The organism is Pseudomonas sp. UM16, from assembly GCF_050312595.1.
Classification (GTDB): Bacteria; Pseudomonadota; Gammaproteobacteria; order Pseudomonadales; family Pseudomonadaceae; genus Aquipseudomonas.
Map to the genome: position 1 here is coordinate 225,558 of NZ_JBNPJT010000001.1, position 227,618 is coordinate 453,175.

208 protein-coding genes, 7 pseudogenes and 1 riboswitch (2 of these 216 cut by a window edge) are annotated in these 227,618 nt (G+C 59.5%); of the genes and pseudogenes, 107 read left to right on the forward strand and 108 right to left on the reverse strand.

The window, feature by feature from the left end; all coding sequences use genetic code 11:
• The 14 genes from tssH to ACQRAX_RS01105 form a co-directional block, all read left to right on the forward strand.
• A protein-coding gene (tssH, locus tag ACQRAX_RS01040; RefSeq protein ID WP_412037603.1) for a type VI secretion system ATPase TssH crosses the window boundary here: on the forward strand, window positions 1-293 show its end. The gene continues 2,311 nt to the left of window position 1, outside the view; the window shows 293 of its 2,604 coding nt (coding positions 2,312-2,604); the start codon falls outside the window, past its left edge; its stop codon occupies window positions 291-293.
• Window positions 294-317: 24 nt separating this feature from the next.
• Window positions 318-1,070, forward strand: a complete 753-nt coding sequence (gene tssJ, locus ACQRAX_RS01045; protein WP_412037602.1) for a type VI secretion system lipoprotein TssJ — start codon at window positions 318-320, stop codon at window positions 1,068-1,070.
• On the forward strand, window positions 1,067-2,410 hold the full coding sequence (tssK, locus tag ACQRAX_RS01050; protein ID WP_412037601.1) for a type VI secretion system baseplate subunit TssK: 1,344 nt from the start codon (window positions 1,067-1,069) through the stop codon (window positions 2,408-2,410). The genes tssJ and tssK overlap by 4 nt, the downstream gene beginning before the upstream one ends.
• On the forward strand, window positions 2,407-3,120 hold the full coding sequence (icmH, locus tag ACQRAX_RS01055; protein ID WP_412037600.1) for a type IVB secretion system protein IcmH/DotU: 714 nt from the start codon (window positions 2,407-2,409) through the stop codon (window positions 3,118-3,120). Before tssK ends, icmH begins: the two co-directional genes overlap by 4 nt.
• 30 nt (window positions 3,121-3,150) lie before the next feature.
• A complete protein-coding gene (locus ACQRAX_RS01060; RefSeq protein WP_412037599.1) occupies window positions 3,151-6,969 on the forward strand; it encodes a type VI secretion protein IcmF/TssM N-terminal domain-containing protein in 3,819 nt (1,272 codons plus the stop codon).
• The gene (tagF, locus tag ACQRAX_RS01065; RefSeq protein WP_412037598.1) at window positions 6,966-7,874 is read left to right on the forward strand and encodes a type VI secretion system-associated protein TagF; all 909 of its coding nucleotides are present in this window, start codon (window positions 6,966-6,968) and stop codon (window positions 7,872-7,874) included. Before ACQRAX_RS01060 ends, tagF begins: the two co-directional genes overlap by 4 nt.
• Entirely contained in the window at window positions 7,871-10,366 is a 2,496-nt protein-coding gene (tssM, locus tag ACQRAX_RS01070) for a type VI secretion system membrane subunit TssM (protein WP_412037597.1), read from the forward strand. Before tagF ends, tssM begins: the two co-directional genes overlap by 4 nt.
• A 159-nt stretch (window positions 10,367-10,525) precedes the next feature.
• On the forward strand, window positions 10,526-11,044 hold the full coding sequence (locus tag ACQRAX_RS01075; protein ID WP_045183963.1) for an Hcp family type VI secretion system effector: 519 nt from the start codon (window positions 10,526-10,528) through the stop codon (window positions 11,042-11,044).
• Window positions 11,045-11,138: 94 nt separating this feature from the next.
• Window positions 11,139-12,236 carry a type VI secretion system protein TssA gene (tssA, locus tag ACQRAX_RS01080; RefSeq protein ID WP_412037596.1) on the forward strand — a complete coding sequence of 366 codons (1,098 nt, stop codon included), beginning with the start codon at window positions 11,139-11,141 and terminating at the stop codon, window positions 12,234-12,236.
• A gap of 81 nt (window positions 12,237-12,317) precedes the next feature.
• The gene (locus tag ACQRAX_RS01085; RefSeq protein WP_412037595.1) at window positions 12,318-12,662 is read left to right on the forward strand and encodes a carboxymuconolactone decarboxylase family protein; all 345 of its coding nucleotides are present in this window, start codon (window positions 12,318-12,320) and stop codon (window positions 12,660-12,662) included.
• 83 nt (window positions 12,663-12,745) lie between these two features.
• Complete coding sequence (locus ACQRAX_RS01090) at window positions 12,746-13,303, forward strand: GNAT family N-acetyltransferase (protein WP_412037594.1); 558 nt, start codon at window positions 12,746-12,748, stop codon at window positions 13,301-13,303.
• Window positions 13,304-13,343: 40 nt separating this feature from the next.
• Window positions 13,344-13,550: riboswitch (cobalamin riboswitch) on the forward strand.
• 106 nt (window positions 13,551-13,656) lie between these two features.
• Entirely contained in the window at window positions 13,657-15,798 is a 2,142-nt protein-coding gene (locus tag ACQRAX_RS01095; RefSeq protein ID WP_412037593.1) for a TonB-dependent receptor, read from the forward strand.
• Window positions 15,799-15,961: 163 nt separating this feature from the next.
• Window positions 15,962-17,638, forward strand: coding sequence for an MFS transporter (locus ACQRAX_RS01100; protein ID WP_412037592.1), 1,677 nt, complete (start codon window positions 15,962-15,964; stop codon window positions 17,636-17,638).
• Window positions 17,639-17,706: 68 nt separating this feature from the next.
• A complete protein-coding gene (locus tag ACQRAX_RS01105; protein WP_412037591.1) occupies window positions 17,707-18,138 on the forward strand; it encodes an MAPEG family protein in 432 nt (143 codons plus the stop codon).
• A 119-nt stretch (window positions 18,139-18,257) separates the two neighbouring features.
• Here ACQRAX_RS01105 and ACQRAX_RS01110 read toward each other — a convergent pair whose 3' ends face one another.
• The 6 genes from ACQRAX_RS01110 to ACQRAX_RS01135 form a co-directional block, all read right to left on the reverse strand.
• Window positions 18,258-19,493: a saccharopine dehydrogenase family protein gene (locus tag ACQRAX_RS01110; protein ID WP_412037590.1), complete on the reverse strand. Its 1,236-nt coding sequence runs from the start codon at window positions 19,491-19,493 to the stop codon at window positions 18,258-18,260.
• Between the two features lie 27 nt (window positions 19,494-19,520).
• Window positions 19,521-20,618 carry a carboxynorspermidine decarboxylase gene (locus tag ACQRAX_RS01115; RefSeq protein ID WP_412037824.1) on the reverse strand — a complete coding sequence of 366 codons (1,098 nt, stop codon included), beginning with the start codon at window positions 20,616-20,618 and terminating at the stop codon, window positions 19,521-19,523.
• A 241-nt stretch (window positions 20,619-20,859) separates the two neighbouring features.
• Complete coding sequence (gltS, locus tag ACQRAX_RS01120) at window positions 20,860-22,068, reverse strand: sodium/glutamate symporter (protein WP_412037589.1); 1,209 nt, start codon at window positions 22,066-22,068, stop codon at window positions 20,860-20,862.
• Window positions 22,069-22,114: 46 nt separating this feature from the next.
• Entirely contained in the window at window positions 22,115-23,053 is a 939-nt protein-coding gene (gene hutG, locus ACQRAX_RS01125) for a formimidoylglutamase (RefSeq protein ID WP_412037588.1), read from the reverse strand.
• Between the two features lie 20 nt (window positions 23,054-23,073).
• Window positions 23,074-23,799, reverse strand: coding sequence for an IclR family transcriptional regulator (locus ACQRAX_RS01130; protein WP_412037587.1), 726 nt, complete (start codon window positions 23,797-23,799; stop codon window positions 23,074-23,076).
• A 139-nt stretch (window positions 23,800-23,938) separates the two neighbouring features.
• Window positions 23,939-24,502 carry a hypothetical protein gene (locus ACQRAX_RS01135; RefSeq protein WP_412037586.1) on the reverse strand — a complete coding sequence of 188 codons (564 nt, stop codon included), beginning with the start codon at window positions 24,500-24,502 and terminating at the stop codon, window positions 23,939-23,941.
• A gap of 120 nt (window positions 24,503-24,622) precedes the next feature.
• Here ACQRAX_RS01135 and ACQRAX_RS01140 point away from each other — a divergent pair, with 120 nt between their 5' ends.
• Both ACQRAX_RS01140 and ACQRAX_RS01145 read left to right on the forward strand, forming a co-directional pair.
• Complete coding sequence (locus ACQRAX_RS01140) at window positions 24,623-25,675, forward strand: DUF2235 domain-containing protein (protein ID WP_412037585.1); 1,053 nt, start codon at window positions 24,623-24,625, stop codon at window positions 25,673-25,675.
• 169 nt (window positions 25,676-25,844) lie between these two features.
• A complete protein-coding gene (locus tag ACQRAX_RS01145; protein WP_412037584.1) occupies window positions 25,845-26,852 on the forward strand; it encodes a GlxA family transcriptional regulator in 1,008 nt (335 codons plus the stop codon).
• Here ACQRAX_RS01145 and rarD read toward each other — a convergent pair.
• Entirely contained in the window at window positions 26,816-27,748 is a 933-nt protein-coding gene (gene rarD / locus ACQRAX_RS01150; protein WP_412037583.1) for an EamA family transporter RarD, read from the reverse strand. The genes ACQRAX_RS01145 and rarD overlap by 37 nt on opposite strands.
• Window positions 27,749-27,847: 99 nt before the next feature.
• Between rarD and ACQRAX_RS01155 the strand changes: the two genes are divergently transcribed.
• Complete coding sequence (locus ACQRAX_RS01155) at window positions 27,848-28,315, forward strand: Lrp/AsnC family transcriptional regulator (RefSeq protein WP_412037582.1); 468 nt, start codon at window positions 27,848-27,850, stop codon at window positions 28,313-28,315.
• Between the two features lie 47 nt (window positions 28,316-28,362).
• On the opposite strand, the gene ACQRAX_RS01160 is transcribed toward ACQRAX_RS01155, so the two are convergent.
• The gene (locus tag ACQRAX_RS01160; RefSeq protein WP_412037581.1) at window positions 28,363-28,824 is read right to left on the reverse strand and encodes an FAD/FMN-containing dehydrogenase; all 462 of its coding nucleotides are present in this window, start codon (window positions 28,822-28,824) and stop codon (window positions 28,363-28,365) included.
• A 182-nt stretch (window positions 28,825-29,006) separates the two neighbouring features.
• Between ACQRAX_RS01160 and ACQRAX_RS01165 the strand changes: the two genes are divergently transcribed.
• Both ACQRAX_RS01165 and ACQRAX_RS01170 read left to right on the forward strand, forming a co-directional pair.
• Window positions 29,007-29,987, forward strand: a complete 981-nt coding sequence (locus ACQRAX_RS01165) for an aliphatic sulfonate ABC transporter substrate-binding protein (RefSeq protein WP_412037580.1) — start codon at window positions 29,007-29,009, stop codon at window positions 29,985-29,987.
• A 182-nt stretch (window positions 29,988-30,169) separates the two neighbouring features.
• Window positions 30,170-31,006: a bifunctional allantoicase/(S)-ureidoglycine aminohydrolase gene (locus ACQRAX_RS01170; RefSeq protein WP_412037579.1), complete on the forward strand. Its 837-nt coding sequence runs from the start codon at window positions 30,170-30,172 to the stop codon at window positions 31,004-31,006.
• A 76-nt stretch (window positions 31,007-31,082) separates the two neighbouring features.
• On the opposite strand, the gene ACQRAX_RS01175 is transcribed toward ACQRAX_RS01170, so the two are convergent.
• Complete coding sequence (locus ACQRAX_RS01175; RefSeq protein WP_412037578.1) at window positions 31,083-32,105, reverse strand: zinc-dependent alcohol dehydrogenase family protein; 1,023 nt, start codon at window positions 32,103-32,105, stop codon at window positions 31,083-31,085.
• Window positions 32,106-32,304: 199 nt separating this feature from the next.
• Between ACQRAX_RS01175 and ACQRAX_RS01180 the strand changes: the two genes are divergently transcribed.
• On the forward strand, window positions 32,305-33,219 hold the full coding sequence (locus ACQRAX_RS01180; protein WP_412037577.1) for a LysR family transcriptional regulator: 915 nt from the start codon (window positions 32,305-32,307) through the stop codon (window positions 33,217-33,219).
• A 494-nt stretch (window positions 33,220-33,713) separates the two neighbouring features.
• Window positions 33,714-33,824, forward strand: a pseudogene (locus ACQRAX_RS01185) (helix-turn-helix domain-containing protein); the annotation flags it as partial.
• 10 nt (window positions 33,825-33,834) lie between these two features.
• On the opposite strand, the gene ACQRAX_RS01190 reads toward ACQRAX_RS01185, so the two are convergent.
• Window positions 33,835-34,860 (reverse strand): MFS transporter, encoded by a 1,026-nt coding sequence (locus tag ACQRAX_RS01190; protein WP_412037576.1) that lies wholly within the window; start codon window positions 34,858-34,860, stop codon window positions 33,835-33,837.
• Window positions 34,861-34,914: 54 nt separating this feature from the next.
• On the opposite strand from ACQRAX_RS01190, the gene ACQRAX_RS01195 reads away from it, so the two are divergent.
• Entirely contained in the window at window positions 34,915-35,469 is a 555-nt protein-coding gene (locus tag ACQRAX_RS01195; protein WP_412037575.1) for a YdeI/OmpD-associated family protein, read from the forward strand.
• A 40-nt stretch (window positions 35,470-35,509) separates the two neighbouring features.
• Here the strand turns inward: ACQRAX_RS01195 and ACQRAX_RS01200 are convergent, their stop codons facing one another.
• Window positions 35,510-36,103: a hypothetical protein gene (locus ACQRAX_RS01200; protein ID WP_412037574.1), complete on the reverse strand. Its 594-nt coding sequence runs from the start codon at window positions 36,101-36,103 to the stop codon at window positions 35,510-35,512.
• A 170-nt stretch (window positions 36,104-36,273) separates the two neighbouring features.
• Here ACQRAX_RS01200 and ACQRAX_RS01205 point away from each other — a divergent pair, with 170 nt between their 5' ends.
• The 3 genes from ACQRAX_RS01205 (at window position 36,274) to ACQRAX_RS01215 (ending at window position 38,643) form a co-directional block, all read left to right on the forward strand.
• Window positions 36,274-37,005, forward strand: coding sequence for a tellurite resistance TerB family protein (locus tag ACQRAX_RS01205; RefSeq protein ID WP_412037573.1), 732 nt, complete (start codon window positions 36,274-36,276; stop codon window positions 37,003-37,005).
• Window positions 37,006-37,387: 382 nt separating this feature from the next.
• A complete protein-coding gene (locus ACQRAX_RS01210) occupies window positions 37,388-37,729 on the forward strand; it encodes a DUF3077 domain-containing protein (protein WP_412037572.1) in 342 nt (113 codons plus the stop codon).
• Between the two features lie 137 nt (window positions 37,730-37,866).
• Window positions 37,867-38,643 carry a phytanoyl-CoA dioxygenase family protein gene (locus ACQRAX_RS01215; protein ID WP_412037571.1) on the forward strand — a complete coding sequence of 259 codons (777 nt, stop codon included), beginning with the start codon at window positions 37,867-37,869 and terminating at the stop codon, window positions 38,641-38,643.
• Window positions 38,644-38,717: 74 nt separating this feature from the next.
• On the opposite strand, the gene ACQRAX_RS01220 is transcribed toward ACQRAX_RS01215, so the two are convergent.
• The 5 genes and pseudogenes from ACQRAX_RS01220 to ACQRAX_RS01240 all read right to left on the reverse strand — a co-directional run.
• A complete protein-coding gene (locus ACQRAX_RS01220; RefSeq protein WP_412037823.1) occupies window positions 38,718-39,518 on the reverse strand; it encodes a DUF1214 domain-containing protein in 801 nt (266 codons plus the stop codon).
• A 15-nt stretch (window positions 39,519-39,533) separates the two neighbouring features.
• Window positions 39,534-40,198 (reverse strand): annotated as a pseudogene (locus ACQRAX_RS01225) (DUF1254 domain-containing protein); the annotation flags it as partial.
• 398 nt (window positions 40,199-40,596) lie between these two features.
• A complete protein-coding gene (locus ACQRAX_RS01230; RefSeq protein ID WP_412037570.1) occupies window positions 40,597-41,580 on the reverse strand; it encodes an NAD(P)H-dependent flavin oxidoreductase in 984 nt (327 codons plus the stop codon).
• A gap of 44 nt (window positions 41,581-41,624) precedes the next feature.
• Window positions 41,625-42,029 carry an enoyl-CoA hydratase-related protein gene (locus ACQRAX_RS01235; RefSeq protein WP_412037569.1) on the reverse strand — a complete coding sequence of 135 codons (405 nt, stop codon included), beginning with the start codon at window positions 42,027-42,029 and terminating at the stop codon, window positions 41,625-41,627.
• Between the two features lie 10 nt (window positions 42,030-42,039).
• Window positions 42,040-42,135: pseudogene (locus tag ACQRAX_RS01240) on the reverse strand (hypothetical protein); the annotation flags it as partial.
• Between the two features lie 553 nt (window positions 42,136-42,688).
• Between ACQRAX_RS01240 and ACQRAX_RS01245 the strand changes: the two are divergent.
• Window positions 42,689-42,985 carry a hypothetical protein gene (locus ACQRAX_RS01245; protein WP_412037568.1) on the forward strand — a complete coding sequence of 99 codons (297 nt, stop codon included), beginning with the start codon at window positions 42,689-42,691 and terminating at the stop codon, window positions 42,983-42,985.
• Between the two features lie 87 nt (window positions 42,986-43,072).
• On the opposite strand, the gene ACQRAX_RS01250 is transcribed toward ACQRAX_RS01245, so the two are convergent.
• Window positions 43,073-43,546, reverse strand: coding sequence for a copper chaperone PCu(A)C (locus tag ACQRAX_RS01250; RefSeq protein ID WP_412037567.1), 474 nt, complete (start codon window positions 43,544-43,546; stop codon window positions 43,073-43,075).
• Window positions 43,546-44,157 (reverse strand): SCO family protein, encoded by a 612-nt coding sequence (locus ACQRAX_RS01255; protein WP_412037566.1) that lies wholly within the window; start codon window positions 44,155-44,157, stop codon window positions 43,546-43,548. Before ACQRAX_RS01255 ends, ACQRAX_RS01250 begins: the two co-directional genes overlap by 1 nt.
• A gap of 289 nt (window positions 44,158-44,446) precedes the next feature.
• Here ACQRAX_RS01255 and ACQRAX_RS01260 point away from each other — a divergent pair, with 289 nt between their 5' ends.
• Together ACQRAX_RS01260 and ACQRAX_RS01265 are read left to right on the forward strand one after the other, a co-directional pair.
• On the forward strand, window positions 44,447-46,387 hold the full coding sequence (locus ACQRAX_RS01260; protein WP_412037565.1) for an autotransporter outer membrane beta-barrel domain-containing protein: 1,941 nt from the start codon (window positions 44,447-44,449) through the stop codon (window positions 46,385-46,387).
• 85 nt (window positions 46,388-46,472) lie between these two features.
• Window positions 46,473-47,252, forward strand: a complete 780-nt coding sequence (locus tag ACQRAX_RS01265) for a TSUP family transporter (protein ID WP_045183199.1) — start codon at window positions 46,473-46,475, stop codon at window positions 47,250-47,252.
• On the opposite strand, the gene nudC is transcribed toward ACQRAX_RS01265, so the two are convergent.
• Together nudC and ACQRAX_RS01275 are read right to left on the reverse strand one after the other, a co-directional pair.
• Window positions 47,220-48,050, reverse strand: a complete 831-nt coding sequence (nudC, locus tag ACQRAX_RS01270) for an NAD(+) diphosphatase (protein WP_412037564.1) — start codon at window positions 48,048-48,050, stop codon at window positions 47,220-47,222. The two genes, ACQRAX_RS01265 and nudC, sit on opposite strands and share 33 nt — an antisense overlap.
• Before the next feature lie 33 nt (window positions 48,051-48,083).
• On the reverse strand, window positions 48,084-48,896 hold the full coding sequence (locus ACQRAX_RS01275; protein WP_412037563.1) for a crotonase/enoyl-CoA hydratase family protein: 813 nt from the start codon (window positions 48,894-48,896) through the stop codon (window positions 48,084-48,086).
• Between the two features lie 156 nt (window positions 48,897-49,052).
• Here ACQRAX_RS01275 and nhaB point away from each other — a divergent pair, with 156 nt between their 5' ends.
• Complete coding sequence (gene nhaB, locus ACQRAX_RS01280; protein ID WP_412037562.1) at window positions 49,053-50,555, forward strand: sodium/proton antiporter NhaB; 1,503 nt, start codon at window positions 49,053-49,055, stop codon at window positions 50,553-50,555.
• Window positions 50,556-50,681: 126 nt separating this feature from the next.
• A complete protein-coding gene (gene zapE / locus ACQRAX_RS01285; protein WP_412037561.1) occupies window positions 50,682-51,779 on the forward strand; it encodes a cell division protein ZapE in 1,098 nt (365 codons plus the stop codon).
• 12 nt (window positions 51,780-51,791) lie between these two features.
• Here zapE and ACQRAX_RS01290 read toward each other — a convergent pair whose 3' ends face one another.
• Window positions 51,792-53,681, reverse strand: coding sequence for a propionyl-CoA synthetase (locus ACQRAX_RS01290; RefSeq protein ID WP_412037560.1), 1,890 nt, complete (start codon window positions 53,679-53,681; stop codon window positions 51,792-51,794).
• Window positions 53,682-53,836: 155 nt separating this feature from the next.
• Between ACQRAX_RS01290 and ACQRAX_RS01295 the strand changes: the two genes are divergently transcribed.
• Window positions 53,837-55,138, forward strand: a complete 1,302-nt coding sequence (locus tag ACQRAX_RS01295; protein WP_412037559.1) for a leucine-rich repeat-containing protein kinase family protein — start codon at window positions 53,837-53,839, stop codon at window positions 55,136-55,138.
• 14 nt (window positions 55,139-55,152) lie between these two features.
• Here the strand turns inward: ACQRAX_RS01295 and ACQRAX_RS01300 are convergent, their stop codons facing one another.
• Window positions 55,153-55,812, reverse strand: a complete 660-nt coding sequence (locus ACQRAX_RS01300) for a S24 family peptidase (RefSeq protein WP_412037558.1) — start codon at window positions 55,810-55,812, stop codon at window positions 55,153-55,155.
• 131 nt (window positions 55,813-55,943) lie between these two features.
• Between ACQRAX_RS01300 and ACQRAX_RS01305 the strand changes: the two genes are divergently transcribed.
• The 3 genes from ACQRAX_RS01305 to ACQRAX_RS01315 all read left to right on the forward strand — a co-directional run bounded on the left by ACQRAX_RS01305 (window position 55,944) and on the right by ACQRAX_RS01315 (window position 58,437).
• Window positions 55,944-56,276: a DUF6124 family protein gene (locus ACQRAX_RS01305; RefSeq protein ID WP_412037557.1), complete on the forward strand. Its 333-nt coding sequence runs from the start codon at window positions 55,944-55,946 to the stop codon at window positions 56,274-56,276.
• Between the two features lie 451 nt (window positions 56,277-56,727).
• Complete coding sequence (locus tag ACQRAX_RS01310) at window positions 56,728-57,240, forward strand: DUF4880 domain-containing protein (RefSeq protein ID WP_412037556.1); 513 nt, start codon at window positions 56,728-56,730, stop codon at window positions 57,238-57,240.
• A 48-nt stretch (window positions 57,241-57,288) separates the two neighbouring features.
• Window positions 57,289-58,437, forward strand: coding sequence for a M14 family metallopeptidase (locus ACQRAX_RS01315; RefSeq protein WP_412037555.1), 1,149 nt, complete (start codon window positions 57,289-57,291; stop codon window positions 58,435-58,437).
• Between the two features lie 23 nt (window positions 58,438-58,460).
• Here ACQRAX_RS01315 and ACQRAX_RS01320 read toward each other — a convergent pair whose 3' ends face one another.
• Together ACQRAX_RS01320 and ACQRAX_RS01325 are read right to left on the reverse strand one after the other, a co-directional pair.
• On the reverse strand, window positions 58,461-58,958 hold the full coding sequence (locus ACQRAX_RS01320; protein WP_412037554.1) for a PaaI family thioesterase: 498 nt from the start codon (window positions 58,956-58,958) through the stop codon (window positions 58,461-58,463).
• A 108-nt stretch (window positions 58,959-59,066) separates the two neighbouring features.
• On the reverse strand, window positions 59,067-60,479 hold the full coding sequence (locus ACQRAX_RS01325; RefSeq protein ID WP_412037553.1) for an amino acid permease: 1,413 nt from the start codon (window positions 60,477-60,479) through the stop codon (window positions 59,067-59,069).
• A 430-nt stretch (window positions 60,480-60,909) separates the two neighbouring features.
• Here ACQRAX_RS01325 and ACQRAX_RS01330 point away from each other — a divergent pair, with 430 nt between their 5' ends.
• A complete protein-coding gene (locus tag ACQRAX_RS01330; RefSeq protein ID WP_412037552.1) occupies window positions 60,910-62,160 on the forward strand; it encodes a 2-aminoadipate transaminase in 1,251 nt (416 codons plus the stop codon).
• A 57-nt stretch (window positions 62,161-62,217) separates the two neighbouring features.
• The gene (locus ACQRAX_RS01335) at window positions 62,218-62,709 is read left to right on the forward strand and encodes a DUF2938 domain-containing protein (protein ID WP_412037551.1); all 492 of its coding nucleotides are present in this window, start codon (window positions 62,218-62,220) and stop codon (window positions 62,707-62,709) included.
• Window positions 62,710-62,728: 19 nt separating this feature from the next.
• On the opposite strand, the gene ACQRAX_RS01340 is transcribed toward ACQRAX_RS01335, so the two are convergent.
• A complete protein-coding gene (locus ACQRAX_RS01340; protein WP_412037550.1) occupies window positions 62,729-63,016 on the reverse strand; it encodes a hypothetical protein in 288 nt (95 codons plus the stop codon).
• Between the two features lie 150 nt (window positions 63,017-63,166).
• On the opposite strand from ACQRAX_RS01340, the gene ACQRAX_RS01345 reads away from it, so the two are divergent.
• The gene (locus tag ACQRAX_RS01345; protein ID WP_412037822.1) at window positions 63,167-63,604 is read left to right on the forward strand and encodes a hypothetical protein; all 438 of its coding nucleotides are present in this window, start codon (window positions 63,167-63,169) and stop codon (window positions 63,602-63,604) included.
• A 179-nt stretch (window positions 63,605-63,783) separates the two neighbouring features.
• Here ACQRAX_RS01345 and ACQRAX_RS01350 read toward each other — a convergent pair whose 3' ends face one another.
• The gene (locus tag ACQRAX_RS01350; protein WP_412037549.1) at window positions 63,784-64,728 is read right to left on the reverse strand and encodes a LysR family transcriptional regulator; all 945 of its coding nucleotides are present in this window, start codon (window positions 64,726-64,728) and stop codon (window positions 63,784-63,786) included.
• Between the two features lie 91 nt (window positions 64,729-64,819).
• Between ACQRAX_RS01350 and ACQRAX_RS01355 the strand changes: the two genes are divergently transcribed.
• From ACQRAX_RS01355 to ACQRAX_RS01370, 4 genes are read left to right on the forward strand one after another with little or no spacing between them, the layout of a single operon-like run.
• Window positions 64,820-65,872 (forward strand): Gfo/Idh/MocA family protein, encoded by a 1,053-nt coding sequence (locus ACQRAX_RS01355; RefSeq protein ID WP_412037548.1) that lies wholly within the window; start codon window positions 64,820-64,822, stop codon window positions 65,870-65,872.
• A gap of 42 nt (window positions 65,873-65,914) precedes the next feature.
• Entirely contained in the window at window positions 65,915-67,309 is a 1,395-nt protein-coding gene (locus ACQRAX_RS01360; RefSeq protein WP_412037547.1) for an MFS transporter, read from the forward strand.
• Window positions 67,306-67,761, forward strand: coding sequence for a type II 3-dehydroquinate dehydratase (gene aroQ, locus ACQRAX_RS01365; RefSeq protein ID WP_412037546.1), 456 nt, complete (start codon window positions 67,306-67,308; stop codon window positions 67,759-67,761). The genes ACQRAX_RS01360 and aroQ overlap by 4 nt, the downstream gene beginning before the upstream one ends.
• A complete protein-coding gene (locus ACQRAX_RS01370; RefSeq protein ID WP_412037545.1) occupies window positions 67,758-68,924 on the forward strand; it encodes a Gfo/Idh/MocA family protein in 1,167 nt (388 codons plus the stop codon). Before aroQ ends, ACQRAX_RS01370 begins: the two co-directional genes overlap by 4 nt.
• Before the next feature lie 69 nt (window positions 68,925-68,993).
• Here ACQRAX_RS01370 and ACQRAX_RS01375 read toward each other — a convergent pair whose 3' ends face one another.
• Window positions 68,994-69,560, reverse strand: a complete 567-nt coding sequence (locus ACQRAX_RS01375; RefSeq protein ID WP_412037544.1) for a DUF4174 domain-containing protein — start codon at window positions 69,558-69,560, stop codon at window positions 68,994-68,996.
• Between the two features lie 221 nt (window positions 69,561-69,781).
• Between ACQRAX_RS01375 and ACQRAX_RS01380 the strand changes: the two genes are divergently transcribed.
• Window positions 69,782-70,282 (forward strand): DUF1772 domain-containing protein, encoded by a 501-nt coding sequence (locus ACQRAX_RS01380; protein ID WP_412037543.1) that lies wholly within the window; start codon window positions 69,782-69,784, stop codon window positions 70,280-70,282.
• Window positions 70,283-70,310: 28 nt separating this feature from the next.
• On the opposite strand, the gene ACQRAX_RS01385 is transcribed toward ACQRAX_RS01380, so the two are convergent.
• The gene (locus ACQRAX_RS01385) at window positions 70,311-72,671 is read right to left on the reverse strand and encodes a DNA polymerase II (RefSeq protein WP_412037542.1); all 2,361 of its coding nucleotides are present in this window, start codon (window positions 72,669-72,671) and stop codon (window positions 70,311-70,313) included.
• Between the two features lie 41 nt (window positions 72,672-72,712).
• The gene (locus tag ACQRAX_RS01390) at window positions 72,713-73,921 is read right to left on the reverse strand and encodes an MFS transporter (RefSeq protein WP_412037821.1); all 1,209 of its coding nucleotides are present in this window, start codon (window positions 73,919-73,921) and stop codon (window positions 72,713-72,715) included.
• Window positions 73,922-74,043: 122 nt separating this feature from the next.
• Here ACQRAX_RS01390 and ACQRAX_RS01395 point away from each other — a divergent pair, with 122 nt between their 5' ends.
• Window positions 74,044-74,958: a LysR family transcriptional regulator gene (locus tag ACQRAX_RS01395; protein WP_412037541.1), complete on the forward strand. Its 915-nt coding sequence runs from the start codon at window positions 74,044-74,046 to the stop codon at window positions 74,956-74,958.
• Here the strand turns inward: ACQRAX_RS01395 and ACQRAX_RS01400 are convergent.
• Window positions 74,955-75,875: a LysR substrate-binding domain-containing protein gene (locus ACQRAX_RS01400; RefSeq protein WP_412037540.1), complete on the reverse strand. Its 921-nt coding sequence runs from the start codon at window positions 75,873-75,875 to the stop codon at window positions 74,955-74,957. The two genes, ACQRAX_RS01395 and ACQRAX_RS01400, sit on opposite strands and share 4 nt — an antisense overlap.
• A gap of 112 nt (window positions 75,876-75,987) precedes the next feature.
• Between ACQRAX_RS01400 and ACQRAX_RS01405 the strand changes: the two genes are divergently transcribed.
• From ACQRAX_RS01405 to ACQRAX_RS01425, 5 genes are all read left to right on the forward strand, one after another.
• Entirely contained in the window at window positions 75,988-76,659 is a 672-nt protein-coding gene (locus tag ACQRAX_RS01405; RefSeq protein ID WP_412037539.1) for a LysE family translocator, read from the forward strand.
• 71 nt (window positions 76,660-76,730) lie between these two features.
• Window positions 76,731-77,462 (forward strand): sel1 repeat family protein, encoded by a 732-nt coding sequence (locus tag ACQRAX_RS01410; protein WP_412037820.1) that lies wholly within the window; start codon window positions 76,731-76,733, stop codon window positions 77,460-77,462.
• Window positions 77,463-77,566: 104 nt separating this feature from the next.
• On the forward strand, window positions 77,567-78,265 hold the full coding sequence (locus ACQRAX_RS01415) for an AzlC family ABC transporter permease (RefSeq protein ID WP_412037538.1): 699 nt from the start codon (window positions 77,567-77,569) through the stop codon (window positions 78,263-78,265).
• The gene (locus tag ACQRAX_RS01420) at window positions 78,262-78,585 is read left to right on the forward strand and encodes an AzlD domain-containing protein (RefSeq protein ID WP_412037537.1); all 324 of its coding nucleotides are present in this window, start codon (window positions 78,262-78,264) and stop codon (window positions 78,583-78,585) included. The genes ACQRAX_RS01415 and ACQRAX_RS01420 overlap by 4 nt, the downstream gene beginning before the upstream one ends.
• On the forward strand, window positions 78,582-79,424 hold the full coding sequence (locus ACQRAX_RS01425) for a helix-turn-helix transcriptional regulator (RefSeq protein WP_412037536.1): 843 nt from the start codon (window positions 78,582-78,584) through the stop codon (window positions 79,422-79,424). Before ACQRAX_RS01420 ends, ACQRAX_RS01425 begins: the two co-directional genes overlap by 4 nt.
• A 39-nt stretch (window positions 79,425-79,463) precedes the next feature.
• Here the strand turns inward: ACQRAX_RS01425 and ahpF are convergent, their stop codons facing one another.
• The 9 genes from ahpF to ACQRAX_RS01470 all read right to left on the reverse strand — a co-directional run bounded on the left by ahpF (window position 79,464) and on the right by ACQRAX_RS01470 (window position 89,992).
• Window positions 79,464-81,026 carry an alkyl hydroperoxide reductase subunit F gene (gene ahpF, locus ACQRAX_RS01430; RefSeq protein ID WP_412037535.1) on the reverse strand — a complete coding sequence of 521 codons (1,563 nt, stop codon included), beginning with the start codon at window positions 81,024-81,026 and terminating at the stop codon, window positions 79,464-79,466.
• Between the two features lie 121 nt (window positions 81,027-81,147).
• Window positions 81,148-81,711 carry an alkyl hydroperoxide reductase subunit C gene (gene ahpC, locus ACQRAX_RS01435; RefSeq protein WP_412037534.1) on the reverse strand — a complete coding sequence of 188 codons (564 nt, stop codon included), beginning with the start codon at window positions 81,709-81,711 and terminating at the stop codon, window positions 81,148-81,150.
• A 148-nt stretch (window positions 81,712-81,859) separates the two neighbouring features.
• Complete coding sequence (locus ACQRAX_RS01440; RefSeq protein ID WP_412037533.1) at window positions 81,860-84,391, reverse strand: fimbria/pilus outer membrane usher protein; 2,532 nt, start codon at window positions 84,389-84,391, stop codon at window positions 81,860-81,862.
• A gap of 18 nt (window positions 84,392-84,409) precedes the next feature.
• Window positions 84,410-85,150: a fimbrial biogenesis chaperone gene (locus tag ACQRAX_RS01445; RefSeq protein ID WP_412037532.1), complete on the reverse strand. Its 741-nt coding sequence runs from the start codon at window positions 85,148-85,150 to the stop codon at window positions 84,410-84,412.
• 62 nt (window positions 85,151-85,212) lie between these two features.
• Window positions 85,213-85,740, reverse strand: a complete 528-nt coding sequence (locus ACQRAX_RS01450; RefSeq protein ID WP_412037531.1) for a fimbrial protein — start codon at window positions 85,738-85,740, stop codon at window positions 85,213-85,215.
• Between the two features lie 194 nt (window positions 85,741-85,934).
• A complete protein-coding gene (gene gorA / locus ACQRAX_RS01455; RefSeq protein WP_412037530.1) occupies window positions 85,935-87,293 on the reverse strand; it encodes a glutathione-disulfide reductase in 1,359 nt (452 codons plus the stop codon).
• Window positions 87,294-87,387: 94 nt separating this feature from the next.
• Complete coding sequence (gene galU, locus ACQRAX_RS01460) at window positions 87,388-88,227, reverse strand: UTP--glucose-1-phosphate uridylyltransferase GalU (protein ID WP_007921743.1); 840 nt, start codon at window positions 88,225-88,227, stop codon at window positions 87,388-87,390.
• A 206-nt stretch (window positions 88,228-88,433) separates the two neighbouring features.
• Window positions 88,434-89,279: a c-type cytochrome gene (locus ACQRAX_RS01465; protein ID WP_412037819.1), complete on the reverse strand. Its 846-nt coding sequence runs from the start codon at window positions 89,277-89,279 to the stop codon at window positions 88,434-88,436.
• Between the two features lie 62 nt (window positions 89,280-89,341).
• Window positions 89,342-89,992 carry a c-type cytochrome gene (locus tag ACQRAX_RS01470; RefSeq protein ID WP_412037529.1) on the reverse strand — a complete coding sequence of 217 codons (651 nt, stop codon included), beginning with the start codon at window positions 89,990-89,992 and terminating at the stop codon, window positions 89,342-89,344.
• 228 nt (window positions 89,993-90,220) lie between these two features.
• Here ACQRAX_RS01470 and ACQRAX_RS01475 point away from each other — a divergent pair, with 228 nt between their 5' ends.
• The gene (locus ACQRAX_RS01475; RefSeq protein WP_412037528.1) at window positions 90,221-90,949 is read left to right on the forward strand and encodes a DUF899 domain-containing protein; all 729 of its coding nucleotides are present in this window, start codon (window positions 90,221-90,223) and stop codon (window positions 90,947-90,949) included.
• A gap of 7 nt (window positions 90,950-90,956) precedes the next feature.
• On the opposite strand, the gene ACQRAX_RS01480 is transcribed toward ACQRAX_RS01475, so the two are convergent.
• Window positions 90,957-91,955, reverse strand: a complete 999-nt coding sequence (locus tag ACQRAX_RS01480; RefSeq protein WP_412037527.1) for a bile acid:sodium symporter family protein — start codon at window positions 91,953-91,955, stop codon at window positions 90,957-90,959.
• 79 nt (window positions 91,956-92,034) lie between these two features.
• Between ACQRAX_RS01480 and ACQRAX_RS01485 the strand changes: the two genes are divergently transcribed.
• From ACQRAX_RS01485 to ACQRAX_RS01495, 3 genes are all read left to right on the forward strand, one after another.
• Window positions 92,035-92,853 (forward strand): AraC family transcriptional regulator, encoded by an 819-nt coding sequence (locus ACQRAX_RS01485; RefSeq protein WP_412037526.1) that lies wholly within the window; start codon window positions 92,035-92,037, stop codon window positions 92,851-92,853.
• A 75-nt stretch (window positions 92,854-92,928) separates the two neighbouring features.
• The gene (locus tag ACQRAX_RS01490) at window positions 92,929-93,321 is read left to right on the forward strand and encodes a hypothetical protein (RefSeq protein WP_412037525.1); all 393 of its coding nucleotides are present in this window, start codon (window positions 92,929-92,931) and stop codon (window positions 93,319-93,321) included.
• 3 nt (window positions 93,322-93,324) lie between these two features.
• Window positions 93,325-96,000 carry a DUF4132 domain-containing protein gene (locus tag ACQRAX_RS01495; RefSeq protein WP_412037524.1) on the forward strand — a complete coding sequence of 892 codons (2,676 nt, stop codon included), beginning with the start codon at window positions 93,325-93,327 and terminating at the stop codon, window positions 95,998-96,000.
• Here ACQRAX_RS01495 and ACQRAX_RS01500 read toward each other — a convergent pair.
• A complete protein-coding gene (locus tag ACQRAX_RS01500) occupies window positions 95,975-96,886 on the reverse strand; it encodes a LysR family transcriptional regulator (protein WP_412037523.1) in 912 nt (303 codons plus the stop codon). The genes ACQRAX_RS01495 and ACQRAX_RS01500 overlap by 26 nt on opposite strands.
• A 133-nt stretch (window positions 96,887-97,019) precedes the next feature.
• Between ACQRAX_RS01500 and ampC the strand changes: the two genes are divergently transcribed.
• Window positions 97,020-98,183, forward strand: a complete 1,164-nt coding sequence (gene ampC, locus ACQRAX_RS01505) for a class C beta-lactamase (protein WP_412037818.1) — start codon at window positions 97,020-97,022, stop codon at window positions 98,181-98,183.
• Between the two features lie 6 nt (window positions 98,184-98,189).
• On the opposite strand, the gene ACQRAX_RS01510 is transcribed toward ampC, so the two are convergent.
• Both ACQRAX_RS01510 and ACQRAX_RS01515 read right to left on the reverse strand, forming a co-directional pair.
• A complete protein-coding gene (locus ACQRAX_RS01510; protein ID WP_412037522.1) occupies window positions 98,190-98,813 on the reverse strand; it encodes a glutathione S-transferase family protein in 624 nt (207 codons plus the stop codon).
• A 3-nt stretch (window positions 98,814-98,816) separates the two neighbouring features.
• Window positions 98,817-99,203 carry a response regulator transcription factor gene (locus tag ACQRAX_RS01515; RefSeq protein WP_412037521.1) on the reverse strand — a complete coding sequence of 129 codons (387 nt, stop codon included), beginning with the start codon at window positions 99,201-99,203 and terminating at the stop codon, window positions 98,817-98,819.
• Between the two features lie 80 nt (window positions 99,204-99,283).
• Here ACQRAX_RS01515 and ACQRAX_RS01520 point away from each other — a divergent pair.
• The 6 genes and pseudogenes from ACQRAX_RS01520 to ACQRAX_RS01545 form a co-directional block, all read left to right on the forward strand.
• Window positions 99,284-99,478 (forward strand): annotated as a pseudogene (locus ACQRAX_RS01520) (P1 family peptidase); the annotation flags it as partial.
• Window positions 99,479-99,498: 20 nt separating this feature from the next.
• Entirely contained in the window at window positions 99,499-99,657 is a 159-nt protein-coding gene (locus ACQRAX_RS01525) for a P1 family peptidase (RefSeq protein ID WP_412037520.1), read from the forward strand.
• Between the two features lie 85 nt (window positions 99,658-99,742).
• Window positions 99,743-101,116: a nucleotide 5'-monophosphate nucleosidase PpnN gene (gene ppnN / locus ACQRAX_RS01530; protein ID WP_412037519.1), complete on the forward strand. Its 1,374-nt coding sequence runs from the start codon at window positions 99,743-99,745 to the stop codon at window positions 101,114-101,116.
• Window positions 101,117-101,296: 180 nt separating this feature from the next.
• Window positions 101,297-101,983, forward strand: a complete 687-nt coding sequence (locus ACQRAX_RS01535) for a TIGR04211 family SH3 domain-containing protein (protein WP_412037518.1) — start codon at window positions 101,297-101,299, stop codon at window positions 101,981-101,983.
• A gap of 82 nt (window positions 101,984-102,065) precedes the next feature.
• Window positions 102,066-102,587, forward strand: coding sequence for a methylated-DNA--[protein]-cysteine S-methyltransferase (locus ACQRAX_RS01540; protein WP_412037517.1), 522 nt, complete (start codon window positions 102,066-102,068; stop codon window positions 102,585-102,587).
• Window positions 102,584-102,850, forward strand: coding sequence for an Ada metal-binding domain-containing protein (locus ACQRAX_RS01545; RefSeq protein WP_412037516.1), 267 nt, complete (start codon window positions 102,584-102,586; stop codon window positions 102,848-102,850). The genes ACQRAX_RS01540 and ACQRAX_RS01545 overlap by 4 nt, the downstream gene beginning before the upstream one ends.
• Before the next feature lie 32 nt (window positions 102,851-102,882).
• Here the strand turns inward: ACQRAX_RS01545 and dsdC are convergent, their stop codons facing one another.
• Together dsdC and dsdA are read right to left on the reverse strand one after the other, a co-directional pair.
• A complete protein-coding gene (dsdC, locus tag ACQRAX_RS01550; RefSeq protein ID WP_412037515.1) occupies window positions 102,883-103,815 on the reverse strand; it encodes a DNA-binding transcriptional regulator DsdC in 933 nt (310 codons plus the stop codon).
• Between the two features lie 2 nt (window positions 103,816-103,817).
• A complete protein-coding gene (gene dsdA, locus ACQRAX_RS01555) occupies window positions 103,818-105,170 on the reverse strand; it encodes a D-serine ammonia-lyase (protein WP_412037514.1) in 1,353 nt (450 codons plus the stop codon).
• Window positions 105,171-105,358: 188 nt separating this feature from the next.
• On the opposite strand from dsdA, the gene fusA reads away from it, so the two are divergent.
• Entirely contained in the window at window positions 105,359-107,464 is a 2,106-nt protein-coding gene (fusA, locus tag ACQRAX_RS01560; protein ID WP_412037513.1) for an elongation factor G, read from the forward strand.
• Window positions 107,465-107,658: 194 nt separating this feature from the next.
• Window positions 107,659-108,381, forward strand: a complete 723-nt coding sequence (locus ACQRAX_RS01565; protein WP_412037512.1) for a GNAT family N-acetyltransferase — start codon at window positions 107,659-107,661, stop codon at window positions 108,379-108,381.
• Here ACQRAX_RS01565 and ACQRAX_RS01570 read toward each other — a convergent pair.
• On the reverse strand, window positions 108,378-109,271 hold the full coding sequence (locus tag ACQRAX_RS01570; RefSeq protein ID WP_412037511.1) for a LysR family transcriptional regulator: 894 nt from the start codon (window positions 109,269-109,271) through the stop codon (window positions 108,378-108,380). The genes ACQRAX_RS01565 and ACQRAX_RS01570 overlap by 4 nt on opposite strands.
• 111 nt (window positions 109,272-109,382) lie before the next feature.
• On the opposite strand from ACQRAX_RS01570, the gene argC reads away from it, so the two are divergent.
• Window positions 109,383-110,315: an N-acetyl-gamma-glutamyl-phosphate reductase gene (gene argC, locus ACQRAX_RS01575; protein WP_412037510.1), complete on the forward strand. Its 933-nt coding sequence runs from the start codon at window positions 109,383-109,385 to the stop codon at window positions 110,313-110,315.
• Window positions 110,316-110,525: 210 nt separating this feature from the next.
• Window positions 110,526-111,971 (forward strand): SulP family inorganic anion transporter, encoded by a 1,446-nt coding sequence (locus tag ACQRAX_RS01580; protein ID WP_412037509.1) that lies wholly within the window; start codon window positions 110,526-110,528, stop codon window positions 111,969-111,971.
• A gap of 9 nt (window positions 111,972-111,980) precedes the next feature.
• Here ACQRAX_RS01580 and ACQRAX_RS01585 read toward each other — a convergent pair whose 3' ends face one another.
• A complete protein-coding gene (locus ACQRAX_RS01585; protein WP_412037508.1) occupies window positions 111,981-112,832 on the reverse strand; it encodes a CAP domain-containing protein in 852 nt (283 codons plus the stop codon).
• Window positions 112,833-112,967: 135 nt separating this feature from the next.
• On the opposite strand from ACQRAX_RS01585, the gene ACQRAX_RS01590 reads away from it, so the two are divergent.
• A complete protein-coding gene (locus ACQRAX_RS01590) occupies window positions 112,968-113,582 on the forward strand; it encodes a cell wall hydrolase (RefSeq protein WP_412037507.1) in 615 nt (204 codons plus the stop codon).
• 16 nt (window positions 113,583-113,598) lie between these two features.
• On the opposite strand, the gene ACQRAX_RS01595 is transcribed toward ACQRAX_RS01590, so the two are convergent.
• Window positions 113,599-114,156 (reverse strand): RrF2 family transcriptional regulator, encoded by a 558-nt coding sequence (locus tag ACQRAX_RS01595; RefSeq protein ID WP_412037506.1) that lies wholly within the window; start codon window positions 114,154-114,156, stop codon window positions 113,599-113,601.
• A 346-nt stretch (window positions 114,157-114,502) separates the two neighbouring features.
• On the opposite strand from ACQRAX_RS01595, the gene ACQRAX_RS01600 reads away from it, so the two are divergent.
• Window positions 114,503-115,705 (forward strand): NAD(P)/FAD-dependent oxidoreductase, encoded by a 1,203-nt coding sequence (locus ACQRAX_RS01600; protein ID WP_412037505.1) that lies wholly within the window; start codon window positions 114,503-114,505, stop codon window positions 115,703-115,705.
• 60 nt (window positions 115,706-115,765) lie between these two features.
• Here the strand turns inward: ACQRAX_RS01600 and ACQRAX_RS01605 are convergent, their stop codons facing one another.
• Genes ACQRAX_RS01605 through ACQRAX_RS01625 form a run of 5 tightly spaced genes read right to left on the reverse strand, consistent with a single transcriptional unit; the run spans window position 115,766 to window position 120,201 of the window.
• On the reverse strand, window positions 115,766-116,521 hold the full coding sequence (locus ACQRAX_RS01605) for an ABC transporter permease (RefSeq protein ID WP_412037504.1): 756 nt from the start codon (window positions 116,519-116,521) through the stop codon (window positions 115,766-115,768).
• The gene (locus ACQRAX_RS01610) at window positions 116,521-117,720 is read right to left on the reverse strand and encodes an ABC transporter substrate-binding protein (RefSeq protein ID WP_412037503.1); all 1,200 of its coding nucleotides are present in this window, start codon (window positions 117,718-117,720) and stop codon (window positions 116,521-116,523) included. Before ACQRAX_RS01610 ends, ACQRAX_RS01605 begins: the two co-directional genes overlap by 1 nt.
• On the reverse strand, window positions 117,686-118,534 hold the full coding sequence (locus ACQRAX_RS01615; protein WP_412037502.1) for an ABC transporter ATP-binding protein: 849 nt from the start codon (window positions 118,532-118,534) through the stop codon (window positions 117,686-117,688). Before ACQRAX_RS01615 ends, ACQRAX_RS01610 begins: the two co-directional genes overlap by 35 nt.
• Window positions 118,531-119,592, reverse strand: coding sequence for an acyl-CoA dehydrogenase family protein (locus ACQRAX_RS01620; protein WP_412037501.1), 1,062 nt, complete (start codon window positions 119,590-119,592; stop codon window positions 118,531-118,533). Before ACQRAX_RS01620 ends, ACQRAX_RS01615 begins: the two co-directional genes overlap by 4 nt.
• Window positions 119,593-119,643: 51 nt before the next feature.
• Window positions 119,644-120,201, reverse strand: coding sequence for a carboxymuconolactone decarboxylase family protein (locus ACQRAX_RS01625; RefSeq protein ID WP_412037500.1), 558 nt, complete (start codon window positions 120,199-120,201; stop codon window positions 119,644-119,646).
• A gap of 106 nt (window positions 120,202-120,307) precedes the next feature.
• Here ACQRAX_RS01625 and ACQRAX_RS01630 point away from each other — a divergent pair, with 106 nt between their 5' ends.
• The gene (locus ACQRAX_RS01630) at window positions 120,308-121,219 is read left to right on the forward strand and encodes an AraC family transcriptional regulator (RefSeq protein ID WP_412037499.1); all 912 of its coding nucleotides are present in this window, start codon (window positions 120,308-120,310) and stop codon (window positions 121,217-121,219) included.
• 51 nt (window positions 121,220-121,270) lie between these two features.
• Here ACQRAX_RS01630 and ACQRAX_RS01635 read toward each other — a convergent pair whose 3' ends face one another.
• The 6 genes from ACQRAX_RS01635 to ACQRAX_RS01660 all read right to left on the reverse strand — a co-directional run bounded on the left by ACQRAX_RS01635 (window position 121,271) and on the right by ACQRAX_RS01660 (window position 126,012).
• Complete coding sequence (locus ACQRAX_RS01635; protein ID WP_412037498.1) at window positions 121,271-121,624, reverse strand: DUF1428 domain-containing protein; 354 nt, start codon at window positions 121,622-121,624, stop codon at window positions 121,271-121,273.
• 104 nt (window positions 121,625-121,728) lie between these two features.
• The gene (locus tag ACQRAX_RS01640) at window positions 121,729-122,502 is read right to left on the reverse strand and encodes a helix-turn-helix domain-containing protein (RefSeq protein ID WP_412037497.1); all 774 of its coding nucleotides are present in this window, start codon (window positions 122,500-122,502) and stop codon (window positions 121,729-121,731) included.
• 3 nt (window positions 122,503-122,505) lie between these two features.
• Entirely contained in the window at window positions 122,506-123,753 is a 1,248-nt protein-coding gene (locus ACQRAX_RS01645) for an FAD-dependent oxidoreductase (protein ID WP_412037496.1), read from the reverse strand.
• Window positions 123,753-123,983 carry a 2Fe-2S iron-sulfur cluster-binding protein gene (locus ACQRAX_RS01650; RefSeq protein ID WP_412037495.1) on the reverse strand — a complete coding sequence of 77 codons (231 nt, stop codon included), beginning with the start codon at window positions 123,981-123,983 and terminating at the stop codon, window positions 123,753-123,755. The genes ACQRAX_RS01645 and ACQRAX_RS01650 overlap by 1 nt, the downstream gene beginning before the upstream one ends.
• A complete protein-coding gene (locus tag ACQRAX_RS01655; protein ID WP_412037494.1) occupies window positions 123,980-125,083 on the reverse strand; it encodes an NAD(P)/FAD-dependent oxidoreductase in 1,104 nt (367 codons plus the stop codon). The genes ACQRAX_RS01650 and ACQRAX_RS01655 overlap by 4 nt, the downstream gene beginning before the upstream one ends.
• A complete protein-coding gene (locus ACQRAX_RS01660; RefSeq protein ID WP_412037493.1) occupies window positions 125,080-126,012 on the reverse strand; it encodes a 4-hydroxyproline epimerase in 933 nt (310 codons plus the stop codon). The genes ACQRAX_RS01655 and ACQRAX_RS01660 overlap by 4 nt, the downstream gene beginning before the upstream one ends.
• Before the next feature lie 285 nt (window positions 126,013-126,297).
• Here ACQRAX_RS01660 and ACQRAX_RS01665 point away from each other — a divergent pair, with 285 nt between their 5' ends.
• The 5 genes from ACQRAX_RS01665 to ACQRAX_RS01685 all read left to right on the forward strand — a co-directional run bounded on the left by ACQRAX_RS01665 (window position 126,298) and on the right by ACQRAX_RS01685 (window position 133,555).
• Window positions 126,298-127,221, forward strand: a complete 924-nt coding sequence (locus tag ACQRAX_RS01665; RefSeq protein ID WP_412037492.1) for a dihydrodipicolinate synthase family protein — start codon at window positions 126,298-126,300, stop codon at window positions 127,219-127,221.
• Window positions 127,222-127,412: 191 nt separating this feature from the next.
• On the forward strand, window positions 127,413-129,035 hold the full coding sequence (locus tag ACQRAX_RS01670) for an APC family permease (protein WP_412037491.1): 1,623 nt from the start codon (window positions 127,413-127,415) through the stop codon (window positions 129,033-129,035).
• An 11-nt stretch (window positions 129,036-129,046) separates the two neighbouring features.
• The gene (locus ACQRAX_RS01675; protein WP_412037490.1) at window positions 129,047-130,621 is read left to right on the forward strand and encodes an aldehyde dehydrogenase (NADP(+)); all 1,575 of its coding nucleotides are present in this window, start codon (window positions 129,047-129,049) and stop codon (window positions 130,619-130,621) included.
• Entirely contained in the window at window positions 130,618-131,643 is a 1,026-nt protein-coding gene (locus tag ACQRAX_RS01680) for an Ldh family oxidoreductase (protein ID WP_412037489.1), read from the forward strand. Before ACQRAX_RS01675 ends, ACQRAX_RS01680 begins: the two co-directional genes overlap by 4 nt.
• Window positions 131,644-131,815: 172 nt before the next feature.
• Window positions 131,816-133,555, forward strand: a complete 1,740-nt coding sequence (locus ACQRAX_RS01685) for a dipeptidase (RefSeq protein WP_412037488.1) — start codon at window positions 131,816-131,818, stop codon at window positions 133,553-133,555.
• A gap of 106 nt (window positions 133,556-133,661) precedes the next feature.
• Here ACQRAX_RS01685 and ACQRAX_RS01690 read toward each other — a convergent pair whose 3' ends face one another.
• The 5 genes from ACQRAX_RS01690 to ACQRAX_RS01710 all read right to left on the reverse strand — a co-directional run bounded on the left by ACQRAX_RS01690 (window position 133,662) and on the right by ACQRAX_RS01710 (window position 137,244).
• Window positions 133,662-134,033 (reverse strand): hypothetical protein, encoded by a 372-nt coding sequence (locus tag ACQRAX_RS01690; RefSeq protein ID WP_412037487.1) that lies wholly within the window; start codon window positions 134,031-134,033, stop codon window positions 133,662-133,664.
• Between the two features lie 48 nt (window positions 134,034-134,081).
• Window positions 134,082-134,393: a hypothetical protein gene (locus tag ACQRAX_RS01695; protein WP_412037486.1), complete on the reverse strand. Its 312-nt coding sequence runs from the start codon at window positions 134,391-134,393 to the stop codon at window positions 134,082-134,084.
• 42 nt (window positions 134,394-134,435) lie between these two features.
• Complete coding sequence (locus tag ACQRAX_RS01700) at window positions 134,436-135,515, reverse strand: hypothetical protein (protein ID WP_412037485.1); 1,080 nt, start codon at window positions 135,513-135,515, stop codon at window positions 134,436-134,438.
• A 175-nt stretch (window positions 135,516-135,690) separates the two neighbouring features.
• Window positions 135,691-136,509, reverse strand: a complete 819-nt coding sequence (locus ACQRAX_RS01705; protein WP_412037484.1) for a LuxR C-terminal-related transcriptional regulator — start codon at window positions 136,507-136,509, stop codon at window positions 135,691-135,693.
• A gap of 90 nt (window positions 136,510-136,599) precedes the next feature.
• Window positions 136,600-137,244 (reverse strand): LysE family translocator, encoded by a 645-nt coding sequence (locus tag ACQRAX_RS01710; protein WP_412037483.1) that lies wholly within the window; start codon window positions 137,242-137,244, stop codon window positions 136,600-136,602.
• 177 nt (window positions 137,245-137,421) lie between these two features.
• Here ACQRAX_RS01710 and ACQRAX_RS01715 point away from each other — a divergent pair, with 177 nt between their 5' ends.
• Window positions 137,422-138,123: a DUF3053 domain-containing protein gene (locus ACQRAX_RS01715; RefSeq protein WP_412037482.1), complete on the forward strand. Its 702-nt coding sequence runs from the start codon at window positions 137,422-137,424 to the stop codon at window positions 138,121-138,123.
• Between the two features lie 134 nt (window positions 138,124-138,257).
• Here ACQRAX_RS01715 and ACQRAX_RS01720 read toward each other — a convergent pair whose 3' ends face one another.
• Window positions 138,258-139,343, reverse strand: a complete 1,086-nt coding sequence (locus ACQRAX_RS01720) for a DUF3616 domain-containing protein (protein WP_412037481.1) — start codon at window positions 139,341-139,343, stop codon at window positions 138,258-138,260.
• A 197-nt stretch (window positions 139,344-139,540) separates the two neighbouring features.
• Here ACQRAX_RS01720 and ACQRAX_RS01725 point away from each other — a divergent pair, with 197 nt between their 5' ends.
• Window positions 139,541-139,978, forward strand: a complete 438-nt coding sequence (locus ACQRAX_RS01725) for an HIT family protein (protein ID WP_412037480.1) — start codon at window positions 139,541-139,543, stop codon at window positions 139,976-139,978.
• Window positions 139,979-140,117: 139 nt separating this feature from the next.
• Here the strand turns inward: ACQRAX_RS01725 and ACQRAX_RS01730 are convergent, their stop codons facing one another.
• On the reverse strand, window positions 140,118-141,686 hold the full coding sequence (locus ACQRAX_RS01730; RefSeq protein WP_412037479.1) for an EAL domain-containing protein: 1,569 nt from the start codon (window positions 141,684-141,686) through the stop codon (window positions 140,118-140,120).
• 250 nt (window positions 141,687-141,936) lie between these two features.
• Between ACQRAX_RS01730 and gltS (ACQRAX_RS01735) the strand changes: the two genes are divergently transcribed.
• The 4 genes from gltS (ACQRAX_RS01735) to ACQRAX_RS01750 all read left to right on the forward strand — a co-directional run bounded on the left by gltS (ACQRAX_RS01735) (window position 141,937) and on the right by ACQRAX_RS01750 (window position 144,559).
• Complete coding sequence (gltS, locus tag ACQRAX_RS01735) at window positions 141,937-143,151, forward strand: sodium/glutamate symporter (protein WP_412037478.1); 1,215 nt, start codon at window positions 141,937-141,939, stop codon at window positions 143,149-143,151.
• Window positions 143,152-143,263: 112 nt separating this feature from the next.
• Window positions 143,264-143,707 carry a hypothetical protein gene (locus ACQRAX_RS01740; RefSeq protein WP_412037477.1) on the forward strand — a complete coding sequence of 148 codons (444 nt, stop codon included), beginning with the start codon at window positions 143,264-143,266 and terminating at the stop codon, window positions 143,705-143,707.
• A gap of 126 nt (window positions 143,708-143,833) precedes the next feature.
• A complete protein-coding gene (locus ACQRAX_RS01745) occupies window positions 143,834-143,992 on the forward strand; it encodes a DUF2986 domain-containing protein (RefSeq protein WP_412037476.1) in 159 nt (52 codons plus the stop codon).
• Between the two features lie 153 nt (window positions 143,993-144,145).
• Window positions 144,146-144,559 (forward strand): hypothetical protein, encoded by a 414-nt coding sequence (locus ACQRAX_RS01750; RefSeq protein ID WP_412037475.1) that lies wholly within the window; start codon window positions 144,146-144,148, stop codon window positions 144,557-144,559.
• A gap of 105 nt (window positions 144,560-144,664) precedes the next feature.
• Here the strand turns inward: ACQRAX_RS01750 and ACQRAX_RS01755 are convergent, their stop codons facing one another.
• From ACQRAX_RS01755 to ACQRAX_RS01770, 4 genes are all read right to left on the reverse strand, one after another.
• The gene (locus ACQRAX_RS01755) at window positions 144,665-144,856 is read right to left on the reverse strand and encodes a hypothetical protein (protein ID WP_412037474.1); all 192 of its coding nucleotides are present in this window, start codon (window positions 144,854-144,856) and stop codon (window positions 144,665-144,667) included.
• A complete protein-coding gene (locus ACQRAX_RS01760) occupies window positions 144,853-146,004 on the reverse strand; it encodes a PepSY-associated TM helix domain-containing protein (protein ID WP_412037473.1) in 1,152 nt (383 codons plus the stop codon). Before ACQRAX_RS01760 ends, ACQRAX_RS01755 begins: the two co-directional genes overlap by 4 nt.
• Before the next feature lie 133 nt (window positions 146,005-146,137).
• Complete coding sequence (locus tag ACQRAX_RS01765; protein ID WP_412037472.1) at window positions 146,138-148,516, reverse strand: TonB-dependent siderophore receptor; 2,379 nt, start codon at window positions 148,514-148,516, stop codon at window positions 146,138-146,140.
• A 99-nt stretch (window positions 148,517-148,615) separates the two neighbouring features.
• Window positions 148,616-149,581, reverse strand: coding sequence for a FecR family protein (locus tag ACQRAX_RS01770; RefSeq protein WP_427867721.1), 966 nt, complete (start codon window positions 149,579-149,581; stop codon window positions 148,616-148,618).
• 238 nt (window positions 149,582-149,819) lie between these two features.
• Between ACQRAX_RS01770 and ACQRAX_RS01775 the strand changes: the two genes are divergently transcribed.
• Complete coding sequence (locus ACQRAX_RS01775) at window positions 149,820-150,302, forward strand: sigma-70 family RNA polymerase sigma factor (protein WP_412037470.1); 483 nt, start codon at window positions 149,820-149,822, stop codon at window positions 150,300-150,302.
• Between the two features lie 136 nt (window positions 150,303-150,438).
• Here the strand turns inward: ACQRAX_RS01775 and ACQRAX_RS01780 are convergent, their stop codons facing one another.
• Entirely contained in the window at window positions 150,439-150,867 is a 429-nt protein-coding gene (locus ACQRAX_RS01780) for a glycine zipper domain-containing protein (protein WP_412037817.1), read from the reverse strand.
• Window positions 150,868-151,197: 330 nt separating this feature from the next.
• Here ACQRAX_RS01780 and ACQRAX_RS01785 point away from each other — a divergent pair, with 330 nt between their 5' ends.
• Window positions 151,198-152,028, forward strand: coding sequence for an alpha/beta fold hydrolase (locus ACQRAX_RS01785; RefSeq protein WP_412037469.1), 831 nt, complete (start codon window positions 151,198-151,200; stop codon window positions 152,026-152,028).
• Here the strand turns inward: ACQRAX_RS01785 and ACQRAX_RS01790 are convergent.
• Window positions 152,015-152,473 carry an NUDIX hydrolase gene (locus ACQRAX_RS01790; RefSeq protein WP_412037468.1) on the reverse strand — a complete coding sequence of 153 codons (459 nt, stop codon included), beginning with the start codon at window positions 152,471-152,473 and terminating at the stop codon, window positions 152,015-152,017. The two genes, ACQRAX_RS01785 and ACQRAX_RS01790, sit on opposite strands and share 14 nt — an antisense overlap.
• Window positions 152,474-152,732: 259 nt before the next feature.
• Between ACQRAX_RS01790 and ACQRAX_RS01795 the strand changes: the two genes are divergently transcribed.
• Window positions 152,733-153,608 (forward strand): universal stress protein, encoded by an 876-nt coding sequence (locus ACQRAX_RS01795; RefSeq protein WP_412037467.1) that lies wholly within the window; start codon window positions 152,733-152,735, stop codon window positions 153,606-153,608.
• 59 nt (window positions 153,609-153,667) lie between these two features.
• Here the strand turns inward: ACQRAX_RS01795 and ACQRAX_RS01800 are convergent, their stop codons facing one another.
• A complete protein-coding gene (locus ACQRAX_RS01800) occupies window positions 153,668-154,183 on the reverse strand; it encodes a DUF2938 domain-containing protein (protein WP_412037466.1) in 516 nt (171 codons plus the stop codon).
• Window positions 154,184-154,262: 79 nt separating this feature from the next.
• On the opposite strand from ACQRAX_RS01800, the gene ACQRAX_RS01805 reads away from it, so the two are divergent.
• Complete coding sequence (locus ACQRAX_RS01805) at window positions 154,263-154,700, forward strand: helix-turn-helix domain-containing protein (protein WP_412037465.1); 438 nt, start codon at window positions 154,263-154,265, stop codon at window positions 154,698-154,700.
• Between the two features lie 191 nt (window positions 154,701-154,891).
• Complete coding sequence (locus ACQRAX_RS01810; protein ID WP_412037464.1) at window positions 154,892-156,163, forward strand: Rid family detoxifying hydrolase; 1,272 nt, start codon at window positions 154,892-154,894, stop codon at window positions 156,161-156,163.
• Window positions 156,164-156,357: 194 nt separating this feature from the next.
• Here the strand turns inward: ACQRAX_RS01810 and ACQRAX_RS01815 are convergent, their stop codons facing one another.
• The 4 genes from ACQRAX_RS01815 to ACQRAX_RS01830 form a co-directional block, all read right to left on the reverse strand.
• Window positions 156,358-157,248: a DUF2950 domain-containing protein gene (locus ACQRAX_RS01815; protein WP_412037463.1), complete on the reverse strand. Its 891-nt coding sequence runs from the start codon at window positions 157,246-157,248 to the stop codon at window positions 156,358-156,360.
• A gap of 14 nt (window positions 157,249-157,262) precedes the next feature.
• The gene (locus ACQRAX_RS01820; protein ID WP_412037462.1) at window positions 157,263-158,810 is read right to left on the reverse strand and encodes a DUF3300 domain-containing protein; all 1,548 of its coding nucleotides are present in this window, start codon (window positions 158,808-158,810) and stop codon (window positions 157,263-157,265) included.
• Window positions 158,811-159,078: 268 nt separating this feature from the next.
• The gene (locus ACQRAX_RS01825; protein ID WP_412037461.1) at window positions 159,079-160,167 is read right to left on the reverse strand and encodes an NAD(P)/FAD-dependent oxidoreductase; all 1,089 of its coding nucleotides are present in this window, start codon (window positions 160,165-160,167) and stop codon (window positions 159,079-159,081) included.
• 83 nt (window positions 160,168-160,250) lie between these two features.
• Window positions 160,251-161,894 (reverse strand): fatty acid--CoA ligase, encoded by a 1,644-nt coding sequence (locus ACQRAX_RS01830; protein ID WP_412037816.1) that lies wholly within the window; start codon window positions 161,892-161,894, stop codon window positions 160,251-160,253.
• Between the two features lie 373 nt (window positions 161,895-162,267).
• Here ACQRAX_RS01830 and ACQRAX_RS01835 point away from each other — a divergent pair, with 373 nt between their 5' ends.
• A complete protein-coding gene (locus ACQRAX_RS01835) occupies window positions 162,268-163,278 on the forward strand; it encodes an AraC family transcriptional regulator (protein WP_412037815.1) in 1,011 nt (336 codons plus the stop codon).
• A gap of 43 nt (window positions 163,279-163,321) precedes the next feature.
• Here the strand turns inward: ACQRAX_RS01835 and ACQRAX_RS01840 are convergent, their stop codons facing one another.
• From ACQRAX_RS01840 to ACQRAX_RS01870, 7 genes are all read right to left on the reverse strand, one after another.
• Window positions 163,322-165,289, reverse strand: coding sequence for an acetoacetate--CoA ligase (locus ACQRAX_RS01840; RefSeq protein WP_412037460.1), 1,968 nt, complete (start codon window positions 165,287-165,289; stop codon window positions 163,322-163,324).
• A 95-nt stretch (window positions 165,290-165,384) separates the two neighbouring features.
• A complete protein-coding gene (locus ACQRAX_RS01845) occupies window positions 165,385-166,704 on the reverse strand; it encodes an MFS transporter (RefSeq protein ID WP_412037459.1) in 1,320 nt (439 codons plus the stop codon).
• 124 nt (window positions 166,705-166,828) lie between these two features.
• Window positions 166,829-167,863: a 3-keto-5-aminohexanoate cleavage protein gene (locus ACQRAX_RS01850; protein ID WP_412037458.1), complete on the reverse strand. Its 1,035-nt coding sequence runs from the start codon at window positions 167,861-167,863 to the stop codon at window positions 166,829-166,831.
• A gap of 60 nt (window positions 167,864-167,923) precedes the next feature.
• Window positions 167,924-168,772: a TauD/TfdA dioxygenase family protein gene (locus ACQRAX_RS01855; RefSeq protein ID WP_412037457.1), complete on the reverse strand. Its 849-nt coding sequence runs from the start codon at window positions 168,770-168,772 to the stop codon at window positions 167,924-167,926.
• A 47-nt stretch (window positions 168,773-168,819) separates the two neighbouring features.
• Complete coding sequence (locus ACQRAX_RS01860; RefSeq protein WP_412037456.1) at window positions 168,820-169,791, reverse strand: quinone oxidoreductase family protein; 972 nt, start codon at window positions 169,789-169,791, stop codon at window positions 168,820-168,822.
• A gap of 259 nt (window positions 169,792-170,050) precedes the next feature.
• A complete protein-coding gene (locus ACQRAX_RS01865; protein ID WP_412037455.1) occupies window positions 170,051-171,910 on the reverse strand; it encodes an ABC transporter ATP-binding protein in 1,860 nt (619 codons plus the stop codon).
• A gap of 84 nt (window positions 171,911-171,994) precedes the next feature.
• Entirely contained in the window at window positions 171,995-173,029 is a 1,035-nt protein-coding gene (locus ACQRAX_RS01870) for an AraC family transcriptional regulator (protein ID WP_412037454.1), read from the reverse strand.
• A gap of 121 nt (window positions 173,030-173,150) precedes the next feature.
• On the opposite strand from ACQRAX_RS01870, the gene ACQRAX_RS01875 reads away from it, so the two are divergent.
• Complete coding sequence (locus tag ACQRAX_RS01875) at window positions 173,151-173,552, forward strand: carboxymuconolactone decarboxylase family protein (RefSeq protein ID WP_412037453.1); 402 nt, start codon at window positions 173,151-173,153, stop codon at window positions 173,550-173,552.
• Between the two features lie 187 nt (window positions 173,553-173,739).
• The gene (locus ACQRAX_RS01880; protein ID WP_412037452.1) at window positions 173,740-174,603 is read left to right on the forward strand and encodes a diguanylate cyclase domain-containing protein; all 864 of its coding nucleotides are present in this window, start codon (window positions 173,740-173,742) and stop codon (window positions 174,601-174,603) included.
• A gap of 21 nt (window positions 174,604-174,624) precedes the next feature.
• Here the strand turns inward: ACQRAX_RS01880 and ACQRAX_RS01885 are convergent, their stop codons facing one another.
• Window positions 174,625-175,320 (reverse strand): tRNA (adenine(22)-N(1))-methyltransferase, encoded by a 696-nt coding sequence (locus ACQRAX_RS01885; protein ID WP_412037451.1) that lies wholly within the window; start codon window positions 175,318-175,320, stop codon window positions 174,625-174,627.
• Between the two features lie 378 nt (window positions 175,321-175,698).
• On the opposite strand from ACQRAX_RS01885, the pseudogene ACQRAX_RS01890 reads away from it, so the two are divergent.
• Both ACQRAX_RS01890 and ACQRAX_RS01895 read left to right on the forward strand, forming a co-directional pair.
• Window positions 175,699-176,571: pseudogene (locus ACQRAX_RS01890) on the forward strand (HAMP domain-containing protein); the annotation flags it as partial.
• Window positions 176,572-176,832: 261 nt separating this feature from the next.
• Window positions 176,833-177,429: pseudogene (locus ACQRAX_RS01895) on the forward strand (methyl-accepting chemotaxis protein); the annotation flags it as partial.
• A gap of 179 nt (window positions 177,430-177,608) precedes the next feature.
• Here the strand turns inward: ACQRAX_RS01895 and ACQRAX_RS01900 are convergent.
• Window positions 177,609-177,872, reverse strand: coding sequence for a hypothetical protein (locus tag ACQRAX_RS01900; protein WP_412037450.1), 264 nt, complete (start codon window positions 177,870-177,872; stop codon window positions 177,609-177,611).
• Window positions 177,873-178,103: 231 nt separating this feature from the next.
• Between ACQRAX_RS01900 and ACQRAX_RS01905 the strand changes: the two genes are divergently transcribed.
• On the forward strand, window positions 178,104-179,381 hold the full coding sequence (locus ACQRAX_RS01905; protein WP_412037449.1) for a tyrosine/phenylalanine carboxypeptidase domain-containing protein: 1,278 nt from the start codon (window positions 178,104-178,106) through the stop codon (window positions 179,379-179,381).
• A gap of 196 nt (window positions 179,382-179,577) precedes the next feature.
• Window positions 179,578-179,985, forward strand: a complete 408-nt coding sequence (gene umoC, locus ACQRAX_RS01910) for a UmoC family flagellar biogenesis regulator (protein WP_412037448.1) — start codon at window positions 179,578-179,580, stop codon at window positions 179,983-179,985.
• An 84-nt stretch (window positions 179,986-180,069) separates the two neighbouring features.
• Here umoC and ACQRAX_RS01915 read toward each other — a convergent pair whose 3' ends face one another.
• The gene (locus tag ACQRAX_RS01915) at window positions 180,070-180,549 is read right to left on the reverse strand and encodes a VOC family protein (RefSeq protein ID WP_412037447.1); all 480 of its coding nucleotides are present in this window, start codon (window positions 180,547-180,549) and stop codon (window positions 180,070-180,072) included.
• Between the two features lie 34 nt (window positions 180,550-180,583).
• Window positions 180,584-181,474: a LysR substrate-binding domain-containing protein gene (locus ACQRAX_RS01920; protein ID WP_412037446.1), complete on the reverse strand. Its 891-nt coding sequence runs from the start codon at window positions 181,472-181,474 to the stop codon at window positions 180,584-180,586.
• A gap of 102 nt (window positions 181,475-181,576) precedes the next feature.
• On the opposite strand from ACQRAX_RS01920, the gene ACQRAX_RS01925 reads away from it, so the two are divergent.
• Both ACQRAX_RS01925 and ACQRAX_RS01930 read left to right on the forward strand, forming a co-directional pair.
• The gene (locus ACQRAX_RS01925; protein ID WP_412037445.1) at window positions 181,577-182,557 is read left to right on the forward strand and encodes a DMT family transporter; all 981 of its coding nucleotides are present in this window, start codon (window positions 181,577-181,579) and stop codon (window positions 182,555-182,557) included.
• A gap of 89 nt (window positions 182,558-182,646) precedes the next feature.
• Complete coding sequence (locus ACQRAX_RS01930) at window positions 182,647-183,399, forward strand: carbonic anhydrase (protein ID WP_412037444.1); 753 nt, start codon at window positions 182,647-182,649, stop codon at window positions 183,397-183,399.
• Window positions 183,400-183,465: 66 nt separating this feature from the next.
• Here ACQRAX_RS01930 and ACQRAX_RS01935 read toward each other — a convergent pair whose 3' ends face one another.
• The 7 genes and pseudogenes from ACQRAX_RS01935 to ACQRAX_RS01965 form a co-directional block, all read right to left on the reverse strand.
• Window positions 183,466-184,083, reverse strand: a complete 618-nt coding sequence (locus tag ACQRAX_RS01935) for a GAD-like domain-containing protein (protein ID WP_412037443.1) — start codon at window positions 184,081-184,083, stop codon at window positions 183,466-183,468.
• Between the two features lie 19 nt (window positions 184,084-184,102).
• Window positions 184,103-184,720, reverse strand: coding sequence for a GAD-like domain-containing protein (locus ACQRAX_RS01940; protein ID WP_412037442.1), 618 nt, complete (start codon window positions 184,718-184,720; stop codon window positions 184,103-184,105).
• 31 nt (window positions 184,721-184,751) lie between these two features.
• Window positions 184,752-185,369 carry a GAD-like domain-containing protein gene (locus tag ACQRAX_RS01945; RefSeq protein ID WP_412037441.1) on the reverse strand — a complete coding sequence of 206 codons (618 nt, stop codon included), beginning with the start codon at window positions 185,367-185,369 and terminating at the stop codon, window positions 184,752-184,754.
• A 19-nt stretch (window positions 185,370-185,388) separates the two neighbouring features.
• Window positions 185,389-186,739 (reverse strand): annotated as a pseudogene (locus ACQRAX_RS01950) (DUF6861 domain-containing protein).
• Window positions 186,740-187,014: 275 nt separating this feature from the next.
• A complete protein-coding gene (locus ACQRAX_RS01955; protein WP_412037440.1) occupies window positions 187,015-189,210 on the reverse strand; it encodes an OsmC domain/YcaO domain-containing protein in 2,196 nt (731 codons plus the stop codon).
• A gap of 122 nt (window positions 189,211-189,332) precedes the next feature.
• Entirely contained in the window at window positions 189,333-191,507 is a 2,175-nt protein-coding gene (locus ACQRAX_RS01960; RefSeq protein ID WP_412037439.1) for a TonB-dependent siderophore receptor, read from the reverse strand.
• A gap of 453 nt (window positions 191,508-191,960) precedes the next feature.
• A complete protein-coding gene (locus tag ACQRAX_RS01965) occupies window positions 191,961-192,878 on the reverse strand; it encodes a LysR substrate-binding domain-containing protein (protein WP_045190334.1) in 918 nt (305 codons plus the stop codon).
• A gap of 98 nt (window positions 192,879-192,976) precedes the next feature.
• Here ACQRAX_RS01965 and ACQRAX_RS01970 point away from each other — a divergent pair, with 98 nt between their 5' ends.
• The 5 genes from ACQRAX_RS01970 (at window position 192,977) to ACQRAX_RS01990 (ending at window position 199,631) form a co-directional block, all read left to right on the forward strand.
• Window positions 192,977-194,068 carry a tartrate dehydrogenase gene (locus ACQRAX_RS01970; protein ID WP_412037438.1) on the forward strand — a complete coding sequence of 364 codons (1,092 nt, stop codon included), beginning with the start codon at window positions 192,977-192,979 and terminating at the stop codon, window positions 194,066-194,068.
• 196 nt (window positions 194,069-194,264) lie between these two features.
• Window positions 194,265-195,863: a BCCT family transporter gene (locus ACQRAX_RS01975; RefSeq protein ID WP_412037437.1), complete on the forward strand. Its 1,599-nt coding sequence runs from the start codon at window positions 194,265-194,267 to the stop codon at window positions 195,861-195,863.
• Window positions 195,864-195,978: 115 nt separating this feature from the next.
• Window positions 195,979-197,100, forward strand: coding sequence for an aromatic ring-hydroxylating oxygenase subunit alpha (locus ACQRAX_RS01980; protein ID WP_412037436.1), 1,122 nt, complete (start codon window positions 195,979-195,981; stop codon window positions 197,098-197,100).
• A gap of 51 nt (window positions 197,101-197,151) precedes the next feature.
• On the forward strand, window positions 197,152-198,600 hold the full coding sequence (locus tag ACQRAX_RS01985) for an NAD-dependent succinate-semialdehyde dehydrogenase (RefSeq protein WP_412037435.1): 1,449 nt from the start codon (window positions 197,152-197,154) through the stop codon (window positions 198,598-198,600).
• Window positions 198,601-198,659: 59 nt separating this feature from the next.
• Window positions 198,660-199,631: a PDR/VanB family oxidoreductase gene (locus tag ACQRAX_RS01990; protein ID WP_412037434.1), complete on the forward strand. Its 972-nt coding sequence runs from the start codon at window positions 198,660-198,662 to the stop codon at window positions 199,629-199,631.
• 74 nt (window positions 199,632-199,705) lie between these two features.
• Here the strand turns inward: ACQRAX_RS01990 and ACQRAX_RS01995 are convergent, their stop codons facing one another.
• The 6 genes from ACQRAX_RS01995 to tssI form a co-directional block, all read right to left on the reverse strand.
• Window positions 199,706-200,884, reverse strand: coding sequence for a DUF6708 domain-containing protein (locus ACQRAX_RS01995; RefSeq protein ID WP_412037433.1), 1,179 nt, complete (start codon window positions 200,882-200,884; stop codon window positions 199,706-199,708).
• A 44-nt stretch (window positions 200,885-200,928) separates the two neighbouring features.
• A complete protein-coding gene (locus tag ACQRAX_RS02000; protein ID WP_412037432.1) occupies window positions 200,929-202,116 on the reverse strand; it encodes a DUF6708 domain-containing protein in 1,188 nt (395 codons plus the stop codon).
• A gap of 32 nt (window positions 202,117-202,148) precedes the next feature.
• On the reverse strand, window positions 202,149-203,339 hold the full coding sequence (locus ACQRAX_RS02005; protein WP_412037431.1) for a DUF6708 domain-containing protein: 1,191 nt from the start codon (window positions 203,337-203,339) through the stop codon (window positions 202,149-202,151).
• Window positions 203,332-206,688, reverse strand: a complete 3,357-nt coding sequence (locus ACQRAX_RS02010) for a toxin VasX (RefSeq protein ID WP_412037430.1) — start codon at window positions 206,686-206,688, stop codon at window positions 203,332-203,334. Before ACQRAX_RS02010 ends, ACQRAX_RS02005 begins: the two co-directional genes overlap by 8 nt.
• Window positions 206,689-206,780: 92 nt before the next feature.
• Window positions 206,781-207,653, reverse strand: a complete 873-nt coding sequence (locus tag ACQRAX_RS02015) for a DUF4123 domain-containing protein (RefSeq protein WP_412037429.1) — start codon at window positions 207,651-207,653, stop codon at window positions 206,781-206,783.
• Window positions 207,646-209,664, reverse strand: coding sequence for a type VI secretion system tip protein VgrG (gene tssI, locus ACQRAX_RS02020; protein WP_412037428.1), 2,019 nt, complete (start codon window positions 209,662-209,664; stop codon window positions 207,646-207,648). The genes ACQRAX_RS02015 and tssI overlap by 8 nt, the downstream gene beginning before the upstream one ends.
• Window positions 209,665-209,893: 229 nt before the next feature.
• Here tssI and ACQRAX_RS02025 point away from each other — a divergent pair, with 229 nt between their 5' ends.
• Together ACQRAX_RS02025 and ACQRAX_RS02030 are read left to right on the forward strand one after the other, a co-directional pair.
• Window positions 209,894-210,976, forward strand: a complete 1,083-nt coding sequence (locus tag ACQRAX_RS02025) for a PAS domain S-box protein (RefSeq protein WP_412037427.1) — start codon at window positions 209,894-209,896, stop codon at window positions 210,974-210,976.
• A gap of 30 nt (window positions 210,977-211,006) precedes the next feature.
• A complete protein-coding gene (locus ACQRAX_RS02030) occupies window positions 211,007-211,705 on the forward strand; it encodes a YoaK family protein (protein ID WP_412037426.1) in 699 nt (232 codons plus the stop codon).
• Between the two features lie 3 nt (window positions 211,706-211,708).
• On the opposite strand, the gene ACQRAX_RS02035 is transcribed toward ACQRAX_RS02030, so the two are convergent.
• The 4 genes from ACQRAX_RS02035 to ACQRAX_RS02050 are packed head-to-tail and all read right to left on the reverse strand — an operon-like array spanning window position 211,709 to window position 214,546.
• Window positions 211,709-212,059, reverse strand: coding sequence for a hypothetical protein (locus ACQRAX_RS02035; RefSeq protein WP_412037425.1), 351 nt, complete (start codon window positions 212,057-212,059; stop codon window positions 211,709-211,711).
• Window positions 212,060-212,119: 60 nt separating this feature from the next.
• Window positions 212,120-212,941: a methyltransferase domain-containing protein gene (locus tag ACQRAX_RS02040; RefSeq protein ID WP_412037424.1), complete on the reverse strand. Its 822-nt coding sequence runs from the start codon at window positions 212,939-212,941 to the stop codon at window positions 212,120-212,122.
• Window positions 212,942-212,963: 22 nt separating this feature from the next.
• On the reverse strand, window positions 212,964-213,329 hold the full coding sequence (locus ACQRAX_RS02045) for a DUF1641 domain-containing protein (RefSeq protein WP_412037423.1): 366 nt from the start codon (window positions 213,327-213,329) through the stop codon (window positions 212,964-212,966).
• A gap of 26 nt (window positions 213,330-213,355) precedes the next feature.
• A complete protein-coding gene (locus ACQRAX_RS02050) occupies window positions 213,356-214,546 on the reverse strand; it encodes an NAD(P)/FAD-dependent oxidoreductase (protein ID WP_412037422.1) in 1,191 nt (396 codons plus the stop codon).
• 111 nt (window positions 214,547-214,657) lie between these two features.
• On the opposite strand from ACQRAX_RS02050, the gene ACQRAX_RS02055 reads away from it, so the two are divergent.
• Complete coding sequence (locus tag ACQRAX_RS02055; RefSeq protein ID WP_412037421.1) at window positions 214,658-215,311, forward strand: SOS response-associated peptidase; 654 nt, start codon at window positions 214,658-214,660, stop codon at window positions 215,309-215,311.
• Between the two features lie 86 nt (window positions 215,312-215,397).
• Entirely contained in the window at window positions 215,398-217,227 is a 1,830-nt protein-coding gene (locus ACQRAX_RS02060) for an SLC13 family permease (RefSeq protein WP_412037420.1), read from the forward strand.
• On the opposite strand, the gene ACQRAX_RS02065 is transcribed toward ACQRAX_RS02060, so the two are convergent.
• Both ACQRAX_RS02065 and ACQRAX_RS02070 read right to left on the reverse strand, forming a co-directional pair.
• Window positions 217,199-217,906 carry a DUF3313 domain-containing protein gene (locus ACQRAX_RS02065; RefSeq protein WP_412037419.1) on the reverse strand — a complete coding sequence of 236 codons (708 nt, stop codon included), beginning with the start codon at window positions 217,904-217,906 and terminating at the stop codon, window positions 217,199-217,201. The two genes, ACQRAX_RS02060 and ACQRAX_RS02065, sit on opposite strands and share 29 nt — an antisense overlap.
• A complete protein-coding gene (locus tag ACQRAX_RS02070) occupies window positions 217,899-218,222 on the reverse strand; it encodes a hypothetical protein (protein WP_412037418.1) in 324 nt (107 codons plus the stop codon). Before ACQRAX_RS02070 ends, ACQRAX_RS02065 begins: the two co-directional genes overlap by 8 nt.
• 167 nt (window positions 218,223-218,389) lie before the next feature.
• On the opposite strand from ACQRAX_RS02070, the gene ACQRAX_RS02075 reads away from it, so the two are divergent.
• The 3 genes from ACQRAX_RS02075 (at window position 218,390) to pvdM (ending at window position 222,064) form a co-directional block, all read left to right on the forward strand.
• Window positions 218,390-219,100: a response regulator gene (locus ACQRAX_RS02075; RefSeq protein ID WP_412037417.1), complete on the forward strand. Its 711-nt coding sequence runs from the start codon at window positions 218,390-218,392 to the stop codon at window positions 219,098-219,100.
• A complete protein-coding gene (locus tag ACQRAX_RS02080) occupies window positions 219,097-220,437 on the forward strand; it encodes an ATP-binding protein (protein ID WP_412037416.1) in 1,341 nt (446 codons plus the stop codon). Before ACQRAX_RS02075 ends, ACQRAX_RS02080 begins: the two co-directional genes overlap by 4 nt.
• Before the next feature lie 271 nt (window positions 220,438-220,708).
• Window positions 220,709-222,064 (forward strand): pyoverdine-tailoring dipeptidase-like protein PvdM, encoded by a 1,356-nt coding sequence (pvdM, locus tag ACQRAX_RS02085; protein WP_412037415.1) that lies wholly within the window; start codon window positions 220,709-220,711, stop codon window positions 222,062-222,064.
• A 70-nt stretch (window positions 222,065-222,134) separates the two neighbouring features.
• Here pvdM and ACQRAX_RS02090 read toward each other — a convergent pair whose 3' ends face one another.
• A complete protein-coding gene (locus ACQRAX_RS02090; protein ID WP_412037414.1) occupies window positions 222,135-223,472 on the reverse strand; it encodes a lysine N(6)-hydroxylase/L-ornithine N(5)-oxygenase family protein in 1,338 nt (445 codons plus the stop codon).
• A 212-nt stretch (window positions 223,473-223,684) separates the two neighbouring features.
• On the opposite strand from ACQRAX_RS02090, the gene ACQRAX_RS02095 reads away from it, so the two are divergent.
• From ACQRAX_RS02095 to ACQRAX_RS02110, 4 genes are all read left to right on the forward strand, one after another.
• A complete protein-coding gene (locus ACQRAX_RS02095) occupies window positions 223,685-225,034 on the forward strand; it encodes a dipeptidase (protein ID WP_412037413.1) in 1,350 nt (449 codons plus the stop codon).
• Window positions 225,035-225,043: 9 nt separating this feature from the next.
• Window positions 225,044-226,327, forward strand: a complete 1,284-nt coding sequence (locus ACQRAX_RS02100; RefSeq protein WP_412037412.1) for an aminotransferase class V-fold PLP-dependent enzyme — start codon at window positions 225,044-225,046, stop codon at window positions 226,325-226,327.
• Between the two features lie 35 nt (window positions 226,328-226,362).
• Window positions 226,363-227,277, forward strand: a complete 915-nt coding sequence (locus ACQRAX_RS02105) for a formylglycine-generating enzyme family protein (protein ID WP_412037411.1) — start codon at window positions 226,363-226,365, stop codon at window positions 227,275-227,277.
• A gap of 142 nt (window positions 227,278-227,419) precedes the next feature.
• Window positions 227,420-227,618: the beginning of a cyclic peptide export ABC transporter gene (locus ACQRAX_RS02110; RefSeq protein WP_412037410.1), read on the forward strand. Its footprint extends 1,451 nt past the window's final position; 199 of the gene's 1,650 nt are visible here — the first part of the coding sequence; the start codon lies at window positions 227,420-227,422; its stop codon lies beyond the right edge, outside the window.

Genomic DNA, 227,618 nt, shown 5'->3' on the forward strand with positions numbered 1-227,618 from the left:
TACAGGACGCCATCCTCGAACGCATCGTCGCGCTCAAACTGGAACGCATCCGCAAGCGCTTCGAGCGCAATCACCAGGCCGAACTGAGCTACGACGAGGCCCTGATCAAAGCCATTGCGGCGCGCTGCACCGAAGTCGACAGCGGTGCACGCAACATCGACAACATTCTGTCCAGAACCTTGATGCCGGAACTCGCTCAGCGCGTACTGGAGCGCATGGCGCAGGACCGCCCGATCGAACGTCTGAGCATCGAATTGGGCAGCGACGGCGACTTCGCCTACCACCTGGCCTGAGCGAGTATCTACAGGTAAAACACCATGGAACACAGACAAACAGGGAAGTCGCTGGCAATGCCGGCGCAGATCAAACGGCTGACCGCAGTGGCAATGCTACTGGTGCTCGCTGGCTGTGGCGTGACTGACCGTATCGGCAAGCGCATGGACGACTCCTGGGCCGCCGACATGCTTGCAGACAGCGAAAAAGTCATCCTCACGTCGGACGGTGGCAATCAGCTCAACCCCGACGCCAGCGGCACGCCGTTGTCGGTGGTGATGCGCGTGTATCAGCTGACCAGCCTTGAGCGTTTCACCACGGTCGACGCCGACACCCTGTGGGATGACCCGAAAAAAGCCCTGGGCAGCACCCTGGTGGAAAGCCGCGAGATCACTCTATTGCCGGGCATTGGCCAGATCGACCAGTGGCCGCTGAGCAAGACTGCACGCTACGTCGGCGTAGCGGCGTTCTTTCGCGTCGATGACAACGGCCGCTGGAAAGTCGCCTTCGACGCCGACTCGCTGCGTAAAGACGGCATCTGGTTCTCCTCCGACGGTTTGCGAATTCTGGTCGACCAGACCGACATCACCGCCCTGCGTGGCGTTGATGTGTTGAACAAACCCCCGACTGTCGAGCAACTGGCCGCCGCCCAGCAAAAGGCCGATGCCGCCGGGCAGAACCGCTGGACCAACAAAGTCCAGGGCGCCCTGCTCGACAAAGCCGAAGATGCCGCCGGGCAGTCCGCGCAAAACGCCATGGATTCAACCTTCAACTCTTTAGTGGAAAGCGTTAAATGAGCAAGCAGAGCCGGGTGATGTGGTCGGAAGGCATGTTCCTGCTGCCCCAGCATTTCCAGTACCAGGACGAGTTCCATCAGCACCAGTTGGCTGAGGCGACGCTGCGCAGCACGCCGTTTCATTGGGGCGTGCAGGCCTTGCAGGTGGACGAGGATGCGCTGGCCAACGGTTCCTTGCAGCTCAAGCGCCTGAAACTGGTGTTCCCGGATGGCAGCCTGTTCGACGCGCCACAGCACGACCCGCTGCCCGCTGCCCGTGACCTCAAGGACTTGCTCAAAGGCAACGACCTGAAGGTCTACGCCGCGCTGAAACTACCCGAGCCGTTCGGCCTGAACTACGTCGAAGACGGCCAGGAGCAGAAAAGTGCCCGACGCTTTCGCAAGCAGTTCGACACCTTGCCGGACCTCAACGAAGGCGACCTGGAAAACGAAATCACCAGCCTGCGCCTGAACGTGGTCATGCTGGTCGACGGCGATAATCTCGATGGCTACAGCTATTGCCCGATCGCCAAGCTGTCGCGCAATAACATGGGCGGTTTCAACCTCGACCCGCACTTTGTTCACCCGACCCTGCACCTGGGCAGCCACGAGACCCTGGTGGGCATGGGCAAACGCCTGCTTGGCGCGTTGCACGCCAAGAGCAAGGCCTTGTCAGGGCGGCGCCGCGAACGTGCCGACCAGATTGCCGAGTTCGGTTCCAGTGATGTCACCCTGTTCTGGTTGCTCAACACCGTCAACCGCGCCTATCCGCAACTGGCTCACTTGCTGGCCCACCCGCGTCTGCACCCGGAGCGCCTGTACCTGTTCCTCGCCGACCTGGCCGGTGGCTTGCTGACCTTTACCCTCGACACCCAGCTCCATGACCTTCCCGAGTATGACCATCACGACCCGGCAGCCTCACTGGTCAAGCTCGACGAGATGATCCGGGTAATGCTCGACAACGTCGTGCCCAACCAGTGCATCGTCATCAAGCTGAACCAGACCAAGCCTTCGTACTGGCAGGGCCAGTTGCAGGACCCACGCCTGACCGAAGCCGATTTCTACATTTCGGTACACGCCGACATGCCTGGCGCCAGCCTGCTGGAGCTGGTGCCGCGAGCGTTCAAGGTCGGTTCGCCGGAAGACATTGAAGTGGTGGTCAACAGCGCCATGCCCGGCGTCACCCTCAACCACTCGACGCGACTGCCCAACGCGATTCCGGTGCGCCTGGACAATCAGTACTTCGCCATCGAGCCCCATGGCCTGGTGTACGAACGCATGATGAATGCCCAGACCATCTGTTTCTACGCGCCCAGCGCCTTTACCAACCTCAAGCTTGAACTGATGGCGGTGCTCAAATGACCGAAGCCGTACTGCAGGGCGCCGTGACGGCCGCCAACGATAAACCAGGCCTCAAGGACCTGGTGCAAGACTTCATCAGCATGGCATTGATGGTGCGCCGTGGCCGCCAGCCGACCTCGATCAGCGCCTTTGAGGCCAGTGTCGAACGCTTCTTCGCCGACCTGGAGCGCGATGCCCGCGCCGCCAACTACAGCGTTGAACAGGTCAAGAATACTCAGTACGCCCTGTGCGCCTTCCTCGATGAGAGCGTGCTGCGCTCAGGCGACAACGCGCTGCGCCAGCACGTCGAGATGCAATCCTTGCAGTTCCGCTATTTCGGTGTGCACCTGGCCGGTAAAGGCTTCTTCGAAAAAGTCGATGCGCTGCGCGCCGACGTCAAGCACAACCTCGATGTTCTGGAGGTCTATCACCTGTGCCTGGCCCTGGGTTTCGAAGGCAAGTTCGGCCTCGGCCAAACCAACGAGCTGCGCTACCTGGCCAATACCCTGGGCCAGGACATCGCGCGCTACCGCAAACCGCCCAAGGCACTGTCGCCTGATTGGGCGTTACCTGACCAGGTCTCGCAAATGCTCCGTCACGAAGTGCCGGTATGGGTATACCTGGCGTTGATCGCGCTGGTCTGCGTTGCTGTCTATCTGACGCTCGACTGGTTACTGGAAAAGGACGTCGCCGCACTGTCCGAACACATCAGCCAGCTGTTCAGTGCCTGAGCCCCTATCAGGTAACCGAGTCAGGAAGACATGAAAACATTACTGCGTTTGTTGAAGAGTTTCTGGTTTATCGTGCCGCTGCTGTGGCTGGCGAGCCTGTTGGCCTGCTGGCTACTGGCACCTCAGCTGCCGTGGCTGGCTGAACATGTGTTGGAATCGATGGCCATCGTCAGCGCCTGCTTCCTGCTGATCATTGTGCTGCGCCAATACCAGCGTATCCGCGCCGAGCACACCCTGGAAAACCTGCTACACAAAGAGGCCGATCGCTCCTGGAGTGCCACCGGCGGCTTTCGCGACCAGCAGGTTTTGCGCGAGCGCCTCAAGCATGCCATCGCCATGTTGCGCACCGACCGCTCGGCTGGCGGCGGTGGCTCCGCAGCGCTGTCGGACCTGCCCTGGTACCTGGTGGTCGGCATGTCGGCCGCAGGCAAGACTTCGCTGCTGACCCATTCCGGCCTCTCCGCCAGCATTGCCACCGGCAGCGACGGCGCCAGCGGCACCCAGCACTGCGACTGGTACTTCAGTGCTGAGGCGGTGATGATCGATACCGCCGGCCGTTACCTGCACGATGATCAGTCAGCCAGTGAGTTCTCGGCGTTCCTACGCACCCTCAGAAAACAACGCGGCAAGGCCGCAATCAACGGCCTGGTGCTGGTGGTGAGCCTGCCTGACCTGCTAACAGCCAGCGCCGCTGAGCGTGACAAGCTGGCGAGCCAATTGGTCGCGCGCGTCGAAGACTACGCCGAGTGCCTGGATGCCAACCCACCGATCTATTTGATGCTGAGCAAGACCGACCAGTTGCCGGGGTTCGGCCAGGCGTTCGATGGCCTGGACCTGCACGAACGCCAGCAGCCGCTGGGCATGACCTTCGGCCTCTCGGAAATCCGCGATGGCGGTTTGCACAACGTGCTTTGCACCCGGCTGAACAACCTCAACAGCCGCATCCGCCAGCATGTCGACGCCCAGATGATTGCCCTTGGCCCGGATGCCGACAGCACCTTGCTGCACTTCCCGCAGTACTTTGCCGAGCTCTCCGGGGTGCTTGAGCAATTCCTCGAGCACTTTGCCAATGGCCGCCAAGGCGGCACCCCGGTGTTGTTGCGCGGCCTGTATTTCACCAGTGCGTTGCAGACCGAGCGGCAGTTGAGCCAGGTTTATGAAGACGACATCGCCGAGGCCTTTGCGCTGCAAGCGGCCGCTGATGAGCCTGTTCAAGCCGAGGCTGGCGACAAGCCTGCCGGCAACCGCAGCTACTTCATTACCGACACCTTCCGCCGGGTGGTTTTCCCCGACCGCGACTTGACCTTGTATCAGTCGCGCCTGGGCCGCAAGCAAGGGTTCAGCCCGGTGCTGATCGGCCTGGCTGCCGTGGCGGGCATCGCTTTTATCGGCTGGCAAAGTCTGTCGTTCGTCAGCAACCGTCAGTGGCTGGCCGGCTTGCAGCAACAACTGGCCGAACTGCAGCAGTCGCCCGACCGCGAGCAGTTGCTAGCGGCCGGCCAAGGCCTGGAGATCCTGCGCCAACAGATGGCGGCGATCGAAAACCATCGCCTCAAAGGCATACCGCTGCAGCTGAGTGCTGGCTTGTATCGCGGTGAGTCGGTCTACGCTGTGACCCAGAACGCCTACTTGCAGCAACTGCGCAGCCAGGCGCTGGAGCCGATCACCCTGCGCTTGCAGGTGCAGATGCGCGCCTTCAACAGCTTTGCCCAGAGCATGAACCAACCGTTGGATTTTGCACCGACGGCGACGAGCAAAAAAGCCGGCGCCAGCAAACTCAAAACCCCGGTGAGTGCCAAGGCCCAGCAGGCATTGAGCAAGACTCGCGCGGCTGCCTACATCGCCCCCTTGAACAAGGCAACCGCCAGCGATGCTGCGGAACTGTCCGCGACCACTGGCGGCTTGTCGCTGTCCGAAGAAATGCTCGGACGTCTGGATGAGCAGCAAGTGGCATCGATCATCGACGCTTACAACACCCTGAAGCTGTACCTGATGCTGACCGAACCACACACCCATCCTGAGCCGGTGTTCGTGGCCTCGGCGCTTCCTCAGGCCTGGACGGCATCGACCAACGCCAGCGCATTAGTCAGCAGCGACGTCATCGAGCAGAACGCAGCGGTCTACGTGCACTTGCTCAAGCAAGGCCAGGCGCCGTCCTTACCGCGCAACGAGCAACTGATCAGCGAAACTCGCCAAAGCCTGAAGTCGTTCATGATTTCCAGCTCGCTGGTAGACCGCGAATACCTGCGCCTGCAACTGGAGTCGAGCCGCCAGTTCCCGGCCTTGACCCTCAACGACCTGGTGCCGATGCCTGGCCGTTCATTGCTGTATGCCTCCGAAGCCGTACCGGCGATCTTCACCCGCCAGGGCTGGGAGTCGTTCGTCAAACCTGAGCTGATCAAGCTGGTGGCCGGCAACCTGCGTAACGAATCGGACTGGGTGCTCGATGGCGAAGGCGGTGACAGCATCGTGCAGAAGGCCAACTTCATTCGTGATTTCATGGCGCGCTACAAGCGTGACTATACCCAGGCCTGGTACACCCTGGTCGGCAGCGTTGGCGTGCGCCATTTCACTGACCTGGCCAATGCCACCCAGCAATTGTCATTGCTCAGTGATGTACAGAACTCGCCGGTAAAAGTCCTGCTCAGCGCGGTCAACGATAATACCCAGTGGGACCTCCCAGCCCCTCGGCAAACCGCGCAAGCGGGTAGCGAAAGCAAGGGCGGTTCGTGGAGCAAGTTCACCGGTTTGTTCGATGACAACAACCCCTTGCCCGAAACCCTCACCGCGGCATTGCCTGCGGTGGACGACGGCAGCCTGGCCAAGCGCTTTGAGCCGGTGGCGCGGGTGTTCGCCGAGCACAATGCCGAAGGCGCCGACAGCACCATCATGGATCGCTACCTGGCCGCCTTGCGCAAGCTCAAGGTACGGATGAACAACATCCAGCGTTCGCAGGACGTCGGCAAGAGCAGCAAGCAACTGATCAGCGAGACCCTCGAAGGCCAGCCAAGCGAAGTAACCAACGTGCGCAACTACGTCGAGACCAGCGTCGACACCAGTCAGGGTGGCTTGTCGCGTTCGCTGCAGGGGCTGTTCAGCCTGCCGATCCAGTTCGCCTGGGAAACCCTGCGTGACCCGGCCGGCGCGCAGATCGCCAAAGCCTGGGCGCAGCAGATCGCCAAGCCCTGGGAACAGGTCATGGCCCACCGCTATCCGATCTCCACCGGCAGCCGCAACGAAGCGTCGATCAAAGACCTGCAGCGCTTCGTCGACCCCGAGTCGGGGCTGCTGCCAACCTTCAAGCGCAACGAAATCGGCAATCTGTCGGGTGGCGAAGGGCTGGGCATGAGCAGCGGCGCCAAAGCACCAGCGCTGGTCAACCCGAACATGATCAACAGCATCGACAAGGCCAGTTCGGTGGGCCAGGTGATTGCCAGCCTGTCGGACCGCGACAACGGCTTCGAGATCATGCTCGAGCCTTCGGCACAGTTCACCGACATCGTCTTCACCCTCGACGGTCAGCAGCAGCACTACCGCAACGGCCGCAGCAGTTGGAGCCGCTTCTCCTGGCCGGTGACCACCGCCACGCCGGGCGCACGCCTGGATGTGGTGACCCTGACCGGTGCGCGCATCACTGTGTTCGACTTCCCAGGTCGGTGGGGCCTGTTGCGCATGAACGAAAGCGCTCGCGTCGCTGACCTCGATGGTATCCAACAACGCTTTAGCTGGAATACCGCCAACGGCCCGGTAAGCCTGGTGGTGCGTAACTTCGGCGGGGTCAAACTGACCGATCTTGGCGACGTCAAAGCACTGAGTGCGCTCAACGGCACAGGCAGGACTGCCCAGTGATCGGGTGCTTCGGCAAGCTCCCGGCGAGCGCGGACTTCGTCAGCCTGCATGGCGCGGCGGAGGAAGTCTGCGAATTCGACGCCTGGTTGCAAGGCGCGCTGGCGGCCATGCGTCATCGCGACGACTGGCCAACGCTGTTCGAGCGCCTGCCGGTGAGTTTCTTCAGCTACCGTGCGCGTAACGGCAACTGGTTGCTGGGTGGGCTGATCAGCTCGCGGGACGCCAGTAACCGACGCTATCCGTTTTTCATTTTCCAGCTGATCAAAGCCCAGGAAGGCGAACCGCTGGTCAATCCTTTCACCCTCAGTGAGCTGTTCTGCGCGCAAATCAAACCGCTGTTGCACATGGCCGTGCAAGGCACCTGTAGTGCGACATTGTTCGAACGCATCAAGGCGCTGCGCGCCCTGCAAGGGCAAGACTTTGACCTGTTCCGCCGGGTCCATGCCAAGTTCCTGCAAGACTTCAGTTTCCGCGACATCGCCAGCGCGTTGAGCGCTACCTGCCCGGCATTCGACAGTGCCTCAGCGCTGACCCGGCTGCAGGCCCTGGCGCCGCGCCTGCACGACGATTGCGAGGCGGCCATTAGCATGCCATTGCCCGCCGAACGCGGCTTGAAAAACCCGACTGCCGACCTCTGGGTGACCTGGCTGACGCGCATCAACAGCGCCCATGTGCCGCCCATCAGCGTGCTGGCCGACGATTTCATGCGCCCGAAACTGTACTGCTTCCCCTCCCGGCACAGCACCGGTGCTTACCGCGTGCTGACCGCAACCGCCGAAGCCGCACAGCTGTTGGAACTGCTGAGCCCTGAGACACAGCCTGCCACACCGTTCGCGGATATCGACCGCCCTCTTGATCACGTTATCGACCGTTTTGTCGACGCGCTGGATGCCACGTTTGTATGAACAAGATCAAATACTACTGCTTGCGCTATCAACCTTACCTACTCGGGCTGTGCTTTTTCCTGACGATCTTTGTCGTCTGGGCCATCGGCCGCAGCCTGGGGTTCGGTTCGTTGCACAGCCTGCTGGCGGGTATCGGTCTGTTCCTGTTGCTGTCTTCGGGCTATGTCCTGCTGATGTACCGCGGCGTGTCGCAGCATCACAACCTTGAAGGGTTGTTGCGTGACGACGCCGACCGGGCGGTGCTCAACGCCAACCCGGCCGACCGTGAAGAGGTCAGCCTGCTGCGCGAACGCCTGCTGCAAAGCCTGGAACGCCTGCACAGCAACAAACCCCGTGGCCTTCCGGCCAAAGACGCGCTGTACGCCCTACCCTGGTACCTGGTGATCGGGCAACCGGCCGCTGGCAAGAGCACGATGATCTACCAGTCGGGGCTCAACTTCCCGTACGCCGAGCGCGAAGGCGCGCGGGTGGCCGGTTTGGGCGGGACGCGCAACTGTGATTGGTTCTTCAGCTCCGAAGCGGTGCTGCTGGACACCGCCGGGCGTTACATGAACAACCCGGAAGAAGCCGGCAAGTGGCGCGCCTTCCTGCAACTGTTGCGTCAACACCGTCAGCGTCGGCCGCTCAATGGCCTGATTGTCAGCGTCAGCATCGACGACATCCTCAAGGCCTCACCGGAGGATCAGGAGCGCCTGGCCAAGCGCCTGCGTGAACGTATTCAGGAAAGTTGTGCCCTGCTCGAAGTACGCCTGCCGATCTACCTGGTGTTCACCAAGTGCGACCTGATTCCCGGTTTCGCCCCCTTCTACCGCCAGCTCGATGACAGCGCTCGCGGTGAAGTGATGGGCAAGACGTTCTCGCACAAAGGCTATGAGCAGGCCGACTGGGGCCAACGCTTCGGTCGCGCCATGGACGAGTTGGTCGACTACTGGCAACAGATCGCCCGTCAGCAGTTGGTGCAGCAGGACATCCAGATCACTCGGCATAACAATGCGGCCTATCGCTTTCCTCTGGAGCTGGCGGCACTCAAGCCGCGCCTGCAGCAGTTTGTCGACAGCCTGCTGCGCACCAACCCCTACCAGCACGCTGAACTGCTGCGTGGCTTCTATTTCACCAGCGCGCTGGACGCCGACCAGGCGCAACTGGGCGGTCATAGCCAATGGGTGACCGAGCGCTTCGTCCTGGAACATGACCAGCCAGCAGCCAGTGGTAAACCCCAACCGGGCCCGTTGTTCATCAACAGCCTGTTTCGCAAGGTGATCATCCCTGACCAGCACCTGGTAGCGCTGTACACCAGCAACCATCGTCAACGTCGGCGCAAAGCCACCTGGATCGGCGGCGCCAGCCTGGCGGCAGTACTGCTGTGCAGCCTGTGGGGCTGGTCGTACTACAACAACAGCAGCACCCTGGCGCAGATCTCCAGCGAACTCAGCGAAGCGGCGGCGCAGGACCACACTACCACTGGCCAATACACCGCTTGGAACAGCCTCGACCGCCTGCGTTTCTGGTCCTCGCACTACTACCAGCAGCACCATGATCAGGGCGTACCACTGCGCCTGCGCCTGGGGTTGTACCAGGGCCATGACGTCGAACCGCTGGTGCGCAGCCGCTACTTCAGTTGGCTGCAAAGCGTGATGCTCAAGCCAACGGCCGACAACCTGACCCGTTCGCTGTACCTGCTGACCACCATCAAGGTCTACCAGCGCAATAGCCGCGATCTAATGCCGGTGACCGGCGTCGACAGTGTCGAGCCAGAAGCACTGCCTCACGACAACCGCGCGCAGTCGGTTGCAGATTTCGGCAAGGCGACCCTGGACACCTACGTCATGCTCTCTCCGGCACAACGCGAAAAGGCCGACCCGGCGTTCCTGAAAGCAAAAATTCCGGATTACTGGTACCCGGCAATTGCCCGCCAGACCGGCAAAACCATGGCCGCTGGCGGTAATCAGGACGGTGCCAACCAGGACTATCTGTTCGCCAGCCGTCAGATCGACTTCTACAGCGATCAGATTCGCGAACCAGACGTACCGCGGATCCTCGACAACGCCTTTTTGATCTCCAGCTCGCGCAATTACATCAATAGCCTGCTGACCCAATCACTGCGCTCGATCGAGACCATCACCCTGGAATCGGACACCTTGTTCGCCTTTGCCCGCGCCGATTTCCAAAGCCTCAAGAGCGAAGGCCAGAGCCAGTTGAGCGCCATCGCCAGCAAGCTGTTGAACACGCCCAACATCGGCAAAATCGTCATTTCCGGGCACGCCGACCAACTCGGCGACCCACAAGGCAACCTGCAGGTATCCCGGCAACGGGCACAAACCATCCGCACCTACCTGGTCGGCAAGGGCGTGCCTGCCGAGCTGGTTGACGCCCTTGGCGAAGGCAGCCGCAAGCCCCTGGTCAAATGCGACATGCACCTGCCACGGGCGCAACTGATCCAGTGCCTGGAGCCCAATCGGCGGGTCGAAATCGAAGTGCGCGGGCTCAACTGAGGCCGCGCCCGTAAAGAACCGGCTACCCGGGCCTCACAGGAGGAGACCCGGGCGGCGGCAAGCTACCTCTGTTGAACGATCAACGAGGTTAAACGAAGGGACGAGAGCGACGCAGCTGTGCAGCGCGGCCCTTTAAATGTAGGAAAGGAGAGTTTAAAAATGGCATTTGACGCATATATCCAAATCGACGGCATCCCGGGTGAAGTGCTGGATGACAAGCACAAGGACTGGATCGAAGTGCTGGGCTACGAGTACGGCGCTACCCAGGCCACTTCGGCTACCGCCAGCTCCTCGGGCGGTGCGTCGTCCGAACGTGTTGCCCTGAGTGACTTCAGCATCCGCAAGGCGGTGGACAAGGCTTCGGCCAAACTGTTCGAAGCCTGCTGCAAAGGCACCCACATCGCCAAGATCCAGCTGAACGTCAACCGCGCTGGCGGTGACAAGGTCACCTACCTGACCATCAACCTGGAAGAAGTCGTGGTGTCGTCGGTCAAAGCCGTTGCCGGTGGTAACCAGGGCGGCGAAGACAAGGCCGTCAGCGACCTGCCGATCGAAGAAATCAGCTTCAACTTCGCCCGCATCAAAACCACCTACACCCAACAGAGCCGTGCCGACGGCCAGGGTGGCGGCAACGTCACCGGCGGCTGGGACCGTACCGCCAATAAAGTATTCGCTTAAGTCTGTAGCGATAGCGGGCCGCACATGCGGCCCGTGTTCAGCACTGCGGCCAACTGCTGGGCGCGGTGCTCCTTTACCCTGATCAGAGTGCTTTATGGCTGAATTTCTCAACGACCTTTCGCTGGCCGAACTGACAGCACCCATCGACGGTGGGAGCGGCGAAGACTTGAGCTTTTCCACCTTGTTCGATCAGATCAAGGAAGCTCGCCGGGCAGACCCCGACTACCTGACCCTGGGCGACTGGCAAACTGACCTGAAATCCGCCGATTGGGAGCTGACCATCAGCCTCTCAGCCCAAGGCCTGGCCCAACAGAGCAAAGACCTGATGTTGGTCGCCTGGCTCAACGAAGGGCTGGCGCAGCGCTACCACTTTGAAGGCATCACCTTCGGTCTGAACCTGGCCGAACAGATCGTGCAATCCTTCTGGGACAACCTCTACCCGTCCCTTGAAGACGGCCTGGACGAACGTGCTGCACGCCTGTCCTGGCTCAAGACTTCACTCACCGACATCGTCGGTGGTTTGCCCATTACCCAAGGGCAGCATTTTGGCGTGCTTCGCTATGACGAATCCCGCCACGTGGAAAACCTCGCTCTGCAGAACCCCAAGGCCATGCAGGTGGCGCTGGATGAAGGCAAGATCAACGCCGAGATCTTCCAGCGCTCGGTGGTACTCAGCGACTCCGATCACCTGCGTCAGAAGGCCCTGCAGATCGCCGACAGCCTCAGCGCCTGTCACCAGTTGCAAGCGACCATTGACCGTTTGTTCGGCGCAGAGGCGCCAAGCTTCGCTACCCTCGTCGACATCTTGTCGCGGGCCAGCCAGTTGGCGGAGAAGCTGTTGAAAGACCGTGGTATCGATCTCAGCCCACCCGCGCCGGCAGTGCCGGAAGTGGCCGCCGAGTCCTCCCCTTCCCCCGCGCCAGGTGTCTCGATGAACAACCTTGTCCAGGACGCGCCCGCAGCGCCGATGCGCACCACACCGCTGACCCGCGACGAAGCCTTTACCATGCTCGCCGGCATTGCCCAGTTCTTCAAACAGAGCGAGCCGCAAAGCCCGGTACCGTACTTGATCGAACGCGCCATCAAGTGGGGCAACATGCCGCTCGAAGGCTGGCTGAGCGATGTGATCAAGGACAGCAACGTGGTCGACAACATTCGCGATGTGCTCGGTACCCGCGAACCGCGCGCGTGATCCAGCCATCGACCAACGGTGCCCCATTATCGGAAAAACTAGCTTCACTGTTGATGTTGCCAACAGCACAAGGTGAAGACGATGAGCATGATGGATTGGGACGCCTACCGTAAGCAGTTGATGGCCGGTATCGGTGACCTCAAGCAGCTGTCCCCCGACACGGTCAGTGGCTACATGACCGCCAGCGGTGCCGGGGCCAAAACCAACCACCTGGACGCCAAGACCCGCGAACTGATCTCGCTGGCCGTGGCGGTCACCACCCGCTGCGATGGCTGCATTGCCGTGCACTCGGCGCAGGCGGTCAAGCACGGTGCCAGCCGTGAGGAAATCGCCGAAGCCCTCGGTGTGGCGGTGGCCATGAATGCCGGGGCGGCCCTGGTGTATTCGGCAAGAGCCATGGATGCCGTGGGCAAGGCCGGCAGCTGACCGGGCGAGTGCCGGTATGCACAAACAGTTGCATGCCGGCACTAACGCTTTCAGACTCGCGGTTCACCTTGCTAGGAACCGCCATGATCCACATCCGCCCCATGACCGCCGCCGACTTCGATCACTTCTGGCCGACCTTCCAGGCCATAGTCGCTGCCCGCCAAACCTATGCCTTTGACCCGGCCATGAGCCAGGAGCAGGCACGTCAACTGTGGCTGGAGTCGCCATTGCACACCTTGGTGGCAGAGGAAGATGGGCAACTGCTGGGTTCCTACTACCTCAAGGCCAATGCCGCCGGCCCAGGCAATCATGTCAGCAACTGCGGCTACATGGTCAGTGAAGCGGCACGTGGGCGTGGCGTGGCCCGCCTGATGTGTGAACACTCGCAACGGCTGGCCCGTGAGCAAAGCTTTCTGGCCATGCAGTTCAACTCGGTGGTGTCGAGCAACGAGGCGGCGGTGGCGTTGTGGCAGAAACTGGGCTTCGAGGTCGTCGGCCGGTTGCCGCGAGCCTACCGGCACGCGCAGCTGGGGCTGGTCGATTGCCTGGTGATGTACAAGTGGCTGGAGCAACCCCAGCAACCGATGCTGATCGGGCGCAAGAACATTGAGGCGCTGGTATCGCGTAAGCGCGGGCGTTGATCTCAATGTAACGCATTGACTGCAAATACTTTCAATGGTCAGATGCGCGCCAGTTTCAGGTGTCCTGCGCCGCCGTGCGCAGGGTGAAACGGGAAGCCGGTGCGTCACTCAAGGTGACTAGTCCGGCGCTGCCCCCGCAACGGTAAGCGAGCGAAGCCTTCGAAACACCACTGTGCTACGGCATGGGAAGGTGAAGGCCTTCATGACCCTCGCAAGCCCGGAGACCGGCCTGAAGCTTCGTTTGGCAACCCCGCGGTGGGCGGGCGCAGGCCGGTTTGCGGGCGCCTGCGCGCGCAATTCCCCCATGCGTTGTTCCCTCCGGGATTCATTCTTCCAGCAAACTGTGGAACGACATGTCCCGTTACTCCAAGCTTCACACCCTGGCGGCCAATGCCTTGGCGCCCTGCCTGGCATTCTCTGTGCCATCCTTCGCCGCTGAAACCGACAGCAAAGCCCTGGCCCTGCCATCAACGGCGATTACCAGCAACAGCGACAATCAGCCGATCAGCCTGGCCACCCCACTGCCGGCCGGCTCACGCCTGAACCTCAGTGCCATGGACACCCCGGCCAGCACCAGCAGCCTTAGCGCCGAAGTCATCGACGGGCGCAACAACCGTAGCGTACAAGATGCCGTCACCCGCTCGCCGGGCATCACCTCGGTGGCGACTCCAGGCAATGGCAACACCGCCCTCTCGGCCCGTGGTTTTGAAGGCCATGGTTCGGTGATGACCCTTTTCGACGGTTCGCGGATGTACACTGGCGCCGGTACCCAGACCTTCCCGGTCGATCCGTGGATGGTCGAGCGCATCGATATCATTCGTGGTCCGGCCTCGGTGCTTTATGGGGAAGGCGCGACCGGCGCGGTGATCAACGTGATCCCGAAAAAGCCGTTTGCCGGTGAAATCGAAAACCACCTGCGCCTGGGCTATGGCTCCTACGACCGTCAGCAACTGGGCCTGGACAGCGGCGGCTCGTTGAGTGAGCGTCTGAGTTACCGGCTAACCCTCAACCAGCAGGCAAGTAATGGTTGGGTTGATCGCGGCGATTCGATAAACCTGGCCATGAGCGCCGCCCTGCGCTTCGATGCCAGCGACGCCTTGAGCTTCACCCTGGCCCATGAGCGCGGCGACGCCGAGCCGATGAACTACTTCGGTACACCGCTGATCGACGGCCACTACCGCGACAGCCTGCGCAAGAAGAACTACAACGTTGAAAATGATGTGCAGCGCTACCACGACGAGTGGACCCGCCTGAACAGCGACTGGACAATCAGCGATTCAATCAGCGCCAGCAATCAGCTCTACTACATCAAGAGCCGCCGCCACTGGCGTAACGCTGAGGACTACACCTGGGACAGCAGCCTGGGGCAGCTTCAACGTGGCAGCTACCTGGAGATCAAGCACGACCAGGAACAGATCGGCGACCGCCAGAGCTTTACCTTCGATCACAGCCTGTTCGGCCTGGCCAGCAAGACCGTGGTCGGTGCCGAATACAACCGCATTCGTTTCGCCATCAACAGCAACTCGCCGTACAACGACATCGGTGGTGACTACATCGATCCTTGGCACCCGGCATCCGGTGACTTTCACAGCCAGGACCCGACCCGGCCACAGTCGCAAAGCACCACCCGCACCTTTGCGTTGTTCGCTGAAAACCGCACTCAGCTGTCTGATCGCTGGTCGTTGGTAACCGGTATTCGTCGTGACCAGAACCACATCGACCGCGACAACCTGATCAACAACAGCCGTAGCGACCGCAGCCTCAACGGTGGCAACTGGCGGGCTGGCCTGGTGTTTGCCGTGACCGACGAACTGTCGCTGTATGGCCAGTACTCCACCAGTGAAGATGGCGTCAGCGACCTGGTCACCCTCAGCCCCAGCCAGCAGAACTTCGACCTGACTGAAGCCAAGCAGACCGAATTCGGCCTCAAGCAGCTGTTCTGGGAGGGGCGTGGCGAATGGTCCCTGGCGGCCTATCACATCGTCAAAAAGAAACTGCTGGTCGACGACCCGATCACTCACCAGAAACAGCAGGCCGGACAGCAGACCTCCGATGGCCTGGAAGCCACCCTTGAGCTGGGCTTGGCCAACCAGTGGCACCTCTCGGCCAACGCGGCAGTGGTGCGTGCCAAATACGACGATTTCGACCAGACGGTCGGCGGCCAGTCCGTCTCGCGTGCCAGCAATCGCCCCAGCAACGTACCGCGACGCACCGCCAACCTGTGGGTGAATAAAGGGTTTGGCTACGGCGTTGATGCTGGCATGGGCCTGCGTTATGTCGATAAGCGTTACGCCAATACCGCCAACACCCAGACGGTGCCAGGCTTTACCGTGGTCGACGCCAACCTGGGCTGGCAAGTGCTGCCGGATGTGCGTCTGGGCTTGCAGTTGAACAACCTGCTGGAGCGACGCTACGCCGCCACCGCCCACAGTGGCGAGCAGTGGTTGATGGGCGAGCCGCGCTCGTACTTCGCCACGCTGGACTACAGCTTCTAAGCTGTTACTGATGTCTGTAGGAGCCAGCGAACAGCTGGATAACCGGGAAAACATGATTATGCTTCAAGAAGCCTTGCACCAACGCGCAACCGTCACCCCCAGGGCCAGGGTGCGGTAACGACAGTGGCTACTCCGGCCTATAAGAACAAGACGGAGAACACTCATGGCGGCAATCGATAACACCTCTACCGGCACTGCGCCCAAACGCGGGATTACCAAGGAGGAGCGCAAGGTCATCTTCGCTTCGTCCTTGGGTACCGTTTTCGAGTGGTACGATTTCTACCTCTACGGCTCACTGGCGGCAATCATCGCCAAGCATTTTTTCGCCGGGGTCAACGAGACCACCTCCTTCATATTCGCCCTCCTCGCCTTTGCCGCAGGCTTTGCCGTACGACCGTTCGGCGCCATCGTATTCGGGCGCCTGGGCGATATGATCGGGCGCAAGTACACCTTCCTGATCACCATTGTGATCATGGGTGTCTCCACCGCCGTGGTCGGTTTTCTACCCAGTTACGCCAGCATTGGCGTGGCGGCGCCGATCATCCTGATCACCTTGCGCCTGCTGCAAGGCCTGGCCCTGGGTGGCGAATACGGCGGCGCGGCGACCTATGTGGCCGAGCATGCGCCAAAAGGCAAACGCGGCTACTTCACTTCGTGGATTCAGACCACCGCGACCCTGGGCCTGTTTCTGTCGCTGCTGGTGATTCTCGCTTGCCGCACGATCCTTGGCACCGAAGCCTTCGAGGCCTGGGGCTGGCGGATTCCGTTTCTGCTGTCGATCCTGCTGCTGATCGTCTCGGTGTACATCCGCCTGCAGCTGAGCGAGTCGCCGGTGTTCCAGAAAATGAAAGCCGAAGGCAAGGCATCCAAGGCGCCGCTGACCGAGTCCTTCGCCCGTTGGGACAACCTCAAGGTGGTGATCATGGCGCTGCTGGGCGGCACTGCCGGCCAGGCCGTGGTCTGGTACACCGGCCAGTTCTATGCGCTGTTCTTCCTGTTGCAAACGCTGAAGATCGACCCGCAAACCGCCAACCTGCTGATTGCCGGTTCGTTGCTGATCGGTACGCCGTTCTTCATCCTGTTCGGCAGCCTGTCCGATCGCATCGGCCGCAAGGGCATCATCATGGCTGGCTGCATCATCGCGGCGCTGACCTACTTCCCGATCTTCCACGCCTTGACGCAGTACGGGAACCCCGACGTGTTCATCGCCCAGGAGAAAAACCCGGTCACGGTAGTCGCCGACCCCAGCCAGTGCTCGTTCCAGTTCGACCCGGTAGGCAAGGCCAAATTCACCAGTTCCTGTGACCTGGCCAAGAGTGTGCTGGCCAAGCGGGCCATTCCGTACCAGAACGAGAAGGCCGAGCCGGGCGCGGTGGCGCAGATCCGCATCGGTGACAAGGTACTGCAGAGCTTTGAAGGCACCGGCATGCCAGCCGCCGACTTCAAGCTCCAGAATGATGCCTTCGTCGCCACCCTTAGCGCCGCGCTGAAAGACGCCGGTTACCCCGAAAAGGCTGATCCGAACAAGACCAACTACCCGATGGTGTTGCTCCTGCTGACCCTATTGGTGATCTACGTGACCATGGTCTATGGGCCAATTGCCGCCTGGCTGGTGGAGCTGTTCCCGGCGCGCATTCGCTACACCTCGATGTCCTTGCCCTACCACATCGGCAACGGCTGGTTCGGCGGCTTCCTGCCGACGGTGGCCTTTGCCATGGTTGCGGCAACCGGCGATATCTACTACGGGCTGTGGTACCCGATTGTGATCGCGGTGATGACGGCGATCCTGGGCATCCTGTTCATGCCAGAAACCAAGGATCGCGACATCAGTCACACCTGAAGCTGAGGCTGTACGTAGCGCAGCGGGTTGGGCGATGATCACGCCCCCCCGCTTTCAACGGAATGAACATGTCTGAATTAACGGCCGTTTTTGCTTTGTGTGTAGTCGTACTCTTTTTGAAGATGCTGGCAATTTCCTGTTATCAGGGCTTCTATCGCATCAGCCGCCAGACCTTCAAAAATGCCGAGGACGCCGCGTTTGTCGGTCGCCCGGCAAGCCCGCAGGAGTTGCCGCAGGTCAGCCGCGCAGCTCAAGCCTGGGCCAATGACCTTGAGAACATTCCGGTGTTTTTTTTCCTCGGCGCGCTGTGTCTGGTCTATTACCCGCCGGGGCAGTTCACCGCCGGCTTGATGGTCGTGTTCACCGTCGCACGCTTGGTGCATACGCTGGCCTATCTGGCGCGCTGGCAGCCGTGGCGCACGATAGCCTATGCCGTTGGAATCATCTGTCTGTTGGGCCTGGCCAGCATCGTGGCGATGGGCGCCGTGCGCCATTTGTAGGAAAGCTCAATGCTGCCCGGGGCGACGCAGACAGCGTGTCACCGGCCAATAAAACAAAAAGCGGGATTGGCGCCGATGCGCCAATCCCGCTCTGTGACAGCCTGAGAACGTTAGTTCAATCAGTTCCAGGGACGGTCGCCGTTCTCATCCTTGATGCGGGTCGGCAGGCCCATCTCGTCCAGCGCCTTGAGGAACGGCTCAGCAGGCAGCTCCTCGACGTTGGCCATGCGCTGCACGTCCCACTCGCCACGGGCGACCAGCAGGGCTGCAGCCACAGGCGGCACGCCTGCGGTGTAGGAAATGCCCTGACTGTCGGTTTCGGCGTAAGCCTCTTCATGATCAGCCACGTTGTAGATGAAGATCTCACGTGGCTGGCCATCCTTGGTGCCCTTGACCAGGTCGCCAATGCAGGTTTTGCCGGTGTAGCCCGGTGCCAGCGACGATGGGTCAGGCAGCACGGCCTTGACCACTTTGAGCGGCACCACTTCCAGGCCTTCAGCGGTCTTGACCGGCTGCTCAGAGAGCAGGCCAAGGTTCTTGAGCACGGTGAAGACGTTGATGTAGTGCTCACCGAAACTCATCCAGAAACGCACGTTCGGCACGTCGAGGTTCTTCGACAACGAGTGCACTTCATCGTGGCCGGTCAAGTACAGGTTCTGCGAACCTACTACTGGCAGGTCGTCAGTACGCTTGACTTCGAACATGGTGTTGCTGGTCCACTGGCTGTTCTGCCAGCTCCACACCTGTCCGGTGAACTCACGGAAGTTGATTTCCGGGTCGAAGTTGGTGGCAAAGTATTTGCCATGTGAGCCGGCATTGACGTCGAGAATGTCGATCGAATCAATGCGGTCGAAATACTGTTGTTGCGCCAGCGCCGCATAAGCGTTGACCACACCGGGGTCGAAGCCTACGCCGAGAATGGCGGTAATGTTCTTCTGCTGGCATTCCTCGAGGTGTTTCCACTCGTAGTTGCCGTACCAAGGCGGGGTTTCGCAGATTTTGCCCGGTTCTTCGTGAATGGCGGTGTCCAGATAGGCCACGCCGGTATCGATGCAGGCACGCAGCACCGACATGTTGAGGAACGCGGAACCGACGTTGATGACGATTTGCGATTCGGTTTCGCGGATCAGCGCCTTGGTCGCTTCGACGTCCAGAGCGTTCAGCGCAAAAGCCTTGATTTCAGCGGGCTGCTTGAGGCTGCCCTTGGCCTTGACGCTGTCGATGATGGCCTGGCATTTGGAGATGTTGCGCGACGCGATAGCAATACGACCAAGTTCGTCGTTATGCTGCGCGCACTTGTGGGCCACCACCTTGGCGACACCTCCTGCACCAATGATAAGAACGTTCTTCTTCAATTTCTCTTTCTCTCCTTTACTGCCAGCTTACGACAGGCTGGACAAGTAGTCTTCGAAACCAAATTCGCGAACCACCTCAACACTACCGTCGAGTTGTTTCACTACGATGGACGGCATTTTCAGGCCGTTGAACCAGTTTTTCTTGACCATGGTGTAACCCGCTGCGTCAACAAACGACAGCCGATCGCCGATGGCCAGCGGACGATCAAATGGGTATTCGCCGAAAATGTCGCCAGCCAGGCAGGATTTGCCGCACACCATGTAGGTGTGGTCGCCGCTGCTTGGCGCCAGCTTGGCGTTGAGGCGGTAGATCAGCAGGTCGAGCATGTGTGCTTCGATGGAGCTGTCGACCACGGCCAGGTGCTTGCCGTTGTAGAGGGTGTCGAGCACGCTGACTTCCAGCGAGGCGCTCTGGGTGATCGCCGCTTCGCCCGGCTCCAGGTAGACCTGCACGCCATACTTCTCGGAAAACGCCTTCAGGCGTGCGCAGAACGCATCCAGGGCATAGTCTTCACCGGTGAAGTGGATACCGCCGCCCAGGCTCACCCACTCGACCTTGTGCAACAGGTGACCGAAGCGGTCTTCGATGGTGCACAGCATCTGGTCGAACAGGTCGAAGTCGCCGTTCTCGCAGTTGTTGTGGAACATGAAGCCGGAGATTTGCTCGATGACGGCTTCGACTTTCACCGGGTCCCACTCGCCCAGGCGGCTGAACGGGCGTGCCGGGTCAGCCAGCAGGTAGTCGGAGCTGCTCACTTGCGGGTTGACGCGCAGACCACGGACCTTGCCTTCAGAGGCCTCGGCGAAGCGTTGCAGCTGGCCGATGGAGTTGAAGATGATCTTGTCGCAGTTATCGAGCATTTCCTCGATTTCGTCGTCGGCCCAGGCCACGCTGTAGGCATGAGCCTCACCTTCGAACTTCTGACGACCCAGCTTGAGTTCGTAGAGCGACGACGAGGTGGTGCCGTCCATGTACTGCTGCATCAGGTCGAACACTGACCAGGTAGCGAAGCATTTGAGGGCCAGCAGGGCCTTGGCGCCGGAGTTTTCACGCACGTAGGCGATCTTCTCCATGTTGCGCAGCAGCTTGGTTTTGTCGATGAGGTAGTACGGCGTTTTGATCATTTCGAGGCCCCCGGCAAGGCCGGCCAAAAAAAGGACACGCATTGTGCCTTCCCTTGCCCCAAGTCGAAAGAGCGAAAAGCGCTTTTCCCTCAGTCAATGGTCAGTTTGCCAGTAAAACCCCACATATGTGTGGGGCTTGGCCTTGTCAGCGATGCAGAAACCGCGCAATTGCTGGTACTGCGCCGAGTTCATCGCCGGCAAGGCCGGCGCCTACAGTAAGACAAGCAAGCAACCCGACAGGTCAGCTAAATGCGTTGATAAACCAGGTAATCAACGGCAATGCGACGATATCGATCAGTACCGCACCACACAGCGGGACAATGATGAAGGCCTTGTAGGAGAACACTTTGTAGTGATCACAAATAGCGCCCATGTTCGCCACCGCATTGGGCGTGGCGCCCAGGCCATGGCCCATGTAGCCAGCACAAAGCACTGCGGCATCGTAGTTGCCGCCGAACAGGCGAAACAGAACGAAGATACTCAGCAGCACCATGATCACCACCTGCACCACCAGAATCACCAGCAGCGGCAGGCCCAGTTGCTCCAGCTCCCAGAACTTGAGGCTCATCATCGCCATGGTCAGGAACATGCCCAGGCTGATATCGCCCAGTGTGCTGACGGCGTTATCCGGGATTTCGATGATACGCGCGCGATCATTGAAGTTGCGCAGGATGATCGCGACGAACATGGCGCCGACGTATACCGGCAGGACGATGCCCAGATGATCGTTCAAGGCACTACCCAGCCAGAAGCCGAGCACCATGATGACCAACATGCAGGTCAGCAAGCGCAACAATACCGTGGCGTCCAGCGGTACGCTGGGGGCTTCGTTGGCTTTTCCCAAAGCCTGCAGGGTAACAGCCTGATCAGCTTCCACTGCCAGTTTTTTCCGATCAATCAAGTAGCGCGCCACCGGGCTGCCGAGCAAGCCGCCAGCGACCATACCAAACGTTGCCGACGCCAGCGCTGCGGTGGTCGCCCCTGTAGTGCCCAGGCTTTCGGCAATCGGCCCGAAGGCTGCTGCCGCACCAAAGCCGCCTTCGAGTGAGACGGCACCGGCCATGATCCCCAGTAACGGGTCAATGCCCAACGCTTTGGCCATGCCGACACCGACCAGATTCTGCAGCAAGGCCAGGCCCCAGCAGGCGCCCAAATAGACAAAGAGAATCTTGCCACCCTGACGCAGCAAGCCCAGGCTGCCGCCCAGGCCGACGGTGGTAAAGAACGCCACCATCAATGGCGTTTGCATGGCAGTGTCGAGTTTGATGTCCAGCCATTGCTGGTTACGCAGCAGCCATACCACCAGGGCAAAGCCGAAGCCGCCAATCACCGGGGCCGGGACACAGAGCTGGCGCAGCCAGTAACTGTGCTTTTTCAATTGCGCGCCCATCGCCAATAGCAGAAGCGCCAGGGCGACGGTGGTCAGTGCATCGAGTTGCAGGGTCAACATGGGTTAGCACTCTTGTTTTTATACTTGGATTAATAGGGAGAAGGCTCTAGTCGACCAGGCTGGCCAGCAGCCGGGCGCCGATTCGCGCGGTGCGTTGGTCCTGGTCGAGCCCCGGGTTGAGTTCAGCGATATCGGCCATGCGCAGCTTGCCGCTGGCCTTGGCCAGGCGGACCAGGTGTTCGACCACCATCAGGTCGACGCCATGGGCCGAGGGCGCACTCACGCCGGGGGCCTGACTGGCGGGCAGCACATCCAGGCACACGGTCATGTAGAGGTGATCGATGTCATTCAAGAACACCTCGACGAAGTCCTCGATGGCCGCGACATTCCAGGGCTGCATCTGCCGATCAAGGCGATAGCGCACGTTCAAGCGCTGGGCCTGGTCGAACAACGCTTGGGTGTTGTTCAGCTCACTCACGCCCAGGCAGCAATAGTCAAAGGCCATGCCGGCTTCTGCGCAGTACTCGGCGATCTGCCGAAACGGCGTGCCTGAGCTACTTTGCGCGGCGTGACGCAGGTCGAAATGGGCATCGAAGTTGAGGATGCCGATACGCGGGCATTGCTCGCGCTGGCGCAGGTGCTCGGCCAGGCCCAGGAAGCTGGCGTACGCGATTTCGTGGCCGCCGCCCAGGCCCAAGGGCAAGTGACCCTGGTCGAGCAATTGGCTGACCCGCTTGGCGTAGGCCTGTTGCGCGCCTTCGAGGTCGTTGCCGAGGCATTCGATGTCGCCGCTGTCATAGAGCGCACCCTGGCCGCGCCAGGCCAGGTTGGCCAACGCCTTGCGCAGCGCTGGCGGCCCTTGACGGGCGCCGGTGCGGCCCTGATTACGGTTGACGCCTTCATCACAGGCCAACCCCACTAGCGCGGTGCCAGGTGTTTGCTCATTGCTGTAGGGCTGCACCCATTGGTGCCAGCGCAGTGCCGACGATCCTTCGCCAGCGTCGATACGGCCTTGCCACAGGGGCATGGCGAGATGTGCAGTCATGCGCAGTACTCCAGGTAAATTCAGTCCAGCCGCGCACCCACACGCAAGGCAACCTCACGGGTCCAACGGGTCAGGCGTTCGCTGTTCTGTTGCGCGCGAAAGGCCGGGGCCATCAGACTGATTGCGCCATGCAGGCGGTTGCGACTGTCGAGCACCGGGGCGCTGACGCCCCAGATGCCGTCGTCAATTTCGCCCAGGCTAACGGCGTAGCCCTGGGCGCGAATGGGTATGAAACTGTGCTGATAGACCGCGATACCTTCGGCGTCGACGCCTTGCTCGTGAAGGATCGCTTCACTGCGCTCTGGCGCCATATGCGCCAGCAGCACTCGCGCCGAGGCACCGACCAGCAGCGGCTGGGCCAGGCCCTTCTGGTAGCAGCAGCGCAGAGGCTGCGGGCTGTCGATCAGCTCGATGCAAATCGCCTGGCCATTGCTCGGCACCATCAGTGCCACGCTTTCACGGCTCAGTTCAGCCAGGCGCTTGAGCTCCGGCAGCGCCTGCGACACCAGCAGCGCTTCGCGGTCGAACTTATTTGCCAACTGCAGGCACGCCGGCCCCGGTAGATAGCGGCCATGGCCATTGTCTTCAGCCAGGCCCCAGCGCAGCAGGGTTTTCAAATGCCGATAGGTGCTGCTCAAGGGCTGTTCCAGTTGCAGGCTCAGCTCTTTGGCCGAAACGGCTTCATTGGCTTGGCCGAGGGCGACGAGAATTTGCAGCAAGCGGTCTGTGGGCGTGGTGTAGTTCATGGGGACTCCTTGCGAACATGGTGCACAGGGTTTTCCCAAAGGGTGAAACAGGATTCCCACTACGTGGGAAATATCGCCATTAAAAGCGACGGAGGGTGGGTAATCGGCGGGTTAAAGCCGTCTTGAACGGCTTCCGAGGTCAGGCAACAACGGTTTTCGCGCAGCGTCCGTACACCACCACTTCTCCTGTGGTCGCAATCACCAGGCTCAAACCGGTATAGGAAAAGCCGAACGCCCTCACCTCCAGCTCTACCCCAAGCTTATGGAACAGTGCTGGCCGGTTATAGCGTGCGCCATGCAGCCACGAGCCCGGCTCAACCAACAGCAGGTGCTGTTCGGGCCAGGCCAGGATGATATCCTCGATCATCCAGCCATCGGCAGTGGCCAGCGCCAGGCCGCCGCCATTGATCCCGGCCATGCGAATCACCCGGTCATGCAGCGGGCCAATACCACGGGTTTCCAGATGACGGTCACTGCCCAGGTTATCGGTGCGGTCGCGGGCGACTTTTTCCCCTGTTTGGCAATCGATCACACTGCGGCCCGAGCTGGAGGCAACCAACAGAAGTTCGCCGTCGCGCTCGAAACCGACTTCCAGCAGGCCGGCGATGGTCAATCGTGTCTTGAATTGCCACGGCTCAGGCGCTGGTGCCACCGCAAGCTGTTCGATCACCCGACGCAGCGGGTCAAGATGAGATGAGGGCATGTCACGACTCTGCTGAGGGAACAACTGTGTTTGTCGCCGGCATTGCCAGCGATGATATCAGCTCCTACATATACTCATTGCTGCGCAGATGCCACGCACCAATAAGAAGGGAGCACTCCAATGAGCAAAAAAATAATCCTGTGCTTTGACGGCACCTGGAATACCCCTGATACCGGCTCAGACATCGAAGAAGGCGAAAGCACCAATGTCTGGCGCCTGTATCAGAGCATCGCGGCCCAGAGCAAAGACGGAACCGTTCAGCACAAATGGTATGACGAAGGTGTCGGCACGCAGTGGTTTGACAAGCTCAAAGGCGGAATTTTTGGTGTTGGCCTAAGCGACAACATCAAGCAGGGTTACAAGGAGTTGATTGAACGCTACGAAGCCGGTGACCAGGTTTACCTGCTGGGCTTTAGCCGCGGCGCCTACACCGCGCGCAGCCTTGTTGGCCTGATCAGAAACTCCGGGCTGCTGCTGGCAAAACACAAATCGCGCATCAACGAGGCCTATTCACTGTACCGCAACCGCGACAAATCAGCGGATACCGAAGCGGCCAAACTCTTTAGAGCCACTTACGCCAGAACCATTGATATTCACTTTCTTGGTGTGTGGGATACCGTCGGTGCCCTGGGCATTCCCCTGGAATCTTTCAGTTGGTTCAACAAGTCCTACTATGAGTTCCACGACACTGAACTGAGCGGCATTGTCAAAAACGCCTTTCAGGCCCTTGCCGTTGACGAATGGCGAGAAAACTACGCGTGTACGATGTGGGCACCGAAACACAAACCCACTCAGACCATCGAGCAAGTATGGTTCTCGGGGGCACATGCCAATATAGGCGGTGGCTATCGTCAAGACCGCCTTTCAGACCTGGCACTGATCTGGATGATGGAAAAAGCGACCGCTTGCGGATTGAAACTCGACACGCAGAAAGTGCCGAAAGCGCCCTCCCCCTTGCTCCCATTGAAAAACTCCTACAAGGAATTTTTGGGCGGTTCCTACAGCAAACTCGTTCAACCGTACTATCGCACCATCGGCGCCACCGAGAATGGCCAGGAGAAAATCGCGTCCACCGTCAAACAACGGCTGGAAGCAGACCCGGACTATCGTCCTGCCAACAAGGTCGGGCCCTTCCTCAACGGTGATTTTCGTCCGATGGTGCGCATGTACTAGGTGTCAGCTTCAACGATGCCTGGCGACTGCTGTGCAGTCGATCGCAACCTCGTGCCTCGGCAGCGGCTACCGCACATGTGGCCGCTGTGTCAGCGCCAGGCGATCACCACTGGCGATTAACTTCTGGGTAAACTCGACGGGTAAACCACCTTGCCCTGCGGAGCACACATTGCCCACCCCACGTCAGTTCAGCCGTAAATCCAGCACGACCAACATGCTGAACTTAAAACATCCGCAAACGGCTTCCACTCCTGCCTACAGGGTCGGTTTTGTGCTGCTGGAGAACTTCTCCATGGCCAGCTTCACCGTGGCGATGGACGTGCTGGTGACTGCCAACCTGCTGCAGAACAACCTGTTCGACATCACGCCTCTGTCACTGGCCGGCGAGCGGGTAATGAGTGACCTGGGATTGGAGATTTTTGCCGTAGGCCTGGAGCGAAATGCCCTGGATCATTTCGACATGCTGGTGGTGTGCGGCGGCCTGCGCACGCCGCTTAAGTATCCGGAGCTGGACCGTCTGTTGGCCGAGGCTGCCAGCCATGGCCTGGCCCTCAGCGGGTTGTGGAACGGAGCGTACTTTCTCGGCCGCGCCGGGGTGCTTGCCGATTACAGTTGCACCATTCACCCGGAGCAGCGGGCAAGCCTGGCCGAGCGCAGCGGGCAAAGCACGATCAGCCCGGCAAGCTATGTTGTCGATCGCGACCGTTTGACCGCAGCCAGCCCCAATGGTGCACTGGAAATGATGCTGGCGCTACTGAAGCTGCACCAGGGCGAAGCGCTGGCGGCGGGGGTCGAGGAGATCCTGGCGTTCTCCGGCGCACGCTTTCGCCGGGTCGACAGCAGCTCGAAAAAATCCATGAGCGCACCGCTGCGGACCATCGTCGAACTGATGGAAAACAACCTGGAAGAAACCCTGAGCCTGGATCAACTGGCGACCTACAGCGGTCGCTCGCGACGCCAGATCGACCGCTTATTCCAGGCTCAACTGGGTACCTCCCCCAGCCGCTTTTACATGGAGCTGCGCATCACCAAGAGCCGACGCCTGCTGCAGTACTCCGACCTGCCGCTGATGGACGTGGCGATTGCCTGTGGCTTTGTCTCGGTCTCGCACTTCAGCAAATGCTACAGCGCCTATTTCGGTTACCCGCCTTCACGCGAGCAGCGGCTGGGCGAATAAGCGCGACTGCTGTTCAGGCTCCGGCCGCCCTCCACCACCAACACCAGCACTGCCAGCCAGATGGCAATATAGGTAGGCCATTGCACTGCGGCGATGGTCTCCCCCAACAGGATCGCAACCAGCACCAACAGGATCGGTTCGACATAGATCAGCAGGCCGAACAAGGTCAGGTTCAGGCGCGGCCCTGATAGCGCTTGCAAGGCCAGGGCCGATGCACTGATCGCCCCCAGCCCGGCAACCAGCCACAGCAAGTTCGAGTCACTGGCGACAACGCCCAGCACGACGCCACCCTTGAGCACAAAGTACAGGCTCACCGGCAGGCTCAAGCTCATGTCAAACCAAAGCCCGCCCATGTTGTTGCTCTCACTGACCCGGCGCAGCCAGAAGTACAGCGGGTAGCCCAAGCCGACCACCAGCACCGGCCAGGTGATGGCCTGGGCAATGGCGATCTGGTTGATGATGCCCAGCGCCGCCAGCGCACAGGCCAGCAGTTGCAGGCGACTGATGTTGTCGTTGAAGGCCAAGCGGCCAAACACCACCATGGTCAACGGCATGAGGAAATAGCCGAGCGACACATCCAGGCCATAGCCGTTGATCGGTGCCCACATAAATAGCCATAACTGCACGCCGAGCAACGCTGCCGACAGCAACCGTACCGCCCAGAACCAGCGCTCTTTCAACAGCCGCACAAACAGTCGCCGCACTTCGTGCCAGTGGCCGCTGGCGAGGACCATCAGGGTCAGGCAGGGCACGGTCAGCAAAATACGCCAACCGTAGATTTCTTCACCGCGCAGCGGTTCAAGCAGATGGGTGTAGGCATACATCACGGCAAACAACACCGACGCCAGGACATTGAGCAGTACGCCGAGAGGGGCGTTGACGGTTGAGGAGCGCATCGAGAGTCCTTCACGGGCATGTTCAGTAAGTGATAATTTATTGCGTAGCGACCGATAAGTGCCCTCGTTTTTCACCCTGATGATGAGAAAATTTTGCACATGAACCCTGCGCTGGATGATTTCGACCTCGCCCTGCTCAACGCCTTACAGCAAGACAACAGCCAGCCTTTGCGGGAACTGGCCGAGCAGGTGCATTTGTCTGCGGCCTCGGTGCAGCGGCGCATCCAGCGGCTGAAGTCAGTCGGAGTCATTCAGGCAAACGTGGCCGTTGTTGACCCGGAAAAGGTCGGCCAGGTGATCACCTTGATGGTCGAGGTGCACGCCGACCGCACCCAGTCAGCAGACCTTGAACTGATGAAACAGGCCTTCTCCGGGCCCGAGATCCAACAGTGTTACTACGTCACCGGCGATGCCGATTTCATGTTGGTGCTGACGGTGGCGAGCATGAGTGAGTTTCAGGCGCTGACCCATCGGCTGTTCCACGACAACCCGAATGTGAAGTGGTTTCGCACCATTGTCGTGCTGGAACGGGTGAAGTCGACCTTGCAGCTGTCGCTCGGTCAATAACTGGTGCACATTGCGGCCACACGTGAGTGACCGCTGCCGTCATGTTGCTACAACCCCGCCAAGGCCTCCCGCAGCTCATCGGCACTGGCGTACTCTTTCTGCACTACCACACGGCCCTGCTCCAGCTGCAGCCACAGCACCTTATCCTCAGCTCCCGGATACTGCGCGACCACCTTGCCGTCGCGGTCGAGCATGATTCGGTAGCTGTAATCACGCATCGCCGGAATCGCAAACAACTTGCTGATCAGCGCAGGCATACGCTGGATATCGGCAACGAACACCGCGTTGCGCGCTTCGAGGTAGCCCTTGGGACGATCGGCCAGCGCCGCCTTGACCAGCTTGGCGCCGTCCATGTTGCGCGCCACCAGCAAGGTGCGGGCCTGGTCGTTGAGGCTATAGGCCTGATCATGTTGGTCAAGCAGGGTCCACGGCGCCAGGTGCTCGCCGACTTCCACGGCTTGGGCCAGCAGTGCGGACAAACTCAGTAACAGGGCTATTGCGTATTTCACAGATGACCTCGGTGCGTGATAGGTGGCGTGCAGTATTGACGCTGAAGACGCAACACAAAACAAACAAAAGGATATAAAAATAACAAATCAATCTAACAAAACGGAATAAACAAATTGAAGCGCTACGCCGGGCTTCTTATATTTCCGGACACCACTTGCCTTTGAATTGCTGGAGTCCGCCCATGTCACAACAGCCCCACTCTCCCCTGCGCCGACTACTCACCGGCGGCCTGCTCGCCGCCTTCGCCGCGCTGCTGATACCTGGCCATAGCGCCGCGGCCGATCCGGCCAAGACCTTGCGTATTGGTTACCAGAAATTCAACAGCATCAACATCCTCAAAGGCAGCGGCGCTCTGGAAAAAGCCCTGGCGCCACAAGGCGTGACGGTCAGCTGGTATGAGTTCGCTGCGGGCCCGCAACTGCTTGAAGCACTGAGTACTGGCGCCATCGACTTAGGGCATGCCGCCGATGCACCGGCAGTGTTCGCCCAGGCGGCGGGCAAGCCGGTAGTGTACCTTGCCGCCGAACAACCTTACCCGCGCGGTATTGGCCTGGTCGTGCGTGAGCAGGACCAGATCGCCAACGTCCAGGCACTCAAAGGCCTGCGCGTGGCCACCGGTCGCGGCTGGAATGCCCAGTACCTGCTGGCCGTGGCGTTGCAGGATGCCGGCCTGAGCTACAAAGACATCACCCCGGCCTACGTCAACAACGCCGCCGACGCGGTGGCTGCGTTGCAGTCTGGCAGTGTGCAGGCCGTGACCCTGTGGGACCCGTTCCTCGCAGCAGCGGAACAGCAACCCGGCCTGAAAAACCTGCGCGACGGCAGCGGTCTGTCCAACAACCGCACCTTCTACCTATCATCGGCCAGCTTTGCCGACCACAACCAGGCGCTGCTCAAGACCTTCTTCAGAGAACTGGCCAAGGTCAGCGACTGGGCCAATCACAAGCCCGATGAGGTCGCCGCGCTATTGGCGCCACAGCTGGGGATTAGCGCCGATGTGTTACAAGTGGCCAGCGAACGGCGCAACTACAATGCCGTTGCGATCGACAGCAGTATCACTGCCGAGCAACAAAAACTGGCCGACACCTTTCAGGGCCTGGGCCTGATTCCCAAGCCGCTGCAGGTGGCGGATGCGGTGTACCCGGTGTCGGTCCTTCCCTGACCCTTTGGCGGCGAATGCCGAGCCAAGGCATAACGGGCTCGGCATTCAATAATTAAATACCGGGTATTTCAACATTTAATTTGTGGATAGCACGACCTTGTCTATATCGTGTCAATGCATCCCCATGCAGCGCCGGCCGGCGCTGCCAGGCACGGGGACACAACAACAAGTCGAGACTGTCCATGTCGAAATCTTCTTACTACGCCCCTCACGGTGGGCACCCGGCTCAGACCGAGCTGCTGACAGACCGTGCCATGTTTACCGAAGCCTATGCCGTAATCCCCAAGGGCGTGATGCGTGACATCGTCACCAGCCACCTGCCGTTCTGGGACAAGATGCGCATGTGGGTCATCGCCCGTCCGCTGACCGGTTTCTCGGAAACCTTCTCGCAGTACATCGTCGAGCTGGCCCCGGAAGGCGGCAGCGAGCGTCCTGAGCTGGACAAGAACGCTGAAGCGGTACTGTTCGTGGTTGAAGGCGAAGTTGACATCACCCTGCAGGGCAAGCCGTACACCCTCAAAGAAGGCGGCTATGCCTTCATTCCGCCAGCAGCTGACTGGAGCCTGCGTAACACCAGCGCCAAGAACGTCACCTTCCACTGGATCCGCAAGCACTACCAGGTCGTTGAAGGCCTGGCCCTGCCGGAAGCTTTCGTTACCAACGAGAAGGACATCGAGCCGATCCCGATGCCTGGCACCGACGGCGCCTGGGTGACCACCCGCTTCGTCGACATGGCCGACATGCGCCACGACATGCACGTCAACATCGTCACCTTCCAGCCAGGCGGCGTGATTCCGTTTGCTGAAACCCACGTAATGGAGCACGGCCTGTACGTGCTGGAAGGTAAAGCGGTATATCGCCTGAACCAGGACTGGGTTGAGGTTGAAGCCGGTGACTTCATGTGGCTGCGCGCTTTCTGCCCGCAAGCCTGCTATTCCGGCGGCCCTGGCCCGTTCCGCTACCTGCTGTACAAAGATGTAAACCGCCATATGAATCTGGTGCTGAACCCACAGCGTTAAGCCCAGGCTCCATGCACTAAAAAGCCCGCCATTACTGGCGGGCTTTTTAGTGTGCGCAGGTTTTGCGGGTGATCACTCAGGCCGTACCTATCTCCAGCACCAAACGCCCGCCGCATGGGCATTCATCCATGTAGCGATGGGCTTCGACCACGCGCTCGAAGGGATAGACCTTGATGATCTGCGGGGTCAGCAGCTTGTCAGCGGTGAACTGGTTGATATCGCGCAACGCTCGGTGCAAGGCCACCTGGTCCTGGCTGATACCCAGCTCCGGCTTACCGGTGAAATTGCCGATGCAATGCACGAAGAACTGAATGTTCTTCTGGAACGCCGCACAAGCCGGAAACGGCGTTTGGTTACCGCCTTGCAAGCCATACAGCACCAGGCTGCCACGCGGCGCCAGAACATCGCCGAGCAACGACATCTGCGGACCGCCCAAACCATCGAGCACCATGTCGACGCCACGGTTGTCGGTGTATTTGTTGATCTGCATGAGCAGGTCTTGTTCTTCGGTGACAATCACCTTGTCGGCACCGAGCTTGATCAGGTTGTCGCGCTCTGCGGCGTCCTTGGTGGCAGCAAACACCTTCAACCCCAAGGCCTTGCCCATTTGCACAAAGGCCGGGCCTGCACAATGGCTGGCATCGGTGACCAACGCCGTTTGCCCGGCTTTGGCCCGCGCCAGGTCAACATAGGCAAAATAGGCCATCAGCAGCGGTGTGTAATGGACGCTGGCTTCGACCGGCGAGAGAATTTCCGGGTAGCGGGTAAGCGCGGCGCGCGGCAGCACAATCACTTCACCGTAGACCGGGTGCTCATTGGCGCTGCTGGCCGGAAAGCTGGCGACCTTATCGCCGACGGCGAGGTCATCGACCCCTTCGCCCACCGCCATCACCACTCCCGCCATCTCGTGTCCGATGCCTGCCGGCAGACGCGCCTGGGACGGCGCCAGGTTCTGCCGCCAGAGCACGTCGTACCAACTGATACCGATCGCCTCAACGCGAATCTGCACCTCACCGGCGGCTGGCTGCGGCGCGGCCTGCTCTTCGATCTTGAGCACCTCGGCCGGGCCAAATTTATGCAATCGGATCATGCGGGACATCGCAAACCTCGCCTAGTGAACCTCTAATACCCTGAACTCTATCCGGGCTTTTAGCGTTAGACCATCAGTGGCCATTAATAGTCAACATGCCTGTCATTGATTGATGGTAATGCCACCCGCATCAAATTATGCGGTGCAGGGTAACAGCCTTTACCCGTAAGATTCACCCCTGCCCCAACCGTCCAGTGAAGCCGAGCCGATGAACCGTAACGACTTGCGCCGTGTCGACCTGAACCTGCTGATCGTCTTCGAGACCCTGATGCACGAGCGTAGCGTAACCCGCGCTGCCGAAAAGCTGTTCCTCGGCCAGCCGGCCATCAGCGCTGCGCTGTCGCGCTTGCGCACCTTGTTCGATGACCCCCTGTTCGTGCGGACCGGACGCAGCATGGAACCGTCGGCGCGAGCGATTGAAATCTTCGCCCTGCTGTCGCCAGCCCTGGACTCGATCTCCACCGCTGTCAGCCGCGCCGCCGACTTCGACCCGGCCACCAGTACCGCCGTGTTTCGTATCGGCCTGTCGGACGACGCCGAATTCGCCCTGCTCCCGCAATTGCTCAAACGCGTACGCGCCGAAGCGCCCGGCATCGTGTTGGTGGTGCGTCGGGTCAACTACCTGTTGATGCCGGCCTTGCTGGCCAGCGGCGAGATCTCGGTCGGAGTCAGCTGGACCAACGACCTGCCGGCCAACGCTAAACGCAAAGTGCTGCGCCGTAGCAAACCCAAGGTGCTGCGTGCCGACAGCATGCCGGGCAGCCTCAGCCTCGACGACTTCTGCGCCCGCCCCCATGCGCTGGTGTCGTTTGCTGGCGACCTGGGCGGCTTTATGGACGAGATCCTGGAAAAGCTCGGGCGCAAGCGCCATGTGGTCCTCGCGGTGCCGCAGTTCAACGGCCTGGGGAGTTTGCTCAGCGGTACCGACATCCTCGCCACCGTGCCCGACTACACCGCTGAGGCGCTGACGGCTGCCGGTGGTTTGCGTGCCGAAGATCCGCCGCTTGAGGTGCGCAGTTTTGAATTGCACATGGCTTGGCGCGGGTCTCAGGACAATGATCCGGGCGAGCGCTGGTTGCGTTCGAGGATTCAGATGTTTTTTGGCGATCCTGAGAGTCTATAGTCGTTGTCGAGCGGGCTGATAATCTGATCATTTCTGCCTTCTCATAGTCCATGGAGATCCATCCACTTCCAGAGGACTGCGACACCCGGGGGCATATTTGAGGGCATGCTTTAGATGGTTTGAAAAGGATGCCCCCAGCCTGAGGTCCAGCAGCCCCCTTCTCGAAAAAGTCACACGCTGCAGCTCCCAAGCCACCGTCGAGCGCTACCCGACCACCTCAGTTTGTAGACTTGAAGCGATGTTCTGGCGCCTCTGAAATCCTGACAACCCCGTCCAGGAACGCCAACCGCAGTGGTCGTGGGAAAGAAATAGTAAGAGCAACCATCTTTGTTCTCGAACCAGAAGCCATGCGACTCGCAGATCTGATCACGCTCCGCCCGAAAAGGAGGACCAAGATCTTCGCCCAGTAAGTGTCAGTACCGATGCAAAACTGACCCACCCTACCGGTTGAAAACTGACCCACTTGGGCAAAATGCAGCTTTTGCGAGCTGCCCATGCTGTCCCAGGAGCAACACGTGGAAATCAGTGTTCTTATTCGTCAGGGTTTGTCTATTCGGGTCATCGCCCGGCAGATGGGCTGCTCGCGCAATACCATTCGACGCCACCCTCAAATTACTATTTGTTGGAAGATTCACTCCTTTGGTAGTAGTGCATCACGTTCGCCAGATAAGGCATGAGGCTGATTAACCCAAGCACCGCGAGAAGTACGCCGCCCCATAGCGGCGACCTCAAGCCAAAACCCGCACCGATCCCCAAGCCGCCGAGCCAGGTTCCCATTCCCAAGCCGACGTTGATGACGGAGGTATGCACAGTGTTGACCAGCGGCCCAGGCTGGGCAGCCTTCATCACGCGCGCAACCATCGCGGGGTTCATCGTTACGCCGACCAGGCCAACCACCAGGAGCATCGCGACGCTGACAACAGGGATGTGTGCAAACAGCGCAAAAGCCACCAATGTAATGGTCAGTAATGACAGCCCCCATGCCATGACTGGAAAGGTGTACTTGTCCGCGTAACGTCCCACTAGGACATTGCCCACGATGTTGGCAACGCCGTAGCTCCCCAGCAGCCAGGGGATGGATGCGGTGGAAAAGCCAGCTACCTGCGTGAGAATCGGCGTGAAATAACTGAACGCCGCGAAAGTTGCACCGATAATCAGTGCGCTGGTGGCGTACGCGGCCCAAAGATGCCCGTTTCTGAACTCACGCAGTTGCGCCCTGAGACTGACAGAGGTGGACGGTTGCGAGCGCGGCACGCTGACGTTGATTACCAACGCGCAAAGGACAGTAAGGATGACCACCAGCCAGAAACTGGCACGCCAGCCCATATGCTGGTCGATCAAGGTCGCCATGGGTACGCCGAGTGCCGCTGCCAGCATCAACCCGCCCAAGACAATGGACGCGGTTCGTCCGCGCATTTCGGTGCCCACCATGTCGGCACAGATGGCCAAAGCTGCCCCGAAGCAAAAGGCGTACAGAGCAATCAGGTCGCCGATCTGCGCCACTGAGGTATCGAAGGCGTGGTCAGCGACGGCATCATGCCGGCCACCATGAACTCGGATGTCGTCAGCGAGAATAAAGTCAACCCGAGGATGTAGACAGCAAGTGGCATGGGATATCCTTGAATAGCTAGCGTCGACCATCTGCACTGAATCCTTACCACAACTGAGTTTGGCGAATTCGTTGGAGGCGTTGCAATGACAACAATCGATGCGAAATCCCGATTCGAAGCAACGCTGCTTCGTCCGGCAACGCCTGGTAATGATACGTCGTGGGCGTTCGTAGTACTGCCACGAGACGCGAGCGAACAGCTTCCGAGACGAGGAAGGACGACCGTTGAAGGCACAATCAATGGGCACCCTTTCCAGGCAACCCTTGAGCCGGATGGTCAGCTGAGCCATTGGCTGCAGGTAAGTAGCGCGTTACTCGAAGCCGCAGGCGCGGCTGTTGGCGATATCGTCACGCTAGAGCTAACCCCTGTGAAGAAGGAACCCGAACCTGACATCCCAGCAGATTTTCAGCAGGCACTGGCCGCGACGCCTGAGGCGCGTAACGTCTGGAACAATACGACGACCCTCGCACGAGTGGACTGGATACACTGGATTACTTCAGCCAAGCAACTCAAGACCCGCGCAAAACGTATTGGTGATGCCTGCGAAATGCTTGCGTCCGGCAAGAAGCAGGTTTGCTGTTTCGACCCGTCCGGCTGCTACAGCAAGGCCTTCCGTGCGCCCAAGGCAGAAAATTTATAAATGGAAAATTCCGTTGAATACGCCGAACAACGCGTTCAAATCATTCATCGGGACCGGTACTTGAAGCGATTCGCTTGACCAGTGCAGCATGACCGCTGGCGTCGTCGCTGCGGGAAATGACCTGGATGACTGCCATGCGATCGCCGGAGCCTGCAATAAAGGTGCTGTTCAACGTTTTGCCGCCGCCCAAGGTCGCCGTACTGTCGACTTGTCGCACACCCAGACCGTTGCGGTTAAGGCGCGATTCGCCGGTTTGTCGAAAGTCCGGCAGCCCCGCGCTCTGGCGCTCGACGAAGCCACTGACGGCGCCGTCGAGGAAGGCATCGTCGTTGTCGCCGGGGCGAGAAGCTTCGGGAAGCGGTTTCTCGATCACCATGACCACGCGTTTTTCCTGCGCATTGGCATACAGGGTACCCACGGCGTCGGCGCCTTCGCTGCTCTGTTCATCGGCGCTCAGAGGGCTGGCGTTGAAGCCTGCCGGCAGGTTGAAGCTGAACTTACCGCCGAGCACCGCGACGGTCACTTCAGGTTTCGGCTTGGTGGTGGGTTTGCTGACGGCATGCAGATTCGACAGCCCCAACAGGCTGACGATGGCCAGGCTCAGCGTCAGGGTTCTTTTGTTGAAAATCGACATACAGCCTCTCAGGGGCATGGGACAGGGGGCCCGCCAGGGTGGATATGCTCACATAAACCTGCCTGCTCGGTAAGCCCCGGCTTTGCCGTCGGCCAAACGGTCATGGCGAATCGCCTTGAGGGGGCTATCGTTGCTTGTCTGGGCAGCGACTACCGACCGAGGGCGGAGCCATGAATACCAGTGATTTACTCGAACAATTACTTCGGGCCGGGCAAGGCTCGCAAGCGCAACAAGGGAGCGGCGGCATGTCATCGCCAGACGGTCTGGGCGGCTTGCTCGGCGGTCTGCTTGGCGGCGGCAGTGCAACGGGTGGCAGTGGTGGCCTTGGTGGCCTTGGTGGTTTACTGGGCGGCCTGTTGGGTGGTGGTGGTGGCGGTAGCAGCAGTGCTGGCGGCGCTAGCCAGGGGCGCTCCGCGGGTGGCACCCATTACGCGGCCCTGGCGTCGTTGGGCATGATGGCGTTCCAGGCCTATCAAAGCTGGCAGCGTAGCCAGGTGGCAGCCCCGCAACAGGCAGTGCGTACTGTCGATCAATTGTCCGGCCCCGAGGCCGAGGATCACAGCCATGCAATCTTGCGCGCGCTGATTGCGGCAGCCAAGGCTGACGGTCGCATCGACAAGCAAGAAGAACAGTTGATCTATGCTGAAATCAAACGTCAAACCAGCGACCCGCAACTGCAGCAATGGCTGGATGAGGAAGTCAGCAAGCCACTCGATGCTGTCGAGGTGGCTCAGTCGGCCCAGGACCCGGCCATGGCCGCGGAAATGTACCTGGCCAGCATGATGCTGGTGGATGATCAGCAGGACGCAGAGCGGGCCTACCTTGACGAACTGGCCAGCGCACTGCAAATCGATCCGACCTTGCAGGTGCACCTGGAACAGCAGGCCAAGGGCACCACCTGACCGGGCTGAGGTGCCTGCGCCTACACGCACTGGAGGGTTGCTGCTGGCCGCAAACGGCCTTTCTGTCCTCTAGTGAGGACAGGTTCATTCAGCTTCAACCCTTGCCCCTTGAATCCCTCCTCCAACCCCGCTACCCTCCCCGCTGTCGCTGTAAATCCAGCGACCGGGTTTGGTAGCCCGGGTGAGAATCGAGGCGCACAAGCGTCCCATCCGATTTAGCTGGCGCTTTTTTGTGCCCGCTGTTTCGTGTTATGGCGGCTGTGCGTAGGGCGCATTCGTGCGCGCCGGTTTCCTTGATTCCCGGTCTACCAACCTGCGTACAGCCACCACCCATTCGTTTGGTAGCGATACGTGGCGGCTCCACCAATCAAGGAGCTACACAATGACAAAAATAGTCCCCGACCCACCCCTCACCACCCAAACCAGCACCACCTTCGGCTCCTGCAACGGCAGCCATGAACCTCTGTTCGCGGTACGTGCCGGTGTCTCCTCTGAAGACGCCCTGATCCACGCCTCCATCCTCATCAAAAGCGCTTACCAAGCCAACGCCCAGGCCTGCGAACTGGTCGAGCCCGAGGTACGCAATTTGCTCTGGGCTTCACAGCACACGCTGGAAATGAGCCTGGCGCTGATCGAGGCATTGCTGGACGAAGTGGAAGCGCGCACGGCTACAGCAGCGGTGCTGCGTCGTACGGTGCAGGCAGATCAAACTACCGTGAAGTAATGACCGCAGGTTGATTCAGGGCCGCCGATGCGGCCCATCAGTAGAATGCCAAACGCAGACAACGATGGACGTTACCGTCTGCGCAGTAATAGGCTCGCGTAGTTGAAACACCAACTGTTTGACTGACGGAGTTTGGTTTGAACACAAGGACTGTGACGTATGCCGCCTATGGCTACGGGGTGTTACCTGCACTGCTATGCGAAAAAGAACTGGCATTTGCCCGTGCGCTTGTCAGTGAGGTGGTAAGCCGATATAGGGACGGTGAAACGGCTGCAGTGTCTGTTGGCGTCAACATCAGCGACGTTAGTAATCAACATCCCCAGCGCAATCCAGATGTTGATCCCGGCCAGTGGAAAAACGAGCCCTTTATTATCGGCGATCTCATCGCGCTGGATCCTCGATTTGCGCGACTACTTTCTCTGCAATCGGTCTGGACCTGCGCCGCCAGGCTACTCGAGTGCGCCGTTGATGACGTGGTTTTCCACTTCTGCAACCTCACCCGTAAACCCGGCGAAATTGGCCCCGCTGTAGGCTGGCACCGCGACGCCGACAATCGCTACTTCGCCAGCCATGACGGCCGCACAATACGGCTGCTGATCCCGCTACAACTCATGTCCGCCAGTAATGGCGGTACAGCGGTAGTACCTGGCTCTCACCTACATACCGGCACGAATATCGAAACCGCGATATGCCCTGAGGTGCCAGCGGGTGCCGGGCTGGCCCTGCATAGCGCAACGCTGCACGGTAGCCGTCCGAATCGGAGCGAGCAGGAACGAGACGTTATCGTTATCCAGTTTGGGTTGCGTGGATCGCCTCTTAGTTACCAGGCGAGCGAAACCTTGTCGATGTCGACTCGCGAGGGTCTTCTGGACTTCTACCGGGAGAAAGCAGCACAACGAAGTGCGGATGCTTGAACGTCAGCTATCGGCCAATAGGGGACGCTCCGTCGATGCTATTGGCCAATGATTCAACGTAAACGTCCTGATGCTCAATTGACCTTGTTTAGCTGTGGTAGCTGCCACTTGCCCGAGAGCACATCCTCTGAAGGTTGGTACAGGCGTAACATCACGTAGAAACCGCCTTCGGGTGCCGGTAGCCAGTTGACGGCATTCTCTCCCTGTGGTTTTTTGTGGGAAATGGGAATGGTGATCGAACCGTCCGCCGCGACTTTCAACCCCTGCGTATCAGGGCCGACCTTGTAGCGACTGATCTCGTTGTCGACCAACATTTTGTCGCTGGCGTCATACATGGTCAGCGACCAAAAGGCATTCACTGGCGGTGCCGAAGCCAGTTTGATTTCGTATTGATTGGCTCCCGTGAGCGGTTGGTTTTTGCTGTCGGTGAAGCGCAGTGGGTACATCGCTTCATGTTCACCCTGACCGCCCAGATAGGGGCCAGCCACCATGGCACGTAGCGGGTAGTTGAAGCCAAAGCTATCAAGACCGGTCACCCAGTTCCAGCCATTGCGCACTTCCGACGTGCTGGCCAACGACGCAATCGCTACGTAGGGCGCAACTTTCAAACCTTCCTCAAGGCCTTTGCGCGTGGCCGGATTGAGCTTGTCGGGTGAAAAGCCCTTTTCCGTCAAGCCGATGCGGGCGAACTGGGCAAACAAGGCTGCGTCGGCAGGTTTGACTGGGTTGTCCTTGAGCGCCGAAGCCAGTTCGGTGAAGAAACCCAGAGGGTCGTCGCCGGTCTGCGGCAACGCAGGCAGCGTTTCATCCTTGTGGGTTTTGCCGCTCAACGGCACCACACTGAACTGTTTCTGCAAAGCGAGGATCGGCGCCACATCTTCACCCTGCTTGACGTGAATGCGCCCCCACAGCCAGATTTTTTTGGTCGAGACGTCGAGACGCTTCGCATCCTTTGGCAGTTCGCCCTTCCAGCCCGGCGGCACCAATACATATTTCCGGCCTTGGTACCTGTCGTACGCCGCCCCACATAGTGTTCAAGTTCCTGCCACATGTTGAACACATCGACCACGTAATAACGGTCATGGGTATCGGGCACGGTCAACACGTAGGGCTCGGTCAGATCCAGCACCGCGCTCATGTAGTAGGTGTCATTGTTGGCGGTGGGCATGTCCTTGGCGGACGGTGACGCCAGCGAAGTCGCCCAGCCGATCTGGTTCAGACCTGCGCGATAGCTGGTGTCAGGCTTGGGTGAGGGAACGCGGATGTATTCACGTGCCACTCTTTCCATGCGAACCAGCGGATAACCCCAGTTGTAAGCCGAGATCGCCAGGCTGTAGCCATCAGTCTGCATCCCTTTTGCTACTGCATCAGGTGTTGCAGGTGTGGTCAGCAGTAAATCCGGCGTGCTGGCTTGTGCGTGCATCGCGCTGCCTAGCGCCACACACAAGGGCAGCACACAAGCCAAAAGATTACGTGGTGAAATCATAACGAGCATCCTTCCATGAGCACTTCGACTGAGCCAACCGTCTGAAGCGCGAGTCTGACGATTGAACATCTGCAAGAACCGTAGGCACAGGGTTCCAGCTCGTCAAACGGACATGGGCATATGGAGTTGCAATAATGGCCGGATACCCCAAGTGCGACTGGCAAATTTACTGATCGCGACTGAGGTACGTTTCAGCGCACTGCTCACTCAACCCGTTCGAAATCCGGCAGTTTGAAGCTCTTGTCGTTCAGTGCCTCACACGAATGGAAATTTGTGCGCATTACAAAAGACCGTCGGTCGTAATTCGGCCATTTTGAGGGTCGGATAGCGACGGTCCAACATCGACCGTCACTTGGGATGGTCATACTTCCGTTTGTTCCGCCATTTCCAGGGCATCATCGACCTTGATTCCCAGGTATCTGACGGTGCTTTCAAGCTTCGTGTGCCCAAGCATCTGATCGGCACGATTATCGGTCGAATCGATTCAATGTCTGCTCCAGTCCTTCCCGACATTCTGCGACCATGCGTTTCACCAATTCAGCGCAGGTCGGAATGTCATCGATCAATCCAATAACCTGGCTGGCACAGATAAGGCCGGCGGTGACATCACCCGACGCCAAGCCTTCTGCGCCGCGACTGCCCGATAACAGATGCTGTAAGTCGTCGTAAGTCGCGCCACATGGGCGCTGCTCCAAAGCGACGATTTCCTGTGCGACGGGATTGGTAAAAAAACGCGCCGTCCGTTTGAGGGTTCGCTTGATCAGCGTGGTATCGTGCTCCGTCGCTGCCAACAAGGCAGTTTTGATATCGTCATGAATGGCTGACTCCTGGGTCAGCATGAAGCGCGTTCCCATGTTCACACCGTCGGCGCCCAGGATGAGCGCGGCGGCCATGCTGCGCCCGTTGGCGATACCACCAGAAGCAATGAAAGGAATCTTTAGCACCTTGGCCAAGGCAGGAATCATGATCAGGGCAGGTACATCGTCCTCGCCACAATGTCCGCCGGCTTCGAAACCATCAATCGAAATGACATCTGCACCGTAGCGCTGTGCCGACAGGGCGTGCCGTACCGACGTGCATTTGTGTATGACCTTGATTCCATGCGCTTTCAACTTGGCAATGACAGGCATTGGGTTGTTGCCGGCCGTCTCGACGATACGTATATCGCCCTGGATGATGGCATCGATCCAGCCGTCGTAGTTCACGTCAGTGGCGGTCAGCGACAAGGTGAGGTTTACACCAAAAGGTTTCGAGGTCAGTTCGCGGGTGCGCTCGATTTCATCGCGCAGGTCGTTCGGTGTGGGCTGTGTGCGGGCCGTCACCATACCCAGGGCCCCGGCGTTCGAGACGGCTGCGGCCAACTTCGCCCGGCCCACCCACTGCATGCCGCCTTCGATGATGGGGTACTGAATGCCCAGCAATTCAGTGATACGGGTTTTCATGAGAGTCATGTAATGAGTCTTCTGTTGGCGGAGGAGTCAGCGTTGTGGGTTGTTCAGTCGCGCCCGGCAAAATCTGGATCGCGCTTTTCGAAGAACGCCTTGACGCCTTCCTCCAGTGTTGGCCGGTCGAAAAGCACTTCCTGACGTTCTACCTCGTAGTCCAGCGGTGAGCGCAGATCATTGCGGCTGGCCGCCTCGCAGATCTGCCGCGCTTCGATTACACCATGCGCCAGCAAGCGAGCTAGCTGCTGTGCCATCTCCATGGCAGAAGCCGCCAGGCTTTCGTCCTCCACACACGCATGTATCAATCCCCACTGCTCGGCTTTTTCAGCAGAAAGTCGCTCCCGCCAAACACAATGCCAAGGTTCGGGCAGTTCCGACTCGACCCTGAAGGAACCAAGAAGCACCCAAGAGCAAAGCACGCACGGATTGGTCGTTGCGCACAGTCGTAAGCGCATCGCGCACTTCGTCAATCATAGCGATGCTGAGCGGGTTGAACCGCCCCGGTTCGTTCAGTGTGATGAGTGCAACGGAACCTTCTCGAGCTATAGATGGTGGTCTGATAGCTCATGCAGGTGTTCTCAATTGCTGTAGTGGGCGGCTGTGGCCTGGCGATTCGTAGACTTATTCGAGTCACGTTTGAAAGCTCATCTCAAACTATCGCGAATGATTTAGTGGCGGGAGCTACCCATATTAGGGAGGGGATGCTCACCTCCAGCCACCATGGAGGGTACCGTGGATGTCTACACTGGGGAGCTGTACAGCACACAGGCCTGGACGATCTTCAGAACAACCTGCTCAGGCTGAACGAACTGAACCCGCTGCCTGGCTTGATTAGTCAAAAGACGGCTAGCTATCGGGCGCGCTGGCCATGGTTGACATTGGTCAGCTGAACGTCCGCTGGGGGCCACAAACGGGGCGCATTCAAACGGCAGCGAAGTAATCATTCGCAGGTTGATTCAGGGCCACCGATGCGGCCGTCAGTAAAACGATTGATCATCCTTCAACATTCATGACAGTTCGTGTAGCCCGAGCGAATGGGGCAACATTGGGCGCCGCGTTCAAGCGTCAGCAACTACGCTGAAGCTGGCGGCTGGTTTTGAAGGGGTAAATTGCAATGTGCGGAAAATCAACGTACAGATACTCGACATGGGGCATTGCATCGCTGCTCGCCATCGGCCTGGCGGTGTCAGCGGGATGTTCCAGCAAGCCGCAAAAGGCTCGCTACCTGGCCGCAAACGCAGGTTCAGCCTGCCATGCCAAAGCCTTGCCCACTGCCGGCGAAGGGGGCTTGGCCTGGGGCTCTACCCTGCAGATTGCCCGGCAAAAATCCCTGCACAACTGCATGCGCTATGCCAGTCGATCCGGTGGTACGCCCAACACCTGCAAAGTGGTATTGGCCGACTGTAAATGAGCGGTTTTTCAAGGTGTTCCTGGGGGTAGGCTGAGGCTCTCCCCCAACAATCGGTGAAGAGCCTTTAATACGCCTGCCAGCAGGCAATTAATGCATGTGTTCGTGACCTTGCATGGCTTCAGCATTCAACGCACGTACCGGCGCTTTGATCTCTACGGTCTGCTTCTGGCCCTTGTCATCTTCGATCACCAAGGTCAGCGGCACCTGCTCACCTTCTTTGACCTGCTGTTTGAGCTTCATCAGCATCACGTGATAACCGTTAGGGTCCAGACTCACCGCCTTGCCGGCAGGCAGGTCAACGCTTTCGACCTGCTTCATGCCCATGACGTCGTTGTCCATGGTCATCTGGTGCACCTGGACGATCTCAGCCACCGGCGACTGCACGCTCAGCAGCTTGCTGTTGCTGCTGGCGGTGAGGGTCATGAACGCACCAGTGGATTGCTGGTGGGCCACGGTGGCGCGCACCCAGGCGTCTGTCACGGTGGTTTCCGCCATGGCCGGCAGAGCCAGACCGATCAAGGCCAGTGCGGCCAGGGTACGTTTCACAGGGTTGCAGCGCATTAACACACCTCCATGACAGTGAGCAGGTCTTCTGCGCACTCTTTTGCATTCAGCGAATGAGACAAGCCCAGGCGCAGTTGGCCGCGGGAGTCGAAGACGTAACTGGTCGACGTGTGCGAAATGGTGTAGGTATCGCCAGCAGGCACTTTCTCAAAGAACACACCGAATTCCCTGGCCGCTGCGGCGGTTTCTTCAAGGGTGCCAGACAGCGCCACGAACGAAGGGTCGAAGGCTTTGACATAAGCGTCGAGCACTTCTGGCGTATCGCGCTCAGGATCGAGGCTGATGAACACCACCTGCAAGAAGCCAGCATCGCGCCCCATCAGTTTTTTGATCTGTACCGCGCGCGCCAGCGTGGTCGGGCACACGGCCGGGCACTGGGTAAAACCGAAGAACACCATCGGCATTGAGCCCCAGAAGCTCGACAACGTCCTGACGTTACCTTGGGTATCCTTGAGTTTGAACGAGCGGCCGAGGATCTTGTTGCTCATGTCCTTGCCGTATTTGAAGTCGAGCGCGCCACCGGAGCGGGGGTCGCAACCTGCCAGAACGCCAAGGCTCAGCAGGCTGATCCCGGCCATGACCTGGCGCCGGGTCAGTAAATCAGTCATGTAACCATCCTTTCGGGAAGGTGTTGCGCCTCGCATGCGAGGCCTGTCGAGAAAGCGCGACATTTTGTCATGCGGCTCGGCCAAGGTTCCACCTTCAATCACCCCGTACGTCTGTATCCCTTTATTTTCGGGGTGCGGCCCGTTGTCGCAGAATGTGACAGGAATCTAAACACGACAATTTAGCTCTGGCAATTTCAGCCAGGGTGCACAAAACGGTACACATCCTGCTTGGTGCGCTGCTGCACAGCATAAGCTGCGCTTTTCGTAACGACACATAAGGAAACGTGCCGTGTTCAAACCGCTAGCCATCGCTGCAAGTCTGGGATGTGTGGTGTTGTCATCGGGCGCAAACGCCTACCAATATGGCGAGTACGCCGACACGACCCTGGACCGTTTGATCAACGATTACCCCGGCCGCTATCGCGGTACGGCCAGCTTCGCCGGTGCCACCGACTGGATGCAATCGCGCCTGAGCGAGGGTTACCAAACCCGCCGTCAGGACTTCACCTGGGCCGGTAACCGCAGCGCGCAGAATGTCATTGCCAGTGCACCGGGCATCAACAGCACCTATGTGGTGCTCGGTGCCCATTACGACACCTTTTACGGGCGCCCCACCCTGCAAGGTCTGGATGACAACGCCTCGGGGGCTGCGGTGTTGACCGAGATCGCCCGCAACCTCAGCGGCGTTGCCCTGGAGAACGGCCTGGAAGTGGTCGGCTTTGGTGCCGAGGAAGAAGGCCTGCGCGGCTCGCAAGCCTACGTTGCCGGCCTTGATGAGCGCCAGCGCGCCAACCTGATGGGCATGATCAACCTCGACAGCCTGATAACCGGCGACAAGATGTACGCCCATGCCGCGATCAATAGCGTCGACAACCCAGCGCTCGGCGCCTACCGCGACACGTTGCTACGCATTGCCTCGGAACTGAAAATTCCGCTGTTCACCAACCCCGGACTGAACCCCCACTACCCCGCCGGTACCGGCTGTTGCAGCGATGGCGAAAGTTTCAATGGCCTCAACATCCCGGTGCTGTTCATCGAGGCGACCAACTGGGAATTGGGCGACCTCGACGGCTACCAGCAAACCGACAACTCGGCCATTCCCGGCGGCTCCACCTGGCACGACCCGAGCCTGGACAATCAACAGGTGCTGACCGACGCCTTCGGCCAGGCGCATATCGACCAGCGCCTGCGCGACTTCTCCCGGCTGCTCACGCGCCTGGTCCTGGAGCTGACCAACGCCGACCTGCTCGCCTCCAACGCCTCCGGTGCGGCCATGGCGCGGCAGATGGAAGACCAACTGCAACGTCAGCACCAGGCCCTGACCCGTCTGCATGACCGGCGCTGGCTGGCTCTGCAGGTTGGCAACCGGCCAACCGGCAGTTTTGACGGTGAAGTCGGTGTCGAAGGCGAGGTCTCCCCCGAGAGTGGCTTCGATGCACCGGGCAATCCAGACGCCAAGCGTGTGGGTGTCCATGCCTTGGGCGACTACCGGCTCAATGATGCCTTGACCCTTGGCGCCAGCGTGAGCTTCGAGCGCAGCCGCGACTCCCTGGAACATGGCGGACGCCTTGAGGGCGATGCCTGGCAGCTCGGGCTGTTCGCCTTGCTCAACGATGGCGGCCCAACCTGGCTCGGAGGCGAAATCAGCGCTGGCCATACCCGCTTCGACAGCAAGCGCGCCGTCTACATCCAGGCCAATAACGGCCCTGTGTTGCTCGACCAGCGTTTGTCCGGCGACACCTCCGCCTGGTTCGCCGGCGCGCGGCTCGACGGCGGCTATGACTTCAGTGTGGGCGAGCTCAAGACCGGCCCAGTGGCCGGACTGGATTACATGCACTATCGCATCGACGACTTCAGTGAAGACGACGATTTGCGCACCGCCCTGGACTATCAGGAACAGGACTACGACGCCCTTGAAGCCAGCCTCGGCTGGCGCCTGCACGGCACCCTCTCCGTCGCAGGCATGGCACTGCAGCCCTATGCCAGTGTGCGTTGGGTGCGTGAGTTGGCCGATGGCCGCCTGGAGGACATCGACCTGACCAGCAATGCCGATGGGCGTATACGTGTCGCCGACATGGGCAGTGTCGACAAGGATTTCGGTCGTGCACAGCTGGGTGGACAGTTGATGGTGACCGAGCAATTGGGCGTATTTGCCGAAGTGAACAGCCGCTTTGCCCACAGCGAGGGCGATCAGACTGGCTATTCGCTTGGTCTGCAGTGGATGTTCTGAGCGCCTGACAGACGACCTCGATCTCCATTACCATATCGGCCTTCGGGCGCAGCCCCTGCTGCGCCCAACCGATTAAGTCCTAGCCATGCCTTTCGAACTTAGCGTAGATCTGACCACCCTCGCCATTCTTGCCGCCGTCGCCTTTGTTGCCGGGTTCATCGATGCCATCGCCGGTGGCGGCGGCTTGCTGACCACTCCCGCCCTGCTTACCGCCGGGATGCCGCCGCACCTGGTGCTGGGCACCAACAAACTCAGCTCGACCTTCGGCTCGGCCACCGCCAGTTTCACCTACTACCGGCGCAAGTTGTTCCATCCGGCGCAGTGGCGCCACGCCCTGGTCGGCACCTTTGTCGGTGCGCTGATCGGCGCGGTGGTAGCGCATTACCTGCCAGCTGAGTGGCTGAACAAGATGTTGCCGGTGATCGTCTTCCTCTGCGGCGTATACCTGCTGTTTGGCGGCACGCCCAAGGCACCGCTGGATGCCGATGTACCGGTGAAGAAAAAATGGCAGCTGCCCCAGGGCCTGACCCTGGGCTTCTATGACGGTGTCGCCGGGCCAGGCACGGGGGCGTTCTGGACCGTCAGCACTCTGCTGCTCTACCCCATCGACCTGGTCAAGGCCAGTGGCGTGGCGCGCAGCATGAACTTTGTCAGCAACGCTGCAGCGCTGTCGGTGTTCATCTTTTCCGGTCAGGTCGACTGGCTGGTGGGCTTGTCGATGGGCTCGGCGCTGATGGTCGGTGCCTTCTTCGGCGCCCGCACCGCCATCAGCGGCGGCAGCAAGTTCATCCGCCCGGTGTTCATCACCGTGGTGTTGGCGCTGACCGTGCGCCTAGCCTGGCAGCACTGGTTCGGCCAGGCCTAAGCGCCGCGCCACGTACAGATCGATCAGGTAACGGGCAATCGAGCGCCCCGCCGGCAACGGCGGCAGCGCATCGACCCGGAACCACTGGGCGTCTTCGATCTCGTCCACCTGCATGACAATCTCGCCCCCGGCATACTCGGCATGAAAGCCGAGCATCATCGAATGCGGGAACGGCCAGCACTGGCTGCCGACATACTGGATGTTCTGGACCTCGATCGCCACTTCCTCGCGCACCTCACGCACCAGGCAATCCTCGGCCGACTCGCCGGGCTCGGCAAAGCCGGCCAGGGTGCTGTAGACCCCGGTGACAAAACGCGGTGAACGCGCCAGAAGGATTTCATCACCACGAGTGATCAGCACGATCATGCTCGGCGAGATGCGCGGATAGCTGCGCAGGTCGCAGGGCTGACAGTACATCGCCCGCTCCCACTGAATCTGACTCATGGCCTGGCCGCAGCTGCCGCAAAAGCGGTGCTCACGAGCCCAGGTGGCGATCTGTGCGGCATAACCGAGGATCTTGTAGGTGTCGAAGTCACCTTCGAGCATGAACTGGCGCAAGCCGCGCCAGCTGCAACCGGTCACGGCCTGTGGCCCCTTGAGTTCCAGCAAGTACACCGGCTGGCCATCGAAATGGCCGATGCCATGCTCAAACAGCACCTCCAGATCCTGGCGCTTGAGCCAGTCGCGCGCAAACAGCGCGCCGTTATCATCGACCAGGAAGCCCTCGCTGCAGCGAGCGACCGCCCAGCCGCCAGCGAGGTTTGGGTCCAGTACCGCGGTGGTCCAACGCACAGCCATGTTCCGGTTCCTTGCGTGGGCCCGCCGCTGCAATCAGTCGGCGAACTCGGGTTTCTGTTTGCTCATATGGGCCGCCACGGCTACCCGCAGGTCAGTGGATTGCAACATGGCGGCGTTCCAGGTGGCAATGTATTCCAGGCCATCGTCGATGCGGTGATCGCGCATATAGCTGAGCATTTCCTTGGTGCCAGCCACGGCAATCGGGGATTTTCCCGCAATTTCAGCGGCAATGGCAAAGACACCTTCGAGCAATGCGTCATGGTCAGCGTAGACCCGGTTGACCAGGCCAATACGCTGAGCCTCGTCGGCCTCGACGTTGCGCCCGGTGTAGGCCAGCTCACGCAAGATGCCATCGCCAATAATCCGTGGCAGGCGCTGCAAGGTGCCGACATCAGCGGCCATGCCCATGTCGATTTCCTTGATCGAGAATTGGGCATCGGTGCTGCAGTAGCGCATGTCGCAGGCTGAGATGAGGTCGATGGCGCCGCCAATGCAGTAACCGTGGATCGCCGCCAGCACCGGCTTGCGGCAGGTATCGACGGCATTGAACGAAGCCTGCAAACGCAGAATGGTTTTACGCAGCAATCGGGCATTGCGGCCCACATCCTTGCCCAACTCGTTGGCCAGCGAAGCCAGCATCATCAGGTCAATGCCAGCGGAAAAATGCTTGCCGGCACCGCTGATCACCACTGCGCGCACGGCATCGGTCTCATCGATCCACTGGAAGATCTCGACGATTTCGCTCCAGAACGCCGCGTTCATCGCGTTGTACTTTTCCGGGCGATTGATCTGTACATGGGCGATATTGTTATTCAGTTCGACCTTGAATGCCTGGTAGTCGGTCACAGCGCTCTCCTTGAGGGGGCAGGATAATCGCAGGACTATATCAAGGCCCAAGGGCCGAGCTAGACCGCGCTTGTGCCAAAACCGGGACTTTTACCTTGATCTAACGGCCTGTATCCGGCACCTTGCGCTCCTGTTGAATTATTAGGATACATTTTCATGTCCCGCTCCCTGGCCGGCGCCCTGGCCCATAACTTTCTCGGACAATCGCCGCGCTGGTACAAGGCCACGCTGTGCCTGTTCCTGTTGCTCAACCCGCTGTTGCTGTTCACCCTCGGCCCGGTGGTGACCGGTTGGGTGCTGGTAATCCAGTTCATCTTCACCCTGGGCATGGCCCTCAAGTGCTACCCGTTGATGCCTGGCGGCTTGCTGGTCGCTGAGGCGCTGGTACTGGGCATGACCACGCCGCAGGCGCTGTACGATGAACTTCAGCACAACTTCCCGGTGATCCTGCTGCTGATGTTCATGGTCGCTGGCATTTACTTCATGAAGGACCTGCTGCTGTTCGTGTTCTCGCGGATCCTTCTCGGGGTGCGCTCCAAGGCGCTGCTGGCCTTGCTGTTCTGCTTTCTCTGCGCGTTTCTCTCGGCGTTCCTCGATGCCCTGACGGTGACCGCAGTGATCATCAGTGCGGCGGTCGGTTTCTACTCGGTGTACCACCGTGTCGCCTCGGGCAACAACCCGCGCGAAGACTCGGACCTGGACAGTGATCAGGACATCGCCCAACTGCAGCGCGATGACCTGCAACAGTTTCGCGCGTTCCTGCGCAGCCTGTTGATGCACGGCGCCGTCGGCACCGCCCTGGGTGGCGTCTGCACCCTGGTCGGCGAACCACAGAACCTGCTGATCGGCCATGAAATGGGCTGGCACTTCGCTGAGTTCTTCCTCAAGGTCGCCCCGGTATCGCTGCCGGTGTTGGCCGCAGGCCTGGTGACCTGTGTCCTGCTGGAGAAGCTGCGTTGGTTCGGTTACGGCACCTTGCTGCCCGACAATGTACGCCAGGTACTGGCTGCCTATGCGGCCGAAGACGACGCCCAGCGCACCACCCAGCAACGTGCCGCCTTGCTGGTGCAAGGCCTGGCAGCGTTGATCCTGATTATCGGTCTGGGCTTGCACATCGCCGAGGTGGGGCTGATTGGCCTGTTGGTGATCGTACTGATCACCGCCTTCACCGGCATCACCGATGAACACCGTTTGGGCCGCGCGTTCCAGGACGCCATGCCGTTCACCGCATTGCTGGTGGTGTTCTTTGCGGTGGTCGCGGTCATTCATGACCAGCAGCTGTTCACTCCGCTGATCCAGTGGGTGCTGACACTGCCAACCGACCAGCAACCAGGCATGCTGTTCATCGCCAACGGCGTGCTCTCGGCCATCAGCGACAACGTGTTCGTGGCCACCATCTACATCACCGAGGTCAAACAGGCGTTCCTCAACGGCCATATGAGCCGTGAGCACTTCGAGACCCTGGCGGTGGCCATCAACACCGGCACCAACCTGCCAAGTGTCGCAACCCCCAATGGCCAGGCGGCGTTTCTGTTCCTGCTGACCTCCGCGATCGCACCGCTGATTCGCCTGTCGTATGGGCGGATGGTGTGGATGGCCTTGCCCTACACCGTGGTGATGGGCGGGCTGGGCTGGTGGGCGGTGACGTACTGGCTCTAACGTTATGTGAGCTATGCGCCATAGACCGGCAACGGCTGGCGCTAGACCGAATTCGGGCGCCAGCTGAGCTATCAAGCCGCCTGCGCTCACACCCGTCGTGCCCATCCAATACCCTAGGAGCCCGATTTGTCTGCCCCGCCACCCTCGTGGATACGATCACCGCTGCGCGCCCTGCGTCATCGACTCGCCATCAGTGCACAGGCCGACGCCGACAGCGCTGCCACCGTTCGTCAGCATTTTCGCCACAAGGCCGCTGCCCAAGGCTACACCTTGAGCCAGGGTCAACGGCTGGTGATCGACCAGATGGCAACCCAAGCCGCGGCCCTGGCCAGCGGCCGGGCCCGCAGCCTGTACCTGTATGGCGCGGTCGGGCGCGGCAAAAGTTGGCTGCTGGACGGTTTCTTTCAGGCCTTGGCACAGACGCCGAAGCGCCGCGTGCACTTTCACGACTTCTTCGCCCGGCTGCATCAGGGCATGTTCGAGCACCGCCAACAGCAAGATGCCCTGGCCTGCACTCTCGATGAACTGCTCGAAGACTGCCAGGTGCTGTGCTTTGACGAATTCCATGTGCATGACATTGGCGATGCGATGCTGATCACCCGGCTGTTCCAGGCCCTGTTCGAGCGCGGTGTTTTCCTCCTGGTGACCTCCAACTACGCACCCGCAGGTTTGCTGCCCAACCCCCTCTACCACCAGCGTTTCGAGCCGGTGATCCGGTTAATCAACAGCCGCATGCAGGTGCTTGAGGTCGGTGGCGAGCAGGATTACCGCAGTCTTCCCACTGCCGCCAGCCAGCAGCGTTTCACCCTGGGGCATTACCTTTGCCCGGGGAGCGCAGCGCAACGTCAGGCTTTGCAACTGCCGGTGCTCAGTGCCGTGCCAATACCCCTGCAAGTCGGTAAACGCCAACTGCAAGCCAGGCTCATAGAGCAGAACACCCTGGGGTTCGATTTTGCCCAACTATGTGAACAACCCACAGCGGTCATCGACTACCTGGAACTGGCCCGGCGTTTCGACCACTGGATCATCGACGGCCTGCCGCGCCTGGAAGACTGCTCGGTGGCCGAGCAGCAGCGCTTTATCAATCTGGTGGATGTGCTCTATGACCAGGACAAGCACCTGGTGCTGATCGGCCAGTTGCCACTGGCCGAAAGCCTTGGAGGCAGCGCGAGCGACCTGGCGCGTACCCGTAGCCGGCTTGGGCAGTTGCGCCAGCAGCGGTAACCCATCGCGGTCTCACCCGGCCCGGGCAAAATCCGCCAGCACCGCCTCGATTTCCCCAAGCACGGCCGGGTCATCGAGGGTCGAGGGCGGCATGTAGGCTTGCTGGTCAGCGATCTTGCGCAGCACCGCGCGCAGTATCTTGCCGGAACGAGTCTTGGGCAGGCGCTTGACCACCCTTACCTGGTTGAAACACGCCAAGGCACCAATTTGCTCGCGCACACTGGCCACCAGTTCGCTCTGCAAGGCCGCTTCGCTGAGGCCCTGACCATCCTTGAGTACCACCAGGGCCAAGGGCACCTGCCCTTTGATTTCATCGTGGACGCCGATCACCGCGCACTCGGCGACGGCCGGATGGCGGGCGACCAGGTCCTCCATTTCCCCGGTGGACAGCCGATGCCCGGAGACGTTGATGACATCGTCGGTGCGGCCCATGATGTAGACGAAGCCATCGTCGTCCAGGTAGCCGCCGTCGCCCGTGTGATAGTAGCCAGGATAAGTGCTGAGGTAAGCGTCCAGGTAGCGCTGGTGATCGCCCCACAGTGTCTGGCTGCAACCGGGCGGCAATGGCAGGGCAATGACGATGGCACCCTGGTGGTTGGCATCGAGCAAGTGCCCGTCGTCATCGAGCACCCGCACGTGATAACCCGGCACCGCGCGATTGCTGGAGCCCGGGCGCGCCGCGCTACCGTCCAGACCTACGCAAGGCGCAGTGACCGGCCAGCCAGTTTCGGTTTGCCACCAGTGGTCGTGGACCGTCTTGCCGCTGGTCGACTCCAGCCACTGATGGGTGCTGGAATCGAGTTTCTCGCCGGCCAGAAACAGCTGACGCAGAGAACTCAGGTCATAGCGGCGCAACAACTCGCCTTCGGGGTCTTCCTTGCGAATCGCGCGCATGGCGGTCGGGGCGCAAAACAGGCCGTTAACCCGGTACTGTTCGACCACCCGCCAATACACACCGGCATCGGGCGTGCGGATCGGTTTGCCTTCATAGAACACAGTGGTGCAGCCGTTCATCAGCGGACCGTAGACGATCAGTGAATGACCAACCACCCAGCCGACATCGGATATTCCCCACCAGACATCCCCTGCCTGCATGCCGTAGATGTGGCGCATGGCAAAGCGCAGGGCCACCGCATTGCCGCCGTTTTCGCGGACGATGCCCTTGGGTTTACCCGTGGTGCCTGAGGTGTACATGATGTAGAGCGGATCGGCTGCGGCCATCTCGACCGGTGCCACCGGAGTTGCCCCGGCGACTGCCAGTTGCCAGTCCAGATCCCGATCTTCGACCAGGCTGGCCAACGCTTGCGGGCGCTGCTGCACCAACACCTGGCGCGGTGGGTGTTTGGCCAGTTGCAATGCGCGGTCTACCAGCGGTTTGTATTCGATGACGCGGTCGAACTCCAGCCCGCAGGAGGCCGTCAGCAACAGCTTGGGCCGGGCATCATCGATACGCAATGCCAGCTCATTGGCGGCGAAGCCACCGAATACCACGGAGTGCACCGCGCCGATCCGCGCGCAGGCCAACATGGCCATGGCCGCCTGAGGCACCATGGGCATATAAATGATCACCCCGTCACCCTTCTCCACACCCAGCGAACGCAGCAACCCGGCCAGGCGCGCCACTTCATCGCGTAATTGTGTGTAGGTGAACGCTTGCTGGCTGCCGGTTACTGGTGAATCGTAGATCAGCGCTGTCTGTTCGCCGCGCCCCTGTTCGATCTGGTAATCCAGGGCCAGGTAGCAACTGTTCAGACGCCCGTCGGCAAACCACTGATGGGTGCCGTCGGGGTTTTCAGTAAGGGGGATCAGTGGCTTGCGATACCAGGCCAAATGCTCGGCCTGCTCGGCCCAGAATGCGCCAGGATCGGCAATGGAGTGAGCGTAACTGTGCTGATAGGTCATCGATTCAAAACCCTGAACTTGTTGTTATATATAAAGGGCGAGCATCGAGTATGGACCGCAAAGGTCAGTCTGCCATGGGACTTAAGTCGCATGCGCCGCGCCGATTGTCGCTATCATGGCCGCCGCGTTTTCTACACTGGGCCCGTTTGCACCCCATGCACACTCTCGACGATCTCAAGGCCGGGCGACTGGCAGGCGTTACCCGTCTCAATTTGCAGTGCGGGCTTGAGCATTTCCCGAAGGAAATCTTCGACCTGGCTGACAGCCTGGAAATCCTCAACCTGACCGGCAACCGCCTCAGTGAGTTGCCTGAGGATCTCGGCCGTCTGCACAAGCTCGAGGTGTTGTTTTGCTCAGACAACCGCTTCACCCAGTTGCCTGAAAGCATCGGCCACTGCCCAGCCCTTGAAGTGCTCGGGTTCAAAAGCAATCGCATTGAGCAGGTCAGTCCGGCCGCCCTGCCCCGACGTTTGCGCGCGTTAATCCTTACCGACAACTGCATCAGCGCCTTGCCCGAGGCGTTGGGCGATTGCCCGGATCTGCAAAAACTGATGCTGGCTGGCAACCGCCTGCGCGAGCTGCCTCAAAGCCTTGCCCGTTGCCACAAACTTGAACTGCTGCGCATCGCCGCCAACCACCTGCAAGCACTCCCGGACTGGCTCCTGCAACTGCCGCGCCTGGCCTGGTTGGCCTACGCCGGCAACCCGTTGCCAGCGCCCTATTGCGCCCCCGAGGACGCAGGCCACTGTCCGCGCATTGACTGGCAACACATCAGCCTTGCCCACGTGCTAGGTCAAGGCGCCTCCGGGGTGATCTACCAGGCCAACTGGCAGCAGCAAGACGCAGCGGTGGCGGTCAAACTGTTCAAAGGCCAGATGACCAGCGACGGCTCACCGCTCAACGAGATGCGCGCGTGCATTGCCGCCGGTGATCACCCGCAATTGGTACGCCTGGCCGGACGCATCGATAACCATCCCGAGCAATTGCCGGCCCTGGTGATGCAACTGATCGAGCCGAGCTGGTTCAACCTCGCCGGGCCACCGAGCCTGCAGGCGTGTACCCGTGATACCTACGCCAGCGAGCGCCGCCTGAGCTTGTCAGCAGTCAAACGTGTAGCCGCTGCCATCGCCTCGGTCAGCGAGCACCTGCACCGTCGTGGCATCACCCATGGCGACTTGTATGCGCACAACATCCTCGCCAATGAGCAGGGCCAGTGCCTGCTCGGCGACTTTGGTGCAGCGTCGTTCCATGCCGCCGATGGCGGCCCAACGGCGGCGGCGTTGCAGCGCATCGAGGTGTTGGCATTCGGGGTGTTGCTGGGTGAACTGCTGGCCTGTTGCGAGGACGATTGCTCGTCCCTGCGAGCCCTGCAGCGGCGCTGCGTACAGCCTGAGGTACTGCTGCGGCCCGCGTTTGAGCAGATCAGCCAGCAGTTGCAGAAGATCGCTACACCCTAAGCGGCGCTGGCGTGTCAGAACTTGACCAGCGCCTGCACCACCACCCCCAGCACTTGCGTCTGTTGGGTAAACAAGGCCTTGGGGTAGGTCGGGTTAAGCGGTTTCAGATAGCCCTGACCGCCTTCCTCGATCAACTGCCGAAACACTGGGATCTTGCTGTCTGGCGAGCGCGCGATGACCAGCGTGCCCGGTTCAGCGTCAAGCCCGCTGTCCACCAGAATCAACATGCCCTGCGGCACACTCAAGCCCATCGGCGCGGTCATCGCATCGCCTTCAACTCGCAACCAGTACCCTCGCCCTTGTGCCGCATAGTCGCTCGACTGCTGGGCGCAGGAATCTGGCGTCTGCTCAGGCTGCAGATCGGTCCAACTCAAGATCGGATAACGAAAATACAATTCGTGTCGATGGCCATCGGCGCCGGTGACCGCAGCAGGGAAGCTCGATGTTTCATAAACACCACTGCTTTCCTTCAGCTGATGGGGATAGACAATTTGCAGCGGCGCAAACCCCAGCTCGACCAGAATCTGATTGAGCACGCGCAATTTTGGCTCACGTTCGCCGCGTAGCCAATGGCCCACAGCGCCCTGAGTGACGCCGATGCGTTCGGCGAGATGTTCCTGCGTGACCTTCAGTTCACGCATTCTGGCTTTAACCAGTTCAGTCCAATTATCCATCGCTGGCACGATACGGACTGCCCTTTGGCACTCAATACACAAATTGTAGTATTTAAAAATTAGAGACAACTACAAATCGTATTAGTATTTAGCCAAACCGTTAATTGCTCACTCACAAGGCAGGCAGCCACATGAAAAAGCCCTCCTCTGAAAGGGATCTTCCGCTGAACAACGAAACGCTGAGCAACAGCGATGCCGCCCGCCGCGCCCTGGATTTTTACCTGAACCCCGCGCCACCTGCCGTGTCATTGCATGAATGCTTGTTGGTACCGCGCGAAGGCCTGAACGAGACCCAGACCACCGAGCACGCGGCCGAGTTACTGCGCTGCGCAGCCGCTACCGCCCACGAGTCGGCCAACAGCTTGCAAGGGATGCACCGGGATCTGGCGCTGACGGTGATGCACATGATCAACATGGCCCGGACAGTGTTAGAACACGCGCCAAGCGCTCAGCCGCGGCCTTGAGCAACTGCGCCAAGGCGCTAAACGTGGGAAGTGCCGGGATAACGGCGCTAGAGCCGTCGATAGTGCGAGGGAGCGCATTCGGTAAAAGTTTTTTACGGAATGGCAGAAAATTCATTTGACTTGCAAATGATAACGATTATTATTGCTCACAACTGGTCGCGAGACTGGTTGGATAAACTGAAAGCCCTTAGGTCGGACTCTCAGATTATCTCCTCATCAGGCTAATCACGGTTTTTGACCCGGCTTTTTGCCGGGTCTTTTTTTTGGGCTCTTCAGGCTAATGAAGGCGGGTGTTGCTTGAATGGCCGCGATGATAGCAAATGAATGTCGCAGGGTGAAGCAGGCAGACGCGCTTTGCCGAATTAGCACTTGAGAATCAATCTCGTTACTACTAAGCTATTGTCGCGTCATGGAGGACGCCCCCTCCCCTTATTCAGCAAGGAGCTTGTACTTGACCCGTCTATTGCTGCCCCTTGAGCATCACCCCCATTCCCAGAACCTCGCTGACGATACCTTGCTCGCGCAGCTTAAACAGTTGCCGCGCCGTGTTCAGCAGGTGTTCCTGCTCAGCCGCCTCGATCAACTGAGTTTTGCCGCCATCGCCGAGCGTCTGGGCCTGCCTGCGCTCACCGTCGAGCGCCACATGAACCAAGCCCTGCAATGCGTACGCCCCGAACGTGACGCGGTGGCCAGTGTGGCGGGCCAATGGTATGTACGCCTGCAAAGCCCGCAGGTTACCGCCAGCGAACGGATTGACTTTCGCCGTTGGCTCGACGTCTCCCCAGCGCATCGCGAAGCTTTTCATGCCACCGAACTGCGCTGGCGCACCCTTCTGGCTCCGGCCCGGCAGCTGGGCCATGACGCCTGGTACCGGCAACCCCGTACAGCGCTATCCATTGGCGGCTGCTCTGTGGCGATCGGCCTGGCCCTGGCGGCAGTGGCAGCGATCGGTTTCTGGTCCTGAGCCAGGCGTGTAGAGTGACGGTTACAACAACTCCACAGGAGCCTGGTGATGACCCTGACGCTATCCCCCCTGCACATCGATTGCGACTTTGATTCCGGCAACATCCTGATTAACGATGCCACTGACCCCAGCCGTACGCGCCTGGCAATTCGTCCTGACAGCCGCAGCGATCATTTTCAGTGGTTTCACTTCAAGGCCAGTGGCCTGACCCCAGGCCAAGTGCATACCTTCGTACTGGAAAACGCCGGTCAGTCTTCTTACAACCAAGCCTGGAAGGGCTATCAGGCGGTAGCGTCTTACGATCAGCAACAGTGGTTCCGGGTGCCCACCCAGTTTGACGGCAAGGCCCTGAGCTTTGACCTGAAGGCTGAACAGCCACAGGCTTGGTTTGCCTATTTCGAGCCCTACCCCCGCGCGCGCCACAATCAACTGATCGAGCGTGCTACTCGCCTGCCTGGCGTTGAATTGCTGGCTACCGGTCGCAGCGTTGAAGGGCGGGACATTCCGTTGCTGCGCGTCGGCGACGGAGCGCCTGGCAAGCGCAAGATCTGGATCATCGCCCAGCAGCACCCGGGCGAGCACATGGCCGAATGGTTCATGGAGGGCGTGATCGAGCGTCTGGAGCACAATGACCCGAGCGTGGCGGCGCTGCTGCATCAGGCTGACCTGTATTTGATCGCCAACATGAACCCGGACGGCGCCGTGCACGGCCACCTGCGCACCAACGCTGCAGGCCAGGACCTTAACCGTGCCTGGCAAAGCGCAAGCACCGACAAGAGCCCGGAAGTGTTTTTCGCCCAACTGCAAATGAAACAGCATGGCGTCGATATGTTCCTCGACGTGCATGGCGATGAGGAAATCCCTCATGTGTTTACCGCCGGCTGCGAAGGCAATCCGGGTTACACCCCACGCCTGGCCGACCTGGCAAAAACCTTCCGCGACAGCCTGTGCAAGCGCACTGTCGATTTCCAGCAAGCCCACGGCTACCCGCGTTCGGCGCCCGGCCAGGCCAACCTGACCCTGGGCGCCAACAGCGTCGGCCAGGCCTATGATTGCCTGTCGCTGACCCTGGAGATGCCATTCAAGGACCATGACGACGCGCCCAACCCACAAACCGGCTGGAATGGCTTGCGCTCAAAAGCATTGGCCAGCGCTGTGCTGGATGTCCTTGGGCAGATGGTCGACACCCTGCGCTGAGTAGTGCCGCCCCTGCCGGGCGGTCAAGCCTGACCGTGGGCCTTGTGCTTGAGCTTCTCGGTGTCGACCCGCACGAACACCGAGTCAGCGGTCACGGTCAGCACATCGCCGGCCCAGACTTCGCAGATCACCCGACTCTTGCGCCCTACTTCGCCTTCAACCCGGGCTTTGAGCAACAGCTCGACGCCCATGGGCGTGGGTTTGAGGTAGGTCAGGCTCAGTTGACCGGTTACGCAGTCGATACGTGGCAAGCTCCCCGGCTCACGCCCTTCGGCGCGGTAGTGATAGGCCATGGCTGCCCAGTTGCTGTGGCAATCGACCAGCATGGCCAGCAGGCCGCCATAGACCAGCCCCGGCCAACCGAGGAAGGTACTGTCGGGTGAGTGCCGGCAGACCAGGTGCACAGCATCCTCGTCCCAATAGCTTTTCACGTGCAAGCCACTGGCATGCGAGCAGCCGCAGCCGTAGCAGACGCCTTCGGGCGCGGCCAGTTCCTGTAGGGAAAGGAGGTGATCGTTCATAAGCTTCCTGGTTGTCTGTGTTAGAGGGAAAGCGCTGCCGATAGTACCGCTGTGTAACGCAAAAGCCCATGAACAGGTCATGGACTTTGTTCAGCGCACAGGGCCGGGCTAGGCGCCTTTACCTGAAGGCAACGGTTGCTTCGACAGGCCATGGCTTGCTGATTTTCGTCGGGTCAACGAGATCAGCAGGATCGCCAGGGTCACCCCAGCGGTCATCAGTGTTTCGTAGCGGTAGGCCGGGCTGATCAGCATGTAACCCAGCACCGTGACAATCAGGCCGATCACCAGCCAGGTCAGCCACGGAAACAGCCACATCTTGAACGCCAGCTCCGTGCCTTCGCGATCATTGATGGCGCGCATACGCAGCTGCGACACGGCGATCACCAGGTACACCAGCAAAGCAATGGCGCCGGTGGTCGAAAGCAAAAAGCCAAAGACCTTGCCAGGGAACACGTAGTTGACCAAGCAGCCGGCAAAACCGGCAAAGGTTGAGAGAATCACCGCCACTGTCGGCACACCGTTGCCGGAAATGCGCTTGGTCATCGGCAGAGCCTCCCCCCGTGAACCCAACGAATAGAGCATCCGCGACGCAGTGTACAGGCCCGAGTTCATGCAGCTGGTTACCGCTACCAGCACCACCAGATCGACCAGTAACTTGGCCCCCGGCACGTTCAGTACTTCCAGCACCCGCTGGAACGAACCTACACTTTTGAGCCCCGGATCGTTCCAGGCCACCAGCGAAACAATGAAGAAGATCGAGACGATATAGAAGATCGCAATGCGGTAGACCACCAGGTTAGTGGCCTTGCGAATCTTCTCTTTGGGATTGGACGTTTCGTCGGCGGCAATGGTGACGATCTCCGCGCCGAAGAACGAGAAGATGGTCACCAGCACACCACCGAGCACCGCACCAAAGCCATTGGGCATGAAGCCGCCGTTGGCCCACAAATGGCTGACCCCGGAGGTTTGCTGCGCCAAGGGCCAGACACCAAACACCGCCAGGCTGCACACCACAATGAAGGCGATGATCGCCACCACCTTGATCAAGGCAAACCAATACTCGAACTCACCGAAGTTCTTCACGCTGATCAGATTGGTGCACGACAGCACGAGCATGATCAGGAAGGCAAACAGCCAGGATGGCAGCGCCGGGAAATAGGCATGCAGGATATCGGCCCCGGCTATCGCTTCGACCGGAATGATCAGCACCCAAAACCACCAATACAACCAACCGATGGTAAAGCCGGCCCAAGGGCCAATGGCCTGGCTTGCGTAGGTCGAGAACGAGCCGCTATTGGGATTGGCGATGGCCATTTCGCCGAGCATGCGCATCACCAGCAGTACCAACAGGCCGGTCATTGCATAAGAGATGAGAATCGCCGGGCCGGCCGTGGCGATGGCGGTGGAAGAGCCGATGAACAATCCGGCACCGATGATCCCGGCAATGGAAATCATCGACACCTGACGGGATGTCAAACCGTGTTGTAGCGAACGCTGTTTCTTTTGTTGTAGCGATGCCATGTTCAACCCTCAACTGGGTATGCCGCTGCACAACAGGCGCAGCCGGCAGGGTTAGAGCAGTAATTGTGAGTAGCGGTGGTGACGGTTGTTGTTGTCGGCGGCCCGTCCCAAGCCGAAATAAGTGCCCTCCTGGACTCGGGTAACGGGCGGTTAAAAACGCTCGGTTAGTTACCCTGACAGTGGGTCAGTATCAATCCGCAGCGTCGACCTCACAAACGACCTTTTAGAAGCACATAATTCCATAAAGGAATGAAATACAATTTTCCGGCTGTTTAGATGACCCTAAAACAGGATAATTCTTCGCAACAACACTTGCAGAAGCCTGCTTCACATCCAGAATTACAGGAATGACAGCAATCGATTAATTCGTTTGTGCACAGCACAGTGCAACCGTTTATATAGCGGCATAACTTGCAGAGGCCGCGTGCACATGAGCCACGAACATATCAGTCAGTCCATTTCCGTAGTTCATCCCATCACACTGTCCCACGGTAAAAATGCCGAAGTGTGGGATACCCAGGGCAAACGCTATATTGATTTCGTTGGCGGTATTGGCGTGTTGAACCTGGGCCATTGCAATCCGCCGATTGTCGCCGCGATCCAACAACAAGCCACACGCCTTACGCACTACGCATTCAATGCCGCCGGGCATGAGCCCTACATCGACCTGATGAAGCGCCTGGCAGCCTTTGTACCGGTTTCCTACCCACTGAGCGGGATGCTCACCAACAGTGGTGCCGAGGCGGCAGAAAACGCCCTGAAGATTGCCCGTGGTGCCACCGGCAAAACCGCGATCATCGCCTTTGACGGCGGTTTTCATGGGCGCACCCTGGCTACCCTGAACCTCAATGGCAAGGTCGCACCGTACAAGCAGCGAGTAGGTGTATTGCCCGGGCCGGTCTATCACCTGCCCTACCCGAGTGTCGATACCGGCGTCAGCAGTGACCAGGCGGTGCAGGCCCTGGAGCGCCTGTTCAGCGTCGAAATCGACGTCAATGAAGTGGCGGCGGTGATCCTCGAACCGGTCCAGGGTGAAGCCGGCTTCCTGGCCATGGACCCGGCCTTTGCCCACGTGCTGCGCAGCGTTTGCGACGCCCACGGCATTCTGATCATTGCCGACGAAATCCAGTCCGGGTTTGGTCGCACCGGCCAGCGCTTCGCTTTCCCACGCCTGGGTATCGAACCGGATCTGCTGCTGCTGGCCAAAAGCATTGCTGGTGGCATGCCGTTGGGTGCGGTTCTGGGGCGCAAGGCGCTACTCGACAACTTGCCCAAAGGCGGTCTCGGCGGTACTTACTCAGGTAACCCAATGGCCTGTGCAGCGGCCCTGGCGACGCTCGATCAAATGAGCGATGCCAACCTTGCCAGCTGGGGTGAGCTGCAGGAAACGGCCATTGTCAGCCGCTACCAGCGCTGGCAGGCGCAACAACTTTCACCATACCTGGGGCGCCTCACCGGCACCGGCGCAATGCGCGGCATTGAACTGGTCGACGCCAACGGCGCACCGGCCTCGGCACAGCTGGCGCAACTGCTCCAATCGGCGAGAGAGGCCGGGTTGCTGCTGATGCCCAGTGGCAAGGCGCGGCACATCATCCGCCTGCTGGCTCCGCTGACCATCGAAGCTGCTGTACTCAACGAGGGCCTGGATATTCTTGAGGGGTGCCTGGCCCGGTTGCATTGACCTGACGCCAGCGAGGGCCAATCATTCAGCAAACGGGTGATGTTCCAGGAGACGCTCATGCTCGAAGGACTGGTCCTCGCGGTCTTGATTGGCCTGACAGCCACTGCCCTGGCCGACCTGTGGACGCTGTTTCAACAGCGAGTACTGGGTACACCCGGGCCGAACTGGGCCCTGGTCGGTCGCTGGGTCGGGCATATGCAAAGCGGGCGCTTCGTCCATACCAGCATCGCCAAGGCTCAGGCGCTACCGGGCGAGCGGGTGCTGGGTTGGTCCATGCACTACGCCATTGGCATTGTGTTTGCCGCGCTACTGCTGGCGCTCAATGGCGTGGAGTGGGTGCGTCAGCCGACCCTGTTACCCGCCCTGGCGCTGGGAATAGCCACGGTACTGGCGCCCTTCCTGATCATGCAACCCGGCATGGGCGCAGGCCTTGCCGCGTCGAAAACCCCAAATCCTCCCGCCGCACGTGCCCGCAGCTTGCTGGCGCATATCGTCTTCGGCATTGCCTTGTACCTGGCGGGTTTGCTGTGGTCGGCGGTGCTGGCCTGAGGCAATTAACGCAAAGACGTTACAGGCCAAGTTCCTGCGGGGTGAGCATGTCGCACTCGAAGGCAATCCAGCCGCCTTCCAGCTCCGCATGGCCATTGACGATCGGGCCGTAGTAACTCAGGCCGCTGTCCAGGGTCACGCAGATGTGCGTGGCCTTGTCCGGTGCGGCCAGAGCACCGACGAAATGGACTTTCTTCAGGGTTTCAGTGACGGCCTCGAGCCCGACCCGAATCGCGACGTTTTCCACCGCTTCGACGTCATCGTGCAGATCGTCGCTGACGGTCACGGTGGCTGTGTAGTTGTACATGCTTGAACTCCAACGACGGATAGATCGGCGTCTGCTGACGCACGGGGGCGCCTAGGGTAATGGACTGTCACGGAAAAATCCCGCTTACATCGACATCCGGCAGCGGCAAACACTGGTATTGTGCGCCCCCGCCAAGACTATTCAGGGAAAATCACATTGACCGCTGAACAACACTTGACCTCGGACCTGTTCGAAGTCGACAAGCGCCTGGGCCTCAAGCCTGTGGTGGATTTCAACGCCTACCTGGAAAAGGCCTTCGGTGACGGTCCCTGCCGTTGCAGTCGCTGTCTGGCCGGCGGCGGTGATGAATCGGGTTATGAGCACGCACATACCTTCGAGCTGCAAGGCCAGAAAGTACACCGACGCTTTGCCACGACCGCTGGCAGTGACGTTCTGATGGTGTTGAAAAAGGCCTGGCTGTCGTACACCAAAGCCGAATTACCACCCTTGGGCGCACTTGACCTCGACACCCTGCGCGCCTTTGTCGAGCCTCAACTGCACAAGCGCCTGCTGCCGTTGCTGCTGGCCAGTGGCTTGGTCCGCGACGTCGATGGCCAATTGATGCTGCAAGCCCAGGCTGGCGACTAAGTAGCGAACTATTGCGTGTTGTAGCCACTGCCGAGGCACGAGGCTGTGATCGACTGCAGCGCAGTCGCAATTCGGGCCCTGCGTTGGGTTGGGCCTGGCGGATCGCTGCGGCCAGGTTTCGCGGCCGTTTCACGCCCGATCGCGGCCTTGCGGCATCGGCTACAAAGAACGTCCCTGGGTCAACCACCCACCGCCAAGGCATATGGCCCTTCAGCCAACTGTTCGCGCAGGAACGTCACACAGCTACGCACCTTGGCCGAGCTGCTCGAACGTGCCGCCGTCACTGCCCAGACATCCGCAGGCTGGTGATACGCCGGCAGCACTCGCAGCAACGAACCGTCCTCCAGGTTACTGACCACATCCCAGTACGACGCCATGATGATGCCGTGCCCGTCCAGCGCCCATTGCCGGACGATATCGCTGTGGTTGGCGGCCATGGGCCCGGTGACCTTGACCGTCTCGGCACCGCCCGGGCCGACCAGGCGCCAGACCCCAAAGCGATCGTCGCGACTGCGAAACAATAAACAATCCTGCTGCGCCAACTCCGCTGGCACTCGCACCGGCCCACGCCGCGCCAGGTAGTCGGGGGCGGCCGCCAGCACCCGTTTGTTTTCAGCAATGCGATGGGCGATCAGGTGCTTTTCCTGCACCTCACCTACACGAATATCAATATCGAAATTCTCGCCAATCAGGTCCACCCGGCGGTCCATCAACTCCAGCCAGACGTCCAGGTTCGGATGGCGCTTGCGCAGCAACGACAGGATCGGCGCCACATGCTCACGACCCAAACGCAGGCTGGTGCTGATGCGCAAGGTGCCCCGTGGCTCGCTGTGCGCCGCGGACAGTGACTCGAGCATCGATTCCACATTCTCGAGGATCTTCTGCGCCCAGATGAACGCCGCCTCGCCATCGCTGGTGATGTTCACCCGCCGGGTGGTGCGATTGAACAACTTCACCCCCAGAAGCGTCTCCAACGTGGCGATGCGCTTGCTGACATGCGCCGGGGACAGGCCGATTTCGGTGGCGGCGGCAATGAAACTGGAACGCCGAGCTACTTCGCAGAACAACTGCAGGTCGCGCAGCAGGGGCTCATTATTCGCTAACAGAACATTCTGATTCTTCATTCAGGCCGATTATCTTCCCAGAGTTTTTTATTAGCCTCTCATAAAACCGCCGTCGCGGTCTGCCTTGCCCTACAAGAATAATGAGAGCGCCATGACTACCCTACGCATCGCCGTCGCCGGTGCCGGCCTGATCGGCCGTCGTCACATCGAACTGATCCAGGCCAGCACCGCATGCCAACTGTGCGCACTGGTCGACCCGGCTCCGGCCGCAGCGGCGCTTGCCGCAGCCGCCGGGGTGCCGCTGTATCCCTCGTTGCAGCAACTGTTCGCTGAGCAACGCCCGGATGGGGTCATTCTTGCCACCCCCAATGCACTGCATGTGGAAGGTGCATTGGCCTGCGTTGAGCAAGGCGTCGCCGCCCTGATCGAAAAACCAGTGGCCCATAGCCTGACAGAGGGCAAGCGCCTGCTGGCCATTGCCGAGCAATGCGGGGCCAAGCTTTTGGTCGGTCACCATCGGGCGCACAGCGCCATTCTCGACAAGGCCCGCGAGGTGATCGCCGAAGGTCTGCTCGGTAATCTGGTGGCGGTGATGGGCAGTGCGCTGTTTTACAAACCCGATGACTACTTCGATGCCGCGCCATGGCGCCGCCAGGCCGGTGGCGGGCCGGTGCTGATCAACATGGTCCACGAGATCGGCAACCTGCGTTCGCTGTGCGGTGAAATCGTTGCTGTGCAAGCCCAGGCTTCCAACGCCACCCGTGGCTTTGCCGTGGAAGACAGCGTGGCCATCAGCCTGCGCTTTGCCAGTGGCGCCCTCGGCACCTTCCTGCTCTCGGACAGCGCCGCCTGCGCCCGCAGCTGGGAACAGACAGCACGGGAGAACCTCGATTACCCAAGCTATGGCGACGAAGACTGCTACGTGATCGCCGGCACCCGCGGTTCACTGTCGATTCCAACCATGCGCCTGAAGTACTACGAACGTAGCGAGGAGCGCTCCTGGTGGAAGCCCTTCAACACTGCCGTCGCGCCGCTGGAACACGTCGACCCCTTGCAACGCCAGCTGGCGCATTTCTGTCAGGTAATCCGCGGCCAAGCCCAACCACGGGTCACGGTCCGTGATGGCCTGCGCAACCTGCAGATCGTTGAGGCCATCCGCGAGGCCGCCGACAGCGGCCAGATCGTCCTCACCGATTCGCTGTAATACCCGCCGTACCTCCATAACAACAACAAACGGAGACACCTCATGGCCAAGCACCCAGATGGGTTGCATGCGACACAGCAAACGAAAAAAGCCACGGCCAGTGGCTGGGTCGGTTCAGCCCTGGAGTACTACGACTTCTTTATCTACGCCCAAGCGGCGGCGCTGATCTTCCCGCAGATTTTCTTCCCCTCCAGCGATCCGAGCGTGGCGATCATCGCTTCACTGGCCACTTATGGCGTCGGTTACCTGGCGCGCCCGGTCGGCGCTTTCGTCCTCGGCCACTGGGGCGACACCCGTGGACGCAAGCACGTGCTGTTGCTGTGCATGCTACTCATGGGCCTGGCTACATTCGCCGTGGGCCTGCTGCCGACCTACAACCAGATCGGCTACTGGGCCCCGGCAATGCTGGTGGTGCTGCGCCTGATCCAGGGCTTTGCCGTCGCCGGGGAAATCGCCGGGGCAAGCTCGATGATCCTCGAACACGCACCGCCTGGACGCCGCGGCTTCTTTGCCAGTTTCACCCTGCAAGGGGTACAGGCCGGTCAGGTACTGGCGGCGGCGATCTTTCTGCCGCTGGCCTATTTCATGCCTGAGGAGGCCTTTAACAGCTGGGGCTGGCGGATTCCGTTCCTGCTCAGTGCGGCAGTGCTGCTCGCGGCATTCATCATCCGCCGCGAAGTCGAAGAGCCTCAGGCCTTTACCCGCAAAGTCAGCGGCCAGGTGCGCCAGCGCTCACCGATTCGCGACGCGTTCAAGTACAGCTGGCGCGGCATGGTGGTGGTATTAGGGGTGTCGTTGATGAACGTCATCCCCGTGGTAACCACTGTGTTCGGCGCGGCCTATGCCGTGCAACCGGCCTACGGCGTGGGCTTCGACAAAAGCGTGTACCTGTGGATTCCAGTCGTCGGCAACATCGTCGCGGTGCTGGTGATCCCGTTTGTCGGCAACCTTTCTGACCGCGTCGGTCGGCGGCCGCTGATCATCGGCAGCGCCCTGGGCTGTGGCTTGATGTCGTTCCTTTATCTGTACGCGATCAGCCTGCACAACCTGCCGCTGGCGTTTGCCGCCTCGCTGTTGATGTGGGGGATGATCTACCAGGGCTACAACGCCATTTTCCCCAGCTTCTTCCCCGAGCAGTTCCAGACCCATTACCGGGTTTCGGCCATGGCCATTGCCCAGAACATTGGCTACCTGTTCACCGCCCTACTCCCGGCACTGTTCACCGCCGTGGCGCCACCCGGCTCGGACAACGTGCCGCTGCTGATCGGCAGCATCACCTGCCTGGTCACCGCGATCTCGGCTGTCGCGGCCTGGAGCGCGCCAGAAACCTACCGCACACCCCTGGACCAGCTCGGCCGTGTTGATGCCGTCGCCCTGGACAAACCCTCCTATGACGCCCTGCGTGCCACCTCATTGAACGGAAACCTGCATCCATGAACACCCTACTCGTGCTCAACGGCCCCAACCTGAACATGCTCGGCCTGCGCCAACCAGAGGTCTATGGCCGGGAAACCCTGGCCGACGTCCACGGCCTGTGCCTACAGACCGCCGAGCGCCTGGCATTGACCCTGGAGTTCCAGCAGACCAATCACGAAGGACAGATGATCGACTGGATTCACCAGGCCCGCGGCCGCGTTGCCGGCATCGTCATCAACCCCGGTGCCTGGACCCATACCTCAGTGGCCATCCATGACGCGCTGATCGCCGCTGAAGTGCCGGTGATCGAAGTGCACATTTCCAACGTGCACCGCCGTGAAGCCTTCCGTCACCACTCCTATGTGTCGCTGGTGGCCAAGGCGGTGCTGGCAGGTTTTGGGACCCACGGCTATGTGCTGGCCATCGAACACTTCGCCCGCCAATTGCGCACACATCAAGGAGCCAACGCATGAAAACCCTGGCCAACCCAACCCATCGCTTGCGCCTGGGCTTTGTCGGTGGAGGCCTGGAGTCGACCATCGGCGCCACCCACCGTTACGCGGCCCATCTGGACGGTCATTTCGAACTGGTTGCCGGAGTGTTTGCCCGTGATGCCCAGCGCAACCTGGCCGCCGCACAAGCGTACGGTGTGGCGCCAGCGCGTGCCTATGCCGACTTCCAACAGATGGCCCGGGCCGAAGCTGAGCGCGAGGATGGCATTCAGGCGGTGGCGATTATGGCCCCCAATGCCGTGCATGTTGCGGCGAGCCTGGCCTTCCTCGAACAAGGCATCGATGTGATCTGCGACAAGCCCCTGGCCACCTGCCTGGACGACGCCAAGAAATTGCTTGAACGGGTGCGCCAAGGGCCAGCCCTGCAGTTGCTGACGCACAACTACAGCGGCTACCCGATGATCCGCGAAGCCCGCGAACTGATTGCCCAAGGCGCCATTGGCAACGTGCGCCTGGTGCAGGTCGAGCATGCCAGCGCCTTTGGCACCCATCCGCTGGAACAGCAAGGGGTCAAAGCCCTCAGCTGGCGCACCGATCCAAGCCAGGCCGGCAGCTCCGCGGTGCTGGCTGATGTCGGCGTGCATGCCCATCAGTTGTTGCGTTTTGTCACTGGCCAGGAGGTCAGCGAAGTCTCGGCAGAGCTCAGCACCTTGGTGCCGGGTCGGCAGTCGGACGACAACGCCCATGTAAAACTGCGCCTGAGTGGTGGCGCGCGCGGCATGCTCTGGGCCAGTTTCGTCGCCGCAGGCCATCGCCATGGTCTGCAGATCCGGGTGTTCGGCTCCAGCGGCTCGCTGTACTGGCATCAGGAAGAACCGGAGCGCCTGGAGCTACGTCATCAGGATCAACCCCATCAGGTGCTGCGCCGTGGCGAAGCCTGGCTCAGCGACGCGGCCAAGCACGCCACACGTATCAAGGCCGGTCAGCCTGAAGGTTTGCTCGAAGCCTTTGCCAACATCTACAGCGATGCTGCAGAACTGATCAGGGCCCGTCGCGAACAACGCCCCAGTTCACCCTTGGCGCGCTTGTGCCCGACAGCGGAAGATGGCGTGCGCGGCATGGCGTTTATCGACGCCTGCGTACGCTCCGACCAGGATCAAGGCTGCTGGACCCGCGTAGATTGAAGCGCAGCATTCCAGGCACCCGCAGCGCACCCGAGTGTGGAGCAAGGTAAAAGCCGGCAACTGACTGCCTCAGTCTTCCAGTGGTTTAGGCGATGGCAGCGGTTTGGCGGGTTTGGCAGGCTTTGCCGGCTTGGCCTGCTTCCCGTCTTTAGCCGGTGTGCTGGTGGCCTGCTTCTGCTCTGCCACGGTCGGCGCGACGATGGCTTTTTCTGCGGCGGGTAAAGCGTCGACAGCGTCGAAGATCATCTTCGGTTCGACGGTGCCGGTGTGTTCTATTTTTTGCTGTGTGCCATCTTTGCCCACCAGCACCACCAAGGTCGCAACCGTGTCTTTGGCGCTTAACTTGAACTCACGGATCAGGGCCATGGTGGTCTGCTGTTCGAGGTACTTGTCGTCACGTTTGCCAACCATACCCGCGACGCTATAGAGCACCAGGTTGCGATCATCAAATGCCTTCTTGGTGGCTGGGTCCTTGAGGGCTTCATTCAACCCGCGCAGGGTGGGGTCGGCGGTGCTAGGCGCGATGATGACTAGCGGACGGGCCTTGTACAGGTCCTGTTCCAGGGGCTTGTCGTCGGCGAGGACGGGACCAGCAACGGCCAATAGGATAGCAAGGGTCAGTGACCGTACGTGCATGCGCATCTCCTTCAGTTTCCATGCAACAAAGACTACAGATCGCGACGAAAGATCCGAGGGGTGAGCCTAAACTACAGGACGAAATCCGTGCACAGCTCAAAGGTAACTTGCGATTTCCATGTAAGGCCTTGAGCGTGTTCAGAATAGGCTGACATCTGACTCTGAGGATAGCTGATGGCTGTCAGCCACGCCTGCCACTCCCCCTGCCGAAGGACTGGATTATGAGCGTTGTCGATACCTTGCTGCTGTTGCTGATCCTTGCCACTGCCCTGGGATGTGGCCTGATGGGCGGATTGTTTTTTGCCTTCTCCAACTTCGTCATGAAAGCCCTGGAGCGCATCCCGGAACTGAGTGCGGTGACGGCCATGCAGTCAATTAACCAGGTAGTGCTCAATCGCTTGTTCCTGGCGCTGTTTTTTGGCACGGCGCTGACCAGCATTGCCTTGCTGATCTGGGCCTACCAGCGCTGGCCGCTGCCGGGCAGCCTGTGCATGGCCATTGGCAGTGCGCTGTACCTGGCGGGCAACGTGGGGGTGACGATGGCGTTCAACGTACCGAAAAACCAGAGCCTGGCGCGCCTTGACCCGGCCAGTGCCGAGGCGGCAGTTGCCTGGCATCGTTATGTCCCAACGTGGAATCGCTGGAACCATGTACGCACGGTTACCGCCTTGGCCGCGGCAGCCTGGCTGATGCTGGCGCTGGCCTTGATTCGCGGGATGTAGTTGAGAGCCAGCCGTGCTGGCGATAGGGCTAGAACAACCCCATCTGCCGATCAATCAACGCCGAAAAGTCGTCCTGCACAAACGGCAGGATGGCATCGGCCACCGGCTGCAGTTGCCGGGTCAGGTAGTGGTCGTAGTCAATCGCCGAGCGCCGGGTCTCCAGCGGTTCAGGGCCTGCCACAGTAATCACATAACTGATCCAGCCACCATTCTGGTACTGCCGTGGTCGCCCCTGGCGCTGGTTAAATTCGTCGGCCATGCGTGCTGCGCGCACATGAGGTGGAACATTGCGCTGGTAGTCCGCCAGCGGCCGGCGCAAGCGCTTGCGGTAGATAAGCAACTCATCCTGCTCACCGGCCAGGGTCTTGCGCACGTATTCGCGAAGATATTCCTGGTAGGGCTGGCGCCGAAAGATACGCTCGTACAGCTCCTGCTGGAATTGTCGGGCCAGCGGCGACCAGTCGGTGCGCACGCTCTCCAGACCTTTGTAGACCATTTCCTCATGGCCGTCGGCACCCTGGACCAAGCCGGCATAGCGCTTCTTGCTGCCCTCTTCGGCGCCGCGGATAGTCGGCATCAGAAAGCGCTTGTAATGCGTCTCGTACTGCAGTTCAAGGGCACAGTCCAGGTCATGGGTGGCCCGCAAATGCTCGCGCCACCATTGGTTGACCTGCTGCACCAGGCGGCGGCCGATCGCCTCGGCTTCGGCTTCGCTATGGGCACGCTTGAGCCAGACAAAGGTTGAGTCGGTGTCGCCATAAATCACCGCATAACCTTGCGCCTCGATCAGCTCGCGGGTGCGACGCATGATCTCATGGCCGCGCATGGTGATCGACGAAGCCAGGCGCGGGTCAAAGAAGCGGCAACCACTGGACCCCAGCACCCCGTAGAACGCGTTCATGATGATCTTCAAGGCCTGCGACAATGGCGCATTGTGCTCGCGCTTGGCCGTCTCGCGACCCTGCCAGACCCGCTCGACAATGGCCGGCAAACAGTGATGGGTGCGGGAAAAACGCGCGCCACGAAAACCCTCTACCGATGTCTCATCACCTGGTTCTCGAAGCCCCTCGACCAGCCCTAGCGGATCGATGAGGAAGGTGCGGATGATCGACGGATACAGGCTCTTGTAGTCGAGCACCAGTACCGATTCGTAAAGACCAGGCCGTGAGTCCATGACGAAGCCGCCGGGGCTGGCTTCATCCGGGCGCTCACCCTGATTCGGCGCAACAAAACCCTGGCGGTGCATCAAGGGTATGTACAGGTGGCAGAAGGCGGCCACCGATCCGCCGCTGCGATCCGCTGGCAAGCCGGTGACCGTGGCCCGCTCCAAGAGGAAGGTCAACAGCTCGGTCTTGGCGAAGATTCGTGTGACCAACTCGCAGTCCTTGAGGTTGTAGCGGGCCAGGGCCGGCTTGTCCTCGGCGAACATGCGGTTGATCTCGTCCATGCGCTGGTAGGGTGTGTCGATCGCCTTGCCCTCGCCAAGCAGGGTCTGGGCGACGTTCTCCAGGCTGAACGAGGGGAAATTCCAGGTCGCCGAGCGCAACGCTTCGATGCCGTCGATGATCAGGCGACCGCTGGCAGCGGCAAAAAAGTGCGAGCGGCTGACATGTTCGCGCCACTCCATCGCCTCGCCCTCACGCCCAAGACGCAGTGGAACCTGCAGTTGCTCGGCATGCGCCTGCAGCACCCGCAGGTCGAATTGCACCAGATTCCAGCCGATGATTGCATCGGGGTCATGCTGCGCCAGCCAGTGGTTCAAGCGTTCGAGCAACTGCGCACGGCTGTCGCAATACTCAAGGTCAAAATCGATACCTTCGGCATCGCCATTGGCCGGGCCAAGCATGTACACCTGGCGCTGGCCGCAACCCTCCAGGGCAATGGAATACAGCTCGCCACGTTCGGTGGTTTCGATATCCAGCGATACCAGCTTGAGTGTCGGTCGGTAGTCAGGGGCCGGCTTGAGTTGGCCATCCTGCAACACACCGTGCTCGTCCACGGTGCCGCTGAAGCTGACCGGGGCGGTGATGAAACGCTCCATCAGGTAGCGCTCGGGCGGGCGAATGTCAGCCTCGTAGACCTGCACCCCGGCGGCACGCAAACGCTTTTCCAGTTGAATCAACTGCCGATGCTGGCGGCAATACAAACCCAATACCGGGCGTTGTTCGAAGTCGCGCAGCTCAAGCGGACGCAACTCCACCCCACGCTCGCCACGCAGTACCGCCTGAGCTTGTTGACGGTGGGCCGCAGGGATAAACGCCACTGAGGTCTGCAGTGGCAAGCGCAGGCGCCGGGGCCCCTGATCAGTGGCCAGCCAGAACTCGACGCAGGTGCCTGCCGGGGTATCACGCCAATGCCGGGTCAGGACAAAGCCCTGCTGTAACTCCACCGCTGCAACCTCTGAACCACTGGATAGACGATGATTCTACCTTAGCCAGCCACCCGGACGCCCGGTTTAAAGCCGTGCCGACGGGCGCGCCCGGCAATCAACAGCGCCGCGCCAATCAAGGCGAGCAGCACCCAGGTGAAACTGCCCACACCCCACTGGGTCAACAACACGCCACCGAGCACTCCACCGGCGGCAATCGCCAGATTCCACACGGTGACAATCATCGACTGGGCAACATCGGCCCCCTCCCCGGCGGCGTCGGCGCTGGCGGTCTGCAGCAGGGTCGGCGCGCCACCGTATGTCAGCCCCCACAGTGCCACGCTGAAGAACACTAGCATTGGCGACTGTCGGCTACAGCCAAGCACCAGGGCCACGGCGGCAAAGCCAATCAGGCTGAGCACGACCATACTGCGCAAGTGCCGTTCAATCCACATGCCCACCAGGGCGATACCGGCCAGGGCGGCGATACCAAAGGTCAGCAACACCAACCCGGTACTTGCGGCCATATCTGCCGCAGCCAGGAACGGCACGATGTAGGTGTACAGCACGTTGTGGGCCAAGACCCAGGTGAGGATCACCAACAGCACCGTCAATACCCCCGGCGTGCGCAGCACCTGAGCGACACCTGGGCGCTGCCCCGGTTTGTGCCCTTCGAAATCCGGCACCTTGCAGAGCACCCAGACGATCAGGCCAACGGTCGAGGCTGAGACCAGCGCAAAGGTTGCCCGCCAGCCAATCAGCTCGCCTAGCCAGGTGCCGGCTGGCACCCCCAGCGATAACGCCACAGGCGCGCCGATCATCGCCACCGCCATGGCTCGTCCCTGCTGGGTGGGGCTGACCATGCGCCGCGCATGCCCGGCAATCACCCCCCAGGCAAGGCCAGCAGCGACCCCGGTCAGAAAGCGCGCCAGCAATGTCAACGGATAAGACTGCGACACAGCGGTCAGGGTGTTGAACAGCAGAAAGCCAACGATGGCCAGTAACAACACCGGGCGCCGCCGCCATCCCTGCGTCAGGGTCACCAGCGGGATGGCCGTGAGCAACGAACCCAGGGCGTACACCGTAACAAGTTGCCCGGACATCGCCTCGCTGATGTGCATGCCCGCCGAGATCTGTCCAAGCAGACCGGCCGGGAGGGTTTCACTGAGGATGGCAATGAAACCGGTCATCGCCAATGCCAACAAGCCACTCACTGGAAGCGGTTGTTCGAGCGTATCGGCCATCGTCGGGACGCTGGCGCTGCAACTCATCTGAGTCATGGTGAAACTCCTGTTGAAAGACAGGGCAAACCTTACCGGTAGCAACCACTACGGAAAAAGACGGGTACTATTCCGCACATCCAGGACATCAATGTCCGCAATAGGAGTTGCAGATGGACAGCCTCAACGGCTTTGTGGTGTTTGTCCGGGTTGCCGAAGCCCGCAGCTTTGTCGCAGCGGCCCAGTCGTTGGGGGTCAGTGCCTCGGCCATTGGCAAACGGGTGGCACGCCTGGAAGCACGCTTGGGGGTGCGCTTGTTTCATCGCAGTACCCGCAGTATCACGCTCACCGCCGAAGGTACGGTTTTTCTTGAGCGCAGCCGGCGCATCCTGGCCGAAATCGAAGCCACCGAACTTGAGCTGTCGCAATCGACTGAAACACCACGCGGTCGCCTGCGCATCAGCCTGCCCCAGGTCACAGCGCTGGTAATGCCTGCGTTGAGCGAGTTCATGGCGTTATACCCAGAGGTCGAGCTGGACCTGGACTTCAGCGACCGTATGGTGGACATCATCGGTGAAGGCTTTGATGTAGTGATGCGCGGCGGCACACCGTCAGACTCGCGCCTTAACGCGAAATTCCTCGGTCACTTCCAGCATTTGCTGGTGGGCTCCCCGGGCTACTTCCAACGCTGCGGCACACCGCGTCATCCCGATGACCTGACGCGGCACACCTGCCTGCACTACCGCTTTCCCAGCAGCGGCAAGCTGGAGCGTTGGCCACTGCGTCGTGAGCAGTCGGACCGCGACTATGACATTCCGGTATCAATGGTCTGTAACCATGTAGAGACCCGCGTCTGCTTTGCCATGCGTGATCGCGGCATTACCTGCCTGCCAGACTTCACCGTACGCCAGCAATTGGCCAAAGGTGAACTGGTCACCGTGCTGGATGAGTACCTGGAACGACGCGGCAGTTTTTACCTGCTGTGGCCATCAGGGCGAAAAATGCCATCGCGCTTGCGGGTGTTCATCGACTTCATGGCCGATCGGGTGTTTGCCGAACATGCCCGCGAGGCTCGGTACAACTATTAGTCATACAAATAGTCAATTCCAAGCAAAGGTAGTTGCGGCACCCTGGCAAGCAAAAAATCGCCCAGCGCCTGTACCTGCCTGGCTTGAAGAGAAGACCTGAGCCAAGTCAAGTAGTACCCCTCGCCGGTGGACACTGCTTGGGGCATCGACGCGACCAAACGTCCGGCCTCCATTTCTCCGCGTGCCAGCAACAAATCGACCACCGCAACACCCGCGCCTTGCTGGGCGGCGGACATCCCTTGGTCGAGAGTATCGAACAATTGCCCGCGCTCGAGCCCGGCCGGCGACGCGCCGACACGAGCCAGCCAGCGGCGCCAGTCACGGCGATCCGCTGAACAGTGCAGATGTTCAGCACGCTGCAAACCGGCAACCCCGGGTTCAAGCAGTGCCTGATAACTGGGACTGCAGACCGGCAGCAACCACTCATCAAACAACTTGAGACTGTCCACATCGGGGCCAAAACGCCCATCCGCCAACAGGATCGCGGCGTCATAGGGCTCGCTGTAGAAGTCCACGCTATCGATGTCCATCCATACACTCGACAGTTGCACCCTGCTCTGCGGCGCGAACTGACGGTAGGGTTCAAGCACCCCAAGCAGCCAGCGCATGGTCAGCGTCGAAGGGGCCTTGAGGCGAATGCCATTGCGCTCTTTCTTCAACAGTGCGCAGGCACTGTCGATGATTTTGAAGCCGACTTTGAGTTCTTGCGCCAGCGTACGACCGGGTTCGGACAGCGTCAGCTTCGGGCCTCGACGTTCGAACAACGCGCAGTCGAACAAGCCTTCAAGGGTCTTGATGTGGTGGCTGATAGCGCCTTGGGTCAAGGCCAGTTCATGGGCTGCACGGGTAAAGGAGCCGTAGCGCGCCGCTACCTCGAAAGCCCGCAGGGCTTGCAGGGCAGGAATTCGTTCGGACATCGCTAACCTCAAGCATGAGTGAAACTAATAGAAAGCCATAGCAACAGGCGTTTTACAAGGTTCAAGGGGTTGGCAAAAATGCCCGTCTCTCCTCTTGTTGCCGAGTCCCCTGATGAATACCGCATTGCTGCTGACTTATGCATTGACTGTGATGCTGTTGATCGCCACACCAGGTCCGGTGGTGGCGCTGGTGATCAACACCGCCGTCACTCGCGGTCGTCGCCAGGCGCTGTTGACGGTTCTGGGCACCAACGGCGCTTCGCTGGTGCTGATTGCCATGGCCGCCAGCCTGATTCTCACCAGTGTGGTGATTGAGCCACGCTGGTTAACGCTACTGAGTGCGCTGGGCTGTGGGTTCATCGGCTATCTGGCTGTCAGCAGCCTGCGCCAGACGCTGAAGCGAACAGCCGATACCACCATGACCGTGAGCAGCCAGGGCGGCCTTTGGCAGGGCGTTGCCATCGGTTTGTCCAATCCCAAGGACATAGTGTTCTTTGTGGCCTTTTTCCCACAGTTCATGCAGATCACTGCTCATGCGAGTCACAGCCTGTTACTACTTTCTCTAGTCTGGGTAATCATCGACTTCGCCATTCTGGGGTTGTACATCCTGTTGACCGGCAAGCTGGCAACCCCGCGCCGTCAGCGGCTGATCAGCCTGACCAGCGGTGCGCTGCTATTGGTGATCGCTGCTACAGGCCTGCTTTACAATCTCCATGCGCTTTGGCTCGACGGTTTCATGGCTTTCGAGACCGCCCCTACAACGGGTAGAATGCCCACCTCTTAAACAGGCACCTTCGAACCTCACTACGGACAGTTGGCTTGAACCCTGAACATCACCGCCACATTACTACTTTGATGCCCAGCCACCAGAACCCGCTCCACCGAGGTTTCACTCTGCGCCGCGTACCGCTGGTAGCTGCCCTGCTCGGCATGCTTGCTTCGCTAGGCGCCATGGCTGATGGCCTGCGTATCGACCCCCATGCCGACCTTCTCTACCGCCAGGCCTTGACCCTGCTGGAGCAGGCCGACAACCAGAACGCCAGCTTCAGCCTCAAGGCCGGCACCACCGACCAGGATTTGGCGCAACAGGGCCAGGCCATCGGCCGTACCCTGGCACCTGCGGTGAGTTTGTTGAAAAAAGCAGTTGAGCTGGACCATCCGGTGGCACGTTACCGTCTGGCGCTCTATTACATGACGTACTTGCCTGCCGAACAGATTCCGTCAACTGCCTGCCCGTTGCTGCAGACCAGCCTTGGCCAAGGCTTCGCCCCCTCAGCGCTGGGTATCGAGGCCTGGTGCCCGGATTACCGTGAAAGCCCAGCGTTTGCCAAGAACCTCGATCACATCCCGGGCATGGCCACCCGCTACGCGCCGTACTTTCCGCAACCGGCCGAACGCCTGCTGTGCAACCGTGAACAGCCGAAGGGCCTGGCCATGCAGTGGGGCCGCCAACGCGACTACCAAGCGGAAATCTACCGGCTGCAAGGCAACAGCAACCCGGATCTGCGTCAGTTCTATTGGCACAAAGCGGTCGATCTGAACGGCTGTTTCACGGTCCGTCAGCGAATGCTCAGCAGCCATCCCTGAAGCCAGACATAACGAGCAGGCGAGCCTGCACAGCAAGATCGTTCAAGTCAGCTTCGCGCGGCTCTGGCATGCTGTGCAACCTTGTTCAGCTGCCGCAGACTTCCATGTCCAATCCGCCGTTCGCCCGCCAAGCCTTTATCCAGGGCGCCATTGCCATCCTGCCGTTGTCGCTGGCCGTTGCCCCCTGGGGTTTGCTGGCCGGCTCCATGGCCATCGAAGCCAACCTTAGCCCGTGGGAAGGCCAGGGCCTGTCGGCCATTGTTTTTGCCGGTGCCGCCCAACTCGTGGCGATCGGCATGATCAAGGGCGGGGCCAACCTGTTTTCGATTCTATTGACCACGCTGTTGCTGACCTCTCAGCACCTGCTCTATGGCTTGTCGATGCGTCCGCTACTGTCCGGACTGCCGACCCGCTGGCGCCTGGGCCTGGGTTTTCTGCTCACCGACGAATTCTTTGCCCTTACCAGCCAGTATGACCAACAACAGTTCAACCGCTGGTACGCGCTGGGCGTAGGCCTGACCTTCTACATTGCCTGGAACCTATTCACCCTGGCCGGCATCATCCTCGGCCAGAACATTCCGCACCTGGACCAGCTCGGTCTGGACTTTTCCATTGTCGCCACCTTTGTCGCACTGATCGCACCACTGGTGCGCAATCTGCCCACCCTCGTCTGCGTCGCAGTGTCGTTGTTCAGCTCCGTGCTGTTCAGCTTCTGGCACTGGGAAACCGGGCTGGTGGCAGCCGGACTGCTGGGCATGAGCGCCGGTTTTATCTGCCAAAAATTCAGCGGAGCACGCACATGATCTTTGCCTTGATTATCGGCATGGGCCTGCTGGTATTTCTCAACCGCTACGCGTTTCTCGAGCCGCGCCTACCGTTGCGCCTGAGCTCCAACGCGCGGCAGTTTCTCGGCTTTGCCGTACCGGGCATGCTCACTGCGATCTGCGGGCCAATTATCTTTTTGCCCGGCCATCAACTCGACCTGAGCCTGACCAATCCCTACCTGCTCGGCTCGGTGGTGGCGGTGGTGCTGGTCCTGTTGACCCGCAGCACCTTGATCAGCATGCTGGTGAGCATGGCTATGTTCTTTGTCTTGCGTTGGTGGTTGAACGGCACCTCATGAACCTTGCACCGCAGGAACAGACCCGCTTCTGGCAAGCTCCAGCGCTCGGCGATATTGAGTTGCTGCATGCCCGCTATTTCCAGCAGCGCTTTGCCCCGCATGTGCATGAGGGGTATGTGATCACCATCATCGAGTCCGGTGCCCAGCGCTTCTGGCACCGAGGCAGTGAACACCTGGCGCCGGTGGGCAGCATGGTGCTGATCAATCCCGATGAACTGCACACCGGAGCCAAGGCCCATGAACAGGGCTGGCGATACCGCGGCTTCTACCCGGACAGCGAGCGCATCACCGGGGTGCTCGATGAGCTGGAACTCAAGCGCGATGGCCTACCGATTTTCGATGCCAGCGTACTTCACGACCCGCAATTGGCCAAAGCATTCAGCTGGCTGCACTGTTCGGCGGAACAAGGCGCCAGTGCCCTGGAGCAACAAACCGCCTGGCGCGAGGCGGTGTTACTGCTGGTGCAACGCCATGCGCGCGTGGCCAGTGTCCGCCAGCCAGGCAACGAACCCTGCGCCGTGGCCCGGGCCAAGGAACTGATGGACAGTCGCCTGGCTTACCCGCCGTCGCTGCAAGAGCTGGCCGACGCGGTCAATCTCTCGCCGTTTCATTTCGCTCGGGTATTTCGCCAAGCTACCGGCTTGCCCCCACATGCCTGGCTCAAGCAACGGCGTCTGAGCCGTGCCCGGGAGCTATTGAAGAACGACTGCCTGCCGTTCAACGTGGCGTTTGCTTTGGGCTTTTCTGATCAGAGTCACTTGAACCGACAGTTCAAGCAGGCTTACGGAGTGACGCCGGGAGAATACCGGCGGGCTTGCGTGGGTGTTCGCTTGGCGTAGGCATGCAAAATCGCGGGGCAAGCCCCGCGATTTAGTTCCTCAAGCCGGCGCCGAGGTCCGGATCAGGTGATCGAAGGCCGCCAGCGAAGCTTTGGCCCCCTCTCCCACCGCAATCACGATCTGCTTGTACGGCACGGTGGTCACGTCACCGGCGGCAAACACGCCAGGCAGGTTGGTCTGGCCTCGGGCATCGACAATAATCTCGCCACGTGGGGTCAGCTCCACGGTGCCCTTCAGCCAGTCAGTGTTAGGCAGCAAACCGATCTGTACGAAGATCCCTTCCAGCGCGATGTCATGCAGCTCATCGCTGTTGCGATCTTTGTAGCGCAGGCCATTGACCTTCTCACCGTCACCCAACACTTCAGTAGTCAACGCACTGGTGATCACCTTCACATTCGGCAGGCTGCGCAGCTTGCGCTGCAAGACCGCGTCGGCACGCAGTTGGCTGTCGAATTCAATCAGCGTCACCTGAGCGACGATACCCGCCAGGTCGATCGCCGCTTCCACACCCGAGTTACCGCCACCGATCACCGCCACACGCTTGCCCTTGAACAGTGGGCCATCACAGTGTGGGCAGTAGGCAACGCCACGGCTGCGGTATTCTTTCTCACCTGGCACATTCATTTCGCGCCAGCGCGCACCGGTGGCGAGGATCACGGTCTTGGCCTTGAGCGAGGCGCCGCTGGCCAGGCGAACTTCGTGCAGACCACCGTCGGTGCCCGGAATCAGTGCTTCACCGCGCTGCAGATTCATAATGTCGACGTCATACTGTTTGACGTGCTCTTCCAGGGCCATGGCCAGTTTCGGCCCTTCGGTTTCCTGGACCGAGATGAAGTTCTCAATGGCCATGGTGTCGAGCACCTGGCCGCCAAAGCGTTCAGCCGCGACACCGGTGCGGATGCCTTTACGCGCCGCGTAAATAGCTGCTGCAGCACCGGCCGGGCCACCGCCGACCACCAGCACGTCAAAGGCGTCCTTGGCGTTGATCTTCTCGGCCTGGCGCTCACCAGCACTGGTGTCGAGCTTGCTGATGATCTCCTCCAGGCCCATGCGTCCCTGACCGAAGACTTCACCATTGAGGTAGACGCTCGGCACGGCCATGACCTTACGTGATTCGACTTCGGCCTGAAACAGCGCGCCGTCGATGGCGACATGGCGCACATTGGGGTTGAGGACCGCCATCAGGTTCAGCGCCTGGACCACGTCCGGACAGTTCTGGCATGACAGCGAGAAGTAGGTTTCAAAGTTGAACTCACCCTTTAGGCCGCTGATCTGTTCGATCACCTCCACGCTGGCCTTGGACGGATGACCGCCGACCTGCAGCAAGGCAAGCACCAGCGAGGTGAACTCGTGGCCCATGGGGATGCCGGCAAAGCGCAGGCTAATGTCCGCTCCCGGGCGATTGAGCGAGAACGATGGGCGACGGCTGTCACTGCCGTCCTCACGCAACGTAATAAGGCTGGACAGGCTGGCAATTTCCACCAGCAGGTCGCGCAATTCACGGGATTTCGCGCCGTCATCGAGGGAAGCAACGATCTCGATCGGCTGAGTGACCCGTTCCAGGTAGGTTTTCAACTGAGTTTTAAGCGTGGCGTCCAACATACGGGCGATTCCTTTTTCAAACGGTAGAAATAAAAACGCCCGGGCGAAAGCGCCCGGGCGTTTTGCGGGGCGGTGACAACATCAGGTGCGGCAGGCCACCGCCCTCAGCTGGTTCACGGTCTTAGATCTTGCCGACCAGGTCCAGCGATGGCGCCAGAGTGGCTTCGCCTTCTTTCCACTTAGCCGGGCAAACTTCGCCTGGGTGAGCGGCAACGTACTGGGCAGCCTTGATCTTGCGCAGCAGTTCGCTGGCGTCACGGCCTACACCACCGTCGTTCAGTTCGACGATCTTGATCTGCCCTTCTGGGTTGATCACGAAGGTGCCACGGTCAGCGATACCGGCTTCTTCGATCAGCACGTCGAAGTTGCGCGAAATGACGTGGGTCGGGTCACCGATCAGCGGGTACTGGATCTTGCCGATGGTGTCCGAGGTGTCGTGCCAGGCTTTGTGGGTGAAGTGGGTGTCGGTAGACACACCGTAGATTTCCACACCCAGGTCTTTGAACTCGGCGTAGTTATCGGCCAGGTCGCCCAGCTCGGTTGGGCAGACGAAAGTGAAGTCGGCTGGGTAGAAGAACACCACGGACCATTTGCCCTTGAGGTCGGTTTCAGACACTTCGACGAACTTGCCCTGGTGGTAAGCAGTGGCTTTGAACGGTTTTACCTGGCTGTTGATGATAGGCATAAGTGACTCTCCTTCAGGGGGTTGAAAAATCTGATGGGAGAATCGTAGCTAATACATTCGCTCAATGCTCATTGGCAAAGCTCATGTTGTTGATTGGTTTTGGCTATAAGTACCGGGCCAGATAGCGTGAACCCTCATAACCAGGTACCTATAATTCATCGCCAACGGCTGTGTCGCAGGTGGCGCTCAACGCTGTCGGCGCTCCGGGGGCAGGCTTGCTGCCTGGTAGTCGATAGAACAGTGAGCAGTGTTGTTGCTGGCCTTCTCCCCAGCGCACCTGCAAACGCCCTTGCTCGTTGATACCGCGTACATGCAAGCGGCTCCCCTGGCCTACCATCCCCAGTTCCTCGCCGCGTTCATCCAGGACTTGAGCACCAAAGGGCAAGATGCTGCCGTCCGCTCGACGCGCGTCAATCAAGGCACTACGCCCGCTGCGGGTCGGGTAATACAGCAAGGGGGCCGCACCCGCGCGTGGCACCACACGCTGGCTGCTGATTTGCAACTCGACGTCCTGCGAGGTGCCTTTAGGGTCCAGCTCCACAGTATTGATGCTGTAGGGCGTCAACTGCGGCAGCACGCCATAACCACGCGCATCGAGCTGTACCTGCGGGGCCTGCTTGAGCCGCGCCCGCGCCGCATCCGGCGCATGCACGATGGCAAAACTCTCACCAAGAGACTGCGCACCGGTCAGCCCGCCGGCATGACCAACCAGCGCGCCGCGAACCCCCACCCCTGCCTGGCGGTAGTCGCTGTGCTGAGCTAACGAACCACTGATTTCAGCTACCGGACCGCGGTAGAGCAGATTGGCAGCCAGGCCGGCGCTGTCACCACGCGGATCATGCCGCGTGGAAAGTCCCAGGCCGTAACCCCACTGGCCATGTTCACCGGCCGTGGTACTGAGCCGAGTGTTGCTCGATGCTTGGCCATTACCATCACTGGTGAGGTTGCTGATCAACGAACTACGGCGGGTTTCGCCCAATGGCATGCTCAGGGTCAGGACGAACTGGTTGCGGCTTCCCATCGAGGCAAACAGCTCACGCGTGGCGGTAATGCCATAGCCCAATACACCCTGCCGATGGAAATAACCGAGTGAATAGCTCAAATCGCTCCCGCCTTGTCCCCAACGTTGCGCGCGCGTGGCCTGCAGGTGCAAGCGCCCACCCTGCTCGCCCAGGCCTTGATTGACGGTGAGGCTTGCGCGCAGGCGTGCCCGCGGCTGATCGTAGCGGTCAACGCCGAAATCACGCTGGCTGCGGGCAAAGTCGTTGAACCCCATGTAGCCGTGACTACTGCTGGTCAGACTGGCGTTCAGATCGGTCAATGATGAGGCCATTACCTGACGCCAGTTCAGTCGCAGCGCCTGACCGCTGGTTTGACCCTGCGCGCGGAGCCCCGCACGCGATTGCAGCGCCGTTAACGCCACTGCCCCCACATGGCTATTCACGGTAACCCCCAGCGCTGCGCCCTGGTAGCCGTCGGCGCCAAGCATGCCGCCATGCACACTAAAACGATTGCTCAAGCCCTGCTGCCAACTGCCCTGAACATGTTCCGCACCAGTGCCACCCAGGCCATCGCGCCAACGGCCGAGGCTGAAATCAAAGCGACTGGCACCGGGGCGCAAGGCCAGCGGTGCCGCTTGATAGGGCACGATAAAGGTGCGCTCAGTGCCATCGGCTTCGCGCAACGTCACTTCCAGGTCATCGCTTAAACCATTGGCGTACAGGTCGCTGATTGCAAACGGTCCGGCCTGCACAGTCGCCTCATGCAACACTACCCCACGCTGGCGTATGGTCAGCAACGCGGTGCTGTGGGCAATGCCGGTGACGGTCGGCGCAAAGCCGCGTTGCGACGCTGGTAACATGCGCTCGTCGCTGCCAAGCCCCAGTCCCAGATAGGCGATGCTGTCGAACACCTCACCCCGGCTGTAAGCGTCGCCCAGTGTCAATTGCGCCTGCCACCGGGCGACGTCGCGTTGCACATAAGTGGCCACAGGCTGATAACGACGCTCTACGTCGTCCCCGGCCTGGAGGTTGCCTTCATGGCGCCAATACCAGCCCCCCGTGTTGAGGCCGCTGCGCAGCCCGAAAAACGCCTGGCTCCAATCCTGGTCGTCGTGACGATTGTTTTGGCTGAACAGATTGACCTGATAATCGATGAAGGCCACAGGCACGCCGCTGTCCCATTGTGTCGGCGGCAGGTAATCCCGCGGACTGTACAACACTGCCTGCTGGGCCACCTGCAGGGTTAGCCGCAACCCTGAAAAGTCCAGTTGTTCGCTGGCCTCAAGGCCCAGGGCCGACAATGGCAAGCAGCGATCAGCCTGTTGTAATTGCTCGCGGACAGACGCTGCAAGCTTTGCCTGGTCAATACTCAGGGCCTCAAGCAGAACCTTGGTGTAACAGGGGCTGGCTTGCAGATCCTGGCTTTGTCGGCGCAAGGGCACCGACCAACGTCCGCTCCAGTGCTCATTGATCACCAGGTCCAGAACTTGCTCGCCTTCAGGGACTGCATCAGCGTGCTGGAAGCGGCTGACATCGGCGCCAGGGCCCGTTTCACCGTGCAAGAACCGCGAATCAAACTCCAATCCAGACGCCTCAGCCCAACCGCTCGTCGACGCGCTGACCAGGCACAGCAGCAGCCGCACCGGCAGCCGTTGGAGGCTGGCAGCAAACACGCTCATTGATCTCGACTCCAGCGCTCAGGGCCTGCGCACAACCTCGACAGGCTGTTGCATGGGCAGTACCGCGCCATAGTCATTGACACTGGCAAAGTGCACAGTGGCCGACGCTTGGGGGGCATGCTGCAAACCCTGGACGACAAACCGTTGTGTCGACATCGGGGCAATATGGCTGCTGCTTGCCTGGTACTGACGCCCGCCAAGTTGCACGGCCAACTCGCTGAGGTTGACGTAGAAGCGGCTGCGGTTATGTGCCTCGAGCAGCCATGCGTTGTCCTTTTCAGACAGGCGCCAACTCAACAGTTGCACGGCCTCCCTGGCATTGCCCGGCAGCCCCTGAGGGCGATAAAGCAACTTGATCCGCGAGCGCAGGGACAGCTGCAAAGCATTCCCTTGGGCTTTGGGTGCTATATCGAGGACATTGAGCCAGTACAGGCTTTCGCGGTCTGCAGCAAAGGCGTGCGCGCCCTGAAACAACCGCAGCGTCTGGCCTTTGCCTGGTTCGAGGCGAAACAGCGCCGGAGTCAGGCTGAAAGGCACCTGCAAATGCTCTACGGCGACGTCTTCTGCGCCATCATCGATCCACACCTGGACCAACGAGGGGTGCTGCCCGTTATTGCTCAGACTCACCGTGACTTCCGACTCTTGGGCGGGATAAATCACTCGGGTGGTAGAAATGACCACGTTGGCGCTGACTGCGCCACTGAACAGACAGGCAGCCAGCAGCCACCCGCGCCAAAACGGCAGGCAGGTTGGTTTCATCGGTGTTTTCCTGAAGCGACGAGAACAAGGAGACGGCAGCCCTGCAGGAGCTGCCGGGAGTATCACGGGTAGATCAGGGTGTATTGCACGCGGGTGTTTACCAACCCTGGGGTGGTGCCACCTAAGGAGTAGTACTCAGCCGAGTAGCTGAGCTGCGCCTGGCCGCTGTTGATATCGACGATCTGGGAGTTCTGGCTACCTTGCGCGGCAGCCAGGTTCATCGCGACGTTGTTGTGGTTGCGCAGTTGCACTTCAACGTTGTTGCTGCCGCCTGTATCAACAATCAGTCGCCCTTGCGGGTTAACGGTAGGACCGGGTTCAAAATAGGTGGATACCCGGTTCAAGCCGGCCGGGCAGTTACTCAGCCTCAATTCGAACGGCGTATTGCCAGTAGTCTGGCCAGGATTTCGCAACAGAGTAGAGGACACAGATGGCAGGCTGACCGCAACGTTGTTATGGCCGCCATTGACTTCACATGTGCCACCCAGAACAGTACCGCTGAAGCTCATCTGGCCATCGGCCTGGGCCACCCCTGCGCTGAGCAGGAGGCTGCAACCCAGTGCTAGAAGTGATTTTTTTGAAGCTTTCATTGTGACATTCCGTCCTTTGTTGTTGGGAACAACCAGGCCTTGACCTGATTGGATGCGGCTACGCATTGCCCAATCAGTATCTGGAATGTCGCTATCGGTGAATGTCAGCTGTAGTCAGACGGGAACAACGCTTTCGTTTCCGCTCTTGTAGGAAATGACACTGCTCCTGCGAGGCGTGCTCGCAGGAGCGTGACTCAACGCGAAACGGGCGTGCGCAGGGTGACGAACTCTTCGGCTGCCGTCGGGTGCACGCCAATGGTCTCGTCAAACTGCTGTTTGGTCGCTCCAGCCTTCAGGGCAATACCCAGACCCTGGATGATTTCGCCGGCGTCCGGGCCAACCATATGGCAGCCCAGCACACGGTCGGTGTCAGCATCGACCACCAACTTCATCAAGGTCTTTTCCTGAACCTCGGTCAAGGTCAGCTTCATTGGCCGGAAGCGGCTTTCGAAGATCTGCACCTTGTGACCCTGCTCCAGCGCCTGCTCTTCGGTCAGGCCGACAGTACCGATAGGCGGCTGGCTGAACACCGCCGTCGGAATGTTCTGGTAGTCCACCGGGCGGTACTGCTCGGGCTTGAACAAACGCCGGACCACCGCCATGCCTTCGGCCAGGGCCACGGGTGTTAATTGCACACGACCGATCACATCGCCAATTGCCAGGATCGACGGTTCGGTGGTCTGGTACAGGTCATCGACACGAATGAACCCGCGCGGGTCGAGCTCCACGCCGGTGTTTTCCAGACCCAGGTTATCGAGCATCGGCCGACGCCCAGTGGCATAGAACACGCAATCGGCGACCAGCTCACGGCCGTCTTTGAGAGTGGCCTTGAGGCTACCGTCGTCCTGGCGTTCAATGCGCTGGATGTCGCTGTTGAACTGCAAATCCATGCCACGTTTTTCCAGTTCTTCCTTAAGGTGCGTACGCACTGCGCCGTCAAAGCCGCGCAAGAACAGCTCACCACGATACAGCAGCGACGTTTTCGCCCCCAGGCCCTGGAAGATGCCAGCAAACTCCACGGCGATATAGCCGCCACCGACCACCAGCACACGCTTGGGCAGGTCTTTGAGGAAGAACGCCTCATTGGAACTGATCGCCAGTTCCTTGCCTGGAATGTCAGGGATTTGCGGCCAGCCACCCGTGGCGATCAGAATGTGCTCGGCGCTGTAGCGCTGACCATCGACCTCCACTTCATGGGCGCCAGTGAGCTTGGCGTGGCCTTCCAGCAAGGTCACCCCGCTGTTGACCAGCAAATTGCGATAGATGCCGTTAAGCCGCGTGATCTCGCGGTTCTTGTTGGCAATCAACTGGCCCCAGTCAAACTGGGCGTCTTCCAGGGACCAGCCAAAGCCTGCGGCCTGCTCGAAGTCATCGGCAAAATGCGCGCCGTAGACCAGCAGTTTTTTCGGCACACAGCCTACATTGACGCAGGTACCACCCAGGTAACGGCTTTCAGCAACCGCCACTTTTGCACCAAATCCTGCGGCAAAACGCGCAGCGCGCACACCGCCGGAGCCGGCACCAATCACGAACAGATCAAAATCGTAGGCCATCTCGATGCTCTCAAGCTGCAAGTTTTAAGCTACAGGCTACAAGTAAAAGCCGTTCGCGATCTACTTGCAGCTTGTAGCTTACCGCTTGAAGCTTTTAATAGGCCTTACCGGTCTTGTAGAAATTCTCGAAGCAGAAGTTGGTGGCGTCGATGTAGCCTTCGGCTCCGCCGCAGTCGAAACGCTTGCCCTTGAACTTGTAGGCAATAACGCAGCCATCCTGGGCCTGTTTCATCAGTGCGTCGGTGATCTGGATCTCACCGCCCTTGCCCGGCTCGGTTTCTTCAATCAGTTTGAAGATGTCCGGGGTCATGATGTAGCGGCCGATGATCGCCAGGTTCGACGGGGCATCTTCAGGTTTTGGCTTTTCGACCATGTTGCGTACACGGTACAGGTCATCGCCGATCAGATCGCCGGCAATCACGCCGTATTTGCTGGTTTCCTGGGGGTCGACTTCCATGATCGCAACAATGGTGCAGCGGTATTGTTTGTACAGCTTGACCATCTGCTTGAGGACGCCGTCACCTTCAAGGTTGACGCACAGGTCGTCTGCCAGCACCACCGCGAACGGTTCGTCACCGATCAGTGGGCGGCCGGTCAGAATGGCGTGGCCCAGGCCTTTCATTTCAGTCTGGCGGGTGTAAGAGAACGAACATTCGTCGAGCAGGCGACGGATACCGACCAGGTACTTTTCCTTGTCGGTGCCTTTGATTTGATTTTCCAGCTCATAGCTGATGTCGAAGTGATCTTCCAGGGCGCGCTTGCCGCGGCCGGTAACAATGGAGATCTCGTTCAGTCCAGCGTCCAATGCTTCCTCAACGCCGTACTGGATCAGTGGCTTGTTTACCACCGGCAGCATTTCCTTGGGCATGGCTTTGGTAGCAGGCAGGAAGCGAGTGCCGTAACCGGCTGCCGGGAACAAGCATTTCTTGATCATATACGTCCTTAACAAGGGCTTTGCGTACGAAATTCGGCGCAGTCTAATCAGGCGGCGGTCAGCTTACAATGCCCCGCCAGCGGTCGACCGCTGCCATGATAGAGAAATCCTAGTGTAGATAGTTCCCATGGAACATAAATATTGTGGGTATTGGAGCAAAGGGCGGGCGTGTCCGATCACCGAGCAAGCCCACGCCTACACTGCTGCTACAAGCTTCCTTGCCCGATCAACACCCCCTCAACCTTTTGCCCATACAAGTTCACCCCATCATTGGCGTGGTACTTGACCCGGGTTTTCTCGATCGATCCCTCCACCAGACGCGGATCTTGCGGCCGCTCATGGCGGTTGATGAATGCAGCAACATCCCAGGCCTGCTGATCGCTCAGGCTGCCCGGTTTGCCCAGAGGCATGTTGTACTTGATAAACGAGGCCGCGGTGTTGATCCGGTGCATACCAGCGCCCCAGTTGTACGAGTCTTTGCCCCACAGCGGCGGCATCACATAATCCTTTGCCACCTTCTGCCCCTGCCCGTCGGCGCCGTGGCAGATCGCACACTGCTGCTGATACACCTGCTCGCCGCGCTTGAAGTCATAGCCCTGGGCCGGCTGCGCCACCTCTGGATAACCACGGCCCGGGGTTTCTACACCAATCGGTGCTTTGCTTGCCAACCAGTAGGCATACACCGAAAGCGCAGTCATTTCTGGACTGTCAGCCGCAGGTGGCGTGCCGTTCATACTGAACTGGAAGCACCCCTGGATACGTTCGGCGAAGGTGTTGACCTTGTCGTTTTTCTTACGGTAAGCCGGGTACATGGGGTACGCGCCCCAGAGCGGTGCCGAGTTGCCCAAACGACCCTGATCGAGGTGGCAGTTACTGCAGTTCAGACCATTACCGACCTTGTCGGGCAACAGCCGCCGAGTATCGACGAACAACGCATGGCCCTGGCGGACCATCTTGCCAAAGGCGTTGTCCGGCAGTTCACTTTCCGCCGGCGGGGCAAATCCTGGCGCGCTGTTGGCCGCTGGCACCTTGAGTTGCGACTGATCTTCCATGGCAATGGGCGCAGCGTGGGCAGACCCCAAGGCCAGGACCAGCGCTGTGAACATAAGTGGCTTCATGGCTTGACCTCCTGGCTGGCGGAATGGGCGAAGTACTCGGCCAGCGCTTTGACTTCCTCGTCAGTCATGGCCTTGGCTACATGCACCATCAGCTGGTTCGGGTCATTGTTGCGACTGCCGTCACGCCAGGCATTGAGTTGCGCCACAAGATAACTGGCAGGCTGATGGGCCAATGGCGGGAAATGTTCGCCCACTCCGGCGCCACCGGGACCATGGCATTGCACACACCCGGGGATCTTGCGATTCCAATCACCGTACAACGCCAGTTTTTGCGTGGCGTCAGCGGCCATCTGCTGCCGGCGGGTGTCGGCTACCGCGTCGCTGGGCATAGCGGCCAGAGTGGTGGTCACCGCCTGGATCTCCTCATCACTGAGGGCCTTGGCCAGCGGCTGCATAATCGGGTTCTGGCGACTGCCACTGCGAAAATCATGCAGTTGCTTGCTCAGGTACGCGGCCGAAAGCCCGGCCAGGCGCGGAAAACCCGCCGCCGCGATGCCCTTGGCATCTGCGCCATGACAGCCCAGGCAAGCCATTGCAGCAGGATTTTGCCCGCCTTGATTGAAGATTTTCTGACCGTCTGCGGCGTGCACGGCAGGCATGGAAAACAGCAGCAGGCCACTCATCAGGATTCGATCCAATGGGATCATCACGGACTCCATTCTTTTGTTATAAGCTTAGGCTTATTTTTCATAAGCCTATGAATAGTAGGCCCATCCAATGTCAGCGGCAATGTTGAGAATGGCCAATCGCCAGCTGAATCGATTCACTTGCTCACGCCCTACCGTTCATCAGCCCGCCACGTCAATTGAGCCAATCCTGTCGATTCGTTCCTCACCCGGACGACCATCAGTACATTCCCCCGCTGGAGCGTGACCATGGACAACTACCGCAACCCGCAAGTGGTTTCCCGTAGCGAATGGCTCAGTGCCCGACGGCAGTTGCTACTGCATGAAAAGGCCCTGACCCATCAGCGCGATGAGCTGAGCAGGGCCCGACGTGCCCTGCCCTGGGTTCGCCTCGAACAGCACTACAGCTTCGAGGGCCCCCACGGCCCATTGAGCCTGGCTGACCTGTTCGCCGGGCGCAGCCAGCTACTGATCTATCACTTCATGTTCGCCGATGGCTGGAACGAAGGCTGCCCCGGTTGCTCGTACCTTGCCGACCATTTCGACGGCGCTAACCTGCACTTGGCCCATCACGATGTTTCACTGGTTGCCGTGTCGCAGGCACCGTTCGCCCAGTTCCAGGCGTTCAAGCAACGCATGGGCTGGAAATTCCCCTGGGTCTCTTCCCACGGTAGCGACTTCAACAAGGCGTTCGGTGTCAGCGTCAGTGACGACGGCAGTAGCCAATACAACTATGAACCCTACACGGGCAACGAAACCGAACTACCCGGTTTGAGCGTGTTTTATCGCGATGCCGACGGAACGATTTTTCACACCTACTCAAGCTATGCCCGCGGCCTGGACATCCTGGTCGGCGCCTATAACCTTCTCGACCTGATGCCCAAGGGTCGCAACGAAGAAGGCACCATGGATTGGGTGCGCCATCACGACCGCTATGAGGGGGTCGACGCCGAGAAGCCGCATTGCTGTCACGACTGAGCAGAACTCAGATGTACTTGCCCCCGGTCCGATCCTGGCCCAGTTCATCGCGCGCCGCGTAGCGCTGGGCCAACACCGCGCAGACCATCAACTGGATCTGGTGGAAGATCATCAACGGCAGAATCATCGCGCCAATTCCGCCGCCGACAAACAGCACCTGAGCCATCGGCACGCCAGTGGCCATGCTCTTCTTCGAGCCAGCAAACAGGATGGTGATACGGTCTTCGACATTGAACCCCAGCCAACGCCCGAGGGCTGCCGTGCACCAGAGTACCAGCGCCAGCAACAGGCAGCAGACCAGCACCAAACCGGCAAGGCGCGAAGGCGCCACCGAATGCCACAGGCCGCTGACCACCGCATCGCTGAACGCGGTATAGACCACCAGCAGAATCGAGCCTTGGTCGACGATTTTCAGCCAGCGCGCATTGCGCGCCACCCAACTGCCAATCCAGCGCCGCGCCAATTGCCCGGCGACAAAAGGCACCAGTAACTGCAAAACAATCTTCAGCACTGCATCCAGGCTTGAGCCGCTGTCGCCCTCTACGCCCATCAGCAGCACCACCAATAAAGGCGTCAATACAATCCCCAGCAGGCTCGAAGCGGCCGCGCTGCAGATAGCCGCTGGCACATTGCCGCGGGCCAGCGAGGTAAAGGCAATCGCCGACTGCACCGTTGCGGGCAAGGCGCACAGATACAGCACGCCCAGGTACAACTCGTCTCCCACCAGTGGCAATAGCAACGGTTTGAGTGCCATGCCCAGCACCGGAAACATGACAAAGGTGCACGCAAACACCAATAAATGCAGGCGCCAGTGCCCAGCCCCGGCCGCCACTGCCTCGCGGGACAATTTGGCGCCGTGCAGAAAGAACAGCAGACCGATGGCCAGGTTGGTCAACCAACCGAACAACACCGCACCGCTGCCTTCGCACGGCAGCAAGGTGGCAACCAGAATCACCCCGAGCAGGGCCAGGGTGAAATTGTCGAACAGCATCCGTAGGTACTTCATGGTCGATCCTGACTTGTTATAGTGGCGCGGCAGACGATAAGGTCTTTGCACCAACTTCACTAACGCCAGAACCCCGCCAGTGTCGCCAAACGGACACCCCCCCCTGCTCGAGCCGCAAGCACTTGAGCATCTGCAACGGCTGCCGCGCCCGGTCTACGGCCATGTCCAGACGTTGCCCAACATCGTCCTGGGCTACCGCCATACGCATCCTTGGGGGCAACTGTCTTACGCCATTGGTGGCGTGCTGCAGGTACACACCGACAACGGCTTCTACCTGGTGCCACCGCAACGCGCCGTGTGGATTCCGCCACAGGTCCAGCATCGGGTCAGTTGCCCTGGCGATACCTGCCTGCGCAGCCTCTACCTGGAACACGTACCCGCCAGTTGGTCGAGCAAGCAGTGCCGAGTGATCGCGATCAATCCGTTGTTGCGCGAGTTGATCCGAACCTTCAGCGAACTGCCAGTGCACTACGACAGCAACGGCGCCGACGGGCGCCTGGTACGGGTGCTGCTCGATCAGCTGGTGACAGCGCCCGAACAACAGTTGATGTTGCCCCTGCCCCAGCACCCTCGCCTACGCGCATTGTGCAACCACCTGCAGGCCCAACCCGATGCATCAACCGGCCTGAGTGACTGGGCTGTGCAAAACGGCGTATCGGAAAAAACCCTGAGCCGTCTGTTTCAGCGTGAAACCGGCCTGAGTTTCCGCCTGTGGCGCCAGCGCATGCGCCTGCTCAGTGCGCTGCCGGCACTGGAGCGTGGTGAGCGCGTTACCGATGTGGCGTTGGCCTGTGGCTACGATTCGCTGTCTGCTTTTATAGCAGCGTTCGGCCGTCAGTTCGGCTTGCCGCCAGGGGCGTTCTTGCGAGCACGAATGGATGCGCAACAAGCGCCGTAGTCACGTCGAAATTCGACGCTGGGCCTGCTACCCTTGCGCCCGTCCGCCAAGCCGCCTGCCAGAAAAGGAGTTCCCATGGCAACGCTCACCGTCTGCGACGAATCCGTCTCAGGGGAAGTCTTTGAAACGTTCGCCCTGCACTTTCCGAGCGACTGCATCACCGTACGCCAGTTAATCCGTGAGCGTATTCATCAGGAAGTCCAGTTGCAGACTCAGGACGCCTGCCGTCGTCAGCGCCTGGTCATCCCCGACCCACTGGAAATCGCCCTCAACGGTGCGCGCAAGGCCACTGAGCATGAACCGGTGGACTGGCGCAAACAGGTCGACATCGCCTACCAGGCGTTCGAGCGCAATGGCTTCGTCATTCTCTTTGATGAGCAGCAGGCCGAAAGCCTCGACGAAGTCCTGACCATCCGCCATGACAGCGTGGTCAACTTCATCAAACTGACACCGCTGGTAGGAGGCTGAACCATGGCACTCGAACAACTCCAGGCGTTTGTCCGCGACGTCCCACAAGCCGACCTTGGCGTGGTTGAACACATCGGCCCGGACGGTTATCCGCTGCTGGTCACTAGCGAGCTGCGCCACGAACACCAGCTGATCAGCGAATTGCTGCCGTTGCTGCAGAACATCCATGGCCGCCCCGAGGAGATACTCTGCGCCCTGGGCCAACTGCCGGCCATTGCCGCGCTGGCACAACCGCAACAGCGGGTGCGCATGGTCCTGGCGCTGATCGAACGGATCGTTGCCTACGACGGCGGCCTGAGCAGTGCCAGCATCACCTATGGTTTTGCCCATAGCTTCGATGATGGGATCATGCCAACGCTGGTCAGTCTGTTGATACAAAGCGATGAAGTGCTCGAACAACTGGCCGTCCCGGTGCTGCAGTGGATCACCGGCTACCGCTTCGCCTATTACAACGTCGTGCCGACCCTTACGGTGATCAACTGGATCGGTCCCGAGCCATTACCTCAACTGCCTGAACCCCTGCGCAACTTGCTCAGGGTATTGCGCAGCCAATGCACCGATCCCGACCAGTACGGTAACGCCGTCAAACTCGGCAACTATGGCGAACACCTGGCAGCCAAGCTCGATCCGCTGCTGGGCGACGGCGTCTGGCAGGTGCTTGTATCCTGCGAACACTGGACACAGCTGGCCTTCAGCGACGTCGATACATTACCGGCCGACAGTCAAAAACAGTGGCTGGACCTGTTACGCCACGCCGCTACTGCCACCTCGGCGCGGCCAGCGGCAAAGTGGCTCAAGCACGCCCAGTCCTTACTGCACAGGGTCGGTGAAGCACCGCTGCGCACCGCGCTGTTGCGCTGGTTCGCCTGCGTTGATAGCGGCCGCACCGGGGCGCTGTTGTTTGACCGCTGGAACAGCGTCGATGATCGCGCGCGCATGAGCGAAGGCAATGCCACCGTTTTGCGCGGCTTGCTGTGGATGACGCCAATGCTCGCCGACAGCGAACTGACGCGCGCCCTGACCCGGATGGCCTTGAGTGGCTACCGCAAAGTCCGCGGCATTGGCGCGCGGGCCCCCAAGGTGGGCAATGCGGCGGTGTTCGCCCTGGCATCGATACCCACCCATGAAGCGGTCGGTCAGTTGGCCGTGCTCAAGGCGCGGGTCAAACTCAGCAACGCACAAAAAGAAATAGAAAAAGCTTTCACCCGTGCCGCCCAAGCCCTGCAACTGCCACGCGATCAGATCGAAGAACTCGGTGTCCCCACCTACGGCCTGGAGCAGGTTGGCGTACGCCGGGAAACCTTTGCCGAGGGCGCCTTCACCGCCGAGGTCAGGGTCGATGGCAAGCAGGCAACGCTGAACTGGTTCCACGCCGACGGTACGCCACAGAAGTCGGTGCCCGCCAAGGTCAAAACCGAACACACAGAAGCACTCAAAGACCTCCAGGCTGCAGTCAAAGACATCAGCGCCATGCTCCCGGCCCAGGCGGCGCGTCTGGACAGTTTGTTTTTGCTGGAAAAACATTGGCCCTTCTCCGAGTGGCAGGAACGTTATCTCGACCACCCGCTTATCGGCACCCTGGCGCGCCGGTTGATCTGGACGATCAGCGAATCCGGCCAAACCCATGCACTGATATTCAGCGACGGTTGCCTGCAAGCGCTCGATGGCAGCATCGTCAATCCCTCCCGCGAGGCTGAAGTGCGTCTGTGGCACCCCATCGGCCGTACCCTGGAAGACGTTGTTGCCTGGCGCGAACGCATCGAAGCCTTGCACATCACCCAACCGTTCAAGCAAGCGCACCGTGAGGTCTACCTGCTGACCGACGCCGAGCGCTACACCGCGACCTACTCCAATCGCTTCGCTGCCCACATTTTGCGTCAGCACCAGTTCCACGCCCTGGCCACCGGCCGTGGCTGGCGCAACCAGCTACGCCTGCTGATTGACGACAACTACCCTGCGGCCAGCCGCGAGCTGCCGACCTGGGGCCTGCGGGCCGAGTTCTGGATCGAGGGCGTGGGTGACAATTATGGGGTCGACACCAACGAGTCGGGCACGTTCCTGCACCTGAGCACTGACCAGGTGCGCTTCTACCCCATCGATGCCGAGCAACGTACCGCGCCTGCCGCTGGCGGTGGCTACACCCCCGAACACTGGCGTGATGCCGAAGACGCAGCGCCACTGCCTATGACCCAAGTGCCGCCGCTGGTGTTGAGCGAAATCATGCGCGACGTTGACCTGTTTGTCGGCGTCGCGTCGCTGGCCAATGACCCGCAATGGGCCGATGGCGGGCCGGACGGCCGCCTGCGTAGCTACTGGCAACACCAGGCGCTTGCAGAACTGGGTGCGACAGCGCAAACCCGCAAGCAACTGCTGGAAAAACTGCTGCCGCGCATGACCCGCCTCAAAGGCAAATGGTCCTTGCACGGACGCTTTCTGGAAATCACCGGCAAATTGCGTAGTTACAAAATCCACCTGGGCTCGGCCAACATCCTGATGCAGCCGAATGATCAGTACCTGTGCATTGTCCCCGACGCCAAGGCACGTACCCAGGCCATGCCGCACTACCTGCCATTTGAAGGTGACACACTGCTATCGATCATCCTCTCCAAGGCATTACTGCTGATGGATGATGACAAGATCAGTGATCCGACCATCACCCGTCAGATAACTGAGCCTTGAGGTTGCCACCAGGTGTCGCCACAGCACTGTGTAGCCATGCCTTGAATGCTTGCATCGCGGTGCTTTCAGGCCGCGACTGCAAACGCGTCAGCCAGTAACTGCCGGTGCTGATGCTGATAGCAAAGGGCTGGCGAATAGCGTCGCAGGCCAACAGCCGTTCGAACATCAAGGGCGGAGCCAGGGCCACGCCAACGCCTTGCTGCGCGGCCTCCATCATTCCCAGCGAAGAGTCGAAAACCACCGTGCGCGCGGGTTGCAATGCGCTGGGTACACCTGCGGCCTGGAACCACTCCTGCCACTCTTCAGTACGGTAGGAGCGCAGTAAGGTTTGCCGCAGCAGGTCAACCGGCGTATGCAGTTGCTCAGCAATCTGCGGTGTGCAGAGCACCGATAAAGGCGCTTCAAGCAAGGGCAATGCCTCGGTACCGTGCCAGGCACCGCCGCCAAAACGAATGGCATAGTCGAGCCCTTCAGCGGCGACATCGACACGGTTGTTGTTGGTTGACAGACGCAGATCGATGTAGGGATAACGGGCCTGGAAATCCGCCAGCTTCGGCAACAACCAACCCACCGCGAACGTACCCACAGCCCCCACCGTCAACACCTCGCGATAATGCCCGCCTTCGAAGCGCTCCAGGGTCTGGGCGATGCGGTCGAAACTTTCGCGTAGCACCGGCAACAAGGTCTCGCCTTCACGGGTCATCATCAACCCCCTTGGCAAGCGTTTGAACAACGTGACATTGAGTTGGGCCTCGAGGCTTTTGACCTGATGGCTGACTGCCGCTTGAGTCACGCACAACTCGATCGCGGCACGGGTGAAACTCAAGTGCCGTGCCGAAGCCTCAAAAGCCCGCAAGGCATTCAAGGGCAGATGTGGTCGGACCATACCTACTCCATAATTTTTCTAATGACTGCTGCGAAATATCATCGGTTGTCCCAAGCAGGCAAAGCACCTAGATTAGCGCTCCCTGCTGCAGACAGGCCCACACCAATCACCGTACATGGAACCTTGCCCGATGATGCCCGATACAATCAAGGCCAATCCAGCGATTCTGGCTGCTGTAGGACTTTTCCTGTATACCAGTCAGACCTTCGCCTCTCCCCTTTCTGACGCCGAACTGGCGTCGACAGTGAACGCAGTCGTACGTCCACTGATGCAGCAACAAGCCATCCCTGGCATGGCCGTCGCTATCAGTATCAAGGGTCAACAGCATTACTTAAACTACGGAGTAGCGACAAAGGAGACTGGCCAGGCCGTCAACGCCGATACCCTGTTCGAGATCGGATCGGTGAGCAAAACGTTCACCGCCACCCTCGCTGGCTACGCCCAGGCCAACGGCAAAATGTCACTCAGTGACCCGGTAAGCAAACACTGGCCAGCCTTGGCTAAAACACCTTTCGACGGTATTACCTTGCTCAATCTGGGCACCTACAGCGCCGGCGGCCTCCCCCTGCAGTTCCCTAACCAGGTCAAAGACCAGGACGGCATGCTCAGTTACTACGCGCACTGGAAGCCCGCCTATGCCCCCGGCACACAGCGGCTGTATTCGAACCCGAGCCTGGGCTTGTTCGGCTATTTGTCGGCTAAAAGCATGGGCACATCGTTCACTGAGCTGATGCAAAACCAGCTGCTGCCACAACTGGGACTGCAGCACACCTACCTGCAAATACCCGCGGCGCAAATGGACCGTTACGCTCAAGGTTACAAAGATGATCAACCGCTGCGGGTCGGCCCGGGAGCACTGGATGCCGAGGCCTACGGAATGAAAACCAGCGCCACTGATTTACTCCACTACCTCGAAGTGAACATGCAGCCGCAGCGCCTCAGCGCGCCGTTACAGCGCGCCATCGCGACCACCCAGACCGGCTATTACCGGGTCGGCGCCATGACCCAAGGTCTGGGCTGGGAAATGTATGACTACCCGACCAGTCTCGACCAGCTGTTGGCAGGGAACTCTTCCGCGATGGCCCTTGAGCCACACCCAACAACCTGGCTTAAACCGGCCGAGCCTCTGCAAGCCAACACCCTGCTAAACAAGACCGGCTCAACCAACGGTTTCGGCGCCTATGTGCTGTTCGTGCCCTCCAAACAAATAGGCATCGTGTTGCTGGCAAACAAGAACTACCCGAATGCTGAACGGATAAAACTGGCCCATACGATCCTCACCGCGCTGGACCAGTAGCTACGGTCAGGGAGTGCCGTTGCGCCCGTACAGACGGTAGCCCTCACGCGTGCTCAAACGCTCGTAGTACGCCTCGACGGCGGGCAGCGGCGGACGCTCCAGCGGCGTCTGCAGCCAACGGTTGACCGACAGGCCAATAGGGATATCAGCCAGCGAAAATGCCTCGCCACTGACATAGGCAGCAGTGCGTTCAAGCTGACGGTCGAGGAGGGTCATCTGCCGATTCCAATTGCGGCACGCTGCGGCCAGCGTGTCAGCATCCTGATGCGCAGGTGACTGGCGTACCAGAGAGACAAAGGCATAGCTCCACGAACCATTGAGATCGGTGGCTTGCCAATCCATCCATTGGTCGACCCGCGCCCGTGCCTGCGGCGCGGATGGATACAACCACTCACCCGCGTAACACCCGGCCAGGTAACGAATGATGGTATTGGACTCCCACAGTACGAAATCGCCGTCCTCGATCACCGGAACCATGGCATTGGGATTGAGCGCCAGGAAGGCTTCTTCCTGAGTCGAACGAAACCCCGAGCCCCAGTCTTCCCGCTCGAACGCCAGTTGCAGCTCCGCACAGGTCCACAGCACCTTACGTACGTTGATCGATGAAGCCTTGCCCAGTATCCGCACCATCATTCACTCCTGTGACTCGTGTTGACTCAGCCGCTGCAAGAACAGGCTGAACAGTTCTGATTGCGACGAAACCCCCAGTTTGGCGTACAGAATGCGCCGGTGCACGTTCACCGTTTCCTGCGAGATGGCCAGGCGCTTGGCAATCGCCTTGCTGGAGTTACCACGCAGCACCAGGCGGGCGATTTTCAGCTCGCGGGCCGACAACCTATCGCTGCCGAAGTGCTCGAGCGCACGCTCCACGGGTGTGGCATGGGTGTTATTGGTCAAGGTCGGATTCTGCAGCACCCAGTGTTGACACAACAGCGCCAGCAACCAGGGCGCATACAGCTGCATCTGGCCCAGGTGGGCAGTCTCAAAGCGCTGATTGGCGCCCAGGGAAACGGCCAACATCTGCCCCAGCGCCAGCTTCAGTACCAGTTGCAGTTGCAGTTCATCTTCACCAGTGGCCGAGCGGAAGTAGTTGTGAAAATAAATGGATACGTGAAGCCGGCCTGTTGACCACAGCCATTGCCTACACCAACACTCACAGCGTGGGTGTGGTCCGCGATGCGCTGGTGGCCTCCGAGCGCGAGCTGGGCAAACAGCGCACTTACTGGTGCATGCCAACGGTGCTGGAAACCTATGACGGCGTCCTCAATGACATTTGGGGCCAGCATGTCACTGCCGAGCACGCACATCGGCGAGAGTGCCCACCACTACGGTGCAGATGGTCAACAACGATCACATTTCTGCCCTGTTCTGCGCCGCAGCCGATGCCGTCGAAGAAGCTATCCTCAATGCACTGCTCGAAGCCTTAGCGGCAGTCGGTTGGAAGGCGGATCCGCGCGCAGCGCAAGGCGCCTGAACATAAAGGCACTCGTTGCTGCGACAATTTGTCGGTATGGTGGTGTTCTGAAGATGGACGTTTACCCGCTCACAGGAAACCCAGAATGCCCCAACGTGAAGTTATCAATGCATCTGTCAGCCCAAAAGGCAGCCTGGAAACACTGTCTCAACGTGAAGTACAGCAACTGAGTGAAGCCGGATCCGGCAGTCTGTACACCCTGTTCCGCCAGTGCGCGCTGGCCATTCTCAACACCGGCGCGCATGTCGACAACGCCAAAACCATCCTCGAAGCCTACAAGGACTTCGAGGTGCGCATTCACCAACAAGATCGCGGCGTGCGCCTGGAGCTACTGAACGCGCCGGCCGATGCCTTCGTCGATGGCGAGATGATCGCCAGTACCCGCGAAATGCTCTTCAGCGCCCTGCGCGACATTGTCTACACCGAGAGCGAGCTGGCCAGCCAGCGCATCGACCTGGAAAGCTCCCAGGGCATCACCGACTACGTCTTCCACCTGCTGCGCAACGCCCGCACCCTGCGCCCGGGTGTCGAGCCGAAAATGGTGGTGTGCTGGGGCGGTCACTCGATCAGCACCGAGGAATACCAGTACACCAAGAAAGTCGGCCACGAGTTGGGCCTGCGCAAGCTGGATGTCTGCACCGGCTGTGGCCCAGGGGTGATGAAAGGCCCGATGAAGGGCGCAACCATCGCTCATGCCAAGCAGCGCATGAGTGGCAGCCGCTACCTGGGTTTGACCGAGCCTGGCATTATCGCCGCCGAGGCGCCCAACCCGATCGTCAACGAGTTGGTGATTCTGCCGGACATCGAAAAGCGCCTTGAAGCGTTCGTACGTGTCGGCCATGGCATCATCATCTTCCCCGGTGGCGCCGGTACTGCCGAAGAGTTCCTGTACCTGCTCGGCATCCTGATGCACCCGGACAATATCGACCTGCCGTTCCCGGTCATTCTCACCGGGCCGAAAAGCGCCGAACCGTACCTGCAACAGCTGCATGCCTTCGTCCTGGCCACCCTCGGCGACACCGCCCAGCGCCATTACCAGATCATCATCGACAACCCGGCCGAAGTGGCCCGACAAATGGTCGAAGGGCTCAAGGAGGTCAAGCAGTTCCGCCGCGAGCGCAATGACGCCTTCCACTTCAACTGGCTATTGAAGATCGAAGAAGGCTTCCAACGCCCGTTCGATCCGACCCACGAGAACATGGCCGACCTGCAACTGCGCCGCGATCTGCCTGCCCATGAGCTGGCTGCGAACCTGCGCCGGGCGTTTTCCGGGATTGTTGCCGGCAACGTCAAGGACAAGGGTATCCGCCTGATCGAAGAGAAAGGCCCTTACGAAATTCATGGTGATGCGGCCGTACTGTATCCGCTCGGCAAGTTGCTGGAAGCCTTCGTAGCCCAGCACCGCATGAAGCTGCCAGGCGGTGCCGAGTACGTGCCTTGCTACCGTGTCGTGACCTGATTTCTACCCTCCCCTGAGTGCGGGCACAGCATGTGCCCGCAACATTTGCACCCATTTTCCTACCCTCCCCAGTGAACCTGCCTGCAGAAAAGTGGTCTTTCAGCTGGCGGCTTGCGTGCACGCCCACGTTCACCGGCCCAGTCATCGGGCTTTCATTTTTCATTTCACGCGAAGACCATCATGCCTATCTCTCGTCCTGTGCCTGCGGCGCTTACCCCTGACTCCCCTGCTGTGCTGCGCCCGCGCAACAGACTTTCCCTTGGCGTGATCGGTGCCCTGATTGCCCTGAGCGGCCCCTTGCAGGCCGAAGAAGCGCCAGACACGGGCGAGCGCTGGGTCAGCGATAGCCTCACTACCTTTGTGCGCAGCGGCCCGACCAATGGCCACCGCATCGTCGGTAACCTCAAATCCGGGCAGAAGGTTACGCTGCTCAGCACCCAGGGCAACTACAGCCAGGTACGCGGAGAGTCCGGCGATATCGTCTGGATCACCAGCAGCGACCTGCAAGCGGTTCCCGGCCAGGCCGAGCGTTTGCCACAGCTGACCGAGCAGGTCACGCAATTGAGCCAGCAGCTCAAGACTATCGACGACAGCTGGAAAGCCCGCGTGCAAGGCATGCAGGAGACTCTGGACTCGCGCAAAGCCCTGATCGACGAACTAGAAGCACGCAGCAAGGCGCTCAATGCCGAACTCAGCGACACCCAGTCGGAGCTGCGCAGCACCCAGGCGCGCCTGGGCGATGAGAACAAACAAGTGCTGATGCGCTACATGGTCTACGGTGGCGGCATTGCCGGCGCAGGTTTACTTGCCGGGTTGATCCTGCCGGCGTTGAGCCGTGGACGTAAACGTAACGACCGCTGGTTCTGAGTTCAAACGCAAGCAGCGGGGTGACGCAACGCGGTGCAATCCTTAAAGTGACCAGACAAACCTGTCGGACGAGGATTGCCGCATGCCCGCTTGTGAGCTTCTGCTGGAGCGCATTGCGCTACCAGCACCCATCGGCCAGGTACTGATCGTCAGCGACGGTCGGCAGTTGATAGGCCTGGAATTCGACGAACCGCAAAAGCGTTTGCTGCGCTTGCTGCAGACGCGTTTTGGGGGTCGTTTCACCCTGCATGAAACCACTGATCTGAAGCAACTGAGCGAACCTGTTCGCGCCTATTTTGCTGGCGATCTGCATGCACTGGACGCGGTGCCGGTCGATGGCGGTGGCACGCCGTTCCAGCAGCGGGTATGGGCGGCGTTGCGGCAAATACCTGTGGGCAGCACCCGAACCTATGGCCAGATTGCCGCGATGATCGGCAGCCCTGCTGCGGCCCGCGCGGTTGGCTTGGCCAATGCCTTGAACCCGATCAGCCTGGCCATCCCCTGCCACCGCGTGATCGGTAGCTCCGGTGCGCTGACCGGTTACGGCGGTGGTATCGAACGCAAACGCTGGCTGCTGGCCCATGAACGCCAGGCGTGTGCATGAGCAACGGGCCTTGGCGGCTGCTCGGGGCCGATGGCATTGAGTACCTGAGCGCGCAACCTGGTCTGCTGGGCGGTCACCGGCGCAGCAAGATCTATGGACGACTGGATTGCCCGGGGGCATTACGGGCTATCGCCCGAGGCGGGTATGTAAAGCACCGGGTGTTCTTTCTCGATGTCGAGGCAGCGCGGGCGGCGGGGTATCGGCCCTGTGCGGTGTGCATGCGAGAGGCCTACCGGCAGTGGAAGAGCGGTGCCTGTGAGTGAATGAGGTCATTGTCGGCGATAAGCCCGACACCTTACTCAGCGCACTCACGCAACCACTCCATCATCACCCTAACCCGCAACGGCAACGGATCACGCGGCGGATGCACCAGGTAATAGCCCTGCCCCGCTGCGGGTTCAAAATCACCCAATGGCAAGATCAACAGCCCCTGATCGATCAACGGTTGCACCAATTGCCGACGACCCATCGCCACACCGACATGATTGCTCGCTGCAAGCGCACACAGATCCGCACGGTCGAAGGTCAGGGCTGCGCTTGGCAGGTGAGCCTGCGCATCATACTGTCGTGCCCACCGCTGCCACTCGGCATCAAAGGCGGCATGCTCCCAGGCCAGGGCATCGTGCAGTAACGTGCATTGACGCAGTTGCTCCGGCGCATCAATCAGGCCATGGCGCTCGGCATATTGGCGACTGCACACCGGCGCCAGCTGTTCGGCCATCAACAATTGACTGACCAGCCCCGGAAAGTCGCCATCGCCGTAAAGCAGTGCCAGGTCGATATGCCGGGCACGAAAATCCACCGCCTCATTGCCGGTACGGATATCCAGGCTGATCTGCGGATATCGCTGCTGGAAGCCCGCCAGCCGCGGCACCAGCCAACATTGGGTAATGGACGGTCGGGCATAGAGCGTCAGGGCGCCGCTGACGGTCGAAGCTGAGTCCGTTTGCAGGGCTTCTTCCAGGTCCTCCACCAGCCCCTGCACCAGTTGATACAGACGCTCACCCTCGGCCGTCAGGCGAATGCGTCGGGTCAGGCGTTCAAACAGGCGCAACGCCAGCGCCTGTTCGAGCCGAGCGATACGGTGACTGACCGCACTCGGGGTGAGGTGCAACTCTTGCGCGGCCAGGGTAAAGCTCAAGTGCCGCGCGGCCACGGCAAAGGTATGCAAGTTGGCAAACTGCGCCCCGGTCAGACGGTTGCCGAGGCGTGGTGGCAGGTTGAGCATGCTCACTGTCCGGCCAGCACAATGCGGCCCTTGGCCAGATAAGCGTCCATTTCTGCCCGTGGCACCATGCTGCCGCCCGTGCCCCAGACCAGGTGGGTGGCCCGCTGCATACGCGCCTCATCCAGCCCCAAGCGCTGGCGATAGCCCTGGGTTTCGTGCAGCACCTGCACCATACCTGGCACCCCGGCCAGTGCCGACGGCTCCAGCTCATAGCCTTCACAGGCCTGCATCTGCGCCAGCAAGCGGTACAGGGTGGCATCGTCGACAGTGTAGTAACCGTCGATCAGGCGCTGCATCGCCCGCCCGACAAAACCTGAGGGCCGCCCCACTGCCAGGCCGTCGGCCGCGGTCTGGTTGTCGATGCCAACGTCATACACCGAAACCTCATCATGCAGCCCGGTATAAACACCGAGGAACATACACGGCGAATGAGTGGGCTCGGCGAACAGGCAATGCACCGCATCGCCAAACACCAGTTTCAGGCCAAACGCCACGCCGCCAGGACCACCACCGACACCGCACGGCAAGTAAACAAACAACGGATGCTCGGCATCCACCGCAACACCTTGTTCGATCATCTGGCGCTGCAGGCGCTCGGCTGCCACCGCGTAACCGAGAAACAGGTTGCGCGAGTTCTCGTCGTCGACGAAATGACAGCGCGGATCGGCCTCAGCTTCCTTACGCCCCTGCTCCACCGCCACGCTGTAGTCGGCGCTGTATTCGCGCACCTCGACACCATGGGCGCGCAAGCGGTCTTTCTTCCACTGCCGAGCGTCCGCCGACATGTGCACCGTGGCCTTGAAGCCCAGGCGCGCACTCATGATACCAATCGACAAGCCAAGGTTGCCGGTCGAGCCCACGGCAATGCTGTACTGCGCAAAGAACGCCCGCGCCGCCTCGCTGTCGAGCTTGGCGTAATCATCACCCGGCTGCAGCAGGCCGCCGGCCAGGGCCAGGTCTTCAGCGTGCTTGAGCACTTCATAGATGCCGCCACGGGCTTTGATCGAACCGGAAATCGGCAGCAGGTTGTCGGCTTTGAGCCACAGTGCGCCAGCCTCGGGCAACTGATGTTCGGCACGCAGTACAGCCTGCAGCGCCGGTAGCGGCAACAAGGGCGACTCAATGATGCCGGCGCTGGCCGTCGTTTCGCTAAACGCCGACTGGATGAACGGTGCAAAACGCTGCAAGCGCTCGCTGGCCTCGCGCACATCCTGCGCAGTCAACGGCACATCGCCCAGTGCCTCAGCGCTCGGCGCACATCGTGGGTTGAACCAACTGGTCGGGCGCAACGCCACCAGATCGGCGATCAAAGGGTGGCTCTGGCACCAGTCATGTACAGGGCGTTCCAGCGACATGGTCTTACTCTATCGGCAAGCGGATAGAACGATTAAGCGTCAAGCAGCTATGCCATTACAACCGATGGTTACTCAGGCCATGGATGATCCCTGGTCAGCCATGCGCCGACGTGCAGAGCGGCGCACTTCTGCTACCTTGGGAATACCCTCTTTTATCGTTTGACGCACATATCTACAGGTGACCCATCATGGCGCGCACCACCCCCATTGAGCTGTACCGCAATATCGGCATCGTTGCCCATGTTGACGCGGGCAAGACCACCACCACCGAACGCATCCTGTTCTACACCGGGGTCAACCATAAAATGGGCGAGGTGCACGACGGCGCCGCGACCATGGACTGGATGGCCCAGGAGCAAGAACGCGGGATCACCATCACCTCGGCGGCGACCACGGCGTTCTGGCAAGGCTCGACCAAGCAGTTCCCGGAAAAATACCGTTTCAACATCATCGACACCCCCGGCCACGTTGACTTCACCATTGAGGTGGAGCGCTCCCTGCGCGTACTCGACGGTGCCGTGGTGGTGTTCAGCGGCGCCGACGGCGTGGAACCGCAATCGGAAACGGTCTGGCGCCAGGCCAACAAATACCATGTACCGCGCATGGCCTATGTCAACAAAATGGACCGCCAGGGCGCCGACTTCCTCAAGGTGGTCAAACAGATCGACCAACGCCTGGGCCACCATCCGGTTCCGATCCAGTTGGCCATTGGCGCCGAGGAACACTTCATCGGCCAGGTCGACCTGGTGAAGATGAAGGCCATCTATTGGAACGAAGATGACAACGGCACCAGCTATCGCGAAGAAGATATTCCCGCCGAGATGCTGGAGCTGGCCAAGGAATGGCGCGCGCACATGATCGAGGCGGCCGCCGAAGCCAACGACGAATTCATGGAGCTTTACCTCAATGGCGAAGAGCTGAGCAATGAGCAGATCAAAGCCGGCCTGCGCCAGCGCACCCTGGCCAATGAAATTGTCCCGGCAATCTGCGGCTCGTCGTTCAAGAACAAGGGCGTGCCGCTGATGCTCGATGCGGTCATCGACTACCTGCCAGCACCTTCGGAAATCCCCGCCATCAACGGCACCGACCCGGATCACGAGGACAAGCACCTGGAACGCCACGCTGACGACAGCGAGCCGTTTTCGGCCCTGGCGTTCAAGATTGCCACCGACCCGTTCGTCGGCACCCTGACTTTCGCCCGGGTCTACTCCGGTGTACTCAGTTCCGGCGACGCCGTGCTCAACTCGGTCAAAGGCAAAAAGGAACGGGTCGGGCGAATGGTGCAAATGCATGCCAACCAGCGTGCCGAGATCAAGGCCGTGTGCGCCGGTGATATCGCCGCCTTGATCGGCATGAAAGATGTCACCACCGGCGATACCCTGTGCGACATCAACAAACCGATCATCCTTGAACGCATGGACTTCCCCGACCCGGTGATTTCCGTGGCGGTCGAACCCAAAACCAAGGCCGACCAGGAAAAAATGGGCATCGCCTTGAGCAAACTGGCCCAGGAAGACCCGTCATTTCGCGTGCGTACCGATGAAGAGACCGCGCAGACCATTATCTCCGGCATGGGTGAACTGCACCTGGACATTATCGTTGACCGCATGCGCCGGGAATTCGGGGTCGAGGCCAACATTGGCAAGCCTCAGGTGGCCTACCGCGAGAAAATCCGCAACACCTGCGAGATTGAAGGCAAGTTCGTCCGCCAGTCCGGCGGGCGCGGCCAATACGGTCACTGCTGGATCCGCTTCGCACCGGGTGAGGAAGGCAAGGAAGGTCTGGAGTTCGTCAACGAAGTCGTCGGCGGCGTGGTTCCCCGCGAGTACATCCCGGCGATTCAAAAAGGCATCGAAGAGCAGATGCAGAACGGTGTGCTCGCTGGCTATCCGCTGATCGGCTTGAAAGCCACGGTGTTTGATGGCTCGTACCACGACGTTGACTCCAACGAGATGGCGTTCAAGGTCGCGGCCTCCATGGCCACCAAGCAACTGGCGCAAAAAGGCGGTGCGGTGTTGCTGGAGCCGGTGATGAAAGTCGAGGTGGTGACGCCTGAGGAATACCAGGGCGACATCATGGGTGACCTGAGCCGCCGCCGCGGGATGATCCAGGAAGGTGGCGAAACCCCCGCAGGCAAGGTGATACGCGCCGAAGTGCCGTTGGGCGAGATGTTTGGCTATTCCACTCAGATGCGCTCAATGACTCAGGGCCGGGCCAGCTACACCATGGAATTCACCAAGTACGCCGAAGCCCCGGCCAGCATCGCTGACGCGATTATCAAGAAGCAGGGTTAGCTGTGGGGGCCGGCCTTGTCGGCGATCATATCGGCGCGATGCCAGCTGCCCTGCGGTGGCTGCATCGCTGGCAAGACCAGCCCCCATACAGTTACTCGCAACCTGTCCGACATTAGCCTGCTTCCACACCAGACCTGTAGACTTGCCTGCAAAGCCAAGTCACCGGCCGTCTTTCGTTTGGAGTTTGCCCCCCAATGTTCGCCCTCACCCACTTTGTCGCCCCGCCTGAGGAGTCGATCAAGAGCCAGATCCTGCAATTGGTGGTCGACAACCTGACCGACATCAGCGCGATCGGCATCACCCCAAGCAACCCGCTGTACAGCCTCTACCAATACGGTATCGGTTTTGAGGTGCACCTGTACCTGGAGGCCATGGCTGGAACCCGCGACCTGCCCGTTGAACTGATTGTCGCGTGCGACCCGCGCGACCCACAGACCGTCACCGGTTTTCTCCTGTACCTGCCGGTACAGGGCGATCCCCAGGCGTGCAGTGTGGCCTACCTTGCCGTGCACAGCCGCTACCGTCGTCTGGGCATCGCCCGCGCCATGCTGGCGCAGGTGTGCGAACGCTACCCGCATGCAGAACTGGCGTGCGCGGTGAACAAGGTGGGCTACTTCGAGGCCATGGGCTTTACCGTGCTGGCGGCGCGCGGCCCTCAGGTGCTGATGAACACCCGCGACCATGCCAGCGAGGGGCAAGTGGCAATGCTCGACGTCGCGCCGATCTACCGCACCCTGGAAGTGCAGCAGATCCACACTTACCTGCTTAAGCAGCATGGCAAGCGGGCCATGGTCGACGCCGAGAAGCAACGCGACCGCCACCTTGACCAGTTGCAACGCAAGGCGCAGGCCTTTGTTCAGGAACGTTTAGGCGAGCGCGCCGGGCAGCAGCGCGGCACCACGGTGCGCCTGGTCTAGCGGCTGCCCTGCGCCGCCAACTCGACCAGCACCTGCAAAACAAACCCGGTGCTTTGCTCCTCCTGCCCTTGTCGACTGGCAATCCCCAGGTGACGCCACAGCCCAGGGCGCAGCGGGCGCATGCACAAGCGTGAATCAGGCTCCGGCGCGCTGCCTTCGTGAGGTAGCAAGGTTGCACCGTAACCGGCGGCCACCAGGCTCTTGATCGCATCGTTGTAATTGAGCTGGATGCGCGCGTCGGGCTGCAGGCCTGCCGTGGCGAACCACTCGCTGGTCACGCGTGACAGCTGAGTCGTACTGTCATTGAGAATCAGCGCGCGCGTGGCCAGCCAGGCTGGTGTGATACGCGATGGCGGTGTCCAGCTGCAAGGAATGAAGGCCATGATCGGGTCGCGACGCCACGGTTGAATCTGCACGCCCTTGACCGTAGCTTGCGGCAAGGCCACCAGGCCCAGGTCGAGGGTACCGTCCTGCAGGCGGCCGAGCGACTCCCGTGAAGTCAGTACTTGCACCTGCACATCGATGCCTGGGTGGCGCACGCCAAGAATATCCAGCGCTTGCGGCAACAGGTGGGCGATAGCCCCGGTCGACGCACCCAGGCGCACCCGTCCACTCAAGCCCTGCACCTGGCGTTGCACTTCATCCAACGCCTGTTCGGCATCGGCGAGCAAGCGCCGGGCGCGCTCAAGCAAGGTTTCACCAATTGCTGTGGGATGGATCTGTCCGCGCTTGCGCGTCAGCAGCGGTGCGCCGATGCGCGCCTCAAGGTCAGCAATGTGCAGACTGACGGTGGGCGGCGCCAGGTTGAGGGCGCGGGCGGCCTGAGCAAAGGAGCCGAGGTCGGCAATCACCACCAGGGTACGCAGACGGTCGAGGCTGATTTCACGCATGGGTTTTTATCATTCAGTATTTATGAATGACAACATCATGATATTCAAATTTTCTTTCGTCCAGATTGGCGCGAGCATAGGCACTTCCCGTACTGATTCGTTGAGAACACCATGCACCAGCCTCTAGTCTTTATCGATGGCGACCAAGGCACCACCGGCCTACAGATCCATGCCCGCCTGCACGGGCGCGATGACCTGCGCTTGCTGACCCTGCCCGACGCCGAGCGCAAAGACCCACAGCGCCGCGCCGAAGCAATCAACGGTGCCGATGTGGCGATTCTGTGCCTGCCTGATGACGCCGCGCGCCAAGCGGTGGCAGCGATCGTCAACCCGAAGGTGCGGGTAATCGACGCCAGCTCAGCGCACCGCATCAGCGCCGGCTGGGTGTACGGCTTGCCCGAACTCAACCAACAGCAGGCTGAGCGGATCGCCCTGGCCAAGCGCGTGAGCAATCCTGGTTGCTACCCTACCGGGGCGATTGCCTTGTTGCGGCCCTTAGTGGCTGCAGGCTTGATGCCGGCTGACTATCCGCTGACGGTAAACGCCGTGTCGGGCTATTCCGGCGGTGGCCGCGCGGCGGTCGAGCGTCACGAGACGCCTGGGTCGCAAGCGGCACAAGGGGTGTTGGTGTATGGCTTGAACCTCGATCACAAGCATGTGCCAGAAATCCAGCAGCATGCCGGGCTGTCCCATCGGCCGGTGTTTGTGCCCAGCTACGGCAGTTACCGTCAGGGCATTGCCTTGACCATTGCCCTGCAGACGCGGCTGCTACCTACCGGTGTGAGCGCTGCGCGCTTGCATGATTGCCTGCACGCGCACTACCACGGTTCGCGTTATGTGCAGGTGGCAACGCTGGAGCATGGCGAAGCAGCGCCAATGCTTGACCCACAAGCGCTCAATGACAGCAATGACCTGCGCCTGGCAGTGTTTGCCAATGAAGCCCATGGGCAGGTGCTGCTGACCGCAGTGTTCGACAACCTGGGGAAAGGTGCTTCGGGGGCTGCGGTGCAGAACCTGGAGTTGATGCTGGCAGCGATGGCCTGATTCAGGGCCGCTACGCGCCTCATCGCCGGCAAGGAGTATTAATCGATCTGCTGCAACAGGTTCGGGATATTCGCTTCGCTGGCTGCTTAGCGCTAAAAACTTCACCTTCTGTCAGCTCCGTATGACTGGTCGGCACCGATGATTTTACGTAGCATCCTAGCCTTTTTTCGCGAGCAGCCTAGCGCTGCCGCTCCGCGCTTCGGGTAGGTCATGAAAACAAGCTCCATACGCACCGATGTCCTGGCAGGACTCACCACCTCCTTCGCCCTGGTGCCCGAGTGCATCGCCTTCGCGCTGGTGGCGCACCTGAATCCGTTGATGGGTCTCTATGGCGCGTTCATCATCTGCACATTAACCGCCTTGCTCGGTGGCCGCCCCGGAATGATCTCCGGCGCGGCCGGTTCTATGGCGGTCGTCATCGTCGCGCTGGTGGTACAGCACGGCGTGCAGTATCTGCTGGCGACGGTACTGCTCGGCGGCTTGATCATGATCACCTTCGGCCTGCTGCGTCTGGGCAAGCTGGTACGGATGGTGCCGTATTCGGTGATGCTCGGCTTCGTCAACGGTCTGGCGATCATCATCGCGTTGGCACAGCTGGAGCATTTCAAGCATGACGGTGCCTGGCTCAGTGGCTCACCGCTGTACCTGATGGCCGGCCTGGTGGCACTGACCATGGCAATCGTTTACCTGTTGCCACGCCTGACCCGCAGCGTGCCCCCAGCGTTGATCGCGATCCTTGGCGTGGGTGCCGGGGTTTATCTGCTCGACCTGCCAACCCGCACCCTCGGTGATCTAGCGCACATCGCCGGCGGTTTGCCGATGCTGACCTGGCCGGATATCCCGTGGAACCTGCAAACCCTGCAGATCATCGCGCCCTACGCGATCCTGATGGCGCTGGTGGGGTTGTTAGAAACCCTGCTGACCCTTAACCTCACCGACGAAATCACCGAAAGCCGCGGCTACCCCAATCGCGAGTGTGTAGCGCTGGGTGTGGCCAATATGACCTCTGGCTTGTTCGGCGGTATGGGCGGCTGTGCAATGATCGGCCAGACCGCGATCAACCTCAGTTCCGGCGGCCGCGGCCGCCTGTCCGGGGTAGTGGCCGGGGTAATGATCCTGATGTTCGTGCTGTTTCTGTCGCCGCTGATCGAGCGAATCCCGCTCGCGGCGCTGGTCGGGGTAATGTTCGTGGTCGCGCAGCAGACCTTCTCCTGGGCCTCGCTGCGGGTGCTGCACAAGGTGCCGGCGAGCGACATGCTGGCAATCATCGCCGTGACCGTGGTCACCGTACTCACCGACCTGGCCACGGCCGTGCTGTTTGGTATCGTCATCGCCGCGATCAACTTCGCCTGGCAGCAAGCGCGCGAACTGTACGCCGATAGCCACTTGGAAACCGATGGCAGCAAGCTGTACCGGGTCCACGGCACCTTGTTCTTTGCCTCGACCACGCCGTTTCTCAATCAGTTCGACCCGGCCAACGACCCAGCCCAGGTGACCCTCGATTGCCAGCACCTGAACTTCGTCGACTACTCGGCGATTGCCGCGCTCAAGACCCTGCGTGAACGCTATAGCAACAACGGCAAGCACCTGCGCGTGGTGCATCTGTCCGAGCGCTGCAAGCAATTGCTCAAGCGCACCGACCTGCACTACAGCTAAAAAACGTACTTACGGTGCACCGAACATCGCCGTCCAGTAAATCCCGGCGTCGCTTTTCGGATCGACTGCGTACGCCGCGCCCAACTCGCTGAATTGCGGGTTCATCACATTGGCGCAATGGCCGGGGCTGGCCAGCCAGCCATCGACCACCTTACGCGGGGTGTCCTGGCCGGCAGCGATGTTTTCGCCGCTCACCTGACCGGCATAACCCGCAAGCTCCGCCCGGTCACCCGGGGTGCGGCCATCGCGATCGACATGATCGAGATAGTTCTGATTGGCCATGGCCCGCGTATGCGCCTCGGCGGCTCCTGCCAACACCGCATTCCAGGCCAACGGTGTAGTGGCGTTGAAAGCCCGGTTGCCGCATTGGCGTTGTTGACCACGGGCACTGTTGATCAGCGCCAACAGCTGCTGGCCTTCCGCCTGCCAGTCGCCCAGGCGTCCAGCCAACAGCGGTCGCGCCAGCACAATTCGCCATTCACGCCCTTGCTGGCTGACGCCGATATCAACGAACTGCGGGTTGAGCACGACCTGGCAAAAGCTTTCTTGCACCGCTTTCATGGCCGCCTGAGCATCGCGAGGGCCATTGAGGGTAATGGCCTGGACATTAACCATCGGGTAGCTGGCCTGGGCCAGTGCCTCGCGCAAATCACTGCTGCCATTGACCGGCAACACCAGCCGCGGATCACTGGCCAGCGGCGGCAGCTCCAGCGATGCCTGCCCGGCGCAACGCTGAGCCTGGCTGCGGTAGCTGTTGATCGAATCAATCAACTGCGCAGGCTCACTGGCCTGGGCGGCAACGGCAAACGCCAACATTACCGGCAGGCTGGCAAGACGCAGAACGGATGACAGGACGCGCATGAAGATCTCCCTTGGACGGACTGCGCCCATGATGCGCGATGTCACCCGTCGTCGAACAGCTGGAATGTTTTGAGCGCGGCGTGGTCGACCTTGTAACGGGAAGTGCTACTTCCCTTTCCTGCCAAGGGTCCCCACATGCGCCTTGCCACGATTGTAACCTGCCTTTTTCTGGCCTTCTCAGCGCCGCAGGCATTGGCCGCTGAGCCCAAGGCCAAGGTGGCTGAGGAGAAAGCTCAAGTGTTGGAGCAAAAAGCGGTGGTACAACCAGATGCACCACCAGCGCCCAAAAGTAAAGCCATCAGCCAGACCGAAGTCCAGGCCGTGGACCCCGCCGGCCAGGCCGCCCTGGATGATGCCATCACCTGCATGGCGCGCAGCATCTATTGGGAATCGAAGGGTGGCAAGTCGCCGGACATGGAAGCGGTGGCCAGTGTGGTGATGAACCGCCTCGGCCACGAGGGCTTCCCGGACACGGTCTGCGGCGTGGTCAAACAAGGTTCAGAGAGCGGTAATTGTCAGTTTTCCTGGTGGTGTGACGGGCGCCCTGACTCAGTCCAGGAGGAAACCCGCTATTCGATTGCCAAGGAAATCGCCCGTAAGGCCTTGAACCGGCAGCTGGATGATCGCACCCATGGCGCGTTGTATTTTCATGACCGCAACGTATCCCCGAACTGGGCGCGTACGTATGTGAAAACCACAGAAACCAGCGACTTTCTATTCTACAAGCCGCGCAACGGGACGGCGCGGTAGCTGGGCTGAACCCAGGCTACTCACTGACATCTACCAGCGGGATATCCCCTTGTTCGGCACCCGTGGCCTTGCCGGCACGACGGTCGTTCATCCAGCTGGCCAACTGTTCGCCGAACTCGGCCGGGGCCTTGCGCCCCACCCGTCGGGCAATGTCGAGGATGGTCTGTTGGGCCAGCGCTTCTTCCATGCGTTTTTGCGCCGTGAGCATCACCGCATGAATTGAGCAGGTCCCGTCCTGTGCCCACTGCGGCGGCGAGCCGTTGAACAACGCGCAGCGGTCGCGTACATCCCGACATTCGAAAATCATCTTGCGCCCGTCGATGGCGGTGACGATATCCAGCACCGTGATTTCATCGGCTGGACGGGCCAGTTTGAAACCGCCGCGCACGCCTTCGGTGGCAACCACCAGCTTGGCTTTGGCGAGCTTGGTGAAAACCTTGGCCAGGTACTCTTGAGGCACCCCTTGCAGCTCGGCCAGATCACGCACGCTGGCTTCACGGCTATCACCCAACTCATCGACCAAAAAGGCCAGGCAGTGGATACCGTATTCCACCCCTGCGCTATACAGTGACATGACAATCTCCGACTAACTTTGTCGTAAATATTAACAGTGTTTTTGACCTGAACGGCATCCAGCCGTCTCCCGCCGTTGCCGCTTGTCGGCTTTCAGCCTTTATTAAAAGCTGCCAATCCTTGGGAAAACCTAGAAACAGAGCGGTCCCAAGGCAAGGTTACGCGGATCCCTTCGTTGATCGACAGGATAAATGACTTGCACGAATAAACTACGATCAATAGAGTCGTAGTTGTTCGGCGCAACCAAGGATCTCCCTTCACCCCGCCAACAGCCACCACAGGTTCTCGGTCTGCAACGCCTGTGAGCACCCGTTCAAACAACAATCTCTTCTATGTGGAGCAGCAAAATGAAACAGCACATTCTGATTGTCGGCGCAGGTTTTGGTGGTGTCTGGAGCGCCTTGAGCGCGGCCCGCCTGCTCGACCAGCATGGCCGCAACGATGTCGCCATCAGCGTCCTTGCACCGCAAGCCGAACTGCGCATACGTCCCCGCTTCTACGAACCTGAGGTGCACCAGATGAAAGCGCCGCTGGGTGACCTGTTCAACGCCGTGGGGGTGACTTTCATTCAGGGCGCCGCCGAGCAGATCGACGTTGCTGGCAAGCGTGTCAGCTACACCGACGCTCAGGGCCAGCGCACCGAGATCCACTACGATCGCCTGGTCATGGCCGCTGGCAGCGGCGTATGGCGCCCCAACCTTGATGGCCTGAACGAGCATGCTTTCGATGTCGATCAGATCGAATCGGCCGCTCGCCTGGAACAACACCTCAAGTCGCTGGCCCAGCTACCGCAGTCGAACGCCCGCAACACAGTGGTAGTTGCCGGTGGCGGCTTTACCGGGATTGAAACCGCAACCGAAATGCCCGGCCGTTTGCGCGCCATCCTCGGCGCCGAGACTGACGTCAAGGTGATCATTGTCGACCGTGGCGCCAAGATCGGTGCTGCCCTGGGTGAAGGCATCAGCCCGGCGATCATCGAAGCCAGCGAGGCTCTGGGCGTACAGTGGCGGGTCAATGCCTCGGTGGCGGCGGTCGATGCTGATGGCGTGACCTTGGCCGATGGCGAGCGCATCGAGGCCAAAACCGTGATCTGGACCGTCGGCGTGCGCGCCAACGCGCTGACTACACAGGTGCCTGCCGAGCGTGACCCGCAGGGTCGCCTGCATGTCGATCGCAACCTCAAGGTCAAAGGCCAGGCGCATGTCTATGCCGCCGGAGACGTGGCCTATGCCGCCACCGACGACCTGGGCAACTTCGCCGTGATGTCCTGCCAGCATGCCATTGCCCTGGGCCGCTACAGCGGCAACAACGTGGCGGCAGACCTGCTCGGTGTTGAGCCTATGCCTTACAGCCAACCCAAATACGTCACCTGCCTGGACCTGGGCGCCTGGGGCGCGGTGTACACCGAAGGCTGGGACCGTCAGGTCAAGTTGCTGGAAAAAGAGGCTAAAGCGCTCAAGACCCAGATCAACACCACCTGGATCTACCCGCCTGTCGCCGATCGCGCCGGCGCACTGGCCGCGGCCGACCCGCTGATTCCGGTTGCCTGATGTGCAGAAAAAAGGGGCCGCTAATGCGGCCCCTTTTTGCGTGCAAGCACGTCGCCGACTTCAGGCATGCACCCAACGCCGGTGCAGGCCTCGGGCCAGGGCATCGAGCATGAACCCGAGCACACCGATCAGCAGCACCATGGCCATCAACTCCGAGTACGCCAGGCGATCACGGGTGTCGAGGATGAAGTAACCCAGCCCGGCGCTGACCCCGAGCATCTCGCACGGCACCAGCACGATCCACAGGATGCCGATGGCCAAACGCACGCCGGTCAGCACATGCCCGATCACACCGGGGATGATCACCTTGCACAAGGTCTCCCAACGCGTAGCGCTGAGGCTGCGACTGAGCTGCAACCAGCGCGGATCAAGCTGACGCACCCCCGCCGCCGTGTTGAGCAGGATCGGCCACAACGCGGCGAAGGCCAACAGGAAGTAGATCGGCTGGTCGCCCACGCCCATCAACATCACCACCACCGGCATCCATGACAGCGGCGAGATCATGCGCAGGAACTGAAACGCCGGAGTAGTCGCCGACTCCAGGTGACGGTAACTGCCCACCAGCAATCCCAGCGGCACGCCGATCAACAACGCCAGCAGCAAGCCAATCAGGATGCGCTTGAGGCTAACCCAGACATGCTCGTAGACCTCGCCCTGCCCCAGCAGCTCGACCAAGCTGGCCAAGGTGGCCTCGGGAGAAAAGCGCGCCGACAGGCCATCCGCTTCTCCAAACAGATGCACGCCCAACCACCACAGCAACACCAAGCCGAGCAAGCCGGCAGCCCCCAAGGCGCCATGCACTACATGCTTAACCATCAGATCGCGAACTCCTCATTGCGCTCGAAGCTTTCCGGCAAACCAAAGGCTTTGAGTCCACCCACCGTAGCAATGCTATTGCGCACAAAGCGGTCGTCAACCAGATCACGCGCCGTCTGTTGCGGATCGAGGCCAGCGAGAAAGCCCTTGTCGCCCTCGATCAGGGTGTTCTGCAAGCGCCGCACCAGCTCCTCGGTGTAACTGGGGAAGGGATAGGGCTGGAAGTCGATGCGCTTCTCGTCCCACTGCGCGTGCTGGATCGCGCCGCTGGCGATGTAGGCCGCACGCGCCTCGGCAGACGGTGCCAGCACCTGACTCAAGACTTGCGGAGTATGCGGGGTGTAACGATTAGGACCGGCCTTGGACAGCAAGGCAGCGGCTTCGGCACGGTGATCACGGGTCCACAGCTGGGCCTTGACGATGGCGTTGACCACCTTCTGCGACCACTGCGGACGGTTGTTCAGGTCATGCTCGTGCATGAACACCACACAGCAGGCGTGGTTGCGCCAAATGTCACCGGTAAAGCGCTGCACGCGGCCAACCTTGAGGTCTTCGGCCAAGGCATTGAACGGTTCGGCGACGATATAGCCGGCAATGCGTTTGCTGGCCAGGGCCGGCGGCATGTCCGACGGCGGCAGGACCACCAGGTTGACCTCGTTGGCAGCCAATTGCGCGCTGGTCGGCTTGGACACCGGCGTCAGGCCGTGGTCACGGAACAGCTGTTGCACCACCACGTTATGAATCGAATACCAGAACGGAATCGCCACGCTCTGCCCGCCCAACTGCTTGATCTCAGTGATACCAGGGGCAACGCTCAGGCCGGAGCCACCGACATGGTTCCAGGCCACCACCTTGGCCGGCACCTTGCTGCCATAACGTGCCCAGACGGTCATCGGTGAAAGCAAGTGAATGACGTTGACCTGGCCGGAAATGAACGCCTCGATCACCTGCGCCCAACTGCGCAGCAGCACAGGGCGTTCAGCCTTGATGCCTTCGGCTTCGAACAGACCGTTGTTGTGGGCTACCAGCAACGGCGTGGCGTCGGTGATCGGCAGATAGCCGATACGCACGGGAGCATCCGGCTCGCTGGCCGCACGGGCGTGCAAGCTGCTCAGTAGTGGCATGGCGCCACCGGCGCTGAGCAAGGCACTGAGTTTGATGAAATCACGACGAGTGTGGGTGAAGTCGTCCAGGCACATGGGCAGTCTCCGAGGGCAGCGGCAAAGGTTCAGAAGTAGGTTCGGGTGTGCGGCTGGCCCGCCGAAGGGTTTTGAGGATGTCGATACGCAGCGCGCCCAGCTCCTCGACTCGCTGCTCACGTGGCTGCGGCAGGTCGATATGCCATTGGCCGAGGGTGCGCGCTGGGTGGTTGCCCAGTAGCAGCACGCGGTCGGATAACAGCAAGGCTTCGTCGATATCGTGGGTGATCAGGATCGCTGCGGTGTTATGCCGGGCGATCAGTTGAAGCAGCAGTTGCTGCATGTCGGCGCGGGTGACTTCGTCGAGGGCACCAAACGGTTCATCAAGCAGCAGGACTTGCGGCTGACGCGCCAGGCAACGGGCCAACGCAGTACGTTGGGCCATGCCACCAGACAGCTGCGCCGGGTACTGCTCGCGGGCGTGCTGCAGGCCGACCGCGTCGATGGCATGGTCGATCCGCGCCCGGCGTTCGCTGGCGGCGAGTTTGGGCTGACGGGCGAAATCCAGGCCAAAGGCGACATTCTTTTCCAGGCTTAGCCAAGGCAACAGGCTGGGGTCCTGAAACGCTACGGCCAACCGTGGATGCGGCCCCTGCAGCGGCTCGCCGCGCAAACTGACGCTGCCACTGCGCGCCTGCTGCAAGCCGGCCAGCACCCGCAACAGGCTCGATTTGCCAACCCCGCTGGGGCCGAGAATGGTGATCACCTCACCCGGCACCAGCTGCAGGTCGAACTCTTCCAATACGCTTTGCCAGCCTTGTTCACGCGGGTAACCGAGGCTGATCCCGCGGGCTTCAAGTAACACCTCGGTCATGCTGCCGACGCCTGGCGTTGCAGCTCGGCGCGCAACTGCACCAGGCTTGGGGTAACGATTGGCACGAAGGCCGATTCACGCCAACGTCTGGCAAAACCGGCGCCATGGGCGCTCAGGTATGCCTTGCCACCGCTGGCTTGCAACTCCAGCTGGACGGCATCGGCAGCCGTTTCGGCCAGGGTGATGCGCAACTTGAACAAGGCCGCCGGTTGGCTCAGGAAGCGTTCGTCTAGCAGGCCCTTTTTCAATTCGCTGACGGTGTTTTCCAGGCGTTCGTGCAGCACGCTCAGCGCTTCGCCGAGGAACGAGCGTGCGCCTTGCAGGTGGGCGTGCGCTTCAGCCAACGAGCGCCGCGCCAAGCCGATGGCCATGCCACATTGCAGCCCCAGAAATGAAGGGCGAACAGCAGGCAGAAACTGTTTGGCGTTTTCGTGCAGCAGCCAGTCACGGCTGATGGCGACCTGCTCAAAATTCAACGCTGCAGTATTGCTCGACTGCAGGCCCATCAGTTGCAGATCATCTGAGCGAATGAGCCCGTCGGCCTGATCAGGGATCGCCAGCACGAACGGTGAACCGCCCTCCTCTTCAATCGCTGCCGCCACCACGAAACCACCCTTGCGCAGGTTGGTGACCCAGTGCAAACGACCGCTCAGAGTCCAGCCCTGATCATCAGCCAGGCCCTTGACCTGTAGTGCTTCAATCCCGGACAGGTACTTCATCGCGTTGGACAAGCCGGTGGCACCGGCCAGGGCACCGCTCAGCAGGTCTGGCAGCAGGCGCTCACGCAGGGCGGCGTTTGGGCTGTGCAGCAGGTATTCGATAAAGGCGCGCTGGCCCCAAAACACGAAAGCGGCGGCCAGGGAGTGGCTGGCAACGTTGGCGATGGTCTCTACAGCGTCGGCCACCGAGCCGCCACTACCGCCCTGGGCCTGATCAATGCCAACGCGCAGCACCTGCGCAGCGGCCAACTGTGCCAACACGGTTTGCGGGTCGCAGTGGCCCAAATCAAGGGCTTCGGCCTGAGCATTCAGCCATGTGACCAATGCGGGTTCGAGCATGTTGTTTACTCCTTTAAAGATGCGCCAGCGTGCGCTGGCGCCAAGGGATCGTTATGCCGAAGGCTGCCAGCGGTACTTGCTCAGCTCGTCATTGAGCGGCGTTTGGGCGAACACATTAGCAAAGTTGCACAGGGTGGCGAGACTCACACCGAGAATCACCTCCAAGGCGTGACCTTCGCTGTAGCCCGCTTCGCGCAAGGCGTCATAGCCGGCATCGCTGACATTGCCGCGGGTGGCGATCACTTCACGGGTAAACGCCGCCAGCGCTTCGAGCTTTTCCTGCGGCAGTTCGCCGCGGGCACGCAAGGCGTCAACGACCTCTTGTGGCAGCTTGGCCTTGTTCAGGGCCACGGCGGTGTGGCCAGCCACACAGAAGTCGCAGCCGTGGTGGGTGGCAGCGATAAGTTGCACCACTTCGCGCTCGGCCAGGCTCAGCTCGGCCTTGCCGTTGAGGGCCGAAACGGTGACATAGGTTTCCAGTGCCGCCGGGGCGTTGGCCAACACGCCGAGCAGGTTGGGAATAAAACCCGAGTTCTTCTGCGCGTTTTCCAGGAACGGACGAGCAGCTTCAGGGGCGCTTTGCAGCGTGTGTAGAGTAACGCGCGACATGGAGTGGACTCCTGCATACTAAGGGTGTCGCACAAGTCTGTTGGTTATAAGAAATACCTTCCATATTCTAGAGTCGTTATTACTTGCTTCTGAGTCTTTCCCTTAGATGATTTCCTCCAGCCCCCTTGTCGATTGGTTATTAGAAAGCCTTGAGCTAGACACCAGCCTGTTCCATGTCGGGCGTTACTGCGGTGGCTGGCACGCCAGCACCCAGGGCCTGGCACGGGCCAGCTTTCACTTGGTGGTGCAGGGCCATTGCTGGCTGCACATCGCAGACGCGCCTCAGGCCGTTGCCCTGGAGGCCGGTGATGCAGTGTTCTTGCTGCGCGACCTTGAGTACCGCTTGTCCAGCACCGCCGCCCCCGATCTGGCTCGCCAGCAACCGCGTATCAGCATGGTGCCGCTGGACAGCGAAGCCAGCGACGGCGTGGGCCTGGTATGTGGGTTCTTTCATTTTCAGCCGGGGCTGTCGTCGTTGATCATCGAAGGCTTGCCTGCCTGGATCATCCTGCGTGCCGGCGATCCGGCCCTGAGCGCCGCCACCGCATTGTTCGAACTGATCCTTGCCGAGTGCCAGCGCCAGCCGGCGCCCTCCTCGACGTTGCTCGAGCGCCTGAGCCATTTACTGTTTCTCTACGTACTGCGACAACAGGTCCACACAGACCTGCCCATGGGCGGCTTGGTGGCGCTGGCCCGCCACCCGCAATTTGCCGCCTTGGTCGAGCAGTTGATTGAACACCCCGAGCAGCCCTGGCCCCTTGAAAGCATGGCGGCCTGCACCGGGCTGTCGCGTTCGGCGTTCTTCAAGCGTTTCAGCGAACTGGCCGGCCAATCACCGGGGCAAGTGCTGCTGGCCCTGCGCATGCGCCATGCCTGCCAGTTGCTCAAAGCGCACAACACGGTCGAGCAAGTAGGCGCCGCCGTCGGTTATCAATCGGTTGCGGCCTTCACCCGCGCCTTCAGCAAGGCCATGGGGGTGCAGCCAGGGGCCTACCGACGCCAGCATGAGGGCCGTTGAGGCAACCCGCCGCGACGAGATTGGCCTGTCCGGCGATCAGGCCGACCACTGCTAGACATCAACCAGAATATTGAACCCGCCGTAGATCAACCGCTGCCCATCAAAGGGCATCGGATTCCGGTCCGGTTGCAAGCGCGGATCCTCCATCATTTTTTTCATCCCGGCATCACGCACCTCACGCGATGGCCAGAGAATCCAGGAAAACACCACCGTCTCATCCGGCTTGCATTTCACCGCCATCGGAAACGAAGTCACCTTGCCCTCGGGCACATCATCGCCCCAGCACTCCATGACGCGCATGGCGCCACACTCCTTGAACACCACAGCGGCTTCCTCGGCATGCTGCTTGAACTTTTCGCGGTTAGCGGTAGGTACAGCCAGGACAAAACCATCGATATACGACATGACGCCTACTCCTGCACAGGAATGGAAACGATCAGGTTGATCTGTGCTGTAGTCGATTCGTCGCCTGCTGAAATCGACAGCTCCAGGCAACAACCGACAAGCGGTCAGCCCTGAGTCGCCTGACGATATTGGCGTGGCGAGACGCCGGTAAGGGTCTTGAACTGGCGACTGAAGGCGCTGTGGTCGGTGTACCCACACTGCAATGCGATTTCGGTGATCGGTGTATCGGTCTGCAACAGGCGATGGGCATGTTCCAAACGCACCTTGTGAATCATCTGTCGTGGCGTGAGGTGAAAGATGCGTTTGCAGTAACGCTCAAGTTGCGCCACTGACATGCCAGCAATTCGGGTCAGGTCTTCAAGCGCCACCGGGTGGTTGTAGCGCTCACGAATGTAGCCATCGACTGCCGCCAGGCGCTGATACGCCGGGTGGGTAGCGCGGGCCGCTTGCAGGTCCACGGAGATCCCGGCCATGCCGATCACCTGGCCCTGACGTCCGCGCAATGGCCGTTTGTGCGTCAGGCACCAGCCAGGTTCGCGACTGCCATACAGGTGCAGTTCGAGCTGGTCCTGGAGAGTCAGGCCCTGTTCCAGCACCCGCTGGTCCTGCTCGGTGTAACGCGGGCCGAGCTGGGCCGGGAACACCTCGGTGCTGGTTTTGCCCAGCAGCGGTTGCACTGTCTTGAAACCGCAGCGCAGGGCCAGGGTCAGGTTGGCGCTGAGGTAACGGGCCTTGAGGTCTTTGATGAAGAACACCGTGTTAGGGATGTCATCGAGCAGCGGCAGGATCGGCGCGACCCCGGCCAGCAGCGCATCGATGCTCTCCGGGCGCTGCGCGCCAATGCCGTCGCAGAAGGTGTTCAATGCAGCAAGGCGCATAGCTCAAGGCTCCTGGATAGTCCCTTCAAGCAGCAGTGTACCGATTCGTGCCGGCACCAGGGGCGCCCGTGGCGGGGTTGGCGTCCAGCCGAACAAGAACTGGGCCGCCGCACCGCAGACCCGCCCCTGGCAGGCCCCCATGCCGCAACGGCTTTGCAATTTGGCCGCAGTCCAGCCGGGTTGACCACAGACTTCGCTCAGTGGAATGTCTTCGCAACGGCACAGTAGCGTGTCGGCGCGGGCTAATTCCATGATCTTTGGCGTCAGCACGAAACAGTCGCGCAAGTGATCGGCAAAGTGCTGCCATTGCGCCTTGCGGGAGAGCAATTCACGGGCTTTACGCTCTTCGCCGACGGCCATCCAACCGGCAATCTCACCTTCGAGCAGCGCCAGTTCGCTGCCACCAACACCGGTGCACTCCCCGGCGGCCAGATGGCCAGGGCGGCTGGTACGTTGCAGTGCGTCCACGCCGACTGCATCACCCTTGAGCTGGCAGCCGAGATGACTGGCCAGTTGAGTATTGGGGATCAAGCCGAAGCCACAGGCCAGGCGATCACATTCGATTTCCTCTACGCGCTCACCTTGTTGAATCCGCACGGCCTGTAAACGCTGATCGCCGAACGCCTCCAGCACCAGCGCGCCTGCACGGTACGAGGAAGTGGCCAGGCTGATCGCCTGCACGGCCTTGGTCGGCCAGCGCCACAACTGCGCGGAGAAACCCAGCAACCTGGCCATTGGCGCCTGCTCCAGCACCCGCAACAGCTTGGCTCCTGCCTGTTGTGCGGTGGCGGCGCTGGCCAGCAATAGCGGGCCACTGCCAGCAATTACCGTTCGCTCGCCCTTCACCGGCATGCCGTTCTTGACCAACGCCTGCAAGGCCCCTGCGCCCGTCACCCCGGGCAAGGTCCAACCGGGAAACGGCAGCAGCAGTTCACGGGCGCCGCAGCACAGGATCAGTCGCTGGTAATGCAGCAGCAAGCCCTGCTCGGCATTCTCCAGCAGCAGGCAGCCGGGCTCTGGCGAGGCGATGATGCGGGTGGCAGGCAAGTAGCGCACCGAGGGCCGCTGCAGCATCTGTAAACGCGCTAGCGCAGCTGCCCCAGGCGCGTGCTGCGGACCATTGCGCCAGATCTGTCCGCCGGCCCGTGGGTTGTCATCAATAATCACGATATCGCAGCCACGGCTAGCGGCAGCCTGCGCCGCCGCCAGGCCTGCCGGGCCGGCGCCGACAATCACCAGTTCACATTTCATCACGAGTACTCCACCTGCATGCCTTCACGGCACAGGGTCTGGCAGGCCAATTGACGTTGGCCATCGATGGTCATCCGGCACTCCTGGCAGATGCCCATGCCGCAAAAAGGTGCCCTCAGCTGGCCACTGCACGCCTGGCGACTGGCGGCGTTGCCTGCGTAGGCCAGCGCAGCCGCCACGCTGATGCCTGCCGGCACTTCAAGGGCCTGATGCTGCAGATAAATGATCATGCCGCAGCCCCCATCAGCAGGCGTTCAGGCAGGTACGGCGTTGGGTCGATAGCGGGGTGCTCGCCAAACATCTGCGCAGCCAACAGCCGCGCACTGCCTGGCGCGGTGGTGACTCCCAAGCCTTCATGGCCGAGCGCCAGCCACAAGCCCGGCCGCTGTGGATGCTGGCCGAGAATCGGCAGACCGTCGGCGCTGGCGGCGCGAAAGCCGGTCCAGCCCCGAATGGCATTGAAGGTGGCCAGAGCGGGCAAATAGTCGATGGCGCGTTGCAACATGCGCGCAAGGATCGGATGCTCCACTACCGGGTCGAGGGTGCCGAACTGTCGCGAGGAGCCGATCAGCAGTTGCCCGGTCGGACGTGGTTGAACATTGAACGCCACCGAGGTGCCATCGCTGTTGTGAGCGCTGGCGGCATAGCCCAGCTCGACCAGCTGATGACGGACCTGCGGCGGATAGCGATCGGTGATCAGTAAATGACCTTTTTTCGGCCGCAGGGCCAGCTCCGGCACCAGCGCTTTCGCGCCCAGACCGTTGGCGACAATCACCCGCGGCGCGCACAGGCGTTGAGCGTCATCGAGGACCACGCATCTACCCTCCACGGCCGTTACCGTGGCCTGTCGGCGCTCGATACGCGGGCTGTCCTGCAGCAGCCAATTGGCGGTGGCCGGGGCATAGAGAAGGCCATCGCCGGGGACTTTCAAGGCGCCACCGAGACCGCGACGCAGCATCGGCTCAAGGCTTGCCAGGGTGGTGCTGTCAACCAGCTCACTGGCCACCCCCTGCGCGGCCAGGGTTTGCTGCTTGGCCCGTGCCAGGTCCAGCTCCTGGGCATCATTGGCCAACCACAAGGTGCCGCAATTGCGGTAGGCACAGTGCCCGGGCAAGCGCTCACGCAGGGTATTCCACAAACTGATCGAATAGTGACTGAGGGCCAGCTCCGCCGGGTTGTCGTCCATCACCACCAAGTGGCCCATGCCTGCTGCCGTTGCGCCGCCGCTGGCATTGTCCAGCACCAGTACCCGCAACCCGCGCCCGGCCAGCTCGTGGGCACACGCGGCGCCGACGATCCCAGCGCCGACAATAATGACATCGAAGCTCACGAACCGATGCCCCAGGCGAAGGGGTCTCGTTCATCAATCAGCAGCGTGGCTTCGGCGCTGATGTAAGCATCACCGCGCAGCGTCGGCACCACTTGATCATTGACCCACTGATAGCGGGCACTGAACTGACTGCCAATGACACTGGCCTGACGCCAGACCTGACCGGGTGCGAGCTTGCCGTCTGCCGCCAGGCACGCCAGTTTGGCGCTGGTTCCAGTGCCGCACGGCGAGCGGTCGTAGGCCTTGCCAGGGCACAGCACAAAATTGCGGCTATCGGCCTGATCGTCATCGGCAAACAACTCGATATGGTCGATCAGGCCGCCTTCAGCGCCGGTGATTGCCGCTGCTTCCAACCCCTGTCGCACCGCCCAGGTGTAGGCTGTCAGCGTCTCGACATTGTCCCCGGCAATCCGCTGACCGTGCTCGCTGATCAGGAAAAACCAGTTGCCGCCCCAGGCGATATCACCCACCACCGTGCCATGCCCTGGTACCTCGACGGCGACGGCCTGACGGTAACGGTAGGCCGGCACATTGCGCACGCTGACCGAGAGGTCTGCATGCAGGGTGGCCTCGACGATGCCCACTGGGGTTTCGATCTTGTGCAGGCCCGGTTCGATCCGGCCAATATGGTGCAATGAACGCACCAGGCCGATGGTGCCGTGGCCGCACATGCCGAGGTAGCCGGTATTGTTGAAAAAAATCACCCCGGCACAGGCCTCATCGCTTTGCGGCGCACAGAGCAAGGCGCCAACCAGCACCTCATTGCCACGCGGTTCGAGCATGCACGCCCGGCGCCACTGATCGTGTTCGCGGCGTAACAGTGCCAGACGTTCGGCCATCGAGCCGGTACCCAGGTCCGGGAAGCCGGCGACCACCAACCGGGTCGGCTCGCCGCCTGTATGTGAATCGACGATGCGGATCTGCTTCATGACGCCCCCTGTTCAAGTTGCCTGAAAGCGTGGCGCGTTGCCGGGTTTGGCGCTTGTAGGTTTTCGTAGGGTTTGATGACGAAATCGGCACAGTCGCACCTCACCCCCTTGTAGGAGCCGGCCTTGCCAGCGAGAGGCCCGGACTGCCGAAACCCTACTCCCGACAACTAATGAATCCCCGGCCAACTGTGCCGATTTCGTCCCTTGCGGCGGGGAAAACCCTCAAGCGCATCGCCGCTGATCCGTCCAACCTATCCCCACCGCAAACCAACAAGGACAATCAACGTGAGCCGCAAATCCATCACTTGGAGCGGGGTCTTCCCTGCTGTTACTACTCAGTTCAACGCCGATTTCTCCCTCAACCTGGAGGCCACCCACCAGGTCATCAGCAACCTGGTCGACGATGGTGTCTCGGGCCTGGTGGTGTGCGGCACGGTGGGTGAAAACACCTCGCTGAGCACCCACGAAAAGCTCGCCGTGATCGAAGTGGCCAAGGACGCCTCCCGTGGCCGTGTGCCGGTAATCGCCGGGGTCGCCGAGTTCACCACCGAGTTCGCCCGCAACACCGTACGCGAAGCCGCCCGTGTCGGGGTCGATGGGGTGATGGTCATGCCTGCGTTGGTTTATTCGGCAAAACCCCACGAAACCGCTGCGCATTTTCGCGCCGTGGCTACCGGTACCGACTTGCCGGTGATGGTCTACAACAACCCGCCGATCTATAAAAATGACGTAACCCCCGACGTGCTGATCGCCCTGCAGGACTGCGAAAACATCGTCTGCTTCAAAGACTCGTCGGGCGACACCCGCCGTTTCATCGACCTGCGCAACGCCGTCGGTGATCGTTTTGTGCTGTTCGCCGGGCTGGATGACGTGGTGGTCGAGTCCATCGCCGTCGGCGCTGAAGGTTGGGTCTCGGGGATGTCCAACGCCTTCCCGAAAGAAGGCGAAACCCTGTTCCGCCTGGCCATGCACAAGCGTTATGACGAGGCCCTTACCCTGTATCGCTGGTTCATGCCACTGCTGCACCTGGACGCCCGCCCGGACCTGGTGCAGTGCATCAAGTTGTGTGAAGAGATGGTCGGTCGTGGCTCGGCGATTACCCGCCCTCCGCGTCTGGCGCTGCAAGGTGAAACCCTGGCTCAAGTGCAGACCACCGTACGCAAGGCCTTGGCTGAGCGGCCGCAGCTGCCGGAGGTAGGCCTCAAATAACGCCTTGCACCGAACCTGTGAGAGCTGGCTTGCCAGCGATGTAGACGCCGCGCAGCCGCTGATACCGCGCCGGTCCCATCGCCAGCAAGGCTGGCTCCTACATGAAAGCAGCACGATCAGGAACACGACACACAACACCACGAAGACTCAACGAACTGCCGACTCCAATAACCCACAAGAAGGCAAGCGCTATGTCCGGCCAAGGTAAATTCAAGAAGCAGCTGTCGCTGACTGACCTCACGTTCATCGGCCTCGGGGCCATCTTCGGCTCCGGTTGGTTGTTCGCCGCCAGCCACGTCTCAACCATCGCCGGCCCGGCCGGGATTTTCTCCTGGCTGCTGGGCGGCTTCGCGGTGCTGCTGCTGGGCATTGTCTATTGCGAATTGGGCGCCGCCCTGCCGCGCGCCGGTGGCGTGGTGCGCTATCCGGTGTTTTCCCATGGCCCACTACTCGGTTACCTGATGGGCTTTATCACCCTGATCGCCTTTTCCAGCCTGGTGGCCATCGAAGTGGTCGCCGCCCGCCAATACGCCGCGGCCTGGTTTCCCAGCCTGACCCAAGCCGGCTCCAGCAACCCTACCGTGATTGGCTGGCTGCTGCAGTTCGGTTTGCTGTGTTTGTTCTTCTTGCTCAACTACTACAGCGTCAAGACCTTCGCCAAAGCCAACAACTTCATCAGCCTGTTCAAGTTCATCGTGCCGCTGCTGGTGATCGGCGTCTTGTTCACCTTCTTCAAACCCGAAAATCTCACGGTCCAGGGCTTCGCTCCTTATGGCCTGTCCGGTATTGAAATGGCCGTGTCGGCCGGCGGGATCATCTTCGCCTACCTGGGCCTGACACCGATCATTTCCGTGGCCAGCGAAGTGCGCAATCCGCAACGCACCATCCCCATCGCCCTGATCCTTTCAGTACTGCTCTCGACCCTGATTTACGTGCTGCTGCAAGTGGCCTTTCTCGGCAGCATCCCCACCGAAATGCTCGCCAATGGCTGGAGCGGTATCGCCAAGGAATTCTCACTGCCTTACCGCGACATCGCCCTGACGCTGGGCATCGGCTGGCTAGCCTACATGGTGGTGGCTGATGCAGTGATCTCACCCAGCGGTTGCGGCAACATCTACATGAACGCCACGCCGCGCGTGGTCTATGGCTGGGCGCGTACCGGGACATTCTTCAAGATTTTCACCCGCATTGATGAAAAGTCCGGTATTCCGCGCCCAGGCCTGTGGCTGACCTTTGCCCTCTCGGTGTTCTGGACCCTGCCCTTTCCCTCGTGGGAAGCACTGATCAACGTAGTCTCTGCCGCCCTGGTGCTGAGCTATGCCATCGCCCCGATCACCGTCGCCGCCCTGCGCCGTAACGCCCCGGAGCTGCAGCGGCCGTTTCGGGTCAAAGGCTTCGCTGTGCTCGGCCCGGTGTCGTTCATCATCGCCGCGCTGATCGTCTACTGGTCGGGTTGGAACACGGTTTCGTGGCTGCTCGGTCTGCAGATCCTGATGTTCGTCGTATACCTGCTGTGCAAGCACTTGGTCCCCACTGACCACCTGAGCATCGCCCAGCAGGTGCGCAGCTCGGCCTGGCTGATCGGTTTCTACGCCGCCACCATCATCCTTTCGGGCCTGGGCAGTTTCGGTGGCCTGGGCGTGCTCAGCCACCCGTTCGATACCCTGGCCGTGGCTGCCAGTGCCCTGATCATTTACTACTGGGGGGCACGTACCGGTGTGCCGGCGCACCTGGTACGCCTGGACGGTGATGAGGAAAGCAGCGAAGCCCAACCCGTTCACGGCCGCCCTGTTGGCCAGCCACAACCCAACTAAGTGAGGACTGCATGCCCATTCTCGGTGAACTGCTGATCGGCCACTCGGCCCGCCCAGGCCAAAACGGCACCTTCCAGGCCATCGACGCCGCCAGCGCCCAAGCGCTGGCACCGGCGTTCGGCGGTGCCAGCCTCGACGACCTCGATCAAGCCTGTGCCTTGGCCGCACAGGCCTTCGATGGTTATCGCGCCACCTCTCCAGCACAACGTGCCGCGTTTCTTGAGGCCATCGCCGCCAACCTCCTCGCCTTGGGTGACGAGCTGATCCAGCGCTGCATGAGCGAGACCGGCCTGCCCCGCGCCCGTCTTGAAGGTGAGCGTGGGCGCACTGTCGGCCAGCTCGGCCTGTTCGCGCAAGTGCTGCGCGAAGGCAGCTACCTGGACTGTCGCATCGACCCGGCACAAGCGCTGCGCCAACCGCTACCGAAAGTCGACCTGCGCCTGCGCAACATTGCGTTAGGCCCGGTGGCAGTGTTCGGTGCCAGCAACTTTCCCCTGGCCTTCTCGGTGGCCGGTGGCGACAGCGCTTCGGCCCTGGCAGCTGGCTGCCCGGTAATCGTCAAAGCCCACTCGGCACACCCCGGCACCTCGGAACTGGTGGGCCGCGCCGTACAACAAGCGGTACGCGACTGCGACTTGCCCGAAGGCGTGTTCAGCCTGCTGTTCGACAGCGGTCGCTCAATTGGCCAGACGCTGGTTGCCGACCCGCGCATCAAGGCCGTCGGCTTTACTGGCTCACGCAGCGCTGGCGTGGCGTTGATGCAGATCGCCGCCAACCGCCCTGAACCAATCCCGGTGTACGCAGAAATGAGCGCCATCAACCCGGTGATCTTGCTGCCTGCTGCCCTGGCCGAGCGCAGCAGCAACATTGCTGATAGCTTCATCGCCTCGCTGACCCTCGGCGCCGGACAGTTCTGCACCAACCCTGGCCTGATCCTGGCCATCGACAGCCCGGCCCTGCGCCAGTTCGAACTTGCTGCCAGCGTGCGCCTGCAAGCGGCACCGGCGCAAACCATGCTCACCCCCGGTATCTGCCAAAGTTACCGCGCAGGCGTTGCCGCCTTGCGTGAGCGCGGCGATGTCCAGCCACTGGCCGAGGGTCCGAGCGGCAGCGAACCACAAGCCCGCGCCGCCCTGTTTGTCACCAGCGCGCAAACCGTGCTGGCTCAACCGGCGCTACGCGAAGAAGTCTTCGGTGCCTGCTCACTGATCGTGCGCTGCCAAGACCTGCCGCAGTTGCAACAGGTCATCCACGCCCTCGAAGGTCAGCTCACCATCGCCCTGCACCTGAACGCCGCCGACCACCCGCAGGCCACGCACCTGCTGCCGCTGTTGGAGCGCAAGGCCGGGCGAATCCTGGTCAACGGCTTTGGGACCGGCGTGGAGGTTGGCCACGCTATGGTCCACGGCGGCCCTTTCCCTGCTACTTCAGACAGCCGCACAACCTCGGTCGGGAGCCTGGCGATCCAGCGCTTCTTGCGCCCGGTCAGCTACCAGGACTTGCCGGACGCGCTGTTGCCACCTGAGCTGCAACAGGCCAACCCCCTCAACCTGCCCCGTCGTCTGAATGGAGAACTGCGCTCGTGAGCGATACCGTCCAGTTAAGCCTTGAACACGTCCATGACCTTGCTGTACGTGCATTGACCCACAATGGCATGGGCGATGCCCACGCCCAGGCCATCGCCAGGGTGATCACCCAGGGCCAGCGCGACGAATGCCACTCTCACGGCCTGTACCGGGTGCTGGTATGCGTACGCTCGCTGCGCAGTGGCAAGGTTGACCCCGCCGCACTGCCAACCCTGCGTGAGCTCAGCCCGGCTATCGTCAGTGTCGATGCTCACCACGCCTACTCATTGCTGGCCTTCCAAACCGGTCTGCCGATGCTGGTGGAAAAGGCTCGCACCTTCGGTCTGGCCGCCCTGGTCATCCGCAACTGCTTCCATTTTTCTGCCCTGTGGCCAGAAGTCGAAGCCATCGCCGCCCATGGCCTGGCAGGCCTGGCCATGACGCCGAGCCACAGCTGGGTGGCGCCAGCCGGTGGCAAGCGCGGCGTGTTCGGCACCAACCCGCTGGCGTTCGCCTGGCCTCGGCCGGTGGGCGAGCCATTCGTGTTTGATTTTGCCACCAGCGCCATTGCCCGTGGCGACATCGAACTGCATGCACGCCAAGGCAAAACCATTCCCCTGGGCTGGGCGGTGGATGCCGAGGGGCAGCCAACCACTGATGCACGCGCGGCACTGGAGGGCGCAATGCTGACCTTTGGTGGGCACAAGGGTTCGGCATTGTCGGCGATGATTGAACTGCTGGCAGCGGCGTTGATTGGCGACATGACCAGCGCCGAGTCGATGGCGTTTGATCAAGGGGCTGGCGCCACGCCGTGTCATGGCGAGTTGCTGCTGGCATTTGATCCCAAGGTATTTCTTGGCGACGACATTGAGGCCGGACTACAACGCGCCGAGGGCATGTTCCGCGCCATCACCGAGCAAGGTGCGCGGCTGCCGTCACAGCGGCGCTTTACCGCACGCAGGCGCTCGATTACGCACGGTGTAGAGGTAGATCGGCAGGTTTATGAGGATGTCAGGCGGCTGCTGGACGGTGATCGTCTGTAGCCGTTGCCGCCAGGTTGTCGCTTTTTTCGTTGATGCGCCGCTTTTGCGTTTCTGTGCGACAGTTCGCACACATGGGGCTCCTCTAACGTTTGCATGTGGTGTTAGCTTGAAGAAATGCCAGCCTCAGCAGCGGCACCTCCTACTCACTCTCTGCAAAGGAATGCCTCCAGTAATGGACTTCTCACTCAAGCACCTGGCCACCACCACCCTGATGCTGGCCAGCCTTACGGCGTTCACCACCCCAGCGCACGCCAATATCACCCCGCAACAGAGCGCGGCGATCCTCAAGTCTTTCAACGACGCGTCGGTGAAGGACTTCAGGCAGTTCCTCAGTACCCTGGCCAAGAGCGACCTGGGCAAAGTCGACAACCTCGACCAAACCATCAAGGCCTTCCTCGCCGACCAGTCACTGTCCGCTGAACAGCAAAACGAAATCCACCGCCTGCTCGGCCTCTACGCGCGAGTGAAGTACGCCAGTGCAGCCACCGAAACCCTGCGCGAGCTGGTGGCGATCCCCACCGTTCGCGTCGACGGCGTTGAGCAACACAACAACCCCGAGTTCATCAAGATAGCCGACAAGATCAAAGGCCTGGCCCAGGCCTTCAACCTGAACTTCCGCAACATCGACAACCGCGTCTATGAAATCTCCCTCGAAGGCCGCGGCGATGAAGTGGTCGGCATCCATGCCCATGCCGATGTGGTGCCGGTGACCCCGGAAAACTGGGTACTGCAAGACGGCACCAAGCTCGACCCGTTCAACGTCACGCTGATCGGCGACCGCATGTACGGCCGCGGCACCGAGGATGACAAAAATGGCATCGTCGTCGCGCTGTACGCGATGAAGGTGATCAAGGAAGAGCAGCTGCCACTGGCCAGAAACTTCAAGCTGCTGGTAGACACCACCGAGGAAACCAGCGGCGACGCCATCCCCTACTACTTCGAACGCAACCCGACGCCCAACTACAACCTGGCGCTCGATGGCAGCTACCCGGTGGTAATTGCCGAAAAAGGCTACGGTACAATCATGGCCAGCTTTCCTCGACGCAGTGCCGAGGGCAATGGCGCCGAAATCACCTCGATGACCGGTGGCCTGGCCACCAACCAGATTCCATCGACTTCGGTCGCCACCTTGGTCAGCGACAAACCTGCAGCACTTGCCACCAGCTTGCAGCAGGCCGGTGCCGACTATGCCAAGGGCAATGGCGGCAACTTCGGCGTCACCGCGAAAGTCGTCGACAACAACGTGCAACTGACCGTCACCGGTGTGTCGGCGCACTCCTCCGAGCCCGAATCCGGGGTCAACCCGGTGGCGCGGATGCTCGACTTCATCAACAGCCTCGACGGCAAGGTGGCGCTCAAGCACAACGCGATTACCGATGCTGCCCGCTACGCGGCCGACAACTGGGGGCTGGATTACCTGGGGGGTAAACTGGGAATTGGTTTTGCCGATGACTTCATGGGGCCACTGACCACCTCGCTGACCTATGTCGGCATGGATGACAAAGCCTTCAAGCTCGCAGTCAACCTGCGCGTGCCCGTTGGCAAGTCGCCTGACCTGCTCAAGCGTGAAATCAGCGAAAAACTCGACGCCTGGAGCAAGCAGTCGAAGGTAACAGTAGCCTTCGACACCTCGATCGCTGAACCGATGTTGCGCAACCCCGAAGGCGAATGGGTCAAGGCGCTGCTCGCCGTGGCCAGTGAAAACCTCGGTATGGAACACACGTTCGGCACGTCCGCTGGTGCCACTTCGGTGCACGAATTGCCTAATGGCGTGCAGTTCGGTCTGGCCATGCCCGACGTCAAGTACACCGGCCACAACGACAACGAGTTCAAGACCGTTGAACAATTCATGCTTGACCTGCAGATCGTGACCGAGATGATGGGGCGCATTGGACAGTTGCCGAAGCTTTAACGGTATTCATCTCTCCAAGGGCACACGCTTGGCGCTAAAGCAGCCTGACCGACCGGGAGTATCAGTCGGTCAGGCTGTATTTTTTACCTGAAACGCCTTGTCAGTATTACCAAGGGAAGGCGGTAACAATGAAAGTGTCGCCTGAGTGTTTTATCTCCATCACCAGACGAACCCACTGGGTATCCGACCCATTTCTCCCCGTCCCGCATTGCACCTGCGTATCGACGTCATAGGTACTGCGTTTGTTGGCATCTTGCGCAAGGGTTACGGTACCGATGCTCTTTGCCTCCTGGCGAAATAAGTCATAGGCACTATTTACCCGCGTTTTGATCTGCTCTTCATTGTCATACCATTTTGATTTGCGCTGCCATCCATTGGCCATGGCTGAATCGCACCCCTCAAGACCGTGCACCGTCAAGATGTGATCCCATGAAACCCCGGTGAGTTTTAAATCATCACCATGAAATTCAATTGGCATAAGTAGTTCCTCGCTCTTGATTTCAACTATCAAAATGACAGGCAGAACTTAACAGGTAAAAGTAACACTCTGTTCAGTGCCACCAGGCGCGCCATAACGCAGCGCGATCTGGCGATCACCATTGCGTTCCACGAACGCCAGATTACCGGGGTCAATCGTAATATCAGCTGGCGAATCTTTTCGATACATGGCCATGGGTTCAGACGTGCCCACACCCATTGAATCGAACGTAGTGGTTAACGTTACTGCCTCGCCAACATTCAAGCTCGCCACCGGCTTCTTTTTTAGAAATAACGTTACGCGCAAGTTAATTGCACCTGGCGGGTTGGCGGTTGGAATACTGTTCAAATTAACGACCATGGTAGTATCTCCTACGTTGAAGGGTGAGCATGGGTAAAGGAGTCAAGCCGTTCCCGCCTCAACATCAACAGCGCGCGTGCTGCCCGGCCAGACGCCGTACAACTGCACATGCCGCACGCCACCGATCCACTGCCCCCGTGGGCTCTTCCACTGCAACGTATGCTTCTCTGTGGTCATCACGCCGCGAAACCCGCACTCCAGAACAACATTGCTGGCGTCCAGAGGAATATCGCTGAAGGTAACGGTCAACCCGCCCGACGCGGTGCCTTCGGCATGTTTGCGCCCGCCCGCGGTGTCGTAGACCAATTTTGCGTCAACGATGTAGGTGCCGCCGTTAGCGTTACTGATGATCAACTGAAAGGCGCTGATGTGAGTGATCCAACGCGGCAACAACAGCCGCCCATCGAAAGACGCGAAGGTGTACGCCAGTGGCGCCGAACCTTGTGCCAGCACTCCTGACTCGCTTGGCCACAAGTGCTTGTCGACGCTTTTACTGGAGCTTGCCGAGGTAAAGGAGCCTTTGCCTTTCGCTTCACCGACCATCTTCTGTACCGCCGAAGCATTGCCTTTCAAGGTGAACGAGTTATCGCTGGCCATCGAGCCGACATTCAAGCCGCTGCGCGCATACAGCACACTGGTGATAATGCCAAAGCCTTGCGCGATGCCGTTTCCCGAGCCCATGCCGGATTGGCCGGCACGCTGGACCAGCCAATCCAGTTGCTTGGCCAGCACGGCATCCGGATTGTTCAGAATCGACTCTGAGTCCAGCGCACACTTGGACACCATTGACCCCTCTCGGCCAAATTTCCAGGCAATCTCCAGACCTGCTTTAGCAGTAACGCCGGTATCCGGATCAGTGACTTCAGCTCCCAGGTCAACTTCGGTCTCGGTGCGAGACACTTCGCTGGACATCGTGTCCCAATCTGAACTGACTGCGGTTTTTTTAAAGTCGCCAGGCTGTAATCCCGGCAAGGTATCGGCAATGAGTTTGAAGGTGCCTGTCAGCGGGTCCAGAATGCCGACCGCCCCTGGAGCAACTTCACTGCTCAGCGTCCAGTTGCCCCAGAGGGTTGGGTTAGACTTCCTGATAATTTGAGTAAACTGCCCATTCCAGTTGATCATGTTTATTCGCCTTAAGTGTTGCGCATTGAAAGATCCTTTTTACGGATGCGACCGTACGACTTGAAAAAGCCGCATAACGCCAAACAAGGATGTTTAGTCTGGCGTTGCCATCATCCTGTGCGTCCGTCGTCAGAACTTAAATAACGCCGATGGCGTAGTGCCTTAATGCAAAACGCTATGCGTTATCGCCGCCAACGGCATGCCACATGAGCGATGCCATTGTGTGAACATCCATAGACTTCATTGCGCGCTCACGATGTTTGCGCACCGTTGCAGGGCTGATACTTAGGCATTTGGCAATTTCTTTACTGGTCAATCCTTTAGCCAGGTACATCACCACTTGCCGCTCACGCCCGCTGAGCCGGGAAAGTGCCAACTGATCCTGTGTCTTACCCTGCCATTGCAGTGTGCCGATGGCGAATGCAACTAACTGCGCAGTGCTGTGCAGACCACACTTGCCAAGGATGTTGCAGCGATGTTTACGCACGGTGAGAGAGGCAATACCCAGCGAATCGGCGATTTCCCGGCAGGACCTGCCCCTGGCAACCCAGCTGAGCACCTCGCGTTCCCTGATCGTCAGCCCGGCAGCAGCACAGGCCTGTTCACGCTCAACATTGAGCGGCACAGCACCAGCACGGCCTGGTGCGTTGTTTAGTTGCAGCCTCCAGGATCGGCAGTAGTTGTAAACCAGGCTTTTGCTACCGGGAAAACCGATGACCTGCAGGCACTCGAAGTAAGTGGCAACACTACAACGTTGACGCTCGCCGCAATCGATACCGGCATTGAGCCAGAGCAGCAGATGCTCCTTGTAGCGATCAAGCAGTCCCGCAGCCATTGCGCGTTGCGGGTAGCGTGGCTGCCCCCCTTCCGGGGCCGACAGCCAACGTTTGGCAGTGTTTCTGGAGATACACAGGCGGCGCGCGGCTTCACGCACCGAGACACCTTCATGGTGCACCAGATATCGGAGTTTTCGCAGAATCTGCGCGCTGATCACCTCCGCACGTCCCTGTTGAGTTTCTCAGCAGGATAGGCAGCGAACGTGGCTCAGTTTTGGATTGGAAAATGTGCGCTTTTTTACCGGGTGTTACGCAGTAACCTGGCGACGCATGGTCAGGATGGCCGCACCGAAACAAATGAACGTCGAGCCCACCAGCCGACTGACCCAAACCGAGAACTTCGGCCGCGTCAGCATGCCCTTGGCTCGGGAGGCCAGTGCGGCGTACAGGCTCAATGAAGCCAACGATAAGGCCATGAATATCGACGTGAGGATCAGAAACTGCGGTAACAGTGCTGCGCTCTGGTCAATGAACTGTGGGAACAGCGCAGTGAAGAACATCGTCGCTTTGGGGTTGGTGGCCGCGGTCAGCATGGCCGACTTGTACAGTTTCAGCCGTGATGGTTTGCGCGCGTGTTGATCCGTTTGAACAGCATCGGCGAGCATCGGGCTCTTTTTCAATAATTGCTTGGCACCCAAATAGAACAGGTAACCCGCACCCATGATCTTCACCGCGTTGAACATCCATTCAGAGCTGGCGAGCAAGGCGCCCAGCCCCAGCATGGCGGCTGCCGACAAACAAAACAGGCCGCAGGCATTGCCCAGCGAAGACCACAGCGCATAACGCGGCCCATAGGCGAGGCTGTTGTTGATCGCCATCAAGGTAGCAGGACCAGGGCTGGCAATGGCTATCGCCGCCACCAGGGTAAAAGCGAGAAGCGCGTGAAAATCCATTTTTCCGGTTCATCAGTCAAAGGCAGGGTTTTGCATGGTACAGGACAACTGTGAGCTAATCGCCATCCCGACAGCTTGTTGATTGGATCCATCCAGCAGAAGCGATAAACTTGCCCGCGCTACGCAGAGCCCCTCTCTGCCGTGTACGTGTTCATACCTTCCAGGAGCTCCAGCGACATGAAAGTCTCGTTTCGTCCTCATTGGCTACTCGCCCTCGCCCTGCCTCTCGTCCTTGCCGCCTGCGGCAATGACGAACCTGAACAACGCGCCGCGTTCAGCCAGTTCCTGCAAACCCGCATCATCGACAAGCCCGGTGTCCGCGTGCCCAAGCTGACGCCGGATGAGTCGAAGGCATTTGGCGAATACACCGCTCATTACGCAGTGATCACCGATTTCAATGGCGAAATGGACGCTACGGTGAAACCCCTGGGCAGCCTGGTACAAAAAGGTTCGATGCGTTCATTGAATGATGTCATTTCACGCCGTGACGATATCCAGGCGATTCAGACTGGCCTGAACGACATGGCTGCGCAACTCAAGCAGCAACAGGCAAAAGCCGATAGCGCCCACGCCCAGCTCAAGCAACCGGAAGACTTGAAGGTGGTGTACGACAAAGCCTTCGAGAAAACCGTCAGCGTCCCGGCCAACACCTTTCTGCAAGTGCTGCCGCAAATCAACGGCACCCTCGACAGCAGCCTGAAAGTGGCTGATTACGTCAATGCCCACAAAGCACAGATCGAAATCAATGGCCCGGTGGTCAAGGTCCAGGACCCTAAAGTGCAGGCAGAGTTGAACACCTTGCTGCAGGACCTGAACGCCCAGGCGCAAACCGTGCAACAGGCTCAGGTGCGTATGCAGGCGGTAATGCTCGGCCGCTAAACGCCGCTTGGAATTGAGTACTTATCAGCGCGGGCCTACCGCCGGTGCTGAACATGAAAGGCCCGTCGTTGGCGGGCCTTGATTGCAATAGACGTTTACCGTGCAAGCGGCCGTGAGCACGTCGAGTTGCGCGGCTAACTCAAGACGAACAGATCCCCTTCCACCTGCGCATCGCCGTGTTTTCGCCCCTGTGCCGCGGAGTCATAGAGGATCAATAGAACCTCCCCGGACGGCTCCCCCGACTCAAACAGACACATCCCCTCAGCGTGATCATCACCTTGGCCGAAAGGCACCTCCACTACCGGCTCCAGTTGATCGGCAAAGACCACACTTTCCTCGTCGCACGTTAAGCCACCGCGCCAGCGGAACACCGTTACCGGCCCGTCCTGGTTCATGGTCGGGCCCGCGAGGATCAGCACATCGTCGCCGCTGATGCACAGGTCGCGTACCCCCAGACCGTTTAACGCGAAGAAATGCTTGCGGTAGCGGCGCCCCTGCGGGCCGATCTTCTTCAGCACCAGCGTGTCAGTAGAGCCATCGGACAGCTCGGGCTCGATCTCCAACAGTACAGCCCAACCACGCAGCACAGGGCCACGCAGCCCCAGCAAGAGGCGCGAGCCGATAACCACCAAACCTTCGATATCAAAACCGTTGTCTTTACCGGGGATGCGCAGGAAGTCGCTTAGCTGATCGTCTTCAGCCACCTGCGCGGTCAGCTCGTTACCGATCTTGTTGCCCTGCAACTGCGCCGCCGTGCGTCCATCGGCGTCCACTTCCCTGACCAGGGCATAACCGTCAGGCTGCTGTACCACAGGGATGCGAGCGAGCAAGAAGCGATTGCCGTCCGCCTCCACCGTCGATAGACGCTTGATATTCTTCTGCGCGGACTTGTCGGCCTCAGCCTTCTTGCGCTTGAGGCTATGCGAGCCCACCACCCAGAGGTAACCGCTGTCATACGCCAAGCCTTCGATATCGATCTCGGCGCCCGACTTGGGTATGGGCAAGTTCAGAAACGCCTGGAGCTGAAATGACCGATGCTCATCGCACACCACCACCTTTCCAGCTGCAGCGTCCTGAATCTTCAGACGCTCAAGGCTCGTGGTTTCATCATTGGCCACCCACAGTGTGTCGCCAATTTGCTGAGCAACCGAAAGACCCTTACGTAATGACGCCAGTGTCGGATCAAAGCGCAATACCACTGCATTGCAGCGCGTGTTCATCACGAATGTCCTCAGGAGCTGCCCGGCGGCGGAGACGCTGTTGTCGAGGCTAGTGGCTGGCCGATGACAATCAAGGTCATGTGCTAGTGCGTTTTCTCACTGCAGATAGAACGATGGGGAATAACCTGTGGGCCTGGACGTGTTTCAATGGGCGCGTTCTACTCCAGGGAATGCCACCCATTCATTAAGGACGATGTATGCCGCTAATCACCGAACGCGTAGCGCTGGCTCGCAACGGAGAAAACGACAAGTTCATTTGCCGCATGGCATCAGGTTGGGCGGTCATGGGTGACGTGCAATTTCTGCCGGGTTACTGCCTGTTGCTGCCTGACCCGGTCGTTGCGAGCCTGAACGATCTGGATGCGCAAGCCAGAACCACTTATCTGCTCGACATGGCCCGAATTGGCGACGCCGTTCTGCAGGCCACCGGCGCCGTGCGCATGAACTATGAGATTTTGGGCAATTCAGAACCCGAGCTGCATTGCCACATTTTCCCGCGCTACGCCACAGAGCCGGAACACCATCGCAAGATGCCCGCCTGGTTCTATGACTGGAAAACCGCGATCCCTTATGCAGAGGAAACACACGGGGAATTGCGTAAGAACATCGCTCAGTTGTTGACTGGCCCCTTGTAGCCGCTGCCGCCAGGCTGCGATCGGGCGTGAAACGGCCGTAACACCAGACACCGCGATACGCCAGGACCAACGAGGTGCCCGCGTTGCGACTGCCCTGCAGTCGATCGCAGCCTCGTGCCTCGGTAGCGGCTACAGCAGGTCATGCCGCGTGCTCAACGGCCATGCCTGCATGCGCCTGATAAAAGGCTTCGAACGCCTCAGCAGGCAACGCTTTGGCGAATAACCAGCCTTGACCGAAGTGCACCCCTTGCCCACGTAGGTAATCCAGCTGGGCCTGGGTTTCGATGCCCTCCGCAACCATTTTCAAGTGCAGGCTCTTGGCCATTTCGATGATATGACTAATCACTGAGCCTGCTGTTGCGTCCGCGCTGATGCTATCAACGAACGACTTGTCGATCTTGAGAATATCCAACGGCAATTGCTGCAAGTGCTGCAGGCTGGAGAAGCCGGTGCCGAAGTCATCGATGGCGGCCAGATGGCCTAGGGCCCGCGCGCGGTCGACGGTTGCACAGGCGGCATCAATCTGCATAAAACCACGCTCTGTCGCCTCCAGCCAGATCTGGTTCGGGAGCACACCGCAGCGATGCAGGGCCACCTCCAGCGCGGGCAGAAAGCGGCCACTGCTCACGTCCTCGGCCGCCAGGTTGATGGCCACGTGCAGGCTGCGCTCCTTTGCCAGCAGCGGGCCGAGGTCATGCAGTACGCTGTCGATCAACTGGTCGGTGATCGGCAAAATCAAGCCACTTTGCTCAGCCAGTGGAATGAACAGATCAGGCCGCACCAGACTGCCGTCACGGCGACGCCAGCGCAGTAGCGCTTCGGCCCCCATACAGCGGCCATCACTCAGGTTGATGATCGGCTGGTAATGCACGATGAACTCGCGATTGCCCACCGCCCTGCCCAGTTCGGCCAACGGCGACAAGCGCTGGCGCGTACGCTTGATGAGCATCACTGCCAGAGCGCCGGCGAGTAGCCCGCCAAAGGGCAACAACAGCATCTCCTTGCGCACTAGACCTTGCAGCAGTTCCTGTCGCGACAGTGCGGCAATGGCCACCCAATCGCCGTGGTGTACCACGGTATAGAGATAACCCTCCTCGAGCCCCTTGGCCGACCCCGAATGCACACGGCTCAAAAACCGCTCCACCCCCGGACGCGAAGCGCTGACCAGATGGCCTGTGGCAGTGCCCACTGCCAGTTGCAGATCGTCTTCAACCATCACCTGGAGGAACTGCTCGGGGTCCACCAAGACATTGAACGCCGCGTATTGCAGCGCCATCATCGGTTTGGCCGAGACGACGTTCGGCTGCACGCCGAGCGACACGCGTACGCCGTCGGCGGTGGTGAAACCCTCCTGCCAGGGTGACACTGAGTGCCCTACCGCCCCCCACGAATCGCAGGCGTAGATTTCTTCTTCGACATAGCCAACCGACTTCACTGAGAAGGTGTTGATGGTCAACAAACGCATCGCGTCGATGCCTTCTGGTGTGCAGGGCGCGAGGTTGGAGTCGGCGATGCTTTTAAGTGCTCCGGCAGCTTCGTGGAAGGTGCCACTGGCACGGCTGGAAGCAACCGCGGCCAGGGTATCCAGTCGTTGCTGGGCAGCTTGCAGGTTCAACACCCAGGCCAGGTATCCCATCAGTAGCACCGGCAGCAGGACACACGGAAGCCCTAGGAGGATGCTTTCCCAGACAATACGTTTTCGATTCATGTTGCCGCCTTGGCCGTTGGCCTGTGCCCAGCCATTACAGCCTAAGACGGTGCCTGGCGATGCACGTTGCTACAGATCAACAGCGCTACTGATTGGCCAGAACGCCTACCGTCCCTGGCTTTACGGTATCGGCGCAGCGGGAACGTTTTAACCTGCCTGCTATGCTCCATTCACCTTTTATTGATACCAATCAGAACGCTGAACCGCCAGATCCTGATAATACGTTGTCCAAATTTTAAGGCAGGCGCTGATGACCTCCCAGCTCTATACCGTTCATGGCCTTGTGAGCTTTACCCTGGCTATCCTCTTGCTGTTCCTTGGTAAAACCCTGGTTCAGCACAACGCCTTGCTGCGTCAATACTGTATTCCCGAATCGGTGGTTGGCGGCTTCGTTTGTGCGGCGGTAACGTCCGTTCTGTACTTCGGCCTGAACATTCAGCTCGAATTCGACCTGCAAGTGCGCGACACCTTGCTGCTGTATTTTTTTGCCGGCATCGGTTTGAAATCAGACATGCGCCAACTGCTCAAGGGCGGACGCCCGCTGCTGATCCTGCTAGTGCTCGCCAGTGCCTTTATCGTCCTGCAAAACCTGCTCGGCATGGGCATGGCCGAGGCCTTTGGCCACGACCCCAAAGCCGGCTTGATGGTCGGTTCCATTTCCCTAACCGGCGGGGTGGGCACCACCCTGGCCTGGGCACCGCTGTTCGTCGAAAAGCTGGGGATCAGTAACGCCCATGAGCTGGGTATCGCCAGTAACACTGTCGGCCTGATTGCCGCTTGCGTGATCGGCGGCCCTATCGCCAACCAGTTGATACGTCGCTATCAGTTGACGCCCTCCAGGGATGCGTCACTGGAAATCGGCATTCTCGAGCACCAACGCAACAAGGCCGTGGACTACTACGACGTGCTCTGGGCGTGGATGTGGCTCAACCTGACCTTGATGCTTGGCTATGGCCTCAACCTGCTGTTGGTCGATGCCGGCGTCACACTGCCTAAGTTCGTCAGTTGTCTGTTCGCCGGTATCGTCATTCATCACATCGTTCTGGCCGTGATTGGTGACAAGCGCCTGAAAAGCTGGAGCGGTGCCAGCATGGGCCTGGCGCTGATCTCTGACATCTGCCTGGGCATGTTTTTGACCATGGCCCTGATGGGCCTGCAGCTATGGCAACTCAGCGGCGCACTGCTGTTCATTCTGTGCACCCTGACCCTGCAAGTGCTGCTGACGATTGTTTACACCTACTTTGTGGTGTTCCGCTGCATGGGCCGCAATTACGAAGCCAGCGTGATCGCGTCCGGGTTTGGTGGGATTACCCTGGGCTCCACGGCAACAGCCATCGTCAACATGACCACAGTCACGCAAAAGTACGGTGCAGCCCATCAGGCATTCCTGATCGTGCCGCTGGTGTGTGGTTTTTTCATTGACCTGGTCAATGCGATCATCATTGGCATGTTTAGTGGCATCTAGTGAGTGGCATCCAGCCTGATGACCACCCATCAGGCAGATCCCGCGCCGGGAGCAGACCACTAGACTTCATAGGGGGGACGACATCAACGCACCTCACATCAGGAGATCTGTGATGAACAGAACATCTTGGCTGGCGTTGGTAGTGGCGGTTGGGACGATTTCAGGGTGCGCAAGCACAACCGAAATCGTCGATGTCCCCCTCAATGCTACCCCGCAAAACGCAGGACATATCGCTCGAGCCTCCCTCAGCCCGGTGGGCAACCAAACCAGTATCTACCTCACCCTCACCGGCATGCCCAGCCACATGGCGGTCCCTAGCCGCCTTGACACGGCTATCTATGCGGGCTCCTGTCAGCACTTGAGTGCAGCCCCTGCGTACCAGACCGACAAAGCCGACAATCTCAATTATCTCTCAATGGCCCCACGTACGCGCTATTGGGCCCAGGCCCCGGTGGCACTCAATGACTTGACCAAGGGTGAGTATGCCTTGCTCGTGCGCACCAGCGCGGCAGACGGCAGCCGTCCAATGTTCTGCGGAAAAATCAACGCAGGCTAAGGGTAAACCACCCCAGTCTTTGGGTATCGTAGCCGGCGCGATGAGCTGCCACACTCGATCGCACCGGCTCGATACCAGGGCCCGCTGGAACTGATATCATTCGAGAATTTAAACGCCGAGTAGATAATGAACCGTCAGAAAAAAATAAAGCAGTTATTGAAGGCTCACGCGAAAAAGGCCAGCGCCAAGTTGGCACCGAAAAACAAGCCCAAATACATAAGTAAAGCTGATCGGTTGAAACTGGCGGCTGAGTCCAGTCTCGACGCGACCATTGCCGCTGAGTGAGACCGTCGTTGTTTTAAATAGCAGCGCCTTAGAACTTTTCTCTGTTTATTGGTCTATGTGGATAGGCATATCTGCTGGGTAAGCGCGAACTCGCCAGTTTCCCAGAACCAGATCGCCACACGTCCGATTGTCAATCAGAGGTTGTCTTCGCTCATGAAATTCCATGATCCACGGATGGTGCTCTTTGGCCTGTTCGCGTTCGCGGCATTGGGCTCGGCATCAGCAACACAGATGAAGGTCGCACCCCCGACCTTAGCAACTGAAGCCCCGACCGTTGAGGCTCCGGGCCAGGCTGCCAGCAACCCTTGGCCGACCTTGGCCAGTATCGCTGACAGGCAACCAGAGCCGCTGCTCGCCCATGACGACCGATACTCGCATGACGGCCGATGGCATGATCATCGAGACGATTGGCGTAGAAACGATTGGCGTCGGGAGAACTGGCGCAGGGATCAATGGCGTAGAGAGCAAGCCCGCCGTGAAGCTGACCGCCGTCGTGATTGGGAGCGCCATCATGATCGGGCCATGCGCCATCGCTATGAGAACGATCACCGCTACTACCGTCGATAACGTCATTCACGGCGCGCAGGAAACCTTCGCCCCACTGCCTCATGCTGACCACAGCCGGGAAAATCTCTCGCCGTTTGCTGGCCAGCATGTGCACTTTGTATACGATCACCAACGCAGCCGGTTGACGCGGCGCATGCGTACCCAAATCCCCCCAACCAACACCACAGGCACACCAAGGCTGAGCCACGACAACAGGTCATAGAACTCATCACCGATCAGTGCTGAGAACAGACCCAGAAAGCTCAGCAGAGCCAGCAGCAGCGGCCAACGAAATATCATCCAGAGGCCGCGTCTCATGCGCTGCCCTCCGTACCCAGGCCACTGGCATTCAGGTCGGCAAGGCGCTTTTCCAATGGTACCTTGCGTCGCCCCAGCCAGAGGTACAGGCCACTGGCCAAGACGACGATGGTAATCAGGTCAAGCAGCGCCCAAATGATCTTCAATGGCAAGCCGCCATAGTCGCCAAAGTGCAGGGGTTGCGAGACCAGCAAGGTTTTCACGTACAAGGGCATCTCGCGTATGTCGGTCAGCTCGCCCGTACCTGCGTCCACCAGGGCCGGCTTGAGCAAACGCGCGGTCAGTGGCGTAGTACCGCGCATGAACACCGCGTAGTGATGCTGGCTACTGAATTGAGTGCCAGGAAAGGCGATGAAGCTCGGCTCCATGTCCGGTGCCGCGTTTCGAGCCGATTCTATCGCCTTGTGCAACGAACCGAGGTGCTCCAGCGGCGGTTGGTCTTTGTAGGGTGCGGTCATCTGCGCCAGTTGGCCAGTCTGCCACAGCCCAAGTATCGGCAACGCCAGGGTATTGATCACGCCGGTAATGCCAACCACCAACACCCAGGCCAGGGTGACGATACCGAGCACGTTATGCAGGTCCAACCATTTCAGTCGTTGACTACGCCCACTGCGCACTGTGGCGAAGTCCAGCTTGCGCATGAACGGCGTGTACACCACCACGCCGGAAACCAGCGACGCTACCAGCAGTAGCCCCATGAATCCGAGGAATAGATAACCGGGCAGACCGAGGAACAGATCGGTATGCAGGCGCAGTATCAGGTTCATGAAACCATCATCTGGCGGCTGTGGTGGGAACAGCTCGCCGGTGCGTGTATCAAACGACTGAGAGTGCCCCTCAAGTGGCGGTGGCACTAGGCTCGTCGCAGTGGTTATCACCCCTAGCGGGTTTTGCGGGTCGAAACCAACGAAGCGTACGACCTCACCTGGCCGTGCCGCCAAGGCACTGGCGATTACCTTGTCGTAGTCGATACGGGGCGCTTCGGCAGTCAGCGCACGCAACTGGGAGTGGGGTTCAAAGTAGTGCTCGATCTCTTCATGAAAGATCAGCGGCAACCCCGTCAGGCACAGCATCAACAAAAACAGGGTGGCGATCAGGCTGGTCCACTTGTGGACCTGATACCAGCTACGCAAGGCTCGAGCGGTCATGGTTGGTACTTTTCCTTATAAATCCACGCGCAGAACCTCAACGTGTGCACGTGAAGAATGACCCGCACGCCACCGGGCATGCGGGTCCAGCGCACTAATGTGCTGAGCATTCTGAACCTGGCCAGCTCGGGGTTTACCAGTTGTAACTCACTGTGCCGTAGACCGTGCGCTGCTGTCCGTACTGGCAGCCAACCGTGCTGTAGCAACCGGCCACATACTCTTCGTCGAACAGGTTAGTGGCATTCAGCGACACCTCTACGCCCTCCAGCGAGGCGGCGACCTTGCCCAGTTCATAGCTGACCAGTGCGTCGATCACGGTATAACTGTCGACGTTGAAACTGTTGGCCGAGTCGCCGAATGTACTGCCCACATAACGGGCACCCGCCCCCAGGCGCAAGCCTTCGAGCAGGCCACTCTGAACGATGTAATCACCCCACAGCGAGGCCATGTGCTCTGGCACCCGGAACGGCGTATTGCCCTTGTTACCGGTTTCCGATTGGGTGACTTCGACATCATTCCAGGTGTAACTGCCGATCAGGTTGAAACCCTGGGTGATTTCGGTCTTGGCCTCGAGCTCCACCCCCTTGGAACGAACCTCTCCTTCCTGTTTGGAGAAGCCGTTAACGTTCTCGGTGGCGTTTTGTTTGGTAAGGTCGAACCAGGCTATGGTGTAAAGGCTGTTGGAGCCTGGCGGTTCGTACTTGAGACCCACTTCGTATTGTTTGCCGATTTCCGGATCAAGTTGCGAGCCGTCGGCAGTAATGCCCATCACCGGCAGAAACGATTCGCTGTAGCTGGCATAGGGGGCCAAGCCATTGTCGAAGAGGTAAACAATCCCGGCGCGACCGCTGAACTTCTCATCTTTCTGGGTTTGCGGGGCGCGGTCGTCCTTCTGGTTACTGGCCCAATCGTAACGCCCACCCAAGAGCAGCACCCACTTGTCGACCTTCAACTGGTCCTGCAGGTAGGCACCTGTTTGCGACATCTTTTGCTCGTAGCTGCTGGCACTGAACGGAATGAGGTTCAGCGGTTGCCCATTGCTCGGGTTGAACACGTCGAAGCTTCCGAGGATGAGATTCAGCGTTTGCTCCTGATCGAACTTGCCATTGTTGTAGTCGACGCCGGTCAATAGCGTGTGTTCTACAGGGCCAGTGGCGAAGTTGGCCTGCAATTGGTTATCCATGGTGTACAGACGGCCGTCGCCCTTACGCTGATCGTTATAGCGCATGTATTGGTCGCCCACGGGTGCAAGCAGGGCAATCTCGGAACTGGCTTGGCGGTAGTCGCTATAGCGTACGTTCTGCCGCGCCGTCCAGACTTCGTCAAATTGATGCTCGAGAATGTAGCCCAGCGAGGTCTTTTCGTTGGTCATGAAATCGGAGGCGCTGTCACCCACGTAGGTATCGCGGTCCAAACGACCGCGCGGGTCTCGAAAGACGGTGCCTTCAGCCGGTAACGGGTTGGCGAAGTTTCCGGTCTGTTTCTGGTACTCCGCCAGAATGGTCAGCTCGGTATTATCGCTGGGACGGTAGCTAATGGCTGGGGCGACGTACTCACGTCGGTTGGTAATGTGGTCGGTCTGGGCATCGGCTTCTCGGAACAGGCCGGTCAGCCGGTAACTCCAGATGCCCTCCTCGTCCAGCGCATCTCCCAGATCAAAGGCGCTCTGCTGGTAATTGTGGTTGCCCATTTGCAACTGCACTTCACGTAGAGGCTCGGTCGTTGGCCGCTTGCTCACCAGATTGATCTGTCCGCCTGGGTCAGAAGCGCCGTACAGTACAGAGCTGGCACCACGCAGCACTTCAATACGTTCCAGGCCATAGGGCTCAGGGGCGTCCCAGCCGAGAAACTCGGGCAGGAAAGTACGCGTACCGTCACGCAACATGCGCCCGGTACCTTGCTGAAAACCGCGAATGGTCAACTGGTCGGTAACGAACTGAGGTCCGGCAAGTTCGGCATTGACGCCTGGCGTATAACGCAAGGCTTGTGAGATGGTTTTGGGTTGCTGGGCTTCAATCTGCTCACGGGTGACCACAGAAACCGAGTACGGCGTTTCAATCAGCGGTGTGTCGGTCTTGGTGCCGGCAGACGCGCGCTTGGCCACATAGCCGTCGTTGGGGCTTACCGAGCTGTAGGCTTGACCAACGATACTGGTGACAGGCAAGGCCATTGCCGAGTCATCACTGCTCCCCTGCAAGGTCACATGATTGCCTTCGATCTGGTAGACGATCTTGGCTCCCCCCAGCAATTGACGCAGCGCTGCCTCCGGCTCCATCTGCCCGGCAACGTCACGACTACGAATGCCGGAGACAGTGTCCTGACTGTAAATGATCTGCAGATTAGCCTGCTTAGCCAGATCGGAAAGCGCCGATGACAGCGCCTGCGAGGGAATGTTGACCTGGACCGGATCAGCCATTGCCGGCACAGCTGTCACCAGTGTGAGGCCCAGCGTGGCGGCAGTGATGCAGAGGCGCAGGCGCAGGGCGAGTCGATTCAGTGGATGGGCGATCATAGTACGTCCGGTAGCTTGAAGGTAAGGGCATGCCGGATCGACGAATGGGCGTGTGATTTGTTCAGAAAATCACAAAAAAGAATTCCAGAAGGTTTGGTTTCAGCGCTTGAACAGCAGCGTCACTTGCTCACTGTGGCGCAATTTCACCGGCAAAATCTGCGGCAACGCGTTGACCATATGGCCAAGTTCGGCGGTGTCATAGGTGCCTCCGAAGCGCAGGTCACCGACGTCGCTGTCTGCCAGCTTCAGCGGTACGTCAAGGTAGCGATTGATCAGCGGCAGCGCCTCGCGCAGGCTGATGTCATCGAGCATCAGCTTGCCATTGCGCCAAGCGGCGGCCCGCGATGGATCAGTGCGGCCCAATTGCACCATTCGATCAGGTGCAAATGCCGCTTGCATCCCGGCCGTCAGCACCGCTCCCTGATAGTTGTCATTGCTGCCATCACTGCGCGAAGCCAATACCGAACCCTGGGTGACCGTTACAGTGGTTAGCTCTTGCCCGGTCCAGATATTGAAATGAGTACCGGTGACCCTGACGCTGGCGTTGTCCGCCCGAATCACGAAAGGCTTTTCAAGATCGTGCTGCACATCGAAATAAGCCTCGCCATCACGCAGCAGCACCCGGCGCTGATCGCGAAAGCCGAGGTAGATTAACCCCGTGCGCTGATTGAGTTGCACCTGGCTTTGATCAGGCAGTAGCACCTGTCGACGCACTTCCTGTGCCATGAAATAGCGAACGCTGCCAGGCAGCATGCCCGCAAACCAACCTGTACCCCAGACTGCACCCACCGCCGCTACGATCACCGCCGCGCGGGCCATCATCGGTAACCGTTGGCGCCAAGGCGAGCGCCCTGGCTTGTCGACACCAAAGCTGTCTGGCAACTGCTCGCTGACTTGCCAGATTCGACACATTTTCGAGTATTCCGCGGCATGGGACGGATCGGCATCATGCCAGCGTCGGAAGTCAGCACGATCCGCATCCGTGCATTCGCTGAAATGCAGTCGCACACACCAGTCGGCAGCCATTTCGCTAGTAGACTTTTGCGGGCAGGGAAGATTAGTCATTAGGGCTTGTAGAAGGAAAATTTTCGCAAGCTTACTCCATGTCCCGTGGTTTTGGTTCAGTTCCAGCTCCCCTTGCAATCGCCTTGGACGTTGAATGATGGCACCTGGAGTGGGCCACCCTCGAGATTTGTTGCAAATCGTTCTTAATAAGCATAAATTCACCGCTCTCGCTGGCAGACACATAAAACAATTCAGGTGCATCATGCAGAAGCCTAGTGCGGCGGGGAGCGGCTCCCAAATGCTTGAAGTGTTCTTTGAGCGGCGCCAGCGCTTGATTGGACTCGCGGCAAGAATTACCGGATGCCGCAGCCATGCCGAAGACATTGTCCATGAAGCGTTTCTTAGAATGGGTGAGGCTGACAGCAGTGGCCCGATCAGGTCACAAGCCTCGTATCTCACGCGTGTTGTGCGCAATCTATCGATCGACCATTACCGTCGCCGCCAATTTGAAGAGCGCTGGATAGTCCAGGAAGATGACCGCAGCGAGGTGTCCGGCCCTCAGGCGGACACGCCGGAAGCACTGGTGTCGGATCAACAAGTACTGGAACGGATTTCCGGCGTCTTGTCCGATTTACCAGAACGCACGCGTTATGCATTCGAAATGTGCCGCATTCACGGCATGAAGCAAAATGAAATTGCGAAGATTCTCGGTGTTTCGCCAGCGCTGGTACACGCCATGATCAGCGAGGCCCTGCTCCACTGTCGGCAGAAAGCGCTTTAATTTTAGGGCGCTGGGCCGATCGAGGCCTGGGGCAGCGTGTTACCGGCTTTTCGCTAGGTCTGCTGACGCTTTCCTGGTTGCCCATCAGTTTTAAACCGTGCAGCGTCTATCTCCTGGCTAGCCCGACCACCAGCGCTCAGTCGTGATGCTTGTGCTTATGCTTATGCTTATGCTTGCGGTTGGATTTGTGATTGTTGTGATGGTCGTTGTCATCGGCCAGGTTATTACCGATGGCACTACCTGCGGCGCCGCCCAGGCCAGCACCAATTGCGCCACCGGTAGATCCACCTACGTTGTTGCCCAGTACCTGGCCGCCCGCCGCACCAAGGCCACCGCCTAATGCAGCTTCTGTCTTTTTGCCGTCTTTGGCAGTCATCGCGCCGCCTGCCGCCCCTCCCACTCCCGCGCCGATCGCAGCACCGCTGCTACCGCCAATGGCCTGCCCCACGACACTGCCTAAAGCGCCGCCGACGCCACCGCCAAGCGCGGTGGTGGTGGTTTCGCCAGCGATGACGCATTGTGACGCGAGAACGGTTAATGCAACTGCAAAGAGTGGTTTGCGCATTATATGAGCCTCAACGTGGAACAAGAGCACAAAAGTCTGGCGCACGCGCACCAGCAGGACAACACCCGTCTGAACGTTCAATGACCTGGCGCAATACTTGTCTGACCGGCGTAACCGCCTATCAGACTAGCGATGTATTGGCATTCGCCTATTCTCATAGTCCACCCAAACAACCATCAATCTTAGAGCTGACTTTAAACCTAACGTAATTTGGCGGCCAAGCGGCGCCGAGCTAGCGCCTTGCTGAACTGTCAATTAGATGGGCTGCACTTTGTTCAACAAAGGTCACGATGCTGATCATGGCCTTCATTTCATACAGGAGATGCGAACATGGGGTATGTCACTACGCAGGACGGTGTTGAGATCTTTTACAAAGATTGGGGCCCACGCGATGCCCAAGTGGTCTGCTTTCATCACGGCTGGCCACTGAGTGCGGACGACTGGGATGCGCAGATGCTCTTTTTCCTGGCCAACGGCTACCGGGTCATTGCCCACGACCGCCGGGGTCACGGGCGATCCAGCCAGGTCTGGGACGGGCACGACATGGATCACTATGCTGATGACGTCGCAGCCGTGGTCGACCATCTTGGCGTCCAGGGTGCAGTCCATGTGGGGCACTCCACCGGCGGCGGTGAAGTCATCCATTACATTGTTCGCCACGGCGAACACCGCGTGTCGAAGGCTGCCATCATCAGTGCCGTGCCGCCGTTGATGGTGCAGACCCCAGGCAATCCTGGCGGCTTGCCAAAATCGGTTTTCGATGACTTGCAGGCACAGCTCAAAGCCAACCGCGCGCAGTTCTACCATGACGTTCCAGCCGGACCTTTCTACGGTTATAACCGCCCGGGGGCAACACCGTCTGAGGGCATCATCCGCAACTGGTGGCGGCAAGGCATGATGGGCTGTGCAAAGGCACATTATGATGGGATCGTGGCCTTCTCCCAGACCGACTTCACCGACGATTTGAAAAGCATCACGATCCCCGTGCTGGTCATGCATGGTGATGATGATCAGATTGTGCCTTATGAAAACTCCGGGCTCTTGTCAGCCAAACTCCTGCAAAACAGCACGCTGAAAACTTACTCGGGCTACCCCCATGGAATGCCCACGACGAATGCCGATACAATCAATGCCGATTTGCTCGCGTTCATACGCGATTAAGTAATTGGGGGGCGGGGGCTGACCCTGCCCCCCCAGCGTCTAGTAACGCGCCCGCGACATACAGCAATGCGCGATGAAAAATCGGATGGCATTGGGCAAACGGCAAGTCATCGAGAGAGGCCCAAAAGAAACTGAAGGCGTGGCCATGATCGTCGAGTGTCTGGTGAACCCATTGCTCCGGCAACGAAACATGCACCTCGCAGCGTTGAAAAGACCAAACCTGATCAAGGTGCCCTGCGTGCCAACAACCCAGATCGCAGACAACCGTGGCCGAGTCGATTCCGGACTCTTCGCTCAACTCGCGCAACGCGGCTTTGTCGGGTGTTTCACCGGGCTCGATCGTCCCTTTTACCAACTGTACGCCTGCCAGTGGATGGCGGAATAACAAGATGCGTGGAATGGTCGTGCCCGAAAGAACAATGGGGCAAGCTTTGTTGGGTGACATAGCGATCTCCTTTTCGACTGATGATTCTGGGCTACGCAGCCGCAGATATGACAGACTTTTTCTTTTCGCGGACCTAGCGTAGTCCGTCACCCTTCTCTGCTTGTTACCTGAGCACGCTCTCACCGTTGACGCAAATCAACACGCCAGCCGCAGTTCGCGAGAGGATGGCGCAAAGCAAGGATGGATCGATACGAGCCAACACTTTGACCTCAAGGTAACGGCGTCGATTCATGTGCACAGCACTGCCTAAGGAGCCCCTATGACCTCGTTGAACCACGTACTGGTTGCCACTGACTTCTCCACCCCCGCCCGCAACGCGGCAGAGCGCGCCGCACAATTGAGCAAGGCGCAGCAGGCATCGCTGGATTTGCTCTACGTCGCCAATCCAGCCCCCTTCGAGCGTCTAAAGCAGGTGGTGGCACCTGATGAAGACTTGCTGAAACGTGCGCTAGAGAGTGCCAAAAAGAAAATCCACGAACTGGCAGACAACCTGTTCCAACGCTACGACATCGCCCCTGGCATTCAGGTTGCGCCTGGCTCAGTTACCACGGAAATCACCCGTGTGGTGCAGGACAAACGCACCAACCTGTTAGTGTGTGGGGCCAAGGGGCAAAGCCTGGCCCGACGTCTGCTGCTGGGCTCTACTGTGCAAAGAATGCTCAACCGCATGCTCTGCCCTTTGTTAGTGGTCAAGCACGCCCCCCGCGATGCGTACCGCACCTTGCTCGTTCCGGTTGATTTTTCGCCTTCATCGCTTCGCGCCATCGAACTGGCAAAGTCGATTGCCCCGCAGGCCGAAATCATACTTATGCACGTGTTCGAAGCGCCCTTCGAGGGGAGCATGCGCTTTGCCCACATTGACCAGGACACCCTGACTCACTACCGAAATGTCATCAAGAAAGACGCCATGGAACAACTCGCTGCATTGAGCGAAACCGCTGGGCTGGCCAATGCTCGGCAGATTGTGGTGCACGGTGACCCGGCCTGGCGGATCGTTGAGCAGGAGCAAGAGCTGGACTGCGATCTGATTGTGATCGGCAAGCAAGGTGAAAGCGCTCTGGAAGCGCTGTTGATCGGCAGCGTTACCAAGCATGTCCTCAATGAGTCGCAGTGTGATGTGCTGGTGTCACTGTAGGGATATGTCGTGTTGAGGAGGCTCCTTTGAGTCCAAGGAGCCTGGCAACTGCTGGACTCTCACCGTAGGCATAGCGGTGCAGGAAAGAGCAGCATCAACAGCCACCCCGCAGCAAATAGCCCTACTCCGAACGTCCCGTGAGCAATCACGCTTCTGCGCCTTGCCACGTTCGGTGCTGCTGTCTTCGACGCGGCGATGCCTAAACCAAACGCGGGGTGCATGATGAAGAACGGGGCAATCACGCTGATCAAACCAATCGCCAGCGCCGGTATCAGCGAAGGATTGCACAACCAGGCAAGCCCCTGCGTAGCGATGAGTACCATCGCGAAGACCACGCCCGTGATGTAGTGAAAGATCCAACCTGCCAGGCGCTCATTCCTGATACGAGCCGCCGTCATAATCGAGGCGTGACGAAAACGCCCTTGTAACATGTGGCCAAGCCAACGACCGACGAGGCCATAGTCAAGCGATACCTGGGCAGATAGGCGCGTCCGAATAAAAGCCGATACGTCCATGAACAACGTGGCGCCCATACCCACTAACAGAATGCGCAGCACCGCCTCACTTGTTCCCATGGCATTACCCCTTGTCTTGAGCCTGTTTTGGCGTTTTGATTCAAGCAGTCTGCAAGCTCAACTCGACTTGAGGTCAAGCATGAAAGAGATGGAAATTGGCGAAGTGGCACGGCGTTCCGGCCTGCCGTCTTCAACGTTGCGCTACTACGAAGAAAAAGGCCTTATCCGCTCGATCGGTCGGCGAGGCCTGAGCCGCGTGTTTCGAGCGGATGTCTTGCAACGGTTGTCGTTGATCGCACTCGGGCAAGCGGCGAAATTTTCATTGGACGATATCGGCGCGATGCTGGAGGCAAATGGTCAACCTGCCATTGATCACCAGCGGCTCAGCGACAAGGCTGACGAACTGGACCGTACCATCCAGCAGCTCAGCGCCATACGTGACGGGCTACGCCGAGCTGCGACCTGCCCCGCTCCCCGTCATATCGAATGCTCGACGTTTCAGAAAATGCTGCACGCAATCGGCACTGGGGAGGTAAAGCGAAAAGCCGCTAAAGGCGGCTTACGCAGGCGACGCTAGTGAAAGGGTCGCGCAGCACGCAGAGACCACTACACTTGTACCTGCTTCATGAGCACCCCAGGCACTTACTCACTTGTCCCTCATGGGCGTGAGGTCAGTCGCCCGGTCAAATGGTGGCAGCCGTCGATAGCGCAGTGGAATATGTGCTTGCCATACCACCCGCGAAGTCCCAGAGGAACGGGAGTACTATTATGAGTGGATATAACGCTGTATTAGCGAGAAACACACTAAGTGCTCAAAAAGGAATAGGCCCATATTCACAAACCGTAGCGTTCTCTCACTACAATCATCTTTCAGCTCAGCTACCTATAGACCCAGCGTCTGGTGCGTTGGTAGCAGGCGGTGTGAAAGCCCAGGCTGAACAGTGCTTCAAAAACATCAAGGCGATTGTAGAAAGCATCGACCATGTGATGGAAGATGTCGTCAGAATTACTATTTTTCTTAAAGATATCGCAGACATCGACGCTGTCAACAGTGTCTATACCGCCTTCTTCCCAAGCTATGTTCCAGTGTTGACGACAGTCGCCGTTGCAGCGTTGCCTTTGGATGCTTTAGTGCAAGTGGAAGCGCTGATTTCAAACGGCGAAGGTACTATTCCACAAGCCCCACAGGCAGGCGACCTGGTAAAGACTGTAAGGAACACGGAGAACGCACCCGTCAGCGCACTGTCTGCGCAGAGCGTGGCTTTTTCGCATTACAATAACCTGTCGGCTCAACTACCTATCGACCCAAAAACAGGTAAGTTAGTAGCGGGCGGTGCCACAGAACAAACTGTGCAGTGCTTGAAAAACATCAAGGCGATTTTGGAAAGCATTGATGTTCCCTTTGATGACATTGTAAAAATCACTGTATTCGTTAAAAACCTCTCGGACCTTGAGCGTGTAGACGAAGTTTACACCACCTTTTTCCCGGACTCGGCCATCGCCAGGACGGTAAACTATTTCCCTGCGCGGACTACCGTGGCGGTCTCCGCGTTGCCCATGGACGCGTTAGTACAAATAGAAGCCGTTGTATCACACGGAGATGGTACGCCACCGCAAGTGGTGGAAGACAGGCACGGAATTGTCATAAAGGCAAACAATACGTCGCGTGCCCCCATCCATGCTCTATCTACACAAACTGTGGCTTTTTCTCATTACAATCACATCTCTGCGCAATTACCTATCGACCCCACTACCGAAAAGGTGGTGGGCAACGGGGTGAAAGAACAGACTGAACAGTGTTTGAAAAACATCAAGGCAATTGTTGAAAGTATCGATCACGTCATGAACGATGTCGTCAAGGTAAACATCGTCCTTAAAAATATCGAAGACAGTGCTGCAATGGATGAAGTGTATACAACATTCTTCCCCGGTGGCGTTCCTGCACGTAGGGTTGTTGGCGTGTCAGCGCTACCAGAAAATGCGCTAGTCCAAATCGAAGCCGTTGTATCAAATGCTGAAGGCACACCTCCACAAAAATAGCAGGCATTTATTTATAGACGCCAGCATGGTTGCATTGGTCGTGCCGACGGGGAATGCAAATTCGCATGTCCCCGTTACGAGAAAGGGAAGTCGGGGCTAGTCCTCTGCTTCCTTTTTTCAATGCCAATCCCTCGCCGCAAACGAGATCGAACCCTTTTGTACCTGCTCAATGCCGGATTGCAGAGCCGCTTGGTTCAGGGCGCGTCGCCCTCGTCCTTTACTTCGCGCCAACTGCTATCGGGGTCGAAACGCTTAATGGCTGCTGCCTTCTTGGTGCTGTCTGGGCCGAGGTCTTTCTCGAATACTTCACCGTCGTGGCTGATCATGAAGCTCATCACCCCGGTTTCCCCATACTTCGTCGGCCAGGCGATCACGGCAAAGCCGCGCGTCATGTGCTCGCCGATTTTGTAATCATAGGCGCCACCCGGCGCCGAGGGGCCTTGCGCAGTGAGGATGCGGTAGTGATAGCCGTGCCAGTCGTCGCCAGTTGCGGCATCACCGAACAGCGGTCCGAGAGGGCTTTCCTCCACGCCCTCCTCTTCAGGCCAGTACAGGCCATCGAACTGTCCGTCGCTACTGATGAACTTCTGCGCGTACTCGAGAACCCCATCGTCATTGCGATCAATCTCAGCGTAATCCATCTGCGCATCGTGATAGGCGCGCACCGCTTGAATGGTTGCCAGTTCGTTGCGTCCGATGCGGCGCAGACGGATTTCTTCGGCACCGGCTTTGGTGTCGAATGTCCAACCGCTGGCAACGTGTTTGATGGGAATCGGGAACACCCAGGATGCTTGGCCGACGACCAGATGCGCACGATCCGAGCTGTCGGGCTGAACCCGATGCTTTTCCCTGTAAAGGGCGAGAAAGGCGTCGACATCTTCACGGTCGACGTTCTCGGTTGGGATGTAACTCTTCCAGTCATTGCCGAGCAACTTTGCCAACTGTTGGCTATCGGCCTTCTCGCTACCAAGCGCCTGCACCAGCGCCGCGGCGGCGCCTTCCGCGCTTGGAAAGTGTTGCTGAGCATAACTGCCGGATGTCCAGAACAGGAGCAGAACCAGCACAAATCGACCTGCAGCATTCATGACTGACTCTCCTCTCAACGGTGACGGCCGCCACCGTGGGATTGCACCCGTACAGGTCGTTGCACCTGGTGGCCCGCAGGCGCCGCATGGGGCCGGCGGGAGCTTTGGTGACTGGCCTGACCCCGATTGCTCGCGATGCGTGACTGCACAGGATCGCGCGCACCGGCCAGCGCATTGTTACGGGGCCTCTGGCCACCAGCGTGTTGCTGGCGCACTTGCTGGCGCACCTGCTGGTTGTGCCCTGGCGGCTTATGTTGGCGATTCTGCAGGGACGCCTGCGCACGTTGGCGGGCCTGACCGTCATTTTTCAGTTGACGGTCGGCAACCTGGGCGCGCTCGCGTGCGCTACCGGGCTGGGCGATGCCATGTTTCTGCAGACTTTGCTGGGCGCGCTCGCGGTCAGCACTCTGCACTCGTTGGCGGGCCTCAAGGTTACTGGTTGCCGGTGCTTCGATGCCATGCTGGGCGAGGCTTTCTCGCGCACGCGCGCGGTCTGCGGTACGGGCCGGCGTGTCACCGCGCAAGGCTGTACGCTGTGCGCTGCCGGGCAAGCGTCGGTCGAATTCGGCTCGGCTGGCCTGGTCGCGGTACGGTACACCGTTGCGGTACTGCGGATTGTGCTGCCACTTGTTCTCGTTGGTATTGATCCTGCGGTTTGCGTTGATGTTGTTGTAGCGATTGACGTTGATATCGACGTCGTTGCTCCCCCAATCGCAGTCCCCCCACAGCGAGTTGACGATTGCTACACCAGCTCCAAAAGCCAGGCCGGTCGCCAATGCCGTGCCGATGGTATAAGCCGGCGACGGCGGGTAATACGCCGGTGGGTAGGACGGATTGGGCCAACTGCCATACACCACAGAGGGGTTGTAGCTGGGGACGTACACCACCTGCGGATTGGTCGGTTGGATAACGATGGTTTGTGCCGGCGCACCCGCTTGCACCACCGTGGTCGTACCGCCCGCAGGGGCACTTGGCGGCTGCACAATGACGGTCTGCTGATCGTTCGATTCCAGGTGGCCGGCGTCCTTGGCCTTGGCGCGCAGGCGCTGCACCGAATTCATCACCGCGTCGGGCTGGGCGAGAAACGCATCGCCGACTCGCTGCACCCAGGTCGGGTCTTGGCCGAGGGTGTCCAGCACCTGCGGAAACGCCACCAACGATTGCACGCTGGGGTCCCAGGGATGGTCGGCGACCTGTTTGACGGCGGCATCACCACTGGCGTTCGGATGAGCCTTGGACCAGGCAACTGCGTCGGCGACATTGCCTGGATAAGTGGTGGCCATCAGCACCTGAGCCAGCAGAGCATCCGGATACAACGCCAACGGTGCCAGCATCTGATCAAGCTGTTCGGTGCTGAACACCACCTCGCTTGGCGCGACGGGTGTGGCAGGTGCGGACGATGCGGTGGGCGTAACCGGTGCGGCGGGTGCGGCGGGTGTGACCGGTGCGGCCGAAGCGGGCGCCGTGGCCGATGTCTTGGATTGCGAATCCTCATCGGAACAACCCGAGAGCACGAGCATGGCGATGGTGAGTAGGATCGCCCGGTGAAGGCAGACAGACATGACGATGCTCCTCTGGGAGAAACGGCAGAACGGAACGTGGGCGCCCTGACATCCAACGGGTCACCGACTTGGTAAGTGACGCCGGCAACGCCCTGCGCAGCGGCTGAACAGTATCAGCGTAGAAGAGAAAATGCTCGACCGGATGCCAACTGCACCTCCCCGTTGTTCCTGATGAGGAGGCAGGCGCAAAGACCAAACTGCAAGCCTCACAGGATTTCGACCTCGCTCTCCTGAGGTCAACCTTGTGCAAGTGACCGCTTTGGGTCGATCATCCTTCAGGCCATCCCGCTTGGAAGAATCGATCGGGCCGGCATGGGTAAAGGGCACTGGACGCCTTAGCGTCGATGATCTCCTCGCTGGCAAGACGTCCCACTATCGCCGCCAAAGTAACGCCAGGGTGCATTGCACAAACATACACGCCGCCCACTTTTGGTAGATAGCCGATGATGGGGATACCATCAGCAGGCATGGGCCTGAGTCCGACACATGCCCACTCCGGATCTATGGAAACAACCCCATGCAGTTCATTCTGGATCGACTTGGCAGTTCGAAGCGCTATCGCTGCCGGCCGATTCTCCATGGCGTCGTCCAGGTAATCTTCTGCCGCCAGCAACGTACCGTCCGGACTTTGCCTCACTTCCATTTCAGGGCTGGAGATGAGGGTGTGCACGAGGTTGGGTTGTGACTTGTAACGGATGAAAATTGCAGGCGAAGCCTCTATTGGAAGAGACACCTCAAGCATGTCTGTCAGCTTCGTGATACCTGTCCCGGCTGCCAATACGACGATATCAGCATCGATGATGCCCATTGTCGTGTCGACTCCCAACACCTTTACGCTCTGGGTTACGAAACCGAGAACGCGTGTCTGAGTGAGAACCTTCGCCCCCAATGCCTCGGCACCTGCAATCAACGCATGCGTAGCTGCCACCGCGTCCAGCGCCCCTTCTTCAGCCGCATATAAAGCAGACTGAGGAGGATTCTTGAGGTTTGGTTCTAGGTCGAGAATCTGCGATCGGGACACAACGTTAGTCGAAGACTGAATACCTGAAGCTGGCAGCGCCCCACTCGAAATCACGCCGTAAGACAACGCGCCTGTCCATCGTATCTTCAGGCCAGGCAGCTGCGTTTCAAGCCGGCGGTACGCCTCGACTGCAGCACCGCGCAGTTGCGCAATGGGGTCAGACTCGGGGGGTAAGGTATTGATCCAGGCGAATGAACTGCCAGTCACTCCCGACGCTATACCTTCAGCCTCGACCAAGGTGACATTCGCGCCTTTAGCAGCCAGGTGATACGCCAGTGACGCGCCGACGATACCTGCACCAATGACAACGACTCGTTTGCCTTGACCATTTCCCATATCAACCTCCGTGCTGTCGACGTGCCGATGGTACGACAGCTGAATGATTTCATGACATGAAATGGTCTGCGTCGTACGGAAAATCAGCTGGATTGGCACTCTCGGATCAGTTTTTTGTTGATCTTCCCAACGCTGGTTTTTGGAATTTCTTCGACAAACTTAAACTGCCTGGGAATTGCCCACTTGTTGATACGACCGGACGCTACAAACTGGCGTAAGTGAACTTCGAGGAGCGCTTGATCGAGGTGCATGCCGGGTACGCACACCACCAACGCCATGGGACGTTCTCCCCATTGCTCATCGGCAATACCGACGACAGCAACCGCACTGACTGCAGGGTGCTCGCTGATCAGGCTCTCCAGTTCCAAGGAGCTTATCCACTCCCCTCCCGTTTTGATCACATCTTTGATTCGATCCTTGATTTCCACTACGCCCTGCGGATCAATCGAAGCCAAGTCCCCCGTGTGCAGCCATCCGTTGTGCCATAGTGCTGCGCCCATTTCCTCATCCTTAAAGTACCCCTGGGTCAACCATGGCGTACGCACCACGATTTCGCCCAGCGACTCACCATCATGTGAAACGTCTTTACCGCCCGCATCGATGATCTTCAGGTCCACCATTGGAATAGGCGTCCCCGTCTTGATACGCCCGGCGAGCTGAGCGTGGGGAGGTTGCTCATAATCGAGTGCATGTAAGTATGTTGTGCAAAGCAACGGGCAGGTTTCAGACATCCCGTACGCGCTGTGCACACGAATGCCACGGCTGGTCGCCTGCTGCGCAATCCCCATAGTCAGGGAGCTGCCACCCAACAGCATCTTCCAACCAGAGAAGTCGGTCTTGGCTGCCTCTTCGCATCCAACAATCATTTGCAAAATAGTGGGCACACAATGGGAAAAGGTGACGTGCTCATCACGAAAAAGTCTGACTAGACGATTTGGCTCGTAACGACCGGGGTAAACCTGTTTGACCCCCATCAGGGTCGCCACGTACGGCACACCCCAGGCATGTACGTGAAACATGGGAGTAATGGGCATGTAGACGTCATCGGACCGCAGTAGCGGCTGGCCTTGAAAGGCACTCAACGTGCCAACCGCATTCAAGGTGTGCAGCACCAACTGTCGGTGCGAGAAGTACACCCCTTTTGGGCTCCCTGTTGTACCTGTCGTGTAGAAAAGGGTCGCCACCGAGTTTTCATCAAAATCTGGAAACTCGTAGTGATCACTCATCTGGGACAGTAAATGCTCATACTCTCCCAGCACCGGCAAGTCAGTTGCGACGGGCGCTTCGTCAGTGAGTTGGATATAGCCTTTAACGGTCAACAGCTCCTCATGAATCTGCTCGATCATAGGGAGGAAATCGTCATGGACCAACACCAGGTCATCCTCGGCGTGGTTCATGGTGTAGCGTACCTGGTCCGCGCTAAGGCGGATGTTCACGGTGTGCAACACCGCTCCAATCATCGGTACAGCAAAAAAGCACTCCAGGTAACGATGACTATCCCAATCCAACACCGCCACGGTATCGCCTGCTTTGACGCCGGCAGCCGTCAGAGCGTTGGCCAAGCGCTGGATTCGGTGGTACAGCGTCCGATAGCTGTATCGCAGTTTGTCCGCGTAGACAATTTCTTGCTCTGGTTCGTACCTTGCCCCTGACAACAGCAAGCGTTTGATCAATAGCGGATAGGCATAGGCTTCTGGCGATGGCTTGATTATTTTTGTTGTCAGCATGGCGTTACTTTTCACTCCTGTCTCTCAGGCATTGGCTCAGCGTCCTCGCACCGACAGATGGCCGGTAACAGAAGCCGCATCCCCTTTGAACCGTGGTGAGGCAAGGTAGGATTTACCTAAGTGTTGTGCTGTTCAATCAGCGTCAGGCACTAGTCTTTTGATGACAGAAAACGAAAAGTTAGCCGTCCTGAGCCGCAACAGGACAGAATTACAAAATCGTTGCCGGGGAATGCCTGCAACACGGTTTTCATTTCGTGTTCAACCCTCTATAAATGGAGCGATAGTGAGTACTCGCTGAGCACTTCTCCTTGATCATCGCGCCTGCATTGCGCAGTAGAGGCAGATGAAAAATAACAACAATGAGGCAACCTCAATGGCCTTGATGGCGCGTACCGCTGCCCTGACGAACTATCTGGAACTGTGCATGCAATTGGGCGTAAACCCCCATCAGTTGCTCAACGAGTTCGCACTCAGTACGTCGATGTTGAAGAGCCCGGAATTACGTATCCCCATGACAGTGGTAGCCATGCTGCTTGAGGCAACGGCGAAAGCTAGCGGGTGTGAAACCTTTGGCCTGCGCATGGCCGAGTCGCGACAGCTATCCAATTTTGGCGCCATCAGTTTGCTGCTTACCCATCAGCCGACTTTGCGCGATGCCTTGAACACCATTGGGCAATATCGGCATCTGCTCAATGAATCCCTGGCCATGGATGTAACCGAGACGGGCAAGATCGTGATCATTCGCGAAGAAATCATCATCGATCCCTCTACGCCAAAGCGTCAGAGTATTGAACTGGCTATTGGGGTGCTACACCGGCTATGTGGCGCGCTTCTGGGCACGAGCTGGCGCCCGATGCGTGTCAGCTTCACTCACGGTGCGCCAAAAGACCTCAATGTTCACCGTCGCGTATTTGGTTGCAACGTTGAATTCAACGCGCAGTTCAACGGCATTGTATGCCTGGTGTCGGACCTGAATGCGGCCAATCCTAGCGCAGACCCGGTGATGGCGAATTACGCAAAGGAGTTTCTTGAAACGCTGCCTGGTGCCAGCAAGGGGTCGACGCTCAATGAAGTACGTCAGGCTATCTACCTATTGCTGCCCCTGGATCGCGCCACGATCAGGCAGGTAGCCCAATCCCTGGGCATGAATGTGCGCACCTTGCAACGCAGGTTAGAAGAAAGTGGCGTGAGTTTTTCCGAGTTGCATGACCAAGTACAACAAGACCTATTGCAGCGTTACATGGAAAATCCACGTTACTCTCTGAGTCAGGTGGCAGGGCTGCTGGGCTACTCAACGCCCAGCTCTTTCACCCGATGGTTTACTGCACAGTTCGGTGTGGCGCCATCGACATGGCGGCGCCAGCGGTTCAACAACCCTGAGTAATTGGAATGAGTGGCGGCGTTCTCAGTAGTCGCCGCCGCTTTAGTCAGACTGACAATTCGCTCCGATCGCGAAAGTAAGCCAGTGCTTCCGGGTTGGCGAGTGCTTCGACATTCTTCACCGATTCCCCATGCACTACGTTACGCACCGCCAGCTCAACTATCTTGCCGCTCTTGGTCCGGGGGATATCCATGACCTGCAAGACCTTTGCAGGAACGTGGCGCGGCGTAGTGTTGTCGCGGACCTGCTTTTTTACCCGCGCAACCAAGTCTTCATCAAGCTGCTGGCCTTCACGCAGTTTCACGAACAGTACAACGCGGGTGTCGCCTGCCCATTCTTGCCCGATCACCAACGACTCGACAATTTCCGGCAACAGTTCAACCTGGCGGTAAATCTCTGCAGTACCAATACGCACACCTCCGGGATTCAAAGTCGCGTCGGAGCGCCCGTAAATTACGAATCCGCCACGACTATTGATCTCGGCAAAGTCTCCATGACACCAAATGTTCGGGAAACGGGTGAAATAGGCTGCGTGATAGCGCGAGCCGTCGGTGTCATTCCAGAAACCTACCGGCGTACAGGGAAACGGTCGCGTGCACACCAGCTCACCTTTGGTTTCGCGGACAGACCCGCCTTGTTCATCAAACACAGCCACCGCCATGCCTAAACCGGCGCGCTGGATTTCCCCGCGATACACCGGCTGTATAGGAACGCCCACCACGAAGCCCGACAGAATGTCGGTCCCCCCGGCGACCGAGGACAGATGCATATCACTCTTGATCTCGCGATATACGTACTCGAAACCTTCCGGCGCCAATGGACTGCCTGTCGATAAAAAGCCCCGCAAGGTCGCCAGAGAATGGCTATTGCGTGGCGACAGGTCCTGCTTGAGCAGCGCATCGATGAATTTGGCCGAGGTGCCGAAATGGGTCATCCCTTCAGCGTCAACGTAATCGAACAAAATGCTGCCAGGGCGGCCGTCATGCCCGGCGAGGAACGGCGATCCATCGTAGAGCAGCACCGTAGCACCGGATGCCAGGGCGGACACCAGCCAGTTCCACATCATCCAGCTACACGTGCTGAAGTAGAACAACCGATCGCCGGGATGCACATCGGTATGTAGTTGGTGTTCCTTGAGGTGTTGCAACAAAGAGCCACCGTGCCCATGGACAATGCATTTGGGTACGCCGGTGGTTCCAGAGGAAAACAGGATGAATAGCGGATGATCGAAAGGTACCTGAACGAACGCGATCTCTGCTGCGGCGTAGGGTGCGATAAAGTCAGCATAACGCACACCGCCCACAATATTGGCGACGTCCAGCGTTTCGCCAACATAGGGCACTACCACCGTAGACAGGAGGCTGGGTAGCCGAGCCGCTACCTGCGCGTTTTTCTCCAGGCAATCGACGCGTTTGCCGTTGTACCAATAGCCGTCAACACACAACAGTAGCTTGGGCTCGATTTGCCCGAAACGGTCGAGTACGCCTTGAACACCAAAATCGGGTGAGGCCGAGGACCAGACCGCACCCAGCGAGGTAGTGGCTAACATGGCCACCAGGGTTTCTGGCATGTTCGGCATGACCGCGGCAACCCGATCACCCTGGCCAACACCTAAGGCTTCCAGACCTTGGCGAAAGCGTGAAACCTGCTCATAGAGCTCACTTCTGGAAAGTCGACGCTGGACCTTATTTTCGCCCCAGAATACCAATGCATCCGTGTCATCGCGGCGAGCCAGAAGCGACTGTGCATAGTTCAATCGCGCATTCGGGAACCATCGTGCTCCGGGCATACGCTCCGCTTGCTCCAGCACCACTTCACCCAGTTCGCCGACGCCGCCACAAAACGCCCAGACCAATGGCCAGAACTGCTCGATTTCCTGGACCGACCAACGCCAGAGAGCGTCATAGTCGATGAACTCGCGTCCGGTACGGGACTGCGCAAAATCCATAAAAGCCATCAGACGCGTGTTCGAGATTCTCTCAGGGGTGGGCTGGAAAACAGGTTTCTCGTTCATATCAGTCTCTCTCGGTAGAGGCAGGCGGCCGGAGCGATGCGGCCGAAAAAGGTGTTCGGGCCAAGGTCAACAGTAGCGATGTCAATGCACGAGCATCATGTCGGCGCCCCTACAGCCGGGGCCGCGCCTGACATTGTCAGTTTCCCGATATCGCGGTGGTAGTGGCGCTTGCCGTACCAAAACACCAGGGCGGATGCGATCGCCATCAGGGGAATGAGCTGGAAGGCGTGGTCCAGGGCCAGGGCATCGGCGAGCATGCCAGTCACCAGGGGACCAGGTGCCAATCCCAATATATTGTTGGCCAATGCCAGAACCGCAAATGCCGTTGCGTGTACCGAAGGATGCGTCAGATTGGCCACCATGGCACCGGCCGGCCCACAGGTGCCACTGGCAACCAGCATCCCCATGCTTATCAAGGTGAGTTGAGCGATGCCGGGCGGTAATTGGAAAGCCACTGCCAGCAACACGCCACTAATCAGGCAATAGGTGATAGCCAGGGAGATTTTGCGGTCCGGTGCATCTCGGCACAGGCGATCACTCAACATGCCGCAGAGAATCATGCCGCCACCGCCAATCAGAACAATCAGCGCTGACAGCATGCCGGCCTTGTCGGTGCTCATGTGGTAGTAGCGATTCAAATAGCTCGGAAACCAGGCAAGCACCGAGCCAACGATAAAAAGCTGAAGGCCATTGCCTATGTAGGCGCAGATTACCGAGCGACTGGCAAACAGCGTAGTAAGCGGGCGTTTGGCTGATACAGTCGAGGCCTTGTCCGGCGAGCTGCTTTGACTGTGCGCAGCAATGCGCCGCTCACGCACCAGGATCGGATACAGCACGGCCAGACACATACCGAATATTGCCATGCTGGCGAATGCGGCACGCCAGCCCAGATGCACAGCGATGATGCCGCCCAATGCCATGCCTAGCACTGAGCCAAACATGCTGCCTGCCATGAACGCACCCGAAAGGGCCGCGCGCATATGTTTGGGGAAAACGGATAACACCACGGCGATGCCGACACTGCCGTAGGCAGCCTCACCGGCACCGACCAGAAAGCGCGCGATAAACATCTGATTGAAGTTTTCCGCTATTGCGCACCCCAGCGTCGCCAGGCTCCAGAACATGGCCATCAGCACCAGGCTTTTCACGCGCCCCCAGCGGTCCGCAAGTAACGACAATGGAATGGTCAGCAATCCCACCATCACCGAAACAATACTGCTGAGCATCCCCAACTGTGCATCACTCAACGCCCACTCGGTTTTGAGCAGCGGGAAAACAGCATTGAGCACCTGGCGCGACATGTAATCGGAAATCAGTAGGCCAAAAGTCAGGGCGAACACAACCCAGGCAAACGTCCGAGGGACACTGACGGTGACGGCCGCGCAATCACCGGCGGCGGCGTGATGGAAAGCCATGGCAGATCCTTGAGTCGATACGTCTTGTTGTTATTAGGTTCGACGGCAGGGGCCATTCAACGCCCCCGCCTTGGCCAGCGTGGCTGGCCATTGATAGCACAGGTGTCTGGTGAAACGAGGTCCTTTACTGGTGTGACTTTCGATTCGGTGCGAAACCGTTCGCGGCCAGGGTTTCGTCCGCGTCCTTGTAGAACGTGCCGATCTTGTAAATCTCCCGCGCCTCTTTGCCGTTGGCGACCGGGCGCGCACATTCATCGGCAATGCGCACCAATTGCTCGACCTGCTCCACGCTGCTCATCTTGCGCGATCGATCGGGTGTCCAGATCGTGTCTTCGATCCCACAACGCACATGCAGGCCCATCGCGATGGCCATCATGTTGAGCGGAAGCACGTTATTCATCTGGCCCTCGAAAGTGAGCACCGCACCGTCCGGCACTGCTCGCATAAAATTCGTCATGTTGTAAGGCGTCATGGCATCGGCACCACCGCCAATGGGTATCCAGGTCAAAATCAGGGGAACGTTGCACACACCGCGACGCATCATGCGCTCAACCGTTTCCAGCGAGTTGATGTTGCCCATCTGGAACTGCACCTGAATGCCGTTCGCACTCAGGCGTTTGACGTGCTCTTCGACCCAGCCAGGCCCTGCCGGAATGGTCATTTCGCGGTAGGCAACCTGCTTCACTGGATCGGCGAAAGAAGTGCCCGCGACGTCTGCATCGGACAGCGCTTCGATGATATTGAACTGGTTCGAGTTGATGGCCAGGGTGACCTGATCCGGCTTGGGGGTAAGTTCGGCCAACATATGGCGTGTGTCGTCGGACAGCCATTTGGCAATCTCGCCATCGGACTCCGGTGCAAATGAAATCGAACCGCCCACTTGAATGATCATATCGGGTACGGCTTCGCGCACGCCGGCGATAAGCTCGTTGAACTTGGACAGGCGCTTAGAGCCTTTGCCGTCAAGTTCACGTACATGCAGATGCAGCACCGTGGCACCCGCTTCATAACAGTCGACGGCCTTCTGGACTTGCTCGTCCATGGTGACTGGAATGTCTTCCGGAAAATCACTGACCTCGAACTGAGGGCCATAGGGAGCAACGGTAATGACCAGCTTCTCCTGATTTTCGGGGTACAGCGAACCGTCAATGAAATTCATAGGTATCTCCAATGACATATTGTTGGTTTAAGTGTTTTGTCAGTCGACAGGAAGAAATACTTAGTAGGGTTTAGTGCCTATGATTCCGGCACGATCCATCTTTCGATGACACGCCGGATAATCCATCACTGCGTAGTGCTGTGTTGCACTGTTGTCCCAGATTGCGACACTGTTGGGCTCCCAGCGCCAACGCACCTGGTATTCCGGGATGTATGCCTGACTGATCAGGTAGCGCAGCAGTTCCCCGGCACCGGGATTCGCGTCTTGCCCATAGCGCACGTGCTCGCCGGTGTGGAAGTTGGTGAAGTGCGTGGTGAAGACGTTCACGTACAACACCTTCTCCCCAGTTTCCGGGTGGGTTCGCACGACCGGGTGCTCTGCGTCCGGGAACTGCGCCTTGAGCGCTAAACGCTTTTCCATCGGCATCGATGCACCAAAGGTTGCCTCGATACTGTGGCGAGCCCGTAATTTGGCAATCTTCTCCTTGATGTAGGCAGGCAGATTTTCATAAGCCAGCGCCATGTTTGCCCACACCGTATCGCCCCCAACCGGAGGGCATTCGACACACCTCAACACTGCACCGAAGGGTGGCGCTTCCCGCCAGGTGGCATCGGAATGCCATGCATTTTCGTAGCGGTCCGGTTGCTGATCCGGTGTCTTGTAGATACGAACCAACCCCCGATACTCCGGATCGCTACCGGCGACCGGGTGATCCTCGAGATCACCAAATCGCCGCGCAAACGCTACGTGTTCCGCGCTACTGATATTCTGATCCCTCAGAAACACAACACGATACTTGAGCATTGCCGCGCGGATCTCGGCGAACAAACCGTCATCGTGAATGGCATCCACCAGCTTCACGCCCAACAGTTCAGCGCCCAGCGCACAGGTTTGTGGCTTGATGTGCATAACGCAAAGTCTCCTGAGTCGTATTTGGAGTTCGGCGCCCGGCGACGTTATGGAACCAGCACAGTCGCTCCGATGGTCTTTCGGGACTCCAGCATGTGATGGGCTTCTGCGGCCTCTGCGAGCGCATAAATCTGCTTCGGCTCGCCGGATATTTTTCCGGCAAGTACCAGATCGAACAGTTCCTTGGCCATAGAGAGCATGTGCGATCGAGGCTTGATGTAATGCACCATCGCCGGACGCGTGAACCAGATGGAGCCCTTCAGGGCCAGCGTCAGTGCATCGAGGTTGACGGGGCCGGAACTGGTCCCATTGCTGACGAGGGTGCCACGCACTTGCAGGCTGTCCAGAGACGCTTGCAGGGTGTCCTTGCCAACCGAGTCGTAAACGACCGCAACTCCCTGCCCATCGGTCAGCTCGCGTACCCGTTCTGCGATATTCTCGCGGGAGGTAACGATCGTATGCGTGCAACCATTCGCCTTGGCGATCTCCGCCTTCTCGTCAGTGCTGACGGTACCGATCATCGTGACCCCAAGCGCACGGGCCCACTGGCAGGCGATCAACCCCACTCCACCGGCAGCAGCGTGATACAGGATTGTTTCTCCCCCTTTCAACGGATAAACCTGACGGAAAAGATACTGGGCGGTCAGCCCCTTCATGATGAGTGTCGAAGCTGTGCGATCAGAGATTCCGTCAGGTAGCGGAATCAGCACTTCGGCGGGCATCACACGTACGTCTGAATAGGCGCCTTGTGGCCCCATCAGATAACCAACCCGATCGCCGACCTTGATATCGGTTACATCCGGACCCACCGCCTCGACGACGCCGACAGCATCCGAACCCAGGCCGCCCGGCAGCTGCGCAGGGTAATAGCCGGTGCGGTGGTAGATGTCGATGAAATTGACTGCAATGTAACTGTGCCGAACGCGAGCCTGTCCCAACCCCGGCTCACCGACCTCGACGTCTTCATAACGAAGCACTTCGGGCCCACCAGTTTCGTAAAAGCGAATAGCTTTGGCCATATCGTCTCTCCAGTCTGAATGTTCTTGTCGGGCTACGGCCCTTTGGACTGGAATATACGAATGTTCGAGCGTGGGGTTATGTACATCTCGCGACGGGGGCTATCCAGTTCATGACAAACCACTGCGCAAAACCAGGAAAAGTGTTGAGTGGCCAAAAATGATTAAAGAGGCAATGAATAGCTGTTCTGGGTCAGCGACCAGTCGTAGCCGACTGCTTTCGACCTATACCAGCCGCTCGCAAATCCCAGACCATTCACGCTCACAGCTGATCCATAGCCTCGGCCACCCCCCGATCCTCACCCAGAAATCCGCCACTCTGGTGGTGCCACAGCTGCGCATAGATGCCGTTTTTTGCGAGCAATTCGGTGTGGCTACCTTGCTCGATGATACGTCCGTCATCCATGACAATAAGCCGATCCATTGCCGCAATCGTGGACAGCCGATGGGCGATGGCAATCACAGTTTTGCCCTCCATCATCTCATCGAGGCTTTCCTGAATAGCCACTTCGACTTCGGAATCCAGCGCGCTGGTAGCCTCGTCAAGCAGTAGGATCGGGGCATTCTTGAGCATCACTCGGGCAATCGCAACACGCTGGCGTTGGCCACCCGAAAGCTTGATGCCGCGCTCGCCCACCAGGGTGTCGTAGCCGCTATGGCCTTGCCGGTCGCTTAGTTGGCTGATGAACTCATCGGCCTGGGCGCTGGTCGCAGCACTGCGCACTTGTGCGTCGCTCGCATCGGGTCGGCCGTAGGCGATGTTGTCGCGAATGGAACGGTGCAACAGTGAAGTATCTTGGGTGACCATGCCGATAGCGCTGCGCAGGCTGTCTTGCGTCACCTGTGCAATGTCTTGTCCGTCAATGCGAATCTGCCCGCTGTCGACATCATAGAAGCGCAGTAGCAAGTTGATAAGCGTGGATTTGCCCGCGCCAGAGCGGCCTACCAGGCCGATTTTTTCGCCCGGGCGAATATTCAGGCTCAGGCCATCGAGCACCTGACGTTCGCCATTGTAGTTAAAGCTCACATTGTCGAAGGTTACCGCCCCACCGGAGGTCACCAGGGCATCTGCGTCCGGCGCATCCTGCACCTTGGGGCCGCGAGTAAGGGTTGCCATGCCATCCTGCACGGTGCCGATGCTCTCGAACAGCGAAGTCATTTGCCACATGATCCAGTGCGACATGCCATTGATACGCAACGCCATGGCGGTAATAGCCGCCACGGCCCCTGCACCGACCTCCCCCTGGTGCCATAGCCACAGGGCATAACCACCTGCTGCCATGATCAACGCCACCACCAACGCCTGGTTGACGATCTCGAATTGGCTGACCAAACGCATCTGGCGAAAGCCGGTATGTTTGAAGTCCTCCATCGCTGCACGCGCGAAGTGCGCTTCACGATTGGAATGGGAGAACAGCTTCACCGTAGTGATGTTCGTGTAAGCGTCGGAGATACGCCCGGTCATCATCGACCGCGCATTGGCCTGTTCCTGCCCGACTTTCCCCAGACGGGGCACGAAATACAGCATGGCCAGACCGAACAACACGACCCAGGCAACGAAAGGCAGCATCAGTTTCAGAGCGAAGCCGCCGGCCAGTGCGATGATCGCAATGAAATACACCCCTATTCCGGGTGCGATCTCGATAAGGGTGAATAACAGGTCGCGCACAGCCAGCGCAGTCTGCATGACCTTGGTGGTGACCCGGCCGGAAAACTCATCGGAAAAAAACGAAAGGCTTTGCCGTAGCATCAAACGGTGGAAGTCCCAACGCAGACGCAATGGCAGGTTGATCGCCAATATCTGGTGCTGCACCATGGTACGCAACGCCACCAGCCCGATGCTGGACAGCATTATGATACCCATGCCCCACAACACTCGACGCTCCTGCGCCGCCGCATCACCACCCGCTTGCCAGGTCGAGAGCAGATCCACGACCTGACCGAGGAACGAAAACAGCCAGGCTTCGTAGATCGACACGCCAGCACTGAGCAGCGCAAACACCAGAATATAGCCGCGGGCGCCCCGTGTGCATGCCCACAGAAACCGAGCCAGGCCCTCGGGTGGTGGTGGTACCTCGTCAGGAGGAAAGGGGTCGAGCCTTCGTTCGAATGCACGAAGCATGGTGGTCTCCAAAACGGTCAAATTCAGGAGATTCTGCCATCGAACTGTTGCTTTGAGGGATTGGCGACGTTGAAGTGACATTCTTCAATTGCGTAACTGCGGTGTCGGCTTGCTTGCTGTGAGCGGGAAAGGCCGTGCTCTCCAAGACGATGGGTTGCAGTCGAATCGCCGATTGAACCAGCGGGAAAAGGCGCTGAGTTCGGAAAAGCCCAGCAGGCTAGCAATTTCGCTCAACGAATGATGAGGGTTTGCCAGGTAACGGGTCGCCAGCTCCCTGCGGACTTGATCCAGCAGCGACGAGAATGTCTCACCCGTGCGCGTCAGTTGCCGATGCAGTGTCCGCCGGTCACGCCCCAGGTGAGCGGCTACCTGCTCCACCGAACAACGTCCTGTCGCCAATTGCATCCAGATCATCTGATGCACTTGCTCCACCAAGGTAGCCCTGGTGTCTGCCTGAATACTTTGCAGATACTGATGAACATAGCGGGCCATTTGCGGATCGGCACTGGGCAGGGTCCGATCAAGATCGCTGCTACGGCAGACAATACCGTCCAGCACGCAGTTGAACTGTACTGCTGTGCCGAATACACGCTGATGGCGGCTAGCATCCCGCGCCGCGCTGTGACGAAAACAGACTGCTGATGGATGCCAGTGATTGCCCAGTAAGGTCTTGAGCATGCGGTGAGCCACGGCGACCGCCAATTCCACCGACTGGCGTACAGGCGAGTGGCTGACCGTTACCAGCTCAAGCCTCAATACCGCCACGCCGTCTGCCTCCTCAATATTCAACACTAACCCCTGGTTATGCAGGCAGATAAATGCCTGGAGGGCCTCCAACGCTGCGCGCAGGGTGGGCTCGCGCCATAACAATGCCAGCGGCCCGAGATTGGAGACAGTGCGACGCTCAGCCATGCGCAGGCCGAAATCGTCTACGCCGGCCGCCCGGGCTGAATTGTCCAGTAGCCGGCCCACAGCTTCGATGGGGATTTTCAGGTCCGATTGCAGCAAGCAGCGCGGATCAAGTCCAACCAGACGCAATTGCTGCATGGGCTCGACATTCAACGAGCGGACAATGTCCGTATAGTGGGTAAGGCAAGCACTTCGAACAAGTCCATTCATGAGTAATTATCCCTACGTTACACATGTCCCGAGATGTCAAATCCATGTCCCCGGGCGTCAATTCAGATGACATCGGCACGCTTAGAGTTGCAAGCAACCACCAAACCGTGAGGCACTGCAGATGAATGACCACCAGCCCCACCCCGACACCCCAACCTGCGATGCCCTGCGTGACGCGGGCAACTGGAATCCCGCCTGGGATTCACTGGCCGAGCTCGACGCGCAGTGGATGGAAAAATTTCTCGGTATGGCTACCCACCCGCTACGAAAGGGCATTCTGGAGCCCAAGACCTTTGAACTGATCGCCATCGCCGTCGATGCCTCCTGCACCCATCTGTATGCCCCAGGTGTACGTCGGCACATCCGCAAGGCCCTGGAAGTTGGCGCCAGTGTCGAGGAAATACTGGCGGTACTACAACTGACATCGATACTGGGCATTCACAGCATGGCGCTGGGTGCCCCGATTCTCGTTGAGGAGGCGCAGAAACTGGCCACCAATGGCCCGGTACAAGGCACCTACTGATTTCATTATTCTGCTGCACGGACCAGATTGACCTTCGCAATCGCACTAAACTACCGTGCCAGAGACAAGGACGTCTGGAAGTTGCGGTCAGGTGGGTGCATGCCTGCTGAGAATTCTGCAGAATGGCTCGCTGCCGCCCGATGTGATCGGGCCATGATCACATCATTTAATCTGGACGTCCTGGCCTATGTCAGTTGACCTACAAGCGCTCTACCCCAAACTGATCCACCTGATGCTGGACACGGTCTTCGTGGTCGACAAGGACAACCAGATTGTATTTGTAAGTGATGCCTGCGAATCACTGCTCGGTTACCGTGCGCAGGAGCTGATCGGCACGCCGATCACCGACTACATACACCCTGACGACCTGACGGTTACCCGCGCCTCCATCGTCCGCGTGATGAACGGCCAGTCTCACGTCGATTTCCGCAACCGCTATGTCCGCAAGGATGGCGGTATCGTGCACATCCTCTGGGCGGCCTTTTGGTCTGAGGAGGTAGGGGCGCGAATCGGTGTCGCACGGGACGTCACAGCCCTGCGGCATGCCGAGGAGGAATTACGCTTCCTGGCACATCATGATCCACTGACCCAACTAACCAACCGCTCGCTCTTCAATGACCGACTGGACTCGGCCCTGCACGCGGCGCACCGCCATCAAAACGCCTTGGCGTTGCTGTTTCTGGACATCAATGACTTCAAGGGGATCAATGATGTCCACGGGCATGCCGTCGGTGATCGGCTGCTCTGCGCGATTGCACGACGACTGCAAGGCTGCGTGCGTGAAACGGACACGGTGGCGCGAATGGGGGGTGACGAGTTCACCGTGCTGTTGACCGATATCCAGTCGCAGGACGACGTTGCCGAGAAGGTAACGCAGATTATCGCGACCTTGGCCGAACCGTTGGGCGCAGAATTGGCCGGGATCAAAATGCCCTCCTGCAGTGTAGGCGTGGCCTTTTACCCCACCGATGGCGAGGATGCCGATACCCTGCTCAGCCATGCTGATGGTGAAATGTACCGGATGAAGAGGCGTCGTTCGGTAACCGGGTGATTGCTCAAACTAAGACCGGGCTCACGCCAGTAGTTCGGTGATCCATCGGGCCTGCCGGGCGATTTCCTCCACCTTCTGCTCGGGCACGGCCTGCCGCGCCTGGGCAAAGTTGCGCAGGATCTGCTGCTTGAGGCGCAGGATACGCTGCCACTTGGCCACGAATGCCGGGCTGCGGGCCTGTAACTGCAGCGGGCCGAAGTACAACTCCTCAGCGGTATAGGTCACAGACTCAGCACGTTCGGCGACGATGATTTCGTAATCGAAGAGGTTTTCCTGCAGCACCTCCTCGCAGAGGATGCGGTAGCCATGCTCCATCAGCCATTGGCGCAATGGTTGCTCACCGCCGTTGGGCTGCAGGATCAGGCGCTCCTGCCCACTCAAGCGCGCCTTGCCGCTGTCGAGGATGTCGCGAATGGTCTCACCGCCCATGCCGCAGAGGCTGATCGCAGTGATCGCGTCTTCAGGCTCGATCGCTGTCAGGCCATTGGCCAGGCGCACGCTGACCCACGGGGTCATGGCGTTCTCGCGCACCGTGCGCTCGGCCGCGTAAAACGGCGTCAACGCCACCTCGCCGGCCACCGCCATGGCGATAACGCCACGGCGCATCAACGCCACCGGCAGGTAGCCATGATCTGAGCCGATATCGGCCAGACGCGCACCTGCTGGTACATGCGCTGCCACGCGTTCCAGGCGCATGGACAATGTCTGTTGGTTCAACTGCAGCCCCTTTTCAGCACAAACGCCCGGCACCTTTGGCCGGATCGGGTCGCGATTCTGTCGGGCAACGCCATACATTTCAAATTTATGCGATCAGGGCCATGGTGCCCCCATACTTGGCACTAGCACAAATGGATAATGGCAACTAGCCACCTTTCGTCGCTCAAGATATATCAACTCAGGGCCGATAGCGTTGAAACGTTCCGATAAAAGACCGAGTGAATTCCACACGCCATGAATAAAAGTCTACGTTTCAGTCACAAAATTCTGATTGTCGCCTCATTGATCGTGATGCTCGCCTTCACCCTGTTCACCCTCTACAACGACTACCTGCAGCGCAATGCCACCCGCCTCAACCTGGAAAACTACCTGGCTGAAATGGGCCAATCGACGTCCACCAATATTCGTAACCTGCTCGAGGGGCGAATCCGTCTGGTGGAAAACCTGGCACAGAACATCGCCCAGCAACCCGCCAATGCCGAGACCCTGATGGGCCAGAGCGCGTTGATCTCAAGCTTTCTCACTGTCTACCTGGGTAAGGTCGATGGCGGCTTCAGTGTCCGTCCGGATGCCAAGATGCCCGACGACTATGACCCGCGCATTCGCCCCTGGTACAAGGACGGCATGAGCGCCAGCGGCGCCGTACTGACTGAACCCTACATCGACCTGACCACCAACAAGATGGTCATTGGCATTCTCAGCAAGGTGTCCAGCAGCATCGGCGTGGTCGGTGGCGACCTGGCCCTGGACGGCCTGGTTGAGATCATCAACTCGCTGAACTTCGGTGGCATGGGCTATGCCTTCCTGGTCAACGATCAGGGCAAGATCCTCGTCCACCCGGACCAGAAGCTGGTGATGAAGTCGCTGTCGGATCTGTTCCCGGCCAACACGCCGAAACTGTCCGCTGAACTGACCGAGGTTCAGGCCGATGGCCAGACCCGGCTGCTGACTTTCGCGCCGATCAAGGGCTTGCCATCGGCCAACTGGTACATCGGCCTATCGGTCGACAAAAACAAAGCCTACGCAATGCTGAGTGAGTTCCGCACCTCGGCGGTGATTGCCACTCTGGTTGCCGTGGCCATCATTATCTGCTTGCTCGGCCTGCTGATTCGCGTGCTGCTGCAACCGCTGCTGACCATGACCCGGGCCATGGAAGACATCGCCGAAGGCGAAGGTGACCTGACCAAGCGCCTGACCATTCACAGCCAGGACGAGTTCGGTGCCCTGGGTAATGCCTTCAACCGTTTCGTCGAACGTATTCACACCTCGATCCGCGAAGTGTCGTCGGCCACCGAACAGGTCAACGAAGTGGCCCTGCGTGTGGTCAGTGCCTCCAACTCATCGATGGTCAACTCCGACGAGCAGTCCAACCGCACCAACAGCGTTGCCGCCGCGATCAACCAACTCGGCGCCGCCGCCCAGGAAATTGCCCATAACGCTGCCCAAGCCTCGCAGCAGGCAAGCTCGGCCCGTCACCTGGCCGAAGAAGGCCAGCAAGTGGTCGATCGCAGCATTGCCGCGATGAACCGCCTGTCGGACCTGATCTGCACCTCCAGCTCACACATCGAGACGCTCAACAGCAAGACCGTGAACATCGGTCAGATCCTCGAAGTGATCACCAGCATCTCTCAACAAACCAACCTGCTGGCCCTCAATGCGGCAATCGAAGCGGCCCGCGCCGGTGAAGCCGGTCGTGGGTTCGCCGTGGTTGCCGATGAAGTGCGCAACCTCGCCCACCGCACCCAGGAATCGGCACAGCAAGTGCAAAACATGATCGAGGAGCTGCAGGTGGGTGCCCGCGAGTCGGTCGACACCATGGGCCAGAGCCAGCGTCACAGCCAGGACAGTGTGGAGATCGCCAACCAGGCCGGCGAGCGCCTGGGCAGCGTAACCCTGCGCATCGGAGAGATCGACGGTATGAACCAGTCGGTGGCCACCGCCACCGAAGAACAGACTGCCGTGGTCGAGGCGATCAACATGGATATCAACGAGATCAACATGCTCAACCAGGAAGGGGTCGAGAACCTGCAATCGACCTTGCGCGCCTGCACCGACCTGGAACAGCAAGCCACGCGCTTGAAACACCTGGTCGGCAGCTTCCGGATCTAACCCGCCGCTGTTGCAATACCTGTCCCTACAACACGCCAGCGTTGTAGGGCGGGATTTGAACTCGACATTCGCCGCGCAGTGGGATGATTACCCAATGTTCATCGATTTTCAGTAGCGATAGGTAATCTGTAGTCTCATCTGTAACCACGCGCGGTTTTCAAAGGGCCTTGCGCCTACGCTCAGTATTTGATGTCCCGAGCGGTGCGGCGCGTGTCCTGCTTGGTACTGCGTTTGTCCTGACGACACCCGGCATTACTCTTTTCATTGTCCTTGCGGCAGTCATACTTGGTTTCGCGTGCGGTGGAGCGTCCTTCCTGGCGGGTATCGCGTGCTTCGCGGCGTTGTTCCCCCTGCTCGGTGGCATGCGCCGGCAGCAGCACCCCTTGCACGCCAGCACAGATGAGCAGTGCCGCCAGGGCTTTGACGTAGTGTTTACTAATCATGATCTTCCTCCAGCTCGAAGTCGCTCGGTTGTTTTGCTGACAATCTACAAAACGCCCCGTGGCGCCTGAACATCAACGATAGATCGGTGCAAGACGCCCGGCAATGGCTGCAATGATGGACGGCGGCACAACCGTCCAGCAGCGTGCGGTGCTTGCCCTCGACAGCTAATGCCGCGATGCCTTGGCACCGACTAAGCTTTTCGATGACACCTGCCTGCCAGGGAGCAATCCATGAGCGCCGCGTCGCTGTCCGAACTAGATGCCGCACTGCCCGGCCTGACCCGCAAGATCCGCGTGCTCGACGCCCTGTCCTGGCCCAACGGCATCGAGGAGGTTTTCCTGGAACAGTGGCGCCATGGACGAGCGCAACTGCCCGACGTGGCATTGTGCGCGCATGATCACGCTGCCGCCATTGCGGCCCTCGAAGCCTTTGCTGGTCGGTGCGACGAGGGCCATCCGGCCGGCAACTACCTGGCCATGACCGCCCGCAGCTATGCCACCGCCGCGCGCATGCTCGGCGCCATCGGCACCCCCGCGTTTACCCACTATTCGTCAGCGTTGTACCGGCGTCCGGATTTCGAATACCCAAGGCTGAACTTGAACATGCTCGACGCCGCCCGTTTCTTCCTCGATACCACCGACGCGCTCCTGGGTGGCACGCAGATTCCACCGACCCAGGCCGACATTCCGGCCGCCGCCTTCGCCGCCTGGATGCAACCGGAACTGGACCAGTTCTTCGGCCCAGGCCAGATCACGGTCATGCTCGATTCGACCCTGGCCGCCAAAGCCATCGCCGGCTCCAGCCGGATCCGCTTGCGCGCCAGCGCGCTGTTCTCGGAGCTGGACAAGAATCAGCTGTTGCAACACGAAGCTTTCGTGCATGTCGCTACGGCACAAAACGGCGCACATCAAGCCAACCTCAAAAGCCTGGGCCTGGGGGCACCACGCACCACGCAAACCCAGGAAGGCATCGCCACCCTGGCCGAACTGTTCACCGGCAGCATGGACATCAATCGCTTACGGCGCCTCGCCCTGCGCGTGCTCGCCGTTCAGCAAGCGCTGGACGGCGCCGATTTCATCCAGGTGTTCGAAGGTTTTCTGGCGGGGGGCCAGTCGCAGGAGGAATCCTTCCGCTCCACGCAACGGATATTTCGCGGCACCAACCTGCGTGGTGGCTCGGCCTTTACCAAGGATGCCGCCTACCTGACAGGCTTGCTCGGCGTGCATACCCTCCTGCGCATCGCCATCCGCGACAACCGCCCGGACCTGGTCGGTCATTTGTTTGCCGGGCGCCTCAACTTGGGCGATACCGTGCGCCTGGCACCACTGTTCGAATCCGGCTGGCTGCAGGGACCGCTATATATCCCGCACTGGGCTTGCGATTTGCGTCGGCTTGCAGCCAACCTGGCGTTCTCTGCTTTCATCTCGCGGATCAAACTGGATGTGCTCGATCTGGAGGTATTCATGGCCTTTGCCGATGAACATGAAGCGGATGCCAGTGCGCGGTAATCAAGGGCTCATTGTGTTGACCTGCGCCGCGCCCAGGTTAATCCCTGCAATCAGTAGAACCACTTGCCGTGAATGCAGTCATACAGGGCGGCGCTGAGCGCCGAGAGCGCCTGATCGTGCCTATGGGGCAGGCAACTGGTCGAGTACCAACAGTTGTTTTGAGCCTTCGAATAATGCTTTCAAAGGGATTGTGAACATGAAAAAAATCATTTCTGTGGTGGTCGTAGCGACTTTATTTGCCATGGGCACAGCAACCGCTCAAGAACCCGCGGCGTCTGGAGCGTTGAACGAATGCTACGAAAGCACTGGCGATCAGCCCCGCACAGCGTTGCAGCCTTGCCTTGAACGTAAAGCTGACGAAGCCACCTCACAAATGACGACCGCCTACAACAAACTGCAAGCGCAGACCAAGGAGATAGATTCGAGCGCGACGGCCCAAGCCCTTGCCTCGTTGCGCGCTTCGCAGGAGGCGTTCGAGGCGTTCAAGGATGCACAGTGCCAATGGCAAGCTGACGCGGCAATGGGTGGCTCGGGTGCGGGAGATTTTTCAAGTGCCTGCAAAGTGGATTTGATCCGCTGGAGAGCCCAGCAACTGTCCGATTGAATGCATTAGCCTTGCCAGCGATACAAACACCGCAAACCGTGCGTCGATAGGATCGTCGGCAAGGTCGACGCCCACAGGCCACCGTTAACCTTTAAGCGCCGCTTCGATCGCCGCAATGTCGATCTTCCTCATCGTCATCATCGCCTCGAACGCGCGTTTGGCAGCGGCATGGTCGGGGCTGGTGATGGCAGCGATCAGCACCCGTGGCGAGATCTGCCAGGAAAGCCCCCATTTGTCCTTGCACCACCCGCAGGCACTTTCTTCGCCGCCGTTGCTGACAATGGCGTTCCACAAGCGGTCGGTTTCAGCCTGGTCGTCGGTGATGATCTGGAAGGAGAAGGCTTCGCTGTGTTTGAACATGGGGCCACCGTTCAGTCCCACGCAAGGGGTGCCCATCACCGTGAAATCGACCGTCAGGACATCGCCCTCCTTGCCCGAGGGAAAGTCACCAGGCGCACGATGCACGGCGTTCACAGCGCTATCGGGGAAAGTCTTGGCATAGAAGGTGGCGGCTTCTTCTGCGCTGCCGTCGTACCACAGGCAAAGGGTAGGTTTGCTGGTCATGGGCTTGCTCCAGATTGAGGGTCGGCCCTACAGTCTAGTCGCCCTTTTCCGAGAGGAAGCTGACCAACTGACGACCGTGGCTGCTCAGCGACTCCCAGCCCTTGATACATAGGCGCAGCTCCAGGGTGGCCCAACTTTCTTCCAGCAGAATCATGCGCACCGGCAGTTCCTGCTCCATGCGCAGTGCGGTGGTCTGCGGCAGCATGGCGATGCCGGCGCGCTGCGCGACCAGTTGCGCGATGGCCTCGAAACTGGGCGCACGCACGCGGATCTGCAAGGGTATGGCCAGCTTTCTGGCGCGCTCTTCGACAAAGCGCTGCATGGCCCGCTCAGGCGGCATGCCGATGAACGGGTAACCCAGGGCATCACGCAACGGGGTGTGTTCACGCGCGGCCAAAGGGTGTTCGCTCGGCACCAGCATCACCAGTCGCTCATTGCGAAACGGCAACGACAGCACACCATCGCTGATCACGCTGCCGTCATACACGCCGATCTCACATTCACCGGTGAGCACCGCTCGCATGACGTCGGTACTGCGGTATTCGGTCAATTGCAGGTCGACTTGCGGGTAGTCGGCCAAAAAGGTGCCGAGCACCGCCGGCAACAAGGTGCTGGTGGTCACGGTGGTGGCGGCCAGACGCAAGGTGATGCGGCGTTGGCCAGCAAGCTCCTTGAGGGTGTTTTCAAGCATTTGCGCTTCGCCAAGCACACTGCGCGCGGCTTCCAGCACCAGGCGCCCGGAAGGCGTGAGCTGCATGCCATCGGCCTTGCGCGTGAACACGGCAATACCGCAGCGTTCCTCGAACAGGCGCAAGCGAGTGCTGGCCGCCGAAACAGCAACCGGGATGCTGGCGGCAGCCTTGCTCAAGCTGCCGGCGGCAGCAATGGCGGTCAGCAAACGTAGATCGGCGAGATCGAAATGCACAGGGCTTCTCTTTTGGCGAAGGCTTGATTCGGAAAAATGCGATTCTGCCGGACTTGCCTTCACTTTAGAATAACCCCGAACTCTTCCTTGGTTGGGCCGCTGATGAACAATGTGCGTGGGTTGTACCAACGTTGCCTGCAGAACGGCAGCCTGTTTGCGGTGCTGTCTGCCCTGGGGTTCAGCCTCAAGGCGATTTTCGTCAAGCTGTCTTACGCCACCAGTTCAGTCGATGCAATCACCCTGTTGGCGATGCGCATGGGCCTGGCGCTGCCGTTGTTTGCCTGGCTGGTATGGGCCAGCCGCGGCCCGAGCAATGCACGGCTGGGCCTGGGCGATGGCGTGCGGGTGATGTTGCTGGGCTTATTCGGTTACTACCTGGCGAGCCTGTTCGATTTCTACGGGCTGCAATACATCAGCGCCGGGCTTGAGCGGCTGATTCTGTTCACCTACCCGACCCTGGTGCTGGTATTCCAGGCCATTGCCCTGCGCGAGCGCCCTACCCTGCGCACCCTGGCGGCGATGGGCTTGTGCTACCTGGGCCTGGGCATCGCCTTCGTGCATGACGTCAGCGTCGCGGGTATGGGTGGGCACGTGATAGTGGGCGCAGCATGGGTGTTCGCCAGTGCGGTGACCTATGCGCTGTATTACTCCGGCACCGGCATCATGCTCAAACGCATGAGCTCCATGCGCCTGGCCGGGCTGGCCGGTGGTGCTTCGTCACTGATGGTGTTGGCCCACTACCTGGTAGCAGCAGACACCTCGCTGCTGTTGCAACTGCCTGCTGCGGTGTGGGTGTATGCAACGTTGATGGCCGTAGTCTCGACGGTGCTGCCGATCTATTGGGTGGCCTTGGCGATTCAGCGCATGGGCGCCACCCATACGGCGGCGGTCGGCAACCTGGGGCCGGTGCTGACCGTGCTGGCGTCATGGGCGGTGCTCAGTGAGGAAGTGTCGCTGTACCAGATTGCTGGGCTGGCCTTGGTGCTGTTCGGGGTCTCGCGGTTGAAACCGGTGCGGGCCAAGGCCGTTGTGCAGACGTCGGAGGCAGTAAGTGCAGTGCCGCAAAAAATGCCGGTCAACTAGACTTCAAGGCTCTGGTACTGAACATGCTTCAAGGCAGCCGTCACCCAACAGTAACTACTTCCATTGACTTGAACTGAGTACGCACCACCATGTGTAAATCATGTGATTCAACTTCCACGTCAAACCCCACGGACCGTCGTCGATTTCTTAAGTTTGCCGGACTTGGAGCAAGTGCCCTGCTACTGGCCAGCGCGTTGCCGGAAAGGATTGTCCAGGCGGCGGAGAAATCATCTGCGCCGCCCAAACCCCAAAATACAATCAACCCCGACCAGGCGTTGCAACGCTTGCTCGAAGGTAATGAACGCTATGTCAACGGCAATTCCGATACGCATGACTTCAAGGACGAGCGCGAAGCCTTGGTTTCTGGTCAGAACCCATTCGTGGCGGTACTGAGTTGCTCCGACTCACGGATCGCCCCTGAATACGCGTTTGACACTGCGCGCGGTGACCTTTTTGCCATACGTGTGGCGGGCAATTTCGTTACCGACGAAGGTTTGGCCAGCCTTGAATATGCCGTCGCCGTGCTGGGCGCGCCGCTGATTCTGGTGCTTGGGCACGAGAGCTGCGGCGCCATCGAGGCCGGGATCAAAGCGGTGAAAGAGCAAACCGTGTTCCCCGGGCAAATTCCGAAACTGACTGAAGCGCTCAAGCCTGCTATTGAGAAGGTCCTCAAACAAAGCGGCAACCTGATGGAAAATGCCACCGCACAAAACGTCACAGACTCGGTCCAGCGTCTGAAAAACGCCACGCCACTGCTTACGGATGCAGTGAGCAAGGGCAGATTGAAAATAGTCGGCGGGGTCTATCGTCTTGGTACCGGTAAAGTCGAGCTGATTGCCTAGCGGCAAACAACAAAAAGCACCTCAGGGTGCTTTTTTGTTCACGCGGGTATCTGGGGGTAATTGCTTTTAAAGGTCTGAAAAGCTGTAGGGCTGAAGTTCGGTGATCTGAGACAGTAAAATCAGATGTTCCACTGCTTTCACTTTCTCCAGATGCTCAAGGGTGTCAGGACCGCCAAACATCAGGGCTGGTACAAAGCCGTACATTTCGTCATGGCGCAAGGTACCCAGCTTTTTTTTCGCCGGTCCGAACAGATCGCCGTAATCGTTAGTATCCACTTCCATGGATAGTAGGAAGGAGCTGATTCCCTTATCCACTTGGTTTCCAGTAAATATAGATGTGTGTGTTGCATAGCGGGAAAGGTGGCTTGTGATATCAAGGGAGGCCCCTGTTTTCTCGCCCCAAAAGTACAAGTCGCCAAAAGCACTACGGGCAATCAGATGGTAGGTATCACGCTTTTCAAGAGCGGTCCCTTCAAGCCACGAAGCCACCACCCCTTCATACTCTTGTGGATTCACTAACCAAAAAATTCCTTCACCGTAACCGCACCAACCGTGCTCCACCCAATACTCAAGCAACTGATTAGGTAATTTCCCTCTATAACGCTCTATACTTGACGGTGGCACTTCCTGTCGTTCAGTTGGACCACCAAAATTCTCCAAAAAAATGGAAAAAAACTCATCCATGACTTTTCCCTTCGGACGTTTAAAAATCAGAAAAGCTGTAAGGCTCAAGTTCAGAAACCTGAGACAGCAGGATCAGATGCTCCACTGCCTTCACTTTCTCCAGATGCTCAAGGGTGTCAGGACCGCCAAACATCAGGGCCGGAACAAAGCCGTACATCTCATCGTGATGCAGGACACCTAGTTTTTTCTTTGCCGGTTTAAACAGATCACCATAATCGTTGCATTCGACCTCCGTGGACAATAAAAAGTTCTGTAACCTCTTATCCATTTGATCCTTTGGAAGTTTAGACATGAATGTTGTAGAACGCGAGGCGACACTGGTTATCTTAAGAGACCCTCCTGTTTCCTCCCCCCAAAAATACAGATCACCGAAGGCGCTTCGAGCAATAAGGTGGTAGGCGTCAAAAATTTCAAACTTCGTCCCATCAAGCCAAGATGCGACTACCCCTTCATACTCTTGCGGATTTACTATCCAAAAAATTCCATCACCATAACCACACCAGCCATGCTCAGCCCAGTATTCCAGCAAAAGATTAGGCAGCTTCCCTCTATAGCGTTCAATACTTGAAACAGGCACTTCCTGCCGACCAACTGGCTCGCCGAATTTCTCTATAAACCTAGCAAATACCTTGTCCATCGAACGCCTCTCTGCCCCCTCAACGCCCTAACTAAAGGTCCGAAAGACTGTAGGGTTTAAGCTCGGCGAGCTGAGCCAGCAGAATTAGATGCTCCACTGCCTTCACTTTCTCTAGATGTTCAAGGGTGTCGGGACCGCCAAACATCAGAGCTGGTACAAAACCATACATTTCATCGTGACGCAAGGCGCCTAATTTTTTCTTCGCGGGCTTAAACAAATCATCAAAATCATTATATTCAACTTCCGCGGACAATAAAAAGCTTCGCAAATCCTTATCCATTTGCTCTCTTGAAAGTAAAGGCTCGTGTACTGTATAGCGGGAAAGACAACTCGTTATATCAAGAGAGGCTCCCGTACGTTCGCCCCATAGGTACAAGTCACCGAAGGCGCTACGGGCAATCAAGTGGTAAGTGTCTAGCGACTCAAATTTTGTCCCCTTTAGCCATAAAGCCACTACCCCTTCGTATTCTTGGGGATTCACGATCCAAAAGATCCCCTCTCCGTAACCGCACCAGCCATGTTCAGCCCAGTACTCCAACAACTGATCTGGCAGCTTACCTCTATACCGTTCAATACTTGACACTGGCACTTCTTGCCGACCAACGAGCCCGCCAAATTTGTCTATAAATCTTGCAAACACTCTATCCACTGTAAGACCTCTATCTTAGTTAGCATTTATGCAGCTTTACATTGAGAAAAGTTGAACCCCGTATTGAATCAGGTATATTCTCAGCAGCTGCCCTCAGGTTTTTTATTTTCGCTCCCCACTGAGGACCGATACTAGAATTAACTTGTCGATCGCCAAAGTCAGCAATCATATCCTTGCCACCAGCACTCAAATCGGGATTATGCAGTCCTGCAAGATTTGACATCGTTTTCTTGGCTTTGTTTATGGCAGCTTTTTCAGCATCGAGTTCGTCCATGGTCCGCGACAACTCTTTTTGAAAACGTCTTTGCAAGCTGGCTTGTAATTTTTTCCTAGCTCGCCTGGCAGCAGCTTGGCTACGCTTCACCGGATTAGCAATATTCTCCAAATATTCCTCAACCGTCAGCCGATTCAACCCGTCCTCCTGTCCCTGCAACTGCCGCTCGAACTCTCCAATTTTAGACGCCTGGCATCTTATCTGCTTTGAAGCATTCGACCTCATGCCGCGCCATGGTGTTTGGCTTTGATTTGCCAGGCTCTTTGCCTTTGCCACCTGGACGCTGCGGCAATGGCGCTGGCTCCTGCGGGCCAAAGGCACCTCTGCGGGGTTCGGCCGTTTGCAGGTCCGGGCGCTTTTTCAGCGCCTCTTCATGCTTGAGCATCCATTCGCCCAAACGCGCGCCGTTGGGGCTAGCGCGCATTTCCTGGGCGAGGACGTTGGCGTTGCCTCTGCCCCGAGTAATGTAAGCAACGATGGCTCCCAGCAACAGGACCACCACCTCCACATGCCCCAAGGCGATGTGATGGGCCGCCCTGCCCTGTGCGTACGGGTCGTCCTGACTGAATGCGTTTAACCCTTCCTCACCCTGTGGGCCTTGCCAGGCGGTGGTGATGCCTGTCAGGTAGTATTCGCCGATGCGCGGCAAGCCTTCGACAAAAAACTCAGCGATGGACGTCAGGCCAAGCATGCCCAATATCCAGGTGCTGACTTGCACGCCCATTAGCGCGCCAGCCGCACCAAAGGGTACGGCACCCACCCCGCCAGCAAGTGCGCCGACACCGGCGCCGATGGCGCCGCCGGTCAGGGCGCTGCCCGCCACGATCATGGCCATTTGCCTGACCACGCCGAGCAACTCGTCGAGGATGCTGGTGATGTCGAGGTCAGCGAAACGCTGGCGCAACAAGCCGCCCGCTTCCCACTCGCCTCGCGTTAACGCCGACCTGACACTGCTGACCCGGCGCAGTTAAAGCGAGAGCGACGGCACGCGCTCGTTAAGCGGGGTGAGAAAAAGGGTGCCTCCCTGGTATCCCATCTCATGGCTGATGCGGCTTTCTATCTCGTGCCATGAGGGCACGTTGCGCCATAAAAACATAGCGTGTCTCCCTGACAATTCGCCCGAATAACTTGGGCAGCACCGCACGCTCCTGTGCGGCTTGATACACTCCGGAAACATACAAGCTAACCAGTGGGCAAATTTCCTTGGTCCCTGGCCCGGTTTTTATAAGCGCATGTTTCCCATAAACATGCAGCTTGTATTCACATTCAGACCGCGCTGTTTAACGCGCAGGAATCGTCTGCTCCATCCTGCATCGATATAAACAAAAAAAGCACCCTAAGGTGCTTTTCTGTTTATCGCCATGAACAAAACTAAGCGGTGAACTTAGCCCGCGCCGCGTGCAGTTTTTTGTAGCTATCAACAAGTCGCAGGTGCCTGTCGAGCCCTTCGAGCTTCATGCTGGTAGGCGTCAAGCCGTAGAAGCGCACGCTGCCATCCACCGAGCCGATCACTGCATCCATCCGCGGGTTGCCGAACATGCGGCGGAAATTGACCTCGTAATCGGTCAGTTCCAGTTCATCGTCCAACTGCACTTCCAGAACCACGTTCAAGGCCTGGTAAAACAGTCCGCGCTCAACGGTGTTGTCGTTGAACTGGAGGAAGGTTTCGACCAGCTCCTTGGCTGGGTCAAATTGCTGCAAGGCTACGTAAATCAGCAGCTTCAACTCCAGAATCGTCAGCTGACCCCAGGCGGTATTGTCGTCGAACTCGATACCGATCAAGGTTTTGATGTCGGTGTAATCATCCAGTTCGCTCTCTTCCAGACGCGCAACCAGCGCTTGCAGTTCGTTATCGTCCAAGCGATGCAGGTTGAGGATATCGGCGCGGAAGAACAGTGCCTTGTTGGTGTTGTCCCAGATCAGGTCGTCAACCGGATAGATCTCCGAATAATCCGGCACCAGAATACGGCAGGCGGTTGCCCCCAGATGCTCATACACTGCCATGTACACTTCTTTGCCCATGTCCTGGAGGATGCCGAACAAGGTCGCGGCTTCTTCGGCGTTGGAGTTTTCACCCTGGCCAGAGAAGTCCCACTCAACAAATTCAAAATCCGCTTTGGCACTGAAGAAGCGCCACGACACCACACCGCTAGAGTCGATAAAGTGTTCAACGAAGTTGTTCGGCTCGGTCAGCGCATGGCTTTCAAAGGTCGGCTGAGGCAAGTCGTTCAGGCCTTCGAAACTGCGACCCTGAAGCAATTCGGTAAGGCTGCGCTCCAGCGCCACTTCGAAGCTTGGGTGCGCGCCGAACGAGGCAAACACACCGCCGGTGCGCGGGTTCATCAAGGTGACGCACATCACCGGGAATTCACCGCCCAGCGACGCATCCTTGACCAGCACCGGGAAGCCTTGGGCTTCCAAGCCCTGGATACCGGCAAGAATGCCGGGGTATTTCGCCAGCACTTCCTGCGGCACATCCGGCAACGCGAGTTCACCTTCGAGAATTTCGCGTTTGACCGCACGCTCGAAGATTTCCGAAAGGCACTGCACCTGTGCTTCGGCGAGCGTATTACCGGCGCTCATGCCGTTGCTCAGGTAGAGGTTCTCGATCAGGTTGGAGGGGAAATACACCACCTCGCCGTCCGACTGGCGCACATAGGGCAGCGAACAGATGCCGCGCTCTTCGTTGCCGGAGTTGGTGTCGTACAGGTGCGAGCCGCGCAGCTCACCATCGGGGTTGTAGATCTGCAGGCAGTACTCATCGAGGATTTCCGCTGGCAGCGCATCTTTACGGCCAGGCTGGAACCAGCGCTCGTTGGGGTAATGCACAAACGCCGCGTTGGCGAGTTCTTCGCCCCAGAACTGATCGTTGTAGAAGAAGTTGCAGTTCAGGCGCTCGATAAACTCGCCCAACGCCGAGGCCAGCGCAGCTTCTTTGGTCGCGCCCTTGCCATTGGTGAAGCACATCGGCGAATGCGCATCGCGGATGTGCAGCGACCACACATTAGGGACGATATTGCGCCACGAGGCGATTTCAATCTTCATGCCCAGGCCGGCGAGAATGGCCGACATGTTGGCGATGGTTTGCTCCAGCGGCAGGTCCTTGCCGGCCACGTAGGTGCTCGCTTGCGCAGCCGAATCGAGCATCAGCAGTGCCTGGGCATCGGCATCGAGGTTTTCGACCTCCTCAATGACAAACTCTGGCCCGGTTTGCACCACCTTTTTCACTGTGCAACGGTCGATGGAGCGCAAAATGCCCTGACGGTCCTTATCGGAGATATCCGCCGGCAATTCGACCTGAATCTTGAAAATCTGCTTGTAGCGGTTTTCCGGATCGACAATGTTGTTTTGCGACAGACGAATATTGTCGGTGGGGATATTGCGTGTTTCGCAATACAACTTCACAAAGTAAGCCGCACACAACGCCGACGAAGCCAGAAAGTAATCGAACGGCCCCGGTGCCGAACCATCGCCTTTGTAGCGGATAGGCTGATCGGCAATTACCGTAAAGTCATCGAACTTGGCTTCAAGTCGAAGGTTGTCGAGAAAGTTAACCTTGATTTCCATGCGGAATTACCATAGCGAGCAAAACAAATTGGCCGCCATTATCCGGGTTTTTCCACCGCACGTCTTGTGCCTGGCAAGGTGATTCCTTCCACGCTTGCCCTTGGGTGTGTGCGAATGCCCCGTCAGAACCGGTACTTGGCCGTCAGCATGTAGCTACGCGGGTTGCCATAGGTATCGGTGGACCCCCACTTCACGTCCGAGCCAATCGCCGAATAATAGACACGGTCAAAGACATTGTTGGCGTTGAGTTGCAGGTCCAGGTGCTTGTTTACCTCATAGCCGGCCATCAGGTCGGTGACGGCGTAGCTGCCTTGTTCAATGCGATAGCTGCCGCCAGTGACAGGCACGTCGTTGTACATGCGGCTCTGCCAGTAGACGTTGCCACCGATGCGCAGTTTTTCCAGCGGGCCCTGGAAGCGGTAGACGGTGGAAAGCTTGAACAGATCCTCCGGCTTGTCCGAGTCGAGGGGTTGGTGCTCGTTGGCCGGGTCTTGATCCTTGATATATCGGGTACGGGTGTAAGTGTACCCGGCGCCCACTTGCCAGTTCTCGGTCAAGGCTCCTTGCAGTTCCAGATCAATGCCTTGGCTACGGACCTTGCCGGAGGCGTCGTAGCAGTCGAGTTTCGGACAGCCTACCGGGTCATCCACTTGCACGGCACGGTTCAATTGGTCGATCTGGAACACTGCCAGGCTAGCGTTCAACGCACCGTCGAAGTACTCACCCTTGATACCTATTTCGTAGTTTTCGCCCACGATTGGTTCAAGTAGTTTGCCCGAGATATCTTTGGCGGTTTGCGGGGTGAAGATGTCGGTATAGCTGGCGTACACCGAGTAGGTCTCGTTGAGGTCGTAAATCACGCCAGCGTAACGGGTAACGTTGCGGGTGACCTTGTAATCGCCCTCGCCGGTCTGGTTGTCATAGTCGTACCAGTCCAGGCGACCGCCGAGAATCAGCGTCAGTGGATCGGCCAGGCTCAAGCGGGTGGTCAGGTAAACGCCGTTCTGGGTGGTGACTTCATGGTCGTCAGTGGTACGGGTGAAATCCGGCTTTGGCGCATTGATCGGCAGGCTGAAAACATAAGGGCTGTAGTTATGCGTGGTCATGTCGTATTCGCGGCTGCTGGCGCCGACCACGACTTCATGAGTACGACCAAACGCCTGAACCGGACCATTGGCAAATACATCGTAGGCCGTCTGGACTTCGTCGTAGCGCGCCTGCCAGGCGGTGTTCGCCAGTGGGCCGTCATAGCGCGAAAGGTAAGTGCCGGAGAACAAAGCCTTCTGCGTGGCCTGGGAGGCAGCCATCTGCAATTGCCAGTCGTTGGCAAAACGGTGTTTCACCTCGCCGAACACCGTGTTGATGTCTTGCTTCTTGTCTTCCCAATCGGTACCTGGGTAGGTGGAGCGTGGCAGGTCCAGGTGGTGACCATCCGTACCGATAGGCAGACCGCCCCAGAAGAAGTTGGTCCGGTCTTCCTGACGGGAGAAACCCAAGGTTGCCGTGGTGTCCTCGCTCAGGTCAGCCTCTCCCACCGCGTAGAACAGACCATGGTTGCTGTTTTCCTCATCACGAAAAGTGTCGGCGTCACGGTAGGAGCCTACTACCCGTCCACGCAGGGTCCCACTGTCGTTGAGCGCGCTTGAGGCATCGAACTCACCACGATTGTCATCCCAACTGCCGGTCGCACCGGTGACGGTCACTTGTTGGTCGGCGGTAGGGCGTTTGCGCACCATGTTGATGGCAGCCGAAGGGTTGCCGCTGCCGGTGACCAGGCCGGTGGCGCCGCGGATCACTTCGACGCGGTCGAACATCGCCAGGTTAGGCTGCACACCTACGCTCCACCCCTGGTAAGAACTTGGCAGGCCGTCGTACATGATGTTGTCGATATCGAAACCGCGGGCGCTGTAAGTCTGGCGCCCTGGCCCGCTGGACTGGTTGAGAAACAGGCCTGGAGTGGCCTTGACCACATCGTTGACGCTGGTCATGGCCTGGTCGTCCATGCGTTGGCGGGTGATCACGGTCACCGCCTGCGGGGTTTCGCGCATGCTCAGTGGCAGCTTGGTCGCGGTTTTCATCTCGCCTGTGGTGTAGGAACCTGTGCCCTCAGTAGTCTCACCCAACCTGGTGGAGTTGATGCTCAGGGCATCCAGGAGCATTGTCTGCCCAGTGTCGGTTTGCACCTCAGCGGTTTCATCAGAGGCAGCGAGCGTAGCCGGTTCCTGTGCAACAGCGAAGGACGAAACGATTGCCAACGAGACAGCGACAGCGAGGGCACGGGGACAAAAAGGGTGCACGCAGAACTCTCCTTACATTTGCAGGGACATAGGTGGTGAATGGGGGCTGCGAGGTGTCTCAGAGGCAGGCGCGACGGGGTAGGTCTTGCTGCGGTTGAAACGGCTAATGCCGGGGGAAGGCCTCGCCAATACGACTACTTTTGATAATCGTTCGTATTATCATGTCAGAATATATCGCAAAGAAAAAGCCGCCGTAGCCAAATTGCTTAACGAATTTTTCACAACTGAGGGAGCCTCGGTACCGGCGACGAGCTGGCAAGCTCATGCCCTTCCTCACCTTTCGGGAGAAGTTCCACCTGGACGTGTCTATCAAGGCTGTGCCGCTGCCCAAGCACGAGGTTGCGAGCGACTGCAGCGCAGTCGCAACTCAGGTACCTCAATTAACCTGACGAATCAAAGTGGCCAGGCTTTGCGACCGCTTCACGCCCGATCGCAGCCTTACGGCAGTGGCTCTCAGACCAACTCCGGCAAACTATAGCGCTCGGCAAAGTACTGCCGAAAAAACTCCACCGCCACGCGCACCTTGGCCGAACTGGCCAATGGCGAGGTGTACACCGCCCAGATATCCGCTGGCTGGTGATAGTCCACCAACACCTGGACCAAGCGCCCGTCCGCCAGGCTGTCGTGCACATCCCACCAGGAGCGTAGCAAGATCCCACGCCCATCCAGGCACCACTGGTGCGCCACTTCACCATGGTTGCTCGACAAGCCACCAGTCACCCGCACGCTCTCTTCGCCATTGGGCCCTTCCAGTTGCCAGATGCCAAAAGGATGGTCACGTTCCTTGATCACCAGGCAATCGTGGCTGGCCAATTCCGCCAACACTTTCGGTGTGCCACGCCGGGCCAGGTAAGCGGGCGAGGCGCAGAGCACCCGGCGGTTCCTGGCCAGGGGTTTGGCAATCAGGTTAGGGGCAATCGCGTTGCCCACGCGGATGTCGAGGTCGACGCCCTCTTCAATCAGGTCAACCAACCGGTCATGCACGTCCAGGCGAATATCCAGGCGCGGATAGCGTTCAGCCAATTCCGACAATGCCGGCGCCACGAAACGCCGGCCCAGGCCGAGGCTGCTGGCAATGCGCAACTGCCCCACCGGCTCGCGGTGCTGAGCACTGATGTCGTCGCCCATGCGCTGCACCGCATCGAAGATCTGTTGCGCCCACTGGTACACCCGCTCGCCCTCCTCGCTCACCGTCACCCGCCGGGTGGTGCGGTGCAGCAGGCGCACTTCAAGGGTTTGTTCGAGCACACGGATGCGTTTGCTGATGAACGCCGCCGACATCCCCAGCTCATCGGCCACCGCCGCAAAGCTGGCGCGTTTGGCCACCTGGAGAAAGATATTGAGGTCGTCGAGGCTCGGAAGATTATTCACGTTTCGTGTTCTAAGAATCTATGAATGGCGAGATTATCTCTGAATAAAGCCCTTATAGCATGGTCCGCACCTGTTCCCTAGACATCGAGTGCGCCCCCATGAGCAAGACTTTCAGAATCGCCGCTATCCCTGGTGACGGCATTGGCATCGAAGTGCTTCCCGAAGGTATCCGCGTGGTCGAGGCCGCTGCCCGCAAGCACGGCCTGGACATCAGCTTCGAATTCTTCGAATGGGCCAGCTGCGATTACTACCTGGCCCACGGCAAGATGATGCCCGACGACTGGTTCGAACAACTCAAGGACTTTGACGCCCTGTACTTCGGTGCCGTCGGCTGGCCAGACAAGGTCCCGGACCACATTTCGCTGTGGGGCTCGCTGCTCAAATTCCGTCGTGACTTCGACCAGTACGTCAACATCCGCCCGGTACGCCTGTTCCCTGGTGTGCCCTGCCCGCTGGCCGGTCGTGAGCCAGGTGATATCGACTTCGTGGTGATCCGCGAGAACACCGAAGGCGAATACTCCTCGCTGGGCGGGCGTATGTTCGAAGGCACGGAGAATGAATTCGTGTTGCAGGAGTCGGTGTTCACCCGCCGCGGGGTCGACCGTATCCTCAAGTATGCCTTCGAAGTGGCCCAGACCCGCGAACGCAAGCACGTCACCTCGGCCACCAAGTCCAATGGCATGGCCGTGAGCATGCCCTACTGGGACGAACGCACCGCCGCCATGGCCGCCAACTATCCAGAAATCAGCTGGGACAAGCAGCACATTGATATCCTCTGCGCCCGCTTCGTGCTGCAGCCCGATCGCTTCGATGTGGTGGTGGCGTCGAACCTGTTCGGTGACATCCTTTCCGACCTCGGCCCAGCCTGCGCCGGCACCATCGGCATCGCGCCATCGGCCAACCTCAACCCTGAGCGCAAGTTCCCGTCGCTGTTCGAACCGGTACACGGCTCGGCCCCGGACATCTTCGGCAAGAACATCGCCAACCCGATTGCGATGATCTGGTCCGGCGCGCTGATGCTCGAGTTCCTCGGCAACGACGGTGCCGACCCGCGCTACCGCGCCGCCCACGACGACATCCTCAAGGCCATCGAACAGGTGATAGCCGCCGGTGACACGACCCGCGACATGGGCGGACAGAAGTCGACTCAAGACGTCGGCAAGGCCATCACTGCCTTGATCGAAGCCTAAATAGTTGGGGCCGATTATCAGAATTGTCTGACAAACCGGCCCCTTCCCTCTTGCGAGCGGCGTAGATTGAATGCAGAATCCGTTAACCAAAAGATTCACGTTAACCTTTAGTTAACAACCAAGGAAGGAGCAAGACCGCAGCACCCCGGATTGCCTGCCGGGTATAGATAAGTACGCCAACGTCCAGGAGACGATGATGTCGCACAAGAATAAAAAGATAGATGTGTTCCTGATTACCGTGAGTTTGATTGCCGTGCTGCTCACTGTAATAGGGCTTGCGGCCTTCCCGGTCGAGGCCGGTAACGCGGCTAACCAGTTGTTCGAATTGTCCACCCGCACCTTCGGCACCAGTGTCCAGGTGCTGGTGTTCGGTAGCTCCCTGGCCGTGCTGTACCTGGCCTTCAGCAAATACGGCAACATCCGCCTGGGCAGTGGCAAACCTGAATACGCCACCGCTACCTGGGTGTTCATGTTCATCTGCGCCGGCATGGGGTCCTCGACCCTGTACTGGGGCGTCATGGAGTGGGCCTACTACTACCAGACCCCAGGCCTGAATATCGCCGCCGCTACCCCCAAAGCCCTCGAGTACAGCATCAGCTACTCGTTCTTCCATTGGGGCGTCAGCGCCTGGTCGATCTATGCCCTGGCGTCGCTGGCCATGGCCTATCACTTCCACGTGCGCAAAAAGAGCGGCCTGAACCTGGCCTCGATTGTCGAAGCCGTGACCGGCTTCAAGGCTACCGGGCCGGTAGGTCGTAGTGTCGACCTGATCTTCCTGTTGACCATGATGGGCGCCTTGACCGTGTCGCTGGCCCTCACCGCCTCGACCCTGACCCGCGGCCTGCATGACCTGGCCGGCACCCCAGACACCTTCGCCGTGCAATTGATGGTGATTGGTGGCGTAGCGGTGATGTTCTCACTCAGCTCCTACATCGGTATCGACGGTGGCCTGCAGCGTCTGAGCAAGATGGTCTGCATCGGCGCCCTGGTGTTTGCGCTGGTGGTGCTGCTGGTCGGTCCGACCCAGTTCACCATCAACAACACCGCCAACTCGATTGGCCTGATGATCCAGAACTACGTGCACATGAGCCTGTTCACCGACCCCGCCGGTGACGGTGCCTTCACCCGTAACTGGACGGTGTTCTACTGGCTGTGGTGGGTGTCTTACGCACCTGGCGTGGCGATGTTCGTGACCCGCGTATCGCGCGGTCGGCAGATCAAGGAAGTGGTCTTGGCCCTGCTGATGGGCGGCAGCTTCGGTTGCTGGTTCTTCTTCGGCGCCCTGGAAAGCTACAGCATGCACCAGTTCATTACCGGTGCCGTGGACGTGCCGAAAATGCTCAGCGAGCAAGGCGGTGAGTCGGCAGTTACCCACCTGTTGCTCGCCCTGCCGTGGGGCCAGGTGTTCCTTGGCGTGTACCTGTTCATCATGGCGATCTTCTGTGCCTCGCACATGGACGCCGCAGCGTATGCAGTAGCGGCTACCAGCACCCAGAACCTGCGTGAAGGCGACGACCCATCGCCAACCCACCGCCTGTTCTGGTGTGTGGTGCTGACCCTGGTGCCACTGGCCATGCTGTTTGCCAAAGCCTCGCTGTCGACCATGAAAACGGCGGTGGTGCTGACCGCGATTCCGTTCATGGTGATCTTGCTGGTGAAGATCTACGGCTTCTTCAAATGGATGTTCGAAGACTACGGCCAGATGCCGGCCTATCGCATCGAAGAAGAAGCAGCGCGCTTAGCGGGTGAAGAACCGGCAGCGCAAGCGCCGCGCAGCGCCGCAGCCGTGCATTGAGCCTTGCTGGAGCGGGCTTGCCCGCTCCTTGCTGACAAATTTTTTTGCCTGACTTGTTAACTGATAGATACGCGTTAACCAATAACTAAAAAACCGAGCTTGTGAGACCCCAATCATGAATGACTTCAAACGCCTGCCCGCTGACTTCTGCGCCAACGCCGAAGAGGCGTTCACCATCCCGGCCAGCTTCTACACCCAGGCTTCAGTATTCGAGCACGAAAAAGAAGCCATCTTCGCCCGCAGCTGGATCTGCATCGGTCACCGCAGCGAAGTGGCCGAGAACAATGCCTACATCACCCGTGAAGTGATCGGCGAAAGCATCATTGTCGTGCGCGGCCGCGACAGCGTCCTGCGCGCCTTCTACAACGTCTGCCCGCACCGCGGCCACCAGTTGCTCAGCGGCAGCGGCAAGGCCAAGAACGTCATCACCTGCCCGTACCACGCCTGGACCTTCAAGCTCGATGGCGACCTCGCCCACGCGCGCAACTGCGACAACGTGGTCAACTTCGACAAAGAGAATTCGTCGCTGGTACAACTGCGCGTTGAAGAGTACGCAGGCTTCATCTTCATCAATATGGACATGGACGCAGGCTCCGTCGAAGACCAGTTGCCAGGTTTGCAAAAGCGCATGCGTGAAGCCTGTGCCGTCATCGACGACCTGCACCTGGCGGCACGCTTTGTCAGCGATACCCCGGCCAACTGGAAGTCGATCGTCGACAACTACCTGGAGTGCTACCACTGCGCCCCGGCCCATCCAGGCTTCGCCGACTCGGTGGACGTCGGGCAGTACAGCCACATTCTGCACGGCAACTGGACCCTGCAGTACGGCCTGGCCAAACCTTCGGAGCAGTCGTTCACGTTCGATGAGTCGGTCAAGGATCCGTCCTTCGCCGGCTTCTGGGCCTGGCCGTGCACCATGTTCAACGTGCCACCAGGAGCGAACTTCATGACCGTGATCTACGAGTTCCCGGTCGACGCCGAAACCACCCTGCAGCACTACGACATCTACTTCCTCAACAAGGACATCAGCGAAGAACAACAGAAGCTGATCAACTGGTACCGCGAAGTGTTCCGCCCAGAAGACCTGCGTCTGGTCGAAAGCGTGCAGAAGGGTCTCAAGTCCCGCGGCTACCGTGGCCAGGGCCGGATCATGGCCGACCGTCAGCGCAGCGGCATGAGCGAACACGGCATTGCCCACTTCCACAACCTGATCGCCGTCGCCCACCTCGACGACTGATATCGCTGCGCCGCGGGCTTTGGCTGTGCGGCGCGCTTCGGAGTACCTTGCGTGAAACTCAACGACAATACGCTGCTGCGCCAACAGGCCTACATCGCCGGGCGCTGGTGCGACGCCGACGATGGCCGTAACCTGCCCGTAACCGACCCTGCCAATGGCGAGCTGCTCGGCCATGTGCCCCTGATGGGCGGCGCCGAAGCCAAACGTGCCATCGAAGCCGCCGAAGTCGCCTTGGCCGACTGGCGCGCCCGCACCGCCAAGGACCGCGCACAGATCCTGCGCCGCTGGTTCGAACTGCTGCTTGAACACGAACAAGAGCTGGCCCAACTGATGACCTTCGAACAGGGCAAACCCCTGCACGAAGCCTTGGGCGAAATCCGTTACGCTGCCTCCTTTGTCGAATGGTTCGCCGAAGAAGGCAAACGCGTCTACGGCGATATCATCCCAAGCCCGGCCAATGACAAGCGTCTGCTGGTGATCAAGCAAGGCATCGGTGTATGCACCGCCATCACACCGTGGAACTTCCCGGCGGCGATGATCACCCGCAAAGTCGCCCCCGCTTTGGCGGCGGGTTGCACCATGGTGGTCAAACCGGCCAACGAAACACCCTTCTGCGCCCTGGCCCTGGCAGAGCTGGCCGAACGTGCAGGCGTGCCTGCCGGTGTGTTCAGCGTGGTGACCGGTGATGCTCCGGCCATTGGCGCGCAGTTCACCGGCCACCCGGCGGTACGCAAGTTGAGCTTCACCGGTTCCACCCCGGTGGGCCGCCTGCTGATGGGGCAGTGCGCCGAAACCATCAAGAAAGTCAGCCTGGAACTGGGCGGCAACGCGCCGTTCATTGTGTTCGAAGATGCCGACATTGAGGCGGCTGTCGAAGGTGCGCTGGTTGCCAAATACCGTAACGCCGGCCAGACCTGTGTGTGCGTCAACCGTTTCTATATCCATGACAGCGTCTATGCGCAGTTCAGCCAGCGCTTCATCGAGCGCGTGCGCCAGTTGGGCGTTGGCCATGGCAGCAGCGAAGGCACGCAGATCGGTCCGCTGATCAGCGACAAGGCGGTGAGCAAGGTGCGCAGCCTGATCGACGATGCCGTTGGCAAAGGTGCCGAACTCGTCCTCGGCGGCCAGGCTCATGCCCTGGGCGGCAACTTCTTCGAGCCGACCGTGCTGGCCAATGTCGGCCCGGGCATGGAGCTGCTGGAAGAAGAAATCTTCGGCCCCGTGGCGGCGCTGGTGCGCTTTACCAGCGACGCCGAAGTCATCGCCCTGGCCAACGCCACCCAATACGGCCTCGCCGCTTACTTCTACAGCCGCGATATCGCCCGGGTGTTCAAGGTTGCTGAACAGCTGGAGTACGGCATGGTCGGGATCAACACCGGCCTGATCTCCAACGAGGTTGCGCCGTTCGGTGGTATCAAACAATCGGGCCTGGGCCGTGAAGGTTCCAAGTACGGCATCGAAGATTATCTGGAAATCAAATACCTGTGCCTCGCTGTCTGAGCGCACCGGTTCCGGGACGCGGCAGGGCCTGCCGCGTGCCCCTGCAGTCGAGGTGAACCATGGCCAACACATACGAAATGTTCAGCGTGCACGTGACCGAAGTGGAACAGGCCACGCCGCTGATCAAGCGCTTCACCCTGGCCCGTGAGGATGGCGCACCGATGCCCGCCTTCACCGGTGGTAGCCATGTCATCGTGCAGATGCAGGGCGCCGACGGCAGCCAGTTCAGCAACGCCTACTCGCTGATGAGCGACCCGCGTGACACCCGCAATTACCAGATTGGCGTGCGCCTGGAGGAGCAATCCAAAGGTGGTTCGGCGTTCATGCACCAGCAGGTTGCAGTCGGCACCCGCTTGACCATCTCCTCACCGAACAACCTGTTCGCGCTGGACCCGAGCGCCGGTCGCCATGTGCTGATCGCCGGCGGTATCGGCATTACCCCGTTCCTGGCCCAGTTGCACGAACTCGAAGGCGGTGCCACCGACTACGAGCTGCACTATGCCTTTCGCGCCCCGGAACACGGTGCTTTCCAGACGCAACTGGCCAGTGGTCCGCATGCGGACAACACCCACTTTTACATTGACAGCCTGGATCGCAAGCTCGACCTGAGCGCGCTGTGCGCAGGCCTGGCTGAGGATGCGCACCTGTATGTGTGCGGTCCCAAGCCGCTGATCGATGCCGTGATCGCCACCGCAGGCAACGCCGGTATCGCCGAGCAACGCGTGCATTGGGAACAGTTCGCCGCCACCCCGGTAACCGGTGCAGCCTTCACCGTGGTGCTGGCCCGCTCCGGCACCGAACTGCAGGTCGAAGAAGGCATGACCATTCTTCAGGCCATTGAAAAATCCAAGGCCGCCAAGGTCGAATGCCTGTGCCGTGAAGGCGTGTGTGGCACCTGCGAGACGGCGATCCTGGAAGGTGAAGCCGAGCATTATGACCAGTACCTGAGCGACGACGAAAAGGCCGCGCAACAGAGCATGATGCTGTGTGTGTCGCGGGCGCGCTCGGCGCGGTTGGTGCTGGATCTGTAGGAATGACCAGGTAATCAACTCGTAGCCGCTGCCGCCAGGCTGCGGCTACAACGGGCAAGACGGTCGCGCCCTGATCAATGTAAGCCCGCCGCCTTGCATGCCTCGACAAAGGTCGAGCCTTTTTTGTCCATCGCCTCTTTGACTCTCTGATTGGCTTTCACCAAGGCTGCGCTTGGCTTTGCCCACTGCTCAGGTGGCAGCGGCTGTGACCATGCCTGCACGGATTCCGGTAATGTCGGACGCCCCTTTCGATGGCCCCATTCGGCAAGCAGGTAAGGCATTTTCCAGAACACCAGCACTCGGCGGATGTACCAGAATCGCAACGGCCATGGGCTGCGTTTGGGATAGCCAAACCTCTCACGCTCCTTGGCAGAAAGATCGGCGCCCACGTCGTTCATATGGCACCTTCTGCGCGCATCTTCACGCTCGAGCTCAAAGGTGTGCAGCCCTTCGTAGGGCTTGAGCCGATCACCCGTTGCAATCAATCCCATGGCGGCAAGCATCGGGCTCGGCGTATCCACCAATTGACCGTCTTCCATGTAATTACGGATCGACGCCCACATTCCCAGTGAATGGGCGTCGCTGGGTTGTGGCAGCAGCAGAAACTGTACGGTGTCTTGTTCCTCATCCTCCAGGCCCATGCCCAAGCTGTACTGCCGGGTCGCACCATAGCTGGTGACGCCCTGGGTATTGGCTACCCAGGCGACCACACTTTCCCAAGGTACGATCAAGACCCGATGGGTTTTGTCGTCGACGTAGCAGACTTCGCGGCGTTGGCGGTTGAAGCGTATGGGGTAGGTTTTGGCGGCCTCGTAAACGCTGGAGATCATGCCGTATACATAGGCTCCAAACGGAATTATAAATAGGAGTGCACCACTGGCGAAAACTTGCACACCATCTCCAACAATTTCGAAAAATTTTTGGTCGACTTCCGGGGCGCTAAAAACCACAAGCCAAATAGCAATTAGAACAGGCGCAATAAAGGCCGTAGATAACACCATCCAAATCATCGCTGCCAAAATTTTCCCTTGCTCAACCATCCCCCGATTACTACCACCCAACTCCAGATAGGTATCGTTCATCTGCGAAAAGTTGCGACGAGACGATTGGGCCTGACCTGTGTATACGGGCAAGGGCGACAGAAACAGGGTTTCGTTCAATCCCTTGACCCGGACTTCACCGGCACGAGGTCGCTGACTGCGAATGTCTGGTGCCGGTTCGGTGGCAACGCTTTTGTTTTTGCGCCTGAACATTCCCTTAAACATCCCCCTTCAGCACCCCGCCCATTGACGCGCCATCACTGTAAGCCCGCTGCCTTGCACGCCTCGACAAAGGTTACGCCCTTTTTGTCCATCGCCTCTTTGACGACCTGATTGGCTTTCAGCAACGCTGCGCTTGGCTTTGCCCACTGCTCCGGAGGCAGCGGCTCGGACCATGCCAGCACGGATTCCGGTAATCTCGGACGGCCCTTTCGATGGCCCCACTCTGCAAGCAGGTAAGGCATTTTCCAGAACACCAGCACTCGGCGGATGTACCAGAATCGTAAGGGCCATGGGCTGCGTTTGGGATAGCCAAACCTCTCACGCTCCTTGGCAGAAAGATCGGCGCCCACGTCGTTCATATGGCACCTTCTGCGCGCATCTTCGCGTTCAAGCTCAAAGGTGTGCAGCCCTTCGTAAGGTTTGAGCCGATCACCCGTTGCAATCAATCCCATGGCGGCAAGCATCGGGTTCGGCGTATCCACCAATTGACCGTCTTCCATGTAATTACGGATCGACGTCCACATTCCCAATGAATGGGCGTCGCTGGGCTGCGGCAGCAGAAGGAACTGTACGGTGTCTTGCTCCTCATCCTCCAGGCCCATGCCCAAGGTGTACTGACGGGTCGCGCCATAGCTGGTGACGCCCTGGGTATTGGCTACCCAGGCGACCACACTTTCCCAAGGTACGATCAAGACCCGATGGGTTTTGGAGTCGACGTAGCAGACTTCGCGGCGTTGGCGGTTGAAGCGTACGGGGTAGGTTTTGGCGGCCTCGTAGACACTGGAGATCATTCCGTATACATAGGCGCCGAATGGGAGAATAAACAGAATAGAAATACTGGTAGATGCCTTGAGCCCGGTAAATAAATCATGGAGCGGCTCAGTAAAGTTGTCTGGATAGAAGAGTACACCGAACAAAACGACAAGGCCCGGGAGGATAAAAGCCGTGAACAGCACCATCCAAATGCCAGCTGCTAATATCTTCCCTTGCTCAATCATTCCCCGGTTACTACCACCCAACTCCAGATAGGTATCGTTCATCTGCGAAAAGTTGCGACGAGATGATTGGGACTGACCTGTGTATACGGGCAAGGGCGACAGAAACAGGGTTTCGTTCAATCCCTTGACCCGGATTTCACCGGCACTGGGGCGCTGGCTGCGAATGTCCAGAGCCGGCTCAGTAGCGACGCTTTTGTCTTTGCGTTTGAACAGCCTCTTAGACATCACCCTTCACCACCCCGCCCCTTGACGTGCCATCAATGTAAGCCCGCCGCCTTGCATGCCTCGACAAAGGTTAAGCCTTTTTTGTCCATCGCCTCTTTGACTCTCTGATTGGCTTTCACCAAGGCTGCGCTTGGCTTTGCCCACTGCTCAGGTGGCAGCGGCTGTGACCATGCCTGCACGGATTCCGGTAATGTCGGACGCCCCTTTCGATGGCCCCATTCAGCAAGCAGGTAAGGCATTTTCCAGAACACCAGTACTCGGCGGATGTACCAGAATCGCAAGGGCCATGGGCTGCGTTTGGGATAGCCAAACCTCTCACGCTCCTTGGCAGAAAGATCGGCGCCCACGTCGTTCATATGGCACCTTCTGCGCGCATCTTCGCGTTCGAGTTCAAAGGTGTGTAGCCCTTCGTAGGGCTTGAGCCGATCACCCGTTGCAATCAATCCCATGGCGGCAAGCATCGGGTTCGGCGTATCCACCAATTGACCGTCTTCCATGTAATTACGGATCGACGCCCACATTCCCAGTGAATGGGCGTCGCTAGGTTGTGGCAGCAGCAGAAACTGCACGGTGTCTTGCTCCTCATCCTCCAGGCCCATGCCCAAGCTGTACTGCCGGGTCGCACCATAGCTGGTGACGCCCTGGGTATTGGCCACCCAGGCGACCACACTTTCCCAAGGCACGATCAAGACCCGATGGGTTTTGGAGTCGACGTAGCAGACTTCGCGGCGTTGGCGGTTGAAGCGGACGGGGTAGGTTTTGGCGGCCTCGTAGACGCTGGAGATCATTCCATAAACGTACGCTCCCATAGGAATAGTAAGTAAAAGCGAACCGCCAGCAAATACCTCTAAAAAACCTCCGATAATATCGAAAAACTTTCGATCTATTCCAGGTGGATTAAATATCGCGAGCCCTATAGAAATAAGAATAGGCACAATAAATGCGGTAACCAGTAGCATCCAAATGCCAGCCGCTAAGATCTTTCCTTGCTCAACCATCCCTTGGTTACTACCACCCAACTCCAGATAGGTATCGTTCATCTGCGAAAAGTTGCGACGAGACGACTGGACCTGACCTGTATATACGGGCAAGGGCGAAAGAAACAGGGTTTCGTTCAATCCCTTGACCCGGATTTCACCGGCACGAGGCCGCTGACTGCGAATGTCTGGTGCAGGTTCGGTAGCGGCGGCTTTGTCTTGGCGTTTGAACAGTTTGCTAAACATCGACAGTCGCCAAGTCGTCTCTGATGAACAGCCTGAAAGGGGCCTTGCCTGTTCCAGGGGGCATGCTCTCTTCCGAGTCAAGTCGATAGGTCCCCTTGGCCATGATGCTCACACCATAAGAGCGGCTGATGTACAGGTTACGCAGGACAAAAGTGGTTTGGTGGAGTACCTCGCGTTCGGCGTCCAATTGGTAGGCGATGGTGAAGGCCAGGGCGAAATCTGAGGTTTGCTCGCAATCATTGATCGGCAAATGCAGCGTCAGTGCTTGTTGCCCTTCACTGACGACGATGAAACGCGTGGCCCATATGGCGGTGCGTTCTTGCCAGCTTGCCGGCGGCAGGTTGCGCCTGTAAGGCTGGTGTGCGTAGTTATCACGGACCTGTTCGTAGGCTTGTAGCTGTAACTTGCGCTGGTCCATTTCCTGAGTGCTGATGCCAGGCAGCACCAGCCTCAAGTAGGTTTGTTTTTCATCGCGGATCAGTTCACAGGTTGGCTTTTGGACGACCCTCGCCAGTTCACTCAACTCGTCTTGCAGGGTGCGGTGCCTGGAGTTGTTGCCCCAAGTACTGGTTTCCATCCACGCTTGCAGATCGTCCAGATTGAAGTAGTTGTACAACCCCTCACCCACCAATTGCAGGGCAGTGGCGACCAGGCCTATCAGATTGGCACGCGCACCGATGGCCAAAAGCCGTGGACTAGCCTCTGCCCACGCCAAAGCGCGCAGTTCGGTCGGTGTTTTAAAAATGTTCTTGATGATGGAACCTGTGTGCTTGGCGGCCCAGGTGTTGGTGCCAACCAATATCCCATCGCCGGTAATCTGCAAAGTGGTAGCGCCCAGCCCCTTGTAATTGCCTTTAGCCAAGGCTTTACCCCATTGCAGCGAGTGCCTACCCAAGTCGATTAATGCTGCTGTGCCGCCAAATGAAAACGCCCCAAATCCGCTTATGCCGCTCCATCGTCCCAAACGACTCATGGTGTTTAACTTACCGGCAGCACTTTCCATCTGCTCAATGTGAGCCTGAAATAAAGTGACCGCTGACCCTTGCACTGCGGCAAAACCGGCTGCTGACATACCGATAAATGATTCGATGGCCTTCCACTTATCAGCTCTCGTAGGAGCTTCCTTTTCATATATGGTGGTGATCGCCTCAATAAACTTCAGCCCCTGAATCACAAACAACGCCAACGCAATCCCATCGCCTTTCGACTTCACCGCCCCCAGCAGCGGCTTGTTAAAGGTTCCGGTGGCCCGGAAGTCCCGCGCGGTCCTGGTCATCTCTGCACGCAACTGCGGATCCAGGCCATCGATCACCGTGCCAATTTGCGCCGGACTGTTGCCACCGACGGTCAAGGCACCCCCAAGTCGCTCTTCCAGGGGCACCAGTGCGCTTTTCAGCAGGTTGATACGCTGGTTATAGGCCGCTTCGCTGCCAGGCGATGCATGCCCTATGGATTGCCATACCAATTCGCGGTTGCGCAGCCGATAGATTTCCTTGAGCTGACTGCGCAGATTCATCGATTGCTCGCGGGCTTGATTGAACGCCGCTATTTCTGTTGCCGAAGCCGCACGTAATGTCAGGCCCTGGCGGGAGAATTCGCGCAACAGTTGCAGCCGCGCTGGGGCCCCGATATGACGAATGTAGCCATTAGGGTCAATATTCTGTCCTTGTCTGAAGGTCTCATGAGCCTTTTCCAGCTGATCGGCGGCTTCCAGCTGATGCGCAGGGATGTAGGCCTCCTCGAGCATGCTCTGCAAACCCATGAACTGAGTATTCAGTTTGGTGTAATTGGGCAGGCGTTTGATCATCAAGTTGTGAAATTGATTGCTCAAGACATTGACGTTATTGGTGCTTTGCGCAACATCAAGCACCTTGATGGTGAAGCTGCTCAAGTCCGCCAGTTTTTTGGCAATGTCGATTTGCTCTGCCAAGCTCAAGGTGTCGAGCCCAGGCACCACCGTCAACAGGTCGGACGCCAGGTAGGCGGCCAGTTTTTCTGCAGCATTTTGGTCCGCGCACATCGCCGCCACGCAAACGAACTCGGTTTCCAGACGGTGCTTGATCTGTGCGTCGAGTGTGAAGTCGTAGTACCAGGCCGCACGGTGGAACAGGCCAGCGGTGAACAGGTTGAGGCGATCGTCGCGTATGGATTGCAGGCGGGCATGCCAGTGACTCAGCAGGTTTTGCTGCGCCAGGACAAAGGCTTGCATTTCGGCCCGCATGACCAGGTCGTCGATGCCGCGCTGACCGATGTCCTTGCCGTGCAGCGCGTGCCAACTCTCCAGGCTGAGCGTGTTGAGGGCATCCTGATGTTTTTGATAGAGCGCAGCTCCCAGCGCCTCTTTCATGTCGATAAAGGCACGGGCATAGACATTGTCCTCGGCCGCTTGTCGCCAGTGCTGTTCGCTACCGAAGATGCCCGGTGCCGGATGTTCGTGCCGGACCGTTAGAAACTCAAAGATTCTCGATTGCTGGTACTGTGTGGTGTCATCCTTCAACGCGCGAATGGCCGAGTCGGTTTCGCTCTGCGCCACCAAGCGTGCGGTATTGACGGTGTACAAGGACTGGATGTAAGTACCACTGAGGTACTGGGCCTGGCGCGTGTCATCAGCACTCCACTGATCGATCCAGTCGGCCACTTTCAGTTGGGCGGCTGCCAGGTCGCGCATCACGCCAATGTCGTCGCGCAGCACCAGAAACAGGTAATCGTCCTGGTAAGCACCGAGTACTTTACTGGTCAGTGCTTCAATTTCCGTGTCCTGGAACAACGGCTGCTCTTCCCAGTGGTAGGGCTGTGTCTCTTCAGGGTTGGCGCCGTCGGGAAAGGCTTTGGATGCTGGTCGTTGGCTGGCGCCTGTCGCGTCGGGCGGCTGGGCGTTTTCCGCCACTTCCGCCAGCCATTTGTTTGCCTGTGGCTTGCTCAACAGGTTGGCACCGCCGCGCAGCGGGCAGGCACTCTGCAGGTCGACCCGCTGCATCAAGCGTTGGCGTTCCTCCCTGGAGGTGAGCACTTGCGCGCACTTGAAGGCCGTCCACTGAATTTCGCAGTAGCAGGCGTACAAGGTGTGATCACGTTTAAACACCAAGTGCGGTTCGCCGACAGCGTTGGTGCGTGTGTCACTGGCAACCTCCTGGCCGTTCCAGAGCAATTTGCTGATCTGGCCGTTTTCAATGCTGTACTCGTGCAGATAACCGCTGGTGTCGTCGATGATGTACAGATACCCATCACGCAACAGGCGAATGCCCAGCGGCTGGCTCTGTAGCGTGTATGGCATGGACAGCTCAGCAGCAGGATCGAGGTGCTCGACCAAGCCGTAGCGCAGCGGCAGCAACTGCATCTTGGTATTCATCAACGGACACACTCCGAGAGGAGAGCGTATGTCCTTGATACTTAAGGCCATGGCGGCGGTATTGGCGCTGATCTTGGGGGGTTGTTGGACAGTCACAGCAGGCGTCCTTGTCGTTCAGCGGCCCGGCGTTCGGCCAGTTCGGCAGCACACCGCACACGGGTCAATGGGGTATCCGGCGTCGATTCCGCCAGCAGTTGAACGATATCTGGGTGGTCAGCCAGAGGCTGCCCGGCCAGATAACCGAAAACATTCACGTACAGGGTGATTTCCTGTGGACTGGCAAAGCCTTGTTGATAAGCGTCGCCCACGAGTTTGTGCACATACTGACGACGCTCAGGCGGTGTAAAAGTCGCCATGAAACTCGGGAAGTGCCGTTGCAGGTGCTCACACAAACTGGAGACGGCGTGGCGAAACTCGACGCCCCCCAATGCGGTGAGTTCCTGATCGCTCAATCGATAGGACGCCGGCTCAGCACTGGCCTGCGGTGTTCGCGCGTGTTGCCGCCAGGTGGCGTCCACACCATCCGGCAAGCAAACATGCGTGACAGGGCCAAACCAGCGGGCACTGCGGTCTTGCACCGCGAGACCGAACAGTTGATGCATCACTGCCGGGTCGGCAATCCGTGGCATCACCTCCACGCCTTGTGCCTGTTCAACACTGAGCAAATGGCGCCAATGCTCACAGAGCCGATGAACATCGGTATTGCTGAACAGCAAATACCCCCACTCGAGGGCGGCGTGTTCCTGAAAATGGGCCAGCAGTGGGTCATCGCGACCATTGAGCGCGACCAAACAGGGTGAGATGTCTGATAGTTCATGCCAGCGTGTGTTCAGGTACAGGCTGTAGGGTGGATTGCCCCAATGGTGCAGCCGTTGCAGAAGATCCGGCATGCTGACGCCGTCCAGCAGCAAGTAAGCAGGTGTCATCCAGGGCAAATCCTGCGGCAGTGGCGGGAACTCACGCATCGGCTTGCTCCGCTTGTTGTTTCGCCGCTTCGCACACCGCACAGATCGGCTTTTTGTCCATCAAGGCCACGCGCTGCGTCTGGGGTAGCAAAGGCGCTTGAAGCGCCGCCAGCTCAGTTGGCAGCGCTTGTTTGGCCGCAACGCCGGCTACCGGTGCCCCACCGATTTGAATTTCGCTACTGCTGAAAATGCCGCCGGGACCGATGACGATATGCTGGCCGCCACCTTTCAAGGTGATGCTGGCGCCAGCATCGAGGATCACCTGCACGCCTGCTTTGAGGTGCACTTGCTGGCCCGCTTCAATCGCCAGCGTTTGTCCGATGCGGGTATGGCTGCTGTCGGCAATGTGCAAATAGTCGTTGGCTTTGAGCTCAACTTTTCGGTCAGCGCTCACCGTGCGCTGCTCTTCAGCCTCCAGCACCACGATGCTGTTGCCCTTGATGGTTTCCCGGCGCTCGTTACCGACTTCCAACCGGCTGTCATTCTCGATCTTCTGCTCCAGGTCGCGCTGGGCGCGCAGGTAAATCAACTCCTGGCCTTTGCGATCTTCAATTGACAGTTCGTTGTAGCCACCGCTGTCTGGCGTGCTGCGGCTGCGCAGTACGGTTTTGGTTTTGTTCGCGGGCAACGGATAGGGCAGCGATGTGTGCTTGTTGGGCACACAACCGGTAATCAACGGCTGGTCGGGGTTACCCTCCAGGTAGGTCACCAGCACTTCCATACCGATGCGTGGGAGGGTTACTGCGCCAAAACCCTCGCCAGCCCAGGTCGACGCTACCCGTAACCAGCAACTGCTCTTGTCGCTGTTGAGCTCGGCACGGTCCCAGTGAAATTCGACTTTGACCCGGCCATATTCATCGCAATAAATTTCCTCGCCTTCAGGCCCGGTGACCCGCGCCGTCTGGCTGACCAGCGCAGCGTTGCGGGTGACCAGCGGCGGCCGATAGAACACGTCCCAGGGGATGGCGCTGAAGCTGTTGCGATAGCCTTGGCTGAAGCCGTCTTCGGGTTGGCTGTCGCTGCTGACTGACTCCTCAAGCACCTGCGGCTGCTTGCCTTCATGGGTGACGCTGAGCAAGAGCCACAAGTCGTTGCAGTCTTTACGCGGGTGCTCGGTCAGTTCGACGAAGTGGCCACTGCGCAGAAACGGCTGGTCGCTTTGGCCTTCGGCCAACTGGTAGTCACAGCGGTGCCGCTCCAGGGCTTGGCGGGCGCGTTGCGTGGCGAGTTTCTCGGTGTCCACCGACAACGGGTAGCGGTAGTCCTCAAGCCGTGGGCTGAACTCGGCGGTGAACTGGCTTTCCAGCAGCAGGCTTGGCCGCTGGAAGTCATAGCCGCGGTGCGTGACCGTGCTGGTACGGGTGCTGAAGCGCCGGGAGAACTGGCTGATGACCGGGTGCTCGGCCACCAGGCCACTGCCTTGCTGATACGGCGTGGCGCCGAGCTTGGGGAAAAAGGTTTGATCGTCGGTGAACACCAGTACGTGGCCATCCGGGCTGTGTTGGTGATGCCAGGCAATCCCGTCCTCACTACATAGCCTCTGGATCAGCTCGTAGTCGTTTTCAAAATATTGAGTGCAGTATTCGCGCTCAGGGCTGGTGCGGACATGAAAAACAAAGGCATCGGCCTGAATCCCATGACCCTTGAGCACCTGGGCAACGATCTGCGGCACTGTCAGCTGCTGGAAAATCCGCTGGTTATGGCTGAACTGCAAATAATGCAGCGCGGGCACCAGGGTCAGCTGATAGCGGGTCAGGCGTCTGCCAGGTTCGCCGACCAGGACATCTTCGATATGCCCGTGAATGCCTTCGCCCTGCAGGCCAAAGCGCAGGAACGCCGGTTGACCAAGCAGACTTTCCAGATCGAAGTCAGGGTATTCGCTGACCAGTTCAACCTTGATTGCATACAGGCAACTGAGGGTTTCACTACCGTCAAACGCCAGTACTTTGAAATCGTTGCGAACCGTGGGGATCAGTAACTCGAACTGCACGCTATGGGCCGACGCGAACATACGTTTGTCCTTAAACGGGTGAGGAAATAACGCGATACCCAAGCCCCTCCTGCTTGAGCTGGCGTACACACCCGGAAAAGTTACCAAGCACGGCAATAAATTGATGTCAGACGCTTCCCAAACTGCACCTGCCTCTTCTGGCCTTCAATTGGCTGGCCTTACCGTTAACCAAAAGTTTACAGCTTAGGTATACTGGCAGGCTCTTGGCCCCGATCAGGACACCTGCCCCATGTTGGAAAACAGTTTCGCCTTCCGCCTCAAGGAACTGCTCGAACATCACAAGCTGACCCTGCAAGCCGTGGGCACGGCCTTGGGCATCTCGCGCACGGCGGTGCACAAATGGACCCGTGGCGGCGAAATCGACTATGACAACCTGCGCAAGCTGGCCGACTTTCTCAAGGTCAACTGGATCTGGCTGCGCTATGGCGAAGAGGCGCTGGAGAACGTCCAGCAGCATCAGGTGGTCGAGCTGCCAATGACCGACCTGCGCCGTCGCTACACCGCCGAGATCATGGAAAGCGAAACACGCATGAAGCTGGCCCAGGAAGGCGCGCGCATCGTCACCTGGGAATGGAACCTGATCAGCGATGAGGTCACCTACTCGCCCAACGTCGAGCAGGTATACGGCTGGCCGGTCACGCGCAACGAAGATTTCTGGGCGCACCTGCCCGAAGAAGACATCAGCCACATGCAGCAGCTGTACGCCCAGGCGGTTGCTGAGGGCACCGGCTGCGAATGTGATTTCCGCATTACCCGCCCCGACGGCAAGCAACGCTGGATTTCTTCCCGCGCCACGGTGGTACGCGACAGCGTAGGCCGCTCGGTGAAGATGGTCGGCATCAGTATGGACAACACCGAACGCATGGTTGCCGAAGCCGAACTGCGCAACAGTGAAGAGCGCTTTCGCACGATCTTCGAACTGGCTTGGGGGGCCCTCGCCTATATTGATCCCGACGGCACCTGGCAGCGGGTCAACCGCAGCCTGTGCGACCTGCTCGGTTATCGCGCCGAAGCACTCTACGGCATGACCTTCCAGCAACTGACCCACCCCGACGATCTGCCCGCTAACCTGCAACTGCTGCAGCGCATGCTGGCGGGTGAGATCAATCGCTATGAGGTGGAAAAGCGCGTGCGTCACAAGGATGGCCACTACATCTGGGTACGCGCGCGCACCTCGCTGCAACGCCGCGACGACGGTGAGCCGGAACACCTGATCAGTGTGTTCGAAGACATCGCGGCCGAACGTTGCAAACATGAGCGCCTTGAAGCGCACATCGCCGGGCTCGAAGCCAGATTGGCGCAAAAGGCCTGAGTCACCCCTCGTTGATCGGGAGCGTATTGGATGCTGCCAGGTTCTTCCTTTCTATCAGCCCGGTCGTTGCGGGTAGCCCAGTTGCGCGGCAAGGTTGGCTTGTATTTTGTCGCTGCCTTGTCGGTGTTGGCCGGAATGACCGATGCCATCGGCTTTATGGCCACTGGGGATTTCGTCTCGTTCATGAGCGGCAATACCACACGCCTGGCGGTGTCGCTGGGGGAAGGTGACGTCGGGTTGGTGTTGCGCATCGGCCTGGTACTACTGGCCTTTGTGCTCGGCAATGCCCTGGGTGTAGTGATTGCCCGCCTTAGCGGGCGTCGACCGTGGCCGCTGCTGTCTCTCATTGCCGCCCTACTGGCACTGGCCGGATTGCTGCCAGCAGCCTGGCAATTGCCCGCTTTGGTTGCTGCGGTCATCGCCATGGGCATGATCAATGCGGTGGTCGAAGAAGTGAACGGCATGCCGATCGGCCTGACCTACGTCACTGGCGCACTGTCGCGATTTGGCCGCGGGCTTGGCCGGGCGTTGCTGGGTGAACGTCGACACGGTTGGCGGGTGCAACTGATTCCCTGGACCGGGATGTTCGTTGGCGCGATTATCGGGGTGCTGCTGGAACAGGCCTTCGATCTGGCCGCGCTGCTGTTCAGCGCCTTGCTCGCTGCCGCGCTGGGGTTGATCTCGTTGAAGATCCCCCGGCGCTGGCAGCTGGGCTACATGCCCCGCTAGCCGTTATAGGCAGGTGGCCAACGCGGCCATGCGGCGCAGGGCGACGCTGTCGTCCTTTTGCGCGTAGTAGCTGACGGCGCTGTTTGCGCCTTGCGGCTGGATATCTGCGAAGGACTCCGCCTCACGGGTGTAGACCGTAAAACCACCCTGCTTGCCTGGTTCCAGGTAGCCACTGGCATCGACGCCAAACACTGCTTCGTCCTGCCAGCCGAACTGGATGCACTGGGCAACTCTGTCAGCCGGTTTGCTCGAGGTGAAACGCTTGGTCGGCGCCTTGGTGCGTGCTGCTTCCATTGCCGAAGAAGCACACCCGACCAACAGTGCTGCAGCAACCATCGCCATTACTACCCGCATGACACACCCTCGTCGGAAAAAAGCCGACTGTATCATTGCCCGGCCGCCAACACCCGCGCCTCACACGGTGGCGATGATAAAGATGCGCTTGAATGGAAACAGGGTGCGACCGTCGTCCTCCGGCGGGTAGTGGTTATGCAGCAGCTTCAGGTACTTGTCGAGAAAGGCTTGCCGCTCGCCATCGTCCAGGGCGCTAAGTACAGGGCGCAGGGCCGAAACCTTGACCCAATCGAAGATCGGCGAGTCGCCTTCAACCACCTGCAAGTGCTCGGTTTCCCAGATATCCAGCTCACGGGTCAGTGGCGCCAGCAGACGGTAATAGCTGTCCAGTGACAGCACATTGCGTGAGGCCATGAACTTGCGCAGCGCCAAGGTGCCCAGAGGCTGACCATTAGGACCGGGCTCACTCAAAGCGCGCAGCATCAACTGATACCAGGGGGCATCACTCCAGTTGGGCATGTGCACGGCCAGGCAACCGCCCGCTTGCAGTTGCGCCAGCAAGCGCGGCAGCAAGCGTTCATGGTCCTCGATAAAGTGCAGCACCGCAGCGGCAAATAGCAGGTTGGCCGGCTTCTGCGCCTGCCACTGGCTGACATCGACATTCAGCCAGTTAACCTTGATCGGCAATGCCAGGGCTTGCTCAAGCATCTCCACCGAGCTGTCGATACCGAACAGCTCAGCCCGTGGCCAGCGCTCGGCCAGCAGCCGCGTGGCGATGCCTGTGCCACAGCCCAGGTCATAGATGCATTCAGGTGATTGCTCCGGCAAATGTTCAAGCAGTTCGAGCACCGGCCGTTCGCGCAGCCGGGCAAATTGCAGGTAGCTCTTAGGGTCCCAGGCGCTGCTGCCGCCAGGCGCACTGATGCGGGGTTTACCAAGCATGATTGCAGTCCTTTGCAAACAGTCAGTCCTGACGTCCAAGGGCATTCAATACCCTGAGCACCAGGGCCATGCCACGACGGGTTTGTGGCTCTCGCAGCAGCGACAGCAGGCCATATAAACTGGGGGGCTCGCTTTCCTTGCCAGTCTGCGCCTTGGCCAGGCGGATGGCATTGCCAAGGTTCCAGGACAGCGCGGTGGCTTGCTCGAACTGCACCGCGAGCTTCTCGACCATCGCCGCATCGAGCAAATCGACCAGGTCGGACAGTAGCGACGCCAGGTCGACCAGGTTGTCCAGACGACCGCCATCGAGCAGCGGTTGCAGCTTGTTCAGCAAGGCCTCAAGGCCCGGATTCTCGCCCTGTACGGCGGGCGTATCAGTCACTTCCATGTGTACTTGCTCCTCCCGGGGTCGGGTCACAGCATGCCGCGGGCTACGGCCCAATACAGGCCACGGTTGAATCCATTTCTGAGTAGGCCACCCAGCTTGGTTGGCGGAGTCGGCAGCACATCGTGACGGTAGTCATAGGTCAATGGCATGCCGGCGTTCAGGCCCATTTGCGCGGCCGCCTGGACCTTGCCGTCATACACCGCCACGGTCCTGCCCAAGCGAATCTCGCCGGCGATGTTGTCGGCAATCACCGGTGCCTGATTGTGGCAGGCCCCGCCGGCCTTGCTGACCGGCAGATCGACCGTGTCACCGATCACGTATACCCCTTGCAGACCATACACCTGCAAGGTCTCATGATTGGTCGGCAGCCAGCCTTCATTATTCGGCGCCTGCGACGCACCACTTTCCAGCACCGCATCCACCGCACGGATCGGCGGCGTGGCCATGAGGATGTCGTAGAGCTGTGCATCGCCTTCTTCCGAGTAGGCGATACGCTGCTCAGGGTCGACTCTGCCGAGGGTAAAGCCGCGCTGAAACTTGATGTTCTTCTGGGCAAAGATGCTCGGCAGAATCTCACCCGTGGGCCGCTGCAAAAACAGGCAGTTGCGCAGCAGCTGTGCGGTGCTTGGGTAGGTGTAGATGATCTCGACCTTGTCACGCACCCCACGCCGACGCAGGTAGTCGTCGAGCATCAACGTGGTTTCCACTGGCGCAATACCGCACTGATGCGGCACATTGGGGGTCTGCGGAAAGGACACGGTGATGAAGATTCGTCCCTTCTCGATACTGGCCAGGCGCCGGGCCAATTGCCGCGCCGGCTCGTATTGGTAAAAGTGATCACCACCCTGCGCCAACCCCTCGATGCGTTCAGGAGCCGGCACACAACCGGTGGCGATCACCAGAAAATCATAGCCAAAGTGCCGACCGGAACGAGTGTGCAAGGTTTGCCCAGCGAAATCGAAGCGGGTGACTTCCTGCACCTGAAAATCAACTTCCGGACGTAGCAACGAGCGTTCAGGGCGTTTCAACTCTTCCTGAAAAAACAGGTCGAACGCCACGTACATGAAGGCAGGCTTGTAGTAGTGATCAGGGGAATTGGACAGCAAGGTGATGCGTACCTGATCGCGCAGAAGCTCTGGATAGAGTTTGCTGACCAGCTGATTGGCGAGCATGGTGCCGCCAACACCACCGCCTACGATGAGAATATGTTTTGCCATGATCTCGCGTCCCTGCGAACAAAATCTTACAACGTCGATGGCTATAGTTAAGGAAAGTTTCGACGATAAGCCAATAACCCTTTGCTATAACCCTGATCGCGGGGCAAGCGCATGTGTGGAAGACTGAGCCAGTACCACGGCATTCACGACTTCGTCGACGCCCTGAGCATGCCCGGCGCCTGGGCCAACGAAATCGGCGATCAGCCCTTGGCCCATTACAACGTCGCCCCGAGCAGCAATGTCGCAGTCTTCACCCCGCAGCGGGTCCACTGGTTGCGTTGGGGTTGGCGCCCACAGTGGGCCCGCGACCGTGCCGCGCCGATCAATGCACGGCTGGAGAAAGTCGCGCACTCGGCGTTTTTTCGGGCGGTCTGGGGGCATCGATTGATCGTACCGGTCGATGGCTGGTTTGAATGGGTCGACGAAGGCGAAGCAAAAAAACAGCCCTACTACATTCATCGCCGTGACGGCCTGCCGGTGTTCTGTGCCGGTATTGGTCAATGGGGTGCGGGCGACGACGATGGGTTTGTCATCATTACCGCTGACAGTATCGGCGGCATGGTCGATGTCCATGATCGGCGACCGCTGGTGTTCTCACCCGCCCTGGCCAGGGCCTGGTTGAACTCCGACGGCGACAAGGCTCAGGCCGAGCAGATGCTGCTTAATCTGAGTGAGCCATCAGAGGCGTTCAGTTGGTATCGGGTCGATAAGGCGGTGGGCAATGTGCGCAACCAGGGCAGTGAGTTGTTGCGACCGCTACGTTGATCGGGGGGCACTAGCCCTGCAATAAATCAACAAACGGCAATACGCTTTCTGCCAGACTCTGCGCCTTCAGATATCAGGAAGATGGCATGAACGACGAGTTACTCTTGGTCCTTGGCCTGCTGTTTACCTGCGTGGCCCTGTTTATCGTCAACCGGCCACGCATGGATGTGGTCGCGTTGCTGGTGATTGTTGCGCTGCCGCTGACCGGCATTCTCAGCGTTCAGGAAGCCTTGGCCGGTTTCAGTGACCCCAACGTGGTGCTGATTGCCGCGCTGTTTGTGATCGGTGAAGGCCTGGTGCGCACCGGGATTGCCTACCGCATTGGCGAATGGATGGCTGATCGCGCCGGCAACAGCGAAGTGCGTTTGCTGGTGCTGTTGATGGTCTGCGTCGCCGGGCTGGGGTCGGTGATGAGTTCTACCGGGGTGGTGGCCATTTTCATTCCGGTGGTGCTGAGTATTGCTGCGCGCATGAAAGTTTCACCCAGCCGTCTGATGATGCCATTGAGCTTCGCCGGGTTGATCAGCGGCATGCTCAGCCTGGTCGCCACACCGCCCAACGTGGTGGTGCACAGTGAATTGGTGCGCCACGGTGAAGCCGGTTTCAGCTTTTTCAGTTTTACCCCGTTTGGCCTGGTGATCCTGGTGCTGGGCATCGGCTACATGCTCCTGACCCGCCACTGGCTCAGTGGTGAAGTGCGCAAAGACGGTACCGCGCAAACCCGCCGAACCTTGCTCGACCTGATCATCGACTACAAACTCGCCGGTCGTGAACGACGCCTGCGGGTGCGCCCCGGTTCGCCCTTGATCGGCCATAGTTTGAGTGAGCTGAAGTTGCGCACGGTGCATGGTGCCAACGTCGTGGGTATCGAGCGTCAGCACAAGTTCACCACCCGGGTGATCAGCCCCGACTCCAGCACCACGGTGCATGAAGGTGACGTGTTGCTGCTCGATATGTTCGCCCCGCGGGACGACCTGCGCAGCCTGTGCCAGACCATGAAACTCGAACCGCTGCATTTCAAGGCAGCTTACTTCATCGATCAGTCCCACGCTGTGGGCATGGCCGAAGTGGCGGTGGTGCCCGGCTCGCAGTTGATCGGCAAGAGTGTCCTGGACCTCAATTTCCGCAACCGTTGGGGCCTTAACGTGGTCGGCTTGCGCCGCGGCCAGAACGCGATTGAAGAGCAGTTGGTGGAGGAAAAGCTCAAGCTCGGCGACACCCTGTTGGTGATCGGGCCGTGGAAGGCTGTGCGCCAGTTGCAAGCGCAGCCCAAGGACTTTCTGGTGTTGAGCCTGCCGGCCGAAGTCGACAACGTTGCTCCGGCCCTGAACCAGGCCCCCTATGCATTGATCAGCCTGGCGGTAATGGTCGGCCTGATGATCAGCGGTGTGGTGCCCAACGTCATCGCGGCGCTGATCGCCTGCCTGCTGATGGGCGCCGGGCGCTGCATCGACATGAACAGCGCCTACCGTGCGATCCACTGGCAGAGCCTGGTGCTGATCGTTGGCATGCTGCCGTTTGCCCTGGCCTTGCAGAAAACCGGCGGCATCGGCCTGGCGGTGAATGGCCTGGTACAGCTGCTCGGCGATGCCGGGCCGTACATGATCCTCGCTTGCCTGTTCGCCATCACCGCAATCATCGGCCTGTTCATTTCCAACACTGCCACTGCGGTACTGATGGCCCCGGTGGCAATCAGTACCGCTGAACAGCTGGGCGCTTCGCCCTACCCCTTCGCCATGATTGTTGCGCTGGCGGCTTCTGCGGCGTTCATGACGCCGGTCTCGTCACCGGTCAACACCCTGGTGCTCGGTCCGGGTCAGTACCGCTTTGCCGACTTCGTCAAAATCGGCGTACCGTTCACCTTGCTGGTGATGGTGGTCAGCGTGTTCATGGTGCCGTGGATATTTGCCCTGTAACGGCGCTGATCTTATGTTGCTTGAGGTTATCGGCGGCGACGCGCCAGTCCTGGGCCCAGCCATCAAGCACCAGCTTGAGGTTCTCGGCGGTCATCACTTGCTCGTCGTTTTCCAACGGCAAGCCGGTGCCCTTGCGTACCACCTCGGCGACCACGGTGCGGCTGCCGCCATCGAGGAAGGCCGCTTCGGTGGCGATCACGCTGTCCAGGTCGCGGATGCCGACCGCGGTGCTGACGCCAGCAGCCACCAGCGTCACCGGCAGGTACTCATAGAAGTGCAGTGACTGGGTGTGAGCGGCTACCGAGGTAATAGCCGGGCGGATGATCAGGGTGTTCGGGCCGGGCTGTTCGACCAGGTTGAGCACTTTACTCAGCTCACGCTTGAGTGCTGCATCGTAATAGGTGGTCACCGCCGTCAGGGTCGATGCCGGAATCTGCGCGCTGGCCTTGGGCGTTGGGTAGAACTGGCTCGGGGCAATGTATACCTGGGTGTAGCGGTCCATGTTCAGCTTGGGGCTAACCCAACGCAGCACCGAATCGCCCGAGGCGGTTTTCTGCTCGCTCAACTGATCGTAGTTGCGCAAGAAGCCGGAATATTCTTTCGGCGATACCCGGTTCTGGCTACAGCCAACCATCAACAACGACAGGCACAGCGCCGGTGCAAAGAGTTGCTTACGCATGACGGCTACTCCCGCTCTGCTGGCGCACAGCCCTCGGGGCACTGCCGGAACGGTCAACGCTCAGTTGACCATTGGCCATGATCCAATGCACCAGTTCGGTCAGTGGTATTTTGTAGCTGTATTCCATCCACTGACTGTTGTTGGGGCTGAAACGCTCGAAGTAGTGGCTCAAGATCATATGGGTGGCGTCGCTGCACAGCTCCAGACGCGAATCCTGATAGCTGAGCAAAGAATTGCGCCACAGATCCTGGGTGCGCAGATCGAGGGTCAGGGATTGGCTGCAGTCGAGGCCGTCTATTGGAGGTTGTGCCGGCATGAAGAATTCCCTTGGTTTGGACTGCACTGAGGATGCCCCAGGGCTTTTGCTGGCAGATGTCCGCTTTGTGTCGCACTTGCAGGATTATTACGTGATTGAAATATATGACCGGCAGCGCAGAATGGTTTTAGATACACACTTTTCACGCCCCCCACTGGACCCCCAACGTGAGCAGACTGCTGATCGTCGATGACGACGTGGAAATATGTGCCCTGCTGAAGAAGTTCTTTGTCATGCATGGCTACGAGGTCGACCTGGCGGCCAATGGCACGGCGATGTGGGCGGCCATCGAACAGCAGCGCCCGGACATCATCATTCTCGACCTGATGTTGCCCGGCGAAAGTGGCCTAAGCCTGTGTCAGAAACTGCGCAGCAGCACCGGTATCCCGATCATCATGCTCACCGCCATGGACGAGTTGAGCGATCGCATCGTCGGCCTGGAACTGGGCGCCGATGATTATCTGGGCAAGCCCTTTGATGCCCGCGAGCTGCTTGCCCGTCTGCGGGCGGTGCAACGTCGCGCTGGCGAACAGGTGCGCAGCCTGGGCGAAGAAACCCGCCCGGTAATCCGCTTCGACGATTGGCAGCTGGATGTTACCCGCCGTGAACTGCGCACCCCACAGGGGGTGATGGTGCCGTTATCGGCGGGGGAGTTTGACTTGCTGCTGGTGTTTCTGGAGCACCCGCAACGGATCCTCACCCGCGAGCAACTGATTGACCTGGCCCGTGGCCAGGGGCATGAGGCCTATGACCGCAGCATTGATGTGCAAGTCAGCCGCCTGCGGCGCAAGATCGAACCAGACAGCAAGCGCCCGGCGCTTATCCGGACCGTACGCAACGGCGGCTACCTGTTCGACGCCAAGGTCAGCCGCACATGATCCACCTGAACCTGCGCCGCGATGGCATTAGTCGACGCATCGCCCTGACGATCATTGCTGCGATGCTGATCTCGGTGGCGCTGAACATTCTGTTCGTGCAACTGGCTGGGGTCTGGGCGCGCCCGCCGTTGAGCCAGACCGGCCTGCTCGAACAGATCGCCGTCACCACCCGCGTGCTTGAAGCCGCCCCGGTGACGCAGCGCGAGGCGCTGGCCCAGGCGGCGAGCAATCCGTTGTTGCAGGTGTCTTGGAGCGCACGGCGCGACAGCCTGAGCCTGCCGGGCCGCGGGCAACCGATTGATGTCGAAACGGTGCCGGAATTGCGCCAGCTATTGGCCAATCCACCGCTACGCATGGAGGGATTTCAGCCGGATGACTGGCCCAAGGACAGCGCCGATGCGCATTACAAACTGGTGATGCAACTGGCCGATGGCAGTTGGCTGGACTTCACCCCGCCCTACCGCAGCTGGGGCCTGAGTTCAGGCATGCGTTTTACCATCATTGGCGTCCTGGCGTTGATCGCCGCGTTATTGGTAGCCTGGATCGGCACCCGGCAACTGGCTGGCCCACTGCAGCGTTTCGCCCGTGCTGCCCGACGTTTTGGCAGCGACCTGCGCGCGCCGCCGATCCGTCTCGAAGGCCCCCATGAACTGCGCCAGGCGATCACCGCGTTCAACACCATGCAGGCGCAGATCCAGCACTTCATTGCCGAGCGCACGCAAATGCTGGCGGCTATTTCCCACGATTTGCGTGCGCCGCTGACACGTATGCGCCTGCGCGGGGAGTTCATCGAAGATGCCGAACAACAGCAAAAGCTGTTTCGTGATGTCGATGAAATGCAGAGCATGATCAATTCCGCGCTGAACTTCTTTCGCGATGAAACCCGTCTGGAGACCACCACCCCCTTCGACTTGGCCGAGCTCCTGCAAACCCTGGTCGACGACTACCGCGACCAACAGATTGCTGTGGACTTTGCAGGGCCGGTGAACCTTGTGTACCTCGGCCGGCCGCTGGGCTTAAAACGCGCGGTAACAAACCTGATAGACAATGCCGTCAAGTACGCCCACTCCCCGGCCGTACGCCTGAGCAGTAACGCTCACAGCCTGTTCATCGAAGTGCGTGACCAAGGCCCGGGGATTCCGGACACGGCCCTGGAAGAAGTGTTTGTGCCGTTCTTTCGCCTGGAAAGCTCGCGTAACCGTGACACCGGTGGCGTCGGCCTGGGCTTGCCGTCGGCACGCACGGCGATTCGCGAACAAGGTGGCGAGTTGACCCTGCGCAATTTGCCCAGTGGCGGTTTACTGGCGTGTATCGAATTGCCGCGGGTCAATGACTGATTGCAATTGCCGTTAATGCCCAGTTAACGGCTGCCCCGCATAGTAGGGCCTCTTCCCTTCAGAACGTCGTTTTTGGCCCACCTCGTGTGGGCCTTTTTTTGCTTCTTTGTTGGGTCAGCTCGTCGACCAGCACCTCAATCACAACCCCGCCAATCCGTTGAACCGCATAAATTTAGCCCCACGCCATTCGTCCTCCTGATACCCAAGCTTTGCCCACAGCACGCCGCTGCGCCGGGCAAACCGTTCCGATCAGCCCAGTGTCGAGATGGCAATGACCCAGACCAAGACCCGTTCCCGCAAAGCCCTGTATATCGGCCTGCCGCTTGCCCTGGCGCTGGCCGTGGGCGCCGCGGCTGGCTATCTGTACCTCCACAAAGAGCCGGACTACCCTGCCAAAATCGTCGACCAGGCCAACGCCCTGCATGAGCATATGCTCTCGTTCGACAGCCATATCACCGTGCCCCTGAGCTTTGGCAGCGCCGGCCAGGAAGCCGACAAGAATGGCAGCGGTCAGTTCGACCTGGTAAAGGCCGGGCAAGGCCGACTGTCGGGCGCGGCACTGACGATCTTCGGCTGGCCTGAGTTGTGGAACGGCCCCAATGCCCCACACCGCCCCACGCCAGGCTTTGTTGACGAAGCCCGGCACCAGCAGGAGGTGCGCTACCAGATCATCAGCACGATGGTTCGCGATTTCCCCAACCAGGTCGGCATTGCCTATACCCCCGAAGACTTTCGCCGCCTTAACGGTGAAGGCAAATTCGCTGTGTTCATCAGCATGCTCAACGCCTACCCGCTAGGCCACGACCTGTCACAACTGGACTTGTGGGCCAAGCGCGGCATGCGCATGTTCGGCTTCAGCTACACCGGTAACAACGACTGGGCCGACTCCTCACGGCCGCTGCCGTTTTTCAATGACACTGCCGATGCCCTCGGTGGCCTGTCACCACTGGGCGAACAGGCGGTCAAGCGCTTGAACCATCTGGGGGTAATCATCGACGTTTCGCAGATGTCGACCCTGGCCCTGGAAGATGTCGCGCGCCTGAGCCATGCCCCCATCGTCGCCTCGCATTCGGCGCCACGCGCATTGGTGGATATTCCACGCAACCTCAGCGACAAGGAAATGCAACTGATCAAAAACAGCGGTGGAGTGATTCAGGTGGTCGGCTTCAGCCAGTACCTCAAGCCCCTGACAAAGCCGACTCTGGACAAGCTCGAAGCCCTGCGCACTCGCTTTGACCTGCAACCGCTGCAAGGCCTGGCCAATGCCCTGATGCCCGGCGATGCGGTGATCGCCATCTGGCCAGAGGCGCGCTTTGGCGAGTATGCCGGCAGCCTCTACGGCATCCTCGAAGAGGAACCCAAAGCCAGCGTCAAAGACCTGGTCGACGCCATCGACTACACGGTGAAAAAGGTCGGCATCGATCATGTCGGCATCAGTTCGGACTTCAACGATGGCGGTGGCCTGGACGGCTTCAAGGATGTCAGCGAGATCGGTAACGTCACCGCAGAATTGCTCAGCCGTGGCTATTCCGAGGCTGATATCAGCAAGCTCTGGGCAGGTAACTTCCTGCGGGTCTGGGAGCAGGTGCAAAAAGCTGCCGAGCCGGTTGCCGGCCTGACGCGCTGAATACTGCAGCAACAAAAAACGCCGCCCAGGTACGCCCGGGCGGCGTTTTTTATTGGCCTAAGTTATGCCTTTAACTGGCGGTGGCCAGCAGCGAAACCTGAGCAGCACGGCTGTGTCCGCGCAGCCTGTCCTGCTCGTACAGTGACGCAGCAATTTCGTCGGCACGCACCGGCAGGACCGACAGCAAGGTATCACTCAATCCGTGGCTGGCCTGGCTGAAACCCTGCATGTATAGGCTGGCCTTGCAGCGATCATTGGTCAGCAAACGATAACTGCGGTCGACTTCGTAGCCCTGCAGATACGCTTCCAGCGGCGCCAGCAACTGGCGATGCAACTGGCGCTCGTAACCGGTCGCCAGCACCACGGCGTCATAGCGCTGCACCTGGGTTTCACCGTTGGCATTGTTACGCATCAGCAGTTCCACGCCCTGCTCGGTGCTGCGCGCCTGCTCCAGCGTGGTCAGGGTATGGAAGCTGTGACGGGCCACGCCCGAGACTTTCTGGCGGTAAAAAATCGCGTAAATTCGCTCGATCAGGTCTAGGTCAACCACCGAATAATTGGTGTTGTGGTACTCGTTGATCAAGCGCTCGCGCTCGCTGGCCGGCTGCTGGAACACCAGGTCGGTGAACTCGGGCGAAAACACCTCGTTGACGAACGGGCTATCGTCAGCCGGCTTGAGCGCCGAACCGCGGATGATCAGGTCGACCTGCACCGACGGATAGCTGTCATTGAGGTCGATAAACGCCTCGGCCGCACTCTGCCCGCCGCCGACTATGGCGATGCGCATGGGTTTGCTGTCGACACATGGCTGCTTGGCCATGCGCGCCAGGTACTGCGAGTGATGGAACACCCGGGCATCACCCTTGAGTGCTTCGAACACCGGCGGAATGCGCGGCGTGCCGCCCGGGCTGAGGACCACCGAGCGCGTCAGACGGGTGGCTTCCACACCCTGAACATCACGGGACACCACGCGCAGCGCCTCGACCTGCTGATTGTTCAGCACCGGCTCCACCCGCAACACCTCTTCGCCATAGCGGCTATGCGCTTCGAAATGCGAGGCCACCCAGCGCAGGTAGTCATTGAACTCCATCCGGCAGGGATAGAAAGTGCCGAGGTTGATGAAGTCGACCAGGCGGCCATGCTGCTTGAGGTAGTTGACGAACGAATAGGGGCTGGTCGGGTTACGCAGCGTTACCAGGTCCTTGAGGAAGGAGATCTGCAGCTCGCTCTGGCTGACCAGGGTGTTGCCGTGCCAGCGGTAGTCCGCCTGCTTGTCGAGAAACAACGTGTCGAGCGGACCCTGCAGTTGCCCGCGCTCTTCCAGGGCGATGGCCAGCGCCAGGTTCGAGGGGCCAAAGCCGATGCCGATCAGGTCGTGAACCACGGCCGATTCAATTGCCTGAGTCATATCCAGTGTCCTCTAGATAAGCCCCGATGGTCGGGGTGAAACAAAGTAACCCTGTCGGTCATTGGAGGCGGCAGGTCGTCTGTTGACTAGGAACGAGAACAACCGAGGGAAATTTAACCAGCGTTGCTCAGCGGTCGCTCCCGCCGCTCAGGCGGTAAATTTTTCGCTGCCGCGCTCGTCCACCCCAGACAGCAGCGAACCAAGAGAAGGCCATGACACGACCACGTTGGCAGCACACCCTGCGCTTCGGCCTGCCGGTGCTCCTCGCGCTTGGCGCAGGCGCCAGCTGGTGGACCTGGGACCAGGGCTACCGGGACAACCCCGGCTACAGTTTCGCGGTCATCCGCCACGCCAATGACTTGCAGCAACGCCTGCTGTCTTTCGATGGCCATGTCAGCGTGCCGCTAACCCTGGGCAACGCAGACAACCCGGTGGATGGCGACAGCCTCGGCCAGTTCGACTTGCCCAAACTGCAGCGTGGCGGCCTGTCCGCTGCGGCGCTGACAGTGTTCGGCTGGCCGCCGATCTGGCAAGGCGAAGGCGCCCCCCACCGCCCTACGGCCGAATTCGTTGCGCAAGCACGCGCCCAGCAGGAAGCCAGCTACCGCATCATCAGCAACATCGCCCGCGACTTCCCCGAGCGTGCCGCCATCGCCTACAGCCCTGCCGATGTACGCAGGCTGCAAGGCGAAGGCAAGTTCGCGATTTTCATCAGCATGCTCAACGCCTACCCGCTGGGCACTGATATCGACCAGCTCGACCTGTGGGCTGCACGCGGCTTGCGCATGTTCGGTTTCAACTACGTGGGCAATAACGCCTGGGCTGATTCCTCACGGCCAATGCCGTTCTTTCAGGACCGCGCCGACGCCCTCGGCGGCCTTTCACCACTCGGTCAGCAGGCGGTCCGCCGCCTCAATGACCTGGGTGTGATCATTGATGTCTCGCAGATGTCCAGCCAGGCCCTGCGCCAGGTCAGCGCCCTCAGTCGCGCGCCATTGGTGGCCTCACACTCCGGCCCGCGGGCACTGGTGGATATTGCGCGCAACCTTAGCGACGATGAAATGCGCCTGATCCGCGACAGCGGTGGCGTGGTCATGATCCCCACCTACGGCGACTACCTGCGCCCGATCAGCCAGGCGACCCGCGCGCGGCTCGAACAGCTGCGCCAACGTTTCGACCTGCCCGCGCTGCCCAACCAGGCCTGGGCGCTGATGCCCGGGGACCCAGTGATTGCCAGCTGGCCCGAACAACGTTTTGGCGACTACGCCAAAGCGCTGTACGCGATCCTTGCCGACGAACCCAAGGCCACCCTCAAGGACTTCGGCAACGCCATCGATCATACGGTCAAGACCATCGGTATCGATCACGTCGGCATCAGCTCCGATTTCAACGACGGCGGCGGCATCAAGGGCTTCGAGGATGTCAGCCAGGTCCGCAACGTCACCGCCGAACTGCTCGCCCGCGGTTACTCCGAAGCCGATATCAGCAAGCTCTGGGGCGCCAACTTTCTCAGGGCCTGGGCACAGGTCCAGCAATCCTCAAAAACACTCAGCGCGCGATGAAGCCTAGCCATGACCGATCGTAGAACATTTCTCAAACAGGCCGGGCTGTTCGCCGCTACCCTGCCACTGGCCACCACCCTGGCACCCAATGCCCTGGCCAGCCTGCCGGCAGCGACGCCCAGCGGCGACAAGTGGGCGCAGTTTCGCCAGCTGTTCGACCAGGACCCCAGCTACATTCACTTCGCCAACTTCCTGGTCACCTCGCATCCGAAACCGGTGCGCGAGGCAATTGCCCTGCATCGTGCCAACCTCGACCGCAACCCCGGCCTGGCCATGGACTGGGACCTGGAGGAAACCTGGACCCGCGAAGCCCAAGTGCGGCACTGGGCCGCAAAGTACCTGAACGCCAAGCCTGCGCAGATCGCCCTCACCGGCAGCACCACCGAAGGCCTGGCAATGATCTATGGCGGCATTCACGTGCGCCCTGGCCAGGAAATCCTCACCACCCGTCATGAGCACTACTCGACCCATCATGTGCTGAATTTTCGCGCCGAGCGCGAGGGCACCCAGGTGCGGCGCATCGAGTTGTTCAAAGCGCCCCAGCAGGTATCCAGTGACGAGGTGCTGGGCAATATCGCCGCCAACATCCGCGCTAACACGCGCGTGCTGGGCATGACCTGGGTGCACTCGGGCAGTGGCGTCAAACTGCCCATCGGCGAGATCGGTCAGCTGGTCGCCGAGCACAACCGCAACCGTGACGACAAGGACCGCATCCTCTATGTGATTGACGGTGTGCATGGCTTTGGCGTGGAAGACCTCGACTTCCCGGCCATGCTCTGCGATTTCTTCATCGCCGGCACGCACAAGTGGCTGTTCGGGCCACGCGGCACCGGCATCGTCTGCTCACGTTCGGAACAGCTCAAGGACGTCACCCCGCTGATTCCGACCTTCTCCCAGGACAGCGACTTCGCCACCAGCATGAGCCCTGGCGGTTACCACGCCTTCGAGCACCGCTGGGCCCTGGACAAAGCCTTTGAACTGCACCTGCAACTGGGCAAGGGTGAGGTTCAGGCACGCATCCACCAACTCAACGCCGAACTGCGCCAACGCCTGCAGGCCATGGCGCAAATCGAGCTGGTAACACCGACCAACCCGGCCTTGTCCTCAGGCTTCAGCTTCTTCCGCGTCAAGGGCAAAGACAGCGACAAGGTGGCCGCCGAACTGATGAAGCAACGTGTCGTCGCTGATGCCGTCAACCGTGACGTCGGGCCGGTGGTGCGCACCGCCCCAGGGTTGCTCAACAACGAAGCCGAGATCAAGCGTTTCATGGCCATCCTGGCCAAGGTTGTGTAGCGCGCCCCTTTCCCTTATGTGAAACCGAGAGACCGATGAATTCACCGACTTCCCGCACCTCGACCGCCAAGAGCATTGCAGCTTTAGCCCTCGGCGCCCTGTTTGCCAGCCTGGTACCCGGCCTGGCCCAGGCCAGCGCGACGCCCAAGCCAGGCGAAGTGTTCAAGGACTGCAAAGACTGCCCGGAGCTGGTAGTGCTGCCAACCGGCACCTTCACCATGGGCACCCCCGAAGACGAACAGGGCCGCGAGGCTGATGAAGGCCCGATGCACGAGGTAACCTTCGCCAAACCCTTGGCCATGAGCCGCTTTCAGGTGCTCAGCGGTGAGTGGAATGCCTACCTCAAGGACAGCGGCTACGCGATGCCCAATGGCGACGAGCGCCCAGGTCGTGAATGCCTGGCCGGCGTACCGCGCTACGCGCTCAGCGACGAGTACAAGCGCGGCGACAAGAATCGCTACCCAGCAGTGTGCCTGGACTTCCACGAAGCCCAGGCCTATGCCACCTGGCTGTCGAAAAAGACCGGCAAACACTACCGCCTGCTCAGCGAGGCCGAGCGCGAATATGCCGCCCGCGGCGGCAGCACAGGCCCGCAGCCCTTCCCCCGCGATGAAGGCAAGGCCTACAGCATCGCCAAGCATGCCAACACCTATGGCCCGGAAGACGGCTTCAGCTACCTTGCCCCGGCAGGCAGCTACGCGCCTAACGCCTTTGGCATCTACGACGCCCACGGCAATGTCTACGAGTGGACCGCCGACTGCCAGAACGACAACTACATCGGTGCGCCCGGTGATGGCAGTGCCTGGACCCAAGGCGACTGTGTGGTGCGCATGATCCGCGGCAACGACTGGACCGAGGCACCGATTTTCTCCCGCTCCGGCAACCGCAATTACCGCCGCCCGGAAACTCGCGGTGACTGGATCGGCTTTCGCGTAGTGCGCGAACTCTGAGCCCTGGCCACGGGCCGACAAGCAGCCGACGGGGTTAAATCCCCCCCTACCTGGCTCGTCTTTCAACACACGGCTGGCGCCCGCTCTGCGGCCCAGCCCTCCCCGCCCTAGGCTCCCAGCCCGTTGCGAACGAGGTAGTTTCATGACCGCAGCATCGCGTAGCGCCACCCGCGAACTCTTGAGCCTGCTCAAGCCGTATCGTCTGGTGGTGTTTTTTTCCATCGTCCTGGGCATCATCGGCGGCCTGGCCGTCACGGCCCTGCTCGCCACGGTCAACCAGGGCTTGCACAACGACGACGGCATGAGCAACGGCATCGTCCTGGCTTTCATTGGCCTGTGCG

Bases quoted from the DNA above. Each gene is read 5' to 3' on its own strand.
- tssJ (WP_412037602.1), top strand. From the start codon at position 318: ATGGAACACAGACAAACAGGGAAGTCGCTGGCAATGCCGGCGCAGATC.
- tssK (WP_412037601.1), top strand. From the start codon at position 1,067: ATGAGCAAGCAGAGCCGGGTGATGTGGTCGGAAGGCATGTTCCTGCTG.
- icmH (WP_412037600.1), top strand. From the start codon at position 2,407: ATGACCGAAGCCGTACTGCAGGGCGCCGTGACGGCCGCCAACGATAAA.
- ACQRAX_RS01060 (WP_412037599.1), top strand. From the start codon at position 3,151: ATGAAAACATTACTGCGTTTGTTGAAGAGTTTCTGGTTTATCGTGCCG.
- tssM (WP_412037597.1), top strand. From the start codon at position 7,871: ATGAACAAGATCAAATACTACTGCTTGCGCTATCAACCTTACCTACTC.
- ACQRAX_RS01075 (WP_045183963.1), top strand. From the start codon at position 10,526: ATGGCATTTGACGCATATATCCAAATCGACGGCATCCCGGGTGAAGTG.
- tssA (WP_412037596.1), top strand. From the start codon at position 11,139: ATGGCTGAATTTCTCAACGACCTTTCGCTGGCCGAACTGACAGCACCC.
- ACQRAX_RS01085 (WP_412037595.1), top strand. From the start codon at position 12,318: ATGAGCATGATGGATTGGGACGCCTACCGTAAGCAGTTGATGGCCGGT.
- ACQRAX_RS01090 (WP_412037594.1), top strand. From the start codon at position 12,746: ATGATCCACATCCGCCCCATGACCGCCGCCGACTTCGATCACTTCTGG.
- ACQRAX_RS01095 (WP_412037593.1), top strand. From the start codon at position 13,657: ATGTCCCGTTACTCCAAGCTTCACACCCTGGCGGCCAATGCCTTGGCG.
- ACQRAX_RS01100 (WP_412037592.1), top strand. From the start codon at position 15,962: ATGGCGGCAATCGATAACACCTCTACCGGCACTGCGCCCAAACGCGGG.
- ACQRAX_RS01105 (WP_412037591.1), top strand. From the start codon at position 17,707: ATGTCTGAATTAACGGCCGTTTTTGCTTTGTGTGTAGTCGTACTCTTT.
- ACQRAX_RS01115 (WP_412037824.1), bottom strand. From the start codon at position 20,618: ATGATCAAAACGCCGTACTACCTCATCGACAAAACCAAGCTGCTGCGC.
- gltS (WP_412037589.1), bottom strand. From the start codon at position 22,068: ATGTTGACCCTGCAACTCGATGCACTGACCACCGTCGCCCTGGCGCTT.
- hutG (WP_412037588.1), bottom strand. From the start codon at position 23,053: ATGACTGCACATCTCGCCATGCCCCTGTGGCAAGGCCGTATCGACGCT.
- ACQRAX_RS01130 (WP_412037587.1), bottom strand. From the start codon at position 23,799: ATGAACTACACCACGCCCACAGACCGCTTGCTGCAAATTCTCGTCGCC.
- ACQRAX_RS01135 (WP_412037586.1), bottom strand. From the start codon at position 24,502: ATGCCCTCATCTCATCTTGACCCGCTGCGTCGGGTGATCGAACAGCTT.
- ACQRAX_RS01140 (WP_412037585.1), top strand. From the start codon at position 24,623: ATGAGCAAAAAAATAATCCTGTGCTTTGACGGCACCTGGAATACCCCT.
- rarD (WP_412037583.1), bottom strand. From the start codon at position 27,748: ATGCGCTCCTCAACCGTCAACGCCCCTCTCGGCGTACTGCTCAATGTC.
- ACQRAX_RS01155 (WP_412037582.1), top strand. From the start codon at position 27,848: ATGAACCCTGCGCTGGATGATTTCGACCTCGCCCTGCTCAACGCCTTA.
- ACQRAX_RS01165 (WP_412037580.1), top strand. From the start codon at position 29,007: ATGTCACAACAGCCCCACTCTCCCCTGCGCCGACTACTCACCGGCGGC.
- ACQRAX_RS01170 (WP_412037579.1), top strand. From the start codon at position 30,170: ATGTCGAAATCTTCTTACTACGCCCCTCACGGTGGGCACCCGGCTCAG.
- ACQRAX_RS01175 (WP_412037578.1), bottom strand. From the start codon at position 32,105: ATGTCCCGCATGATCCGATTGCATAAATTTGGCCCGGCCGAGGTGCTC.
- ACQRAX_RS01180 (WP_412037577.1), top strand. From the start codon at position 32,305: ATGAACCGTAACGACTTGCGCCGTGTCGACCTGAACCTGCTGATCGTC.
- ACQRAX_RS01190 (WP_412037576.1), bottom strand. From the start codon at position 34,860: ATGGTCGACGCTAGCTATTCAAGGATATCCCATGCCACTTGCTGTCTA.
- ACQRAX_RS01195 (WP_412037575.1), top strand. From the start codon at position 34,915: ATGACAACAATCGATGCGAAATCCCGATTCGAAGCAACGCTGCTTCGT.
- ACQRAX_RS01200 (WP_412037574.1), bottom strand. From the start codon at position 36,103: ATGTCGATTTTCAACAAAAGAACCCTGACGCTGAGCCTGGCCATCGTC.
- ACQRAX_RS01205 (WP_412037573.1), top strand. From the start codon at position 36,274: ATGAATACCAGTGATTTACTCGAACAATTACTTCGGGCCGGGCAAGGC.
- ACQRAX_RS01210 (WP_412037572.1), top strand. From the start codon at position 37,388: ATGACAAAAATAGTCCCCGACCCACCCCTCACCACCCAAACCAGCACC.
- ACQRAX_RS01230 (WP_412037570.1), bottom strand. From the start codon at position 41,580: ATGACTCTCATGAAAACCCGTATCACTGAATTGCTGGGCATTCAGTAC.
- ACQRAX_RS01235 (WP_412037569.1), bottom strand. From the start codon at position 42,029: ATGCGCTTACGACTGTGCGCAACGACCAATCCGTGCGTGCTTTGCTCT.
- ACQRAX_RS01245 (WP_412037568.1), top strand. From the start codon at position 42,689: ATGTGCGGAAAATCAACGTACAGATACTCGACATGGGGCATTGCATCG.
- ACQRAX_RS01250 (WP_412037567.1), bottom strand. From the start codon at position 43,546: ATGCGCTGCAACCCTGTGAAACGTACCCTGGCCGCACTGGCCTTGATC.
- ACQRAX_RS01255 (WP_412037566.1), bottom strand. From the start codon at position 44,157: ATGACTGATTTACTGACCCGGCGCCAGGTCATGGCCGGGATCAGCCTG.
- ACQRAX_RS01265 (WP_045183199.1), top strand. From the start codon at position 46,473: ATGCCTTTCGAACTTAGCGTAGATCTGACCACCCTCGCCATTCTTGCC.
- nudC (WP_412037564.1), bottom strand. From the start codon at position 48,050: ATGGCTGTGCGTTGGACCACCGCGGTACTGGACCCAAACCTCGCTGGC.
- nhaB (WP_412037562.1), top strand. From the start codon at position 49,053: ATGTCCCGCTCCCTGGCCGGCGCCCTGGCCCATAACTTTCTCGGACAA.
- ACQRAX_RS01290 (WP_412037560.1), bottom strand. From the start codon at position 53,681: ATGACCTATCAGCACAGTTACGCTCACTCCATTGCCGATCCTGGCGCA.
- ACQRAX_RS01295 (WP_412037559.1), top strand. From the start codon at position 53,837: ATGCACACTCTCGACGATCTCAAGGCCGGGCGACTGGCAGGCGTTACC.
- ACQRAX_RS01300 (WP_412037558.1), bottom strand. From the start codon at position 55,812: ATGGATAATTGGACTGAACTGGTTAAAGCCAGAATGCGTGAACTGAAG.
- ACQRAX_RS01305 (WP_412037557.1), top strand. From the start codon at position 55,944: ATGAAAAAGCCCTCCTCTGAAAGGGATCTTCCGCTGAACAACGAAACG.
- ACQRAX_RS01315 (WP_412037555.1), top strand. From the start codon at position 57,289: ATGACCCTGACGCTATCCCCCCTGCACATCGATTGCGACTTTGATTCC.
- ACQRAX_RS01320 (WP_412037554.1), bottom strand. From the start codon at position 58,958: ATGAACGATCACCTCCTTTCCCTACAGGAACTGGCCGCGCCCGAAGGC.
- ACQRAX_RS01325 (WP_412037553.1), bottom strand. From the start codon at position 60,479: ATGGCATCGCTACAACAAAAGAAACAGCGTTCGCTACAACACGGTTTG.
- ACQRAX_RS01330 (WP_412037552.1), top strand. From the start codon at position 60,910: ATGAGCCACGAACATATCAGTCAGTCCATTTCCGTAGTTCATCCCATC.
- ACQRAX_RS01335 (WP_412037551.1), top strand. From the start codon at position 62,218: ATGCTCGAAGGACTGGTCCTCGCGGTCTTGATTGGCCTGACAGCCACT.
- ACQRAX_RS01340 (WP_412037550.1), bottom strand. From the start codon at position 63,016: ATGTACAACTACACAGCCACCGTGACCGTCAGCGACGATCTGCACGAT.
- ACQRAX_RS01350 (WP_412037549.1), bottom strand. From the start codon at position 64,728: ATGAAGAATCAGAATGTTCTGTTAGCGAATAATGAGCCCCTGCTGCGC.
- ACQRAX_RS01355 (WP_412037548.1), top strand. From the start codon at position 64,820: ATGACTACCCTACGCATCGCCGTCGCCGGTGCCGGCCTGATCGGCCGT.
- ACQRAX_RS01360 (WP_412037547.1), top strand. From the start codon at position 65,915: ATGGCCAAGCACCCAGATGGGTTGCATGCGACACAGCAAACGAAAAAA.
- aroQ (WP_412037546.1), top strand. From the start codon at position 67,306: ATGAACACCCTACTCGTGCTCAACGGCCCCAACCTGAACATGCTCGGC.
- ACQRAX_RS01370 (WP_412037545.1), top strand. From the start codon at position 67,758: ATGAAAACCCTGGCCAACCCAACCCATCGCTTGCGCCTGGGCTTTGTC.
- ACQRAX_RS01375 (WP_412037544.1), bottom strand. From the start codon at position 69,560: ATGCACGTACGGTCACTGACCCTTGCTATCCTATTGGCCGTTGCTGGT.
- ACQRAX_RS01380 (WP_412037543.1), top strand. From the start codon at position 69,782: ATGAGCGTTGTCGATACCTTGCTGCTGTTGCTGATCCTTGCCACTGCC.
- ACQRAX_RS01390 (WP_412037821.1), bottom strand. From the start codon at position 73,921: ATGAGTTGCAGCGCCAGCGTCCCGACGATGGCCGATACGCTCGAACAA.
- ACQRAX_RS01395 (WP_412037541.1), top strand. From the start codon at position 74,044: ATGGACAGCCTCAACGGCTTTGTGGTGTTTGTCCGGGTTGCCGAAGCC.
- ACQRAX_RS01400 (WP_412037540.1), bottom strand. From the start codon at position 75,875: ATGTCCGAACGAATTCCTGCCCTGCAAGCCCTGCGGGCTTTCGAGGTA.
- ACQRAX_RS01405 (WP_412037539.1), top strand. From the start codon at position 75,988: ATGAATACCGCATTGCTGCTGACTTATGCATTGACTGTGATGCTGTTG.
- ACQRAX_RS01410 (WP_412037820.1), top strand. From the start codon at position 76,731: ATGCCCAGCCACCAGAACCCGCTCCACCGAGGTTTCACTCTGCGCCGC.
- ACQRAX_RS01415 (WP_412037538.1), top strand. From the start codon at position 77,567: ATGTCCAATCCGCCGTTCGCCCGCCAAGCCTTTATCCAGGGCGCCATT.
- ACQRAX_RS01420 (WP_412037537.1), top strand. From the start codon at position 78,262: ATGATCTTTGCCTTGATTATCGGCATGGGCCTGCTGGTATTTCTCAAC.
- ACQRAX_RS01425 (WP_412037536.1), top strand. From the start codon at position 78,582: ATGAACCTTGCACCGCAGGAACAGACCCGCTTCTGGCAAGCTCCAGCG.
- ahpF (WP_412037535.1), bottom strand. From the start codon at position 81,026: ATGTTGGACGCCACGCTTAAAACTCAGTTGAAAACCTACCTGGAACGG.
- ahpC (WP_412037534.1), bottom strand. From the start codon at position 81,711: ATGCCTATCATCAACAGCCAGGTAAAACCGTTCAAAGCCACTGCTTAC.
- ACQRAX_RS01440 (WP_412037533.1), bottom strand. From the start codon at position 84,391: ATGAGCGTGTTTGCTGCCAGCCTCCAACGGCTGCCGGTGCGGCTGCTG.
- ACQRAX_RS01445 (WP_412037532.1), bottom strand. From the start codon at position 85,150: ATGAAACCAACCTGCCTGCCGTTTTGGCGCGGGTGGCTGCTGGCTGCC.
- ACQRAX_RS01450 (WP_412037531.1), bottom strand. From the start codon at position 85,740: ATGAAAGCTTCAAAAAAATCACTTCTAGCACTGGGTTGCAGCCTCCTG.
- gorA (WP_412037530.1), bottom strand. From the start codon at position 87,293: ATGGCCTACGATTTTGATCTGTTCGTGATTGGTGCCGGCTCCGGCGGT.
- galU (WP_007921743.1), bottom strand. From the start codon at position 88,227: ATGATCAAGAAATGCTTGTTCCCGGCAGCCGGTTACGGCACTCGCTTC.
- ACQRAX_RS01465 (WP_412037819.1), bottom strand. From the start codon at position 89,279: ATGGAAGATCAGTCGCAACTCAAGGTGCCAGCGGCCAACAGCGCGCCA.
- ACQRAX_RS01470 (WP_412037529.1), bottom strand. From the start codon at position 89,992: ATGATCCCATTGGATCGAATCCTGATGAGTGGCCTGCTGCTGTTTTCC.
- ACQRAX_RS01475 (WP_412037528.1), top strand. From the start codon at position 90,221: ATGGACAACTACCGCAACCCGCAAGTGGTTTCCCGTAGCGAATGGCTC.
- ACQRAX_RS01480 (WP_412037527.1), bottom strand. From the start codon at position 91,955: ATGAAGTACCTACGGATGCTGTTCGACAATTTCACCCTGGCCCTGCTC.
- ACQRAX_RS01490 (WP_412037525.1), top strand. From the start codon at position 92,929: ATGGCAACGCTCACCGTCTGCGACGAATCCGTCTCAGGGGAAGTCTTT.
- ACQRAX_RS01495 (WP_412037524.1), top strand. From the start codon at position 93,325: ATGGCACTCGAACAACTCCAGGCGTTTGTCCGCGACGTCCCACAAGCC.
- ACQRAX_RS01500 (WP_412037523.1), bottom strand. From the start codon at position 96,886: ATGGTCCGACCACATCTGCCCTTGAATGCCTTGCGGGCTTTTGAGGCT.
- ampC (WP_412037818.1), top strand. From the start codon at position 97,020: ATGCCCGATACAATCAAGGCCAATCCAGCGATTCTGGCTGCTGTAGGA.
- ACQRAX_RS01510 (WP_412037522.1), bottom strand. From the start codon at position 98,813: ATGGTGCGGATACTGGGCAAGGCTTCATCGATCAACGTACGTAAGGTG.
- ACQRAX_RS01515 (WP_412037521.1), bottom strand. From the start codon at position 99,203: ATGTTGGCCGTTTCCCTGGGCGCCAATCAGCGCTTTGAGACTGCCCAC.
- ppnN (WP_412037519.1), top strand. From the start codon at position 99,743: ATGCCCCAACGTGAAGTTATCAATGCATCTGTCAGCCCAAAAGGCAGC.
- ACQRAX_RS01535 (WP_412037518.1), top strand. From the start codon at position 101,297: ATGCCTATCTCTCGTCCTGTGCCTGCGGCGCTTACCCCTGACTCCCCT.
- ACQRAX_RS01540 (WP_412037517.1), top strand. From the start codon at position 102,066: ATGCCCGCTTGTGAGCTTCTGCTGGAGCGCATTGCGCTACCAGCACCC.
- ACQRAX_RS01545 (WP_412037516.1), top strand. From the start codon at position 102,584: ATGAGCAACGGGCCTTGGCGGCTGCTCGGGGCCGATGGCATTGAGTAC.
- dsdC (WP_412037515.1), bottom strand. From the start codon at position 103,815: ATGCTCAACCTGCCACCACGCCTCGGCAACCGTCTGACCGGGGCGCAG.
- dsdA (WP_412037514.1), bottom strand. From the start codon at position 105,170: ATGTCGCTGGAACGCCCTGTACATGACTGGTGCCAGAGCCACCCTTTG.
- fusA (WP_412037513.1), top strand. From the start codon at position 105,359: ATGGCGCGCACCACCCCCATTGAGCTGTACCGCAATATCGGCATCGTT.
- ACQRAX_RS01565 (WP_412037512.1), top strand. From the start codon at position 107,659: ATGTTCGCCCTCACCCACTTTGTCGCCCCGCCTGAGGAGTCGATCAAG.
- ACQRAX_RS01570 (WP_412037511.1), bottom strand. From the start codon at position 109,271: ATGCGTGAAATCAGCCTCGACCGTCTGCGTACCCTGGTGGTGATTGCC.
- argC (WP_412037510.1), top strand. From the start codon at position 109,383: ATGCACCAGCCTCTAGTCTTTATCGATGGCGACCAAGGCACCACCGGC.
- ACQRAX_RS01580 (WP_412037509.1), top strand. From the start codon at position 110,526: ATGAAAACAAGCTCCATACGCACCGATGTCCTGGCAGGACTCACCACC.
- ACQRAX_RS01585 (WP_412037508.1), bottom strand. From the start codon at position 112,832: ATGCGCGTCCTGTCATCCGTTCTGCGTCTTGCCAGCCTGCCGGTAATG.
- ACQRAX_RS01590 (WP_412037507.1), top strand. From the start codon at position 112,968: ATGCGCCTTGCCACGATTGTAACCTGCCTTTTTCTGGCCTTCTCAGCG.
- ACQRAX_RS01595 (WP_412037506.1), bottom strand. From the start codon at position 114,156: ATGTCACTGTATAGCGCAGGGGTGGAATACGGTATCCACTGCCTGGCC.
- ACQRAX_RS01600 (WP_412037505.1), top strand. From the start codon at position 114,503: ATGAAACAGCACATTCTGATTGTCGGCGCAGGTTTTGGTGGTGTCTGG.
- ACQRAX_RS01605 (WP_412037504.1), bottom strand. From the start codon at position 116,521: ATGGTTAAGCATGTAGTGCATGGCGCCTTGGGGGCTGCCGGCTTGCTC.
- ACQRAX_RS01610 (WP_412037503.1), bottom strand. From the start codon at position 117,720: ATGTGCCTGGACGACTTCACCCACACTCGTCGTGATTTCATCAAACTC.
- ACQRAX_RS01615 (WP_412037502.1), bottom strand. From the start codon at position 118,534: ATGACCGAGGTGTTACTTGAAGCCCGCGGGATCAGCCTCGGTTACCCG.
- ACQRAX_RS01620 (WP_412037501.1), bottom strand. From the start codon at position 119,592: ATGCTCGAACCCGCATTGGTCACATGGCTGAATGCTCAGGCCGAAGCC.
- ACQRAX_RS01625 (WP_412037500.1), bottom strand. From the start codon at position 120,201: ATGTCGCGCGTTACTCTACACACGCTGCAAAGCGCCCCTGAAGCTGCT.
- ACQRAX_RS01630 (WP_412037499.1), top strand. From the start codon at position 120,308: ATGATTTCCTCCAGCCCCCTTGTCGATTGGTTATTAGAAAGCCTTGAG.
- ACQRAX_RS01635 (WP_412037498.1), bottom strand. From the start codon at position 121,624: ATGTCGTATATCGATGGTTTTGTCCTGGCTGTACCTACCGCTAACCGC.
- ACQRAX_RS01640 (WP_412037497.1), bottom strand. From the start codon at position 122,502: ATGCGCCTTGCTGCATTGAACACCTTCTGCGACGGCATTGGCGCGCAG.
- ACQRAX_RS01645 (WP_412037496.1), bottom strand. From the start codon at position 123,753: ATGAAATGTGAACTGGTGATTGTCGGCGCCGGCCCGGCAGGCCTGGCG.
- ACQRAX_RS01650 (WP_412037495.1), bottom strand. From the start codon at position 123,983: ATGATCATTTATCTGCAGCATCAGGCCCTTGAAGTGCCGGCAGGCATC.
- ACQRAX_RS01660 (WP_412037493.1), bottom strand. From the start codon at position 126,012: ATGAAGCAGATCCGCATCGTCGATTCACATACAGGCGGCGAGCCGACC.
- ACQRAX_RS01670 (WP_412037491.1), top strand. From the start codon at position 127,413: ATGTCCGGCCAAGGTAAATTCAAGAAGCAGCTGTCGCTGACTGACCTC.
- ACQRAX_RS01675 (WP_412037490.1), top strand. From the start codon at position 129,047: ATGCCCATTCTCGGTGAACTGCTGATCGGCCACTCGGCCCGCCCAGGC.
- ACQRAX_RS01685 (WP_412037488.1), top strand. From the start codon at position 131,816: ATGGACTTCTCACTCAAGCACCTGGCCACCACCACCCTGATGCTGGCC.
- ACQRAX_RS01690 (WP_412037487.1), bottom strand. From the start codon at position 134,033: ATGCCAATTGAATTTCATGGTGATGATTTAAAACTCACCGGGGTTTCA.
- ACQRAX_RS01695 (WP_412037486.1), bottom strand. From the start codon at position 134,393: ATGGTCGTTAATTTGAACAGTATTCCAACCGCCAACCCGCCAGGTGCA.
- ACQRAX_RS01700 (WP_412037485.1), bottom strand. From the start codon at position 135,515: ATGATCAACTGGAATGGGCAGTTTACTCAAATTATCAGGAAGTCTAAC.
- ACQRAX_RS01710 (WP_412037483.1), bottom strand. From the start codon at position 137,244: ATGGATTTTCACGCGCTTCTCGCTTTTACCCTGGTGGCGGCGATAGCC.
- ACQRAX_RS01715 (WP_412037482.1), top strand. From the start codon at position 137,422: ATGAAAGTCTCGTTTCGTCCTCATTGGCTACTCGCCCTCGCCCTGCCT.
- ACQRAX_RS01720 (WP_412037481.1), bottom strand. From the start codon at position 139,343: ATGAACACGCGCTGCAATGCAGTGGTATTGCGCTTTGATCCGACACTG.
- ACQRAX_RS01725 (WP_412037480.1), top strand. From the start codon at position 139,541: ATGCCGCTAATCACCGAACGCGTAGCGCTGGCTCGCAACGGAGAAAAC.
- ACQRAX_RS01730 (WP_412037479.1), bottom strand. From the start codon at position 141,686: ATGAATCGAAAACGTATTGTCTGGGAAAGCATCCTCCTAGGGCTTCCG.
- gltS (WP_412037478.1), top strand. From the start codon at position 141,937: ATGACCTCCCAGCTCTATACCGTTCATGGCCTTGTGAGCTTTACCCTG.
- ACQRAX_RS01740 (WP_412037477.1), top strand. From the start codon at position 143,264: ATGAACAGAACATCTTGGCTGGCGTTGGTAGTGGCGGTTGGGACGATT.
- ACQRAX_RS01745 (WP_412037476.1), top strand. From the start codon at position 143,834: ATGAACCGTCAGAAAAAAATAAAGCAGTTATTGAAGGCTCACGCGAAA.
- ACQRAX_RS01750 (WP_412037475.1), top strand. From the start codon at position 144,146: ATGAAATTCCATGATCCACGGATGGTGCTCTTTGGCCTGTTCGCGTTC.
- ACQRAX_RS01755 (WP_412037474.1), bottom strand. From the start codon at position 144,856: ATGAGACGCGGCCTCTGGATGATATTTCGTTGGCCGCTGCTGCTGGCT.
- ACQRAX_RS01760 (WP_412037473.1), bottom strand. From the start codon at position 146,004: ATGACCGCTCGAGCCTTGCGTAGCTGGTATCAGGTCCACAAGTGGACC.
- ACQRAX_RS01765 (WP_412037472.1), bottom strand. From the start codon at position 148,516: ATGATCGCCCATCCACTGAATCGACTCGCCCTGCGCCTGCGCCTCTGC.
- ACQRAX_RS01770 (WP_427867721.1), bottom strand. From the start codon at position 149,581: ATGACTAATCTTCCCTGCCCGCAAAAGTCTACTAGCGAAATGGCTGCC.
- ACQRAX_RS01775 (WP_412037470.1), top strand. From the start codon at position 149,820: ATGCTTGAAGTGTTCTTTGAGCGGCGCCAGCGCTTGATTGGACTCGCG.
- ACQRAX_RS01780 (WP_412037817.1), bottom strand. From the start codon at position 150,867: ATGCGCAAACCACTCTTTGCAGTTGCATTAACCGTTCTCGCGTCACAA.
- ACQRAX_RS01785 (WP_412037469.1), top strand. From the start codon at position 151,198: ATGGGGTATGTCACTACGCAGGACGGTGTTGAGATCTTTTACAAAGAT.
- ACQRAX_RS01790 (WP_412037468.1), bottom strand. From the start codon at position 152,473: ATGTCACCCAACAAAGCTTGCCCCATTGTTCTTTCGGGCACGACCATT.
- ACQRAX_RS01795 (WP_412037467.1), top strand. From the start codon at position 152,733: ATGACCTCGTTGAACCACGTACTGGTTGCCACTGACTTCTCCACCCCC.
- ACQRAX_RS01800 (WP_412037466.1), bottom strand. From the start codon at position 154,183: ATGGGAACAAGTGAGGCGGTGCTGCGCATTCTGTTAGTGGGTATGGGC.
- ACQRAX_RS01805 (WP_412037465.1), top strand. From the start codon at position 154,263: ATGAAAGAGATGGAAATTGGCGAAGTGGCACGGCGTTCCGGCCTGCCG.
- ACQRAX_RS01810 (WP_412037464.1), top strand. From the start codon at position 154,892: ATGAGTGGATATAACGCTGTATTAGCGAGAAACACACTAAGTGCTCAA.
- ACQRAX_RS01815 (WP_412037463.1), bottom strand. From the start codon at position 157,248: ATGAATGCTGCAGGTCGATTTGTGCTGGTTCTGCTCCTGTTCTGGACA.
- ACQRAX_RS01820 (WP_412037462.1), bottom strand. From the start codon at position 158,810: ATGTCTGTCTGCCTTCACCGGGCGATCCTACTCACCATCGCCATGCTC.
- ACQRAX_RS01825 (WP_412037461.1), bottom strand. From the start codon at position 160,167: ATGGGAAATGGTCAAGGCAAACGAGTCGTTGTCATTGGTGCAGGTATC.
- ACQRAX_RS01830 (WP_412037816.1), bottom strand. From the start codon at position 161,894: ATGCTGACAACAAAAATAATCAAGCCATCGCCAGAAGCCTATGCCTAT.
- ACQRAX_RS01835 (WP_412037815.1), top strand. From the start codon at position 162,268: ATGGCCTTGATGGCGCGTACCGCTGCCCTGACGAACTATCTGGAACTG.
- ACQRAX_RS01840 (WP_412037460.1), bottom strand. From the start codon at position 165,289: ATGAACGAGAAACCTGTTTTCCAGCCCACCCCTGAGAGAATCTCGAAC.
- ACQRAX_RS01845 (WP_412037459.1), bottom strand. From the start codon at position 166,704: ATGGCTTTCCATCACGCCGCCGCCGGTGATTGCGCGGCCGTCACCGTC.
- ACQRAX_RS01850 (WP_412037458.1), bottom strand. From the start codon at position 167,863: ATGAATTTCATTGACGGTTCGCTGTACCCCGAAAATCAGGAGAAGCTG.
- ACQRAX_RS01855 (WP_412037457.1), bottom strand. From the start codon at position 168,772: ATGCACATCAAGCCACAAACCTGTGCGCTGGGCGCTGAACTGTTGGGC.
- ACQRAX_RS01860 (WP_412037456.1), bottom strand. From the start codon at position 169,791: ATGGCCAAAGCTATTCGCTTTTACGAAACTGGTGGGCCCGAAGTGCTT.
- ACQRAX_RS01865 (WP_412037455.1), bottom strand. From the start codon at position 171,910: ATGCTTCGTGCATTCGAACGAAGGCTCGACCCCTTTCCTCCTGACGAG.
- ACQRAX_RS01870 (WP_412037454.1), bottom strand. From the start codon at position 173,029: ATGAATGGACTTGTTCGAAGTGCTTGCCTTACCCACTATACGGACATT.
- ACQRAX_RS01875 (WP_412037453.1), top strand. From the start codon at position 173,151: ATGAATGACCACCAGCCCCACCCCGACACCCCAACCTGCGATGCCCTG.
- ACQRAX_RS01880 (WP_412037452.1), top strand. From the start codon at position 173,740: ATGTCAGTTGACCTACAAGCGCTCTACCCCAAACTGATCCACCTGATG.
- ACQRAX_RS01900 (WP_412037450.1), bottom strand. From the start codon at position 177,872: ATGATTAGTAAACACTACGTCAAAGCCCTGGCGGCACTGCTCATCTGT.
- ACQRAX_RS01905 (WP_412037449.1), top strand. From the start codon at position 178,104: ATGAGCGCCGCGTCGCTGTCCGAACTAGATGCCGCACTGCCCGGCCTG.
- umoC (WP_412037448.1), top strand. From the start codon at position 179,578: ATGAAAAAAATCATTTCTGTGGTGGTCGTAGCGACTTTATTTGCCATG.
- ACQRAX_RS01915 (WP_412037447.1), bottom strand. From the start codon at position 180,549: ATGACCAGCAAACCTACCCTTTGCCTGTGGTACGACGGCAGCGCAGAA.
- ACQRAX_RS01925 (WP_412037445.1), top strand. From the start codon at position 181,577: ATGAACAATGTGCGTGGGTTGTACCAACGTTGCCTGCAGAACGGCAGC.
- ACQRAX_RS01930 (WP_412037444.1), top strand. From the start codon at position 182,647: ATGTGTAAATCATGTGATTCAACTTCCACGTCAAACCCCACGGACCGT.
- ACQRAX_RS01935 (WP_412037443.1), bottom strand. From the start codon at position 184,083: ATGGATGAGTTTTTTTCCATTTTTTTGGAGAATTTTGGTGGTCCAACT.
- ACQRAX_RS01940 (WP_412037442.1), bottom strand. From the start codon at position 184,720: ATGGACAAGGTATTTGCTAGGTTTATAGAGAAATTCGGCGAGCCAGTT.
- ACQRAX_RS01955 (WP_412037440.1), bottom strand. From the start codon at position 189,210: ATGGAAATCAAGGTTAACTTTCTCGACAACCTTCGACTTGAAGCCAAG.
- ACQRAX_RS01970 (WP_412037438.1), top strand. From the start codon at position 192,977: ATGAGCAAGACTTTCAGAATCGCCGCTATCCCTGGTGACGGCATTGGC.
- ACQRAX_RS01975 (WP_412037437.1), top strand. From the start codon at position 194,265: ATGTCGCACAAGAATAAAAAGATAGATGTGTTCCTGATTACCGTGAGT.
- ACQRAX_RS01980 (WP_412037436.1), top strand. From the start codon at position 195,979: ATGAATGACTTCAAACGCCTGCCCGCTGACTTCTGCGCCAACGCCGAA.
- ACQRAX_RS01990 (WP_412037434.1), top strand. From the start codon at position 198,660: ATGGCCAACACATACGAAATGTTCAGCGTGCACGTGACCGAAGTGGAA.
- ACQRAX_RS01995 (WP_412037433.1), bottom strand. From the start codon at position 200,884: ATGTTCAGGCGCAAAAACAAAAGCGTTGCCACCGAACCGGCACCAGAC.
- ACQRAX_RS02000 (WP_412037432.1), bottom strand. From the start codon at position 202,116: ATGTCTAAGAGGCTGTTCAAACGCAAAGACAAAAGCGTCGCTACTGAG.
- ACQRAX_RS02005 (WP_412037431.1), bottom strand. From the start codon at position 203,339: ATGTTTAGCAAACTGTTCAAACGCCAAGACAAAGCCGCCGCTACCGAA.
- ACQRAX_RS02010 (WP_412037430.1), bottom strand. From the start codon at position 206,688: ATGAATACCAAGATGCAGTTGCTGCCGCTGCGCTACGGCTTGGTCGAG.
- ACQRAX_RS02015 (WP_412037429.1), bottom strand. From the start codon at position 207,653: ATGCGTGAGTTCCCGCCACTGCCGCAGGATTTGCCCTGGATGACACCT.
- tssI (WP_412037428.1), bottom strand. From the start codon at position 209,664: ATGTTCGCGTCGGCCCATAGCGTGCAGTTCGAGTTACTGATCCCCACG.
- ACQRAX_RS02025 (WP_412037427.1), top strand. From the start codon at position 209,894: ATGTTGGAAAACAGTTTCGCCTTCCGCCTCAAGGAACTGCTCGAACAT.
- ACQRAX_RS02030 (WP_412037426.1), top strand. From the start codon at position 211,007: ATGCTGCCAGGTTCTTCCTTTCTATCAGCCCGGTCGTTGCGGGTAGCC.
- ACQRAX_RS02035 (WP_412037425.1), bottom strand. From the start codon at position 212,059: ATGCGGGTAGTAATGGCGATGGTTGCTGCAGCACTGTTGGTCGGGTGT.
- ACQRAX_RS02040 (WP_412037424.1), bottom strand. From the start codon at position 212,941: ATGCTTGGTAAACCCCGCATCAGTGCGCCTGGCGGCAGCAGCGCCTGG.
- ACQRAX_RS02045 (WP_412037423.1), bottom strand. From the start codon at position 213,329: ATGGAAGTGACTGATACGCCCGCCGTACAGGGCGAGAATCCGGGCCTT.
- ACQRAX_RS02050 (WP_412037422.1), bottom strand. From the start codon at position 214,546: ATGGCAAAACATATTCTCATCGTAGGCGGTGGTGTTGGCGGCACCATG.
- ACQRAX_RS02055 (WP_412037421.1), top strand. From the start codon at position 214,658: ATGTGTGGAAGACTGAGCCAGTACCACGGCATTCACGACTTCGTCGAC.
- ACQRAX_RS02060 (WP_412037420.1), top strand. From the start codon at position 215,398: ATGAACGACGAGTTACTCTTGGTCCTTGGCCTGCTGTTTACCTGCGTG.
- ACQRAX_RS02065 (WP_412037419.1), bottom strand. From the start codon at position 217,906: ATGCGTAAGCAACTCTTTGCACCGGCGCTGTGCCTGTCGTTGTTGATG.
- ACQRAX_RS02070 (WP_412037418.1), bottom strand. From the start codon at position 218,222: ATGCCGGCACAACCTCCAATAGACGGCCTCGACTGCAGCCAATCCCTG.
- ACQRAX_RS02080 (WP_412037416.1), top strand. From the start codon at position 219,097: ATGATCCACCTGAACCTGCGCCGCGATGGCATTAGTCGACGCATCGCC.
- pvdM (WP_412037415.1), top strand. From the start codon at position 220,709: ATGACCCAGACCAAGACCCGTTCCCGCAAAGCCCTGTATATCGGCCTG.
- ACQRAX_RS02090 (WP_412037414.1), bottom strand. From the start codon at position 223,472: ATGACTCAGGCAATTGAATCGGCCGTGGTTCACGACCTGATCGGCATC.
- ACQRAX_RS02095 (WP_412037413.1), top strand. From the start codon at position 223,685: ATGACACGACCACGTTGGCAGCACACCCTGCGCTTCGGCCTGCCGGTG.
- ACQRAX_RS02100 (WP_412037412.1), top strand. From the start codon at position 225,044: ATGACCGATCGTAGAACATTTCTCAAACAGGCCGGGCTGTTCGCCGCT.
- ACQRAX_RS02105 (WP_412037411.1), top strand. From the start codon at position 226,363: ATGAATTCACCGACTTCCCGCACCTCGACCGCCAAGAGCATTGCAGCT.